The organism is Paenibacillus sp. FSL K6-1566, assembly GCF_038050475.1.
GTDB classification, from domain to species: domain Bacteria; phylum Bacillota; class Bacilli; order Paenibacillales; family Paenibacillaceae; genus Paenibacillus_AQ; species Paenibacillus_AQ lactis.
This window is the reverse complement of record NZ_JBBOSR010000001.1, coordinates 6,159,217-6,389,902: the sequence shown is the minus strand read 5'-3', so window position 1 is coordinate 6,389,902 and position 230,686 is coordinate 6,159,217. Positions and strand designations below refer to the sequence as shown.

General features: G+C 54.2%; 195 protein-coding genes, 3 pseudogenes and 3 riboswitches (2 of these 201 running past the window's edge). Of the genes and pseudogenes, 116 read left to right on the top strand and 82 right to left on the bottom strand.

The genetic code is table 11. The annotated features are described in order from the left end of the window. The 4 genes from NST08_RS28615 to NST08_RS28600 all read right to left on the bottom strand — a co-directional run. Positions 1-2,278, bottom strand: partial view of a hybrid sensor histidine kinase/response regulator gene (locus NST08_RS28615; RefSeq protein ID WP_341342580.1) — the 5' portion only. The gene continues 893 nt to the left of window position 1, outside the view; the window shows 2,278 of its 3,171 coding nt (coding positions 1-2,278); it begins with the start codon at positions 2,276-2,278; the stop codon falls past the left edge of the window. 116 nt (positions 2,279-2,394) lie between these two features. Then, positions 2,395-3,537, bottom strand: coding sequence for a glycoside hydrolase family 18 protein (locus NST08_RS28610; RefSeq protein WP_251535839.1), 1,143 nt, complete (start codon positions 3,535-3,537; stop codon positions 2,395-2,397). 6 nt (positions 3,538-3,543) lie between these two features. Further along, positions 3,544-4,635 (bottom strand): acyltransferase, encoded by a 1,092-nt coding sequence (locus NST08_RS28605; RefSeq protein WP_251535838.1) that lies wholly within the window; start codon positions 4,633-4,635, stop codon positions 3,544-3,546. 24 nt (positions 4,636-4,659) lie between these two features. Beyond that, positions 4,660-6,012, bottom strand: coding sequence for a glycosyltransferase family 2 protein (locus NST08_RS28600; RefSeq protein ID WP_007129048.1), 1,353 nt, complete (start codon positions 6,010-6,012; stop codon positions 4,660-4,662). Positions 6,013-6,527: 515 nt separating this feature from the next. Between NST08_RS28600 and NST08_RS28595 the strand changes: the two genes are divergently transcribed. Beyond that, the gene (locus NST08_RS28595) at positions 6,528-7,028 is read left to right on the top strand and encodes a cupin domain-containing protein (RefSeq protein WP_007129047.1); all 501 of its coding nucleotides are present in this window, start codon (positions 6,528-6,530) and stop codon (positions 7,026-7,028) included. A gap of 92 nt (positions 7,029-7,120) precedes the next feature. On the opposite strand, the gene NST08_RS28590 is transcribed toward NST08_RS28595, so the two are convergent. Beyond that, a complete protein-coding gene (locus tag NST08_RS28590; RefSeq protein WP_007129046.1) occupies positions 7,121-7,465 on the bottom strand; it encodes a DoxX family protein in 345 nt (114 codons plus the stop codon). 115 nt (positions 7,466-7,580) lie between these two features. Between NST08_RS28590 and NST08_RS28585 the strand changes: the two genes are divergently transcribed. Further along, the gene (locus NST08_RS28585; protein WP_007129045.1) at positions 7,581-8,279 is read left to right on the top strand and encodes a Crp/Fnr family transcriptional regulator; all 699 of its coding nucleotides are present in this window, start codon (positions 7,581-7,583) and stop codon (positions 8,277-8,279) included. 234 nt (positions 8,280-8,513) lie between these two features. Continuing rightward, entirely contained in the window at positions 8,514-9,251 is a 738-nt protein-coding gene (locus NST08_RS28580; RefSeq protein ID WP_285852503.1) for a sulfite exporter TauE/SafE family protein, read from the top strand. A 154-nt stretch (positions 9,252-9,405) separates the two neighbouring features. Here NST08_RS28580 and NST08_RS28575 read toward each other — a convergent pair whose 3' ends face one another. The 3 genes from NST08_RS28575 to NST08_RS28565 all read right to left on the bottom strand — a co-directional run bounded on the left by NST08_RS28575 (position 9,406) and on the right by NST08_RS28565 (position 12,725). Beyond that, positions 9,406-10,755 carry a polysaccharide deacetylase family protein gene (locus tag NST08_RS28575; RefSeq protein ID WP_251535834.1) on the bottom strand — a complete coding sequence of 450 codons (1,350 nt, stop codon included), beginning with the start codon at positions 10,753-10,755 and terminating at the stop codon, positions 9,406-9,408. A 36-nt stretch (positions 10,756-10,791) separates the two neighbouring features. Further along, on the bottom strand, positions 10,792-11,529 hold the full coding sequence (locus NST08_RS28570; RefSeq protein WP_007129042.1) for a hypothetical protein: 738 nt from the start codon (positions 11,527-11,529) through the stop codon (positions 10,792-10,794). Positions 11,530-11,744: 215 nt separating this feature from the next. Next, positions 11,745-12,725: a glycerophosphodiester phosphodiesterase family protein gene (locus NST08_RS28565; protein ID WP_007129041.1), complete on the bottom strand. Its 981-nt coding sequence runs from the start codon at positions 12,723-12,725 to the stop codon at positions 11,745-11,747. A 191-nt stretch (positions 12,726-12,916) separates the two neighbouring features. Between NST08_RS28565 and NST08_RS28560 the strand changes: the two genes are divergently transcribed. Then, positions 12,917-13,618: an FHA domain-containing protein gene (locus tag NST08_RS28560; RefSeq protein WP_244152672.1), complete on the top strand. Its 702-nt coding sequence runs from the start codon at positions 12,917-12,919 to the stop codon at positions 13,616-13,618. 95 nt (positions 13,619-13,713) lie between these two features. Here NST08_RS28560 and NST08_RS28555 read toward each other — a convergent pair whose 3' ends face one another. Then, the gene (locus NST08_RS28555; protein WP_007129039.1) at positions 13,714-14,394 is read right to left on the bottom strand and encodes a class I SAM-dependent methyltransferase; all 681 of its coding nucleotides are present in this window, start codon (positions 14,392-14,394) and stop codon (positions 13,714-13,716) included. Positions 14,395-14,759: 365 nt separating this feature from the next. Here NST08_RS28555 and NST08_RS28550 point away from each other — a divergent pair, with 365 nt between their 5' ends. From NST08_RS28550 to NST08_RS28535, 4 genes are all read left to right on the top strand, one after another. Next, positions 14,760-16,196, top strand: coding sequence for a PTS mannitol transporter subunit IICB (locus NST08_RS28550; protein ID WP_007129038.1), 1,437 nt, complete (start codon positions 14,760-14,762; stop codon positions 16,194-16,196). Between the two features lie 71 nt (positions 16,197-16,267). Next, positions 16,268-18,340 (top strand): BglG family transcription antiterminator, encoded by a 2,073-nt coding sequence (locus NST08_RS28545; protein WP_007129037.1) that lies wholly within the window; start codon positions 16,268-16,270, stop codon positions 18,338-18,340. 47 nt (positions 18,341-18,387) lie between these two features. Then, positions 18,388-18,828: a PTS sugar transporter subunit IIA gene (locus NST08_RS28540; protein ID WP_007129036.1), complete on the top strand. Its 441-nt coding sequence runs from the start codon at positions 18,388-18,390 to the stop codon at positions 18,826-18,828. Beyond that, a complete protein-coding gene (locus NST08_RS28535; RefSeq protein WP_213616833.1) occupies positions 18,825-19,991 on the top strand; it encodes a mannitol-1-phosphate 5-dehydrogenase in 1,167 nt (388 codons plus the stop codon). Before NST08_RS28540 ends, NST08_RS28535 begins: the two co-directional genes overlap by 4 nt. 168 nt (positions 19,992-20,159) lie before the next feature. Here the strand turns inward: NST08_RS28535 and NST08_RS28530 are convergent, their stop codons facing one another. Together NST08_RS28530 and NST08_RS28525 are read right to left on the bottom strand one after the other, a co-directional pair. Then, complete coding sequence (locus NST08_RS28530) at positions 20,160-20,720, bottom strand: hypothetical protein (RefSeq protein ID WP_007129034.1); 561 nt, start codon at positions 20,718-20,720, stop codon at positions 20,160-20,162. 86 nt (positions 20,721-20,806) lie between these two features. Next, positions 20,807-22,021 carry an MFS transporter gene (locus NST08_RS28525; RefSeq protein WP_007129033.1) on the bottom strand — a complete coding sequence of 405 codons (1,215 nt, stop codon included), beginning with the start codon at positions 22,019-22,021 and terminating at the stop codon, positions 20,807-20,809. Between the two features lie 1,153 nt (positions 22,022-23,174). Between NST08_RS28525 and NST08_RS28520 the strand changes: the two genes are divergently transcribed. The 9 genes from NST08_RS28520 (at position 23,175) to NST08_RS28485 (ending at position 30,369) form a co-directional block, all read left to right on the top strand. After that, positions 23,175-23,504, top strand: a complete 330-nt coding sequence (locus tag NST08_RS28520) for an ArsR/SmtB family transcription factor (RefSeq protein ID WP_040738328.1) — start codon at positions 23,175-23,177, stop codon at positions 23,502-23,504. Positions 23,505-23,530: 26 nt separating this feature from the next. Continuing rightward, positions 23,531-24,043 (top strand): SRPBCC domain-containing protein, encoded by a 513-nt coding sequence (locus NST08_RS28515; RefSeq protein ID WP_007129030.1) that lies wholly within the window; start codon positions 23,531-23,533, stop codon positions 24,041-24,043. Positions 24,044-24,247: 204 nt separating this feature from the next. Beyond that, a complete protein-coding gene (locus NST08_RS28510; protein WP_040738327.1) occupies positions 24,248-25,309 on the top strand; it encodes an LLM class flavin-dependent oxidoreductase in 1,062 nt (353 codons plus the stop codon). Between the two features lie 109 nt (positions 25,310-25,418). Next, complete coding sequence (locus NST08_RS28505; protein WP_007129028.1) at positions 25,419-26,009, top strand: TetR/AcrR family transcriptional regulator; 591 nt, start codon at positions 25,419-25,421, stop codon at positions 26,007-26,009. Between the two features lie 90 nt (positions 26,010-26,099). Continuing rightward, positions 26,100-27,461: an MFS transporter gene (locus tag NST08_RS28500; RefSeq protein ID WP_251535833.1), complete on the top strand. Its 1,362-nt coding sequence runs from the start codon at positions 26,100-26,102 to the stop codon at positions 27,459-27,461. Between the two features lie 54 nt (positions 27,462-27,515). Continuing rightward, positions 27,516-28,130: an FMN-dependent NADH-azoreductase gene (locus NST08_RS28495; protein WP_251535832.1), complete on the top strand. Its 615-nt coding sequence runs from the start codon at positions 27,516-27,518 to the stop codon at positions 28,128-28,130. Positions 28,131-28,328: 198 nt separating this feature from the next. Beyond that, positions 28,329-28,423: riboswitch (cyclic di-GMP riboswitch) on the top strand. 268 nt (positions 28,424-28,691) lie between these two features. Then, positions 28,692-28,786, top strand: a riboswitch (cyclic di-GMP riboswitch). A gap of 156 nt (positions 28,787-28,942) precedes the next feature. Next, complete coding sequence (locus tag NST08_RS28490; protein WP_251535831.1) at positions 28,943-29,491, top strand: hypothetical protein; 549 nt, start codon at positions 28,943-28,945, stop codon at positions 29,489-29,491. Further along, positions 29,457-29,672 (top strand): helix-turn-helix transcriptional regulator, encoded by a 216-nt coding sequence (locus NST08_RS29990; protein WP_432806740.1) that lies wholly within the window; start codon positions 29,457-29,459, stop codon positions 29,670-29,672. Before NST08_RS28490 ends, NST08_RS29990 begins: the two co-directional genes overlap by 35 nt. Positions 29,673-30,147: 475 nt before the next feature. Then, on the top strand, positions 30,148-30,369 hold the full coding sequence (locus NST08_RS28485) for an aspartyl-phosphate phosphatase Spo0E family protein (protein WP_007129024.1): 222 nt from the start codon (positions 30,148-30,150) through the stop codon (positions 30,367-30,369). Between the two features lie 118 nt (positions 30,370-30,487). On the opposite strand, the gene NST08_RS28480 is transcribed toward NST08_RS28485, so the two are convergent. Continuing rightward, positions 30,488-30,733: a hypothetical protein gene (locus NST08_RS28480; protein WP_251535830.1), complete on the bottom strand. Its 246-nt coding sequence runs from the start codon at positions 30,731-30,733 to the stop codon at positions 30,488-30,490. Between the two features lie 249 nt (positions 30,734-30,982). Here NST08_RS28480 and NST08_RS28475 point away from each other — a divergent pair, with 249 nt between their 5' ends. The 3 genes from NST08_RS28475 to NST08_RS28465 all read left to right on the top strand — a co-directional run bounded on the left by NST08_RS28475 (position 30,983) and on the right by NST08_RS28465 (position 33,468). Next, positions 30,983-31,411, top strand: a complete 429-nt coding sequence (locus NST08_RS28475; protein ID WP_007129022.1) for a MarR family winged helix-turn-helix transcriptional regulator — start codon at positions 30,983-30,985, stop codon at positions 31,409-31,411. Continuing rightward, positions 31,404-32,621, top strand: a complete 1,218-nt coding sequence (locus tag NST08_RS28470; RefSeq protein WP_100085199.1) for an MFS transporter — start codon at positions 31,404-31,406, stop codon at positions 32,619-32,621. Before NST08_RS28475 ends, NST08_RS28470 begins: the two co-directional genes overlap by 8 nt. A gap of 355 nt (positions 32,622-32,976) precedes the next feature. Then, a complete protein-coding gene (locus NST08_RS28465; RefSeq protein WP_144867993.1) occupies positions 32,977-33,468 on the top strand; it encodes a DinB family protein in 492 nt (163 codons plus the stop codon). A gap of 296 nt (positions 33,469-33,764) precedes the next feature. Here NST08_RS28465 and NST08_RS28460 read toward each other — a convergent pair whose 3' ends face one another. The 4 genes from NST08_RS28460 to NST08_RS28445 form a co-directional block, all read right to left on the bottom strand. Then, positions 33,765-35,708: an FtsX-like permease family protein gene (locus NST08_RS28460; RefSeq protein WP_007129019.1), complete on the bottom strand. Its 1,944-nt coding sequence runs from the start codon at positions 35,706-35,708 to the stop codon at positions 33,765-33,767. Then, positions 35,698-36,459, bottom strand: a complete 762-nt coding sequence (locus tag NST08_RS28455) for an ABC transporter ATP-binding protein (RefSeq protein WP_007129018.1) — start codon at positions 36,457-36,459, stop codon at positions 35,698-35,700. The genes NST08_RS28460 and NST08_RS28455 overlap by 11 nt, the downstream gene beginning before the upstream one ends. 225 nt (positions 36,460-36,684) lie before the next feature. Further along, the gene (locus NST08_RS28450; protein ID WP_251535829.1) at positions 36,685-37,689 is read right to left on the bottom strand and encodes a sensor histidine kinase; all 1,005 of its coding nucleotides are present in this window, start codon (positions 37,687-37,689) and stop codon (positions 36,685-36,687) included. Then, a complete protein-coding gene (locus NST08_RS28445) occupies positions 37,686-38,375 on the bottom strand; it encodes a response regulator transcription factor (protein ID WP_213616843.1) in 690 nt (229 codons plus the stop codon). The genes NST08_RS28450 and NST08_RS28445 overlap by 4 nt, the downstream gene beginning before the upstream one ends. Before the next feature lie 239 nt (positions 38,376-38,614). Here NST08_RS28445 and NST08_RS28440 point away from each other — a divergent pair, with 239 nt between their 5' ends. The 3 genes and pseudogenes from NST08_RS28440 to NST08_RS28430 all read left to right on the top strand — a co-directional run bounded on the left by NST08_RS28440 (position 38,615) and on the right by NST08_RS28430 (position 40,594). Further along, positions 38,615-38,860, top strand: coding sequence for a helix-turn-helix domain-containing protein (locus NST08_RS28440; protein WP_213616845.1), 246 nt, complete (start codon positions 38,615-38,617; stop codon positions 38,858-38,860). Positions 38,861-38,864: 4 nt separating this feature from the next. Beyond that, positions 38,865-39,386 carry a peptide deformylase gene (gene def, locus NST08_RS28435; protein WP_007129014.1) on the top strand — a complete coding sequence of 174 codons (522 nt, stop codon included), beginning with the start codon at positions 38,865-38,867 and terminating at the stop codon, positions 39,384-39,386. 229 nt (positions 39,387-39,615) lie between these two features. After that, a pseudogene (locus NST08_RS28430) lies at positions 39,616-40,594 on the top strand (ring-cleaving dioxygenase). An 81-nt stretch (positions 40,595-40,675) separates the two neighbouring features. Here the strand turns inward: NST08_RS28430 and NST08_RS28425 are convergent. Continuing rightward, positions 40,676-41,095 carry a YybH family protein gene (locus tag NST08_RS28425; protein WP_251535828.1) on the bottom strand — a complete coding sequence of 140 codons (420 nt, stop codon included), beginning with the start codon at positions 41,093-41,095 and terminating at the stop codon, positions 40,676-40,678. 122 nt (positions 41,096-41,217) lie between these two features. On the opposite strand from NST08_RS28425, the gene NST08_RS28420 reads away from it, so the two are divergent. Both NST08_RS28420 and NST08_RS28415 read left to right on the top strand, forming a co-directional pair. Beyond that, positions 41,218-41,559 (top strand): winged helix-turn-helix transcriptional regulator, encoded by a 342-nt coding sequence (locus NST08_RS28420; protein WP_251535827.1) that lies wholly within the window; start codon positions 41,218-41,220, stop codon positions 41,557-41,559. 97 nt (positions 41,560-41,656) lie between these two features. Further along, complete coding sequence (locus NST08_RS28415; protein ID WP_285852490.1) at positions 41,657-43,234, top strand: BCCT family transporter; 1,578 nt, start codon at positions 41,657-41,659, stop codon at positions 43,232-43,234. Between the two features lie 117 nt (positions 43,235-43,351). On the opposite strand, the gene NST08_RS28410 is transcribed toward NST08_RS28415, so the two are convergent. From NST08_RS28410 to NST08_RS28395, 4 genes are read right to left on the bottom strand one after another with little or no spacing between them, the layout of a single operon-like run. Beyond that, entirely contained in the window at positions 43,352-44,362 is a 1,011-nt protein-coding gene (locus NST08_RS28410; protein ID WP_007129009.1) for a FecCD family ABC transporter permease, read from the bottom strand. Next, on the bottom strand, positions 44,359-45,369 hold the full coding sequence (locus NST08_RS28405) for a FecCD family ABC transporter permease (RefSeq protein ID WP_210094074.1): 1,011 nt from the start codon (positions 45,367-45,369) through the stop codon (positions 44,359-44,361). The genes NST08_RS28410 and NST08_RS28405 overlap by 4 nt, the downstream gene beginning before the upstream one ends. A 36-nt stretch (positions 45,370-45,405) precedes the next feature. After that, on the bottom strand, positions 45,406-46,362 hold the full coding sequence (locus tag NST08_RS28400; protein ID WP_251535909.1) for an iron-hydroxamate ABC transporter substrate-binding protein: 957 nt from the start codon (positions 46,360-46,362) through the stop codon (positions 45,406-45,408). Continuing rightward, positions 46,316-47,188 (bottom strand): ABC transporter ATP-binding protein, encoded by an 873-nt coding sequence (locus tag NST08_RS28395; protein ID WP_007129006.1) that lies wholly within the window; start codon positions 47,186-47,188, stop codon positions 46,316-46,318. Before NST08_RS28395 ends, NST08_RS28400 begins: the two co-directional genes overlap by 47 nt. Before the next feature lie 331 nt (positions 47,189-47,519). Between NST08_RS28395 and NST08_RS28390 the strand changes: the two genes are divergently transcribed. Continuing rightward, positions 47,520-48,569: an NAD(P)/FAD-dependent oxidoreductase gene (locus NST08_RS28390; protein ID WP_007129005.1), complete on the top strand. Its 1,050-nt coding sequence runs from the start codon at positions 47,520-47,522 to the stop codon at positions 48,567-48,569. Between the two features lie 169 nt (positions 48,570-48,738). Further along, a pseudogene (locus NST08_RS28385) lies at positions 48,739-50,094 on the top strand (ISNCY family transposase); the annotation flags it as partial. Positions 50,095-50,413: 319 nt separating this feature from the next. Here NST08_RS28385 and NST08_RS28380 read toward each other — a convergent pair. Next, entirely contained in the window at positions 50,414-51,022 is a 609-nt protein-coding gene (locus NST08_RS28380) for a TetR/AcrR family transcriptional regulator (protein WP_341342579.1), read from the bottom strand. 174 nt (positions 51,023-51,196) lie between these two features. Here NST08_RS28380 and NST08_RS28375 point away from each other — a divergent pair, with 174 nt between their 5' ends. Then, complete coding sequence (locus NST08_RS28375) at positions 51,197-52,375, top strand: YhgE/Pip domain-containing protein (RefSeq protein WP_341342578.1); 1,179 nt, start codon at positions 51,197-51,199, stop codon at positions 52,373-52,375. Between the two features lie 196 nt (positions 52,376-52,571). Here the strand turns inward: NST08_RS28375 and trpS are convergent, their stop codons facing one another. Beyond that, positions 52,572-53,555, bottom strand: a complete 984-nt coding sequence (gene trpS, locus NST08_RS28370) for a tryptophan--tRNA ligase (protein WP_007129002.1) — start codon at positions 53,553-53,555, stop codon at positions 52,572-52,574. Positions 53,556-54,154: 599 nt separating this feature from the next. On the opposite strand from trpS, the gene NST08_RS28365 reads away from it, so the two are divergent. After that, positions 54,155-55,741, top strand: a complete 1,587-nt coding sequence (locus NST08_RS28365; protein ID WP_341342662.1) for a sigma-70 family RNA polymerase sigma factor — start codon at positions 54,155-54,157, stop codon at positions 55,739-55,741. 116 nt (positions 55,742-55,857) lie between these two features. Here NST08_RS28365 and NST08_RS28360 read toward each other — a convergent pair whose 3' ends face one another. Together NST08_RS28360 and NST08_RS28355 are read right to left on the bottom strand one after the other, a co-directional pair. Continuing rightward, a complete protein-coding gene (locus NST08_RS28360; protein WP_144868015.1) occupies positions 55,858-56,622 on the bottom strand; it encodes an SDR family oxidoreductase in 765 nt (254 codons plus the stop codon). Between the two features lie 189 nt (positions 56,623-56,811). After that, positions 56,812-57,642, bottom strand: a complete 831-nt coding sequence (locus tag NST08_RS28355; RefSeq protein WP_341342577.1) for a MerR family transcriptional regulator — start codon at positions 57,640-57,642, stop codon at positions 56,812-56,814. Positions 57,643-57,851: 209 nt separating this feature from the next. Here NST08_RS28355 and NST08_RS28350 point away from each other — a divergent pair, with 209 nt between their 5' ends. Next, a complete protein-coding gene (locus NST08_RS28350; RefSeq protein WP_341342576.1) occupies positions 57,852-58,541 on the top strand; it encodes a hypothetical protein in 690 nt (229 codons plus the stop codon). A 92-nt stretch (positions 58,542-58,633) separates the two neighbouring features. Here the strand turns inward: NST08_RS28350 and NST08_RS28345 are convergent, their stop codons facing one another. From NST08_RS28345 to NST08_RS28330, 4 genes are all read right to left on the bottom strand, one after another. Next, positions 58,634-60,565, bottom strand: a complete 1,932-nt coding sequence (locus NST08_RS28345; RefSeq protein WP_341342575.1) for an ABC transporter permease — start codon at positions 60,563-60,565, stop codon at positions 58,634-58,636. Then, positions 60,540-61,310: an ABC transporter ATP-binding protein gene (locus NST08_RS28340; RefSeq protein WP_251535818.1), complete on the bottom strand. Its 771-nt coding sequence runs from the start codon at positions 61,308-61,310 to the stop codon at positions 60,540-60,542. Before NST08_RS28340 ends, NST08_RS28345 begins: the two co-directional genes overlap by 26 nt. Positions 61,311-61,681: 371 nt before the next feature. Next, a complete protein-coding gene (locus tag NST08_RS28335) occupies positions 61,682-62,689 on the bottom strand; it encodes a sensor histidine kinase (protein WP_341034727.1) in 1,008 nt (335 codons plus the stop codon). Continuing rightward, entirely contained in the window at positions 62,686-63,387 is a 702-nt protein-coding gene (locus NST08_RS28330; protein ID WP_251535816.1) for a response regulator transcription factor, read from the bottom strand. Before NST08_RS28330 ends, NST08_RS28335 begins: the two co-directional genes overlap by 4 nt. A gap of 166 nt (positions 63,388-63,553) precedes the next feature. On the opposite strand from NST08_RS28330, the gene NST08_RS28325 reads away from it, so the two are divergent. After that, complete coding sequence (locus NST08_RS28325; RefSeq protein WP_341342574.1) at positions 63,554-64,969, top strand: hypothetical protein; 1,416 nt, start codon at positions 63,554-63,556, stop codon at positions 64,967-64,969. A 62-nt stretch (positions 64,970-65,031) separates the two neighbouring features. Here the strand turns inward: NST08_RS28325 and NST08_RS28320 are convergent, their stop codons facing one another. From NST08_RS28320 to NST08_RS28310, 3 genes and pseudogenes are all read right to left on the bottom strand, one after another. Further along, positions 65,032-66,243 (bottom strand): Ger(x)C family spore germination protein, encoded by a 1,212-nt coding sequence (locus NST08_RS28320; protein ID WP_341342573.1) that lies wholly within the window; start codon positions 66,241-66,243, stop codon positions 65,032-65,034. After that, entirely contained in the window at positions 66,240-67,349 is a 1,110-nt protein-coding gene (locus NST08_RS28315; RefSeq protein WP_341342572.1) for a spore germination protein, read from the bottom strand. The genes NST08_RS28320 and NST08_RS28315 overlap by 4 nt, the downstream gene beginning before the upstream one ends. A 32-nt stretch (positions 67,350-67,381) precedes the next feature. Further along, positions 67,382-68,077: pseudogene (locus NST08_RS28310) on the bottom strand (spore germination protein); the annotation flags it as partial. A gap of 78 nt (positions 68,078-68,155) precedes the next feature. Here NST08_RS28310 and NST08_RS28305 point away from each other — a divergent pair. Next, positions 68,156-69,306 (top strand): IS3 family transposase gene (locus NST08_RS28305; protein ID WP_248931314.1). Its coding sequence is split into 2 segments (ribosomal slippage): positions 68,156-68,411 and positions 68,411-69,306, totalling 1,152 coding nucleotides; the frame shifts between segments, so codons are not numbered across the junction. Positions 69,307-69,325: 19 nt separating this feature from the next. Here NST08_RS28305 and NST08_RS28300 read toward each other — a convergent pair. The 3 genes from NST08_RS28300 to NST08_RS28290 form a co-directional block, all read right to left on the bottom strand. Then, entirely contained in the window at positions 69,326-70,327 is a 1,002-nt protein-coding gene (locus NST08_RS28300) for a spore germination protein (protein ID WP_341342571.1), read from the bottom strand. Between the two features lie 182 nt (positions 70,328-70,509). Continuing rightward, positions 70,510-72,708 carry a GH92 family glycosyl hydrolase gene (locus NST08_RS28295; RefSeq protein WP_341342570.1) on the bottom strand — a complete coding sequence of 733 codons (2,199 nt, stop codon included), beginning with the start codon at positions 72,706-72,708 and terminating at the stop codon, positions 70,510-70,512. A 42-nt stretch (positions 72,709-72,750) separates the two neighbouring features. Then, positions 72,751-73,848 (bottom strand): GntR family transcriptional regulator, encoded by a 1,098-nt coding sequence (locus NST08_RS28290; RefSeq protein ID WP_341342569.1) that lies wholly within the window; start codon positions 73,846-73,848, stop codon positions 72,751-72,753. Positions 73,849-74,243: 395 nt separating this feature from the next. Here NST08_RS28290 and NST08_RS28285 point away from each other — a divergent pair, with 395 nt between their 5' ends. Further along, on the top strand, positions 74,244-74,774 hold the full coding sequence (locus tag NST08_RS28285; protein WP_007128985.1) for a cysteine hydrolase family protein: 531 nt from the start codon (positions 74,244-74,246) through the stop codon (positions 74,772-74,774). 46 nt (positions 74,775-74,820) lie between these two features. Here NST08_RS28285 and NST08_RS28280 read toward each other — a convergent pair whose 3' ends face one another. From NST08_RS28280 to NST08_RS28270, 3 genes are all read right to left on the bottom strand, one after another. Further along, a complete protein-coding gene (locus NST08_RS28280) occupies positions 74,821-75,636 on the bottom strand; it encodes an alkaline phosphatase family protein (RefSeq protein ID WP_341342568.1) in 816 nt (271 codons plus the stop codon). A gap of 109 nt (positions 75,637-75,745) precedes the next feature. Then, complete coding sequence (locus tag NST08_RS28275; RefSeq protein WP_007128983.1) at positions 75,746-76,597, bottom strand: DMT family transporter; 852 nt, start codon at positions 76,595-76,597, stop codon at positions 75,746-75,748. Continuing rightward, a complete protein-coding gene (locus NST08_RS28270; protein ID WP_007128982.1) occupies positions 76,597-77,370 on the bottom strand; it encodes a DeoR/GlpR family DNA-binding transcription regulator in 774 nt (257 codons plus the stop codon). Before NST08_RS28270 ends, NST08_RS28275 begins: the two co-directional genes overlap by 1 nt. Positions 77,371-77,558: 188 nt before the next feature. On the opposite strand from NST08_RS28270, the gene NST08_RS28265 reads away from it, so the two are divergent. Beyond that, positions 77,559-78,518 (top strand): metallophosphoesterase family protein, encoded by a 960-nt coding sequence (locus NST08_RS28265; protein WP_007128981.1) that lies wholly within the window; start codon positions 77,559-77,561, stop codon positions 78,516-78,518. Between the two features lie 94 nt (positions 78,519-78,612). Here NST08_RS28265 and NST08_RS28260 read toward each other — a convergent pair whose 3' ends face one another. Both NST08_RS28260 and NST08_RS28255 read right to left on the bottom strand, forming a co-directional pair. Beyond that, positions 78,613-79,209, bottom strand: coding sequence for a TetR/AcrR family transcriptional regulator (locus NST08_RS28260; protein WP_007128980.1), 597 nt, complete (start codon positions 79,207-79,209; stop codon positions 78,613-78,615). Positions 79,210-79,266: 57 nt separating this feature from the next. Next, a complete protein-coding gene (locus tag NST08_RS28255) occupies positions 79,267-80,748 on the bottom strand; it encodes an NAD(P)/FAD-dependent oxidoreductase (RefSeq protein ID WP_210094070.1) in 1,482 nt (493 codons plus the stop codon). 483 nt (positions 80,749-81,231) lie between these two features. Between NST08_RS28255 and rlmN the strand changes: the two genes are divergently transcribed. Beyond that, a complete protein-coding gene (gene rlmN, locus NST08_RS28250) occupies positions 81,232-82,293 on the top strand; it encodes a 23S rRNA (adenine(2503)-C(2))-methyltransferase RlmN (protein WP_210094069.1) in 1,062 nt (353 codons plus the stop codon). Between the two features lie 126 nt (positions 82,294-82,419). Then, complete coding sequence (locus NST08_RS28245) at positions 82,420-82,890, top strand: DUF3052 domain-containing protein (protein ID WP_144868047.1); 471 nt, start codon at positions 82,420-82,422, stop codon at positions 82,888-82,890. A 92-nt stretch (positions 82,891-82,982) separates the two neighbouring features. On the opposite strand, the gene NST08_RS28240 is transcribed toward NST08_RS28245, so the two are convergent. Then, positions 82,983-83,549 carry a hypothetical protein gene (locus NST08_RS28240; protein WP_341342567.1) on the bottom strand — a complete coding sequence of 189 codons (567 nt, stop codon included), beginning with the start codon at positions 83,547-83,549 and terminating at the stop codon, positions 82,983-82,985. Between the two features lie 197 nt (positions 83,550-83,746). On the opposite strand from NST08_RS28240, the gene NST08_RS28235 reads away from it, so the two are divergent. The 6 genes from NST08_RS28235 (at position 83,747) to NST08_RS28210 (ending at position 88,792) form a co-directional block, all read left to right on the top strand. After that, positions 83,747-84,040, top strand: coding sequence for a DUF6509 family protein (locus NST08_RS28235; protein WP_007128975.1), 294 nt, complete (start codon positions 83,747-83,749; stop codon positions 84,038-84,040). A 288-nt stretch (positions 84,041-84,328) separates the two neighbouring features. After that, positions 84,329-84,772 carry a cyanase gene (gene cynS / locus NST08_RS28230; RefSeq protein ID WP_251535806.1) on the top strand — a complete coding sequence of 148 codons (444 nt, stop codon included), beginning with the start codon at positions 84,329-84,331 and terminating at the stop codon, positions 84,770-84,772. Between the two features lie 47 nt (positions 84,773-84,819). Beyond that, positions 84,820-85,650, top strand: coding sequence for a formate/nitrite transporter family protein (locus NST08_RS28225; RefSeq protein WP_341342566.1), 831 nt, complete (start codon positions 84,820-84,822; stop codon positions 85,648-85,650). Positions 85,651-86,189: 539 nt separating this feature from the next. Further along, positions 86,190-87,107 (top strand): macrolide 2'-phosphotransferase, encoded by a 918-nt coding sequence (locus NST08_RS28220; RefSeq protein ID WP_213616142.1) that lies wholly within the window; start codon positions 86,190-86,192, stop codon positions 87,105-87,107. A gap of 472 nt (positions 87,108-87,579) precedes the next feature. Beyond that, positions 87,580-88,116 (top strand): GNAT family N-acetyltransferase, encoded by a 537-nt coding sequence (locus NST08_RS28215; protein WP_007128971.1) that lies wholly within the window; start codon positions 87,580-87,582, stop codon positions 88,114-88,116. Positions 88,117-88,564: 448 nt separating this feature from the next. After that, positions 88,565-88,792, top strand: coding sequence for a GNAT family N-acetyltransferase (locus NST08_RS28210; RefSeq protein WP_007128970.1), 228 nt, complete (start codon positions 88,565-88,567; stop codon positions 88,790-88,792). Positions 88,793-88,958: 166 nt separating this feature from the next. Here NST08_RS28210 and NST08_RS28205 read toward each other — a convergent pair whose 3' ends face one another. Further along, positions 88,959-89,849: a LysR family transcriptional regulator gene (locus tag NST08_RS28205; RefSeq protein WP_341342565.1), complete on the bottom strand. Its 891-nt coding sequence runs from the start codon at positions 89,847-89,849 to the stop codon at positions 88,959-88,961. 126 nt (positions 89,850-89,975) lie between these two features. On the opposite strand from NST08_RS28205, the gene NST08_RS28200 reads away from it, so the two are divergent. Further along, positions 89,976-91,070: a branched-chain amino acid aminotransferase gene (locus NST08_RS28200; protein ID WP_341342564.1), complete on the top strand. Its 1,095-nt coding sequence runs from the start codon at positions 89,976-89,978 to the stop codon at positions 91,068-91,070. Between the two features lie 167 nt (positions 91,071-91,237). Here the strand turns inward: NST08_RS28200 and NST08_RS28195 are convergent, their stop codons facing one another. Both NST08_RS28195 and NST08_RS28190 read right to left on the bottom strand, forming a co-directional pair. Then, positions 91,238-92,296, bottom strand: a complete 1,059-nt coding sequence (locus NST08_RS28195; RefSeq protein ID WP_007128967.1) for an anthranilate phosphoribosyltransferase — start codon at positions 92,294-92,296, stop codon at positions 91,238-91,240. 25 nt (positions 92,297-92,321) lie between these two features. Next, a complete protein-coding gene (locus NST08_RS28190; RefSeq protein WP_007128966.1) occupies positions 92,322-92,924 on the bottom strand; it encodes an ANTAR domain-containing response regulator in 603 nt (200 codons plus the stop codon). Positions 92,925-93,465: 541 nt separating this feature from the next. Here NST08_RS28190 and nirB point away from each other — a divergent pair. From nirB to NST08_RS28155, 7 genes are all read left to right on the top strand, one after another. Then, the gene (nirB, locus tag NST08_RS28185; RefSeq protein WP_007128965.1) at positions 93,466-95,916 is read left to right on the top strand and encodes a nitrite reductase large subunit NirB; all 2,451 of its coding nucleotides are present in this window, start codon (positions 93,466-93,468) and stop codon (positions 95,914-95,916) included. Beyond that, entirely contained in the window at positions 95,913-96,224 is a 312-nt protein-coding gene (nirD, locus tag NST08_RS28180) for a nitrite reductase small subunit NirD (protein WP_007128964.1), read from the top strand. Before nirB ends, nirD begins: the two co-directional genes overlap by 4 nt. A gap of 64 nt (positions 96,225-96,288) precedes the next feature. Then, the gene (gene cobA, locus NST08_RS28175) at positions 96,289-97,044 is read left to right on the top strand and encodes a uroporphyrinogen-III C-methyltransferase (protein WP_341342661.1); all 756 of its coding nucleotides are present in this window, start codon (positions 96,289-96,291) and stop codon (positions 97,042-97,044) included. A gap of 373 nt (positions 97,045-97,417) precedes the next feature. Further along, entirely contained in the window at positions 97,418-98,317 is a 900-nt protein-coding gene (locus NST08_RS28170) for an AraC family transcriptional regulator (protein WP_007128962.1), read from the top strand. 113 nt (positions 98,318-98,430) lie between these two features. Then, positions 98,431-99,414, top strand: coding sequence for an N-acetylglucosamine kinase (locus NST08_RS28165; protein ID WP_341342563.1), 984 nt, complete (start codon positions 98,431-98,433; stop codon positions 99,412-99,414). 76 nt (positions 99,415-99,490) lie between these two features. Beyond that, on the top strand, positions 99,491-100,807 hold the full coding sequence (locus NST08_RS28160) for a 6-phospho-beta-glucosidase (protein WP_144878576.1): 1,317 nt from the start codon (positions 99,491-99,493) through the stop codon (positions 100,805-100,807). A 431-nt stretch (positions 100,808-101,238) separates the two neighbouring features. Continuing rightward, positions 101,239-102,599 (top strand): IS1182 family transposase gene (locus tag NST08_RS28155; RefSeq protein WP_213617301.1). Its coding sequence is split into 2 segments (ribosomal slippage): positions 101,239-101,806 and positions 101,806-102,599, totalling 1,362 coding nucleotides; the frame shifts between segments, so codons are not numbered across the junction. A 116-nt stretch (positions 102,600-102,715) separates the two neighbouring features. Here NST08_RS28155 and NST08_RS28150 read toward each other — a convergent pair. Both NST08_RS28150 and uxuA read right to left on the bottom strand, forming a co-directional pair. Beyond that, positions 102,716-103,624: an SDR family oxidoreductase gene (locus NST08_RS28150; protein WP_244869258.1), complete on the bottom strand. Its 909-nt coding sequence runs from the start codon at positions 103,622-103,624 to the stop codon at positions 102,716-102,718. A gap of 17 nt (positions 103,625-103,641) precedes the next feature. Next, positions 103,642-104,739, bottom strand: a complete 1,098-nt coding sequence (gene uxuA / locus NST08_RS28145; RefSeq protein ID WP_028404028.1) for a mannonate dehydratase — start codon at positions 104,737-104,739, stop codon at positions 103,642-103,644. 239 nt (positions 104,740-104,978) lie between these two features. On the opposite strand from uxuA, the gene uxaC reads away from it, so the two are divergent. The 9 genes from uxaC (at position 104,979) to NST08_RS28100 (ending at position 115,787) form a co-directional block, all read left to right on the top strand. Continuing rightward, positions 104,979-106,385: a glucuronate isomerase gene (gene uxaC / locus NST08_RS28140; protein ID WP_007128957.1), complete on the top strand. Its 1,407-nt coding sequence runs from the start codon at positions 104,979-104,981 to the stop codon at positions 106,383-106,385. 123 nt (positions 106,386-106,508) lie between these two features. Next, entirely contained in the window at positions 106,509-108,608 is a 2,100-nt protein-coding gene (locus tag NST08_RS28135; protein ID WP_341342562.1) for an alpha-glucuronidase family glycosyl hydrolase, read from the top strand. A 558-nt stretch (positions 108,609-109,166) separates the two neighbouring features. Continuing rightward, positions 109,167-109,490, top strand: coding sequence for a metal-sensitive transcriptional regulator (locus tag NST08_RS28130; RefSeq protein WP_007128955.1), 324 nt, complete (start codon positions 109,167-109,169; stop codon positions 109,488-109,490). A 485-nt stretch (positions 109,491-109,975) separates the two neighbouring features. Beyond that, entirely contained in the window at positions 109,976-110,176 is a 201-nt protein-coding gene (locus NST08_RS28125) for a cation transporter (RefSeq protein WP_007128954.1), read from the top strand. A gap of 33 nt (positions 110,177-110,209) precedes the next feature. Further along, positions 110,210-112,642 (top strand): heavy metal translocating P-type ATPase, encoded by a 2,433-nt coding sequence (locus NST08_RS28120; protein ID WP_210094063.1) that lies wholly within the window; start codon positions 110,210-110,212, stop codon positions 112,640-112,642. 77 nt (positions 112,643-112,719) lie between these two features. Continuing rightward, a complete protein-coding gene (locus NST08_RS28115) occupies positions 112,720-113,361 on the top strand; it encodes a nitrite reductase (RefSeq protein WP_210094062.1) in 642 nt (213 codons plus the stop codon). Between the two features lie 306 nt (positions 113,362-113,667). After that, on the top strand, positions 113,668-114,093 hold the full coding sequence (locus tag NST08_RS28110; protein WP_007128951.1) for a MarR family winged helix-turn-helix transcriptional regulator: 426 nt from the start codon (positions 113,668-113,670) through the stop codon (positions 114,091-114,093). Between the two features lie 20 nt (positions 114,094-114,113). After that, a complete protein-coding gene (locus NST08_RS28105; RefSeq protein ID WP_007128950.1) occupies positions 114,114-114,866 on the top strand; it encodes an SDR family NAD(P)-dependent oxidoreductase in 753 nt (250 codons plus the stop codon). Between the two features lie 162 nt (positions 114,867-115,028). Continuing rightward, complete coding sequence (locus NST08_RS28100; RefSeq protein WP_007128949.1) at positions 115,029-115,787, top strand: SDR family NAD(P)-dependent oxidoreductase; 759 nt, start codon at positions 115,029-115,031, stop codon at positions 115,785-115,787. Between the two features lie 262 nt (positions 115,788-116,049). On the opposite strand, the gene NST08_RS28095 is transcribed toward NST08_RS28100, so the two are convergent. Further along, a complete protein-coding gene (locus NST08_RS28095; protein WP_210094060.1) occupies positions 116,050-117,093 on the bottom strand; it encodes an LLM class flavin-dependent oxidoreductase in 1,044 nt (347 codons plus the stop codon). A gap of 399 nt (positions 117,094-117,492) precedes the next feature. Here NST08_RS28095 and NST08_RS28090 point away from each other — a divergent pair, with 399 nt between their 5' ends. Next, complete coding sequence (locus NST08_RS28090; protein ID WP_144873084.1) at positions 117,493-118,233, top strand: HAD family hydrolase; 741 nt, start codon at positions 117,493-117,495, stop codon at positions 118,231-118,233. A 248-nt stretch (positions 118,234-118,481) separates the two neighbouring features. On the opposite strand, the gene serS is transcribed toward NST08_RS28090, so the two are convergent. The 4 genes from serS to NST08_RS28070 all read right to left on the bottom strand — a co-directional run bounded on the left by serS (position 118,482) and on the right by NST08_RS28070 (position 122,333). Further along, a complete protein-coding gene (gene serS, locus NST08_RS28085; RefSeq protein WP_144873087.1) occupies positions 118,482-119,792 on the bottom strand; it encodes a serine--tRNA ligase in 1,311 nt (436 codons plus the stop codon). Between the two features lie 334 nt (positions 119,793-120,126). Continuing rightward, positions 120,127-120,900 carry an ABC transporter permease gene (locus NST08_RS28080; protein ID WP_251535799.1) on the bottom strand — a complete coding sequence of 258 codons (774 nt, stop codon included), beginning with the start codon at positions 120,898-120,900 and terminating at the stop codon, positions 120,127-120,129. Positions 120,901-120,989: 89 nt separating this feature from the next. Further along, entirely contained in the window at positions 120,990-121,712 is a 723-nt protein-coding gene (locus NST08_RS28075) for an ABC transporter ATP-binding protein (protein WP_251535798.1), read from the bottom strand. Between the two features lie 96 nt (positions 121,713-121,808). After that, complete coding sequence (locus NST08_RS28070; RefSeq protein WP_007128943.1) at positions 121,809-122,333, bottom strand: PadR family transcriptional regulator; 525 nt, start codon at positions 122,331-122,333, stop codon at positions 121,809-121,811. Positions 122,334-122,691: 358 nt separating this feature from the next. Here NST08_RS28070 and NST08_RS28065 point away from each other — a divergent pair, with 358 nt between their 5' ends. Together NST08_RS28065 and NST08_RS28060 are read left to right on the top strand one after the other, a co-directional pair. Then, positions 122,692-123,447, top strand: coding sequence for a threonine/serine exporter family protein (locus NST08_RS28065; RefSeq protein ID WP_144878589.1), 756 nt, complete (start codon positions 122,692-122,694; stop codon positions 123,445-123,447). 61 nt (positions 123,448-123,508) lie between these two features. Next, positions 123,509-123,958: a threonine/serine exporter family protein gene (locus NST08_RS28060; protein ID WP_034272385.1), complete on the top strand. Its 450-nt coding sequence runs from the start codon at positions 123,509-123,511 to the stop codon at positions 123,956-123,958. Between the two features lie 49 nt (positions 123,959-124,007). Here the strand turns inward: NST08_RS28060 and NST08_RS28055 are convergent, their stop codons facing one another. The 4 genes from NST08_RS28055 to NST08_RS28040 all read right to left on the bottom strand — a co-directional run bounded on the left by NST08_RS28055 (position 124,008) and on the right by NST08_RS28040 (position 128,731). Beyond that, a complete protein-coding gene (locus tag NST08_RS28055) occupies positions 124,008-124,640 on the bottom strand; it encodes a response regulator transcription factor (RefSeq protein ID WP_341342561.1) in 633 nt (210 codons plus the stop codon). Beyond that, positions 124,606-126,876: a sensor histidine kinase gene (locus tag NST08_RS28050; protein ID WP_341342560.1), complete on the bottom strand. Its 2,271-nt coding sequence runs from the start codon at positions 126,874-126,876 to the stop codon at positions 124,606-124,608. The genes NST08_RS28055 and NST08_RS28050 overlap by 35 nt, the downstream gene beginning before the upstream one ends. 70 nt (positions 126,877-126,946) lie before the next feature. Continuing rightward, positions 126,947-127,759 (bottom strand): CPBP family intramembrane glutamic endopeptidase, encoded by an 813-nt coding sequence (locus NST08_RS28045; RefSeq protein ID WP_341342559.1) that lies wholly within the window; start codon positions 127,757-127,759, stop codon positions 126,947-126,949. Positions 127,760-128,098: 339 nt separating this feature from the next. Beyond that, positions 128,099-128,731 (bottom strand): hypothetical protein, encoded by a 633-nt coding sequence (locus NST08_RS28040; protein ID WP_144878593.1) that lies wholly within the window; start codon positions 128,729-128,731, stop codon positions 128,099-128,101. 273 nt (positions 128,732-129,004) lie between these two features. Here NST08_RS28040 and NST08_RS28035 point away from each other — a divergent pair, with 273 nt between their 5' ends. The 6 genes from NST08_RS28035 to NST08_RS28010 all read left to right on the top strand — a co-directional run bounded on the left by NST08_RS28035 (position 129,005) and on the right by NST08_RS28010 (position 136,782). Next, the gene (locus NST08_RS28035; protein ID WP_210094057.1) at positions 129,005-130,774 is read left to right on the top strand and encodes a LytS/YhcK type 5TM receptor domain-containing protein; all 1,770 of its coding nucleotides are present in this window, start codon (positions 129,005-129,007) and stop codon (positions 130,772-130,774) included. Further along, positions 130,761-131,561, top strand: coding sequence for a LytTR family transcriptional regulator DNA-binding domain-containing protein (locus tag NST08_RS28030; protein WP_210094056.1), 801 nt, complete (start codon positions 130,761-130,763; stop codon positions 131,559-131,561). The genes NST08_RS28035 and NST08_RS28030 overlap by 14 nt, the downstream gene beginning before the upstream one ends. A gap of 469 nt (positions 131,562-132,030) precedes the next feature. Beyond that, positions 132,031-132,336: a DUF485 domain-containing protein gene (locus NST08_RS28025; RefSeq protein ID WP_007128934.1), complete on the top strand. Its 306-nt coding sequence runs from the start codon at positions 132,031-132,033 to the stop codon at positions 132,334-132,336. Positions 132,337-132,340: 4 nt separating this feature from the next. Further along, positions 132,341-133,852 (top strand): solute symporter family protein, encoded by a 1,512-nt coding sequence (locus NST08_RS28020; protein WP_007128933.1) that lies wholly within the window; start codon positions 132,341-132,343, stop codon positions 133,850-133,852. 128 nt (positions 133,853-133,980) lie between these two features. Next, entirely contained in the window at positions 133,981-135,540 is a 1,560-nt protein-coding gene (locus tag NST08_RS28015) for a solute symporter family protein (protein WP_341342558.1), read from the top strand. A gap of 90 nt (positions 135,541-135,630) precedes the next feature. Next, positions 135,631-136,782, top strand: coding sequence for a glycerate kinase family protein (locus NST08_RS28010; RefSeq protein ID WP_341342557.1), 1,152 nt, complete (start codon positions 135,631-135,633; stop codon positions 136,780-136,782). Between the two features lie 208 nt (positions 136,783-136,990). On the opposite strand, the gene NST08_RS28005 is transcribed toward NST08_RS28010, so the two are convergent. Then, positions 136,991-137,872: a methyltransferase domain-containing protein gene (locus NST08_RS28005; protein ID WP_144872571.1), complete on the bottom strand. Its 882-nt coding sequence runs from the start codon at positions 137,870-137,872 to the stop codon at positions 136,991-136,993. Positions 137,873-138,213: 341 nt separating this feature from the next. Between NST08_RS28005 and NST08_RS28000 the strand changes: the two genes are divergently transcribed. The 4 genes from NST08_RS28000 to NST08_RS27985 all read left to right on the top strand — a co-directional run bounded on the left by NST08_RS28000 (position 138,214) and on the right by NST08_RS27985 (position 140,638). Further along, the gene (locus tag NST08_RS28000) at positions 138,214-138,951 is read left to right on the top strand and encodes an HAD family hydrolase (protein WP_007128928.1); all 738 of its coding nucleotides are present in this window, start codon (positions 138,214-138,216) and stop codon (positions 138,949-138,951) included. A gap of 261 nt (positions 138,952-139,212) precedes the next feature. Further along, positions 139,213-139,530 carry an ArsR/SmtB family transcription factor gene (locus tag NST08_RS27995; RefSeq protein ID WP_244152668.1) on the top strand — a complete coding sequence of 106 codons (318 nt, stop codon included), beginning with the start codon at positions 139,213-139,215 and terminating at the stop codon, positions 139,528-139,530. 83 nt (positions 139,531-139,613) lie between these two features. Next, the gene (locus NST08_RS27990; RefSeq protein WP_341342556.1) at positions 139,614-140,111 is read left to right on the top strand and encodes an SRPBCC family protein; all 498 of its coding nucleotides are present in this window, start codon (positions 139,614-139,616) and stop codon (positions 140,109-140,111) included. 125 nt (positions 140,112-140,236) lie between these two features. Beyond that, entirely contained in the window at positions 140,237-140,638 is a 402-nt protein-coding gene (locus NST08_RS27985; protein WP_028404052.1) for a VOC family protein, read from the top strand. Between the two features lie 298 nt (positions 140,639-140,936). Here the strand turns inward: NST08_RS27985 and NST08_RS27980 are convergent, their stop codons facing one another. Next, complete coding sequence (locus NST08_RS27980; protein ID WP_232239221.1) at positions 140,937-141,809, bottom strand: helix-turn-helix transcriptional regulator; 873 nt, start codon at positions 141,807-141,809, stop codon at positions 140,937-140,939. Positions 141,810-141,892: 83 nt separating this feature from the next. On the opposite strand from NST08_RS27980, the gene NST08_RS27975 reads away from it, so the two are divergent. Further along, positions 141,893-143,866, top strand: coding sequence for a glycoside hydrolase family 127 protein (locus tag NST08_RS27975; RefSeq protein WP_251535793.1), 1,974 nt, complete (start codon positions 141,893-141,895; stop codon positions 143,864-143,866). A gap of 273 nt (positions 143,867-144,139) precedes the next feature. On the opposite strand, the gene NST08_RS27970 is transcribed toward NST08_RS27975, so the two are convergent. Beyond that, entirely contained in the window at positions 144,140-144,622 is a 483-nt protein-coding gene (locus NST08_RS27970) for a glutathione peroxidase (RefSeq protein WP_341342555.1), read from the bottom strand. A gap of 295 nt (positions 144,623-144,917) precedes the next feature. On the opposite strand from NST08_RS27970, the gene NST08_RS27965 reads away from it, so the two are divergent. Further along, entirely contained in the window at positions 144,918-145,826 is a 909-nt protein-coding gene (locus NST08_RS27965; protein ID WP_007128921.1) for an ABC transporter permease subunit, read from the top strand. A 24-nt stretch (positions 145,827-145,850) separates the two neighbouring features. Next, the gene (locus NST08_RS27960) at positions 145,851-146,750 is read left to right on the top strand and encodes an ABC transporter permease subunit (RefSeq protein WP_007128920.1); all 900 of its coding nucleotides are present in this window, start codon (positions 145,851-145,853) and stop codon (positions 146,748-146,750) included. 170 nt (positions 146,751-146,920) lie between these two features. Here the strand turns inward: NST08_RS27960 and NST08_RS27955 are convergent, their stop codons facing one another. After that, the gene (locus NST08_RS27955) at positions 146,921-148,387 is read right to left on the bottom strand and encodes an alpha-amylase (RefSeq protein WP_341342554.1); all 1,467 of its coding nucleotides are present in this window, start codon (positions 148,385-148,387) and stop codon (positions 146,921-146,923) included. 354 nt (positions 148,388-148,741) lie between these two features. After that, complete coding sequence (locus NST08_RS27950; protein WP_341342553.1) at positions 148,742-149,788, bottom strand: YeiH family protein; 1,047 nt, start codon at positions 149,786-149,788, stop codon at positions 148,742-148,744. Positions 149,789-149,949: 161 nt separating this feature from the next. Between NST08_RS27950 and NST08_RS27945 the strand changes: the two genes are divergently transcribed. Further along, positions 149,950-150,837 (top strand): LysR family transcriptional regulator, encoded by an 888-nt coding sequence (locus NST08_RS27945; protein ID WP_028404058.1) that lies wholly within the window; start codon positions 149,950-149,952, stop codon positions 150,835-150,837. Positions 150,838-151,199: 362 nt separating this feature from the next. Beyond that, the gene (locus tag NST08_RS27940) at positions 151,200-151,418 is read left to right on the top strand and encodes a DUF378 domain-containing protein (RefSeq protein WP_341342552.1); all 219 of its coding nucleotides are present in this window, start codon (positions 151,200-151,202) and stop codon (positions 151,416-151,418) included. A 427-nt stretch (positions 151,419-151,845) separates the two neighbouring features. On the opposite strand, the gene NST08_RS27935 is transcribed toward NST08_RS27940, so the two are convergent. After that, on the bottom strand, positions 151,846-152,886 hold the full coding sequence (locus tag NST08_RS27935; protein ID WP_341342551.1) for a glycoside hydrolase family 18 protein: 1,041 nt from the start codon (positions 152,884-152,886) through the stop codon (positions 151,846-151,848). Positions 152,887-153,386: 500 nt separating this feature from the next. Between NST08_RS27935 and NST08_RS27930 the strand changes: the two genes are divergently transcribed. The 8 genes from NST08_RS27930 (at position 153,387) to NST08_RS27895 (ending at position 164,641) form a co-directional block, all read left to right on the top strand. Then, positions 153,387-154,358, top strand: a complete 972-nt coding sequence (locus NST08_RS27930; RefSeq protein WP_007128914.1) for an ABC transporter permease — start codon at positions 153,387-153,389, stop codon at positions 154,356-154,358. Positions 154,359-154,373: 15 nt separating this feature from the next. After that, complete coding sequence (locus tag NST08_RS27925; protein WP_007128913.1) at positions 154,374-155,282, top strand: carbohydrate ABC transporter permease; 909 nt, start codon at positions 154,374-154,376, stop codon at positions 155,280-155,282. A gap of 41 nt (positions 155,283-155,323) precedes the next feature. Continuing rightward, positions 155,324-156,934: an extracellular solute-binding protein gene (locus NST08_RS27920; RefSeq protein ID WP_007128912.1), complete on the top strand. Its 1,611-nt coding sequence runs from the start codon at positions 155,324-155,326 to the stop codon at positions 156,932-156,934. Between the two features lie 178 nt (positions 156,935-157,112). After that, a complete protein-coding gene (locus tag NST08_RS27915; protein ID WP_341342550.1) occupies positions 157,113-158,498 on the top strand; it encodes an alpha-L-fucosidase in 1,386 nt (461 codons plus the stop codon). A 66-nt stretch (positions 158,499-158,564) separates the two neighbouring features. Then, on the top strand, positions 158,565-159,851 hold the full coding sequence (locus NST08_RS27910; protein WP_144879840.1) for an alpha-L-fucosidase: 1,287 nt from the start codon (positions 158,565-158,567) through the stop codon (positions 159,849-159,851). A gap of 64 nt (positions 159,852-159,915) precedes the next feature. After that, entirely contained in the window at positions 159,916-160,938 is a 1,023-nt protein-coding gene (locus tag NST08_RS27905) for a carbohydrate-binding family 9-like protein (protein WP_341342549.1), read from the top strand. A gap of 8 nt (positions 160,939-160,946) precedes the next feature. Next, positions 160,947-163,580, top strand: coding sequence for a transglutaminase domain-containing protein (locus NST08_RS27900; protein WP_341342548.1), 2,634 nt, complete (start codon positions 160,947-160,949; stop codon positions 163,578-163,580). Positions 163,581-163,606: 26 nt separating this feature from the next. After that, a complete protein-coding gene (locus NST08_RS27895; RefSeq protein ID WP_341342547.1) occupies positions 163,607-164,641 on the top strand; it encodes a glycoside hydrolase family 18 protein in 1,035 nt (344 codons plus the stop codon). Between the two features lie 198 nt (positions 164,642-164,839). On the opposite strand, the gene NST08_RS27890 is transcribed toward NST08_RS27895, so the two are convergent. From NST08_RS27890 to NST08_RS27870, 5 genes are all read right to left on the bottom strand, one after another. Next, entirely contained in the window at positions 164,840-167,146 is a 2,307-nt protein-coding gene (locus NST08_RS27890; protein WP_144879836.1) for a helix-turn-helix domain-containing protein, read from the bottom strand. A gap of 301 nt (positions 167,147-167,447) precedes the next feature. Further along, complete coding sequence (gene tatC, locus NST08_RS27885; protein WP_276824950.1) at positions 167,448-168,242, bottom strand: twin-arginine translocase subunit TatC; 795 nt, start codon at positions 168,240-168,242, stop codon at positions 167,448-167,450. Continuing rightward, complete coding sequence (tatA, locus tag NST08_RS27880; protein ID WP_007128904.1) at positions 168,178-168,405, bottom strand: twin-arginine translocase TatA/TatE family subunit; 228 nt, start codon at positions 168,403-168,405, stop codon at positions 168,178-168,180. The genes tatC and tatA overlap by 65 nt, the downstream gene beginning before the upstream one ends. A gap of 27 nt (positions 168,406-168,432) precedes the next feature. Next, a complete protein-coding gene (locus NST08_RS27875) occupies positions 168,433-170,058 on the bottom strand; it encodes a PhoX family protein (RefSeq protein WP_007128903.1) in 1,626 nt (541 codons plus the stop codon). A 286-nt stretch (positions 170,059-170,344) separates the two neighbouring features. After that, the gene (locus NST08_RS27870) at positions 170,345-171,196 is read right to left on the bottom strand and encodes a lipoate--protein ligase family protein (protein WP_007128902.1); all 852 of its coding nucleotides are present in this window, start codon (positions 171,194-171,196) and stop codon (positions 170,345-170,347) included. Between the two features lie 343 nt (positions 171,197-171,539). Between NST08_RS27870 and cysK the strand changes: the two genes are divergently transcribed. The 5 genes from cysK to NST08_RS27845 all read left to right on the top strand — a co-directional run bounded on the left by cysK (position 171,540) and on the right by NST08_RS27845 (position 175,631). After that, positions 171,540-172,457, top strand: a complete 918-nt coding sequence (cysK, locus tag NST08_RS27865) for a cysteine synthase A (RefSeq protein ID WP_007128901.1) — start codon at positions 171,540-171,542, stop codon at positions 172,455-172,457. Between the two features lie 236 nt (positions 172,458-172,693). Continuing rightward, positions 172,694-173,125, top strand: a complete 432-nt coding sequence (locus NST08_RS27860) for a YciI family protein (protein WP_007128900.1) — start codon at positions 172,694-172,696, stop codon at positions 173,123-173,125. A gap of 8 nt (positions 173,126-173,133) precedes the next feature. After that, positions 173,134-174,387, top strand: a complete 1,254-nt coding sequence (locus NST08_RS27855) for an RNA polymerase sigma factor (RefSeq protein WP_007128899.1) — start codon at positions 173,134-173,136, stop codon at positions 174,385-174,387. A 323-nt stretch (positions 174,388-174,710) separates the two neighbouring features. Further along, positions 174,711-175,112 (top strand): VOC family protein, encoded by a 402-nt coding sequence (locus NST08_RS27850; protein WP_007128898.1) that lies wholly within the window; start codon positions 174,711-174,713, stop codon positions 175,110-175,112. Positions 175,113-175,283: 171 nt separating this feature from the next. Then, positions 175,284-175,631 (top strand): DUF1801 domain-containing protein, encoded by a 348-nt coding sequence (locus tag NST08_RS27845; protein ID WP_007128897.1) that lies wholly within the window; start codon positions 175,284-175,286, stop codon positions 175,629-175,631. An 82-nt stretch (positions 175,632-175,713) separates the two neighbouring features. On the opposite strand, the gene NST08_RS27840 is transcribed toward NST08_RS27845, so the two are convergent. From NST08_RS27840 to NST08_RS27830, 3 genes are all read right to left on the bottom strand, one after another. Further along, on the bottom strand, positions 175,714-175,842 hold the full coding sequence (locus tag NST08_RS27840) for a DUF4023 family protein (RefSeq protein ID WP_007128896.1): 129 nt from the start codon (positions 175,840-175,842) through the stop codon (positions 175,714-175,716). A gap of 295 nt (positions 175,843-176,137) precedes the next feature. Next, positions 176,138-176,443, bottom strand: coding sequence for an antibiotic biosynthesis monooxygenase (locus NST08_RS27835; RefSeq protein ID WP_077568554.1), 306 nt, complete (start codon positions 176,441-176,443; stop codon positions 176,138-176,140). A gap of 135 nt (positions 176,444-176,578) precedes the next feature. Further along, positions 176,579-177,796, bottom strand: a complete 1,218-nt coding sequence (locus NST08_RS27830) for a DUF418 domain-containing protein (protein ID WP_007128894.1) — start codon at positions 177,794-177,796, stop codon at positions 176,579-176,581. A gap of 141 nt (positions 177,797-177,937) precedes the next feature. Between NST08_RS27830 and NST08_RS27825 the strand changes: the two genes are divergently transcribed. From NST08_RS27825 to NST08_RS27775, 11 genes are all read left to right on the top strand, one after another. Next, positions 177,938-178,657: a response regulator transcription factor gene (locus tag NST08_RS27825; protein WP_341342546.1), complete on the top strand. Its 720-nt coding sequence runs from the start codon at positions 177,938-177,940 to the stop codon at positions 178,655-178,657. Further along, on the top strand, positions 178,654-180,438 hold the full coding sequence (locus NST08_RS27820) for a sensor histidine kinase (RefSeq protein ID WP_341342545.1): 1,785 nt from the start codon (positions 178,654-178,656) through the stop codon (positions 180,436-180,438). The genes NST08_RS27825 and NST08_RS27820 overlap by 4 nt, the downstream gene beginning before the upstream one ends. Positions 180,439-180,609: 171 nt before the next feature. Continuing rightward, complete coding sequence (locus tag NST08_RS27815; RefSeq protein WP_341342544.1) at positions 180,610-181,854, top strand: MFS transporter; 1,245 nt, start codon at positions 180,610-180,612, stop codon at positions 181,852-181,854. A 161-nt stretch (positions 181,855-182,015) separates the two neighbouring features. Next, a riboswitch (purine riboswitch) is annotated at positions 182,016-182,117 on the top strand. 349 nt (positions 182,118-182,466) lie between these two features. After that, complete coding sequence (gene ade, locus NST08_RS27810) at positions 182,467-184,272, top strand: adenine deaminase (RefSeq protein WP_341342543.1); 1,806 nt, start codon at positions 182,467-182,469, stop codon at positions 184,270-184,272. Positions 184,273-184,589: 317 nt separating this feature from the next. Continuing rightward, entirely contained in the window at positions 184,590-185,993 is a 1,404-nt protein-coding gene (locus NST08_RS27805) for a cytochrome ubiquinol oxidase subunit I (RefSeq protein ID WP_341342542.1), read from the top strand. Continuing rightward, positions 185,980-186,996 carry a cytochrome d ubiquinol oxidase subunit II gene (cydB, locus tag NST08_RS27800; RefSeq protein ID WP_341342541.1) on the top strand — a complete coding sequence of 339 codons (1,017 nt, stop codon included), beginning with the start codon at positions 185,980-185,982 and terminating at the stop codon, positions 186,994-186,996. The genes NST08_RS27805 and cydB overlap by 14 nt, the downstream gene beginning before the upstream one ends. Then, positions 186,996-189,050, top strand: a complete 2,055-nt coding sequence (locus NST08_RS27795) for an ABC transporter ATP-binding protein/permease (protein ID WP_341342540.1) — start codon at positions 186,996-186,998, stop codon at positions 189,048-189,050. Before cydB ends, NST08_RS27795 begins: the two co-directional genes overlap by 1 nt. Next, positions 189,047-190,987 carry an amino acid ABC transporter ATP-binding/permease protein gene (locus NST08_RS27790; protein WP_341342539.1) on the top strand — a complete coding sequence of 647 codons (1,941 nt, stop codon included), beginning with the start codon at positions 189,047-189,049 and terminating at the stop codon, positions 190,985-190,987. The genes NST08_RS27795 and NST08_RS27790 overlap by 4 nt, the downstream gene beginning before the upstream one ends. A gap of 131 nt (positions 190,988-191,118) precedes the next feature. After that, a complete protein-coding gene (locus tag NST08_RS27785) occupies positions 191,119-192,144 on the top strand; it encodes a DUF2332 domain-containing protein (RefSeq protein ID WP_341342538.1) in 1,026 nt (341 codons plus the stop codon). A 210-nt stretch (positions 192,145-192,354) separates the two neighbouring features. After that, complete coding sequence (fumC, locus tag NST08_RS27780) at positions 192,355-193,743, top strand: class II fumarate hydratase (protein WP_210094040.1); 1,389 nt, start codon at positions 192,355-192,357, stop codon at positions 193,741-193,743. Positions 193,744-193,883: 140 nt separating this feature from the next. Further along, entirely contained in the window at positions 193,884-194,921 is a 1,038-nt protein-coding gene (locus NST08_RS27775) for a hypothetical protein (protein ID WP_341342537.1), read from the top strand. A 117-nt stretch (positions 194,922-195,038) separates the two neighbouring features. Here NST08_RS27775 and NST08_RS27770 read toward each other — a convergent pair whose 3' ends face one another. The 5 genes from NST08_RS27770 to NST08_RS27750 all read right to left on the bottom strand — a co-directional run bounded on the left by NST08_RS27770 (position 195,039) and on the right by NST08_RS27750 (position 202,300). Next, the gene (locus tag NST08_RS27770; RefSeq protein WP_341342536.1) at positions 195,039-195,743 is read right to left on the bottom strand and encodes a DUF1266 domain-containing protein; all 705 of its coding nucleotides are present in this window, start codon (positions 195,741-195,743) and stop codon (positions 195,039-195,041) included. Between the two features lie 18 nt (positions 195,744-195,761). After that, entirely contained in the window at positions 195,762-197,147 is a 1,386-nt protein-coding gene (locus NST08_RS27765) for a tetratricopeptide repeat protein (protein WP_341342535.1), read from the bottom strand. Next, entirely contained in the window at positions 197,144-198,847 is a 1,704-nt protein-coding gene (locus tag NST08_RS27760) for a molecular chaperone HscC (RefSeq protein ID WP_341342534.1), read from the bottom strand. Before NST08_RS27760 ends, NST08_RS27765 begins: the two co-directional genes overlap by 4 nt. 293 nt (positions 198,848-199,140) lie before the next feature. Beyond that, complete coding sequence (locus tag NST08_RS27755; protein WP_341342533.1) at positions 199,141-200,733, bottom strand: PTS sugar transporter; 1,593 nt, start codon at positions 200,731-200,733, stop codon at positions 199,141-199,143. 217 nt (positions 200,734-200,950) lie between these two features. Continuing rightward, positions 200,951-202,300, bottom strand: coding sequence for a hemolysin family protein (locus NST08_RS27750; protein WP_028404092.1), 1,350 nt, complete (start codon positions 202,298-202,300; stop codon positions 200,951-200,953). Between the two features lie 180 nt (positions 202,301-202,480). Between NST08_RS27750 and NST08_RS27745 the strand changes: the two genes are divergently transcribed. Further along, entirely contained in the window at positions 202,481-202,732 is a 252-nt protein-coding gene (locus tag NST08_RS27745) for a hypothetical protein (protein WP_251535782.1), read from the top strand. 244 nt (positions 202,733-202,976) lie between these two features. On the opposite strand, the gene NST08_RS27740 is transcribed toward NST08_RS27745, so the two are convergent. The 3 genes from NST08_RS27740 to NST08_RS27730 all read right to left on the bottom strand — a co-directional run bounded on the left by NST08_RS27740 (position 202,977) and on the right by NST08_RS27730 (position 206,213). Next, entirely contained in the window at positions 202,977-204,833 is a 1,857-nt protein-coding gene (locus NST08_RS27740) for an LTA synthase family protein (RefSeq protein WP_007128876.1), read from the bottom strand. 322 nt (positions 204,834-205,155) lie between these two features. Continuing rightward, complete coding sequence (locus tag NST08_RS27735) at positions 205,156-205,845, bottom strand: CidB/LrgB family autolysis modulator (protein ID WP_007128875.1); 690 nt, start codon at positions 205,843-205,845, stop codon at positions 205,156-205,158. Next, positions 205,842-206,213, bottom strand: a complete 372-nt coding sequence (locus NST08_RS27730) for a CidA/LrgA family protein (RefSeq protein ID WP_007128874.1) — start codon at positions 206,211-206,213, stop codon at positions 205,842-205,844. The genes NST08_RS27735 and NST08_RS27730 overlap by 4 nt, the downstream gene beginning before the upstream one ends. Before the next feature lie 334 nt (positions 206,214-206,547). Here NST08_RS27730 and cidR point away from each other — a divergent pair, with 334 nt between their 5' ends. The 10 genes from cidR to NST08_RS27680 all read left to right on the top strand — a co-directional run bounded on the left by cidR (position 206,548) and on the right by NST08_RS27680 (position 220,636). Beyond that, on the top strand, positions 206,548-207,438 hold the full coding sequence (gene cidR / locus NST08_RS27725) for a cidABC operon transcriptional activator CidR (protein WP_007128873.1): 891 nt from the start codon (positions 206,548-206,550) through the stop codon (positions 207,436-207,438). Positions 207,439-207,687: 249 nt separating this feature from the next. After that, a complete protein-coding gene (locus NST08_RS27720; RefSeq protein ID WP_445933639.1) occupies positions 207,688-209,322 on the top strand; it encodes a catalase in 1,635 nt (544 codons plus the stop codon). 207 nt (positions 209,323-209,529) lie between these two features. Continuing rightward, on the top strand, positions 209,530-210,573 hold the full coding sequence (locus tag NST08_RS27715; protein WP_007128871.1) for an oxidoreductase: 1,044 nt from the start codon (positions 209,530-209,532) through the stop codon (positions 210,571-210,573). A gap of 168 nt (positions 210,574-210,741) precedes the next feature. Then, on the top strand, positions 210,742-211,545 hold the full coding sequence (pdaA, locus tag NST08_RS27710) for a delta-lactam-biosynthetic de-N-acetylase (RefSeq protein WP_251535781.1): 804 nt from the start codon (positions 210,742-210,744) through the stop codon (positions 211,543-211,545). A gap of 318 nt (positions 211,546-211,863) precedes the next feature. Next, a complete protein-coding gene (locus NST08_RS27705) occupies positions 211,864-214,152 on the top strand; it encodes an ATP-dependent DNA helicase (RefSeq protein WP_007128869.1) in 2,289 nt (762 codons plus the stop codon). Between the two features lie 437 nt (positions 214,153-214,589). Continuing rightward, positions 214,590-215,717 carry a ribosome small subunit-dependent GTPase A gene (gene rsgA, locus NST08_RS27700; protein ID WP_100085198.1) on the top strand — a complete coding sequence of 376 codons (1,128 nt, stop codon included), beginning with the start codon at positions 214,590-214,592 and terminating at the stop codon, positions 215,715-215,717. A gap of 174 nt (positions 215,718-215,891) precedes the next feature. Then, positions 215,892-216,434 (top strand): MarR family winged helix-turn-helix transcriptional regulator, encoded by a 543-nt coding sequence (locus tag NST08_RS27695; RefSeq protein WP_007128866.1) that lies wholly within the window; start codon positions 215,892-215,894, stop codon positions 216,432-216,434. A gap of 24 nt (positions 216,435-216,458) precedes the next feature. Continuing rightward, positions 216,459-218,186: an ABC transporter ATP-binding protein gene (locus NST08_RS27690; protein WP_007128865.1), complete on the top strand. Its 1,728-nt coding sequence runs from the start codon at positions 216,459-216,461 to the stop codon at positions 218,184-218,186. Then, a complete protein-coding gene (locus NST08_RS27685; RefSeq protein ID WP_340898544.1) occupies positions 218,183-220,057 on the top strand; it encodes an ABC transporter ATP-binding protein in 1,875 nt (624 codons plus the stop codon). Before NST08_RS27690 ends, NST08_RS27685 begins: the two co-directional genes overlap by 4 nt. Before the next feature lie 126 nt (positions 220,058-220,183). After that, complete coding sequence (locus tag NST08_RS27680) at positions 220,184-220,636, top strand: hypothetical protein (RefSeq protein ID WP_007128863.1); 453 nt, start codon at positions 220,184-220,186, stop codon at positions 220,634-220,636. 395 nt (positions 220,637-221,031) lie between these two features. Here the strand turns inward: NST08_RS27680 and NST08_RS27675 are convergent, their stop codons facing one another. Next, the gene (locus tag NST08_RS27675; protein WP_340898547.1) at positions 221,032-222,585 is read right to left on the bottom strand and encodes an FAD-dependent oxidoreductase; all 1,554 of its coding nucleotides are present in this window, start codon (positions 222,583-222,585) and stop codon (positions 221,032-221,034) included. A 241-nt stretch (positions 222,586-222,826) separates the two neighbouring features. On the opposite strand from NST08_RS27675, the gene NST08_RS27670 reads away from it, so the two are divergent. From NST08_RS27670 to NST08_RS27655, 4 genes are all read left to right on the top strand, one after another. Continuing rightward, positions 222,827-224,188: a spore germination protein gene (locus tag NST08_RS27670; protein WP_340898549.1), complete on the top strand. Its 1,362-nt coding sequence runs from the start codon at positions 222,827-222,829 to the stop codon at positions 224,186-224,188. Beyond that, positions 224,181-225,293, top strand: coding sequence for a GerAB/ArcD/ProY family transporter (locus tag NST08_RS27665; protein ID WP_341342531.1), 1,113 nt, complete (start codon positions 224,181-224,183; stop codon positions 225,291-225,293). Before NST08_RS27670 ends, NST08_RS27665 begins: the two co-directional genes overlap by 8 nt. Further along, on the top strand, positions 225,290-226,399 hold the full coding sequence (locus tag NST08_RS27660; protein WP_341342530.1) for a Ger(x)C family spore germination protein: 1,110 nt from the start codon (positions 225,290-225,292) through the stop codon (positions 226,397-226,399). The genes NST08_RS27665 and NST08_RS27660 overlap by 4 nt, the downstream gene beginning before the upstream one ends. An 84-nt stretch (positions 226,400-226,483) precedes the next feature. Further along, on the top strand, positions 226,484-227,428 hold the full coding sequence (locus NST08_RS27655; RefSeq protein WP_007128858.1) for an aldo/keto reductase family protein: 945 nt from the start codon (positions 226,484-226,486) through the stop codon (positions 227,426-227,428). Here NST08_RS27655 and NST08_RS27650 read toward each other — a convergent pair. The 4 genes from NST08_RS27650 to NST08_RS27635 all read right to left on the bottom strand — a co-directional run. Continuing rightward, a complete protein-coding gene (locus NST08_RS27650) occupies positions 227,425-228,537 on the bottom strand; it encodes a GGDEF domain-containing protein (protein ID WP_341342529.1) in 1,113 nt (370 codons plus the stop codon). The two genes, NST08_RS27655 and NST08_RS27650, sit on opposite strands and share 4 nt — an antisense overlap. A gap of 121 nt (positions 228,538-228,658) precedes the next feature. Beyond that, the gene (locus tag NST08_RS27645; RefSeq protein WP_007128856.1) at positions 228,659-229,756 is read right to left on the bottom strand and encodes a sensor histidine kinase; all 1,098 of its coding nucleotides are present in this window, start codon (positions 229,754-229,756) and stop codon (positions 228,659-228,661) included. After that, positions 229,749-230,444: a response regulator transcription factor gene (locus NST08_RS27640; RefSeq protein ID WP_007128855.1), complete on the bottom strand. Its 696-nt coding sequence runs from the start codon at positions 230,442-230,444 to the stop codon at positions 229,749-229,751. Before NST08_RS27640 ends, NST08_RS27645 begins: the two co-directional genes overlap by 8 nt. 129 nt (positions 230,445-230,573) lie before the next feature. After that, on the bottom strand, positions 230,574-230,686 hold the end of the coding sequence (locus NST08_RS27635) for a D-alanyl-D-alanine carboxypeptidase family protein (protein WP_341342528.1). It continues 898 nt past the right edge of the window; only the last 113 of its 1,011 coding nucleotides appear in the window; its start codon lies beyond the right edge, outside the window; it ends in the stop codon at positions 230,574-230,576.

Sequence of the window (230,686 nt, the reverse complement as noted above, 5' to 3'; positions counted from 1 at the left end):
GGAGCTCTAACACTTCCAGCCCTGAACCGGCTGTAGTAATGTGGTACGGCTCTGAAGAAAGGATGCCCAGCAGCACCTTCAGGTTAACCGGGTCATCATCGACGACTAGAATGCTGGCCTTGCCGTCGTTACCCAGCGACGGATCGACGGGAGGCGGCAGCGGCTCGTGGATGCCTCTGTCGGCTGACGGGAGGGAGGCGGGTTCAGCTCCGCTTGTCTCCGTTGCCTCGGATGCCTCGTGTCCCATAGACGCCGCCATTTCCCCGGACGGCTTGGAAAGCCTCGCCTCGCTTGCCCCTGCCTCCGCCAGCGGCAGGTTGAACGAGAAGACGGAGCCGGCACCCGGCTCGGAGCTGACGGATATCGCGCCGCCATGCAGCTCGACGAGCTGCTTGCATATGCTGAGGCCGAGTCCAAACCCCCGGCCGTCATGGACGCCGTGGGAGCCCTGCTCATAAGGAAGAAAGATGCGCTCCAGCGCTTCCGTGCTCATGCCGATTCCGGTATCGGATACCTGGATCTCGGCTTGGCCGTTCCGAACCGAGGCGGAGACCGTTACGCTTCCCTGCTCTGTATATTTGAGCGCATTATGAACCAAGTTGTACAGAATTTGCACAAGCCGCTTCTCATCGGCCATAACCGGAGGCATCGACTCCGCAATCTCCATTCGGAGCCGGACCGGCTTGCCCTCCACCATGAATTGAAGCATGGCGAATACCCCGGGAACGACCGATTGAATGCGCAAGGGCTCGGGAGCAAGCGTAATGCGGTGGTCCTTCAGCCTGGTGATATCGAGCAGGTCTTCAAGCAAATGGGACATGCGGCGGCTGATTGTAATGAGCAGCTTCATGTCTTCGACGCTGCCCTTGTTCATGTTCTCCTGTTCTTTGGAGACAACGGATTGGGCGATATTCATTATGCCGTGCAGCGGGGTTCGAAGCTCATGCGACGTGTTGGCCAGAAATTCGTCCTTAAGCTTATCGGCCTTCTGCAGCTGGATGTTCAGCTTGGCGTTCTCCTTGGCGTTGCGGATATATTTTTTGAACCAGTAGGTCGAGAATCCGATAATCGCCGCAATGATATCAACCGGGTAATAGACGGTGGTAATCTCCTTGCCAGACTCCGCCAGGGTCCACAGCTGATTGGTGATAATACCGGCTGCCGTAAGCAGCAGGAATACGATGTCCTGATCGGTTTGCCGCCGGAAGATCATCGTTCCCACCAAATGGACAAGCCACGCAAGCGGAATCAGATAGAAGAACGCGAACAGCTTAAACTCCATGACACTGTGGACCCAAGATGCCGGAGAAACGACCAGGAAGCCGGTGAACAGGATGAGCCCCGCCGTAAATGCCCGCAGCCAGGTTCGTCCGGAGACAGGCGAGAGGAATCGCCGGAACAAGAGCAGCATCAGCAGGTTCTGCCACAGCAGGGCGATCAGACGGACCTTAACCCCTCCCGCGTAATCGATCGGCAGCCACAGCAGCAGGATATAATCGTTTCCGGCCAGGATCGCGATGCCCGCCGTCAGGGTCAGCAGCCCCGTCATCAGCAGCGCCGGTTCCTGCCGGTTGAACGCAAACAGAATGCCGGCATAAAGCCCGTGCAGCAGCAGGACCATGAAGGTCACCAGCTGGAACCCGATCGAATACCAGCGCACATAATCGATCGACGCCGCCGACCCGAAGCGGATCGAGCGGACGATACCGCCGTTATGCGGCTCGTCGAAATTGGCGACCTGGATGAGCAGATCGATTTTGGTCGCGCCTTCTTCGGAATAGGTGGCCGTATACGAAGCGCTCTTTGCAATATAGTTGTTCTTGTCCGCAGCCAGCTTGCCGAATTCCGGTTCCGCCAGACCATTCATTTCTACGCGGGAGACCGTCTCGATTCCTTTAATCCAGATGGCGACGGGCTCCTCCAGCGGGTCGGTCAGGATGCGAAGCCGGTATGTCCCGTATCCGTAGGACGGTCCGTTCCCGTCTTCATGAAGCGCGCTGCTCCAGTCCCCGGGAACCTGAACGCTGCGAAACGGCGTCTCCTCCACATCCGCCCGGGATCGAAACTGAAACGGATAGAATTGCCATTCACCGTCCAAATAGAATGGGGAGGACGAATTTAAATCCACCCCGCGGAGATCGAGCACGCCGTTAACGGCGCGAGGATCGTGCGAGGTGGAGAACATTTCGGACCAAGCCCATCGCAGGCCGAATAAGAAGGCAAGAAATATGATGATGATCGCAGAATATTTGAGAGCTGTTTCATTCCATTTTCGCATAATACGATAGATTTCGACATATCAGGCAAGGAATCCTCTTCCCTGCTGCAAGGATCTTTGCTGAGCTGGCACCACGATCGTCTGACATTCAATCTTTACGCGGCCCGGCAATTGAACTATTCGTTCAAATGCTCGGATAAGAGCTGTACGAGCCCGTCCTCCGCATCCTGCGCATACTGCCATAACATTGCGCCTCCGAGATTCTTGCTCTTAATGTAGCGGATCTTCTCTTTCACGGCTTCCGGATCCTCGTAGCTGATGAACGTATCCCCATTGTAGAGGTAAGCGGCTTTGGCTTTGCTGTCGAAATAGCGTTTGTAGCCGTTTTTGTTCAGATAGGACCGCTTGATCTGCTTATAGCTCAAATCCGTCTTATCGATGTCGATCGGCTTGCCGGATGCAAAGAGGCCGCCCGGGCTCCCCTTCTTATCCTTCACATCCCTCCAGCCGTAGGAATACGCGGGGATGCCGAGCAGCAGCTTCCGGCTGTCGATGCCGTGATCGAGATACATGGAGACGATGCCGTCGACGCTGTGCTCGGACTTGCCTTGGCTGTCTACGTACAGATTGGCATTAAAGCCGGTCGTATCCGACCATTTGCCGGTGAGATCGTAGGTCATGACGTTGATGTAGTCGGCGTATCTCTCGACCTTCTTCACCTCGACGTTGCGAAAATACCAATCCTGCGTCCCTGAGGCGAAGGTCAGCAGGTACTTCTTGTTCTTATGCGGAAGCCGGTACAGCTTCTCCCGCAGCTCCTTCATCAGGCTGGTAAAATTCTTCGTATCCTCGGGCCGGGCCTTCTGCGTATTCCAGGCATCGAAAGCCGGATACTCCCAGTCGATATCGACCCCGTCCAGCTCCAGCTCCTTGACCATGTTGACAATGCTCTCCGTGAACAAGTAACGGTTGCCGTCCAGCGAAGCATCGGAGAAGCCGTCCGCGCCGTAGCCTCCTATCGCCAGCACCATCTTCGTATGCGGATGATGCCGTTTTAGCTGCTTGATGTTTTCTTTGATCTGGCTGTCGGTTTGGCTGTCCTCGTGAAAATACAGATCGGTGCCTTTGATTTTGGCGAATGCGATAAAGGCGATGTCGACCCCCCGCTCCGACAGATTCAATGTTCGGTAATCCTGCCATGCCTCCACGTATACGGCCGTAATTCTGCGATCCTCCTTCGCGGATATCCGGTAGAAATAAAAACTCATGCCGGCAAGCAGCACAACAATAAATATTTTCGTATAGATACTGACTCTCATCTCACGTCACCCCCGACCGCCAAACAGGATATAGGTTGCCGTCTTGCTCAGGTTCAGCACCTTGACGGTGACGTAGCTGATGGCGAAGATGATGCCGATATTGATCAGAAGACGGAGGGCCGCCTCCGCCAGCGTGGCATCGACCTCGGTTCTGCCGGAGAGCATCATTTCCACCAGCAGATGAATGAGGTAGATACTGAAGCTGGCTTTGGAGATCGAGCCGATCAATTTCTGAACCTTGTGGTTCACGCTTTCGCTGAGACGGGGCTCTTTCTCCTTGAAGAAAATAAACAGGCCGACGGACATGAAGAACACGGTGATGGAGTAGTTGCCATAGAACATCTCGTCCAGCACGCCGCTGTGCATAGACGCAAAGTAGGTGGCTACCGGCGTAAGGAAGAAGGAGACGATGCCGAGGTTGTACAACAGATTCTTTGCCCTCCCCGGCAGATCGTAATGGAATAGATAATGTCCCAGGATAAAATAGCCCAGAAATCCCATGAAGAACGGAATGTTCATGATCGGGATATTGATGTATTGCTCGGTTGCACGGAATACGGCATCCGATATGAAGCGGTACGCGATGCTGACGATGAACCATAAGAGCAGATAATACCGTAAATCCCGCTCGCTGCATGATCGGATAAATTTGCTGATGAGCGGCACGGTCATGTAAATGGCGATAATGGCATACAGGAACCACAGATGCACATAGTTCCGGTCGGTGAGCAGCCGGAAGCCGAAGTCGATCACAAATTCGTAGGCGTTCATGCTGCTTCGAATAATATAGTACTGATTATACAAGCCGTAGATGAGCGACCAGGTGAGGAGGGGAATGAGCAGCGGGATAACCCGTTTGGCGTAAAATTCCCGGTAGGACCTGATGTTCGTCCGCAGCATCATCGCCCCGCTGATCATGAAGAAGACAGGCACGGCGAAGCGGGAGATGGAATTGAACCCGTTGCTGATCCACCATGCGGAGCTGTTGAAATCATTCGTGCTCGTCAGCACCTCCGCCGTATAATGCAGCACGATGACGGCAACGATGGATAGGATTCTGAGCATATCCACGTATATAATTCGGTTATTTCGTATCATGCTTTATGGCAGCCTCCCTTGATATTAGTTCGAGCCTGCGGCAATGTTCTGGCTAATGGCGACAGCGCCCTTGCGCTCGACGAAGCCCCAGCCTTCATCATTGTCGAAGTACTTAAACGTCCCGGCAATATTGATGTAGAGCAGCAAATTCCGGTATGTGACGAGCTCCCACTGGCTGAACAGGAACATGGCCACATAGTCGGCCACGCGGTAGGTGCTGCCGTATTTGCGGCATAGGTGCAGCGAAATGATGATCTGCGCCGCATTGAACAGCAGACTGATGAGCAGGAAGATGAACGCATGCAGCACATTGCCGCCCAGCATCAGTGCCTGTCCCAGGTAAAAAAGCGTGGTGAATGCGGAGAACGTGCCCAGCATAAACCCGTCGATGGCAAAGAAGAGGCTGACGCCAACGCTAAACTTGCTGGACAGCCTGGACCAATAGATCAGGATGCAGTCGACGAAGGCCTTTTGCCAGCGGATGCGCTGCTTGTAGAAGTTGCGCAGGTTCTCGGGGCATTCGGTGTAGCAGACAGCCTCCGGCGCATACACGAGCTTTTTCTTAAGGCCGTTAGCCTTAATGTACTCATGGATTTTCAGGGTAATGTCGATATCCTCGCCTACGGTGCTGCGGAAGCCGTCCACCTGCACGAGCACTGCTTTATGGAATGCGCCGAATGCGCCGGAGATGACCACGATGGAATTAAAGAACGATTGCGTAAGCTTGCGCACATAGAAGCCATGCGTATAATTGATGATCTGGCTTTTGATCAAGCTCTTTCCGCGAAACCTCTCGATAATGGCGCCGTTTTGATCCCGCTTGGCTCCCTGAACGATCTTGACCGTGCCGCCGAGCGCAATGACCTTGTCGTCATGGAAATATTGATTTACATACCGAAGCGAGTCTGCCTCCAGCATGCTATCCGCATCCAGCGTAATGACGATATCCGAAGCGGCATAATCGATGCCGGCATTCAGCGAATCCGCCTTGCCGCCGTTGAGCTTATCGATCACAAACATGTTCGGGTACCTTTTCGAGCGGTAAAAGCCCTTCACCGTCTTGTAGGATAGCTTCTGATCGGGTCTCCTTAAATCGGTTTGTAACTCCAGCAGCTCATGAAGCACGGAGAGGGTGCCGTCCTTGGAGCCGTCGTTGATAATCAGGATCTCATAGCGGCTGTAGTTCAAACCGGCCATAGCATCCATGCAGTTTCGGATCGTCAGCTCTTCGTTGTAAGCCGGAACGAGCACCGAGATCGAATGCTCAGGCAGATCCGGATCGAGTCGCTTCACCTTGCTGCACCATAACGGAATGATCGTGTACAAGGTCTGGAACACCAGAAATATCCCGGCAATGCCGTAGAAAAAGTACTGCAAACGTCTCTCTCCTTTCTCTATATCTCGATTGAATGGAACGGGTAAGCCTGCTGCTGATCGGGTCCTGCGCAATCTGCAGGTGGCTTTTCGGAATGGACCTTGGGTGAATTCTTGGATGGCGAGCTGGACGTCAAGGGATAAAAATGGATAGCAGAGGGATAAAATAATCCATTTACATCCTTTAATTACATATAAAGCCAAATGACATCTTATGTAATAAACTATCCTAGTTCACGAGCCGATGTAAAATCCTGTTAAGGACCAAGAAAACGAATACATGGTATTTTTTCATGGACTGTCTTCGTCTTGGTTCTCATTTCGAGTTTTTAGGCAACTAAAGCGATTCAGCAAGATCGCACCAGGGGGCAGGAGCTTGGAGCTTTATATCTCTGAAGAGGCATTCGCCAGATTATCGGCATCCGCCGATGGTCTTTGGCTGTTTACTGTTTGAGTCCCGGGCTGTCCGGGTACTGGTACTACGAGTGCATCAATCGTGCAGAAAGGAGCGGATGACAGTGGAGGCTCAGGTCAGATCATTCTTCGTGAGGGACGATGGAGAAGTTCCGAATCATCCGGATTTGCCGGTGATCGTGTACGAGGGCGTATTTGCGGATCACCCGGCCGGCATAGAGGCAGCCTTTAACCGCCATCAATGGACAGGCAGCTGGACCGGAGGTGTGTACGATTACCACCATTACCACAGCAATACGCATGAAGTGCTGGGCGTGCAATCCGGCAGCGCGACGGTTCTGATCGGCGGTGATGCCGGGGAGCGGCTGACCCTCGCCACAGGCGACGTGATCGTGCTGCCGGCCGGAACGGCGCATATGCTGCTGGACGCCAGTCCGGATTTTGCGGTGGTGGGCGCCTATCCCGGCGGAATCACGCCTAATCTGCGGGAGCGGAATCCGACCGATCGGGCGCAGGCCATATCGGAGATCCGGAGCGTGCCGGTTCCGTCTATGGACCCGGTCTACGGCGAGGAAGGGCCGCTGCTGCATAAATGGGTGAAGTAGCGGGTTTCGCTGATGAAATGGACGAAAGAGGCTCGGTCATCTGTTGCAGACAGACGGCCAGCCTCTTTTTCATGAGGGGATATAGGCGGTGATTATTGAAAAAGCAGGGTAACGGACAGCACGAGCATCAGCATTGCATTGACGGCCATGATTGGTTTATGCTTGGCTCGATAAAGATGGGCGTGAACGGCTCCGATCATCAGCACGGCAAACAGGGCGGCGGCATAAATGCTGTTTCCCGGGATCCAAAAGGACGTAATCATCAGCGCAGCGCCCACAGCTTCCAAGCCGGCGATCGCATACATTCCCCAGAAAGGATAGCGGTATTCGGTCCAGTGCTTCACCATCGACCGGGTACGCAGAAACTTCAGGGAAGCGGAAATGACGAAGATGACGATTAATATGCCTTGGAACAGAACGGTCCATATCGGCTCCATGGGAAAATCACTCCTTGTTATGAGGTGCGGCTTTTACAGCCTTCAAGGCATAGTTTATCCGGGACAGGACGCTGAGGGATGTAGTCTGGAATACATAGGAAAAGGATGATGTCAGATGGAGATGATTACGTATCTATCGAGAGTGGACTTGTTTAAGGGGCTTAGCGAGGATGAGCTGCAGCAGTTGAACCATATAACGCCTCTTGAAGCCCGGCCCAAGGGAACCGTGATCGCTTCGCCTTACATGGAGCACAAGGTGCTATATATCATCAAATCAGGCACCGTTCGTTTGTATAAAATTACGGAGGAAGGGAAGGAGCTGACGCTTGATATTTTAGGGACAGGCCATCTATTCGGAGAGATCACCTCATTTCGTACAGGGGTCCCGCTGTTTGCGGTCACGATGGAGGACTCCGTCATATGCGAGATGGATAGCGAGCAGTTTCGCAAGGTCATCACCGAGAAGCCCGAGCTGGCCTTAAAGTACATCGAGATCGTCACCGCCAGACTGCAGGAAACCGAGGACATGCTTGAGTACATGGCTTACGGAAGTGTGCGTAAAAGACTGCTCTTCCTATTCAATAAGCTTGTGACGAAATTTAATTCAGGTCCAAGAAGCGATGGGGAATGGATTCCGTTACCGGTTGAAATGACCCACCAGGAGCTGGCCAGCATGACGGGCAGCATTCGGGAGACCGTAACGCCCATCCTGAATCAGCTTGTGGACGAGGGAATCCTTCGAAAAGAAGGAAACCGTAAACCGTATTGGATCCATAGGAGCCGGCTGCAGGCTGCACTATCAGAGCCTAAGTGACAGGCAACGAGCGATAAGCTCCACGGCCGTTTCAGCTTCATTGTTGGGCGGGCTTCTCTGAACGCATACATGACTGGCACCCGGCTCCTGATGCGGGTAAGTTGAGGCAGGAACTCTATATAGCCGAGCATAATAGGCAGGACAAAAACAGCCTCATAAGGGAGAATCACTGGGATTATATGTTACAATGGCAGGATGGAGCGTTTGATATGGGCCGACTTCCCCATAACGCATATGGAAGAAAGCAGGTGTAACCCCGTGGACATTCTTCTATTTATGGTCATCATATTCGTGGCATCCATCCTCCAGACAAGCACCGGCTTCGGGTTCTCCATTCTCGCAACGCCGTTTCTCTTGCTGTTGTTCGAGCCGGCGGAGGCGATCCAGATCAATTTGATCCTGTCGCTGATCATATCCGCCGCCTTAATCTTTAGAATTCGGAAGGACATTGACTTTGGCATCCTCAAAAGGCTGGTGATCGGAAGCGTGATCGGTCTGCCGATCGGCATAGCCGTTTTCTCGTGGATCGATATCGGCCGGCTGAAGCTCGGCGTGAGCCTGATCATCCTTCTGCTTACCGTCATGCTGATGCTGCGGTTCCGGATCCGGCAGCGCCCGGGCAGAGATTTGGCCGTAGGCGGATTGTCGGGGGCCCTGACCACCAGCATCGGGATGCCGGGGCCGCCGCTGCTGCTGTATTTCTCCGGCACGGATACGCAGAAGGAGCAGCTTAGAGCGACGACGCTTGCTTTCTACCTGTTCATCTATACGCTGAGCCTTCTGATTCAAGCGATCGTAGCGGGGTCGACCAAGACGGTCTGGACTTCCAGTGCCATGGCGCTTCCGCTGGTATCCCTGGGGCTGTTCCTCGGACAGCGGTTATTCCGGGTCATTAATCAGCGAGTGTTTCAAATCTTTACGTATGTGATCCTTATCTTTACTGGCGTGTACATGCTGATCGAGAGCTTGTAGAGGAAGCCTGCCATAATAATGTCCCTTGCGAGGGAGATCTGCTGTAATGAGCCATGCCGTATCATCATGAAAAAAAAGGGCTGCGCCTGCATGAACATCAATTGCAGGCACAGCCTTTATTTGTCGGGGGTCCGCATGCAGGAGTCGATAATGGCTATTGCAGGCTGACGATTTTTAAATTCTGATCCTTCAGGTACGCAATAATGGACGGCAGCGCATCGATGACCGCCTGCGACTCGTGAAGAAGAATGATGGAGCCGGAGGGCTCCGTGTGGCGGACATAATGGAGAATCTTGTCCTTATCGCGCGTCAGCCAGTCCTCGGGGTCCTTGTTCCACAGCACGATGCTGCTGCCGTGTGCGCGGCTCGCCTCTTCCGTCATCTCGTTGAATGCCCCGTATGGCGGACGGAAGAGCGTAACCGGCTGCTTCGTAATGGCTTCGATGGATTCAGCGGCGCTCTTGATCTGCGCTTCCTGTTCCTCGTAGGCCAGCAGCGGCATGTTCGCATGGTTCATGGAATGACTGCCGATGGAATAGCCGCTCTCCTGGATGGCCCGAACCGCGGCCGGATGCTTGCCCACATTCTCTCCGACGAAGAAGAAGGTGCCGCCGACTTGATGCTCCTTCAGCACCTTCATGATCTTCGCCGAGTATTTGGACGGTCCGTCATCAAAGGTCAAAGCGACATAGCCCTTCGGCAGGCTGTAGGTGACGGCGTCCTTAAGCTCGAAGGACGGCAGTTCCGTCTGTGGCCTCGTCCCAGTCTGCTGCTTCAGTTCCGTCTGCGGCTTCAGCTCCGCCTGCGGCCTCAGCTTCGGCTCGGAGCTGACCTTTGGCCGAGGCTCTGATTCCAGCTTCTTCGGGGCTGGGTTCGAAGAGGCCTCAGCCATTGCAGCGGTGTGCCGTACGGACTGGAATGCCGGAAGAGCCGTCCCTGCCGTAAAGGCTGAAGCGCCCGGCGACTCCGCTACCGGAAGGGACAGGGCATCGAACGAGCCCAATAACAGGATCGACAGCATGCTGAGGGCCGTGATGGCGACCCGCCTCATCGGCAATCGTTGCCTTTTGTGCTTCTTCTGCTGGTTTCGTCCCGGCTCTTCTTCCTCCTGCAAGGTCTCAGCTTCCCGCTCCGCGTACGTCAGGGACAGAAAAGGCAGCGCATGGATTTCGTCCAGATGCTGAACGCGCTGAACTGCATTAAGATTATGTATAAATGCTTCGGAGCAGACGAAGGGATAACGGATGCTCTGATCGCGGCGGGTTTTGGTGATGTAGCCTATGTACTGCCGACGATTAGCATCCCATACGGTATGCCGGGACAGCCGGTATTTATGAATGCCGTCAAAGTCTACAATCGCCAGCAGGCTCTCTGCAGTCGCATTATCGATGGCCCAGACATATTCGAACGACTCGGCGGCCGATAGCCGGATTCGCATGCCATACTGCCCTTCATGCTGTTCAATGTCTTGCAATTCAATCACTTTTCCGTAAAAGACGGACATGATGGATCTCCTTTCTCTTGCTGCGGATCCGCGGAATTACTCCGGCATCTGCGTCGTTGATGTCTTCGGTGCGAAGGAGAAGCCCATTCTCTCGGTGAAGTCCTGAATCGTCTGCAAGAGCTCCGCTTTTTCGTCGGCGATCTTCCGATATTGCTCGGCATATTTCTGATTCTCGATCTGCAGCTCCCGGATCTTGTCCTCCAGCTCATTAATCTTGAGCATGCTCTGGTACTGGGCATTCGTGGATTCCTCATAAAGCTTCCCGTATTTCGCCGTTTCTGTCTCCAGCTGTCCGGACAGCTTCTCATAAGCCAGGTTGGAGCTAAGCTGGAATTCTTTATAGTCCTCAAGAAGCTGATCGTAGCCCATCTGCTTGTGGGTCAGCGTGTTTTCGAGCTCGCGGATTTCCTTGCTCTTCTCCTGAATCAGCTGATCCTTCTTGATATGCTCTTGCTTCAGCCGCTGGATCGTCTCGTTTGCCGCCGCCAGCTGATCCTCCAGACCGTTGTTTTTATAAGACAGCAATTGTCGCTCCTTGAGCATGTTTTCAATCGATACGATCACGTCCAGCGCGATTTTGTCCTGGTTATCCTTCGATAACAGGGATTTCTGATGATCTGCCGGGGGCTGCGCAGGATGCGCGGGCCCGGATGTTTCCATCACCGATTCGGCCGGGGCCGGGACCGGCGCCGTTTCCGCAGGCTCCTTCTCTGATGGGGCTTGCGGGGCAAGCACGCTTTTAAACCATCCTTTTTTCTCAGTGTCTCTGGCCAAAAAATATCCTCTCCTAATCAACGGTAGTTCGGTGGCACCTCGTCACGGTCTGATCCTTCTGGTCTATATAAATCATCGGCTGGATGGGCCCAAAAACTTTGCCTTGATTTCAATTGGCAGGCAGGCGTTGAGCTTATGGCGCGGGGATGCGGACATGAAAAAAATACCCCCATTGCTGGGGGTATGGCCAAGAAGCAAGCGCGCCTTGCTCCATGTCATTTCTTGATCGTCAGTTCCGGTGCGATGACATCCACCCGGTTGGTCCAAATGCCGCCGCTGTAGTTCTTCGGCAGCCTCTTCAGATCTTCGACCGTATCGAAGCCTTCCGACCATCCGCCGTCTCCGGCGACCAGAATGACCCTCGTATTGATGCGGTCCATGCGGTTCAGGAATTTATCGGGCCAGCCCCACAAATAAGGGGCGTACTTCTCGGGAATATGCAGCTGGGTATTGCGGCAGACCGACGGCATATAGCCGCTCCAGCCGGCACCGATATAAGAGATGAGGCAGCTCTTCAGAGAATCCATCGACATGACCCGAAGCGCAGGGAGCCTCGATTTTAGTTCGCTGATCGGCGCATCGTCGCCATATACCGTGAGCCGGCTTAAGCGGTCTTCCGGCAGCTGGGCGAGATAGGCGGCCAGAAGCTCCCCTTCGCCGGCATCCTGACTTTTGATATGAATCAGAAATTCGCCGTCAGGAAATGCGGCCAGCACCTCCGATAGGGACGGCATGAGCCCGACGCCCTTCCCCCGGAACGGATAGGTGGCTCCCTGATCCGCCGTGTAGCCGTAGCCGATATCGATGCTTTTCAGCTGCTCCATGGTATAATCCTTGACCGAGCCGTGTGCATTCGTCCGGCATTCCAGCGTCCAGTCGTGGAATACGGCGAACTGGCCGTCCTTCGTCGGCTTAATATCCAGCTCCACGATATCCGCGCCGGCATCGAAGGCTGCCTTCATGGATGGTATGGTGTTCTCCAGAAAGGCATGCTCCGGTATGTAAATACGTGAAGCGGTACATGTATCGGATTCAATTCCCTCCATCGGAAAGGTTTGGCCGATCCCCCGATGCGCGAGCAGCAAGGGCTCACCTTCGCGTTCCTTGGTGAATAGCGACGAGTTGTTAACATACAGAAATCCGAGTATGATGAGAATAACCAGAATGACGTTCCTCCAGCTTTTTCGAATACGCATGATTCAATCCCCCAAAATCGTTACTGTTAAGAGCCGAGCGTTTCGGCTTCCTCTATATCTCTAGCTTTGTTCTCTTTATCCATGTTAGTGATTTTGGGCGCATACTCAATGGCTGGAGCATAACAATTGCATAATAGCGATCTGATAAATGAAACAAAGCATGGGCGATATTACGATAATCAGGAGGTAGCATGATGGATAGATCCTCCTACTTGATGGTGGAACGGGGGAACCCGTACGAGCGCGGAGATGTGATCCCTTTGAGGAGATCGATGACGGTGCTTGGGCGCAAGGGCAAGCAGTGGGACCCGGATATCACGTTCGATAATGTGTACGTGTCCCGCAAGCACGCAGCGCTGATCTACAGGGACGGACAATTCAGCATTAAAGATCTGAACAGCAAGCACGGAACCTTCGTCAATCAGCAGCGGCTGGAACCGAATGGAGAGGCTCCGCTGCAGCACGGGGATTCCGTGGCGCTGGCCGGTGATCTGGTCGTGTTAACCTTCTCGGTGCTTCGAATGGATGAGACGATGGATATTACGCCGCTCATGAAACATCTGGCAGCTGCCGAGGATACGGGAGGCATAACGCTCAACCCCTATAAGCAGGAGCTCGTTCATGGGAGAACGGTGATTGCCTTCTCGGAAAAAGAATATAAATGCGTTGAACTGCTGCTCCATCACAAGGAGCAATTCGTATCCAAAGAGCAGCTGAAGCTCCTGGTCTGGCCCGAGCGGGAGGCGGGTCCGGACGACGTGCCGGATGTGAGCGCAGAAGAGATGAATGCCCTCATCTACCGGGTTCGGAAGAAGACGCGCGGACTGCTTGGGATCGAGAGCATCCGGGGCAAAGGCTATATTCTTCACATCCACGCGGATGATGATGCTTGACGGCATGCCGGACAGGCAGTAGATCATCAGTAGAGATAAGCGAACAACAAACAAGCTCTTCCTCTTATTGAGGAACGAGCTTGTTTTTGTTTGTTTTAACTCGGCTTCCTTCCGAAGAACACGGCAAAATCCAAATGCTTATACATGCAGTCCGTCTCCTGAAAGCCCGCCTCCTCCATCCAACGGAGCTGGTCCTCCAATGACGCGTTAATGTCAACCGCCCGCCGCTTGATCGAAGCTTCGATCGCTGCCTCGGATAAGCCGCTGCGGCGAATCGATTCCAGCCAGCGCTGCCGGTAGTATTCATCGGAGCTCGTGTGCCTTCCCCGAACCTGATCGGCGTTCACAAAGATCCCGCCCGGCTCGAGGGCCCCGTACACAGCATGGAACAATCGCTGCTTGGCAGGGTGGGTCAGATGGTGGATCGACAGGGAGGAGATGACGATGTCGTAAGACTCGCGGAATGGATAGTCCGCGTAGTCGCCGGTAATATAGCGGACCTGATCCGCTCCTGCGAATCTTCGGCGGGCGCCTTCGAGCATTTTGTCGCTCAGGTCCATCAGGGTTAAGCGGGCATGCGGGTGCTTATGCAGCACCATGCCGGAGAACAGTCCGGTGCCGGCTCCCAGGTCCAGGATACGCGGCGATGGATGGTCGCTCTCAACGAGAGACAGCGCCATTCCGTAAAAATCGTCAAAACAGGGGATCAGCTGCCGGCGCTCCCGGTCATAGTCACCGGCGACAGCGTCAAACAGGTCTTTTACCGACGGGTCCATAGTTCAAAACTCCTCTCGAAATGATTGGCTGGCTCCATCGTAACCCACCCTTGCCTCATTAAGGAAATATATAAATTAAATATAATTTATAGGTATAACCTATATGAAACGAAAATCAACGGGAAAAACGAGAATTTATGAGGATCAAACTGGCCGTGAACTATGAAAGAACTGCCTATCGGGAGATATTTTCAAATAACAAACATGATCCATTTAAAAATTGTCAACAATATTCTTGCCGAAACCGAATTTTCCTTTCGTTGAGTGCGCTTACCAAAATGCCTTAACATAAAGATGTCAGACATGGTTCATGACACAACCGATTTTTTTATATATTTCAAAATAAGGACTGGAGGTATCGCATCATGTCCACTGAGACGAAGGCCAACGCATCCGGCGGAGGCATACGCGTCAAAATTCAACAGCTCGGCCGTCTCCTGAGCGGTATGGTCATGCCGAACATCGGCGCATTTATCGCTTGGGGCTTGATTACGGCCTTATTCATCCCGACCGGCTGGTTCCCGAACGAAACGCTCGGCAAGCTGGTCGGTCCAATGATCAGCTACTTGCTGCCACTCTTGATCGGTTACACCGGCGGGCAGATGGTCCACGACAAACGGGGGGCCGTCATCGGTGCAGTCGCTACAGTCGGGGTTATTGTCGGATCGGACATTCCGATGTTCCTAGGAGCCATGATCGTCGGACCGCTCGCAGCGTGGGTGCTGAAGCAATTCGACAAACTGATCGACGGCAAGATCAAATCCGGCTTCGAAATGCTGGTCAACAACTTCTCGCTCGGTATTATTGGCGGAGTGCTTGCTCTTATCGCCTATACCGGCATCGGACCGTTGATTCAGGGGGTTACCAAGGCACTGTCCGCGGGCGTCGACGTGCTGGTCAATGCCAATTTGCTGCCGCTGGTCAACATTATTATTGAACCGGCGAAAATCCTGTTCCTTAACAATGCGATCAACCACGGGATATTGAGCCCGATTGCAACCGAGGAATCGGCCCGGATCGGTCAGTCCGTGCTGTATATGCTTGAATCCAATCCCGGCCCGGGCCTCGGCATCCTGCTGGCTTATTGGCTTGTAGGACGCGGATCCGCGAAGGCTTCCGCACCGGGCGCAGTCGTTATTCACTTCCTGGGCGGGATTCATGAGATTTATTTCCCGTACATTCTGATGAAGCCGGTACTGATTCTCGCTGCCATCGCGGGCGGCGTAGTCGGAACGTTCACCTTCCAGCTGTTTGGTGCTGGACTTGTAGGCCCAGCATCGCCGGGAAGCATCTTCGCTTACTTTGCCATGGCGCCTAAAGGCGGGCTGCTGGCCGTCCTGTCCGGTGTCATCACGGCGACGATCGCATCCTTCCTCGTTGCGGCAGTGCTGCTCAAAACGGGTAAGAAGGGTGAAGAGGAGCCGAACCTGGAAGAAGCCTCTGCGAAAATGAAGGCGATGAAGACAGGCGGCATGAATGATCAAGTCGCTCCTGCCGCAGCTGCTGTCGCTAACGCGGATAAGACGAATATCAACAAAATCGTATTCGCTTGCGACGCAGGCATGGGCTCGAGCGCGATGGGCGCTTCCGTCCTCCGGAAGAAGCTGCAGCAGGCCGGCGTGAACATTACCGTCGTGAACTCGGCGGTCAGCGAAATTCCGGACGATGCGGATATCGTCATCACGCAGAAGACGCTGACGGAACGGGCCATCGCCAAAAATCCGAATGCGGAGCATATCTCGATCGACAACTTCCTGAAGAGCCCGAGATATGATGAGCTTGTGGAACGTCTGAAAGATTAATATTGCAGTAACGATATGACACGCTGGCGCCTATACGCCGGCGTTGTCTCCATTTCGTGCAGAAGGGAGGCATGGATCTGGAACCTATAACTGCCCGGCAGCGCCAGCTGCTTCTGCTCTTGCTCGACAGACCGGAGGGCATGACGGCTGCAGAGATCGCGTCTGAGATCGGGGTCAGCGTCAGAACGGTCCATCGGGAGCTGGAAGCCGTTGAGGAGCATCTACAGGGTGCGGGGGTACTGCTTTACAAAAAGTCGGGAACGGGCATCCGGCTGGAGAGCAAGGCGCCCGGGGCCGAAGCAAGCCTTCGGGCACGGCTGATCGCAGGCAAGCCCGCAGATTACTCCGGGGAAGAGCGGAAAATCCTTCTGCTCTGCGCGCTGCTGGAAGCCGAGGAGCCGGTTAAGCTGTTTGCCTTGGCCCACAGCTTGAAGGTCACGGTTCCGACCATCAGCAATGATCTGGATGAGGTCGAGCCGTGGATGAAGCGGTTCGGACTGTCGCTGATCCGGCGCAGGGGATATGGCGTCGAGATCGAAGGGGCGGAGAGCGGCAAGCGGTGGGCAATCTGCAGGCTGGCCGATGAGCATGTGGATTACTCCGATCTGGTCGGAGACGGCTACGAAGACTACAGTCATCCCGCCATCGCCCGCCTGCTGTCCATGATCGACAAGCCTGTCCTTCTGGACGTTGAAAGAGCCCTGTGGGATATGGGCTGGAGCTGGACGGAGAGCTTAACCGAAGAAGCCTACACACGGATGCTGATCGCTCTATCGGTCACCGTAAGCCGAATTCGGCAGGGGCGTCCGATTGAATCCATCCGGCCCGAGGAGGCAGGAAGCGCAAAAGCGATGCTGGCTGACGCAAGAAGCTTTGCCGTCCGGCTGGAAAATACGCTGGACCTAAGGCTCTCCGACGCAGAGGTTGTTTATATCGCAAAATTGTTTGACGCAGCGGGCGAAATGTCGGAGATTATCGAGCTCGCCCATTCCGATGTCGAAATGGTGGAGATTGCGCACCGGTTGACCGAAGCGGTGGCGAAGCGGACAGGGCTGGATTTTCAAGAGGACCGGACGCTTCGGGCCGGATTGGTGGAGCATCTGGGTGCCGCAATGAAGCGGCTCCGGGAGGGCACCCGCATCCGTAATCCGCTGCTGAGTCCGATCCGCAAGGATTACGAGGAGCTGTTCGGCATCGTCCGTCAGGCGGTGGATGAAATCCGAAACGGGCTGGATGTGCCTGATGAAGAGATCGGCTTTCTCGTCATGCATTTCGGCGCATCCATTGAACGGCTGAATCAGCCGGAGCAGCCTGTGAGGGCGATTCTCGTCTGCTCAAGCGGGCTAAGCTCATCCAGGCTTCTTGGAACCCGGCTGCGCAAGGAGATGCCTCAGATCGAGGTTCTCGGCAACGCGTCATGGTATGAAGCGGCGCGGATGCCGGAGGAGCAGTATGATCTGATTATTTCCACGATTGACCTGCCCCTTTCAAAAGATAAATACATCCGGCTGAGCCCGCTGCTTACGGCAGATGATAAGGAGCGTCTGCTCCATTTCCTCCAGCGCGCGGCGACAAAGCCGGCAGGGGGCAGCGGAGGCGCTGCTGCCGCAGGGCAAGATGAGCGCAAGGCCGCATCCTTCGAGCGATTGCGGATGCAGGCCGCGCTCATGAACGAAATCGTGGCGCTGTTAGACGGCTTCCATGTATACCGCCTGGATAATGCTCCGGCGGATCTGGAAGGAACGCTGACAGACGCGTTATCGCGCATGCATGCGTTGGAGGCGGTACATGATCCGGGGAGCGTGGTGAACCGCCTGCTTGAGCGGGAACGGATGGGCACGCAGCTCATCCCCGAGACGAGGCTCGCGCTGTTCCATACCCGGAGCCGGCACATTGCGAAGCCTTCAATCACGCTCTTCCGTTTGGCGGAGCCCGTTCCGCTCGAAGAGGGGCTGGAGGCCGACGTCATCCTGCTGATGCTCGCCCCGAAGCAGCTCCCGAAGGAGAGTCTGGAGGTGCTGAGCGAGATTAGCGCGATGCTGCTCGGCTCCGAGCTGATCGAGCTGATGGAGCAGGGCAGCGAAGAAGAGATACGCTCCTTCTTGGCGGAGGAGCTGCAGCATTTTTTGAATCATAGACCATAAGTACACGGACAAATCGAACATAGACTATAGAAAGAGGGAGATTAACGATGACCAACATACTGTCGAAAGAAAAAGTGATTTTGAACGCTCAGGCGAGCAGCAAGAGCGAAGCGATTCGCATGGCAGGCAACCTGCTGGTGAAGGCGGGCCATGTGTCGGAGGACTATGTGGACAAAATGCTGGAGCGCGAAGAGATCGCCTCCACGTACATGGGCGGCGGCCTCGCCATACCTCATGGCACGAAAGAAGCCAAGGGCATGGTCGCTTCCACGGGCCTGTCCATCGTTCGCTTCCCGGAGGGCGTTGATTTTGGCGGCGACGAGCCGGCCTTCATCGTTATCGGCATTGCGGCTGCCGGCGGCGACCATATGGAGATTTTGACGAATGTAGCGATGATCTTCACCGATGACGAGAGCATTGAGAAGGTTATGAACGCTTCGACGGAGGAGGAGATCCTCGCCATCTTCGAAGGGGGAATGGGCGCATGAAGGCGGTCCATTTCGGAGCAGGCAACATCGGGCGCGGGTTTATCGGACTTCTTCTGTCTCAAGCAGGCTACGAGGTTTGCTTCGTCGATGTGAACGAAGAGCTGGTATCCGAGCTGAAAGCACGCGGGGAGTATCCGGTGACGCTTGCCAGCGAAGGTCAGGAGACGACGGTGGTCAAGGGCATCACTGCGCTGAACAGCGCCTCGGAGCCCGAAGCGGCTGCGCGGGCAGTTGCGGAAGCCGATATTGTGACAACGGCGGTAGGCGTCAATATTTTGAAGTTTATCGCGCCTACGATTGCGGAAGGACTAAAGCTCCGGCTGCAGGGGGAGGCTGCTCCGCTTCACATTATCGCTTGCGAGAATGCCATCGGCGGCAGCACCCAGCTGAAAGAGCATGTCTATGGCCTGCTGGATGAGGAGACGAGACGGAAGGCGGATTCCAGCATTGCGTTCCCGGATGCGGCCGTTGACCGGATTGTACCGCTCCAGCAGCATGAGGACCGGCTCAAGGTGGTTGTCGAGCCTTTCTATGAGTGGGCAGTGGACCGTTCGCAGATGCTGGATGGCTTCAAGCCGGTCGAGGGCGTGCATTATGTGGACCGGCTGGAGCCGTACATTGAACGCAAGCTGTTCACGGTGAATACCGGGCACTGCTCCGCTGCCTACATCGGTTTCCTGAAAGGATACGAGACGATTCAGGATGCGATGAAGGACGATGAGGTGGCGAAGCATGTCCGTGCCGTCCTGGATGAGACCGGCGCGGCGCTGATCCACAAGCACGGCTTCAATCCGGCGGAGCATCAGGCATACATTGCAACCATTCTGGACCGTTTCCGCAACCCGGCTCTTACCGATGAGGTGGTGCGCGTAGGACGCTCCCCGATCCGGAAGCTGTCGCCCGGGGACCGTCTCGTGTCCCCGGCCATGCTGGCCTTCGAAAGCGGACTGGCATACAAAAGCCTGGCCAAATCGATGGCGGCCGCGCTGCTGTTCGACGTGCCTGAGGACCCGGAAAGCGCTGAGCTGCAGCGCTCCGTTCGCGAGATCGGACCAAGCGATACGGCGTCCAAGTATACGGGCATTGCGGGCGAGCATCCGATTATGGGCGAGCTGATGGAGCACTATGAGGCGCTGAAGATTGAGCTGGAAAACCGATCCTAAGCTTAAGCAGGGAAGCGCCGAGTTGAAATTGAAAAGCCCCGGATTCCTTAATTATAGGGAATCCGGGGCTTTTTGCCATGGACATTCAATGGTTGGAGCGATTTATGAGTAAAAGGCCGGGTGATCTTCAGCAGGCTTGACGATAAGTATGCCGCCTATGAACAGAGCCTAGGGAAGTATGTGTTTCCGCAGCTGCTCGGCCTCCTCGATGGTCGCTGCCGGAGCGACGATGAACCATGGATTCGCGTCTACGTCCGGATCGCGGGTGACTTGAATCAATACTTGCTGAAAGCGGTCCTTCATGTATAGCTGACCGAGCGTCTCGATCGTTACGCTATCAATCGCGCCATTCGATTTGAACGTGTACGATGGATAATTCAAGAAGGAGATATAGGTGTCATTGCTGCTTCCCTGCGGGTCTTCGTATATGCGGTCATAACGATACAGCGGATACTCAGTATCAGGATCAGAGCTCATCGTGAAGTCATACAGAGGGACCCGAATCGATCCGTCGAACAGCGGCTCTTGGAACAACCGGCGATAATAAGTTCCCTCAATTTCGATGGTCGTAGGAACGGCAGAGGAGGGATCTTCCGCAGTGTACTGTACGGCAGGATAGCTCATTCGGATCTCATACGGAAATTTGGGGAATCCGAAATCATAGATCATGACATAGAGTACAGCTGCAATGGCTGCGAATATGAGGCTGAACTTCATAAGTCGCGGCATGGAGGACCTCCTCGGAATTTTAGATATGGTCTATCTTCAAGAAAAAGCCAGGAAGCACATCATTAACTATTCTGGCATACCTCGTCTCATGCCTTCACGGCTGCATCCCCGGTCTTGCGCTCGGAGATATAGCAGGCGAGGCCCAATAAGAAGGCGATTCCCGCCAGAATGGCCCCTACCCAAGGCAGGGCGTTCAGGCTTAGATGCGTGATGACAAGCCCTCCGATGAAAGCCCCGGCCGCATTCCCCAAGTTGCCGGCGGAATGGGAGGAGGTTGAGGCGAGCGCTGGCGCTCCCTGCGCCAAGTTCATCACCCGAATTTGCAGGCCGGGCATGACGGCGAATGAGGCCGCTCCCCACAGCACAATGGTTACCACAGCCAATATCGGCTGGTGAATGGTGAACGTCAGGATCGCCAGGATGACGGCGGTCGCGAAATAGATGCTTAGGATCGAAGGCATGAGCTTCCAATCGGCCAGCTTCCCGCCAACGATGTTGCCCAGCGTAACGCCGCAGCCGAATAAAATGAGGATCCACGTGACGCTTGCCTCCGCGTATCCCGTAATCTCGATCAGCAGGGAAGCGATGTAGGTAAACACCGCGAACAGGCCGGCATTGCCGAGCGCGCCAATGAGCAGAAACAGCGTCAGCTTGGGCTTCAACAGCTCCTTCACCTGCTGGACAATGCCTGAAGACTGCTCCTGGCGAATCTGCGGAATGAAGATCAGGATGCCGACCAGCGCAAGGACGCCCATGATGGCAATTGCGCCGAAGGAGGCGCGCCAGCCCATCTGTTGACCGATGAAGGTACCGAGCGGGACGCCGATTATATTGGCGATCGTCAAGCCGGCCATCATAATGGAGACGGCGCCAGCCCGTTTGTCCGGGCGAACGAGGCCGGAGGCGATCACCGCGCCGACCCCGAAGAAGGTGCCGTGCGTTAACGCCGTCAGCATCCGGGCGCCCATGAGAACGGCATAATTCGGTGCAAACACGGAGATTCCGTTGCCGAATATGAATAGTCCCATTAGCAGAAGAAGGAGCTTCTTCTGCGGAATTTTATGCGTAAGAATCGTCAGGATGGGAGCGCCGACGGCAACCCCCAAAGCGTACATCGTGATCAGCTGGCCCGCCATCGCGATGCTGACGTTTAGATCTGCGGCGACATTCGGTAGAATTCCCATGATGACGAACTCCGTCATGCCAATCGCAAACGCGCCGACCGTAAGCGATAGAATGGACACGGGAAACGGTTGTTTAATGGATGGATTGCTGTTACTAAGCTGCTGGGATAATGCCATTGTGTTCTGTCAACCTTTCTGCTGCTTCTAATATATTGATAATCCCAATCTTTATAATCGGTTTAAGCAGGCCTGCTACATATTATTTAACGATGATGAAATATAATCAAGTTATTATTTGGAGAGAAGAGCTTGTCCAATCGTTGTACGGGGAGGGTACGGTCGTTTCGACACCGCTAAACGGTTGTGTAAGCCGGTGTACGTTGCTCTTTGGAATTGGCTTGGGGAAGGGAGTGCTGCCGAAGAACAGCAATCCCTTTTTTTGATTCAGGCAATTATTCCATGTTTCGGCATGATCATCGCCAGTCGCGGATACTATGTCGGATCCGGACTATTAAAAGCAAGTAAAGGACTCGATTCTTCTTAAATCAAAGCCCGAGAATACCCAGGTGCTTCCGGTCCACCGGAAACCTGCTACAGAAGTACGTCCTACGAACGTTGGGAAGAACCAAAAGCCCCTCCCGCGTCTAGGCCATATAAACGTGAACCGGAACAGACAGCCCCGAATGGCGCCGGGATCAACCGCAAAGGTTGAAGGGCCAGCTCCGGTGACGGAAGTTGCGGCGGGGTTCTGGGGAATGAACTGGGGAGGAGGGGATGTCGGTCCTTGCTGCATTCCTTGCAGTCCCGGTGGTCCCAACAGTCCTGGCGGCCCAGGCGGTCCTTGGGGTCCTTGCAGTTCTGGTGGTCCTTGCGGCGGCAAAAATGCCATATAACTTCACTCCTTCATGGGATTCATGCTGCCATGCACGGCTTGCAAGAGTCTGCAAACGGCAGTGGCCACCGCTTGGCTACCGGCCCTCTGCAAGCTTGCATCCGTATAGGCAGCAGATACATTCGTTGGTTTGTACAATCCTATACGAATGGTGATTTATGATTTTCATCATATGCTATGCAGAAGCCCATGCAGGTGTGACCGATGTTAATGGAATGGAGAAGCGGGGGGGAAGGAAGGCGAATATAGCGGCTGAATGCATAAGTGATGTGAACAAAATAAATATTCCTTTACAGGAATATTCCTAGTGTGGTATATTCAATTCAAGAACACGGCATAATCAAATAAACGCATCGAGGTGATGTTGGTGGCTGGAATAGACAGTAGACAAAAGCCGTATTCCCCGAAGCTTCGGTTCTATAACCGTCACCACCAGGAATGAAGCAAGCGATATTTAGTGCATTAGCCGAGCCGAGCCGTCTTGCGATTGTAGAGCTGCTCCTCGGAGGTCCGATGACGGTGGGTGATATCGCCGAACGTCTGCAGATTCGCCAGCCTCAGGCTTCGAAGCATCTGAAGGTGCTGCTGGAGGCCGGATTGGTAGAGGTTCAGGCGGAAGCGAACAGGCGAAACTACATGCTTCGCTCGGAGCCCTTTCAAGAGCTGGATGCATGGCTGAATGATTACCGCAGAATATGGAATGAACGTTTTGACAGCTTGGACGCATACTTGAAGAAATTGCAATCGGGCGAGAAGAAGGACCCATAGCCTAACTTAAACTTGAGGAGGAAATGATGATGACAAGCAAAATGATTACCCGAGTGGAAGGACCTGTAATTGTGTTGGAGCGTGTATTCGACGCGCCGCGAGAGCTCGTATTCGAGGTGTTCTCGGACGGGGAGCATCTGAAGCACTGGTGGGGTCCGCGTGGCTGGGAGACAACCGTGTCGAACATGGATTTTCGTCCCGGCGGTTCATGGCATTATTGCATGACGTGCATGGATAAGAATCAAGGAGAATTTTATGGCATGGAGTCATGGGGGAAATCGGTCTACCATGAGATTGAGAAGCCTACCAAAATCGTTTACACCGATTATTTCTCCGATGCCGAAGGCAATACTTCCGAGGAACTTCCAGCGTCCACAACAACGATGACATTCGAGGAGCTGGACGGAAGAACGAAGATCGTCTCCCGGACCGTATATCAATCCGCGGATGAGCTTAAGAAGGTGCTCGAAATGGGCATGGAGGAAGGCATTACGCAAACTTGGGACCGCCTCGAGGAATACTTGCTTGCCAAGAAATAAACCGCATAGGGAGAGACCGGCCTTCGGGAGAAGTGCCGGTCTTTTTTTTGAATCTGTTGATGCCGATAACCTTAGGCTGCAGCCCTGACGTTTTTCCACTTGAAAAAAGATGCGTAAACGTTCAATATAAAGATATATTAACTAAAGAAAATATAGCGTCTGTGAAACATACACATAACGATACGTTACTAGGAGGAACCGATGATGGAAATCGGAATTAGCTCGTTTGTTGAAACCGTGCCGGACGTTCACACCGGCGAATTGATCAGCCACGCCCAAAGGCTGCGCGAGGTCGTGGAGGAAATTGTGCTGGCCGACCAGGTCGGCTTGGATGTATATGGAGTAGGCGAGCATCATCGCCAAGATTATGCGGCCTCGTCCCCTGCGGTCGTGCTTGCGGCTGCTGCCTCCCGGACCAAGTGGATCCGGCTGACAAGCGCGGTGACGGTGCTGTCATCAGCGGATCCGGTACGGGTATTCCAGGACTTCGCCACGCTGGACGCGATTTCGAACGGACGCGCGGAAATCATGGCCGGGCGGGGCTCATTCATCGAATCCTTTCCTTTGTTCGGCTATGATCTTCATGATTACGATGAGCTGTTTGAAGAGAAGCTGGAGCTGTTGTTAAAAATCCGGGAGTCGGAGCGGGTGACCTGGGAGGGCCGGCATCGCCCGGCCATCCATAATCTGGGCGTATATCCGCGTCCTGTGCAGAACCCCCTGCCCGTATGGATCGGCAGCGGCGGCAACTCCGAATCCGTCGTCCGGGCCGGCCTGCTCGGCCTGCCGCTCGTGCTGGCGATCATTGGCGGGAGCCCGCTGCAGTTCGCCCCGCTCGTGAAGCTGTATAAAGAAGCGGCCGCCCATGCAGGGCATGATGTATCGAAGCTTCCGGTCGCCTCGCATTCCCATGGATTTATCGCGGAGGATACGGAGCTTGCCGCGGACAAGTTCTTTCCCTCCACCCAGGCGGCCATGAACGTGCTCGGCCGGGAGCGCGGCTGGGGTTACTATGATCGCGCCCGTTTCGATGCTGCACGCAGCTTCGAGGGAGCCCTCTATGTAGGCGATCCGGAGACGGTCGCTCAGAAGATCATCCATCTTCGCAAGCATGTGGGTATTACCCGGTTTATGCTGCACGTGCCGGTCGGCTCGATGCCGCATGAAGAGGTCATGAGGGCGATCGAGCTGCTCGGTACGGAGGTTGCGCCTCGGGTTCGTTCCGAGATCGACCGGTGGGAAGCGGCCGGCGAGCCGGCGGAGTAAGCAAGCAAATCCAATTAAAATTCCGTTTGACAAATCAGACAATGTAAAATATGATAAGTCCATCGAATGACAGTCAGTACTGACATTCATGTAGGAAGGGGGGACTTTCATGAGTAGAGATCAACATATAAGCAGTGACGACAAGCTGCTGCAGGCCGCAATCGATCTGATATCCCGGAAGGGCTACAACGGCGTCACGACGCAGGAGATTGCCTCGGCAGCCGGGCTCAGCGAGAAGACTCTATTCCGAAAGTTCGGCAGCAAGCGAAATCTCCTGGAGATGGCGTTCGAACGCTATCATTACGGTCAAGAAATGACGAAGCTTTTCGCGGAGAAGCTCACGGGAGAGCTTACCGCGGATCTGATTCTGATCAGCCGGACGTACCATGACTTGATGATCCGGAACCGCAAGCTGATCACGATCAGCATCAAGGAGAGTGATCATCTCCCGGGACTTCGAGAGATGACCAGCAAGCATCCGAAGCAGTTTCTGGACGTGTTGACGAAATATTTTACGATCATGACGGAGAAGGGGAAGCTGGTTGCCGGAGATCCCGAGCTGCGGGCGATCTCGTTTATGATGATGAACTTTGGCGCATTCATGAACGAGCTGGATTCCAAGGAGATATTTCCTTCCGTAACGCTGGATGACTTTATTGAGGAGAGTGTGCGGATTTTTGCTAGGGCGTTAACCCCCTAGTTTTTTTTCAAAGCATACGTCAGTAAGTACTGACAGACATGCTAATCTCGCTGTTTAAAATTTTCTACTCACAAGGAGGGTGAAGCTCTAATGGAGACTCGGAAGCTGATGCGTGTCCTCATGTTCACGCTGTGTCTGTCCGCTATGAGCGGATTGATGTTTAACTTTGTCCTGCCGGACATGCGAGAGGAATTCAGCTTGAGCACCGCTCAGGTTAGCTGGGTAACTTCCTCGTATTCCCTGCTGTACGGGATCGGCACGGTTCTGTACGGGAAGCTGACCGAACGCTACCAGCTCAAAAATTTGCTGTCATTCGGTCTGCTGCTGTTCGCGGCCGGCTCTCTGGTCGGCCTCGTCTCCCAGGCATTCTGGATGGTCCTGGCTGCAAGATGCCTTCAGGCGATCGGCGCGGCGGCGATACCGGCGGCGGCAACGCTTATACCGATTCGCTACTTCCCGCCGGAGCGAAGAGGAGCAGCCATGGCGACAGCCTTTATTGGATTGTCCATCGGCAGCGCGCTTGGGCCGGTGGTGTCCTCGCTAGTGGCCGGCTTTGCTCATTGGCGCTGGCTGTTCAGCATCCCTTTGCTGATTCTCATCACGCTTCCTTTTTACCGGAAATATCTGAAGGACGAAGACCCTCAGGTGCCAGGATCATTCGACCTGCTGGGAGGCGGCCTGCTGGCTGTCGCGATCACTTGTCTGCTGCTGGGAATAACGAACGGAATCTGGTGGCTTCCGCTAGCCGGACTGCTGGTAGCCGCGTTGTTCATTGTCCGGATTCATCGTGCATCCGTCCCGTTCGTGAGCCCGGTTTTGTTCCGGAATCGAGAGTATTCGGTTAGGCTTGTCATCATGTTTCTGTTCAGCGGCGCGGCCTTTGCGCTGCATTTTCTAAGCCCGTTGCTGCTGGCAGAGATTCATGCGCTGCCTCCAGGTTGGATCGGATTTGTCATGGTGCCGGCCGCCGCGGCCTCCGCTCTGCTCGGGAAGACAGGGGGGAAGCTGGCCGATGCCAAAGGGAACACGTATCTGTTTCTAACCGGCATGATTATGTTGGTCGCGTGCTTTGTACTCTTATCCACGTTCTCCGCCATTTCAGCCGTCGCGGTTGCGTTCTTCCTGATTCTAGGCAATGTCGGGCAGACGTTCGGGATGATTGCACTATCCAATTCCGTCTCCCTCAGCTTAGCGAAAGAGCAGGCCGGCATCGGAATGGGGCTGATGCAGATGCTGAATTTTATTTCGGCCGGGATCGCTTCCGGTGTGTACGGAACAATGCTGGATATCCGCTCCGGGGTATCGTGGAACCCCTTGTATGCCTATGCCAAGGGACAAATTTACAGCAATATTTATCTGGTGCTAGCCGGGCTGCTGCTCGCCATGCTGATTTTCTATTCCCTAAGGTTCGGGAAAACGGAGCACGGTCATATAAGAGCGGCGGGAAGCTGATATCGCAGCTTTGAGTCCATTCACTTTGATTACAAAATATAGGAGGAGATTCTAATGACAACCACTTTATTCATTAAAGCCAACAACCGCCAAGGGGCCGTCACAAGCAGATTATACGACGCATTTTTCAATAGCTACCGCGAGGCACATCCGAATGATGCGGTGGTTGAGGTCGACCTGTACCGGGAACGCATTCCCCTTCTGGACGACATTATGATTAGCGGGAATTTCAAGTCAGCCATGAGCATGGAGCTTTCGGAGGAAGAGCAGGCCGTTCGGGACATCGTCAACCGGCACTTGGAGCAATTTCTTGCCGCCGACAAATTGGTGTTTGCCTTCCCGCTCTGGAATCTGACGGTTCCTGCAGTGCTGCATGCCTACCTGGACTACATGCATCATCCGCGTAAAACGTTCAAATATACGGAGCAGGGCTTGGTCGGTCTGTTGGGTGACAAAAAAGCAGCACTGCTGAATGCTAGAGGCGGGATCTATGCGGAGGGCGATCCATCCGAGATGGCGGTCAGCTTCGTAAAAAATCATCTCAACGTGTTCGGGATTACCGACATTACTACGATTATCATTGAGGGGCATAATCAATTCCGGGATCGAAGCGAGGAAATCATTGAGGAAGGCCTTCGGCGGGCAGCCGAAGCGGCAAAGCTTTTTTAAATCATGGAGAAGCTGGTTATTTTGACATATTACACGCTCTGCTAGTTACTTTGTGACAAAAAATTACAAAATTCAGCAGGTAATTGTCGGGAATTTGAGTCATGAAGCCTATATTCAATGAAAAACAATGTAAGTTATAGTTTGATTAGGTCATTCATTCAGAACTATATGTTGTATCTTTCGACAATTGAATCGTTCGTACGATAATCGCAAACCCACTGAAAAGTGGCGACGCAAAGCTATAGGGGCTAATGGGGTTCTGCATAGAACCGCGATGCCAGCCAGTTGCCGAATACGACGGAAGCCTCCGTCACTTCTTGCTAGTTACTACCTATGTCTACAAGCTGACGGAGGCTATTTGTTGTTCACAAATTTTTATAGGGAGGCTCCTGCAGTAACTGCCTGTTCCTTAAAAGTTACGGTCAATTGCCTGAAAGGAGGTGAATGATGCGGAACATGATTTCCCGCAGCGCGGTATAACTACAGCAGTTCAACTCTCAGCGGATAACAAGGAATATTCATGCGGCAGCGTCTTTGACAGCAAACCAATCGAATCGTTTCGTACGATAATAGCAAACCCACTGAAAAGTGGCGACGCAAAGCTATAGGGGCTAATGCGAATCTGCTAAGATACGTGATGCCAGCCAGTTGCCGAATACGACGGAAGCCTCCGTCCTATTTTGCTATGGTAATCTTCATGGATGGAGGTTTTTTATTTTTCGCTAAGAGCTACCGAATCTTCACAGCGGCGATAAATAGGAGATCGATTTCATTATTAATCACTTATTCTTAACAAGGAAGAAGGGAAAATAATGGGCCAAAGAACATTGCTGAAAGTAAACGATCATTTTCCTAATATCCTCAGCATCTCTGAAATTAAAGAAAGGCTGATCGAGCGAAAAGAAATCCTGTATCTGTTGCAAGAGGAAACCAGGAATATGAACGATTTGCTGTCTATACCTTATTTATTTGTGATTGCGGACCCAGAGGGAACCGTTATCGATTATTGCGGGACGGAGCTGTTAAAAGGTTATTTTGAAAGAAATCATTTGAAAATCGGAACATCTTCTGCTATGAACAAGGCGGGAATCAATGCCATTGCGTTATCCATGGAAAATCAATCGGTCTCAGTCGTAATCGGCGCCGAGCACAGCAATAAATTGTTTGCAGAGCTGTCCTGCGTTTGCACGCCAATACGAATAAATCATGTTATTATAGGCTACCTCAGCCTCTGTTTTCATTACTTTCACGAGGTTACATTTGTACTGCCCCTCATTGAACATCTGGCCAAAAATATTGAAGAAAAAGTTACCCCAAAAGGATCCCATGCTACAAAAAGAGCTGACCTACTCACTCTTTGACCAATATGAATTAACAAACCGCGAGAAAGAAATCGCCTACGAATGGCTGGAAAATAAAAACGTGCCTGAAATTGCGGATATTTATGGAATCAGTCAAAGCACGGTCCGTACTTTCATCAAAAAGATATACGCCAAAACGAGAGTCAATCATAAAGGGGCATTCCTAAGAAAATTTACATGAAGATATAGGCAATACATAAGCACTAATTACCCAATTATGGGTATTTTATTTATTAAAGTAAAATTTTATAATTATAGGCAAGCCACTGATGACAGATAGTTAAAATTTAAACCTAATTCATAATTCGTACAATCTATCGCAAACCCGTCGAAAGGGTGGTGACGCGAAGCTGCAGAGGCTGTTGTGGACGCTCATATGCAACCACGATCCCTGCAATTGGCCGAATACGACGGAAACCTCTGATCCGCCATGCGACAACGATTGAATAGGGAACTGTTTATTTTAGATAACCCTGCTGACCTGACGCCGCTGCAGAAACTGAATCGGGTAGCCTTCAACATTTCATGAAGAGGAGCATGCTTTAACGGTTTGTTCGTTTAGGAATGAGCGATCAACTCTCTGTTTGAGAAGGTTTGCCGCAAAAACGTTGGCAGCTGTCATAAATCACTTGCTACGATGGGGGTGGGTGGATGTGATGGTTTCTATAGAGAACGAACTGAAGCATGTATCCGACGAGCTCGAATATCTCAGGAGGGAACTTGAGCGAATGGCCGGCAGTCTTGAATTCGTACATCAAGATGTTGTCGCACTTTCGCAGTCGTTCGATAAGCTGATTGTCCGTTACATGGAATTAAAAAGCCATGAGGAAGAGATCAATAGAAAGTGCGCAAAGTTAAATAAACCAAGCCATGAGTAATAAGTCCTCCATAAAAAATAGAACCCCGGATGTCGATTCTCGACCTTCTGGGGTTATTTGCTTAAAGATATGGTGCTTCCAGCTTTAAGGGAAGCCATTTCAAGTCAGGTGCTTGGATTCAATCATTTTTCTGTACGAGCGAACAGCTGCTCCAATTATCCATTGTAATGTACCCGCGCCTAACAAGCGCGAAAATCGTATTGGTTCGGCAATACCATTCCAAGTTGGGTACAGATGGCGAATCACCGCTTGCCTTCGTCAAGACACCATCATACGTCCAGTATCCGCCTTTCTTCCAGCGGACAAGTCTCCCATGCTTCTTGGCCTGTTCCAGCGCTTCTTGTTGTATTTCCGATAACGTCAATTCATCCTCACCACACAAATCCTGTAATATCTGTCTAGAAGACGGATGGAATATACCAATTAAATCATATAAATCTGAATATATTCTGAATAACCTGTGTTGAAAAACGGTCGATGGGCATTGTTAGGTGAACTGATGCATCGTCGAGTAAAAGGATCAGAATACCAGACATTATGTCTGGACATTTTCGGAACACTACTCTATAATCAAATAGTTACCTTGAGTAACCAATTGGATGGAGGTTTCCCCATGAGCACCCACCGACATTTTTTTCAGCAGTACTTCAGACTGTACCGCCCGTTCGTCAATGAACTGAACCGGCGGCTCGAGGTTTTTGGGCTGTATTATGCCCAGTGGTCGATCATGTATTATCTGGACGCGAACCAATCGATGACCTTGGTGGAATTGTCCAAAGTTTTGTATGTAGAGAAGCCCACGGTGACTAGAACGGTGAACGCATTGATCAAGCTGGGTTATGTGGAGCAGATCCCGGCATCGGACAAGCGGGAGAAGCGAATCCGTTTATCAAGTAAGGGCATCGATGTCGCGTTGCAGATTCGTCAATTATTCGATGACTACGAGATGGAGATTATGGAAGGTGTCTCCGCTGAGGAACAAGCCAGCGTCATCCGTGTCATGGAGACAGTCAGGGATAACATTATAAGAAAAGGTGATTAACTTGCAGCAAGAAAACTCCCAAGATCGTTTATGGAGCAAGGACTTTTTGATTGTGTTCGGCGTCAATTTCCTGCTCTTTCTTTGTTTTTATCTATTGGTTGTTATTATGCCCACTTATGCAGCTGAGGAATTCCATGCATCGACTGGAATGGCCGGCTTTGCTTCCAGTATCTTCGTGGTGGGGGCGCTGATCGGGCGGCTGATCGGAGGCAGCATTATCGAGAGGGTCGGACGAAGACCGCTGCTGTTGACCGGATTGGTCTCATTCAGCGTCTTAATCGGTTTGTATTTCATCATTAACAGCTTAGCGGTGCTGCTCATCGTCCGTTTCCTCCACGGCCTGGCCTTCGCGCTGGCCTCTACCGCGACCGGCACGATTGCCGCGAGCTTGATTCCAAACTCGAGAAGGGGTGAAGGGACAGGTTATTATGGTGTCAGCATCATCATTGCATCGGCAATCGGCCCTTTCATCGGACTTATGATTCTGGAGCATGCCTCCATGACAGGCAATTTTGTCCTTTGTGCAATCCTGGGCGTGCTCTCATTGGTATCCTCGTTATTCATGCGCATTCCGAAGCTGGTGCTCACCGCCGAACAGGCACGGGAGATGAAGGGCTTCCGGCTATCCAACTTCATTGAGCTCAAGGCGCTTCCGATTTCGATCATAAGCTTTGTGATGGGCTTTGGATATTCGAGCATTTTGTCGTACCTGAAGATCTTTGCGGGGGAAATCGGGCTGGTGGAAGCGGCAACCTACTTCTTCATCGTGTATGCGATCGTGGTGATTCTGTCCCGGCCGTTTACCGGACGCTGGTTTGACCACCGGGGAGCGAATGTTGTGATGTATCCGGCTATCGTATCCTTTGCGATCGGGATCCTGCTGCTCGGTCTGGCACATCATGGAATAACCCTTCTGCTGTCCGCGGTGTTCGTAGGCCTCGGATACGGCACGACACAGTCCAGCTCCCAGGCGCTCGCCATTAAACGCTCTCCGGCGCACCGGATCGGTCTTGCAACATCGACCTTTTACATTTTTGTGGACGTCGGCATCGGGTTCGGTCCGCTCCTTCTTGGCTTCCTTACGCCGCTGGCAGGGTTCCGGGGCATGTACATGACCATAGCGGTCCTGCTGGCGCTGTCGGTGATTCTGTATTATTTCCTCGTCGGGAAACGAGAAAGCCGAGAGAAGGCTGCCCGAACGGCTGCCTAACCAAGATTCGTATTCAGAGAAGCTTAGGTGACGGCTCCTTGGCCTTGGATTTGGCACGACAAGGTTCCAGTTCCAGACGCTCGCCATTAAACACTCTCTGGCCCACTTAGAGCCGTCTTAAGCCTGTAGATTAACCTCCGTAAGGAGCAGATCTGCAGGCTTTTTCTGTTGTACCCCATGTCCTATCCGGGATGCATAAGGAAAGTAAACAAGGGGGTTGTGGCTTAAGTGGTAGCTCTTCAGGAAAAAACGTTTATAGTCGTTTCATCCGATCACCGCACACATGACCTGTTATACAATGAATAATGATTGTCTGTGCGTCCATTTATTTTTTTCATGGAGGAGTGAGGCATTTATGGCGCATGCAAGTGACGTGTTAAGAAATCAGCTGCTCGCGGGTGCGAATGATCCGAGCTGGTATATTCCCTTCCAGCAGTCCACCCGGGATCTGACGGAGGACGAGGCGTTCTGGACGCCGGCGAACGACAGCCACAGCATTGCAGAGATCGTTCAGCATCTGCTCTATTGGAATGAAACGTGGCAGACCCGGTACAGGGAAGGACGTATGGATGCGGTGCCTGCAATTGAAGACAATGATCTCAGCTTTCTCCTTCCGGATCATGTGACGTTTGCCGAGCTAAGGGAACGACTGCTGGAGGTTTTACTGGGATGGCAGCCGCTGCTGTCCGAGTCTGCAGATACCCTGGAGAAGGATGTTAGCGGTTTTCCGGAGCCGGCCAAGTGGTGGGAGATCATCAGCAACGCTGCAACACATAATGCTTATCATATCGGCCAGATTGTTTACATCCGCAAGCTGCAGAAGAGCTGCAGGGCGCTGGATTGGTAATGTTAGAGGAGGGGTGTTCTCAGCACTGCACATGCGGATTGTACTTCCGATCCCTCTTATCCCCGGGTTTCCTCTAATCCCATTTCGTTTGCTGAAGTCAGGGGATAAAGGGGAACGCTCCGCTTCTAATGATTCTTAACTTGAAAAAATGAACCTTCAAGCGAAAATAAAGCCAGCTTCGGGCTCAACCGAAACTGGCTTTCTATATGATTTAGCTAACCTTCTTCATTCTATTAACTTGAACAAACCCAGACGCTCGAAGAACCCTCAAACTTGCTTGTATATTGTTCCCCTACTTAAAGCGCCTCTTTAATGACTCGCTTGTAGAACATCACGGACAGCAGGCCGAAGATGGAATACAGCGCCGTGTACAGCAGCATGACGATAACCATTGGAGTCCAAAGTTCGGTTCCAAAGAAGAACCAGCCCGATTTAACCGCAAAGTAGCTGTGCGACAATCCCACAATCAGCGGAATGCCGAAGTTAAAGAGCTGCTTGAACTGAATGCCCCGGAGCAGATTTCCCTGAGTGTACCCGAGCTTACGCAGAATCGTGTAGGTCGGCTTCTCTTCCTCGCCTTCATCCATCTGCTTAAAGTACAGGATACAACCGGAAGTAATAAGGAAGGTTAGGCCAAGGAAGCCAACGATAAACATGATTAGCCCCATGTTGATCTTCTGGTCCGTGATCATCCCGATTTGGGAGAAATTACCGGGATGTTCCCCAATCCCCAGATCCATGTATACTTGGTTCGCCTGATTGATGGCCGCTGGATCTACGATATCGATGCCATGGTAGACAGTCGTTCCCTTCTGGATCTTGGGATCGAGATCCTGCATTAACCGTTCAAATACGGTTTGGTCGACAATGGCGGTCGGCAGGCCGCCGTTGGAAAAATTAACCGAGATGTAGGAGTCCTTGTTCGTTCCGATCAGCTGTTGCGGAATGCTCTCCTTGCTTCCGCTAAGCTCAATCTGTCCTGTGGCCTGAATGGACATGAACTGCTGGATCGCATCGCTTGAACCCGTAAACAGCGTTTCTTCCGGGGATAGGTCCACGTCTTTAATTCCTTCATCACTGATGACCCCGATGATCATGGAGCCGGTCTGTCCCGTTTCTTCAAAGCTGGAACCGATAATCCTGGAGACGTCGACGTCCACCTGAATCACGTCCCGATCGGTCTGCTTGAATTCAATATCCGCCTCCGCAAGCGCATGCGTGAAGGCTGCAAGATCGTCCTGTACCGCGATGGCAAAATGATTCGGAACGCTTTGCTGCGCCGACTTCTCCGCCGAATAATACGAGATGTAGCTTAGCGACAGCAGCCCGATGGCGAGCGCTGAGACGGTTGTGATAATGGTGAGCAGCAGGGCGTTCGACTTCATCCGGAACATGATCGAGGAGAGCGAGAGCACCTCGTTCACCGACAGATACCCGCCCTTGCTCTTGCGGATCAGATTGAAAATAAAGCTGACCGATCCCTTGTAGAACAGGTAGGTTCCGATAATGACCGACCCAAGAATGAAGACCATCGCCATAAACAATTCATTCATGTTTGTGAAATCACCGCTGAACAGCTTGGTGGATACATAGTAACCGACCAGGATGAGCCCGACGCCGAGCAGCCCGAGAATCATCTCGCCAACCGACATTTTCCGGACGCGGTTCTCGGTGGTCGATACGACCCGGAAGAGCGACAGGATGCTCTGTCCCTTAATGAATGTGAAATTCATGACCATGATCAGAATGTAGATGGCGGCGAATACGATGGCCGTCTGGATCAAGGCTTGGCTGGAAAATCTAAGGGTGGCCTCGCTTTCGACGCCGGTCACCTTGAACAGAATCATCAGGATCAGCCGGGAAGCGGCGAAGCCGGCAAGAACGCCAATCACCATCGAGCCGAAATACAGGATCAGATTTTCCGCGCTCAGGATCCTGAAGATTTTTCCCTTGGTGAGCCCGATCAGCTGGAACAGCCCGATCTCCTTGCTTCGGCGTTTGATGAATATCGTATTGGCGTAGAGCAGGAAGATGGCGACAATTGCTACCAGCAGCACCGAGGCGGCCCCGAGTCCGGCGGCTCCTTTCACCGAGCCCTTCACTTCATCCATGGATGGATCGTACTGCAGCGTAACGAAGGAGAAGTACAAGCCGACACTGAAAATCAGCGCGAAAACGTACAGATAATAATTTTTAATATTTTTCTTCAAATTACGGTAGATCAGATAATTAATGTTCATGCTGCACACCGCCCAGCACGCCTTGGGTTTTGATAATATCGTTGAAGAACGCTTGTCTCGACTGCTCGCCCTTGTTCAGCTGCGTATAGATTTGACCGTCTTTGATAAAGACGACCCGGCTGCAGTAGCTGGCTGCGCCTGGATCATGGGTCACCATGATGATCGTCGAGTGGATCTTCTGGTTCAAATCGCTCAGCTTGTTGAGCAGGTCCGAGGCCGATTTGGAATCCAGCGCCCCGGTCGGTTCATCGGCGAATATAATGCTCGGATCATGGATGAACGCCCGCGCCGCCGAGGTCCGCTGCTTCTGACCGCCGGAAATTTGGTTCGGATATTTATCCTTGAGGTCATAGATTCCAAGCTCTGTCGCAATGCGCTGGAATTTCTGATCGGCCTCCTTCTTGGATACTTTCTTGATGGACAGCGGGAGCAGGACATTTTCCTTGACGGTCAGGGTGTCGAGCAGATTGTAATCCTGGAAAATAAAGCCCAAGTGGTGTTTCCGGAACTCTGCAAGCTCCTTCTCCTTCATGCCGGTGAATTCCTTGCCCTCGATTTTGATGCTGCCGAGGCTGACTTTATCGATAGAGGACAGTACGTTGAGCAGCGTGGTTTTCCCGGAACCGGAGGCGCCCATGATGCTGACGAATTCTCCTTTGTCCACGTTGATGTCGATGCCCTTCAGAACTTCCTGTTTATTGAATTTGTTGCCGTAGCTTTTATGGATTTGATGTGCTTCAAGAATGGCCACGTTTTTCTTCACTCCTTTGTCGTATGGATACCGGGGGGCTTTAGAGCTCAGCGCTAGAGAAAGCCCAGCCGGGTCTCCCCTGGAAAATAACCTGGCCGATGCGCCCTGAGCATTCATCACACCGATCGGCCGCCGGTTATTTCCTTGTTGTCCTTATCATAAAGGAGGAGGCAGGGCTTTTCCTTCGATTCGGCGAACAAAGCGCAAAAGCATGTGACATTGTTGTCACATGCCGGTAATATGGACGATCTCATTCTTCTTCGGGAAGGTGAGCGTGAAGATAGTCCCTTCTCCGGGCGTGGATACGACGTGGATGCGGATGAAGAGAGCATCCGCTACCTTTTGCGTCAAATACAAGCCCATGCCCGTTGCCGCGCTGTCATGGTGCTGGGTCGTAGAGGTGAAGCCCTTGTCGAAAATGCGGGGCAAATCCTTCGGATCGATGCCGCGGCCGAAATCCTGAATGGTCAGCTGTGCATGGCCATCGACCAGGACGCTTTCAATGATAATGTCCGAAGCTTCGCTGTATTTGACGGCATTGGTCAGCAGCTGCCGGATCATGAAGCCAAGCCACTTGGCATCGGTCAGCACTTCCGTAACCTTCAGGGAGACATCAAAGCCGATGCCCTTTTGGAGGCACCAGGATTTGAGCGCCCGGATTTCATTGTGGATGATCGGCTCCAAAAGCGCGGTTTCGATAAACAGATCGTTCTCGATGAACGGGATGCGCTTCTGATGCAGCTGTTGATCCAGCAGCAGGTGGATGCGGAGCCATTCGTACATGAGCCGGGACTTAAGCGTTTCATCCTCCATGCGTTCAATGATTAATTGCATCGTGGTCAGCGGAGTCTTCACCTCGTGAATCCAGGACATGATTTCGTCCTTCTCCTGCTCCATCTCCATGCGGCGCATGGAGGATTCACGCTTGAAGCGTTCAGTCTGCAGCGTGAGCATCTCCATAGCGAGCGTTTCGAACGGAAGCTCCGGATGATCGATTGCGGCCAAGTCATAAGTGTCGTCCCACGCCTTCAGGCTCTTGTAGACCCTCGTCTCCCGGTTGTAGCGAACGGCCAGAAACACGATGAACACCAGCGTGGACAGAAAGGCGATGTATAGGATCGGCTGGAAGGGAATGGCGTTGTCGATCGCGGCTACGAACAGGAGCAGCACCTGCAGGCACACAAACAGCAGAATCCAGCTCAGCCGTTCTCTCAAATAGGCACGGATCATGAATGAACCTCTTCCGTTGCCATATAGCCTTGCCCGACCTTGGTTTCAATATAGGTGTCAAGCCCAAGCGGCTCCAGCTTTTTGCGCAGCCGGTTCACGTTCACCGTCAAGGTGTTGTCGCTGACGAAATGCTCGTTGTCCCATAGGCTCTTGATCAGATCTTCCCGGCTGATGATCTGATTTTTGCGCTCAATCAGCATTTTCAAGATGAACATCTCGTTCTTCGTTAATTCCACGGCCCCTGAAGGGCTCGTAACCATATTCTTCACATATTCGACCGTAGCTCCGCGCCAGGTTCTCAGCTCCGTGCGTTCGGTGTTGTAGTTGTACACACGGCGGAGCGTAGCTTGAATTTTGGCGATAAGCACTTCGAAGTGGAACGGCTTCTGGATGAAGTCATCGGCTCCAAGCTGCATGGACATGACCATATCGGTCGGATGGTCGCGCGAGGACAGAAAAATAATCGGCACGTTCGAATGGGAACGAATCATGCGGCACCAGTGAAAGCCGTCATATTTCGGAAGCTGAATATCGATGATCACCAGATCCGGCTGCACGGCCGTAAATTCCTGAAGCACGCTCCCGAAATCATGGATTCCGTATACGTCGTACGACCACTGGGTCAGACGTTCCTTGACTTCATGGAACAGGGTCGCATCGTCTTCGATCAGCATAATTTTGAACAAAGGAGTCACCACACTTTATGTATTCGGCTTGTTTCTTTCAGTGTATATCAAAAAGGCGTGTTGTGCTATTGACGAAGGTGCTCAGGAACAGTAGATCGGCCTTGGCTGACTGCTTCCTAAATGGCTAAGCCCGTTTGTGTGAGGAGTAAGATGACTTTGGGGTTGCCGAATTAGGCGCTGCCTAATAAAATTAGGTAATACCTAATATTTTGTGAATGTTGGATGGGGAGGTGGAGCATTTGCTTGAATGGATGCTGCGAAGCGTTATGGCCCAGCGCGGAATCTGGTCGGGCGCAGCTTTGGCGAGACTGCTGCAAGAGAAGGCGGACTACCGTCTTTCAGCGGCTTCCATCAGTGCCTTGCTGTCGGTCCGGCCCAAGCAGATGAAGGTGGAGACATTGGATGCCCTGTGCACGGCACTGGAATGTACGCCGAGCGACTTATGGGTCCATACACCAACACCTTCAAAGATAAAGGAGGCGTAACACCATGGCGGTAAAACCGATTGTGCCATTTGGCGATCCCATTCTGCGCAAGACGGCGAGGCCCGTTGAAGCGGTGAATGAAAGAACACTGAAAATTTTGGATGATCTCGTGGAGACGCTGTATGATGAGGAAGGCCGCGCTGGTCTTGCCGCGCCCCAGATCGGGATTTTGCGCCGATTGCTGGTCATGGATTGCGGCGAAGGGCTGATCGAGCTCATCAACCCTGAAATCGTGGAGATGGACGGGGAGCAGACAGGGCCCGAGGCGTGCCTGTCCTATCCGGGCTACTACGGATATGTGAAGCGGGCGGACCACGTGAAGGTGAAGACGCTCAATCGGCAGGGCGAGACGGTCATTTTGGAAGGAGAGGGCTATCTGGCCCGGTGCATGCAGCATGAGATTGACCATTTGAACGGAATCCTGTTTGTCGATCACGTTCAAGACGGCTGGCTGTATCATGAGGAGACGAACCGCAGAATCGAGCTGCTGCCCGTGATCAGGCTGACCAATTCGGGGGTTGTATAAATAGAATAAGAATGTGTCAAGGCAATGGATTCAAGATGACTCCTGTACCGGTAATGGGCAGGAGTCATCTATTTTTTGTTTAACGATATAATTGGTTTCGGTGTTCATGTTGACGGCAGATCGCATCCGTGCTACAATTATCTTAAATTAAAGATATATGAATTAGAAATAATAAATCGTTGTCGTGTTGTACACACTGCCTAACATATGAGATGGAGGAATAGAAACCATGAATGGATTAAAAGGAATACATCATGTCACAGCCATAACCAGCAGCGCCGAGAAGAACTATGAGTTCTTCACATATGTCCTGGGGATGCGCCTTGTGAAGAAGACGGTCAATCAGGATGATTATCCAGACATACCACCTGTTCTTTGCCGATGATACGGGAAGCCCGGGAACGGATATGACGTTCTTCGATTTTCCCGGCATCCGGAAGGGCACGCACGGAACCGATGAGATCTACAGAACCTCGTTCCGCGTGCCGAGCGATGCGGCGCTGGAATACTGGGTGAAGCGGTTTGACCGGATGAAGGTGAAGCACCAAGGCATTCAAGAGCTTTTCGGCAAAAAAAGACTCTCCTTCGTCGACTTCGACGATCAGCAGTATCAGCTTGTGTCCGATGAATTGAACGAAGGCATCGCCTCCGGCACGCCTTGGCAGAAGGGCCCGATTCCGCTGGAATATGCCATAACCGGACTTGGACCGATCTTCGTCAGGGTCTCGAATTTCGAATACTTCAAGGAAATGATGGAGAAGGTTCTGGAATTCAAGGAGATTGCGAAGGAAGGCTCGCTTCATCTGTTCGAAGTTGGCGAAGGCGGCAATGGCGCCCAAGTGATTGTCGAGTATAACGCCGTACTTCCACGTGCACAACAGGGGTTCGGTACGGTCCACCATGCGGCCTTCCGGGTCGAGGACCGGTCGGTCCTGGAGCATTGGATTCAACGGCTGGATCAATTCCAGTTCCATACCTCCGGCTTCGTCGACCGCTACTTCTTCCAATCGCTCTATGCCCGCGTCGCTCCGCAAATTCTGTTCGAATTTGCCACGGACGGCCCAGGCTTCATGGACGACGAGCCGTATGAGACACTGGGCGAGAAGCTGTCGCTGCCGCCGTTCCTTGAACCGCAGCGGGAGCAGATCGAGCAGCTGGTGCGGCCGATTGATACGGTTCGCAGCACGAAGGAACTCGTGAAGGAATAACAGAGTGAATGTTGCAGCAGCGAAAAGCCGCCTTCGGCTCGTCTAACGAGTCAGGGCGGCTTCTTTTTCGTTCAAGTGATGTCATTTGCTTGGGAGAAGCTCCAGCGGTCCGGCCCCAAAGGGATGGTCGACAAGGTAAAGCCAGTGACCTTCCGGCTGCTGCCTGACGATTTCCGAGGTATGGCCTTGCAGCAGCAAGGGCTCTCGGTCCGGTCCTGTCGAATGCAATGTGAAGTGCGCACGCAAAAGCGCCATATTTTCAAAGGGGATACAGTACACATTGGTTGAGGTCATGGTGCCTCTAAGCTGAAGCAGCTCCTTGAGGCTCGCACGGAAGGACTCGAGACCGATCTCCAAGGCTCCGCTTGGGTGCACGTGAATGCTCCCGGGCTCATACAGCGCAAGCAGCCGTTTAAGCTCTCCTGAATTATAGGCGTCGGCAAAAGCCGCATTCATCTCTTCCGGCCGAAGGACAGGCTTGTCTGGAAACGGTGATTTCATTGGATCTCCTCTTTCGTTATGATGGTTATAGTCACAGCTTATCGAAATAAGAGCTGCGCAGGAAGTACGCAGTAATTCATAACATAGTCATCTAAAAATGACAGAGAAGGTTGTCGAGCACCATGCCTTATGAAGACGAGGTTTACGGCTGTCCCGCCGATGTCGGCCTGCAGATGATCAGCGGAAAGTGGAAGCCCCGCATTTTATATGAGCTGTTTCAAGGAACACGGAGATTCGGCGAGCTGCAAAGGGCGATCCCGGATGTATCGCGGCATGTACTCACGGTCCATCTGAGGGAGCTGGAGCATGGCGGCATCGTCAGCAGAAAAGTTTATGCCGGAGTTCCGCCGAAGGTGGAATACACGATCACGGAATACGGCCGAAGCTTTGAACCGGTCCTTGAAGCACTGGTTCACCTGGGTGAAGCATATATCGCATCGCGCAAGGACGAGCATGAATCTTAAACAAGGCTTCTTTTTTCCCATAGACCCTAGCCTGCACACCCGCCCCGCGGTTAAGTACATGAATTTCGGTTTAAATACAAATACTGTATAGGGATTGATGACTAAGCAGGTTGGGGTGAGCATTGTGAAACAGAATATATTGAAAAATGTCGTGTTCTCGGTTTCGGCTGTCATCATTGCGGTGCTCGCTGTTTTGGGGGCGGTCATGCCAGGCGCCTTTGGTGAAGTAGCGGGACATCTGTATAGGTTCACGACCACGAATTTCGGGTGGTTCTATCTGCTCTCGATTTTTGCTATCATCATCTTTCTGATATGGGTTGCCGCCAGCAAGTACGGGACGATTCGCCTGGGCGGCGAGAAGGAAAAGCCGGAATATCCGTTCTTCACCTGGATCGGCATGCTGTTCTCGGCCGGCTTCGGCGTCGGGCTTGTATTCTGGGGCGTGGCGGAGCCGATGAGCCATTTCTTCAAAACCCCCTTTGCAGGCGTAGAGGCCCAAGGCGTGGATGCGGCCCGTGTCGCAATGGGGTATTCCTTTTTCCACTGGGGGATCAGTCAATGGTCGGTATTTGCCCTCGTCGGGCTGGTGATTGCATTCCTGCAGTTCCGCAAGAGCAAGAATGGGCTTGTATCCACGGCCCTCGAACCGGTAACCGGCTCCAGGCCGGCGGTAAAGAATAGCATTGATATCTTGGCGGTCATTGCTACCGTGATGGGAATCGCGACCTCGATCGGGCTCGGGGTGCTGCAGATGAGCGGCGGATTGAATACCATTACGGGGATTCATAACGGTGTTGGCCTTCAGCTGGGGATTTTGGCGATTATTTTTGTCGCTTATATGATCTCTTCCACGACTGGCCTGGATAAGGGGATCAAGTACTTAAGTAATTTGAATCTGGCGATGGCGCTCATATTTTTGCTGTTTGTGTTTGTCACCGGGCCCTCGGTATTCATTCTGGAGACCTTCACCATGGCGCTGGGCGATTATATCTCGAATTTCGTGTCGTACAGCTTGCGGCTGCAGCCATACGCCGAAGGCTCGTGGGTACGGGAATGGACGATTTTTTATTGGGCTTGGGCGATTGCCTGGTCACCATATGTCGGTGCTTTCGTAGCCAGGGTGTCCAGAGGACGGACCGTGCGGGAGTTTATTGTCGGGGTTATGGTCGTTCCGCCGCTCATCGCCTGTCTGTGGATTGCCGTATTCGGCGGGACCGCGCTCTGGTATGACTTGCATGAGAATACCGGGATAGCCGCAGCCGTCAATGCGGATGTCACCTCGGCGCTGTTCCAGCTGTTTAATCAGCTGCCTTTCTCTTCCGTGATGAACGTGCTGGCGATCATTCTGATTCTGACGTTTCTGGTGACATCAGCAGATTCAGCGACGTATATTCTATCCAGTATGACGACCTTCGGCAGCCTGAACCCTTTCCTGATGGTCAAAATCGTGTGGGGTACGCTGATGGCCGGCATCGCGGGCGTGCTGCTGTATGCCGGGGGACTAGAGGCGCTTCAGACCGCCTCCCTGATCGCGGCGCTGCCGTTTACGGTGCTTCTGCTGCTGCTGATCGTCGCGGTGGTCAGGCTGATGGCCCATGAGCCGCTGCCTGTACGAAAGGCTGATCTCAAACGGTTCCGCCGTTTGGAGGAAGCGGCGAATAAGGGGAGAAAGTGACTCATGAATAAGCCGTTATGAATAAAGCCCTGAGGACACGTGAAATGTCTTCAGGGCTCTTTACAATTCAGGGGATGGGCTTAAATTAAAGCCTTTCCTATTAAGGTTTAGGCACGATTAACTTCGCTTTAACAGCAAGTAGACGAAATACGGTGCCCCGATAATGGCGACCATGATGCCGGCCGCAATGCCGTCGGGGTCCACGATGTTGCGCCCGATCGTGTCGGCCAGCAGCAGGAGCCAGCCTCCGATCAGGACCGCAATCGGAATGTACAGCTGATTGCGGGGGCCTACCAGCGCCTTGGCAATATGCGGGCCCATCAGACCGATGAACGTGATGCCGCCGGTCACGGATACGGCGGATCCCGCCAGGGCTACGGCGGCCAGGAGCAGGACGATCCGCTCCCGTTCAATGGACACGCCGACGCCGATGCCGACCGGATCGCTGAGTCCGAGCAGATTCATGCGCTGCGCTTTATACAGCGTGAACGGAACGAGGACGATCAGCCATGGCAGCAGCGCAAGAATGAACGGCCAGTCCGTGCCCCAAATGCCGCCGGCCAGCCATTTGGCGATAAAGTCGACCTTCTCTCGTTCAGCCGACGACGTCAGCACGATCATGACGCCGGAGAGTGCCATAGAGAAGCCGACACCGGTGAGCACCAGCTTGACGGGCTGAAGGCCTTCGCCTTTCCGGTAAGCGAACATGTAGATGAATGCCGCAGTCAGCACGGCTCCTATAAAGGCGGCGATGGGCAGCATGTAAATAAAGGAGCCGGCCTCGATCGGGAAGAACAGAAAGAACACGGCCACGCCGACGCCGGCTCCCGAGTTGATCCCGATGATGCCGGGATCCGCCAGGTCGTTGCGCGTGATGTTCTGCAGGATGGCGCCGGACAGCGCCAAGGCCATTCCGGCCAGCAGGGTAATCAACATGCGCGGCAGACGCACCGAGAAAATAATGAACTCTTCCTTGAAGCTTCCTTGTCCAAGCAGGGTCGGAATAATCCGGTCATAGCTGACCGAAGAATACCCTAGCCCTAAACCTACCAGGACGGTGCACACGGTTAGGATGAACAGGATAAGAAACGTAATTCGCTGCTTTTTCACTAATGATGGATGGATCATGCCATTCCTCGCCCTCCTTTACGCACGATAAACAGGAAGAAGGGCAGGCCCATGACTGCAATCAGCGCGGCTACCGGTGTCTCGTACGGGGCATTCAGCGTCCGGCCAACGGTATCGGCAAACAGCATGAACACCGCACCGGCCGTAGCCGACATCGGAATGACATGGCGATAATCGGTGCCGACGATCCCCCGGACGATATGGGGCACCATTAAGCCGAGGAAGGCCAGATTGCCCACCAGAGCTACGGATGTGCCGGCCAGCAGAATAATAACCACGAATAAAACGAATTTGATGACCGCGATATTTTGTCCGAGCCCGGTCGCCACCTCTTCGCTCAGGCTGAGGATGGTCAGCTGTCTCGACAAGAGGATCGCAATCAGGATTCCGATCAGAATGAACGGGAAGATCGTCTGAAGCTGGCCCCAAGACGTTCCGATGACGCCCCCTGCCGTCCACATGGAGATATCCTTGGATATTTTAAAATAGATGCCGATCCCTTCGGCGATGGCGTACAGAAAGGCCGAGACCGCGGAGCCTGCAAGCACCATCTGGAGCGGCGAGAAGCCGCCTTTGCGCATCGCGCCGATGCCGAACACCATGATGGTCCCCACGGCGGCCCCGATAAAGCAGGCCACCATAATGCCGAAATAATTGGCCGCGGGGATAAAGGCCATCGTGAATGCGAGCGCCGCATTGGCGCCGCTGGTGAGGCCCAAGAGGCCCGGATCCGCCAGCGGGTTGCGCGTAAGGCCCTGCATGATCGCGCCGGAGACCGCCAGCGCGGCTCCGACCAGGATGGCTGCAATCTCGCGGGGGAGACGGATATCTCTCAGGACGGACAATTTCTCGCCTTCGGCCTTGGTGGCCAAGGCGAGCCACACGTCCTTTATACTGGTCTCCGCCGCTCCGAATACCATCGCAATGACGAACATGGCCGCAAAGGCGATGAGACCGGCAACAAGCTTGACGGAGAAAGGGATGGATCGCTGAGTAGGCTTAGTCATGGAATCATCTTTCCTTAAGTTTGGATGATGGGCAGTTTACTTCTGGCCCAAGAAATGCTCGGTAATAAACTCAAGCTGGTATTCGAGCGTGGTCGCATCGTTGAAATAGATCCGGTTCCCGTCCGCTTCGAATACGCGGCCGTTCTTGACGGCAGGGATTTGCTTATACGTATCGGTTTGCTGGAAGGAGGTGTCCGCATCGTTGAACTTACTGAGAATGATATAGTCGCCGGCAAATTCCGGCAGCACCTCGGTTGAAATGGCGTAGTAGCCTTCCTTCAGCGCGGTTTCCTTTACTTTCTCAGGCATCTTCAGCTTCATGGCCTGATACAAAATCTCAGTCCCGCGGCCCCAGTTGTTTCCGTATACATAGAGCTGCTTCTCGAAGCTTTCGATTACGGATACGGTCGCGTCCTCACCGATCTTGGCGCGAATTTCTTCACCGGCCTTCTCCGCACGCTGTTTAAAATCGTCGATCCAGGCTTGAGCTTCCTTCTCTTTATTCACAAGCTTGCCGATTTCAAGATGCTGGGTAAGGTAATCGACTTTGCCGTACGTGAACGTAACGGTAGGAGCGATTTCTTTCAATTTTTCGACGTTCTTGATTGTCGATAGTCCGATAATGAGATCCGGGTTCAGTTCAATGATCTTCTCCAGATTCTCATCGGATACCTCTTCGGCATCCTTAAGCTTGTCGGCAAACGCGGGATTTAACTTGGACCAGGAATCGACGCCGACCATATTGACGCCAAGATGGATCAGGTCCCCGGCAAAGGTGGAAAGTACGATAACACGCTGCGGATTAGCGGGTACCTCGACCGGCCCGTTCTCGGACTGGTATGTAATCGTGCCGGAGGCGCTGTCTTTGTCGTTGGTTGCTGGAGTTTCCGGCGCAGCGGTCCCACTTCCGTTGCTTCCGGTATCCTTCGGCTGGCTGCTGCAAGCGCTAAGAATGAACAGCAGCGCGATAAACGGGATGATCAGCTTCCTCAAGTTCAGGTTTTGCTTCCAATTGGGGTTCATGTTCTTGCTCTCCTCTTAATAGATTGTATGTGATGCATAACGGTTTGCCGGTGCGGGGGTCGCGTCCGATCTCCGCATCAATGTTAAATACCTTCTTCAGCACCTCGCGCGAGATGACGTTCTCGGGATCACCGGCCTGAATAACGCTTCCGTCTTTCATAGCGATGATGTAATCGGCGAATCTGGCCGCTTGGTTCAGATCATGGAGCACCATCACGATGGTGCGCTCTTGCATGACGTTCAGCTGCTCAAGCAGCTCCAGAATCTCAAGCTGGTGAGCCATATCCAGGTAGGTGGTCGGTTCGTCGAGGAAGATCATCTCGGTCTCTTGAGCGAGTGCCATCGCGATCCATACCCGCTGCCGCTGGCCGCCGGACAAGGCATCCACGGAACGATATTTATAATCCTGGGTTCCGGTGACGGAAAGCGCCCAGTCAATAACCTCCATATCCTGCTTCGTTAAACGTCCGAACCCTCGCTGATGGGGATAGCGTCCATAGGACACCAGCTCACCTACCGTCAATCCGCCCGGACCCTCCGGTGTTTGGGGGAGAATGGCCAGCTTCTTGGCCAGCTCCTTCGTATTGATGCGCGCGATTTCCTGACCATCGATAATGGCGGCCCCGGATTGATACGGGATAATGCGCGTCATTGCCTTCAGCAGCGTGGATTTGCCGCAGCCGTTCGGACCGATGATCGTTGTGATTTTTTTATCGGGAATATCGACGTTCAGCCGGTCTAATATGACGTTCTCACCGTAACCGACAGTTAATCGATCTGTGCAAAGACGAATCATATAGGTTCACCTCCTGGGGAAAGTTCGCTTTTTAAACGATAATGATTCTCAATATCAGCCATAATATAATATGGGGACCTCTCTTTGTCAATAAGTATCTTCATGGAATATTTAAATAATTTTCATGCACACAACACTATTGTTCAATATATAGCTAAAATCCGAATAGGATTACTATATATAGATAAAATCATAAAAAAACGAAAAAAATAAAATCCGCGATTGTAAAATAAATGAAGGCAACGTATACTAAATGATAATGATAATCATTTACGTCCAAGTATAGGTTATGGACATAACCTTTTACCGATATATCCCGGAGGTGTAATTCGTGGCAGGGAACGAAATTTTTGATGTGACGGTTATTGGCGGCGGGCCGGCTGGCTTATATTCGGCTTTCTACAGCGGGCTTCGCGGAATGAAGACCAAGATTATTGAATACCAGCCGGTGCTGGGCGGGAAGGTTCACGTCTATCCGGAAAAAATGATATGGGATGTCGGAGGCCAGACTCCGATTACCGGCGCCAAGCTCATCGAGCAGATGGTTCAGCAGGGCCTGACCTTCAGTCCGGAAGTGCTGCTGAATGAGAAGGTGGAATCCATTTCCCGTAACGAGGAAGGGATCTTCGAATTACATACCGCGAACTCCGGCACCCACCTCTCGAGAACGGTCATCGTTGCCGTTGGCGGGGGCATTCTCAATCCGCAGAAGCTGCAGATTGAAGGAGCCGAACGGTTCGAGGTGTCGAACCTCAACTATACCGTCAAATCGCTGCAGCATTTCAAGGATAAGACCGTGATTATATCCGGCGGCGGCAACTCCGCCATCGACTGGGCGAATGAACTCGAGCCGGTCGCGAAGAAGGTATACTTGGCTTACCGGAAAGAAGAGCTGAGCGGCCACGAGGCCCAGGTCGAGCAGCTGCTGAACAGCTCGGCCAGCTGCTTTTTCCATACGCAGATTACGAAGCTGATCGCTTCGGAGAACCACGAAACAATCGAGCGGGTGGAACTCACGAACAGCAAGACCGGCGAGGTAAATGTCATTGAGGTCGACGAAGTCATTATCAACCACGGCTATGAACGCGACATTTCCCTGCTTGAGAACAGCGGGCTTGGGATCGAACGCGTGGACGATTATTACATTGCCGGGAACGGACACTGCCAATCCTCCGTGCCCGGACTGTATGCCGCAGGGGATATTCTGCATTACGACGGAAAGCTGCATCTGATTGCCGGCGCGTTCCAGGATGCGGCCAATGCGGTCAACAGCGCCAAGCGCTTTATCGAGCCGGAGGCGCACCGCAGCGCGATGGTATCGTCGCACAACGAGGTGTTCAAGGAGCGCAACCGCGAGCTCGTGAAGCAGATGATTAAATAGTTTCCCCTGAAAAAGTCAGGGTGTTTTGAGCATAATTAAAAGGAATTCAGCACCTCAAAATGGAAATTGTTATTGACGAGATAACAAAGTTCCACACCCCGAGGGAAGAATTCCTTTGCTATAGGAGTTCAACAGAAGCCCTCGGGAATCCTTCCAAGAGGTGAAGAAAATGTTGAAACTTCGAGACGAGCAATTGACCATCTGGGATGCCATTCTCCCGGAATCTGTTAGAAAGTTGCCGGTCGAGCTTGCAATCATAGATCAATTACTGGACGACGACCGTTTTCTTCAACCGTTTACTGAGTTGCACCCGAAAGGCAAGAAAAGCGGCCGTCCTACGCTTGCAATTGAAAAGTACATCCGTCTTATGGTCCTGAAGCATAAATACAATTTGGGCTACGAGTCACTCGTGAAGGAAGTCGGTGACAGCATCACATGGCGAATGTTCTGCCGGTTTGCCATCGACGAACCGATGCCCGACCCGTCTACGCTCATCTATGCCCGCAAACGCTACGGCGACAAGATCGTCGAAGACATCAATGCCGCACTCGTAAAGCAGTGTGAGGAAAAAGCCGTTCTGAAAACCCGCAAATTGCGCACGGATACGACGGTTGTGGAATCCGACATCCATCACCCGACAGACGCTACGCTGTTGCAAGATGGCGTAAAAGTCATCACTCGAACGATTCAGAAAATCCGGAAAGTCGCCTCCCACACTGTTCAAGGCTTTGAAGATCGTACGGCAGAAATCAAGGAAAAGATTCTGTCCATCGCGAAAGTTCTACGTCGCCGCACCCGTGAATCTTGGGAAGAAGTTGACCGGATCACTGGGAGCGTAATCGAAGTAGCCGAGAACGTTGTGAACAAGGCGCAAGCCGTTATCGAGAAACTGCAAGACAAGGGCAAAGCTGCTCTTCGACAAAGTAAAACCAAACTGACCGAGGCGGTCACGCTAACCGGCAAGTTGTTGGAACAAGCCAAACAGGTCGTTTCCGGCAATCGAATCATCGCAGATCGGATCGTCAGTTTCTTTGACCCGGAAGCAAGACCGATTAAGAAAGGTAAGCTGGCCAAAGGAACTGAGTTCGGCTACAAGGTGCGAATCGACGAGACGGAAAGCGGCTTTGTGACCGGCTACGCTGTCTACGAGGGGAACCCCTCGGATGATGAACTGCTCGTTCCCGCTGTACAGGCGCATATCAAGCAATTCGGCAAAGCGCCGCAAGCTGTAGCGACCGACCGCGGTTTCTCAAGCAAGAAGAACGAAACGGCCATTACCGAACTTGGTGTGAAGCGAGCTAGCTTGCCGCGAAAGGGCAAAAAAGGCATTGCCCGATCCGAGTACGAAAACGAATTATGGTTCAAAGACTTGCAGCGTTACCGTGCAGCTGGAGAAGCGAAGATTAGTCTTCTCAAGCGGAAGTACGGTTTGAACCGCAGCAGGTATCGGGGCTTTGTCGGCTCAAAATGCTGGGTCGGCTTCGGGATTCTGACCCACAACCTGCAAAGAGCGGCAAAAATGCTCCAAAACGAACATGGAAACCGATCATTAGGGAAAGTTCCCCCTCACAACCCAGCCAGCAACCCGAAACTATTTTTGAAAATCGACTTTTTCAGGAGCAACTAAATAGCCGGCGGCTGTTTCGATATAGTGATAGATGCATGTTGTAGACGATTGGACGACGCACCATGCAGTTCTTCGCAGCTGCCTGTCCCAGTCGCATATTATGGCGATCGCTGAGCATGGATTTCGTAACCCGCGTGAAGCGCTTATAATATCGCGGGCCGAGAGCGGCACATGTATCATAGAAGAGAGAGGGATCCAGTGGATGGATCCCTCTTCGTTATGCCTTGCTCACGATGCCGGATGTGATAAGCGGTCCGTAATTGATCAGCTGCGTCATCAGTGCGCCCATCTCTTCTGCGGACAGATTCATCCCCGACTCGATCCAGTGGATGACGAGCCCGATGTTGGCCGAGGCCATGTAGGCAATCAGATAATCGTTTGGGATCCGACTATCCTTGGCTGCCATCCGAAAGGCCTGCTTGTCATACATATTCTCGGTCATGAATTGTCGGAAGTCACGGACGAAGGATATGTCTCCATTAGGCCCGACAATGGCCCTAAGAAAGTCTCGATGCTTGATGAGGACCTCGAAAATTTGGACGGATTCCGGATAGGGCTCTCCCTTCTCGGCATAATTTCTTGTGTCTCTGGGGTCGATGCAGAGGACGATTTGACGAATTTCCGCCATCACTTCTTCCTTCAACTTCTCCAGCATATCCGGCACGTCTCTGTAATGAAGATAGAACGTCCCCCGGTTAATATCCGCGCGGTTCGTTATATCCGTTACGGTGATGGCGTTGACGGACTTTTCCTGCATAAGCTCAAACAGCGTTTTACGCAGCAGCTGATTCGTTCGAAGCTGCCTGCGGTCCGTTTTTCTAGGCAAAGCGTGTTCCCCCCTAACCGATGTTTTTATCCATTTAATGAACACCTATCTTGTTCATGTTGAGTAATGCACACTCGGAATAAAGCTGATGATTGAACTGCATTCTTTCCTCATTATAATTAACGTTGTGATCATTAATCAACAGTTTGTTCATTATAATGAGGAGTGGTGGATATGGTGTTCTTAAGGCAAAAAATGCTGTGGGTTGGCGCCTTGGTTGTCCTTCTGGTGTTGACGGTCTTCGGCGTCGCCATGATGGGCTCGATCGTAGGCGCAAAGCCGAAAGCTCTGCCCGTGGCGCTGGTCGTATTGGATCAGCCTGCAGCGCTTCCGAACGGGGAGACGCTTGCTGTTGGGGAGAAGATGAAGGAAATGCTGGAGCAGAACACGCAGCTGCCCATTCGATGGGAGGTCGTAGCTTCGGAGGCGGAAGCTAGAGAAGGGATGGATGCGCAGAAATATTACGGGGCGTTGGTGCTTCCGGAGAATCTCAGCACAGGCATGCTGACCCTTCAATCTCCGGCTCCCAAACCGGCTGTCATTCACATCCTGGTGAATGAGGGCATGAATGCCCAAGCGTCCGCCGTGGTCAAGCAAATACTTGGACAGGTGCTGAAGATGGCGGGCGCGGAGCTTTCCAAACAAACGCTGGACATGATCGGCTCACGGACGGAGGTGCTGCCGGTGGCAACGGCTAAGGCGCTGCTAACCCCATTTGAGGTTCAAGAGGAGATTGTCCACCCGGTCGGAGCTAATCACGCAAGCGGCAATGCGCCTGGGCTGCTGACGCAAATTCTATGGATCGGATGCCTGATCATTAGCTTGTCCTTATTCCAGGCGCTGCAGAAAACGACGGCTAATGGGAGCAGCAGGGGGATTGCCATCATGCTGCAGGGGGCTTCCGGCCTGCTGCTGGTTGGTCTGGCCTCCGGTTTCCTCGTGTGGATGGCCTCCTCCTGGTATGGCATGGAGCTTGCGAACGGGAGCGGCGTGTGGCTGATGCTGTGGCTGGCTGGATCTGCCTTTTTCCTCCTGCAGTCCACTCTGCTTAACTGGCTGGGACTTCCGGCTATGGGGATCTTGGTGCTCCTGATGTTCTTCTCGATGCCGCTTCTCAATATGGCGCCGGAGTTTCTGCCGCAGGCCACGCAGGATTGGTTGTATTCGTGGACACCGCTTCGCTTTGCAGCTTCGGCGCTCCGGGAAGTCATGTATTTTGACGGGTCCGCATCCGAAACGGCGAATCGTACGGTACTATGGGCCATCGCCGGCGGTTTCTTGGTATTGCTCTTAACTTCGATGGTGAAGAAGGGAAAACGCTCGGATAAAGGAAAGTCGGTTGCGGCATCGTAACATAAGTGGATGAGCGCCCGAAATAGCACATGGAAAAGGAAACTGTACGATGGATTACTGGATTACGGAGTGGGCCTTCATAAGAGGTTATTGACGGTGGATAAGGCACGATGTAATGGATGAATGGTGCAGGGCGCCCCTTGATCTCAATCCTAATAGCAGGATGCAGATACCAAGGGGACGCCCTGCGGTGCTTTCAGAACGTGACGAATCCCATCGCTTTCTTGGCGGCAAGCAGTGTTGTGCCTGCGGTTTCGGAAGCACGCTTCGCTCCGTCCATCAAAATGCGATCAAGCTCGGAGGAATTCACGATTTGATGGAACTTCTCCTGGATCGGTTGAAGTTTCTCGATGACCACTTCGGCCAATTCTTTCTTGAACGTACCGTATCCTTGGCCCTCATACCGTTTCTCGATGAAGGGGATTTCCTCCTCGGAGAATACGGAATAAATCTCGATCAGATTGCTGACCGCCGGCTTATTCTCCCAGTCGTACCGGACCTGTCCGTCCGAGTCGGTAACGGCCTTGGAGAATTTCTTGCGGATATCTTCTGGCGTATCCATCATGTGGATGCAGCTATTTCTATTCGGATTGCTCTTGCTCATTTTCTTGGACGGATCGTCAAGGCCCATGACGCGGGAGCCAATATCCTGAATGATCGGCTCGGGCATCGTAAACGTGCGGCCATACCGGTTATTGAACCGCTCGGCCACATCGCGGGTCAACTCCAGATGCTGCTTCTGATCGTCACCGACCGGCACATGCGTTGCCTGATAGAGCAGCACATCGGCAGCCATCAGGACCGGATACGTGAACAGGGCAGAGCTAACCGTATCCTGCCCGGCGGATTTCTCCTTGAACTGGGTCATCCGCTTTAATTCGCCGAAATGCGCCTGCGTCTCCAGCAACCATCCCAGCTGGGCATGTTCAGGGACCTGCGATTGCAGAAAAATCGTCGCTTTATCGGGATCGATCCCCGATGCGATATACAGCGCGGCAATGTCCCGCGAGCGCTGATGCAGCTCCTTGGGATCCTGATAGACGGTCACTGCATGCAGATCCGGCACAAAGAAATAGGAGTCATACTCATGCTGCAGCTTCACATATTGACGGAGCGCGCCTCCATACCCGCCAATATTCAAATCCCCGCTTGGCTTGATGCCAGACAATAATCGTTTCATAACACACCTCCTGATCGTTTGCGAACAACACAAAAACACCTCATCCCTCTATGGGACGAAGTGTAACTCCGCGGTACCACCCGAATTCGACCGTACAGCCGCTCTTATCCATGACACGGGAGGAATGGGGAAGGGGGACAACGCCATGCTTCCTGTCATATCTCCCATGATAACGGAGGAGAGTCGTCAAGGCCTACTGCCCCGGCATTAGCCGAAGGTTGGGGTTGAAGCGAGAAGATCCATTCACTTATTCCGGGGTACCGGGCCTCGCACCATTCGCCGGTTCGCTTGGACCTCGAAAGATAAGCTACTATTTCTTCTCCTAGCCGTGTGGTATGTTGTTCTTGAAATCATCTGCGCAGCTCTTTTTCGAATGGAAGAGAGAACAAGATGATTTGATGAGTATCATCACACAGGTGTTAGGTTAATGTCAAGCGTACGGGGGTATTCATGTTTCGGAAGCGCCGTCGAAGGCGATGGAGAATTTCCGATCGATTATCCATCCGGTTCAGACGATAATTTCTTGAAGAGAGGTAACCTTTTGCACACAGATCGGCACTTAAGGGATAGAGACACCGGGAAAGGAGGTTTAGGTGAACGTGTTTCAGTGGATTGAGGAAGCCCGGCAGGGCAGTCCGGAGGCCCAGGAAAACCTGGTCCGGCATTTTACCGGCATGGCGCTGGCCGTGGCCTACGATAAATTGCAGGATCCCCATTCGGCGGAGGATGCCGTGCAGGAGGCGTTTACGGAGGCCTTTGCAAATCTGCATAAACTGCAGGATCCCCGGCGTTTTCCCGGATGGTTCAAAGTGATCGTTGAGCGGCAGTGCTACAGGGACATGCGCCGCAAGCAGTTGCAGACGTTACCGCTGCATGAGATGGAATTGCCGGCTGGCGACCAGCGGAGCCTGGAGACGGTTGTGGAAAAGAAAGAACTGATCGGCCGGCTGCATGCCACGATCGCGGATTTGCCGCCGGGCATGCGGATTGCGGTCCAGCTCTATTATTTTCAAGGCTACAGCCTGCAGGAGATTTCGCAATATTTGAATATATCCCTGGCGGCTTTGAAAAAGCGGCTCTTTGATGCCCGGCGGAAGCTGAAGAACACGCTTCATGTAGCCGACTTTGTATCGGTGTTCACCGATCTTTATGAGGGAGGCAGGCATATGCTGCATATTGTCAACGGAGATTCAGTGGGAGATAAGCTGAAGCAAGGGAACATTCAAGGAGATATCCTGGTGTGGAGAGAGCTTTATTCGTTTGGTCCGGTCTTTCCGAAGATGGACGAGCCGGATCATCGGAGAACGAGAGCTCACTATTTGGAGCAAACGCTCGGGATTCCGCAGAAGGAATATATCGAGACCTGCGAGTTGCAGGAGAGGAAGCTTCGGGATTTTCATAAATATGATGAAGTGGTGCTCTGGTTTGAGCATGACCTGTTTGATCAGACCATGCTAGCTTATTTGCTGCATTGGTTTAAGGGGCAGTCATTGGGAAAAACGAAGCTGAGCCTGCTGTGCATTGGGGCATATCCTGGCATCGAGCTTTTTCGCGGGCTGGGGCAGCTCAGCACGGAGCAGCTCGAGACTTTATCGGGCACATGGCACGCGATTGGAGAAGACGAGCTTACGCTCGGCAGCATGTTGTGGGAAGCCTATACCTCGGACCTGCCGGAGAAACATCAACACATGCTGGAGGTGGATTCCTCGGCGCTGCCATTTGCTAGGACTGCGTTTGAAGCGCATCTTGCACGGCTGCCCTCTGTGAGTAATGGACTTGGAATCATCGAACAGACGACGTTAGATGCTGTAGCGAATGGAGTCCATCAGCCTTATGAGTTATTCCGGAGGGTAGGTGACCAGCTCCATATGCTCGGCATGGGGGATCTGGAATTCTGGTATTACCTCGCGAGGATGACGGAAGGGCCGGACCCGCTGCTGGTTATTGATGGCACAGCACCGTTTCCGGACTTCAAGCAGGTCGCCCCGCGATTCCAAGACCGGATGCTGCAGGTGACAAATCTGGGCCGGGAGGTATTAGCCGGGAAGACCGTTGGTGCCTGCACCGGTACCATCGACAATTGGGTGGGAGGCCTGCATGTGCAAGATGCGGATCTGTCACTGCGCTGGGACCCGGAGCGAAAGTCGGTTGTGCGGATGGGCGGATCCGATGGAACAACGAATTGAGGGAAAGAGCTGCCTTGATTGAGCAGCATACTAACAGATCCAATTAACAGCAGAATATAGCATAAGGGCTATCCTTCTTGGCGTTACTGCCGAGCAAGGATAGCCCTTCTACACAGTTACAGATGAGAACCGCCGGTTGCGTCAACCATTTGTCCCGTTACCCAGCGCCCGTCGCTTGATGCAAGAAACGCCACGACATCCGCAATATCGGACGGCTGACCGATTCGGCCAAGCGCGGACATCTCCGCGGCATGCTGCTGTCCTTCCGGCGTGTGCAGCCAGGATGCATTCACGTCGGTGTCCACAATCCCTGGAAGCACCGCGTTCACCGTAATTCCGCGCGGGCCCAGCAGCTTGGCAAGATGCAAGGTAAACGTATTGATCGCGCCCTTTGTGATGTTGTAGGCCATAATATGCGGATAGGCGATCCGCGTCACGCCGGAGGAGATGTTGACGATGCGACCGCCGTCACGCAGGAGAGGCAGGGCCTGTTGAACCAGGAAGAACGGGGCCTTCACATTAACGGCAAGGAGCTCGTCAAGGCCCTCCTCGGTCGTCTCTTCGAAGGTGCTTGAGGTTCCGATGCCTGCGTTATTCACCAGAATATCGAAACGGGTGTCTCCCGTGATGCGAAGCAGCTCCTCTTCCAGTGAATGAATAAGCCCTTTGGCTCCGTCTACCGATTTCAGGTTGGCGCCTAAGGCGACAGCCCGCCCGCCCTGATCCCGTAAGGCCTGGACAACCTCCTCCGCTGCATCCCTGCGCGTTCCGTAATGAATAGCGACCAGTGCCCCTTCTTCCGCGAGCCGAAGCGCAATTCCTTTGCCGATTCCTCGGCTTCCGCCTGTAACCAATGCGATTTTATCTTCCAATCGTTTCATGAAAATCCCACTCCTCTTGTTTGATTTAAAGCTACTGTACACTCTCCTGTTAAGGGGAGAGTCAAGAGGGGGGGAGCATTTTTTGAGCTTTCATGAAAAACAAGCCGGATTACTACCTCTCCAAGTACGTGTTGAGGCGATGAAGGCTGATCCAAGCCCGCTCCGGAATTCTATCACGATATGGATGGGTTACTCGGCATTACCTAGCAAGGGGATAAGCAGTTCCGCAGGGCGCTTCCTGCCGTAAATATCTTTATCCGAAGTGAGATAGATTTCGCGGATCGGCTCCCGGTCCGTTTGAACGAGTCCTTGGGACAAAATCCATGCCGTGAGCTCGGGTATGACGGGACAGCTATAGCCGTACGGATCACAATGATGGAGAAGAGAGGCGGCTGTTTGCAGCTCCCGCAGGACATTCACTCGCACCCGGCCATTGGAAGGTATGTCCCTGGTTATAGGGAGGGCGACCTCAATGTCTGCCACATCAGCATTCCCGCCTGCGTCGTCATGCCAAAGGATGATAAGCTGTCCGGCTTCCTCCTCGCCTTGAAGAGCGGCATATTTCGTAATTTCATCAAGCAGGATACAAAGCTGGCTGCGGGGGACTTGGTCACGAATCGAAGCGACGCGCTGAGACGGGACCTTTCGGATTCGGATAGATTCCGCGGGATCCCCCGTCTCGATGTGCTCCAGGCGGGACATTCTGCTGTTTACCTCATCCAGCTGCAGCTGGAGACTTCGCACCGTCTCCTGAAGCTCCTTCATTTTCTCGGAAAGCTTGTCTCTTACGGCATCGGCTCTTATATTCTCTTCCAAAAACGGCTTAAGCTGTTCCAGCGTAAACCCCTGCTCTTTATAGGCGGCAATCCGCTTGACGGTCAGAAGCTGCTCCTCGGCGTAATAACGGTATCCGCTTTGTTCATCCACATGGGCCGGCTTGAGCAGGCCCAGCTCGTCATAATAGCGCAGTGCTTTGATGGACAGTCCGCTGACCTTGGCAAAAGCGCTGATCTTCATCATCCGATATGCCGCCTCCTTGTGTTTTTAGGTTTTTCAACCGTGTGGATAACGATATCATATCCTGCTCTTCAGCTGACGTAAATGGCCCGTTTTTGGTGGAATGACGTAAATCTGAATGAATGTCCGCAAGGAAATCTTAAGCTTCTAGTTTCAACGCGGAGCGGGAAGTATAAGGATAGGTAGACGACGAAGCAAGGAGGGAACCGCTCATGAGCAAATGGAAGGATGCATCGCGGGTTAGCCGTTATGCAGGAATCAGCATTTTATTGGGCGGGGCGTTGTTTGTTACAGCTACGCTGATGCACCCGCCGGCTACGGATCCGTGGACGGGGCACCATGTCATATCGATGATTCCGGACATGCTGACCTATTGGCAATGGGATCACAGCCTGATGCTGGCGGCCATATTATTGTGGCTGGGAGGACTGTCGCTCGGGGAGGCCGTCGCCGGCAGGCGCCCTGCTGCGATGTTGGCATCCCGCTTGTTCATTGCGGCGATCACGATATGGGTGCTCGTACTTGCGATGGAGTTAACCGTTCTTCCGGTCCTGGCCAAGGAGTGGGGTTCGGTGCAGGACCCTGGGACAGCCGCCTTGGGTGTGGGATTATTTGCTTTCGGCATTATGGCCGGCGACTTTGCCATGATGCTGGCCTGGATCGGAGTAAGCCTGCTTGGCCTTGCGCTGCTTGCTGGAGGCAATATGAAGCCCGTCTTGGCATGGATAGGCGTAGCAGCAGGATGGTGGGGAGCGATTGGGATACCTGTTGCACTGCTGCTTCCGAAATTAAGTGTGATCATCTACCCGGTCACCGCAGGCCCTGTGTTTATATGGACGATAATACTTGGGATTTACATGATCACTGGGCGGCATCTACAAGAAAAAACAGGAGACCTATAGGCCTCAGGCCTACGGGTTTCCTGCTTTTTTGCGAATCGGCACGAGGGTCCAATAGGTCCCACTCTTAGTTTCGTTCATTTCAGTAGGCATGCTCACACCATCATCCCGTTCACAGCTTTAATATAGCGGGCTCTGGCGATTAGAAAATAGATCGTTTGGGCAGCCAAGAATGCCGATGAGGCCGCCAATACAGGACCGCTAACATACGGAGCATCCAGATATCCAAGAACGGGACCGAGCACGACCAAGGACTGCACGGAGGCAACCAAGATCGGGATAAAGAACAGTACGGCAATCTGAATTGTTGCGGAGATATTCATCTCCCGGGCGCTGAGTCCGATTTTGGACAGGGAACGGTACATCGCCTGGTCCGCTGAAAGCTCCGTGTGCAGCTTGAAATACAGGAAGCTGGCGGTTGAAATCGAGAAGATCAAGGCGACAAACACCCCGATAAAGCTGAATAATGAGATGGCCTGTTTATTGGTGTAATAGTTCTCCGCCCTGGATTTTATATAACCTTCACTGATTGCGCTACCGTTCCATTCCGACAGCTCTTGGCCGAGCTTGGTTTCAGGATCGTCCTTCTGGGGGAGCCCTTGGGAACCGGGAAAAATAAACGGATAGGTATGATTCACACTGATTCTATTTGCTTTATCCCCGCTCCGCAGCTCTTCAAACATGGTGTCCGTAACGACCATCAATCTGCCGCTATACACCAAAGCCGCGATCCGGTCTGTGCGGTTCTCCAAGCTGAATGAGTAGGGCTGACCGGATAAATCGATATCCGCTTCCATTAGCTTCCCTTTACTCTTCTTCGCTGCATTCGGGGTTTCCGTCAATAAGGCTTCATTCTCGCCGAGTGCCCCAGCCGGCTTGGTATTCATCATGGCAGCCAAACGATCGTATTGGGACTGCGGCATGATGTGTAAGGAGTCCTCCCCATTCGCTGACAAGCGATAGTAGATGGTCTCGACCTCCGCACGTTTATACTTAAGCCCTTCTGACTGGAGTCGCTGTTCAATCAGGGCCAACTCATCCTGCACCTTAGTCTCGTCGGCATTGCTGTAGTAGGTGTAGCTAAGCGCGTAGGGGTTATCCAAATATACCGATCGAATCGATTGCTGCATGGCCAGCACGAAGCCGGTGCTCATGGAGGCCAGAGCCACGACAACCGTGACCAGGAACAGCATGCGGGCATTGTCCTTGATCTTGTAACTCATTTCGGAGATCCATAGCAGGTTCGTCCCTCTCCAAGTGGTCGTGCGATTTCGCTGCAGCATGCGAACCACCCATACGGATAGTTGGGAGTAGAAGAAATACGTGCCCAGAATGCCGGTAACCGCAGCAATCATCAGTCCTGTAGGGTCTAACTCCTTGACGCGAAGGACGGAAAAGCCGATGGTGAGCAGGATCACGCCCAAGAGGGCCAGGAACAGATTGGCTTTCGGTTCGGTCTTTGGTTTGCTGGTGCCTTTGAGAAGCTCCAAAACTTGATTCTTCCGGATAAACAGCAAGGTGAAGAGCGAAATGACGAGAAACAGCGCGGCGAACGCACCGGCGGTCAGCAGGATCGCTTTGACCGGCCAATAGAACGGCAGCTCGTCCATATCAATCACTTTGGTGCTGATGAGCAAGAACACCTTCGATAACAGCATTCCGCTGGCAATGCCCGTGATGATGGCAATGGCGCCAATGAGCGTGTTCTCCAGGAAAATCAGCCAATTGATCTGTTTGGCTTCGGCCCCGAGGATCGTAAGAATACCGAACTCCCGGTTCCGCGACTTCAGAAAGACGCTGATCGAATACAGCACGAACAAGAAGGCAAACACATACACGATTACGGTGGCAATGGTCATGCCCGTACGCGTCATGGCGCCCATTGGCGAATTCTCGATAGCCGGATGATAGATAAATACGGCATAGGTAAAGAAGATCATGACCATGAACGAGCTGCTTAAGAGATAGGCAAAATACTGACGTGCATTCCGCCGGACGTTGTTAAACGCGAATTGAGGAAAGTTCACTTGTATTCCCTCCCCAGAACGATAGCGTATCGATGATTTTTTGGAAAAAGGCCTGCCGGTTCTCGCCGCGGTGAATTTCGGCGGCAAGCTTGCCGTCCTTAATAAAAACGATGCGGTTGCAATAGCTTGCGGCCAAAGGATCGTGCGTAACCAGCATCAAGGTGGTACGGTCCCGCTCATTGATCTCGGCGAGCGACTCCATCACAATCCGCGAGGAATTCGAGTCGAGCGCTCCTGTCGGCTCATCCGCAAGGAGCAGCAGAGGCGCGCCGATGATCGCTCTGGCAATCGCGGTACGCTGCCTTTGGCCTCCTGAAATCTCGTATACGCGTCTATTGAGAATTTCGCGGATGCCAAGCCGCGAGGCGGTCTGCTGCAGTTGCTTCTCCATGTCCTTGAGCGGACGACGGTCCAGCGTCAGCGGAAGCACAATATTCTCGGCAACGGTTAACGTATCGAGCAGATTGAAATCCTGGAATACGAAGCCGAGCTGTCTCCGGCGGAAGTGGGCAAGCTCGCCCTTTTTCATGGTGTACGGATTCTTTCCCCCGATTTTGACCTCGCCGGAGCTTGGCCGATCGATGGTGGATACCATGTTCAGCAGCGTGGTTTTGCCGCTGCCCGAAGGGCCCATGATGCCGACGAATTCCCCTTCATCGATGGTGAGGTGAATATCGGTAAGAGCTTGTGTCGCCACTTTGCCCGTATATACTTTGTTTAATGCTGTGACTTCAAGAATAGCCATAACCCGTAAGCTCCTTTCTATATGCCTAATTAGTGTGCGAGTTCAAAAAGTCGGATTTTCAGCACCGAGAAGGTTGGATGAAGCTAGGGAGTGAGGAGCGGAGCGTACGTTTTGGGTACGTGAGCACCGGAAGGCCCGGCTGAATTCAAGATTCGATGCCGAGTTACTTCTTGACTCCCTACGTGATCAAAAGACGGCTTTTTGAACATCCTCTTAGTGTAACCTAACTCTATCGCATATTGCCCTGGCCCTGCTATGGATTTAGGTGAAACGGAGCTTACATCTGCCATAAGGTTATGTTCGTATTTTTTGTTCGTATTCTTTAGACGATGGATCTCACGATATCCTATGCCTATACAAAGAAGACACACCTAGTCTCGAGGTGTGCCTTGGTTATCAGCTCGGCGCAGCGTCAAGGTAACGGTGGTTCCTTCACCGAGCGTGGACTCCAGCTGTACGGAATGATCAAGCTTATGGGCGATTTCACGGACAAGATAAAGGCCCATGCCGGTGGATTCATGGTATTGCCTCCCGCGCTCTCCGGTGAAGTAGGGGTGGAACACCCGGTTGATATCCTCCGGCGCGATGCCGATCCCCTCATCGCATATGTGCAGCTTAACGAATGCTCCTGACGCTTCGGCTGTCAAATGAATCTTCTTACCGGGGCTGCCCGAATAGTTCACGGCATTCGTCAGAATCTGCCCCAGCATGAACCTGAACCATTTGGCATCCGTATAGACGGAGATCTGATCATCGATTTGGAACACCGGCGTAATGCCTTTACGAATGAACAGCCTGCGGTTCTCGACGACCGATTCGCTTACCACGGCACGGAGTCCGATGGATTCTACGGCGAAGTCCTGCTCGAACCGGTCTAAGCGGGCGGTGTACAGCACCATTTCCAGGCCTTTGCGTATCCGTTCGAGCTCTTCCCGAATATGCTCGGCGGGTGCTTCTCCGACTTCATCGAGAGTGAGCTGAATCACGGACAGCGGGGTCTTCATTTGATGCACCCAGCGGTTCATGAAGGCGAGATGCTGGTCGGTCTGGCTTTGATGCCGGTACAGCTGCTCGCGATATAAACGTTCATAATGGCTGATCCGCTCATGCATCGCCTCCGGCAGGGGCGCTTCACCCAAGGGAGGGTTGGAGAACTCCTCCGAAAGATCCTCGGAAGAAAGCTCCTGATACATCGTGCGGTGGGAAAGATAACGGTACGCAAGATAGGCGAGCAGCACGACGCTGCCCAGCAGAATCCCGTACAGCACGATGGCAAAGGGCCTGCCCTCCCCGGTAAGCCAATACAGGAGGGGGACAAGCAGCATTTGCACGGTAAAAAACAAGATGAGCGGGAGATGCTCCCGCAGGAACAGTCTCATAAGGGCTCCCTGCCCGTCACGAACCGGTAGCCTGCTCCCCGAACGGTCTCAATGAGGTCTCCGGCGCCCAATTCGCGAAGCTTGCGGCGAACCCTTGTGATATAGACATTTAACGTATTGTCATCGATGAAATGCTGATCCTCCCACATCAGATCCAGCAGCCGCTCGCGGCTGACCACGCGGCCGTCCTTTTCCATCAGCATCATCAGCAGGGCCGTCTCCTTTTGGGTAAGCTCGGCTGACCGGTCCCCATAGGCCACGACGAATCGCTCCGGATACAGGATGAGACCGGCGCCTTCAACGGTATGTTCCTCCTCTTGGCCGGTCGCATAAGCGCCAACCGCACGGCGCAGATGGCTGCGGATTTTGGCCAGAACGAGTTCCATGTCAAACGGCTTCGTAATATAATCATCGGCCCCGTTTTCCAGCGCCATGATCTGATCCATGCCGCTGTCGCGTGCCGAGATGAAAATAATCGGACAGTGGGACTGGGTTCGGATTTGCCGGCACCAATAGAAACCGTCGTATTTCGGCAGATTAACATCCAGCAGCACCAGATCCGGCTTCGTATCCGTAAAGATGTCCATGACGCGGCTGAAATCATCAATGATGCGTGCATTAAAATCATATTTGGAGATGGCCGAGCTTAATTTATCCGCGATGCGTTCATCGTCTTCCACGATCAGAATGGTGTACATCGATTCAACTCCTTTCCTCGCAAAACACCGCTCGCATTCAATATACCATACGCATCGTGCAGATTTCGTAAACGTCCGGTCGTACGGGTCATTGAACCCTTGCCCAGGCCCATGCATAAGATGTAGTCACAAATAAACCAACTGCCTGGAAAGGGCGTGACGGCATATGGGAATTCAACTGACCGCGATTCACTGGGTGTACCTGGCGTTTATCGTGCTGATCTTGACGCTGCTGATCCGGCGCCGCGACACGACGCTGATTTGCGTGACCGGCATCTTTGCGCTCGGCCTGCTGGCGACGGAGACACTCAGCGGCTCGGTCTCGGGCGTGTTCCAATCGTTCATTTATGCAACGAAAGAGCTGATGGGCACGATCATGATTATATCCATTATTGTGGCAATGAGCAGGGTGCTGATCAAGACCGGGATTAACGAGACGATGGTGGCGCCGTTAACGCGCTTTCTCCGCACGCCGGCGATGGCCTATTGGGGGATCGGCATCATTATGATGATCACTTCCTTCTTCTTCTGGCCTTCGCCTGCCGTGGCGTTAATCGGCGCCGTTCTGCTGCCGGTGGCGATTCGGGTCGGACTCCCTGCCCTCGGGGCCGCGGTAGCCATGAATCTGTTCGGTCATGGTATCGCGCTATCGGGCGACTATATTATCCAGGGAGCACCGAAGCTGACGGCCGATGCGGCAGGGCTGCCCGTAGCCAGTGTCATGGCCGCCAGCGTGCCGCTTGTTATCGTGATGGGAGCCGTTACAACCGTGACCGCGTTCTGGATGATGCGAAGGGATTTAAGAAACGGCACTTGGCGGGATGGACTCGTCACGATTAAAAGCACGGGAGATGCGCTCACGACCCATTCGGATGAGGAGCATGCGACGGCGGTTATATCGCCGGGGATGAAGAAATGGCTGGCGATTGCGATCCTGCTGCTGTTCGCTGCAGATGTTGCGGCGATGTTCCTCCTGAAGCTGCAGGGAGGGGATGCAACCGCTCTCGTTGGCGGCACGGCCGTCCTCATTCTTGGTGCCATTACCTTGATCGCTCACCGTAACCGGGGACTTGAGAAAGTCACCTCATATTTAATCGAGGGTCTTATGTTCGGCTTCAAAGTCTTCGGGCCCGTGATCCCGATCGCGGCCTTCTTCTACCTGGGCGATGCAGCTTTCGCGGAGTTGTTCGGAACCGTTCTGCCATCCGCCTCGCACGGCATCGTGAACGATCTGGGGGTTGCCCTTGCCCATGTGGTGCCGCTCAATGGTGCGGCGGGTGCGGTTACCTTGACCATTACCGGCATCATTACCGGTCTGGACGGCTCCGGCTTCTCCGGGATCTCGCTGGCCGGTTCGGTTGCGCAGCTGTTCGCTGCTGCGATCGGCTCCGGCGCCGAGACGCTGACTGCACTCGGCCAGGTGGCTGCCATCTGGGTTGGAGGCGGCACGCTGATTCCTTGGGCCCTTATTCCGGCGGCAGCTATATGCGGCGTCAGTCCGTTCGAGCTGGCCAGACGCAATCTGAAGCCTGTGCTGATCGGTCTTGCGGCCACAACGGCTGTAGCGATGTTTCTGATATAAGGGGATCTGAGCATCTGCAGAACGTCAACGAGCGCGGGCTTGTCAGCTCCGCGCTCGCACTCTCAATCCGTGGATGATCCGGCATCCGTTATCTTCATCTCGAGCTCATAGGTGATCGGGATGCGGCTGAAGGTATCATCCCACTGATCTTTTATCTGCTTCCACAGCTTTGGATGCTTGATCCGAAGCTGTTCACCGAATCCTCCAACGTCGACATGGTATACATGCTGCATCTTGTGCAGCACCTGATCGATTTGCTTGGAGGCTTGTTTTTCGAACACCTTCTCCATTTCTTTCAGATAGGATTCGGTGGAGGGGATCTCCGGAAAACTCCAGTCCTCAATTAACCGGCCTTCCGACCTGATTTTGATATGAAAGGAAATGTCGCCATCCTTAACTCTGGGGGTGATATTGCTGCTGGAATTCCTCGGCTCATAGGTAACCGTATACCCGGCAGGTGCGTACGCCTTAAGCGCTCCGCCCATGACTTCCCCCCTGATCCAAGACAAGCCTTCCACATCGAACTGAGTTAATTCTCCGATCCACTTCTTGGAGCTGCCTTTAATAATGGCGGCTCCCGAAAATTTGTGCTCGCCATTAGACGTAACCATGTTTTGCAGCAGAAAGCTGGTGCCCGACTGCAGGGTGCTGTCCAGCTTCATCAGCGTCACCGGAGGAAGGATTTTGTTGGACCGGCTTCGATTATCGACAAGTCCCGTCAAGTAGAAGGCGGGGACTTCTCCAGGCTCTGTCGAGCTTAATGCCTCGATCGCCTCCCGGTGGCTGACAACGACAAGGCAGCTTGGACGTATGGCGTTATCGCGAAGGATGAAATCGAAGATTTGCTCCAAGCTGTATTGTTTGGCCAATTCAGATGCAACGACAATTACCTTGAGATGGTCTCCGATTAGCGGACGGTCTCTCCGAACCGAGAACTGGCGGAAAATTTGGATCATGGAGTCTCCCGTCAGCTTTTCGTTCAAATAGGCCATGCTGGAACCTTGTGACCCGGCTGAACCGCCTTGGCCCTGCCTCTGGCCACGACCTGAGATAGGGGGAACAATCTGCACCGTCGCAGTCACCACATTCCTCTTCGGATAGGTTCCCCCTTGCCTGGTGATATCGCGCTCGAATCGGGATTCGTTGGCGACATCCAGCCCGAGTCCTACAACAATGCTCATGTCTTCAATTTCCTGGCTGCTCCAGCATCCGGTATTAAGGACAAGCAGCATGGCTGCGGTAACCCGCAGCGCTTGGCGGACCCTTCTGTTCATTTGGGCATCGCTCCTTTCTTGCGGGCCAAGCTGACCAGCAGCAATATCAGCGGCATGACTCCGAACAGAAAGACGGAGGCATAGCCGACCGTATCGCCGAGCTTGAAGGCTTCCGTCACGTCTTTAGGAATCATCGCGATGAGGAAGATGACAGGAAGCAATGCAAACACAAAGGGACGGAACTTTTTGTTAAATACTTGCGACCATCCTAGGGATGCCGCATACAGCGTAACGGTATAGGTAGAGAAAATCTGCATAATCCAGATGACGAGCAGGAGGGATTCGAACCGTTCAAAAATCAAGCCTTGCACTTCAAAGCTGCGCATCAGGTCCAAAGTGGGCCATGTTCTCGTCACCACGCCGTCAATCGACATCCCTCCGACAACCATAATGACGGTAAAGGTATACATCAAAACAGGTACCGATATGCCGATTATCACAGCACTAGTTGCCTTCTTGGGGAATTTCATAAAAGCTGTGGCAACAAGCATAATCTCATAGCCCGTAAAGGACAGAAGCGTCGGCTTGATCCCCCGCAATACAGGCATAATACCGGATCCAAGCACCGGTCTCAGGTTATCCACCTCAAAAATATTGCTGCTCAGCAGGAGGGCGAGAACCAAAAATACAAGCGTGATCGGCAGTATGATTTCATAGAGGCGGGCGATGCAGTTAATGCCCCCCAGCGCCAAATACAGGCCGATCCACATGAAGGGCAGGACGATTGCCCATATGGGCGTACCCTCCAGTAGAAATAATGCCGTCACCTCGGCCAAAATCCGAATCTCAAAAGCCGATATGACAATGAAATATCCGATAACCAGCAGGCTTAGGATGAATGCGATCCATTTGCCCGTAATTTCCGGAACAAATTGGAACCATGTCTTTCCTTGGAATCTTTTGCACAGCGATACTAAGATCCAGCCTGCTGCCAAAACGATAAGTCCGGACACGATGATGGAGATCCATGCGTCCGGCGTTCGAACGGCTTCTACGGTAGTTCTGGGGAGGGTAAGGATACCGGCCCCAAGCATATAGTTGATAACCATTACGGCAGCTTGCGAAGTGGAGATGTTCTCTTTAGGACTCGTGTTGGGACTGCTCATCGTTCTAACCTCTTTTCACTGCATGGATATCCTCAGTTTCTTCGGTCGCTATCATTTGGTTTTAACATACCGGGCCGCTTCTTCATCATTTTGAGCGGAGCTCTAATAATAAAATCCTTCCACTCGCTGATGTTATAAGGTGTCATAGGACTCACATAAGGAACGCCGAAGCTCTTCAGGCGTACCAGATGGCTGCAAATTAACAGGAAGAACAGGACGACGCCGAACAGTCCCAGCACCGCCGCGCTGAACATCCCGGTGAAACGAAGAATGCGAAGGGTAATTCCGGCGCTGTATACCGGAATGGTAAAGGACGAGATGGCGGTAACGGCAACGACGATCACCAGGAACGGGCTGACGATGCCAGCGTTGACGGCCGCATCGCCGATGATCAGACCGCCGACGATGCCCATCGCAGGTCCGATCGGCTTCGGGAGCCGGATTCCTGCTTCACGTAAGATTTCAATCGAGACCTCCATGATGAGCGCCTCGATGATCGAGGGGAACGGTACGCCTTGCCTTGTCTCGGTAATGGAAAGCGCCAGCTTGGTCGGAATCAAGCCGGGGTGATACGAGATGAATGAAATATAGAGCGCCGGGGCCAACAGGGCGAGCATAGCAGCCAGAAACCGCAATACACGAATAAAAGTCCCTGGCAGCCATCGATCATAGTAATCCTCCGGCGACTGGAGCAGCATGCTGAAGGTAACCGGGAGGATGAGAGCAAACGTGCTGCTAGACTAAAAAGTAGACATGGAGAACCGAGAATCGGGTAAAATGAATCTATCCAAATTCGAGGTGCTACCATGACGAAAAAATACGATAAAGAATTTAAACTGCAAACGATTCAGATGATCCAGGAAGAAGGGAAAGCGGTGGCGCAGGTCGCCCGCGAACTGGGGATCAGCGACAACACCCTGTATCGTTGGATGGCGGAATACAAGAAAGACGGCGCACAGGCCTTTCCAGGCAGTGGGCAACTGAAAGCCGACGATAAAGCAATGAGAGATCTTCAGAAACGCCTTCGTGATCTGGAAGAGGAGAACGACATCTTAAAAAAGGCGATGCACTACTTCGCCAAAGACCGGCGCTGATCTATGCCTTCATCCACGATCATCGCTTCAAGTGCCGAGTCTCGAAGATGTGCGAAGCCTTTGAAGTATCCCGAAGCGGCTATTACAAATGGACCCAGCGAAAAGCCAGCAAACGTGAAAAGCGACGTCGCAAGCTGGAGCGGCGGATCCGTCGTATCTTTCTAGAATCCCGTCGATTATATGGAAGCCCCAAAGTAGCAAAAGAACTGCACAAGCAGGGCATACGAGTGTCCGAGAAAACAGTCGCTCGGATCATGAAGGAGCTGGGTTTACGTTCTCGCACGGTGAAGAAATACAAGGCCACAACCAACTCGAAGCACAACCTGCCTGTCCAAGAGAACGTGTTGAACCGCGAGTTTAATCCGTCCGCTCCAAACAAGGCCTGGGTGGCTGATATTACGTATATCCCGACCGATGAGGGGTGGCTATACCTGGCAAGCATCATGGACCTGTACAGTCGTAAAATCGTTGGATTTCACATGGATGAGCGAATGACGAAAGAACTCGTGTTAACGGCGCTGGACCGCGCCCACAGCCAGCAGCGACCGTGCGAAGAGGTTCTGCATCATTCGGATCGCGGCAGCCAGTACGCTTCTCATGACTACCAGGCGCGGCTGCGCACCTACAAGATGAAAGGCAGTATGAGCCGCAAAGGGAACTGCTACGATAATGCGTGTATTGAATCGTTCCACAGTGTGCTTAAGAAAGAACTTGTCTACTTGGAGAAGTTCAAAACACGCAAGCAAGCCAAGAAACGCATTTTTGAATATATTACCTGCTTCTACAATGGAAAACGAATCCATTCCGCGATTGGGTATTCTACGCCCAATGAGTGCGAACGTATGTACCGATCTGCCGCATAATTTTCTCGATTCTTTGTGTCTACTCTATTGACAGAGGTACAAACGGGGTACCGTCCAGCAGAATGGCAACTCTTCCTTCCAGCAATCCGGCAATCACTCTGTCGGGTCTTTCGGTGTTCTGCACCTGCTGAAACGGACTCAGAACGTTGTCCTCGATCAGCTGCTCAATGTATCCGGATTCCATAGGATCATCGATTTCAATCCTTTGAATCCGGGAGGCTACCTCTTCCACCAGCTTGGAATCGGCGATGTCCCTCATGTAGGCCAAAACCAAGTCCTTCTTTACCCGGTTCCCTACTTCGAACTTTGTCATGACGAGACTCTCGTTTTGTCCGTGGAGCCGGAGCAGGCCCGTGTTGTCTCCGAGACGCTCGGTAAAGCCGACACGGGGACCGCGCAGAAGCGCCTCCGAGATCGGGTCCTCAATGCTCCGGCTCTTCCCTTTAGCGGCTCCGATAAGGAATGCGCCCTGCATCCCTTCCACCACCAGCCCGGTTTTACCGAACAGAACCGATTCCACGAACCTCTCCATCTCAGTCACGGCTTGAACTTCGCTGACCGTCATCACCTGTTCGGTTAAATAGTCTTTCATCGCACTGCTTGAATGAAGAAAGGCTGTCCGATGTTCTTCCGGTATGCCATGGAGCATTAGCGGTTTGAGCAGCTGCGTGACGACCAGGTCGATGTCCGTCAACCCTTCGACGAACAGGAGCACGGCCCTGACCCTCGTTCCACGGATCGTAATCTCACGGAATCGAACATCCGCCTGACCTCCGATAACTTTACGGATCGCCGTTAGGTCTGTATCGTACTTCCCGGTCAAACGGATATTCTTTAGCGGACTTTCCGTTCTAGGAGGGGAATACTTGTCCGGCTTCAAAGAAAAGCTGGAGTTTATGGATTTTCGGATCATCTTGAACATGGGTAAGAGCAGGAGAGGGATGATCAAGAGCAGAAAGGCTTGAGCAAAAACAGTCCACTTTGGAACGTAGTATAATACCGTCGACCACAACAATATCACCCCCGTAATTCCTCTGATTATCCGTCATAAATGAAGATCAAGTGTATTGTTACCCGATGCGGCGCCGAACATTCCGTTTTTTTCATTTTCAGAGAAGTGAACCCAAACGAAGAAAAGGGACATCCCGCAGGCCATGAATCCGGCCTTGAGGGATGTCCCTTGTAACAGTTACAAGTGAACCTTTAGCGTTCTTGCTTGGATAAGGAGAATGGAAGCTCCTCCGGAGTATAGGAACGGTAGCGGGGTGCCAAGCCAAGCCGGAAATCAAGGGTCTTTCCTGCCAAGATATCCTCATGCGTTATGAACAGCTTGGTGTATTCCTCGCCCCCGAGCTCCACTTTCGAAACGAAATTGGATTGCCGATTGTTGTTATCGGTATGAATGCGCATTTGCTTGCCGTTCGGCAGCTCAATGGTGACGCTGTCGAAGAGTGGAATACCGAGCACATATTCATTGCTTCCAGGACAAACCGGGTAGAAGCCCATCGCGCTGAATACGTACCACCCCGACATGCTGCCGTTGTCTTCATCCCCCGGGAAGCCGTCATAGCCGCTGTTGAACAGGTTGCTCATCAGCTGCTTCAGAACGACCTGGGACGAGGCTGGCTGCCCTACATAATTGAACAGATACGGAATATGAAAGCTCGGCTGATTGGAGATCGCCAGCTGCCCGTAATCGATCGCGGCCATCTCACTCATCTCATGGATTTCAAAGCCGTACCCGAGCACGTCGAAATCCGGCGCTTTGTTGCATAATTCGGTGATTTTGTCGAAAAAGCGTTCTTTGGAACCGTACGCTTGAATCAGGCCTTCGAAATCCTGGAATACGGCGAAGCTGTTCTGCCAGGCGCTGCCTTCGGCATAATCCCGGCCCCAAGCTGTATCGTCGAACTCTTGGCGGAACTGTCCGTTCTTATCCTTCGCCCGCATAAAGCCGGTGACGGGGTCGAAAATGTTCCGGTAATTCAATGCGCTTTGCCGGTATTGCTCAGCAATGCTCTCCTCGCCGAGCACGTCGGCAACACGGCTGATGCAGTAATCGCTGTAGGCATAGTCCAAGGTATGGTTCACGCTCTCGTGGTAGCTGCTTGGTACATACCCATATTGGAGGTAATCGAGCGTCCCTTGGCGCCCGTAGCAATTCTGTCCGCTCTGCGTCGTGGCTGCCTTCAGCATGGCCTGCAGCAGCTCAGGCATCAGGTGCATACCGATTCCTTTGGCGGCAGCATCTGCGATCACGGCATCAATCAGCGTCCCCGGCATCAGGCCGCGCTCGTCCGGAGAGAGCCACTTCGGCAGAAATCCGGCCTCGCGATAGGAATTCAGGAAGCCCTCGAGCATTTCCTCATACTCTTTCGGAGCAATGATGGAGTAAAGCGGATATACCGTTTTGTACGTATCCCAAAATCCGTTATTCGTGTACAAAATCCCCTTCTTGACCGTTTTAGCCGTCGTATCGTAATGGACCGGCTGCAGATCGGCGTCCAGTTCATAGAACTTCTGCGGAAACAGGAACATGCGGTACAGACAGGTATAGAATGTACGCAGGTATTCTTCGTTCGAATGCGTGACCTGGATTTTGCCTAGGTAATGATTCCACGACTCGGCAGCGCGGTCCTTCAGCTCATCCAGGGTGCCGGTGACTTCACGCTGAAGGTTAAGCTCGGCCTGCTCGATGCTGATAAACGAGGTTGCCAGCTTCACCTCCAACAACTCCCGCTCGCAGTCCTTGAATCGAATGACGGCATGTTGATCGGTGCCGCCCAGCGAGACTTCGGGAATGAAGGCACCTTCCGCGTCATAATATCCGGATGTCGAGAGGTCCACATCTTTGCTGAAGCTCATGGTCACATACATCCGGAAATCCTTGTCGTGGCAGTCGGCAAAATTGCTGACGTATCCGGTGAGCCTGCGCCCCGCGGCATCCAGGCGGAACTCGCTCTTATTGCTAACGTTCAGCACCAATCCGGCCTGCTGCTTGGAATTGTACCTTATGCGCATCGCCGCTCCGTAACAGGTTGGAACCAGCTCGGTCGTAATGTTGTAGCGCTGCTGCTTAACCCGCACATAGTGCGGCTTGAATACGGCCTCTTCCGGACGGTATGAGCTCTGACAAGTGAAGACGGAGCCTTTGATCTTGTCATCGGCGATCGGTGTCATCAGAAAGTGGGTGAAATCGCCCATCCAAGGACTTGGCTGATGCGTCAGCCGAATGCCCTGGAAGATGCGGTCATGCGGGTTAAAGAACCAGCTGCCTTCATTGTGGGTCTGCACAACGAAATGGTTCATGCCGAAAGGCACGCCTGTATAAGGAAGCGTGTTTCCGTTGGAATATGGATATCTGCTGTTGGAGCCTTGTCTTGTATCGATGTAATGCAGCATATGTACCTTCTCCTTTTTTATCAATTGAAAATAGATGCCGGGTTACAGCTTCTTGACGGTCTGGCGCTTGATGAGCCGCACCGGGACCACAACGTTCTCCTTGGCTTGAACTCGGGGCTGCTGCTCGATGAGCCCGATCAGGCTTTCGGCCGCAAGATATCCCATCCGCTCGAAGTCCTGCGAGATGGTGGTCAGCTTCGGCTCGATCAGACCGGCAAGCTGAATATCGTCAAAGCCCACGATGGAGAAATGGTCCGGGACGGACAACCCCCGTTCTTTGGCAGCTTGAATGATTTTGATGGCCATGAGGTCATTCTCGGCTACGATGCCTGTGATGCCTTGCTCTATCACGGATTCGATGAGCCGGACGAAATATTCCTGCGATGCAGGATTGTCATGGGCCAGACCCTGTTCGGTCAGATCAAGCATGCCGAGCTCGGTCAGGCCTGCCTCGAACAGCGCCTTCAAATAGCCGAAATAACGCTCCCGGAGCGAAGATGAGTCTTCGATCTTCTGGGACGAGAGAAAGGCGATTCTTGTGTGATTGTTCTCGATCAGATGCCGGGCAGCCTGGTAGCCGCCGTCGAAGTTATCGGCGACCACGGAGAGGAACGGAATCCCTTGGATGCATTTATCCATCGTGACGAGCGGATAGCCGGAAAGATGATACTGATACAAAATTCCCAGATCCGATACGCTGTTAACCGGGTAGAAGATCAGGCCCGAGTGGGAGGATTGAAGGGCGCTTTGCAGCAGTTTCCGCTGCCCGACAATCGTATTCGACTGGATGTTCAGCGTATAATCGGTCGCAGCCAGGTATTCGTTAATCCCTTTCTCGTAATCGCCGAGCCCGGGATTATGGGCAAACGGCAGGATCAGCAGAACGTCCTTGCCGCTTCTGTCGGAAGCTTGGTGGGGAGGCTGCGATGTACTGACGAAGCTGCCCTTCCCTTGGATCCGGTAGATCAGATTCTCATGCTCAAGCTCGGTCAGTGCCCGTTTGGATGTAATGCGGCTTACGTTATAAGTCTTCGAGATTTCAGCTTCGGTGGGCAGTTGATCCCCGCTCTGAAGCTCCCCGGATTCAATCTTTGCCCGTAACGCATTCGCGATTTGCTGGTATAGCGGAAATTGTTCCATGAATATCCCCTTATAATTTGATATATCATATATGCGGGATTCGTCAGAAAAATCGATAGGTTAATATTACATCATTTAAGTTGGTATGTCGAACCTGAAAAGTCGGTGGAAGAGGGAAATCTAATGTTTTAGTACTTCATTTTTCCTCGATGGACGGTGAGCGGGCGTGGTATTGCTTTATTTGTGGTATTTTAGTTTGTATCAGTTGTTATATCAAATTGAGGGGGCGCGGATTATTCAATCCGTTTTTCAATGATCCCTTATCATTTCCGGTTAGCCAGCTCTGCTGCTCAAATGTCCGGGAGTTTTCCGAAATATACTTTTATGTATTGTAAAACGGGAATATACGTTCTATATTGGAGAAAGATTGGAATATGAACAGGGAGGCTGGCGGGATGGGGAAAACGGCGTTGTTGGTCATTGACGTTCAGAATGCGATGTTTGAGGAAGGGGATCCGGTATTTGAGGGAGAACGGCTGCTGACAAACATCAAGCAGCTTATAGCTAAGGCCAGGAAGGACAATGTTCCCGTGGTCTACATACAACACAGCGATGAGGGCTTGGAGAAGGGGTCGGAGGCATGGAAGATTCATGCCGATATTGCACCTGCAAAGATGGATGCGATCGTTCACAAGACGAAGCCGGATTCATTCTATCAAACGACGCTTGAGGATGAATTGAAGCGTCACGGCGTCGAGCATCTCGTGCTTGCCGGAATGCAGACCGATCTGTGCGTGGATACGACATGCAGAAGGGCGGTAAGCCTGGGCTACCGGGTCACGCTGGTAAGAGACGCCCACAGCACCTGGAATAATTCGGCCCTGACCGCCCAGCAGATTATAGATCATCATAATGACGTCCTGCGATGGTTTGCGGCAATTCGACGGACGGAAGAGATCGATTTCCACGAAGAAGCCGGCGTGTAATCGCCGGCTTTTGGTCTGTTGGCTATTTAAAAAAGGTTTGGCCGATTCATAAATTTGATGAAAACAGTCCTCCGGGAATGGTTCCTTCCCAGCATTCTTGTACGGGCAATCCCAGCACATGCGCCGTAACGGCAGCCGTATCCATAATGCCGACCGGCGTTTGGATAGGGCCGGCGTTTACGGCAGGGCTCGTAATTCCCCAGGTGATGGTCATATCCATCGGATGGTCGCTGCCGTGATCATGCGAATGAGCACCGCCTCCGCCGTGGTCGCTCACGGTGATGACCCAGGTATCCTCCAGCAGTCCTTCCTTGCGCAAGCCGTCCATAATCCTTTGTACGTATTGATCCGTGACGGCAATCTGCGCGAGCTGACCGGAAGTGCCGAAGCCGTGTTGATGGCCGGCGGCGTCCGGATGGTCAAGCTGGATGAACATCAGCTTGAAATCGGGATGCTGATGTATATAAGCGGTGATGGCTTCCGCGAGCTCAGGGTCCGGCATGGATTCCATGTGGACGCCCAGATCGTTTTCAATGATCCCTCTGTTGATCGGCTCCCAGCAGCTGAACGCGGCTAACGGTGCATCCGGCCACTTCCGGCGGGCCAGCTTGAAGAGCGAGGCGTAAGGGAAGTCGGAAGGGGTCTTGCGATGAATCGCTTTGTCGTTGTTAAGCCCGTGACGCTCCGGGCTCACGCCGTATAAGAGCGAACCCCAGCACTCTGCACTGATGCTGGGATAAACGGTCCGTGCCTCATAGGTATACGCTCCGCTTTGCAGAAGCTCAAGCAGATGAGGGGCGTCTGCTTGACGGATGAATCCGCCCGCCCCGTCGATTCCAAGAATGACGACTCGTTGTGCCATAGATGGCAGCCTCCTTGTTATGTACATGATCGGTACATTTTGATGATACATAGAATGGCAGTGTTGGACTCAGGACTCATACATGGTTGACTTACCGACGAGACGAGAGCTAACCCCAGATTGCGATGGTGATGATGCCTAATGTGATCAGCGCGGACATCACGATTCGGCGCGAGCCCTGCTGCTCCCGGAGTATAAGAATGCCGAATATCGTGCCGAATACGGTGCTGATCTCACGGATCGGTGCAATATGGGCAAGCGGCGTCAGCCTCATGGCAAACAGAAACAACAGGTACGAGCCTGGCGCCAGAACAGAGCCGAGCAGTATGGTGCGCCAGTTAACGGACCATTCCCGCTTCAGTTGTCCGGATCGCAGGACAGGGATGATAAGCGCGATGAAATAGCTGATATTCGATAACTGGATTAACAGCACGGGGGAAACTCCGGCATCCAGAATCGCCTTGTCCGTGAGCGTATAGCCTGAAATGCAGAGCCCCACCAGACAGGCATAAATAAGCGCTTTTCCATTCACATTGTGACGTGAGCCGGCCCGGATCCCCGATAAGGCGAATAAAGAGAAAATAATGGCGGATAGCCCAAGGACGCCGGCGGTGCTCATTTGCTCGTGAAATAGAACCAGGCTGCAAAGGGAAGTCAGCATGGCGCCGAGCCCCCGCATGAACGGATAGACCTGGGACATATCCCCATGCGTATAAGCTTTAGAGAGCAGGAGGATGTAGCCTCCTTGTATGGTCATGGACAGCAGAATGAAGCCGTATACTTTCGGGCTCAGCGTGAGCTGCGACATTTCGATCCAGAAATAGGGCATCAGAATGATTAAGGTTACCGAATGAATGCACCACAGAAATACCGATTTATGAATGCTTCGCTTCGTAAACAGATTCCAGAGCGCATGCGTCAGACCGGATGACAGGACCAGAAGCAGGGCCAGAAGCTCCATCAGATCGGCCCGGTAAGAACTTCGATCCCGCGAGCAGACAGATTATCCACCCATTCCTGCGGGCAGCCTGGATCCGTGATGAGCATGGAGATGTCCTCCAGCTTCGCGAGCTTCGAGAATGTGGTTACCCCGAGCTTCGAATGATCGGCGAGAACGATGCCTTCCTCCGCACGCTCCAGCATTTTTCGGGATATGTAGGCTTCATCCACATCATAATCGGTAATGCCGTCGGTTAACGAGATGCCCCCGACAGAGATAAACGCTTTATTCACCTTGAACTGTTCCAGCAGCATTTCGGTAAGCGGGCCGGTTGCAGCCTGTTTGGTCCGGTCCATATCCCCGCCGATAAAAATAATCTTCCCCTGAAAAATCTCCATCGCCAGATTGAGAATAGGCACCGAGTGCGTGATGACCGTGACATGCGGGCGGTCCTGAAGATAACGCACCACCTCGATCGTGGTCGTTCCGTTGTCCAGCAGAATGGTCTCCCCGTCTTTAACAAGGGAAGCTGCCAGCTTGCCGATCGCGGCCTTTTCTTCCGAATGCGTCTGCGAACGGCTTAGGAAGGACGGTTCGATCTGTCCGGAGCGCGATTTGACGGCACCGCCGTAAACTTTGCGCAGCTTGCCTTCTTTCTCCAAGCGGTCCAGATCCCTGCGGATCGTTTCGGCGGATACATCCAGCTGCTTCGCGAGGGCGTGAACCTGGACCTTGCCTTCAAGCTCCAATTGATGCAGGATTTTTTGCCGCCGGTCTTCATAGGTTACGGACATTGCGGATTCACCTCACATATGTATGACTGATATTGACCAGTATTGTTGATTTCAACTAATTATTATGGCAGTTACCTCATCATGTCAACAAAAATCATTGACGAAATCATGGAATACCCTCTAATATACACATAAAACAACAACAATTCACACAAAAACCGCAAACCGAAATTAAGGGAGGCTGCAATATGAAGCCCGTACTCCGCTTTAAAGAAGATCAGACGTTTACGATCGTACAGTTTACCGACATTCACTGGAGGAATGGCGATGCGCAAGACTTAGCGAGCCGGCAGTGCATGGAGGCGGTGCTGGACCTGGAACAACCCGATCTCGTTGTGTTTACTGGAGATATTATCTATACGGGGGAGACAGGGGATAGCTCCGCAAGCTGCCTGGACCCGGTTCAGGCTTTCAAGGATGCCGTATTCGCGGCGGAATCTCGGGGGATTCGCTGGGCATTCGTATTCGGCAATCATGATACGGAAGGCGATATTACGCGGGAGGAATTAATGAAGGCTGCCATGGATCTTCCCGGCTGCTGTTCGGAGCCTGGGCCGCCGGAAATTAGCGGTGTCGGCAACTACACGCTTCCTATTTACGGAAAAGGGGAAGATACGGCTGAGGCCGTGCTGTATTTCTTCGATTCGGGCGAAATGTCACAGCATCCGGCCGTTGAAGGCTATGATTGGATTCGGCGCGATCAGATCCGCTGGTATGAAATGGCGTCTGCCGCATACAGCGTAAAGCGTGGCGGCGACTCCATGCCGGCATTGGCCTTCTTCCACATCCCGATTCCGGAATACAGGGATGTATGGGAACGCCGGACGTGTTATGGCAACAAGTTTGAGGCAGTGTGCTGCCCGCAGCTGAACACCGGTTTGTTCGCGGCCATGCTGGAGCGGGGCGATGTGATGGGCACGTTCGCCGGACATGATCACATTAACGATTACTGGGGTGAACTCAACGGCATCCGGCTTTGCTACGGCAGAGCTACCGGTTATGGCACCTACGGCCGGGAAGGCATGCTCCGCGGTGCGAGGGTTATTCGCCTGCATGAAGGACAGCGGGAGTTCGATACTTGGATTACACTGAGCGACGGATCGCGAGTCCTGGAGCAGGAGAAGCATGAACCCGGAGCACCCCTCTGATATACGACAATCGTAAAAAACACACCTCTTATGAAATGTGCGGAGACAATCCGGGCGGTTTCATGGGAGGTGTGTTTGGTTTGCGTTATGATCCTTATCCGTTCGTAAGCAGCCGCAGCAGCAGCTCCGCCTTCGGGGGCGTATAGCTTGGATCCTCTTGGGACTTCAGCGTCATTAATCCCGACAACACGGATAAATAACAGGCCACCAGCTCTCTCAGATCGCCAGCCGCAATCTCCCCGGCGTTCTGCCCAGCTTCGAACAGCGGCATCAACTGGTCAACAAAAGCATGGATGGAATAGTTCTCGATAATCCGCTTGGCCTCTTCGGGCACGCCATCCGAGGTGCGTGCTTGCTGAATCAGCATAAAGTGCGAATTATCATCCTCTTGGAGAATCATTGAGGTTAGCAGAGCGATTTTCTCAAGAGGGGTACCGGGTACGTTATAGATTTCGGAGAACGCTTGCCGAGCTTCCTCCATCGACCATTGAACGAGCGTGATGAACAACTCGTCTTTGGATTTGAAGTAGTGATAGAGAAGGCCGTGGCTGACTCCGGCTTCGCTGGCAATCATGCTCATTTTGGTTCCGAAGATTCCTCTTTTAGAAAATACTTTGATGGCAGCTCGCATGATTTGTTCTTTTCGTTCGTCGCGTATTTGATGCAATTGTTCTTCGTTTAAAGGGGTCATTGCGTCCATCCCTCATCCTGGTATTCTCGTGCTGATAACAACAATAACGCATTTGATTTATTCGGGCAATCCCATGGATAAGGGCAGAAATTCGTTATTAAAAACCGGGATGATCCGCGCGAGTAGTTCCTCCAGCGGCAAATTCACCTCCTGTAATACCTGATGGAGCCAAGCTTTGCCTTTTCCCGATAGATCCGCATTCACAAGCGAGTTGATATACTCTGCATTAAACAAAGCCTGCGGCGAAGCGAAAAGACCCGTTACCATCATATACTGTTCGAATACGGCCATATCGTTATGAGCATAAGCCAGCTCCTGGCATATATCGAACAGCCTCTGGGCAAAAGAAAACCCTTGGGCGGACAGGTGGCCTTCGTATGTCACCCCCGGCCATCTGAGATCCGCGGCAGTGCTAAGCCACCATGCAGGCTCCATGGCGGATTGCATCTTTAGAAGGGCGAAGCGTTCGAATCCCTCCTCAAGCAGGACTTCATTTTGCCTCGATTGCAAGTACTGGTCCAGCGCATCTGCCTGGATGGCCGCCACCGTCATGCCTTGGCCGAATATCGGATCGAAGCTGCAGAAGGCATCGCCGAGCACCAGCAGACCGGAAGGCCAATCCTCCATCTGCTCGAAATGCTGTCTCACGCATTCCTCAATCCGGTAGCCCCGCGGGCTTGAGATTGGTTCAAGCTGCTGAAGCAAATCTCCGATGGTGGAACCGAACAGATTTTGCGCCTCCTGGTCGTACAACTGATGGTCGGTTGTCGGATAGGAAGCTCCTCCCGCGCGGTACAGAACAACCTCTGCGATGTGGTTCTCGATCGGATTGAACACAGCCGTGCCGATACCAAGGGAGGGATCTCCATCATTCAGGATGGTGCTCCATACAGCCTGGATTTCTTCTGGAACCCTATAGTGCCGCGTACTATATCCTAGGGATACGTGCAGTTTCTCTGCTTCCGGTACCGCGTAACCAAGGTTCTGCAACCAATCAGCGAGCTTGGAACCGCGTCCGCTTGCATCCACGACCAGATTCGCATTTATTTGAACAAGCGTTGATTCCCTGACGTTTTTGTCCCGGAAAACAACGCCGGTAACGGCATTCCTGTCCGCGTCATGCAGTAACTCCTGCGCTGCAAGCTTTGGTAAGAGAGTCACATTAGGCATTTGGATCACTCTGTTGCGGAGGGTCCACTCAAACAGGGATCTGCTGCACCCTGCATTGGGCTCATCGGGCATTTCCAGCGTGCCGTAGCGATTGGTCATCTTAACGGATTTCATTTCTCGAGGATGCGCCCCTTGCTGAAGCAATTCCTCGGTTATGCCAGGGAACCAGCTTTCAACGATCATTTTGCCGCGCGCAAGGAAACGGTGCGGATGATAGGCCTGCGGCGTACCCGACCGATTTTCCGGTCCTGCCGGAAACTCATCCCGATCCGTGATGATCACCTCTTCATAATGCTTGGATAACACGGTTGCAGTGAATAGTCCGGCTATGCCTCCGCCTAGAATGAGCGCTTTGCCTTTTGTTTTCATACGAAACCTCCAAATATAGATTGATTTAATCAGTCAATGATAAACGAAAAATATCTTCTGAAATTCAAATTTAGATTACAGGTGCAGGACAAATAGCGGTGATCGTCCATAACGAAATGAGTGTTGAGTGTCTCCCTTCTCTTATAGATATTTATGATTGATTTAATCAGTCAATGATAAACATAAAGGTATTTATTGGATATGTCAATCCTGATTTGCGTATAAGAAGCGTGAATTGCCTATAACTCCCCTTGTGTTCGTGTTGAAATTTTGGGACAATACAGAGTGGGCTATCAGGTGTCCGTTTCTCGCCGTAAGGTTTGATATATCAGGAATTTGCAAAATTCGATTCCGGCCGCTTCCAGGTACAATACACAGACGAACTAAACCATTCGGTCTATATATTGCTGATTGAAAGTCGCCCTTTGGATTTTTGCAATATGCCTCATAATAAATGTTGTTTATAGAAAGAGGATATCCATCATGAATAAACCATCCATTTATGGATTGACATTAGATCAGCTGGTCGATTGGCTCGGCCAGCGGGGCCATAAGAAGTCCCGGGCGACCCGGGTGTGGGAATGGCTGTACCGCTCACGGGTTACGGCATTTTCGGAGATGACCGACGTGCATCCTTCATGCCTTGAGCTGCTGGAGGAGCACTTTGCGATTGTGACGCTGGAGGAGCATACGAAGCAGGAGTCGATTGACGGGACGGTCAAGTTTCTGTTCAGGCTTGCTGACGGCAACCTGATCGAGACGGTGCTCATGCGCCATAAATTCGGGTTGTCCGTTTGCGTAACAACCCAAGTTGGCTGCAACATTGGCTGCAGCTTCTGTGCCAGCGGCCTTCTGAAGAAGAGCCGGGATCTGACGGCTGCGGAAATCGTCGAGCAGGTGATGCAGGTTCAGCTTCATCTGGACCGCAGAGGCCAGGATGAGCGGGTGAGTCACCTGGTCGTGATGGGGATCGGCGAGCCGTTCGATAACTATGACAACATGGCGAACTTTATCCGGGTGATCAAGGACCATAAGGGACTTGCTATCGGACCACGCCATATCACGGTGTCCACAAGCGGGCTGGCCAACAAAATTATTGAGTTCGCGGACAGCGATCTGAATACGAATCTGGCGATCTCCCTGCATGCGCCGAACAATGAGCTGCGCACGAGAATCATGAAGATTAACAAGGCCATCCCGATCGAGAAGCTGATGGAGGCCATCGATTATTATTTGGAAAAAACGAAGCGCCGCATTACGCTCGAATACATTCTGCTGAAGGATGTCAATGATCAGCGAGAGCATGCGCTTGAGCTTGCGGAGCTGGTCGGCGATCGTCGCAGCCTGGCGAACGTCAATCTCATCCCTTACAATCCGGTGGATGAGCATAGTCAATATCAGCGGAGCTCCAAGGAGACGATCACTGCATTCTACGATACATTGAAGAAGCAGGGCATCAGCGTTAGCGTACGGCTAGAGCACGGCACCGATATCGATGCCGCCTGCGGCCAATTGCGGAGCAAGCAGATCAAGAAGGCGCAGTAACTGGAGAGCTGCTCGCCTTAGGGTAGTAGGAAAAGCATATCCTCACGAAGCGGTATGCTTTTTTCTGCTAGAGAGCCCTCGATTGCTATTGACCCTGACACATCAGGCGGAAAGGAATGAACCAATATGCTGGAAACCCATCCGGTTGTGAAAAAGCTGCAGTATAAAGACTTGGGCCAGCCCGTGCTGATCTTGAACGCGCCGGAGGCCTATCAGGAGGTTATTCGCTCGCTTCAAGGGGAGGTTCATACGGAGCCGGTGCAAGCTCCCTATGATTTCGTTCAGGCGTTCGGAACAAGCAACGGGCAGCTGCGAGAGCTGGCCAAGGTTGCAGCGAGCGCCGTGGCGGATAACGGCTTGCTCTGGCTCTGCTATCCGAAGAAGACCTCCAAAACCTACAAGAACTCGGACTGCAGCCGGGACAGCATCGCCGGCATTTTGGCGGATGAAGGCTATGAGCCGGTGCGGCAGATCGCCATCGACGAGGATTGGTCGGCCCTCCGCTACCGGAAGGTGGAGCAGATCAAGACGATGACAAGATCCTTCGCGGCCACCGCGAAGGGCAAAGAACGGACAGGCCAAGGAGAATCCATGTAACACGTGACAACAGGCGCGGCTATTCTTGATATCAATACGAGAGGGACCCTGATCAGGGTCCCTTCTTTGTTGGAATGCAGCCACTAAACGCTTCACTTTCCGTGATGCGGACGGCGGTGCTTGGACTGAACCTTCTTGCGGCGAACATCCCGATTGATCGCTTTGCTGCCGCTCCCTCCACCGACGGCGTGCTGCTGCCGGGTGCCCCGGCTTTCAATCGCCGAGTTGGTGCCGCCTGTACTGAAGCCTCCGGCGCCGCTCGCAATCTGGGTGGCCGAGGCGTTCCGACTTGATCTCGGCAATCTGACCACCTGCTTATTAATGACGAAGACCACTTCTTTCTGATGTTTCTTGGACTTGGGATGCTTACCATCCGGTCTGACACCATGATGCAGCGGGTTCTTAAGGCCGAGGTTTTTGGCGATTCCGCCTGCGCCGACACTTTCCTGCTGGTACGCATGCGGAGAGCGGATCGCGGCATTACTCCCGGCAGCGCTGCTCTTGCCCGCCCCGCTTGCGATTTGCGTCGTGTTCGGCGCATTGGTGAATTGATCATTCACGACGACGGTAAACCGATCGATCCCGCCAAGCGGGGAGGTTAAGGAATACCGATGGCTGCCTTTCTCCACGGTGATCGTCAGCTGGTCCTTGATCGGCAATTTGCGTCAACTCCTTTTTTATCAGAACGACTTCTTCTTGATCGTAGAATATTTGAAGGATCAGGTGTAAGAGATAAAAGCATAGAGAAACGAAAAAATGATCCATTTGTCCTCTGGGATAAGAACCTATCTTTAAGGTGTGGCAGGGCGTTTTCGTGGTTTATAATGTAGAAGTGTGACAGAAAGGGTGAGATTTAATGCTGACGATTAAGGAATACAGCGTAGAGTTGATTCAAGATCCGTTCGGGATCCTGGCAGGGCAGCGATATGAGTTCGTATGCGATCTGGACGTGCCGGAGGAGGACGAGCTTTATTCTGAACAGGGAGTTTACCTGCGGGTGATCTTTCTCAAAGACGGGGCTGATTCCCGAATTGTAAAATACGATTTCTACGAGCGAACGACCGATCGGTATCTTGATTTTGATATGGAGCCGGAAGAAGAGGAGGAGCTCACTGCGTTCTGTAAAGAGCATGCGCAGGTGGAGGCTTGATTCGAAAACAGTATTCTGTTGCAGCGATTATGAAATGAAGATGATGGCGTCCTGAAGAGGATGCCATTTTTTTATTCTGATTATGTTATTTAATATGACGCAAATTAATCTATTTACTGAAATTGTCTTATGATAATTATAATTAATGTTAATTTTATTGACTTACAACAAACAAAATTCGTATAATTAGACCAGATTTTCATATTATGTGTACGAAAACATGACATTAATTCATTTTCTATCGATCAGTAGAGAGTAAGACTACTTTTTACAAAGGAGAGAGGATGCATGGAGAGAGCCGAGGTCACAAGACGAATCGTGGAGGCCAAACGCAAATTGGGGTTAAAGTGGATCGATATCGCAAGCGTAATCGACCGTTCGGAGGCCTGCACGGCAACGGCGCTGCTGGGACAGGGGACGCTGACGAATGAAGAGAGTGCCAAGGTCGGGGATTTGCTTGGGCTGGATCCGGAGGCGGTTGCGGCTTTAACCGTTATTCCATACCGTGGAACGACGGTGCCTATGCCTCCGACGGACCCGCTGATTTATCGCTTCTATGAAATCTTGCTGGTGTACGGACCGGCGATCAAGGACTTGATCCACGAGAAATTCGGCGACGGCATCATGTCTGCGATCGACTATGAGATGGATATACAGCGTGTGGAGGATCCGAAGGGAGACCGGGTGGTTGTCACGTTAAACGGAAAGTTTCTGACTTATAAAAAGTGGTAATGGGGGGCGGCAGTTCAGTTCCATACACCCAGAAGGAGGGGGATACCATGTCCTATGTAAAGCCGGATCAAGTAGTAGAAGCCATGATTCAAGCGGGGACGAGTAAATCGCAGCTGACCGTTGAGCAAATGCTGCTGCGGGGATTTTTGGGCGGAGCCTTGCTTGGATTTGCCACGACGCTGGCCTTTACGGCAACGGTCCAGACGGGGATCGGCATGGCGGGTGCCTTGTTGTTTCCCGCCGGGTTCGTCATCATCGTGCTGCTTGGACTGGAGCTGGTTACGGGCAACTTCGCCCTCATTCCACTCGCGGTTATGGAAAGGAAAACGACGGCCTTGCGGATGCTTGCCAGCTGGACGTGGGTATTTATCGGGCACCTTATCGGCTCGGTATTCTATGGGCTGCTCTATTACGCGGCGGTGACACAGTTCGGGCATGTACAAGAGGGCGGCGTTATTGACCTTATACGGGGCGCTGCTGAAGCGAAGACGATTGGTTATGCTTCGCTAGGCTGGGCAGGGATGGGAACGGTGTTTGTGAAGGCGATGCTGTGCAACTGGATGGTGTGCCTGGGGGCTGTCATGGCTAACGCCTCCCGGAGCACAGGCGGCAAGATTGCCGCCATGTGGCTGCCGATTGTGATTTTCTTCGGTCAAGGGTTTGAGCACGCAGTAGTCAATCTGTTCGTCATTCCGACCGGCATGCTGATGGGAGCGGGCGTTAGTCTGGGGGATTGGTGGCTATGGAATCAAATTCCCGTGACGCTTGGCAACATCGCCGGCGGTTTCCTGTTTACGGGACTGGCGTTGTATCTGACGCAAAAGAAACCCGCGGCCCCGCCGGTTGCCGAGCTGAATTCCTCGCATAAGGCGAGCTGACCGCGGGGGCGGCTGTTGATGAACGAAGGAAATCCGTTCGTCCCAACCGGACTGAAGCGGGCTTGGAGAGAATTGGCTTATCCTCTAACTACATAGCAGGGAAAGAATGATTAAATCTAAATCATCCCTTGTATTGCCTGCTCCAATCTGTTATTCTAAATGCAACTTAGGATGAACGGAGGGTTACGTGTGTTGGATTATTCCCGATTGAGATCTTTTCGCGGCTAATGGAATACGCGATGAAGAGGCCTGCTGCTCAAGCAGGGTAATCGGGATGGGTCTGCCAATTTTACGTAACCCATAGTCATGAGTGACGAATAAATTAAGACTATCCGAAGCAGGTGGGGGATGATTTGCTGTGTCCTTTACTGTCTTCCGGGATGGGGTTATTTTCGTGCACTCGGACATAGGGGATCGTGGCGGAAGCAAGCGCCCCATTGTCGATTCCGCTGAGCACAGGTGATGATTGCCTGTGCTTTTTTGTTGTTTGACTCAAGAAGCTTGCGAGGGTGATAACGATATCAAGGAGGCGTTTTTATATGACAACAGCTCATTCTCAGGATTATACCGAAATTATTCGGGACATGGTGGCGATCGCAGGGGAGCACGGGGTGGAACTGAGCCCTGACGGCATCGAAATGAATGAATCCGGCATGGATTTTCTGGTCGGCATTGCCGAGGATGCCGAAGGTGTGTCTTGGGTACTGCGTAAGCCGCGGCGTGGCGATGTGCTCGAACGGGCGGACAATGAGGCTCGGGTGCTTAAGCTGATTCAGCCCCGTCTGCCGGTTGCTGTACCGGATTGGCGGATCTACACGCCAGAGCTTATCGCTTATCCGCTGCTTAGCGGTCAGCCTGCCGCATCTGTCGGTGCAGAAGGGTATGCGTGGAACATGGATCCTGTGCAGCCGGGCGAGCGATTCGTCGATTCGCTGGCACAGGCGCTGGCAGCTCTCCACGGCATCGATCACGAGGATGCTCGGGCAGCCGGCCTCCGGGTGAAGAGTCCGCAGGAAGCCCGGGAAGAGATGGCGCGGAATATGGAGGAGGTGCGAAGCCGCCTGGGAGTATCCGCGGCGCTGTGGGACCGCTGGCAGAAATGGATCGGTGATGACTCCTATTGGCCGGGCCATTCGTCGCTTGTCCATGGCGACCTCCATCCTCCGCATATTTTAATCGACAGCCAGGTTCAAGTTACCGGGCTTTTGGATTGGACAGAGGCTGAAGTGACGAACCCGGGCAAGGATTTCATTCTGTACTATGCCGTTCACGGCGAGGATAACCTGAAGCTGCTGCTGGAGCGATACGAGCAAGCCGGCGGGAAGGTGTGGCCGCGGATGTACGACCATATCGTAGAGCAATACGCGGCGTATCCGGTGGCTGTCGGACAATTTGCTTTGCTGACGGAACAGGAAGAAGTGCTTGCGATGGCACGTAACATGCTGGGACTGACCTAATACGCAAGAAGTGATTGAGGGAATCCTCTCCCATCCATGCTGCCGCGAGGGCAGATCATGGAGCAAGGAGCCGGCCGATGAAATTCGGTTGGCTCTTTTTTTTGGGCTTTGCCGGAGGGGATGTGGAGTGCTCATAATCCTGTGAATTTATGACAACCTTATAGAGAGAGGTTCTCTGCTTATATATGTAACGGATGCCCGAGAGGGATTGTGATCCTAAGAATCCATTGAAATCGCTGCCGGATGCGTGCAGGATATTTATAGGCTGATCAAGAAATATTTGGAAAGGCTGTCTGTCATATAATGATCGTGAGGCGGCTTTGACTTGCGGAGAGCAATTCGCAGCCCTGTATGGCATGCGTAACGAAATTTACATACTTGTCGATATCTTGGTCTGGGAAATATGTTATTCTAAACATACTCACCGGGATTTTAACCTGCTTGAAATGATTGATTAGGGAGGGGATTGATCTTGAATATTGAAGTGCGTTTATGCCCGAAAGAACAGTCATTTATTCTGCACAACCTCTATCCGCTGTACTTGCATGACATCGCTGAAATATGGGGGATCCATCCTAACCGATATGGAGTGTTTGAGAAGGGGGATGTGCCGACCTTGAGCGAGCAGAGCAAACTGCTGGACGTGTGGTGGGAGCAGCCGTCGGTTCTCTTTCCTTATCTGATCACAGTGGATGACATTGCCGCCGGTTTCGCGCTGGTTTCTACACCGCCGCAGGTTCCGTCGCCCAATATTCAATATTACTTAAGCGATTTTTTCGTGCTTCGGACTTATCGAAGACAAGGTGTAGCGCGGCGAGCAGCTGAGCTTGTGTTCGATCAGTTCCAAGGCGCGTGGGAGCTTCAGACCAACCCGACGGAACGGAATATGAGCACGCAGATTTTTTGGCGCAAGACGCTGAATACGTATACAGGTGGAAAATACTCCGAACTGGATGGCGTCCATCCGGAAAAAGGAGAAATGCTGGTCTTTCGGTTCACCAACAAATAGACTGGATTTGCATAAAACGGCGGGTTGATGGACGAATTTCAGCCTTGACAGCTTAACGCAAACGGATTAAACTGAATAAAATTTTCGAACAAATGCGCTGAAGAGGACGCCGGCATCGTATGGATGCTTCGAATCAGAGAGCTGCTGGTGGGTGCGAAGCAGCGGAAGCGGCGATGAACAGGCCATCACCTCGGAGCAGATCAGCCGACTGTCCATGACGTGAAGCTGATCCGGGAGTTCCCTGCCGTTATCCATGGGGCATCATTGATGGATGATGGCGAAGAGTGCGTGCCGGAAAGAGCCGGCGCGAATCAGGGTGGTAACGCGGAGCAAGGCTCCGTCCCTATGGGGACGGGGTCTTTTTGTCGTTTATCGGCCCGGAATGAGAGGAGAGGGTGGCGAATGATGCTGGAGAGGCTGGTGCCCATGGATGAGATGAAGCGCTTGGATGGGAGGCGTTCAAGGCATTAACGCCGTCTATACGCCGAAGGAAGAGTGGAAGAAGGGGTATGCCAGCGTCCTTGTAGCTGAGCTTGGTCTGCTTCTGAACCGGGAGGGTCTTACACCGATGCTGTATGCGGATCAAGCCAATTCTGATTCGAATCGAGTATACCGCAATATCGGCTTTACAAGCTGCGGAACAATTGCGGAAATCGCGTTCTCCGGCGGTGAATAAACGGGGAGGATGTTATATTGAGCGTAACAGCTCTCCCTGTTTGGCTTGATCAGTCATTAAATTTTCGTGCATGAAGGGTGTACAGGCAGAGCGGGGGCCGTCCGGGCTGCGGATCATTGGCGCGGCACCGGATAAACATGGAGAAGACGATACGCCTCCAATAATGTTATTCTATAAAAGTGTTCAGAAAATGTCGGGCGCGATTGGATAGCACATGATCTTTGAGCCAGACAATTCCGACATCGGATTGGAAATCGGCGCTGAGTATGGTCATTGTCCGGATGTTGGGGATGGCGAAGGAGGACATGACCGATTCCGGCAAAATCGTGGCGCCGATCCCTTCGGCGACCAATGCCACGATGATCGCGACGCTGGAGCATTCGCATATGACGCGCGGCGGATGGCCGCTGCGGTTGAATTCCTGGATGACCCGCTCATGCATGCCTTTGGTCTGGTCGGTCTTTAGCGACAGGAACGGATGCTCTGCCAGCTCACGCATTGAGATTTGCCCTCGCGTCGGCCCGCATTCCCAGCTGCCGGGGAGAACGGCAACGAACGGATCGGAGGGCAAGGGCAGCACGGCATAACGTTCCGGATCAAAGCGCGATTCGAACGGGAGGCGGGTCACCGCAAGCTCGATATGGCGCTGATCCAGCTGGTCGGCCAGCAGGGAATGGTCGCCTTCCCGGATTTTGAAGGTGACCTCGGGATATGTTTGCCGGAAGGAATGGATGCGCTGGGGCAGCAGCGAGATGCAGGAAACGACCGCGCCGATGGACAGCATGCCGCGGATGCCGGCATGAAGTTCCTTCACCTCCGTCAGCGTCTCGTTGAATTGATTAAGCAGCGAGTCGGCCCGTTGTTGCAGGAGCTCGCCGGCATGGGTCAGCCGAAGCTGCTTGCCGCTGCGCTCGAACAGCGTGACGCCAAGCTCCTCTTCCATCAGCTTCAGCTGCCGGCTGAGGGGAGGCTGCCCCATATTCAGCTGTTTAGCTGCGCGGGTGATCTGGCCTTCCTGGGCAATTGTCAGGAAATAACGGAGCTGGCGAATATCCATGGATTCAATTGGCCCCTCTCTATACTTAAAAGGTATGGTATCCCTATAAATCAGATACTTTTAATATAGGGTATCGATTGATATGATTCAACTAATAACGCTTGCAGATAAGGAGATGTATGCATAATGACTTACACGATACCCGTTGAATTGACGTCGTCCCCAAAACCGAAGCCGGCCCATCACAACCAGGCTTTCGGCACGGTCTTTACCGACCATATGTTTATATTGGATTATGATGCGAAGAAAGGGTGGCATGATCCGCGGATCGTTCCGTATCAGCCTATTCAGCTGGATCCTGCGGCCAAGGTGTTCCATTACGGGCAGACGGTGTTCGAAGGATTGAAGGCATATCTGACCGAGGATCGCCGGATTCTGATGTTCCGTCCTAACAAAAATATCGAGCGCCTCAACTTGTCCAACCGCCGACTCAGCATTCCGTATCTGGACGAAGAGCTGGTGCTTGAGGCTCTGAAGCAGATCGTTCTCGTTGATCGGGACTGGATTCCTTCCGAGCCCGGTACTTCGCTCTATATCCGGCCGTTCGTTATCGCAACCGAGCCGGTGCTGGGCGTGGCCCCATCCCTTCAATACAAATTCATGATCATTCTGTCGGTGGTCGGCTCATACTATGCGGAAGGCATCAATCCGGTCGGCATTTATGTGGAGCCGAAATACGTTCGTGCCGTAGTAGGAGGCGTAGGCAATGCCAAGACCGCAGGCAACTATGCAGCAGGCTTGAAAGCACAGGACGAAGCTACGGCGAAGGGCTATTCCCAAGTGCTCTGGCTGGACGGCGTGCATCGGAAGTACATCGAGGAAGTCGGCAGCATGAACGTATTCTTCAAGCTGGGCGATACGGTCATTACGCCGGCGCTGAACGGAAGTATCCTGGACGGAGTGACCCGCAGCTCGGTCATTCAGCTGCTCCAGCATTGGGGGATTCCGGTAGAGGAACGGGCTATTTCCATCGATGAAATCATTGACGCACACCGCAGCGGAACGCTGGTTGAGGCGTTTGGCACCGGAACGGCCGCGGTGATCTCGCCGATCGGGTCTTTGGAATGGCAGGATGAGAAGCTGGTGATCGGGCAAGGCGTTACCGGGGATCTGTCGAGCCGGGTTTATGACGCAATTACCGGCATCCAGCGCGGCATCCTTGAAGATCCGTTCGGTTGGGTAATCGAGCTGCCGCTGGCGGATGCGGCGGAGCATTCCTAATTAGAGACGACAGTTTTTTATTCAGCAGTTTAAGGACTGCAGCTTTATGGCCTTCATCATGATATAGGCCTGGCTGCAGTCCTTTTTTAGTTGTCTTCCAAAAGGGGAGATAAGGATTGCGGGTGGCCCTTTTGCAGAACAAATGGGATCGGGCCTGATCGTTTTCGTTATCTGATCGATGAAGCGGACCCGTGCGCCGGATGCTCCAGCAGTGTACGCAGCCACCGGTCGTAGACGTACCATGCCAGCCTGTTGTCGAGCAGGGATTTGAGGGTGTACAGCCCTTCTTCTACGGAAGCGGCGCGCTCGCAGAGATGAAGCCTTACAGCAGCGTTAAGGAGGACCTGGTTCGTAAACGCGATGTGCCCCTTACCCTGCAAAACTTCCTCGGTCACCCGCAGCTGTTTCTCCGCGGTCCACTCGATCTCCGGAAGCTGAGCCTCGAGGCCGAACAGCTCGGGGTCGATCAGATGAAGCTCGGAATGCCCTTGGTGCACCAGCTGTACGCGGGTCGCCCGATGGATATGCAGATCCTCCGAGCCCTCGGCCCCTTGTACGATCAGTGCCTTACGGTAACGAAGGTTTTGGAGCAGCTGTGACATCCGGTCGAAGACGGTGTTGTGATAGACGCCGTACACGAGGTAGGGCGAGTGGGAGAAGTCGATCAGCTTCTCGGCGGTGTTCAGGATCGTGCGCATGCCGATCTCCTCGCGGATCGGGCGGATGGAGCGCAAGGGAGGACACCACTGCTCGGCATCCGCGAACAGCACGCCAGTGAGCTGGGCGGCCAGAATGGACTGCTCGGGCGTAATGCTGGCGGGATCAATCCCTTTGCACAGCAATAGGTCGTTTACCGTAATTCCCCATTTCGGGGGCAGCGAAGCGCTGCCGTGCAGCGTAACCGGCAGCCCGGCGGCTGCGAGCAGAAAGGCAGTCGGAAACGAGGCGTAGAAGGACGTCTTTCTGCCGTCATAAGGTCCTGCGCAATCGAGTCCGGCATGGACCGCTTTACGGAAAGATCGGTCACGCAGGGCCTTGATGAAGGCCTCCAATTCCTCCACGCTTTCCATCTTCATTCGTTCGGCCATAAAGAAGGCGCCGATTTGGGCAGGGGTAGCCTTGTCTTCCAGAATCCATTCGGCAGCAGAGACGGCCTCATTATAATTCAAATCCCGAGAGCCCCGTTTTCCCCGTCCGACTTCCTTCAGCAACTTGATCATCGTCATTCTTCTTCAACCTCCATTCATGTAATCATGCTTTCAGCTGCTGGTGCGCCTTGACGATGGAGGTGGCGACATCCACGATCCGCTTTCGTTCGTTCATGGCTTTGCGCCGGAGCATATCATAGGCCTCTGCCTCGGAGATCCGGTTGATGTCGCTCAGGATACCCTTGGCCATATCGATCCATTTCCGTTCCTCCAGCTTGGAACGCAGCTGCTGCCGCTCGGTGTGCCACTGCTGCCGGTCGAGAAATTGCTTGGCCCCGACATGGAGGGCCCAATGAAGCTCGGATGGGCTCATGGAAGGAGTCAGAATCCCGTCAATCGGAGCGTCATCTTGGCAATAATCAGCGGAGGACGTGCCTGAGTAAGAACTGCACCACCAAAGCATAGGGACGGGCCTCAGCTTTTCCAGATTCCTTTGCCATCCTGCGATCTTGGCGATCGGCAGATGGACGACAGCCGCATCGACCTCGTGGATGCAGCGCGGGAGATCCGCAGCTGAACAGGCCGTATATACATGATAGCCGCCCTCGCTCAGGTTCTCCTCGGCAACGGCGCTGGCCTCGGCTGAAGCTTGGTTCGGTTTGGAAGCATGGGCGACGTGTTCGTGAATAAGGAGTAAGCGGCGCATCTAAGGAATCCCTCCTATACGAAAGCTTATAAACGTATGTCTATCATTTATGTTATAAAATATTACACAAGCAGTGAGTTTGTGCTTGAAACAAACCGGGGATTTCGTAATTGAAAATGGGGTCTTTTTATGATGATAACGCATTTTCAATTTTTCATAAAGAGGAGATCTTCCCTTAATGTTCGGAAAATTTACATTGTTTGGTCGATGGAACCCTGATTTAGTTCAAAGAAATACCGATATAACGGATATTCTCTGCTTCGATCATAAACGTAATAAAAGTTTACATGTTCCATGATAAAATTATTTTGTGGCTAAATTGTGTCATGAATATTGACATAGTGAAATGCGTCTTATATAGTTAAGGACAATAAAACGAAAATCGAGTCACGGATACAACGGTGTATCCGTTCGAAGCGGCAACGAAGCCTGACTTCGCCTCAAACGACAAGAGAGATGGATCTCTTGCGATTGCGGCGGTCAGGCTTTTTATGTTGTTAGGCGAAAACCTGAACATACCCGAAGAGGAGAGGAAATCGTGATGAACAAACCTGAGAAATTGGTGCTGGTCGGCAACGGGATGGCGGGCGTACGAACGATTGAGCATGTGTTGAAGTTGGCACCGGGGGCTTATGACATGACCGTGTTTGGCGCAGAGCCTCATCCGAACTATAACCGGATTATGCTGTCGAAGGTGCTGGCCGGCGGTACGGATATGAAGGACATCATTATCAATGACCGTGACTGGTATGCGGAAAACGGCATCCGGCTTTTTACGGGGGATGCCGTCGCATCGATCGATACCGTACACCGCAAGGTCGTATCGGAATCCGGCGTTGTTGCCGACTACGACAAGCTGATTATCGCAACCGGCTCGAATCCGTTCATGCTTCCGCTGCCTGGCGTGCGCAAGGAAGGCGTGATCGGCTTCCGTGATATCCATGACTGCGAAATGATGATCGAGGCTTCGAAGAAATACAAGAGGGCAGCCGTCATCGGCGGCGGGCTGCTCGGACTCGAGGCGGCGCGGGGATTGCTGAATCTGGGCATGGACGTTACGGTCGTTCATCTGAACAAGTATTTGATGGAACGTCAGCTGGATCCGCCGGCTTCGGAAATGCTGCAGCGCGAGCTTGAAGCGCAGGGGATGGGCTTCCTTCTTGAGAAGCAGACGGCGGCCATTACCGGCAAACGCCGCGCAGACGGATTGGAATTTTCCGATGGCAGCCGGCTTCAGGCCGATCTGATCGTTATGGCGGTCGGGATTCTGCCCAACGTCGAGCTGGCCAAGTCGGCCGGGCTGCAGGTGAACCGCGGCATCGTCGTAAATGATTTTCTGGAGACGAGCGTTCCCGGCATCTATGCAGTTGGAGAGTGTGCCGAGCACCGGGGGATCGCTTATGGACTGGTGGCCCCTCTGTATGAGCAAGGGGCCGTGCTTGCCAAGCACTTGGCCGGCGTCGAAACCTCCGGTTACGCAGGCTCCGTAACGTCCACGAAGCTGAAGGTTTCGGGTGTCGATGTATTTTCCGCCGGCATGTTCAATGATGCCCCGGATACGCGATCCCTCCGGTATCAGGATGATATCGAGGGCGTGTACAAGAAGATTGTCATGAAGGGAGAGCGCATGATCGGCGCCGTTCTGTTCGGGGACACATCGGATGGGACCTCGCTGTTTTCCTTGATCAAGAGCGGGGAATCCGTCACCGGGCGCGAGAAGGAATTGCTGCTTGGCTACCCGGCCGGGCAAGCCTCCGCATCGCCGCTGGCCAGGCTCGAGGCGTATTCCGTCGACGAGATCATATGCGGCTGCAACGGCGTGACGAAGGGGCGAATCATGGAGGCCATCGCGGACGGGTGCAGCACGGTGGGCAAGATCAAGGCTTGTACCAAGGCATCCGGCTCCTGCGGCGGCTGCAGGCCGGAAGTTGAAGGATTGCTGTCGATCTACGGCGGCGAAGGGGCCGGCGAGCCGGTGAAGGAAGGCATTTGCGGCTGCACGACGATGGACCGCGACGAAATTGTTGAAAAGATCAAGGAAATGCACCTGGTCAGCGTGAAAGAAGTGATGAACGTCCTGGGCTGGAATGAGCCGGAAGGGTGCTCGAAGTGCCGCCCGGCGCTCAACTACTATTTGGGGATGCTATGGCCATCCGAATACAAGGACGAGAAGGAATCCCGGTTTACGAATGAGCGGTTCCACGCCAATATCCAGAAAGACGGCACGTATTCCGTCGTTCCGCGGGTATATGGCGGGGTAACGTCGCCGGCGGATCTGAAGCGGATTGCAGCCGTCGCCGAGAAATACGATGTGCCCATGGTCAAATTTACGGGCGGGCAGCGGCTCGATCTGCTGGGCGTAAAAAAGGAAGACCTGCCGAAGATTTGGGAGGAGCTCGACATGCCTTCCGGACACGCTTACGGCAAGGCGCTCCGCACCGTAAAGACCTGCGTGGGCTCGACCTTCTGCCGATTCGGCACCCAGGATTCGATCGGCATGGGGATCCAGATGGAGAAGGCTTTCGAGCGGCTCAATACGCCGGCTAAAGTAAAGCTTGCCGTATCCGGCTGTCCTCGTAACTGCGCCGAAGCCACCATTAAGGATCTGGGCGTCGTGGCGATCGACGGCGGCTGGGAGATCTATGTCGGCGGCAATGGCGGCGTTAAGGTTCGGGAATCGGAGCTGCTGTGCACGGTAAAGACCGAGGAGGACGTGATGGAATGGACCGGCGCTTATCTCCAGTATTACCGCGAGACAGCGAACTGGAACGAGCGCACCTCCGTTTGGATCGAGCGGATTGGCCTGGATGAGGTGAAGGCGGCGCTGGAAAGCCGTGAGGAGCGTCTTGCGCTCGTATCCCGGATCGAGGAAACGCTCAGCTACACCACTGATCCTTGGAAAGAAATCATAGATAATCCGGAGCTTCGCAAGAACTTCATGCCACTGGCGGAAGCGGGAACCGGTGAAGGTTTGGGGGCGAGAAGATCATGAGCAAAATTCGGGTGGCAAGTTTGGCGGAAATCGATGCGAAGGGGGCGCGTACCTTCCGGATCGAAGATACGGAAATCGCGGTATTCAGGCTGAGCGACGGCAGCGTCAAGGCCGTCGAGAACCGCTGTCCTCATAAGGGCGGGAAGCTGTCGGAAGGCATGGTATGCGGAACGGCGGTGCACTGCCCGCTGCATGACTGGAAGATCGATCTGGCGAGCGGCCGGGTCTATGAGCCTGACGATGGCTGCGTAACGACGTACCGGACGGAAATTGACGGCACGAGCGGCTCGATTTATATCGTGATGTAAGCACGCTGAACGAACGCTAAATCAGAAAAAGAGACAGGAGGTGCAGGCCGTGCGGGCATTGGGGATGGTCAGTATCGTCGGAGCGGGACCGGGAGACCCGGAGTTGATTACGGTAAAGGCAATGAAGCGGATCCGGCAGGCTGAGGTCATTCTGTATGACCGCCTCGTCAATGAAGAGCTGCTGGAGGACGCGCCGCGTGAAGCTGAGCGCATCTATTGCGGCAAGGCGCCGGGCCGGCATGCGGCCTCTCAGGAAGACATCAACCGGCGTCTTGTCGCCTATGCGATGCAAGGGAAGCGGGTGGTGAGGCTGAAGGGCGGAGATCCCTTCGTTTTCGGACGCGGCGGGGAGGAGGCGATGGCACTGGCGGCAGCCGGCATTCCTTATGAGGTCGTTCCGGGAATTACGTCCGCCGTCGGAGCGGCGGCTTCAGCCTCGATCCCGCTGACGCACCGCGGCCTGGCCGCTTCCTTCGCTTGCGTAACGGGAAGCCGCTGCCATGAGGACGGCTCGCCCGTCCGGTGGGATTTGCTGGCGCACGGGGTCGATACGCTGGCGATCTATATGGGCGTCAGCCAGCTGCCGTATATCCGAGAGCAGCTGCTGCAGCACGGCAAAGCGGGATCGACGCCTATCGCGCTCATTGAGCAGGGGACAACGAGCCGCCAGCGCACCTTCATTTGCACGCTCGAGAATATGCATGACCTGGCAAAGGCGGTGAAACTGGGTAATCCTGCGCTCATCCTGGTGGGCGAGGTGGTTCGGCTGCCCGAGCAGCTTTCGTTATTGGAACGGAGTGTCTCGACGAGGATCGGATAAGTACGTTAAGAGAGATTCTTAACGAGAGTCTCGATGAGAAAATTTCAATGTATTTTCGAGATGAGGATTCGGATAGGTGCGTAGCGATATGGTAAAGGTTCCAGTGACGGACGGGGAACGAAAGAGTAGTGGGTGCGAAGCACAGCGATCGGAAAGGAACGCGAAGAAAGCGGCTGCCCCTCGAATAGAGGCATAGAAGCGAAGGTTTTGGAGGAGAAGCGGGAATTATCATCCGAATTCGGTCAAAGGGTAGCGCTGCTTGGGCGCTGCCTGTTTTCGTTTGCCCGGCGAGCATGATACGATATGGAGAACGATAGGGATTGGCCGTGAATTTTTTACAAAATGACGATAATGATTTGCTGGAGGTGCATGAATGGTGGAACGTCCGCAGGGCGTTGTTCCGGACGCCATTGATTTTTCGAATGCCGCTTTTCCTTTTACCGCATCGACGACACGCGGCATATTTGTCGGCGCACAGCGGCTGCATTGGCACCATGCGCTGGAGCTTAATCATATCCGAAGCGGCACGGGCTTTATTTTGATCAACGGGATGAAGCTGTCGTTTCAAGAAGGAGACATCGTATTCATCAATAGTAACGCGCTCCACCGCGCCTATGAGACGGATAATCTGATCATGGACGTCATTATGTTCGATCCTTCGCTGCTTTCGCTGGATTTGAAGTTCGATCCCGAACTGATGAACCCGTTCCGCTCCTTGGGGATGGTAGACCGGGAATCCCCGATTCGCCCTGAAATGGCCCGGCTGCTTATGAGCATGATGGAGGAGCACAAAGCTCAAGGCACCTCCTATATGAGTCTGATCCGCTCGGACCTTATTCGCTTTCTGAGCCTGGCGAACCGGCATCTGTCGGCACCGCTTGCGGAGGACCGGCCGATTAAGGGAAGGGGCATGCATGCCCTGAAGGAAGTGCTTCGGACGATGGAGCTTCACCTGGATTACGGATGGACCTTGAAGGAGCTGTCGGATATGACGCATCTGAGCCCTTCCCGATTCAGCGCGTTGTTCCATCAGGCTGTCGGCACATCCCCGCATCATTACCTGATTCAGCTTCGCTTGACTCACGCGGTGCATCTATTGGAAACAACGGATGCGAAGATTATCGAGATCGCGCAGACCTGCGGATTCCGCAATCTCTCCAACTTCAACCGGCTGTTCAAGCAGCATATTGGCGCATCGCCCAGCGACATCCGGGAGCGTGCCTCTGTCGGCAGCCCGCTCCCTCGTTTATCGCACAGTGCAGAGAAACAGTAAGATCGTATCACTCCTCGGGTGTATAACAGTAGAAGGGGCGCTTATGGAAGCGGTATCTTAAACATATACCATCACATAACGCCAAATGGTTCGGCGTCTAGGAGTGAATGTCCATGAGTTTGTATCTGGGAGTGGATGCAGGTGGGAGCAAGACCCATGCCGTCATCTGCGACGATCAAGGCAACATTGTTGGCAAGGGGGCATCCGGAAACGGGAATCACCAGATTAACCGGGAGCAGGCGGCGCGCAATATCAAGGAGGCCTGCAACAGCGCTCTTCGGGAGGCCGGCGTATCCAAGGACGACATCGAATACGCGTATTTCGGCCTGGCCGGCGCGGATCGGGAAGCCGACTACGAAATCCTGCGCCCCATGATCGGGGCTTTGGGTTACCGGCGGCATGATATCGCCTGCGATACGATCATCGGTATGCGGGCCGGAACGAGCCGGCCTTATGGTGCGGCACTGATCTGCGGCACCGGCTTTAACAGCGCAGCCCGGAACCGCGAGGGGGCGGAGCTGCAGTACGGCGGCTTCGGATTCCTCTACGGCGACGGATACGCCGGCGGATCCGGTTTTGCTACGCTGGCCTTCCGGGCGGTGGTTCGCGCTTGGGATGAGCGGGGACCTGCCACCATGCTGACTTCGCTCGTGCTGGAGCAGATGGGGTACGCCTCGGTTGAGCCAATGTACGAGGATGTCCTCTACGGACGGATCTCCATTCCGCCGACCCTGGTCAAGACCTTGTTCAAGGCGGCAGAAGCCGGCGATGAAGTCGCGACCCGAATTCTTCAGACCGAAGGCGAGGAACTGGGCAATGCCGTTTGCACGCTGATCCGGCGGCTGGGCATGTCCGATGAAGCATTCGATATTGTGTATATCGGCAGCGTACTCAACCGTCCGAACAGCTCGATCCTTACGGATGCGATAGAACGGGTTGTGGCCGTCCGGGCGCCTTACGCCCGGTGCGTAAGGCTGACATCCGATCCGGTAGCCGGAGCGCTGCTCTGTGCGATGGATGCGGACGGGCGGACCATAGATTCGCAGACCGAAGCCAAGCTCAAGGCATTCACGTTTGAAGAAACGGCTGTTTCGTGAGCCTGAGTATGACAATTTGACCGGATGCCGGGAAAACGTTGCGTTTTGATCTGATATTTACCTTGGAGGGATTCATATGGCAGCAGGTTTGAAAATAGCGGTAATCGGGGGAGGCTCCTCCTACACGCCGGAGATTGTGGAAGGCTTTATCCGCAACTTCGAGCAAATGCCGATTCGCGAACTGTGGTTCGTGGATATTGAAGAAGGCAAGCATAAGCTGGAGATCGTAGGGAATTTGGCCAAACGCATGGTGCAGCAGGCGGGTCTTCCCATCGAGGTTCATTTGACGCTGGACCGCCGGCAGGCGATTGAAGGCGCGGATTTCGTTACGACCCAGATGCGTGTCGGCTTGCTGGCCGCCCGCAAGCTGGATGAGCATATCCCGATTATGAACGGCGTTATCGGCCAGGAGACGACCGGTCCGGGAGGGATGATGAAAGCGCTGCGTACGGTTCCGGTCATTCTGGACATCTGCCGGGACATCGAGGAGCTGGCGCCGAATGCGTGGATGCTGAACTTCACCAACCCGGCCGGAATCGTGACCGAGGCTGTGCTCAAGCACAGCAAGGTGAAAACCGTCGGCCTGTGCAATTCGCCGATCAACTTCCAAAAATTCCTCGCGAAAGAGTATGGCGTATCGGAAAAAGAGGTGCTGGCCGAATTCGTCGGCATTAACCATTTGCACTGGGTAACCTCGGCGATCGTGAACGGGGAGGAGAAGATGCCGGAGCTTCTGGACGGAGGCAAATCCTACACGGCCAAGAACGTGCCGACCTTCGGCTGGGATGCGGATTTTATTCGTTCGCTCCAGGCCATTCCGACCTATTATCTGAAGTATTTCTATATGACGGACACGATGTTCGCAGACATGCTGGCATCCCTAGAGAAGGATGGCACCCGCGCGGATGTCGTCAGCCGGGTGGAAGAGGAGCTGTTCGAGCTCTATAAGGATGAGAACCTGGCAGAGAAGCCGAAGCAGCTGGAGCAGCGGGGCGGAGCTTACTATTCCGAAGCGGCGGTCAATCTGATGACATCGATTTATAATGACCGCCATGATATTCAGACGCTGAACGTAGCCAACGGGAACATCTACGATTTCTTGCCGGCGGACGCAAGCATCGAGGTCAACTGTGTCGTAACCGGCCAGGGCCCGATTCCGCTCGCCCCGCAAAAGGTTCCTTCCCACGTGAAGGGCCTGATGCATGCCGTGAAAGTGTATGAGCAATTGACGATTGAAGCCGCCATCACCGGCGATCGCGGCATCGCATTGCAGGCGCTGGTGCATCATCCGCTCGTGCCTTCCGTCACTGTAGCGAAGAAGCTGCTGGATGAGATGCTGGAAGCGAACAAGAAGTATTTGCCGGCATTCTTCAAGCCGGAGACAGTTCTATAATTCTGCATGAAGTGGAGTTGCGGAGCCTGAAAAAGCCTGTGTAACCGAGCTTGAGTTTGTCCGAAGCATCGAGAAAAAGATGCAGATGGGGGATCTGACCATCACGGGATCGAAAACGCAGAAAGTGTAGATTGCCAGAATGCTAAATGCAACGCAGGTAGGCACAATGCATAAACCACAATGCATAAAACCACAATGCATAAAACCACAATGCATTAAGCCATAACGCAATACGCACTGCGAATAAAGCCGCAACGCATTAGGCGACAACCATAAAGCCACGCATAGCGCAAAAAACGCAGCCCAAGGGGCTGCGTTTTCAGGCTGTCGAGAAAGTCTCGACAGCTATTTTCTTGTGAATTTAATTCAACACGACACCGCGTTAATGTTGTATAATGGTATTAAATAAACCGTTCGGAAGGGTGTTACATATGTTGCGTTCGAATCGAGAAAAACAGCAGGCTTACGAATTTGTTTCGATTGAAGAATTGGTTCCTCAAGATCATCTGCTCCGTAAAGTGGACAAGTATATCGATTTCTCTTTCATCGACGAAAAGGTTCGTCCGCTTTACTGTGCTGATAATGGGCGGCCAGCTATCGACCCTGTCGTGTTATTTAAAATGATTTTCCTCGGTTATTTTTATGGCATCCGTTCCGAACGCCAACTCGAACGTGAGATTCAAACCAATCTTGCTTACCGCTGGTTTTTGGGGTTAGGTCTAACCGACAAAGTGCCTGACCATTCTACGATTAGCTGGAATCGTCGCACTCGCTTTAAAGACACCGAGATTTTTCAGGAGATCTTCGATGAGATTGTGCTTCAAGCTATCCAGCACCGTATGGTGGGCGGACGTGTCTTAGTTACCGATTCAACCCACGTCAAAGCGAGTGCGAACAAGCATAAATACACAAAGGAGCAGGTTTTACAAAACACCCGTGACTATGTGAGTGAACTTAATGCTGCCGTGGAGGCTGACCGGAATGCACATGGAAAAAAGCGCTAAAGCCTAGAGAGGACGTGATCGAGGAAAAGGAAGTCAAAGTGAGCACGACAGATCCCGACAGCGGTTATATGATCCGTGATGGGAAACCGGAAGGATTTTTCTACTTAGATCACCGTACTGTGGACCTGAAATACAATATGATTACGGATGTACATGTCACCGCTGGAAATGTCCATGATTCTGTACCGTATTTATCCCGTTTGGATCGTCAACAACAACGATTTGGTTTTAAAGTCGAAGCCGTTGCTCTGGACTCCGGGTATTTGACTTCACCCATTTGCAAAGGGCTGCAAAGCCGAAATATTTTTGCCGTTATTGCTCACCGAAGATTTCACTCAACCCAAGGTTTATTCCCAAAATGGAAGTTCACTTATGACGCACAGCGTAATGTTTATGTCTGTCCAGCGAAGCACGAATTACCGTACACGACGACCAACCGCGAGGGATACCGGCAGTACGCTTCGGATCCACAGCATTGCAAGAACTGCCCGTTATTAAACGAATGCACACGGTCTCGCAACCACCGAAAGGTGGTAACCCGTCATGTCTGGGAGGACAGCAAAGAGTGGGTGCGAGGCAACCGGTTGAGTCGATCCGGGAAATATCTCTACCGAAAACGAAAAGAAACGATTGAGCGAAGCTTCGCGGATGCCAAAGAGCTCCATGGGTTTCGCTATTGCCGTTTGCGCGGTTTGCAGAACGTCAGGGAACAGGCCTTGATGACGGCAGCCGTGCAGAACATGAAGAAGATGGCGATCCACCTGGATCGCCTGGAAAAACGGGGGTAGCCCCCTCATATTTTTCTTAACTTAGTTACTTTGGAAATACAGAGAAACCCTGATCCTTTAAAAGGACAGGGTTTCTCGACAATCTGAAAACGCAGCCCAAGGGGCTGCGTTTTGTTTCATACGCCAGAATAAGCCATAAAGCCGCCGTCCACCGGGATAACCGTTCCTGTGACAAAACCCGAAGCCTGATCATCCACAAGCCATAGCAGCGTCCCGAGGAGATCCTCCGGCACGCCGAACCGTCTCATGGGCGTGTGGGAAATGATCTTATGAGAACGCTCCGTCAGCGAACCGTCGCTGTTCGTCAGCAAATTACGGTTCTGCTCGGTCAGGAAGAAGCCCGGCGCAATTGCATTCACGCGGATACCGGCATCTGCAAGATGGACCGCCAGCCATTGGGTGAAATTGTTGACCGCGGCTTTAGCGGCGCTATAGGCGGGTACCTTCGTCATCGGGCTTGGTGCGCTCATCGACGAAATATTCAGCACCACCGCTCCCGGCCGTCCGACCATGCCCTCCGCGAAGATCTGCGTCGGAATCAGCGTACCGATGAAGTTCAAGTCAAAGACGCTGCGGAAGCCGGGCACGCTGAGCCCGAAGAATGTGGTGACATCGGGCTGACCCTCATCTTCGGGACGGAAGGTTTCATTCGTTGTATTGGCATCCTTCCTGTTGCCGCCGGCTCCGTTAATCAGGATATCGCACGGGCCGAATGCTGTGCGAACAGCCTTCTCCGCCTGACGTACGCTTTCGGGATCCGTTACGTCGCAGGAGACCGCTATCGCGGTTCCGCCAGCCGCGGTGATCTCGTCTGCAACCTGCTGACCCTTCTCCACCGTGCGGTTCAGGACGGCGACCTTCGCTCCCTGACGCCCAAGCTCTAGCGCCATGGCTCGGCATAATACTCCGGATCCGCCGGTAATAACCGCGGTTTTGCCATGGATGGACGGGTGGATGGGAAGGGCGATGTGCTCTTGGCGTGCAGATCCGACCGCGCCTTGACCGGATCCGGCTGATTCCGGCATACCGTTACTGAATCCGCTCATTGAACAGCCTCCTTCACTTTGGAGGCTTGATCCTGGCTCTTCCTGGTGTACGCATCCCACAGCCCCCACAAATACATAATGCCCAGTGCCCGGTCATACAGCCCGTAACCCGGCCGGCATTGCTCGCCCCAAATATGCCGTCCGTGATCGGGTCTGGCATAACCGGTAAATCCGGTTTCATGATAGGCCTGGACGATGCCGGTGATATCAACCGTCCCGTCCTGCGTCCGATGGGAGGTCTCAATGAAGTCGCCGTTATCAAAGACGCGAACATTGCGGATATGCGCGAACGGTATCCGGTCATGGAATTCATGAATCATCGAGACGATATCGTTATCCGGATTCGCGCCGAGCGAGCCGCTGCACAAGGTGAGGCTGTTCGCCGGACTGTCGTACAGGCTCAGGAGTCTGCGAAGGTTCTCCTGGCTGGTGATAATCCGGGGCAGGCCAAAGATGGACCAAGGCGGATCGTCGGGATGAATAGCCATTCGAATGCCGTTGGCTTCGGCCACCGGAACGACCGCTTTCAGGAAATACTCCAGATTGCTCCACAGATCCTCCTCCGTTACCCCGCGATAAGCCTCGAACAAAGAGGCCAGGTGAGCCAGCCGCTCCGGTTCCCATCCCGGCATGGTAAGAGAGCTGTTCTGCGTGATCGTTCTTACAAGCTCCATTGGATCGATGCCGTGGATCTTGGCTTTTTCGAAGAAGAGTGCCGTCGATCCGTCAGGCGCTGCTTTAAACATATCGGTTCGCGCCCAATCAAAGATCGGCATGAAATTGTAGCAGATGACTTTGACGCCGACCTGGCCCAATTTTTCAATCGTACGGATGTAATTGGCGATGTACCGATCGCGTGACGGGAGGCCGAGCTTGATATCCTCGTGCACATTCACGCTTTCCACAACGTCAATATGAAGTCCGAACGCGCTTGCCTGGTCCCGGACTTCCTCAATCCGCTCCATCGGCCATTCCTCGCCGGCCGGGATATCATGGAGCGACCAGACGATTCCTTCTACGCCGGGAATTTGCCTGATATGATCCAGCGAGACCGTGTCGTTGCCTTCGCCGAACCACCGAAATACCATACGCATTGCTGCACCGCCTTTACGAATGTGGTTGTTGAATAAAATAATCAATGATAAGCGCTTGAGCCTGGCTTGCCATTGTACTTTACCTGAGGAACGCAATGTCAGGACGGCTGAATCACGCGGCTCATCATTAGCCGCCGGAATCCTCCTCCAGATCCGCCAGGCTTATATATTCCATACTACCATACAAGTATGGTAGTATGGAACGGAAAACGAAAATTTTGAACGGAGGGATCGGAAAGATGAGCCGTTTGGATATCGATAATCTGCTGCTTAACAGCAATAGCGCCAGGAAGCTGTACTATGATTATGCGGAGAGCATGCCGCTGTACGACTATCACAATCATTTAAGCCCGAAGGATATCGCGGACAACCGCCAATTCGGAAATCTGGCCGAGATTTGGCTTGAAGGAGATCACTACAAATGGAGGGCGATGCGCTGGCTCGGTGTTGAAGAAGAGCTGATTACGGGCAGCGCGCCGCCCGAGGAGAAATTCACGGCTTGGGCGCGCTGCGTTCCAAAGCTCGTCGGAAATCCGCTCTATCATTGGACCCATCTGGAGCTGGCGAGGTATTTCGGCATTCAGGAGCGGCTGTCTGAGGATAATGCGATGAAGATCTGGCATGCGTGCAACGAGAAGCTGAAGGACCCTTCCCTAACGGCTGGAGGCATCCTTGCCCGCTTCAAGGTGAAGGTAGCGTGCACGACGGACGATCCGGCCGACTCCTTGGAATTTCATCGCCGTATTCAGCGCAATCCGGAGATTACCGCGGTCGTGGCGCCGGCTTTTCGTCCGGATCGGGTCCTTGACCTGACGCATGCCGATTTTGCAGGATATATTCGGCAACTCGGGGAGGCGGCGAATCATGCGGTAGATACCTATGAAGAATTGCTTGAAGCACTTAAGCTGCGGATTCAGTACTTCCATGATCACGGCTGCCGGCTGTCCGATCACGGCTTCGGCGCATTTCCGTATGAGCCTGCCAGCGAACAAGAGGCAGCGGCCATTTATGCCAAGGCCATGGCAGGGGACCCGATCTCAGAACAGGAGGAGGCGAAGTACCGAACCTATACGCTGCTTCGGCTTGCTGTGATGTACCATGACTTGGGCTGGGCCATGCAGCTTCATATCGGAGCATCCCGGAACAACAACGCCCGCATGCTGGCTAAGCTCGGGAAGGACAGCGGGTATGATTCCATCCTGGACTTTCATCTGGCGGCGAGTCTTAACGGATTTTTGAGCGAGCTTGACAAGGACGACCGGCTCCCGAAGACTATCGTTTACAGCCTGTACTCCTCCCATTACGAGATGATTGCCACCACAATCGGCAATTTTCAATCGGCCGGCGTCGAAGGGAAGCTTCAGCTCGGCTCTGCCTGGTGGTTCCATGATCAGAAGGAGGGCATGCTGAAGCAGCTGACCGCTCTGTCCTCCATGGGCCTGATCAGCACCTTTGTCGGCATGCTGACGGACTCGCGCAGCTTCATGTCGTTCCCAAGGCATGAATATTTCCGGCGCGTCCTTTGCCGCCTGTTCGGGGACTGGATCAAGGAGGGGGAGCTGCCGGCGGACTATGACTATATCGGGGGCATCATCCAGGATATATGCTATCGCAACGCGGAGCGCTATTTTCAAATCCACGAATAATCTCGGGTTTAGTATTGGTTTCAGTCTGCCTTGATGTCGTCCATGGTGGCCGGTATTTGGTTTGTTGATTAGTAAAAAGCAGTCGTTTGGCATAAAGAGCAGGACGAAGGAGGAACAAAGAATATGAACAGTACATTATATCGAGCCTGGCTTCAGTATTCGCCGATCCAGGATGCGGAGCTTCGGGAGGCTTACCGCCGGGTTCTCGGCACGATCTCCTTGGAGGGAAGGCGATCCGAGCTTCTGGATTCGGCCATTGAGGAGCTTCGCAGCGGATGCCGATCCCTGCTGGACATCGAGCCGGATCTATTGTTGCTGGGCAACGAGATGCCTCAACTGGCATCGAACGAAGGGATATCCCGCGGCCTTCAGCTGCGGGTGCAGCCTGCCGCCGATAACGTGCAGGACCTGGAAGAAGGGGACAACAGCGCTCCCGGAAAGCTGGGACCTGAAGGCTTCCGCCTTCAGTATCTGGGGGATAGTCTGCAGGAGCGAGTGATCCTGATCGGCGGCTCGGAGAAAGGTTTGCTGTACGGCGTATTTCATTTGCTGCGGCTTGTCGCCGCACACGAGCCGTTAACGGCATGGAACGTGACCGAGGAGCCGGTTAACCGGCTCCGGATGATCAATCAATGGGATAATGCGGACGGCTCGATCGAGCGGGGCTACGCGGGGCGTTCGATCTTTTACCGGGATGGGCGCTTCACGGAGGATCTTACGCGCGTCAAGGACTATGCAAGGCTGCTGTCTTCCGTCGGCATCAATGCAATTTCGATCAATAATGTGAACGTGCATGAGATTGAAACGCGGTTCATCACCCGGGAATATTTGCCTCAGGTGGCCCAAATCGCAAGTGTATTTCGCAAGTACGGCATCACGCTGTATTTGAGCATTAACTTTGCGGCTCCGCTTCATATCGGCGGCGTAGGCACTTCCGATCCGCTGAATGAAGACGTACGGCGGTGGTGGAGGGCTGCCGCGGATGAGATTTACAGCCATATTCCGGACTTCGGCGGATTCCTGGTAAAGGCCGATTCGGAACACCGGCCGGGGCCGTTCGCTTACGGGCGCGACCATGCCGACGGCGCCAATATGCTTGCCGAAGCGCTGAAGCCCCATGGCGGAATCGTGATTTGGCGCTGCTTCGTCTATAACTGCATGCAGGATTGGCGGGATCGGAGTACGGACCGTGCCAAGGCGGCTTACGATCATTTCACGCCGCTTGACGGCCGGTTCATGGACAATGTGCTGCTGCAGATTAAGAACGGGCCGATGGATTTTCAGGTCCGAGAGCCGGTATCCCCGCTGTTCGGCAGCATGAAGCATACGAACCAGGTGCTGGAATTCCAGGTGACGCAGGAATATACCGGGCAGCAGCGCCATGTCTGCTATCTCGTTCCGCAGTGGAAGGACGTGCTGGACTTTGATACGCACGCGGACGGGCAGGGCTCGTATGTGAAACGGATCGTGTCCGGTTCGCTTCACAGCATGAAGCTAAGCGGGATTGCGGCCGTATCCAACATCGGAGATGACGAGAACTGGACGGGACATACGCTGGCACAGGCAAATCTGTACGGCTACGGACGGCTGATCTGGAATCCTGATCTGACCTCGGAGGAGATTGCGGAGGAATGGACCCGGCAGACCTTCGGCAACGACGAGGCCGTTATAAAGACTGTCTGCGGCATGCTGATGAAATCTTGGCCGATCTATGAAAGCTATACGTCCCCGCTCGGGGTCGGCTGGATGGTGACGCCGCATACCCATTACGGGCCGGACGTGGACGGATACGAGTATTCCAGGTGGGGGACATACCATTTTGCGGACCGGGACGGCATCGGGGTCGACCGTACGGCTGCGACGGGGACGGGTTATACGGCCCAGTATTTCGAGCCGAATGCGCGCAGGTACGAGACGCTGGAGGACTGTCCCGACGAGCTGCTGCTGTTCTTCCATCATGTGCCGTACTCGCACCGCCTGAAGTCGGGGAAAACGGTGATTCAGCATATTTATGACACCCATTTTGAAGGTGCGGATGCAGCGGCAGAGCTCCTAGTGGAATGGGCATCTCTCGAGGGGCGAATCGATCCGGCGCAGCATGCCCAGGTGGCCGCGAGGCTGGCCGAACAGGCAGAGCATGCCAAGCACTGGCGGGATGTCATCAACACGTATTTCTTCCGCAAGTCCGGCGTGCCGGATGGGCGGGGGCGTACCATCTTTTAAGCAATGCGTGGGGTAGGGGTAGGCACCTTATCTATTCAAAGGTATGGATGGGTAAGGAAAGGCACAGCATCCATTTAAAAGTATAGAGGATGGAAGGTTGTAACTCGGACTGCCGTAGGACATCTTGATCCGTTATAATAAAGAAGGAGCCGCTCTTACGCGAGCGGCTCCGCTTGGAAGAGGGAGTAGATCACCCGGTGCGAAGGAGGGATCTACTCTTTTTTCGTGCGGTCCAGGTTCATCTGTGCAGTGGTGTCTGCATTCGGGGTACACAGCGGGCATGTAAAAGAAGATGCTGTCATAAGCCTGTATGAACGGATGCCGGCCTTCATAAACTAAGATTATAGAGACGGTTTATAACAATAACGTAATGAACCAAGCACAGGTTTTGTTATATGATAAGGGTAGATTACATAAAGACGTCTCCAAATAGGCGTGTCTCCATCGAAAAAAGACCTGCGGATTCTCGGGCTTTATAGGGTGGGGGGCTATATGATATACTATGGATATGAATAGATTGAAAAAAGATCCATGGTCATGATGAAGGAGGGGAATGGGATGACAACCGAAAGCCATACACATGAAGCCTGCGCGGTAACGAGTGAGCGGAAAAGCCATCATTCCGAGAAAACGAAAAACAACCTCATTAGCCGATTGAATCGGATCGAGGGGCAAATTCGCGGGGTGAAGGGCTTGATTGAGAAGGATACGTATTGTGATGACGTATTGAACCAGATCTCCTCCATTCAATCGGCATTGAACGGCGTGGGCAGGCTGCTGCTGGAGCACCATATGAAGAGCTGCGTGGTCGAGCGCCTGCAGGAAGGCGACGATGACGTCATTACCGAATTGCTGACAACGATGAACAAACTGATGAAATAAGCGAGGGCCTGTTTAAGAATTCAAGGTGTGTCCCGTGCTTGCTAAGCTGCTTAATGATATTGAAAAAAGCTGGCCTTCGCAAATCGAACGCACAGCTTCAGCATACGAACGAACAAAGAGCCTGCTGCCCGATTTCGGGCGGCAGGCTTTATAGTTTAGAAGCCCCGAAGGGACCCTTACGCCCGGTGCTCCGTCCTAATGTAAGAATGCTCTAGCCTTACAGCACGTTCGGAATAAAAAAAGGTTCATTCGAGGATGTTAGATATAAAAGGGACAAGCCCTGCTCGTAAAGGGGCGCAAGCCTGATCATTACGGTGCGGACAATTTTTTTCAAAAAAGATGAAATTCACTGTTGACTAAATATAGGGTAGGGGGGTATACTAACGTCAGAAACACAAACAACACGTCATAACGGCCTGCAGCGAAATGATGAAATGATCGAAAGGCCGAAGCATTTTAAATAAACCATTAAGGAGCGATGAAGAATGGAACAGGTAACATTGAAAGTTGAAGGCATGTCCTGCATGCACTGCGTAAATTCGATCGAGGGCGCATTGAAGGAGCAGGGGATTTCCGGGAGCGTGGATTTGAAGGCGGGCACCGTATCGGTGAACTATGATGCCGGCAAGTTCAGCCTCGAAGATATCAAAGGAATCATCGAAGAACAGGGGTACACGGTAGCCTAAGGGCTGAAGACGACGGAAGAGGGGTGTAAGACGATGGGAACAGGAGCAGTTCAAGAGCAGAAGAAGGCATCGCTGCAGTTGACCGGCATGACATGTGCGGCCTGCGCGAACCGGATTGAGAAGGGGCTAAGCAAAATGGAAGGCGTCCAAGACGCCAACGTGAACTTTGCGCTGGAGAAGGCCTCCGTAACCTATGATCCGGCGGTCGTTTCGGTCAAGGAGATGGAGGAGAAGATCCAGAAGCTCGGCTATGGCACGGCAAAGGAAACCGTTGATTTTCAGCTGGTTGGCATGTACTGCGCAGCTTGCGCATCGAAGATCGAGAAGGTGGTCGGCAAGATGCCGGGCGTAACCCAGGCTAATGTCAACTTTGCACTGGAGACGGCCCGGGTGGAATTTAACCCTGCGGAAGTATCGATCAGCGACATTCAGCAGCGTGTAGAAAAGCTGGGGTACCAGGCTGTATCCAAGCAGGAGGCGCCTGATCAGGAGAGCCACCGCAAGGAAGCCATTGCCAAGCAGAAGCGCAAGCTGATCATATCGGCCATCCTGTCACTGCCGCTGCTGTGGGCCATGGTGACCCATTTCTCCTTTACCTCATGGATCTGGATGCCGGAGCTCTTCATGAACCCATGGTTCCAGCTCGCGCTTGCTACCCCGGTTCAGTTCTATATCGGTAAGCAGTTCTATGTAGGGGCATATAAAGCCCTTCGCAACAAGAGCGCCAACATGGACGTTCTCGTAGCTCTCGGTACATCGGCTGCTTATTTCTACAGCTTGTACCTGACGATTGACTGGGCTGCAGCGGGCGGAAGCGTGCATCACGGCCCGGCGATGTATTATGAAACGAGTGCCGTTTTGATCACGCTCGTCATTCTCGGGAAGCTGTTTGAATCCCTGGCCAAGGGCAGAACCTCGGAAGCGATCAAGACGCTGATGGGTCTGCAGGCCAAAACGGCGGTCGTTATCCGTGACGGTCAGGAAACGACCGTACCGGTTGAGCAGGTCATGGTTGGAGATATCGTCGTCGTTAAGCCGGGAGAGAAGATCCCGGTCGACGGCCGGGTGATCGAAGGCATGTCGGCGGTCGATGAGTCCATGCTGACCGGGGAGAGCATTCCGGTCGAGAAGAAGGCCGGAGATACGGTCATCGGAGCTACGATTAACAAAAACGGACGTCTGAAGTTCGAGGCCTCCAAGGTGGGCAAAGAGACCGCTCTCGCCCAAATTATCAAGGTGGTTGAGGAAGCTCAAGGGTCGAAGGCGCCGATTCAGCGGGTGGCCGATGTCATCTCCGGCATTTTCGTACCGATCGTGGTCGGTATTGCAATCGCAGCTTTTCTCATATGGTACTTCTGGGTAACACCAGGCAACTTTGCGAATGCGCTTGAAATCGCGATTGCGATCCTCGTCATCGCTTGCCCATGTGCCCTCGGTTTAGCCACACCGACCTCCATTATGGCCGGATCGGGCCGTGCGGCAGAGCTTGGCGTACTGTTCAAGGGCGGGGAGCATCTGGAAGCGACGCATAAGATGGACACGATTGTTCTGGATAAAACCGGAACGGTAACCAAGGGCAAACCGGAGCTGACCGATGTTCAAGCGCATGATTTTGAAGAGGAAGCATTCCTGCGCCTGGTCGGCGCTGCCGAGAAGAGCTCGGAGCATCCGCTGGCAGAAGCGATCGTAGCCGGAATTGAAGCAAAAGGGATTGCGCTCCCGGCAGCACAGGAGTTCGAAGCGATTCCGGGTTACGGTATCTATGCAAGCGTGGACGGCCATGAGGTGCTGGTCGGAACGCGCAAGCTGATGGCGAAGCATCAGATTCCGGTGGAATCGGTTCTCGCCCGGATGTCGGAGCTGGAGACCGAGGGCAAGACCGCGATGCTGGCAGCGATCGACGGCAAGTATGCCGGACTCGTCGCCGTCGCGGATACGATTAAGGAAACCTCACGCGCAGCGGTTGCAAGATTGAAGGATATGGGCATTGAAGTGATCATGATGACAGGCGACAACGAGCGGACGGCACAGGCGATTGCGAAGCAGGTCGGCATCGACCATGTTCTGGCTGAAGTGCTGCCGGAAGGCAAGGCCGATGAAGTGAAGAAGCTTCAGCAGCAGGGCAAGAAAGTGGCCATGGTCGGCGACGGCATCAATGATGCTCCTGCTCTGGCCGTAGCCGATATCGGCATGGCGATCGGTACGGGAACCGACGTGGCGATGGAAGCGGCGGACGTTACCCTCATGAAGGGCGATCTGAACAGCATTCCGGACGCTATTTATATGAGCCGCAAAACGATGAGCAATATCCGCCAAAACCTGTTCTGGGCGCTCGGCTACAATTCGCTGGGAATTCCGATTGCCGCGATCGGCCTGCTGGCCCCTTGGGTCGCCGGGGCGGCAATGGCGCTTAGCTCGGTATCGGTTGTACTCAATGCCCTCCGTTTGCAGCGTATGAAAGTATAACCCCGACATCGAAGGCTTGAAGATAGATAGCGTTTGCGGGGGCCATACGATCAATTGAACAAAATGGGAGTGTTCACATGAGTATGCGGAAGTTTGCCGTAACGCCAGGGTTTGAGGTGGGCGGAACGATGTTCCGTCCCGAACAGCTGGCCGTCCTGGGCAGCGTCGTCGGCGAGGATGCCCGTATCGAAATGACCAGCTTCAAGCAGCTGTACGTCGAGATGGAGGAGGAACAGATGGAAGAGGCTCAGCGCCTGTTAAGGGCAGCCGGACTCCAGGTTCACCCTGCCGGATTCGTCACCAAAAGTCTGATCGCCTGCCATTTCTGCAGGGGGGCAGAGGAAGCGGGCCTGGACGTAGCCCGGGCGCTCGATGAAGCGATTGCCGGGCATCCGGTACCCTCGCCGCTCAGGATCGGATATGCAGGCTGCGCGCTCGGCACGAGCGAACCGCTGCTGAAGGATATCGCCGTCATCAAAATGCGGGATAAATACGATATGTATGTCGGTGGAGAACCGCGGGGCCTAAAGGCTTTGCTGGCCAAGCAGCTGCATGCCGGCCTGGAAGCAGAGGAGCTTGTTCCGATGATACGGAGCTTGATTGCGATTTTTCAGGAGCAGGGTAAGAAGAAAGAGAAATTTTCAAGATTCGTGGACCGGATCACACTGGAACAGCTGCGGAAGCTAACCGCCAATGCCCGGATGGAGCCGGCAGGGTAAAGCGAGACATCACCATATGGTGGTGTCTTTTTTTGTACGCCCTGAAATTATATTTGACGAGCAGCTGGATATACTTAGAAGGCCTTTTTATAGAGGTTTTTTTTGTGCCGGGAGCGAGGTCGTATGAAATAGGGAGGAATAGGGAAAGCCCCCATATGATACAGCTGCGGGACAGTTGACGAACGGAGTGAAAGGGTATACAATTTAATTGTTAAAAGCTTTTAACTATTTAATATTGTGATATATGTATTCGACTATTCCTGATCGGGGTGATCAAAGCTGGATAAGAAGGAGCAGCTGTCCCACATGGTGTCCCGCCAGATGATGACGCTTGTGGCCAGCTATGCCCAAATACTGGACAGCGATCTGACAGGACCTCAATATTACGTGCTGCAGACGCTGGCTAATGAAGGCGATCAGACAAGCTCCTATTTCGCGAGCGTGCTGAACGTGACTTTGCCTTCGATCACCAATCTTAGCAACAAGCTGGTGAGTAAGGGACTCATTGAACGTGTCACATCCGAAGCCGACCGGCGGCAGGTCTATCTGAGAATCACGGAACGTGGCCGTGAGATGGAAGCCCGCATGGTGGAGAAATACCGGGAGCTGAACGAAGGATTGTGGTCCGATTATACCGAAGAGGAGCTGGATTTGCTGATCTCCGCTTATGCGAAGATGATTGATCATTTCCAGCTCAAGATGAACCCGTCCGGAAATCGGGACGGCAAATAACAATCAGGAGGTCATCCAATATGGGAAGACTGGACAATAAAGTAGCGATCATCACCGGTGCGGCCGGCGGTATGGGCAAGGCAGATGCCCTGTTGTTTGCGAAAGAGGGCGCGAAGGTAGCGATCACCGACTTGCAGGAGGATAAAATCCAGGAGGTCGTGGCCGAGATCCAAGCCAGCGGCGGCGAAGCCATCGGCTTCAAGCAAAATGTCGCTTCGGAGGAAGATTGGATCCGCGTCGTGGACGAAACCGTGAGGAAGTACGGCAAGATTGATATTTTGGTCAACAATGCCGGCATCTCGAACGCAACCCCGTTCATGGACTTGACGGTTGAAGGCTGGGAGAAGACGATGTCGATTAACGTGACGAGCATTTTCCTCGGCCAAAAGTACGTCATCCCGCATATGATCGAAGCCGGAGGCGGCTCCATCATCAACATTTCCTCCATAGCCGGCCTGACGGGCGGCAGCGGCGCGGGACCTTACACCGCAAGCAAAGGCGCCGTGCGCATGCTGACCAAGGCGACCGCCGTCGATTTTGCACAGCATAACATCCGCTGCAACTCGATCCATCCGGGTTACATCGAAACGCCGATGACGATCGATCTGTTCAAGAACGAGCAGATGATGCAGTGGTTCCAATCGCAGACTCCGCTTCCACGCCTCGGCAAACCGGAGGATATCGCGAATGGCGCCTTGTTCCTGGCTTCGGACGAATCCTCTTACATTACGGGCATCGAGCTCCCGATCGACGGCGGATACTACGCGAAGTAACCGGAGATCCCTCATGTTCGGTCAGCACATGATCGGATATGACGAATGGATCACTGTCAGATACACGGGTACCCAGGAATTTTAAGAAGACTTTTGTAGATCATTGAATATTGGTCCTTGATATATAGCGTTCATTTATATCCATTAAGGGAGTGTTGTTCCATGTCCGATCATCAACAGATTGCAGTCATCACCGGCGCGGCCAGCGGAATCGGGAGAGCGAGCAGCCTGAAGCTGGCAGAGAACGGCGCAGCCGTCGTCCTGGTTGATTTCAACAAGGAGGCTGGGGAAGAAACGCTCCGTATGATTAAGGAACAAGGCGGAGAAGGCATTTTCGTACAGGCCGATGTGTCCAAGAGCGAGGATGTGCAGAACTACGTAAATAAAGCTGTCGAAACCTACGGCCGAATTGACTTTTTCTTCAACAATGCGGGGATTATACAGAAGTTCTCCATGCTCGATGATATCGAGGAGAGCGAATTCGATCGTCAAATGTCCGTTAATGTGAAGGGCTGCTTCCTCGGCATGAAATACGTGCTGAAGGTCATGAAAGAGCAGGGCAGCGGCCATATTCTGAATACGGCTTCGACGGCGGGCATCCGCAGCGAGCACAGTGCTGGAGCTTATTCGGCAAGCAAGCATGCGGTCGTCGGCTTGACGAAATCCGCGGCACTCGAATATGTGAAGAAGGGCATTCGCGTGAACGCGATCTGTCCGGGCGGCGTGCAGACACCGTTGACGGCAGCCGTGGCGAAGTCCTTCGAAGAGAGCGGCTATGTGCCTGAGGAGATCCCTGACATGCGGATGGGGCGTGCGGCCGAGGCCGACGAAATCGCGAACGTGGTTGCGTTTATGGCTTCACCGGGGTCCAGTTATATGACGGGCTCGCTCGTGACGATCGACGGCGGGTTGACGCTGTAACACAGGGTTTCAATATGCAAGGCCAGTCAGCCGGATTCAGCGGCGGGCTGGCTTTTTTGGGCTTTATACACCAAGGGAACCTCACCTTGTGCGCCGGGGCGTGGTCCTGGCATGGTAAGATGGCTGGCTGGTTTATATTAAATTAATTATGCCCCTTCTATGACTTTTTCGTGCATATTTGTGTGTGATTTCGTGTGCATTAAAAAAAGACCTACCCGCGTATAACAACGCTGGGTAGGTTTTATCCAGTGGAATGATTCGCTTAGCGCTTACTCAGGCCGACGGCGTCTGCCAACAGCTCGTAGGACCGGAGACGCGCCTTGTGATCATAGATCGCGGCGGCTACAATTATTTCATCCGCTTGAGTCATGCGCTGGAACTCCTCCAGCTGCGCGCGGACGGTAGCCGGGCTGCCGATGGCGGAGAAGCTGAGCTGCCGCTTCACGATCGCCTGCTCCTGCAGGTTCCACAGATCATCCATGCTGTCGACCGGCGGGCTGAGCTGGCCGGTACGGCCCCGGATGATGTTCAGGAACTGCTGATACGGCGATGTCGCCAGCCGCTGGGCTTCCTCGTCGGTATCGGCGCAGATGACGTTCACGCCGATCATCGCGTAAGGCTTGCTAAGCTCCTCCGACGGGCGGAAGGTGGAGCGGTACAGATCGAGCGCCGGCATAAGGTAATCCGGCGCGAAGTGGCTCGCGAAGGAGAACGGAAGCCCGAGCTGTCCCGCCAGCTGTGCGCTGAAGCCGCTGGAGCCCAGCAGCCAGATCGGGATGTCGAGCCCTTCGCCCGGTATTGCCCGGACCCGCATGGACGAGCCGGAGATGGGCTTGAAATAGGTCCGCAGCTCGCCGAGGCGGTCCGGGAAATCCTGCCCATCGCTGCCGGGGCCGCGCCGCAGCGCCCGGGAGGTAAGCTGATCCGAGCCCGGCGCCCGGCCGAGCCCGAGATCGATCCGGCCCGGGTAGAGCGATTCGAGCGTGCCGAACTGCTCGGCGATGACCAGCGGCGCATGGTTCGGCAGCATAATGCCGCCCGACCCGACGCGAATTGTGTTCGTTCCGCCGGCCACGTGGCCGATGACGACCGAGGTCGCGGAGCTGGCGATGCCCGGCATATTATGGTGCTCGGCCAGCCAGTAGCGGTTGTAGCCCCATCGCTCGGCGTGCTGGGCGAGGTCGAGCGTATTTTTGAGCGACTGTGCTGCAGTGCTGCCAGCGGTAATCGGGGCGAGATCCAGGATCGAGATCGGAATATCGCTCACCGTTCTTGGTTCTGTATGATGAAGATCGGATTCAGACATGTTGGTTGCCTCCTTCTTCGTGCAGAGCACGGCAAGATTATATAGAGACGGGCATCCTGGCTTCCTGACGATAGGGCACCGAGGATGACCGCGGATAAGTATGGTATACCCAGTCACCGGATTCCCTATATAACCATCATTATATACCTAGTTAATTGATAAGAAAAATATGAAAGGGAATGATTGCCGGGTTAGCGGATTCCAAAACAGGACCCGACGAGGCTCCGAAGCTATTGATAATCCGATTCGGACATTCCGATTGATCGATTGAGGCTGATTTTTCTCAGATTTGAAACTAAAAATATAAAGGAATGCCAGGGACGTTAACGAACTTCTTATCATTACATCGATTCAAAAAGAAGATCTTTAAATTATCCAGGAGAGCAAGGGGAATGGCCTATGGCAAATTACAAAATGCTGGCACTTGATCTGGACGGCACGACGTTAAATGAAGAAGGAATCGTGACCGATACGACCCGGTATTGGATTCAAAAGGCGGTTGATTCCGGCGTCATGGTGATTTTCTCAACCGGAAGGGGGATGCAGACCGTCATCGACCTTTGGAACAGTCTGGGATTGAACGGCCCGATGGTACTGCTGAACGGAGCCGAGCTGTGGACGGGAAGGGAGCAGCTGTGCGAGCGGCATTTTTTGAAGCCGGAAGAAATTCGACAGCTGCACCGGCTGGCGCTGGAGGCGGACGCCCATTTCTGGGGATACAGCGTGGAGAGCCTTACGAATCGCAAAAACTGGACGGAGGAGATGTTTGAGCGGCGATGGATGAAATTCGGCATGCATCATCCTGATCTGTCGGTCATTTCGAAGCTGCGGGAGCTTGCCTCCGAGATCGATACGATTGAAATTTCCCGTTCGGCAGCCGTCAATGTGGAGATTTCCCCTCGCGGTATATCGAAGGAATCAGGCGTGCGCACGATTTGCAGCAGGCTTGGCATCGATATGCGCGAAGTGATGGCTATCGGCGATAACATGAACGATTACCGCCTGATCCGGGCTGCCGGACTTGGCGTTGCCATGGGGAACGCGGATGAGGAGCTGAAGGCGATTGCCGATGCGCAGACGGACACGAATGCGCGGGACGGCGTTGCCAAGGCGATTCAGCGCTATATTTTCGCTGGTTGACGTTGACAGCCTTGAATGGTAACCATTATGGAGTGGCAGTATAACGAGACGAGTCCCAATGGCGACTCGTCCAAGCATCGACGATAAACGTCATGCAGCAGCGACTGCGGAATGAATCGCGGGAGCTCTCTCCATAATACAAAGAGGTGCCCCCAAGATCTGCTAATCTTATGGGGCACCTCTTATGCGTGATTACGATTCCCTTAGAGGGAAGCAGAATTTGCTTTTTTCTGCGCTGGATCTATAGTTTACTCCTCCAAGCCGAAGCCAGCCGGAGCTTCAATTCGCTCGAGCCCGTTCATATAAGGCTGCAGCGCCTTCGGAATACGGATCGAGCCGTCCGCCAGCTGGTGGTTCTCCAGCAGCGGGATCAGAATGCGGGGCGAAGCGACGGCGGTGTTATTCAAGGTGTGGCAGTGGCGAAGCTTGCCTTCCGCATCCCGGTAGCGGATGTTCGAGCGCCGGGCCTGGAAGTCGAGCAGGTTCGACGACGAATGGGTCTCGCCATAGGCCCCGCGGCTCGGCATCCATGTCTCGATGTCGTACTGCTTATACGTCTTCTGCGACATATCGCCGGTGCAGACGGCAACGACCCGGTACGGGAGCTCCAGCTTGCCCAGCAGCTCCTCGGCATTGGCCGTGATCTCCTGAAGAAGGCGTTCCGACGTCTCTGCGTTCGCCTCGCACAATACGACCTGCTCGACCTTCGCGAACTGGTGCACGCGATAAAGACCATAGACGTCCCGGCCGCCCGAGCCGACCTCGCTGCGGAAGCACATCGATGCGGCCGCCAGGCGGATCGGCTGCGATACGTCGACGATTTCGCCGCTGTAGTACGATACCAGCGGGACCTCCGAGGTGCCGACCAGCCATTTGTCTTCCTCGGCAATCCGGAATGCCTGATCCTGGCCGAGCGGGAAGAAGGCGGTGTTTCGCATCGCCTCCGTCCGTACGGTCAACGGCACATCCATCAGGGTAAAGCCCTTTTCAACAAGCATATCGATTGCAAGCTGCTGCACCGCTCGATGAAGCAGGGCGCCCATGCCCGTCAGGTAGTAGCTCCGGGTGCCGGCGGTTTTCACACCGCGAGGGATGTCGATCATGCCGTGGAGCTCTCCAAGCGTGACATGGTCTTTATAGTCAAAATCAAATACAGGAGGCGCGCCTACGCGTCTGACCTCCACGTTGTCCTGGTCCGAAGCCCCGACCGGCGTATCCGGCGAGACGATATTGGGGATGAGCAGGAGGAGTTCCTGATACATAGCCTCAACCTCGCGGAATTGTGCCTCCTGAACGCTCAGTCGCTCGTTGATCGTTTTGACCTGCTGCTTCGTTTGCTCGGCCGCTTCTCTGCTGCCCTGACGCATCAAGAGGCTGATCTCCTCCGATAACGCGTTCCGCTGCTGGCGCAGCTCCTCCACCGACAGCAGCAGCGCCCGCCGCTTGTCATCCAGCTCGAGCAGCTCTTCTACCGACAGGGCGATCCCCTTCTGGTCCGCTACCCGCTGCAATTCCTCCTGTGCTTCTTTGCTTTGCCGAATCCATTTCATGTCCATCATGGTAAACCGCGCTCCTTTTCCTATTGAAAAATAAAAAAAGCGTCCTAGTCCATATGGGACGAGGGACGCTTATGCGCTCGCGGTGCCACCCAAATTGATTGAACCGTACCTGCGCGTATAACATGCCGCGGGCCCTCGTTCAATCCTCTTGATTCCGCGGTAACGGGCGGACCCGGTTAACTTAGGGGACGGTGCGCCTTACAATCAATCGGCTGCCCGGTTCCCTTGGCGAAAACGCCTCCGAGTTGGATGCTCTTCATCGGCCTGATGCTGATATTGTTGTACAGTATACCGCAAGAGGAGCCTTTTATACAAGAGGCGGCACGCCGAAAAATTACATCGAAGCCGCCTGCTGCCCGGCCTGCCGCTTCTTCCAGAAGGGAGGCTGATCGGCGTCCCAGCGAAAGGTCAAGACGGCCGCCACGAGGCACAGCATCGTAAATCCGATCAGGATGGCGAGCGGCAGCCAGAGGCCGGAAGCATTTCCTTGAGGCTGGACGGCGATGCCCATGGCCTCCACCAGATAGTGAAACGGCTGCAGATGACCGATGGTTACGACCCATTGCGGAGCATGGTTCAGGGAGTAGAAAGCCTCGCTGGTAAACAGCATCGGAAAGCTCATCAGGTTGGAGATCATGTTGACGTTGCCTTCGTCTTTTGAGAGATTAGCGGCAAGAAAGCCGAGCGCGGTAAAACACACGGTACCGACCAGCAGGACGGTCAGAATCAGGGCTAAGCTGAGCAGATTCAGCTTCACTCCAAGGAGCACAACGCTCATCAAGGTTACGCATGCACTGACGAGGAGCGCCAGCACGGTGCGGGAGCCTGTCATCGCAGCTACGAACGAGGCGGTACGGAACGGGGTGGCGCGCAGCAGCTTGTAGACGCCCCGGTTGCGCTGAGCCATCACGTTAAAGGCCGTAACCATCGTTGCTCCGAACAGGATGTTGGTCGTGAGCACACCGCTCAGCAGGCGGTACGAATAAGCTCCGTCGTTAAAATAAAGCCCTAGCCCCGCCAGCATTGCAATGGGAAAGACAATGTTCCAGACAAGGGTATGGGTATCGCGGAAGAGTGCCCGCAGCATGGTGTTCATGATGGTAAGCATAGAAATTCCTCCTTTATGGTTTTCGTTTCGGCGCGAGGAGCCATAGAAGAGAGGGGCGTTAGCGGGTCCCGCTCTCTTGCCAGGTTCGTTTACGTTGCTTGTGGATCCGCATCCGTCAGCCGGATGTACAGCTCCTCCAGACTATCGACCTGGTAACGGTCCAGCAGTTCCTCCGGGGTGCCGGAGGCCCGGACCCTTCCACCGCTGATGAGCACCAGCCGGCCCGCCAGCTTATGCACCTCCTCCATGTCATGGGACGTGAAGACGATGGATGCGCCGGACTCGGCCAATGAGCGAATAAGCTCCCGAATGTCCCGGCGTGCCCGAGGGTCAAGTGCGGCCGTCGGCTCATCCAGCACGATCAGCTTCGGATCATGCACCAGGGCCATCGCGATCGCGAGCCGTTTCTGCTGGCCCCCGGAGAGCCGCAGCGCATCGGTTCTCGCGGCCTCCTCCAGACCGCAGCGGCTCAGCTGGCGCATCAGCTCCGAGTCCGGGAGACGCAGGCCGTAGAAGGCTGCGAACATCCGCAGGTTCTCGAGCGCGGTGAAGCCGGGAAAGAACGGGGTCGACTGCAGCTGCAGCCCGATATGGCGCGCGGGCTCCTGCGTCCAGTACAGCACGCGTCCGGCATCCGGACGGCGGAGCTGAAGGACCAGATCCAGCGTCGTAGACTTTCCTGCGCCGTTCGGCCCGATGATTGCCAGCACCTCCCCTTCCCGGATAGCCAGATCCACGCCGTCTACGACGGTGCGGGAGCCGTAGCTTTTCGTCAATCCCGAGGCTTGAATCAAGGTTTCCGTATGCATCATCTACATCCTCCTTATATTAACCAATGTTATTTATCCAATGTTGGATATGTGCCGTAAATGAAAGCCGCAGTCTGAACTGCAGCTATCCTGAGGCACTTATTCCTGCAATAAGTCCATGATGTTTCGGAGAAAGGCGGCATCCTGCTCGAGCAGCGAGATGGCGTTATCGAAGGTGGCCATGGCGATCTTGGAGAGCCCGTATTGTCCCTTGATCTCCTTGCCTGAACGCCACTGGGCGAGCGATTCCTCGACCTGCCGCAAATTTTGCTCCAGCAGCTCCAGCGCCTCCGGCTTCGGAATGCTCTCGATCCAGATGAGACCGAGGGAGAAGTCCGATTTGACCGAGTGCGGGGGCAGGGTCAGCGTTTCGCGGATCATCTGCTGGAACAGCTCTTCCCCCGCGTCCGTAATGCTGTATATTTTACGAAGCCGGGCGCCGGTGCGCTCCTCCGCGGTGGCCACAATGAGGCCGTCCTGCTCCATTTTATTCAGCGCGTAATAGATCGAGCCGGATAAAATATTCGTCCACAAGTCCATGCGGCTGCTCTGAATGAGCTGCTGGATCTCATATCCGTGCATGGGACGCTGGCGGAGGAATGAGAGCAGAATCAAATTGGTCATGTCGGTCACTTCTTTCGAATGAATTGAGACTCCTTGTAATATAAGGGCGGAAAATAAGGGATCATCCAGAATCCAATATCCAACGTTGGATATTCAACTAAGGTGATTATATGGAGAATGAAATCATTTGTCAAGATGTGATCGGGGGAAGACTTCTTTTTAGAGGCCACCGGGGTAGTCTCCAGTTACCAGACCATGGTGCGAGATTGAAACGAACACTACCCCGAGCACTTGCGGTGGAAGCCCGTCTGTTGTCCGCGGCGATGCTTTAAAGCATATCCTATGCTTTATCGAGGCAATGATACTATAATAGGGGCATACCGTGTTGAATCGGAAGCTGTCATCAGGAGGATTGGGATTGAACGAATCATTGAAGCGGGAGCATGACATCATCAAGGTCTGCCTGTTGGCAGGAAAAATCATGCTGCAGAGCGGAGCGGAGACATACCGGGTGGAGGACACCATGATGCGGATCGCCGCCTCGTTCGGTGTTACGAACAGCCACAGCTATATGACGCCGACGGGCATCATCTTTTCCGTGGAGGAACCGCAGCATATTACGCGCTTGATCCGGATTTCCGACCGGACCACGAATTTGGACAAGATTGAAAAGGTCAACAGTGTGTCGCGAAAAATAAGCCTGGGTGAATTGACGATTGAAGAAGCGTATCAGGCTCTTCAGCAGATCGAGCAAGAACCGTCCATCTATCCCAACTGGCTGCTGATCCTGCTCTCGGCCGTCGCCAGCGGCTGCTTCTTGATCATGTTCCGCGGCATTTGGGCCGACTTCCTACCGGCTGCGGTAGCCGGAGGGCTTGGTTTTACATGCTTTGTGGTGATGCACCGGGTCATTCCGGTCCGGTTCTTTGCGGAATTTTCGGGTGCGCTTGTCATTGGCATCGTCTCGGTATGGCTGGTCAATCTCGGGATCGGGCAGGAGCTGGATACGATCATTATCAGCTCGGTTATGCCGCTTGTGCCCGGGCTGCTCATCACGAATGCGATTCGGGATTTGATGGCCGGTCACCTGATTTCGGGCTTGTCCAAGGGGGCGGAGGCCTTCGTTACGTCGTTTGCCATCGGAGCGGGCGTGGCGTTCACGCTTTCATTCTAGCCGAGGGATGTGGGACATCCCGGATCGGTGGTTTTAATCAAAATCCATAGAGTAGAGGAGGATGGCCGTGATCGGCTTTTATATCCAGCAGCTCGTGACGAGCTTTATCGCTTCCGCCGCCTTCGGCATGATCTTCAACGCGCCGCGGAAAGCGCTGCTGCAATGCGGCTTTGCCGGGATGGTGGGCTGGCTGCTCTATATTTTGCTCCAGGATATGGCGGTCAAGCCGGTGACGGCCACGGTGGTGGCGGCCTTCTGCGTCACGATGATCAGCCACTTTTTTGCGAAGAAGTACAAGACCCCCATCATTGTCTTCAGCGTATCGGGCATCATCCCGCTCGTTCCGGGCGGGGTTGCTTACAATGCCCTCCGGCATGTGGCGGAGAACCAGTTCGATCAGGCCGTGCAGCTGGGGGCGCAGGCCTTTATGATCTCGGGCGCGATCGCGCTCGGGTTGCTGCTCTCGGAGGTCATCAACCAGGTGATCCGAAAATGGTCCGTTATGCGGTGAGCTGGGCTCTTTAAAATAAAGCGCGGTGCATAAGAATCCACCGGAATGTTCACTTATCCCCATCATGCAGCCGCTCCAGCAAACCCAGCTCATAGCCTTTAGAAACCGCACCAATCCTCGTCTTGACACCGAGTTTCCGGTTAATGGCCGTCATGTGGTATTCAACCGTCCGTTGACTCATCAACAACGCCGTTGCAATTTCCTTGTTTGTTTTCTCTAACGCGATGTGTTTTAACACCTCCCGTTCCGTCGGTGTCAACTGGTCGGTTCTGGGGAGAGCAGTCATCCGCTCCGATACCAACCGGTGACCGAGCAGGCTCTGCCGAATGGCATTCATGATTTGCGGGTAGGTCGCTTGCTTGGACAAATAGGCATGCACGCCGATCTCAAAAGCTTTATGTACATATTCGTCATACTCGTATCCCGATAATACGATCAGCTTGACTGAAATGCCATAAGTCCGTTTTAGCTCCTCCAGCACCTCGAATCCGTTCATGCCTGGCATCGAGATATCAATAACGACGACATCCGGATGCAGCAATGCGATTTGAGACAATAGTTCGCGAGGGTCATTGAATGTTCCGGCTACACGAATATCTGATTCCCGCTCAAGTCGATTTTTCAACCCCTCCATGACTAGTGGATGGTCATCCAGCAGTACCACCTTGATGGGCTGCTCCATGCTTTGAACTCCCTTCCTGCTTCGGCAGCCAAACGTGGACGTTTGTCCCGCGCCCGGTTGCCGAGTCAATATCGATATCACCCTTGAATTGTGCAACCTGGCTTCCGATCGTGGCGAGCCCGAATCCGCGCCCGCCTGCAGCAACCGGATCTATTCCGATGCCGTCATCTTTGATTTGACAGTGGACCGCGTCATGGGTTTCCCATAAACGTATAGTCAGATTGTCCGCCTTGGCGTGTTTTAACGCATTGTTTGCAAGCTCCCGCACAATACGAAACAATGTGATCTTGTATAACGGAGATAGCGTTTCCGGCAGCCCATTCACGAGATTAGTCGTCGGCCCGCCATTCTCTTTAATCGTACGCATCAGCCAGCGCAGAGCGTCGCCCAGTCCCGCTTGATCGACGATATGTGGATACAAATCATCACAGAGCAGGCGGATGTCGCGCTGTGTATCGTAGAGACATTTCAACCAGATTGCGGTGTGCTGCTTGCTGCATTGTTGCGTATCATGCAATTCTTCCAGATCGCGGGAGAGAAAAATAAGGTTTTGCAAAACATGGTCATGCAAATAGTATGACGTTCGAACCTGCTTCGCTTCTTGCGCTTCCACTAGACGGTATTCGGATTGATCCCCGGTCAATGTGCCGCGTGCTTGACGCAGCTCATCAAGCAGGGCAGTGTTCGTCAGCAAACGAACGGTTTCCCGTCTCACCTTATCGATTAACCCGAGCTCCTCCGAGGTGAAAACGGTTCGGTTTTTTTTCGCGCCTAATCCCAAATAGCCTATGATCGGTTCGCCGGGTTGGACAACAAGGTCCAGCACCTGTTCGAAACCGTGTCCTGACAGCGCCTCCCGCGGAATTGGCTTGCCTGCATCGGCGAATTCCGTGATTTCCGCAAACCTCCCCGTTCCGTAGATGACGGCTTCAGTATCACGATTCCAGACAAAGCACAACCCCTCTATTTCCGTTACGCTATGGACAAGCTCTGCAGGCATACGCAGCAGGTCGCGGCTATTGCGGTGTTCTGCAAGCCGGATTGACATCTCCAGCCGTTGTCGGTCAAGCCGGTCTTCACGCCGCTCCCGTTGTCGCTTGATGCTGTTGATGCTCATCTGGTGCATCAGCACAAGGATAAGGAATGCGCCGCATAGCACAAGCGTTGTTTTGGAAGCGCTGCTGCGAATGAGAGCAGCGATCAAAATGAGCATCAGCCCGATATACAAGCTGTGTATGGCCAGTCGTGGAAGATAGGAGCGCATGTCGACCAGCTTCTGTCGTGCCAATAGCCACAATACGGAAGCTGGGAGGATCACAAGGCCGGTCAATGCCGTATCCGGGGGCATCATAAATTCACCCCACAGCAAATCGGGCAGCGCGCACAGGAACAAATAGGGCAAAAGGCTGAAGGCCAGCGCGGCCGCAAACGTGAGCAGGCTGTTTTTCTCGGCACGGTCCATCGCTTTCCAATAGGCAGCCGCAATAGCGAATATAGCTAGAAGTGTTGCGAACAGCCCCATATGGATGACGCTCCGGGTCCAACCTGGAATAACGCCCAGTGAGAAGATGATCAGGGCATACGCGGCGAACAATGCGGCCATCACACGGTATAAGGCCAGCACCAGGCCGATCCACCGGTGAACAGATCGGAATACGAAAGAGATGAAAAAAGCCAACAACAGGTAAGGCAACGAGCTCGCCACCAACGGCATAATCCATCCGGTCAGCGTGTTCTCCGTCGAGTATACGGACAGCAGCGTCGCTGCCATGGATACATTCAGCGCATAAAACCGACGGACCATATGTGACTCGGGCTTTTTCCGGTAAGCCACCAGTCCGATGGCAAGCAGCGCCAGCTCCGCGCAACCGGTGAACAAACCCTTGTACACGTCTGATGATTTTGCGCTATTACGCATTTCAATCGTGCCCAATCCATCACGCATGAACAGAAGCGTCCCCGATTGCTTCAAATATGACTGGCTGCCGAGCTCGATCATATCAATTGGTGCTTTGCCATCCACCGCGACGAGCTGATCCCCGATACGAACGCCCCATTGCGCTGCATGGCCTGCATGATCGACGGATGATACGATCCATGCGCCACGATCCTCGCGGAACAATAAACCGGTATATGGATTTTGAAGCGTAGCGACATGGATGTAGGCCGCTGCAACAAGGTATAAAAGGGCCGTTCCGTATATGACCCAGTTGTATTTCCGCAGAATAGTCGACAAGCTGCAACCCCCTTGCTGCCATTGTACTATCTTTTTTGCTGTGGATGAACGACAAACAGGTTTGTTTGCGTCACACCCCTACCAGATAGAGTGTAATGGCTCCCCACAAAAAGTTGGTGAACAGATGGAACAGGATGGCTACATAAATATTTTTCCGCAGCTTGACTAAAATTTCGAATGGAGTAACGATTGCCAGAGGCAAGAGGGCCCAGTTGATGGGAGCCTGCCACATGTGGTAGAAATAGAAAATGAAGGAGATCCACAGCCAGTCAAACTTTAAGCGCCCCACTTTACGCAGCAGATAGCCACGGAAATAAATTTCTTCCCCGATGAAATTGCCGACAAGGCCGACCAGAAGCAGCGGTAACGGGAAATCGTAATATCCCTGGTTGAAAATATGCCATTCTCCCATATGAAGCGCAGAAAACCCGTTCAACCACTCAAACAGCGGTGTATACACATATCTCATGTAAGGCAGCGAAAGTATTGTGAACAGCACAGTCAAGAGGGGCAGAACGGTCAGTATGCCCTTCAGATCGAATTTTCCAAAACCAAGGTAAACAAGGGACTGTTTGAACGACAGCCCGTCTTTGAAGCGGAGCATCAAAAAAGGAAAGAGCATATGCCATCCGATCGACATCACGACGAGAGCAATAAACTGTACATAAACAGAGGATAGACCCGTCCACTTCATGATCGGCTCACGCAACGGAAAGGTGAACAAGTACGCGATCAGACCGGGGAGAAGGCCAAGGAACAGATAGAACGCAATGTGCTTCTTCGTCTTGGCTTCGTATGAGCGTACGAAACGGACATAATCAGGATCAGACAAATTGAAGAAATGAATAATTTTCTGATAGAACGTTGACGGCATTTTAGGCATAAGAATAACCCTCCACATAAGGATACCAATTCAATGGCTGTTTATGTTCCTTATTATAGAGGGCTTAGATGAGGAGGAAATCCGTATTCCCCAACGATTCCGGGGGGGAAGCACGCCGAATTTTTTGCGTGATCACGCAGCGGATTTTTGCCGGCCAACGTGGAATGAATTGAACTCGTGCCCAAATCAACCATTTATTTCACCATGATGCTCATATTGCCTGATCCAATTTAAAAAGATAGAATGTTCGATCCCCAGGGATCTCACAATGGATTTCAAGCTTTATCGCACATGTTAACGAGGACGAAGGCCTTAGCTGCTTTTTTTTTGGGGAGGATCCTAATTATCAATTAAATCAATAACCTTAAAGATATCTTTGGTTAAAGTTGAAATAGCAGTCGTGTATTCGGATTTCGTAACAAATTCCTTAGGATAGCTCGTAATATTATACAGACTCACATCTTTTGTAGATTCTGAAGTTAATTGAGTGCTTATTTTCGCGAGTAATTCTTTTATCTCTTCCCAGTTCTCAGGGAGTTTTGCGTTATTCCGTTGAGTAAAGAAATATCTGTTTAATTTATAGATCATCGTTTGCAAATTTTTATTCGTTTCAACAATGTTATGAAGCTCATGATTATAATCATTGCTGTCCAAACCTTGGATTAACACTTCTAAATTTGAATAGTAATCAGTACTGTTTCCTATTAAAAATCCCTGTGACAATAAGAAGGCATCATTTGGTTTACTATACTTATCATTTTCTAGCTCCAATAACAATCTATACGTGCTTTGAATACGACTCGAATAATCCGTAAATATATTGTAGCTATTGTTATTGTCGTGGATCGGTTGAGAAGTTACAGGCAGTTTGTCCCCACCAACTCGGTTGGATACAACAAATTGGAGCAGGTTTGAAATCAGTACAAGTACGGTAGTTATTATAATCCACTTTAGTAAGTATCTTTTCTTCATTTCACTTCCCCCTTATCTTGCATTTGTTTTGCCTTTCACCAGACAAGAGCAGCCCTTTATCATTTTGCCATTCGCTTCATATATTCCTTTTTATTGTCTTCTCTGCAACCTGTGCCTTATAATCATCATGCATCAATTGAAAACGCATTCGCGTGGGAATGGAATCGAATTCATTCATAACCGTAACCAATCATGTAACCATAACCAGACATCAAAATGAGGCTAAGTAGCTGAAGCATAAGCCGTATTTTACGCGGGGAGAGGGAGGTTCCTATGCAGGAGCTTGCGCTCCATCTGTTCGAACGGATGGGCATGCTGCTCATCCTTGCCTTTATATTGACCCGAATTCCGCTGTTCCGCCAATTACTCGATCGGAAGGGGATATCGGGCGTTCAAAGCGTGTTTTACTCCTGCCTCTTCGGGCTCTTCGGCATTCTAGGCACGTATGCCGGGGTAGTTGTGGAGGAGGGGGGCATCAGCACCTCCTTTTGGCTGATGCCTCTGACGAAGGATCAGGCGCTGGCCCATGCCGCCCTGGTCGGCGTTGTGATCGGAGGATTGATGGGCGGTCCCCGAGTCGGCTTCGGCGGAGGTCTTCTGGCGGGAGCGCATCTTCTCTATATGGGCGGCTATACAGGACTGGCAGGTGCCATTACGGCACCGCTGATCGGCGTGCTTGCCGGCGGCGTCGCCCGCTTCTTCGCGCAGGAGCGGGTGGTCTCCCCGGCGAAGGCGCTGTTTGTCGGCATGTTTGCCGAGGTGCTGTTCATGGGTGTCATCCTGATCTGTGCTGAAGATTCCCTAAAGGCGATCGAGCTCGTAAATCTGATCGGTCTGCCGATGGTACTGACGAACAGCATCTCGATCGCCGTGTTCACGACGATGCTGCGGGTGGCGCTTGCCGAAGAGGAACGGGCCGCGGCGTACGAGACGGAGAAGGCGCTTCACATCGCCGAAGCAGCCCTTCCTCATCTGAAGCAAGGATTGACGTACCGGACGGCACAGGCGGTGGCCGATCTGCTGCTAAGGGAGCTCAAGACAACGACCGCCGTCGCGGTCACCGACACCGAGCGGCTCCTTGCCCATGCGGGGGCAGCCAGCCGGACCATTGAGCCAGGAGAAGAGATCAGCTCCTCTATGGCGAAAAAAGTGATCGCAACCGGCGAGCTCCACGTAGTGGATCATGCCGAGGATATCCAGCCGCAGCATCCGTCGCTCGGCGCCGCGATCCTCGTCCCGATGCTGGAAGGAAGCCAGATCGTCGGCGTCATCCAGCTGTACTTCAAGCGGCCTCAGGATATCGGGCGGGTCGAGCTGGCGATGGCCCGGGGGCTGGGCCAGCTGATCTCTTATCAGCTTGGCGCCACCTCCCACGAGAATATGGCCAAGCTCATGAAAGAGGCGGAGCTGAAGCTGCTCCAAGCCCAGATCCACCCGCATTTTCTGTATAATACGCTGAATGCGATTCACTCCCTGATTCGCTCGGACCCGCAGCTGGCGAGGCATGCAACGATGCAGCTGGGCGCGTTCATGCGTCTGAATGCCAAGCTAATGGCCTCGCGTGCCACGACGGTCCGCGAGGAAATGGAGCTCTTGCGTGCCTACCTGGACATTATTCAGATCCGGTTCGAGGACCAGTTCAATTTTCATTGCGAGCTTGAGCCGGGACTCGAGGAGCTGCAAATACCGCCCGCCACGCTGCAAATGCTGGTCGAGAACAGCATCAAGCACGGCCTGCGCAATACGGCCAGCGGCGGTCTCATTAAGCTCACGCTCAGGCGGGACGGGGATATGGCTGTCGTCCTGCTGGAGGACAACGGCTCAGGCATATCGCCGGTCTTGCTCGAGCGTCTCGGAGAACGGCCGCTTCACGAGAGCGGCGGGACGGGAATCGGCATTTACAATATCAATCAGCGGCTTATGGGAATGTACGGCCGGGAAGCCAGGCTTATCATCGAAAATGTTGCGGAGGGCGGATTGCGCATATCGTTCCGCATCCCCTGCAGCGTATTGGAAGGGAGTCGTTGCCGTGAAGCGAATTAAAGTGATGATCGCTGAAGATGAACGGCTGGCAAGGGAAGAGCTGGCCTATTTGCTCGAGCAGGAGCCGGATATCGAGATGCTGCCTTATGCGTCTAGCGGAAGGGAACTGCTGGAGCTCGCTGCGCAGTGGCAGCCCGATGTCGTATTCCTCGATGTCCATATGCCGGAGCTGGAAGGCCTGCAGGCTGCGCGGATGCTCAAAGCCTCGCCGCACTCGCCGCTTATCGTGTTCACGACCGCTTATGACGAATATGCCGTTGAGGCATTCGGCCTGAATGCGATCGATTATTTGCTGAAGCCATACAGTCATATCCGCTTTAAGGAATCGCTCGAGCGGATCCGCGCCAGGTATGCCGGAAGTCAGGGACTGTCAGGCGCGACTGTGCCTGCAGCCGTCCATGCACGACCGGGGGGTCTGCAGCCGCCGGAAGCCAAGGCCGGCAAAATGAGCGGATTGCTGCTTCTGGACGACGGCGACAAGCATGTGCTGGTCGATCCCGAGGCGATTCTTTACGCCGTTAGGGAAGAGCGGATCGTCGCCATTCACACGGCGGAAGGACAGCGGATCATGAGCAAGCAGACCTTGCAGGAGCTGGAAGAGCGACTGACCGGCTATTCGTTCTTTCGGCCGCACCGGAGCTATCTGGTGAACGTGAACCGCATTGCCGAGCTGTCGCCCTGGACGAACGGGGCTTATAACATTGTCATGAAAGACGAGTTGCGGACGGTGATCCCGCTATCCAGAGAGGCGGCTAAGGATTTATTCCGGCTGCTGCGAAAAGCGTAGACCTTTAACGCCACCCGGACTCATGGAGCGTTCCGTCCCCAGTGTTAGGGCAGAATGCATTTCGATGCAGAGTTGCTTCTCTGGGCGACGGCAGCACGCGCTCCATGCAGTCACTTCCCCCTGCGTCGGCAGCACACACTCAATGCAGTCGTTTTCACCTGCGTCGGTAGAATGCATCTGATACGGGAATGCTTCCCCTTGGCGTCAGCTGAATACGTGTTCGATCACGCTGAGCCATTTCCCCCCCCCTGTATCGGCTAACGCTTCACGAATGTGAATTTGCCGTCTGGAAAGCGGTGGTAAACGACACTTTCCAGACGGCAAATTCGGCGTTTCGCGCAGCTCATCCGACGCTTTGCGCAGGAGCGGTAGTAGGAGCCGCGGCTGCCGTATATAATCGATTTAAAGCGCTTACAATCGAAAAGGCGCAGGTTAATCCGAATTTCCGCCATGGATGGAGGGGAAAGTAATGGAAGCGAAGGAAAAAGGCTATACGGAAGTATGGCACTCGGACAAATTCAAAACGCTGCTCTCCCGCAAGAAACGATTCATTGTCCCGATGACGGTATTTTTCCTGCTGTTTTATTTCGCATTGCCGATTCTTACGTCATACACCGACGTGCTGAATCGTCCGGCCGTAGGACCGATCACGTGGGCCTGGGTGTTTGCGTTCGCGCAGTTCATCATGACTTGGGTCTTGTGCATCCTATACTCCCGCAAGGCTTCGCAGTTCGACCGAATTGCCGATGAGATCAAAAAGGATATGGGGGCATAGGCATATGGCGATTGCTTTGTTTTGCGGTATTGTGCTGCTGACGCTTGTCATTACGTATTTCGCTGCCAAAAAGACGACCAATACGAGCGATTTCTACACGGCGGGAGGAGGACTCAAGGGCTGGCAGAACGGCACGGCCATCGCCGGGGACTACATGTCGGCGGCATCCTTCCTCGGCATCGCCGGCTCGATCGCGCTGGTCGGCTTCGACGGCTTCTTCTATAGTATCGGCTTCCTGGTCGCTTATCTGGTCGTGTTGTACCTTGTGGCCGAACCGCTTCGGAATCTGGGCAAGTATACCGTAGCGGATATGATCGCCGCCCGCTTTGCAGACAAGAAGGTACGCGGCGTCGCTGCGCTCAACACGATCTCGATCTCCATCTTCTATATGATTGCGCAGCTGGTCGGCGCGGGGGCGCTGATTAAGCTGCTGCTCGGTCTGGACTACGTGACGTCCGTACTGATCGTCGGCGTGCTGATGACCATCTATGTCGTGTTCGGAGGCATGCATGCCACCAGCTGGGTGCAGATCTCCAAAGCGGTGCTGCTGATGGCCGGAACCTTCATCATCTCGATCATCGTATTTGCGAAATTCGACTTCAGCCTGACGAATATGTTCGAGCATATGAAGACGGCCACACCGCTGAAGGAGGCCTTCCTGAATCCCGGCAACAAGTACAAAATCCCGCTTGAGACGCTCTCGCTGAACCTGGCGCTCGTGCTCGGCACGGCCGGATTGCCGCATATTTTGATCCGTTTCTTCACCGTCAGAGACGCGAAGACGGCTCGCAGCTCCGTCGTCTACGCCACATGGATCATCGGCATCTTCTACGTGATGACGATTTTCCTCGGCTTCGGTGCTGCTGCCTTCGTCGGGGCGTCCGATATTACCGCAGTCGACAATGCGGGCAACATGGCCGCCCCGCTGCTGGCCAAGGTCATCGGCGGCGACTTCTTGTTCGCCCTCATCTCGGCCGTTGCCTTCGCTACGATCCTCGCGGTCGTAACCGGCCTCGTGCTGTCGGCGGCATCGGCGTTCGCCCACGACTTCTACGGGCAAATCCTGCGCCGCGGAAGCGCATCGGAGAAGGAGCAGCTCAAGATGGCGCGTTATGCGTCGATCGGCGTATCCGTCGTCTCGATCCTGCTGGCCCTGTTTGCGCAGAAGATGAACGTCGCGTTCCTCGTCTCGCTTGCTTTTGCGGTCGCGGCCAGCGCGAACCTGCCGGTTATCCTGTTCACGGTATTCTGGAAAAGGTTCAATACGGCCGGCGCGATCACCGGCATGCTGACCGGACTGATCAGCACGGTTATCCTCGTCGCGCTCAGCCCGAACATATGGGATCCGGCGGGCAAGGCCATTCTGATCGGGGAGCCGCTGTTCCCGATGAGTAACCCGGGCATCGTCTCCATTCCGCTCGGATTCCTGGCCGCCTACGTCGGCACATTCCTATCCTCCTCCAAGGACGATGCGAAGTATGCCGAAGTGCTGGTGAAGGCGAATACGGGCGCATAAGCAGCGCCGATTGTACTTCATATGGGCTCAGATTTCAAAAAAGGGTGGTCTTCTATCTGCATTTTAGCAGGAGGATCACCCTTTTTTTGTCATCTTATCGTAAAATGATAGAAGGAGCTTATGCGTATATGAATAAGGAGGCCTGGTACGTGAACATATCCGGCATCGTTTTTTTTCTGGCGATCGTCATCGGGACGCTTATGATGACGTATTACGCTGCGGGAAGGACAACCAGCACGAACGATTTCTACGCGGCAGGCAACCGGCTGAACGGCCTCCAGAACGGGCTGGCCATCTCGGGCGACTATATAAGCGCCGCGTCCTTTCTAGGCATTGCGGGCTCGATTGCGGTGTACGGCTTTGACGGATTTTTCTATTCGATCGGATTTCTGGCCTCCTATGTGATTGTGCAATACCTCATCGCCGAGCCGCTTCATAATTTGGGCCGGTATACGATGGCGGATGCGGTTGCGGTCCGGTTCAGAGAGAGACGGCTGCGCGGATTAATCGCGCTCAATAACCTGATGATCACGGTCTTTTATATGATTGCCCAGCTGGTCGGAGCAGGCTGGCTTGTCCATTTGCTGTTCGGCCTGGAGACCTCATGGGCCATCGTGCTTGTCGGCGGTCTGATGACCGTATATGTTACCTTCGGCGGCATGCTTGCAACCTCCTGGGTGCAGATCGTAAAGTCTATTCTGCTGGTGAGCAGCACGCTAATGATCAGCCTTATCGTGCTGTCACGGTTTGATTGGGATCTGTTGGGGCTGTTTGCCTCCATGGAGCATGGAACACCGCACAAGGAACAGTTCCTGAAGCCGGGGAATATGTTCGATCACCCGCTGGATATGATCTCATTCAACATGGCGCTGGTACTGGGCACGGCCGGACTACCGCACATCATTGCCCGCTTTTATACGGTTAGGGATCCGCGCGCGGTTCGGCTGTCGGTGAAGACGGCGACCGTGACGATCAGCATCTTCTACGTGATGACGATCTTCCTCGGCTTCGGGGCGGCCGCCTTCGTGGATTGGTCCGCGCTGTCGGAGCGGGTGGAGCTGGCGATTCCGCTGCTGGCCAGCGCACTCGGGGGCGAGTTTCTCATGGCATTCGTATCGGCGGTCGCGTTCGCCACGATTTTGGCCGTGATCTCCGGTCTCGTGCTCACCGCCTCATCGGCCTTTGCCCATGATGTGTACAGCAGCATTTTCCGCAGCGGGCAGGCGAGCGAGGCGCAGCAAATGAAGGTGGCCAAGCTGTCTGCAATCGTGGTCGGCACGGCTTCCATTGTGCTCGCGCTCGGAGCGCAGAAGCTGAATGTCGCCTTCCTTGTTTCGTTTGCCTTCGCGGTTGCGGCCTCGGCGAACTTGCCCGTGCTGCTGTTCACCCTATTCTGGCGCGGCTTTAACGCCTTCGGCGCGATGGCGAGCATTACCTGCGGGCTGGTATCGTCCCTTGCGCTCATCGCGATCGGCCCGAACGTCATGGACCCGGTTACGGGCTGGATCCGGGCCGAGGCGATATTTCCGCTGAAGCATCCGGGGATCGTCTCGATTCCGATCGGGTTCGCCGGCGGCATCCTCGGCACGCTGCTGGCACGCAGAACCAGCTCGAGGGGACAGTTCGAGATCATGCAGACGATCGCTCATGTCGCCCCGGACGAGATCCGAACGCGGGAAGCAGGTTGAAAAGGACTAAGGGGATTCATGACCGGAACAATCAAAAGACGCCTGAAGCGACAAAGAGACTTGAAATTATGAGGATTGGCAGGGGATAACGTGAAACGGGACTACGTCATTGTGATGGCGCCTGACTCTTTCAAAGAGAGTTTGACAGCCAAGGAAGTATGTGAAGCGATGGAACGCGGCATCAAGAAGGGAAGTCCGGATGTCACCTGCATTCATGTGCCTATGGCGGACGGCGGAGAAGGAACGATGCAATCCCTCGTGGATGCGACAGGTGGTACGGTTTATACCCGAAGGGTGACGGGTCCGATGGGGCATCCGGTAATGGCCTCGTACGGCATTTCCGGCGACGGCAGCACCGGCATCCTCGAAATGGCCAGTGCCAGCGGGATTCATCTCGTGCCGCCGGCGGAGCGGAATCCGCTGGCGGCGACGACCTACGGGACGGGGGAGCTGATCAGAGCCTGCCTGGGCCACGGAATCCGCAAGCTGCTGGTCGGCATCGGCGGCAGTGCTACGAATGATGGCGGAGCCGGAGTAGTGCAGGCGCTGGGCGGCAGACTGCTGGATGCGGAAGGCAAGGAGCTTGACTATGGCGGAGGGGAGCTGGGGCGCCTTGCTAGGGTTGACTTGTCGGGCTTCGATTCCCGTCTTCAGGATGTGCAGGTGGAGGTTGCTTGTGACGTCACGAACCCGCTTTGCGGGGAGACGGGGGCCTCCAGCGTGTTTGGGCCTCAGAAAGGGGCGACTCCGGATATGATCCGAATTTTAGATCGCAATCTCCGCCATTATGCCGAGGTGATTAAGCAGGAGCTCGGCAAGGATATTGCAGACGTACCGGGTGCCGGGGCCGCGGGCGGACTGGGCGGAGGTTTGATGGCCTTCCTGAACGGGAACCTAAGGAAGGGGATCGAAATGGTCGTCGATTTCACCGGACTGGAGGACAGAATCCGGCAGGCCGATATGGTATGGACCGGAGAAGGCGCGATGGATTTCCAGACGCAGTACGGCAAAACGCCGCTTGGCGTTGCCCAGGTTGCGAAGCGGCACGGCAAGCCGGTCGTGGCGCTGGCTGGGCGGGTCGGCGACGGAGCCGAGGTCCTGTACGGCCTGGGAATTGATGCGATATTCGGGATTATGCCAGGCGCTTCCACATTGGAGGAGGCGCTGGCGGGCGGGAGGCGGAATGTGGAGAGAACCTCGGAGAATATCATCCGCCTGATGCAGGCGATGAACCGGAGATGATCCTGGCCGGTTGGCCGGCTGGATTGGCATTCCGTTTGAATTTAGCCTAGCAACCGTGTGCAACTCCCGGTGCGCACTTTAGTGATGACTTCCTGCACGATGTTCGTCCTCGCCCGGACGACCTGATATGTTAACAACAGCAGGGGCAGCTTCTTCTTTACGGGAGAGGCTGCCCCTGCTGCTTCCTGCTGCTGTTATGCTGCCCGGGTTATTTAATGCCGATTCGCATGCGGTAGCTGAGCATGAGCGGAAGGGTTCGTTCCTGGAAATACTCCTTCACCATCGCTTGGAATGATGCGATCTTCTCGTGAAGCTCGGGTTGATTTAACTTGAAGACGGTTTGGATGGCGCCTTGGCTGACGGCAAGCCCGGTGTAACGGTCTGCGGTAAACGGCTCGACGTGATGGAAAACGATTTCCTTGGAGAACCGGAACAGTCCGCTCTCCCGGATATGCTTCAAATGCTCGTTTTTATCCCCTTTGTATGCCTGGTCCTCCGGATTGACGCGGCGGTCGATGATGTCATCGGCCAGCCGGATCAGCTCATGATAAGCATGCTCGATTCTCCAGGTGAGGCTGGGCGGCCAGTCACAGTCGTAGGCGGCGAATACGCCCTCCTCGCGCAGCACGCGTGCGGCCTCCTTCAGCGTACTGGCAGGCTCCATCCAGTGAAAGGACTGGGAGCAGGTAATGATGTCCGCAGCCCCATCCGGCAGCGCCAGCTGATTCGAATAGCCGGAGACGAAGGTAATGGCGCCCGATTGAGCATGGCCGTCAGCCCCCTGCTCCGTGAGGGACTGCAATTTGGCGAGAGCCTTTCCCCGCATATCATCGTTAGGCTCAACGCCGATAATCCGGTCCGCAGCGTCCTTCCATACAAAAGACGACAATCCGGTCCCGCAGCCCAGATCGACGACAAGCGAAGGTCTGCGGCTCAGATATCCGGTGAGCAGGGTAACGACCTCCTCCGGCGCCTCCGGGCGGTGCCGGTCATAGGTGTCTTCGAAGCCGCTAAAGCGCTGCACGTTGCTGACACGGTTGCCTTCGGGAACGGAGTCCCCTTGCCATATTTCGGTCAAGTCCTTGGTCATAAGCGATTCATCTCCTTTTTCGTTTCTCGATGGAACTGGCTGCTCATTCGTTTGTAACTATCTTATCATAGCGGAGGAACATATTTACAGATGGAGCGGGGAGTGGGGCGCGCCGTTGGTAAACAGGGGTTCATCCCTAAAGGAGGGGGACATGGCCTTAAGCAGCTGGCGGCCCGGGTGGGGTGGTGTGACAGGAGGTCCAGCATGTACAATAGAGGAATTAGAAGATCAGGGTGGCAGGGAACCGGTCACAGATGATTTTACCGGCAAGCATACCATATTGATGTGGATGCATGATCCCGATAGAGACAAGCGACCCGATGATAGGAAGAGGGATGAGCATGACTGGGCAATCAGAACGGAAAGGGATTTTCTTTGATGTAGATGATACGTTATACGACCATTTGGCACCGTTTCGGGATGCACTGCAGGCGATTGTGCAGCCCCGGGAATCCTTCCCATATGAAAAGGCCTACCACCGGATGCGGTATTACAGCGACCGGTTATCCGAAGAGCTTGGAGGGGCCGGTACGGCGGCTTACGGGGACGCGGTTGAGGATATGAGAACCCGCCGCTTTCAGCTGGCCTTGGCGGAGTTCGGGATACAGCTGACCCGTGAGGAAGCCGAAGCGGTTCAGCGGGCGTATCTAGGACGGCAATATGAGATTACCATGTTCGATGGCGCTCGCGAGCTGCTTCAGACATTGAAGGATGCCGGGCATCTTGTAGGGTTAATAACGAACGGGCCGGCAGACCATCAGATGAACAAAATTACGGCCATGAAGCTGGGGGATCTGATTCCGCAGGAGCGCATATTCGTATCCGGGGCGGTCGGATGGGACAAGCCGGATGCCCGGATCTTCCGTCACGTGAACGAACGGACGGGGACCATGCCGGAACGCTGTTATTATATCGGAGATTCCTGGCGCAATGACGTGGTCGGCGCCCTGGCGGCCGGCTGGCATGTCATTTGGTTTAATCACCGTGGGGTTGAGCCTGAATCGGAGCATAAGCCCCATCATGTGGCGACCAGCTATGAGGAGCTCGGACGTATGCTTAACGGGCTTTTAGGTTCTTAAGATACTCTCCTCTTTATATCTCGAAACATTCCTCAAGCGGCGGTCCAGAGGGCTGCCAGATAAACCGCACCGTGCGTGGGTGTCAGCGCGCGGTGCTTGGCTCATATGAAAGTAAAAGGCTTCGTTCTTCCGGCATCGCTGGACGAATCGGGTTGAAGAGACAGCTCATATTTTTACGATATATATTCAACCAAATGGTTGACTTTTAATTTGCGATCCCCTATAGTTAACCATATGGTTGAACATAATGATGAGAAACAATTGGATCATATCTTTCACGCGCTGGCCGATCCGACCCGGAGACAGATGGTTCGGATGATCGCTTCGCGGGAACGGACGGTGTCCGAGCTGGCCGAGCCCTTCGACATGTCGCTGGCCGCCGCTTCCAAGCATATTAAGGTGCTGGAGCGCTCCGGCCTGCTGGAACGAACGGTTCAGGGCCGGATCCATACCTGCCGGCTCAATGGGGATGTCATGGCCAGGGCGCTTGAATGGCTTCGATTCTATGAGCGCTTCTGGACGCAACAGTTCGACGCGCTGGAGCGCGAGCTCTATAAAGCGAAGAAGGAGGAGCATTAAAGGGTTGCACCTCGCTCGAGGAGGTAACGATGGTAACAGGAAGGCCTGATGATTTTGAATGCAGAAAGGGATGAGTTCCAGCTATGGAGAATGCTTCGACAACGACTCTGGTCATGAAGCGCATATTTCAAGTGAGCCCCGAGCGGGTGTTTGACGCCTGGCTGAATCCGGAAATGATGCGGAAGTGGCTATTTACGATGGAGGCGACCAATAAGATCGCCAGAAACGAGCCTCATGTCGGCGGCACTTGGGAGATAGTCGACCATCGCGGAGGGAAGGATTACCGGGCGATCGGAGAATATCGGGAGATCGATCCGCCCCGCAGGCTGGTCTTCACCTTCAGAATGCCGCAATTCAGCGATACCGAGGATATCGTCACCATCGAGCTGAAGCCGGTTGAGGAAGGCTGCGAGATGACGTTTACGCAGATGATCGTCGTGCCGCATGAGGAAGGCTGGACCGCGGAGGACGTGGAGCGGGCGCTGCATGAGTACAACAGCTCTTCGGAACACGGCTGGAGCCTGATGTTTGGAGGGCTGAAGCAGCTCTTGGAGACGGGTACGATCGAATTTCCTTCATAAAGACCTGATGGTTGGAGTTTTCCCACCACGCGCAAATTGAGAAATAGGGCAAGGATGGGTGTTTGAAAAGACCGCAAGCTGCTTTAGCCGATGTTATCCATTCGATAAGAAGAGGGGTTTGAAAGATGAACAAAGCGACGCCGTTTTTGATGTTTCAAGGGAATGCGGAGGAAGCGATGACGTTCTATACGTCCTTGATTGAGGATTCGGAGATCACGAGCATCACGCGGTACGGTCCCGGACAGCCGGGAGAAGAAGGAAGCGTCATGCACGCCGTCTTTACCTTGAAGGGACAGCCCTTCATGTGCATCGACAGCAACGTGAAGCATGACTTTACGTTCACGCCTTCGTTCTCCATCTATCTGACCTGCGATTCGGACGAGGAGATCGATCGGCTGTATAGCCTATTGCTGGACGGCGGAGGACCGTTGATGCCGCTGGGCAATTACGGCTTTAGCCGCAAATTCGGCTGGATCGTGGACAAGTTCGGCGTATCGTGGCAGCTGGATCTTCCGGCTGAAGCTTAATATTGCCTCTAAGCTTGTGCGAGAAGGAGCTTCTTTCCGCAATTCTTTGCAGCCTCAAAGCCGCCAGATGTGTTGACATGCGACGTAGGCATTTTAGCCCCAGGCTTGGCCTTTCCATAGGAACCTTCATGTGATTTGAATGCCACAGAACCGCCCGGGCGCTTAGCCCGGGCGGTTTTTTAGTGTGATTTATAGAGGATGATGGCGACCGAAGGACCATTTTACGTACGTGCCCCACTTGCAATTCAATGGCTCATCCAATATGTAAATCCAATCTCACATCGAGCAGCTATCCCCCCTATTCGGTATACTGCTTCCTGTATTGCAACGGGGATATGCCAAAGCGTGCCGAGAATCGGCGCGTGAAATAGGGAGGGTACTGGAAGCCGACATGCTCGGCGATGCGGGACACGGGCCAACGGGTGGTCAGCAGCAGCCTTTTCGCTTGATCCAGGCGATACTGCAGCAGGTATTCGGACGGCGTCACCCCGTGGGATTCCTTCATGCAGCGCGTCAGGTAATTGTAGTGAAAATGAAGACTCTCGGATAGACGGCCATTGCTGATCGGTTCCCGGTAATGCATTTTGATGAACGATTCGATTTGTTCGGCCACCTTGCGTGCACGGGATTGCTCCTGCCCGGCCCTTGACTGGTCCAGCAGCTGCATGAGCTCGATAAACAGCGACTGCTCCCTCCATAAGGCAATGGAGCGCGGCTCCGTCGCGAGGAGGTGGAGCGATTCGAACAGCTGATAGGCTTGATCCGGGTATGGGACATGAGCCAGCTTCGGCAGGAATATGCTGTGTGAAATGCTGCCTGAATGTGTGGGACTATCCGCTGCCGCTTGAAAATGCAGCCAGTAAAAATAAGTCTCCTCCCTGCATGCCTGCACCGCATAGTGATAGGCATCCGGCAGCAGGATGACCAGATCTCCCGCGTGCAGCTCCCACTGCTCCTCCTCCTCGCCGAGGTACAGACAGCCGCTTCGCACGAGGATGAGATCATATACGCCAAGATTTCTCCGATTCGGGTGCTGATCCCCTGCGGCATACAAGGTTGAACCGGATTCAAGGTAGTAGGGCGGGGGCAGGGATGGAATGGATAGAATATTCGAATCGGCCAGCTCAATCACCTCAATGCATGTGTGAAATCGTATAAAAAACTGGGTCATATCCTTTATCGCTTTCATCCTATCATAAAACGTAGAATGGGAGGTGTCGAGGCAACAATACGATCCCAAGGAGTGATTATCCGATGAAAGTTGTAACGGAACGATCCGCTGCGGTGCCGCTTCAACAGGTCAAGCTGAACGATCCCTTCTGGTCCCGCTATATCCGGCTGGTAAGGGAAGTGGTCATCCCTTATCAATACGAGGCGCTTCATGACCGGATTCCGGGGGTGGAGCCGAGTCACGCGGTCGCCAACTTCCGCATCGCCGCCGGCAGGGAGCAGGGTGAATATAAAGGCATGGTATTTCAGGACAGCGATGTGGCCAAATGGCTGGAGGCTGCGGCCTATTCCCTGGCCATTCACCCTGATCCGAAGCTGGAGCAGCAGGTGGACGAGCTGATTGACCTGATTGCCGATGCCCAGCAGCCGGACGGCTATTTGAATACGTATTTTACGGTAAAAGAGCCAACTAAACGCTGGACCAACCTGACGGACTGCCATGAGCTGTACTGCGCCGGGCATTTGATCGAAGCTGCGGTTGCCCACTACCGTGCAACCGGCAAACGGAAGCTGCTGGATGTGGCCTGCCGGTTCGCCGATTATATCGATACGGTATTCGGACCGGAAGAGGGCAAAATCCATGGCTTTGACGGTCACCAGGAGATTGAGCTTGCCCTTGTGAAATTGTATGAGGCTACCCATGAGGAGAAGTATGTGCGGCTAGCCGAATACTTTATCGACGAGCGGGGGCGGGAGCCGCATTTTTTCCATCAAGAGTGGGAACAGCGCGGAAAAAGCTCCTTCTATGCTTCGGTATCCGGAGCTCCCCATCTTTCTTATCATCAGAGCCATCTGCCGGTCAGGGAGCAGAAGGTGGCGGTGGGCCACTCGGTGCGTGCCGTCTATATGTATACTGCCATGGCCGATTTGGCCGCCCGCACCGGAGATGCATCGCTAATGGAGGCATGCGAGAATCTGTGGGACAACATCGTCCATAAACAAATGTACATTACCGGGGGGATCGGCTCGACCCACCACGGCGAGGCGTTTACGATCGATTACGATCTTCCGAACGATACCGTCTATGCGGAGACCTGCGCTTCGATTGGACTGATCTTCTTCGCCCGGCGGATGCTGGAGCTGTCGCCGAAATCCGAGTATGCGGACGTGATGGAACGGGCGCTGTACAATACGGTAATCGGCAGCATGGCGCAGGACGGCACCCATTTCTTCTACGTGAATCCGCTCGAGGTGTGGCCGGATGCCTGCCGACATAATCCGGGCAAGCATCATGTGAAGCCGGTCCGGCCGGGCTGGTTCGCATGCGCCTGCTGTCCGCCGAATGTGGCGAGACTGCTGACTTCACTCGGCGAATACGTATATACCTCGAATGAGGATACGTTGTTTGCCCATCTTTACATCGGCGGTGAGGCAGCGGTGTCCCTTCGCGGAAACGCCGTAAAGGTCAAGCAGACCAGCGAGCTTCCGTGGAGCGGGAACGTCACGTTTATCATTGAATCGCCGCAGACGGCGGAATGGACGCTGGCACTGCGCATCCCGGGGTGGTGCCGAGGCCAAGCCGTCATCCGTGTGAATGGAGAGGAGCTGAAGGCGACAGGCTTGATCCGGGAAGGCTATGCGTACATTACCCGAGCCTGGGCTTCGGGCGATACGCTGGAGCTTGCGCTCTCGCTCGACATTCTTCAGGTAAGAGCCCATCCGCTGGTTCGTGCGAATGCCGGCAAAGCGGCCATTCAGCGGGGACCGCTTGTATACTGCTGGGAGAGCGTCGATAATGGCGCGCCAATCTCGGCCGTTACCCTGGCGGCTGATCCGAAATTAACGTCGCGATTCGAGGCGGATTTGCCGGGAGGCGCCGTTGTCATCGAGGGAGCCGGCTGGCGGGAAGAGGCGGAGTCCTGGAACGGAGAATTGTACCGGGCAGCGCCGCGACAGGCGAAATCGGCCACATTAAAGGCAATTCCGTATTATCTGTGGGGGAATCGCGGGGAGAACGAGATGGCCGTGTGGATCCGGGAAGAAGCGAGCCTGGTGTAAATGCCGGATTCGACTGGCAGGCCCCGAGCCCGGCGCGCGGTGTAATGATGACTGCTGCACGATGATCAGTGTCAACGCTTGGACGACAACCATGGAGCGTGCGGAAACGGTTAATGGAACAGTAAATCCCATAGCAATAGGGCGTCACCCGAAGAGGCATTTATTCTGCCCTTCGGGAGGCGTCTTTTTTTCAGTCATAGAAAAGTATAACTTTTATCGGTTCAGGGAGAGATTCAGGAGGTCTGCTGCATTTTTCTGCGATATTCCCCTAGTCTACGCCTGTAAAAGCTTCTTGATATGCTCTTCGATTTTCTCGGGCGTATCGGCGGGGGCGAACCGCTTGACGACCTTCCCCTCCCGGTCCACAAGGAATTTGGTGAAGTTCCATTTGATGGATTTACTGCCGAGCACGCCTGGTGCTTGTTGGGTCAGATGCTTATACAGCGGATGGGCATCGGTGCCGTTTACGTCGATTTTGGCGAAAAGGGGGAAGGTCACCCCGTGATTCAATTTGCACGCTTCCTCGATCGATGCATTGTCCTCGAGCTCCTGGTTCATAAACTGGCTGCTGGGGAAGCCGAGCACGGCCAGTCCCTGGTCGCGGTACGTTTGATGCAGCTTCTCCAGCCCGCTGAATTGAGGAGCGAATCCGCATTTGGTCGCCGTATTTACGATTAACAGCACATGACCCCGATATTTCTCGAGCTTCTCGCGTTCGCCGGTGATTGTCGTTACCTCGTAATCATAAATGGTCATCCGGTAAACCTCCTTCATCGCACTTGGGTTATGCAACCAGATTATATGCTATCGGGAAGCATTGCAACTTCTTCGCAGTACCGGTCGCGTTATGGCTTGTCGTCGAGAATCGACGCTGATTACCGTTCAGCATTGCTGCAGGCAATACACCTCCATCGCAAGTCTAGCAACATATAAGAGAGTAAAAATATGTAATTTTTTACTGGACTAAACTAGGAGAATTATGGTAGTAGTAGAATAACCAATTAAGCATATGAATGAATTTCCGTATTACGAGGACACTTAGGAGGCCGATATGAATTTGAAAACGCAAATGCTCAAATCGACGATCATCAGCCTGCTGGCCTTTAGCTTCATTGTCCTGATCGTCCTGATTCCCCGAGACATCAATATTTCATTGGATGGTCATAAGGTTGTAGCGGATCCCTCATTCGACATGAACCGGTACCTTACATATATAGGCGATTTCTTCCGCCAGATCATCGAGCACGGAAGCCTCGGACCGTCGCGATATAAGGGGCAGACGGCAGAGGCAGCGGCATTGGTCGCCGTCGGCATGAGCCTGCTGGTCATCGTCTCGGCGCTTTTAATCGGGTTTGTCGTCGGGATTTTGAAAGGGGTTGCAGACTACAAGCTGTCCAAGACGAAATTCAATGTGCTCGGCCATTGGACAACATGGCTGTTCCAGTCCATACCTGATTTTTTCCTCATGCTGTTTGTGCAGTGGTTTCTGGTCAAGCATGTGCCGGCCGTCCGCTATTTTGCCGTGGAAGGCTGGGAGGCGTTCGCGTTGCCCGCGCTTCTGGTCTCGATCTATCCCATCTTTTTTATCGCCAGAGTGACCTCCGCTTCGCTTCTTGCCCAGGAAGGAAAGATGTACATCCTGTTGGCAAAGGCCAAGGGGCTCAGCGACAGGGCCGTGGTGTACAAGCACATGCTCCGCAACGGCATCGCGGCGATCTTGACGCATCTTCCGGGTCTGCTCGTATTCATTCTATCGAATTTGCTGGTGGTCGAGTATTACCGCAACTATCCGGGCGCAGCCTGGAGGCTGTTCCAGGCGCTGGATTTCAACCCCTACACGGGTACGGGTCCCGAATATGAACCGGGCGTCATTATCGGCATCGCTTTTTTCTTCATGCTGCTCTTCCTGGTCGTGCAGTGGATTAGTCATTCAGCCCGCAAATATTTCGATCCTAGATAAAGAAATGAATGGAGGTAGCCGGACTTGAAAAATATCCCTCTATGGCTTGGAGGCACATTGCTTGCTTTCTTGGTGTTTGTAGCGTTCGTCGGCCCCCATCTTCCGTTTATCGATGCGGACTTGAGCAAAGAGCGATCCCGGTGGGTCATGAAGAACGGTGAAGAGAAGCTCGTGCTGCCTGCCTTTAAACCATCGTCCAAAAACCTGCTCGGCACGGACAAGGAAGGGGTCGATAATCTAAGCCGATTGGTTGTCGGCGCGAAGGAAACGATCCTGTTTGTCCTGGCCATAGCGGCCGTCAGGTACATCATCGCGATTCCGCTGGGGATCATGGCCCGAAGGAAAACAGGGTTTTGCCACCGGCTGATCACGTTTTGGAATCAGCTGTTCTCCTATATGCCGCCGGTATTCGCATCGGCGCTGCTGCTGGCGCTTCCGTTCCTCCTGTTTGCCCAGCACCGGCTGGCCTGGGCTATTCTGATCCTGGCTAGCGTGGAGGTCGGACGTGTGGCCGTCACCGTTCAGGAGCAGGCTTATAAAATGTCCAGGGAGCCGTACATGGAAGCGAGCACCGCACTGGGGCTCCGTACCAGAACGCTGACAAAGAACTATTACGTTCCCATCATGTTTCCGGAAATGATCGTCAATTTCTGTCTCGACATGGGCAAGGTTTTGCTCCTTCTCGGCCAGCTTGCGATTGTAAACATTTTTCTGGGGCATGAGTGGAAGGAAGTCGATTATTATACGATGGAATTCGTTGAGACAGGGCTGAACTGGGCGACCATTCTGGCCAGACACCGCACGGATATATTCCTCGGCAAGTTTGAATATGTATTCTATCCTGCGTGTGCGATGATGATTGCCATTGTGACATTTAATCTGCTCGCAGAAGGCCTGCGCCGCCGTTTCCAGGTGAGAGGCTAGAGGCTTTAAGAGCGTGCTGGCCGAGCTTCAATTACGAGAAAAAAACCGGAAGTCGACATGATTCGCCTAAATGCCTGCAATCGATGCATGGCGATATGCGAATTCGATGCTTCCGGTTTTTTTGTTGTGCATCATCCGAACCAATCAAGGAGAGTCGCGTTAGGAGCCCTTCAATTTTGATGGTCCGTATTCCGTGCCCATACCGATACGCTGCCGCCGTGTACAGGAAAGACGCCAAAGCCGTCGCTCCCGATCGTAACGCGCTCATCCCGGTTGCCAGTCAGATCCATCCACTCTTCACCAGCGCGGTGGGTGCCGACATACATGCGTTTTTCGCCGGGATCCCCGTTTGCCATAACGACCGCACATCCGGAGTGCTTGGCTTCCGGCAGCCCCCTTCGAACCCAGCCGATCGTGTTGGGATGGTCGAAATAATCATCCTGCTCGCCATACGCGAGGTGAGCCCGGGCATACAGGAGCGGGTCGATGGATTCCTTCTTGCCCGGAAGTGAATGCTCCCCGCCGATGCCGTAATAATCACCGTAGAAGACGACGGGGTAGCCGTCCTTCCGAAGCAGGATCAAGGCATAAGCGCTCTGCTTGAACCAGTCCTCCACCCAGGATTCCAGTGATTCGTGGGGCTGGGAGTCATGATTGTCGACGAACGTAACGGCATTCATTGGATGGGATTGCACCAGCGTATCGTCGAAGATCGTCCGCAGGTCGAAGGAACGCCCGTTTTTGGCCGCAGCATGAAGCTTATAGTGGAGCGATACGTCAAACAGATCGATCTTGTAATCTACCCGATCAAGGAAGCTTCGGCACGCCTGAAGCTCCGGATTCCAAAACTCCCCGACGATGTAGAAGTCGTCTCCTCGTTTCTTCTTCATGGCTGTTGCAAATTCCTTGATGAAATCATGGTTGATATGCTTGATCGCGTCCAGCCGGAAGCCGCTGCATTGCAGGGTATCGACGAGCCACTGACCCCATCCGATCATCTCTTTGCGGACCTCGGGATGGCTGTAATCGATATTGGCGAACATCAGATAGTCATAGTTGCCGAATTCATGATCCACCTTCTCGTTCCACGATTTGTTCTCGCCGAGAATGCGGTATATGCCGGCGCGCTTTCTACCCGCATCGTAGTCGGTCCCGTTGAAATGATGAAACTTCCACTGGAAAGAGGAGTACTTGCCGCCCCGGCCAGGGAACGTGAATTTCGTCCAGCCCTCAATCTCGAAGGGCTTCGATATTTCCTTGGTCCGGTCCATTTCATCGACCTGCACCACATGGAATCGCTCGGTTTCGTCCGCTCCGGCCTTATGATTCATCACGAGATCCACATAGACGGCGATCCCGTACTTGTGGCAGGCCGCGATGGCATCGATCAATTCCTGCTTTATGCCGTATTTCGTACGTACGGTGCCCTTTTGATCAAACTCCCCCAGATCGTACAGATCATATGCACCGTAGCCGTTATCTTCCGCCGATAGCGCTTTGGTTACCGGTGGGATCCATACCGTATCGACGCCAACCTTGCTGAGCTCGGGCGCCGCTTCCTTCAGACGTTTCCAATGCTTTCCGTCAGGGGCGACATGCCATTCGAAAAATTGCATCATGGTATGATTTCGCTGCATTCTTGCGTTCATCTCCTCTGTAAAGATGGCTTGCGTTTATGTCATACAGGGTATAGCTATCCATATCCATAACCATACCCAGGGAGCATACCGTGTTAAACCACAGTTCAATTGTTCCCGAATATGGCATGGAACAGACGAGCGGAACGGCGAGACACAACGAATTTGCGTATAAAAAAACGTGCGGCCCCGGATGATAACGGGGCCGCACGGGTCATGGGGCGCGAGGATTTCCAGACTCTCCAACACGCTCGAAATTGCCGGTGTTCCTGACGATTCCGGCGGCGCAGCCTACGGATTCCACCTGCTTCCGCCGGCAGACATTGCCTTCCCAGACAGCGGGAGCAGGTGTATTCAAACCAACATGTAAGTCAGCAGGACCAACAGGATCGTCGCTATGGCCATGGCCAGCAGCGGTCTCCAGGCTCTGCGCAAATCTTTGACATGAACATTCAATCCAAGGCCTACCATCGCCATCGCCAGCAGAAAGGAGGCGATTTGCGACAAAGCATCCTTGAGCGGAAGGGGAATAATCGGCTGTCCGGTATATTCCCAACTGCCCAGCATGCTTGCTGCCATAAAGCCGATGAGAAACCAGGGAAACTCCGGTCTGGCCTTGCTTTCATTCGGATGCGTTCGCTTCATCCAGAGCACCAGGACGACGCTCAGGGGCAGGAGCAGGAAAACACGGCCAAGCTTGGCGAGCAGGGCGAGCGTCAAGGCTTCCTCGCCGGCGGATGCTCCCGCAAGCGCTACATGAGCGATTTCGTGAAGGCTTACGCCCGACCAGATTCCGAACTGGGCATCGGATAAGGGCAGTAACGGCTGTATCAAGGTATAGAGAATGGCAGCAACCGTACCGACAAAGGCAATCATCCCTGCCCCAAGCGCGGTATCCTTTTCCTTGGCTTGCACGATGGGCGATACGGCTGCAATGGCAGCCGCCCCGCATACGCCTGTTCCAATCCCAAGCAGCAGGGACAGGGACATATCCGCCTTAAGCCGCTTGGCGATGAGCAGTGTCACGGCGATGGCAAACACAACGCTGATGACATCCCTCAGCATGAGCCCAAGGCCTTGTTGCCATACGATGCCGATATTCAACTTTAACCCATGCAATATAATGGCCAGACGAAGAAGCCGCTTGGCCGTAAATTGGATTCCGGGCCGCAGCGCCTCCGGATAGCCGCGAATCTGGCGGTACACGGCGGCAATCAGGATCGCCCAAGCCAACTGGCCGAGATAGCGAAGACCTGGAAGGTTTGCGAGCGCTAAGCCGATGAGGGCGATGGCCAGCGTAAATGCGATACCGCCGATGACAGCCGTCATCGACGGGGTCTTCGGGGCTGCTGCAGGGCCGGTCTTGGCGGCTTGCGATTGGGAATGCGCAGGTTCAGCCATAAGTCATAACCTCCGGTTTGTTCGGTTGGTCTGAACCTATCGTATCCCACTTTATTAAATAAGAAAAATAAATCATGATAATAGTAATGATAAGTATTTGATTATGATAATATGGAGCTGTCCAACATAAACGAATGTATAGGGAGGAAGAGGGCGAGGAAATGGATCAGGCGTTAGAGGTATTTGTGACCGTCGTTGAGAAAGGGAACTTCACCCGGGCAGCGGAGGAGCTGTTAATGACGCAGCCGGCGGTCAGTCAATATATCCGGGCATTGGAGCGTTCCCTAGGGACGCGGCTGCTGGATCGGAGCAATAAATATGTTCGACTGAATAAAGCGGGAGAGATCGTATATCATCACGCGAAGGAGATTCTGGGACTATATACGCGCATGAACGCCCTTGTGGATGATGTGATGCATCGGGCAAGCGGCGATTTGTCGATCGGATCCAGCTATACCTTCGGCGAGTATCTGCTCCCCCGGATGATCGCTTCCTTGAGACAGCAGTATCCGTTAATCCGTCCTACCATCACCATCGGAAACACGGCCGAAGTGGCGGAAATGATCCTGCGGCACGAGGCGGATGTCGGTATCGTCGAGGGAGATTATCAGGACGAGCGGCTGCATATTGAGGCGTTCGCCGAGGACGAAATGGTCGTTGTCGTTCCGCGCGGGCAGCGCTATGACCCGTGGTCTGAAATCCCGCTGGCGGAGCTTCAAACGGAGACGTGGATCTTGCGCGAGCAGGGCTCAGGCACCCGCGAAGCGACGGAGCGAATGTTCGCTGCTAGCGGCTTTCATCCCCGGCATGTGGTTGAATTCGGCAGCACACAGCTGATCAAGGAATCAGTCGAAGCAGGCTTAGGCGTCACGCTGCTGTCACGATTTGTGGTTCGCAAGGAGCTTCAGCTCGGCACCCTCCATATGCTGAAGCCGAACGGGAGGCCCGTGATTCGCCGCTTCTCCCTCATTTCACAGAAGACTCCCTATCATACGAAAGCCGTGGAAGTATTTCTCGAGCTGCTTAGGAGCAGACAGGGAATGTTCTAAAATATACGTAAGCGGTTCTTCCATCGATCGCGAAAATCAATAAGTCATTTACATGAGGATTTTGCAAAAATCCAAAGAGTGACCTTCATTGCAACATCCTGATATCGCAGGATATCGCAGCATCCTTCTTTACGGAGGATGTTTTTTTGCGCTTGGATGATTACAATGCCAAGAAAAGGTTAAAACTAGATACTAAAACTACTAGAACTATATAGAATGAACCAAAAGAATGAGATCGGAGCAGCAGCGATTTGCAGGAGAATTTTAGCGCACTTGCCCTGCATCCCGTTCAATCGTTCATCTTATATAGCACGCGATTCAAGATGTTCATCAACATTCGGTTCATATAAGGGGGGAAGACGATGAGAACGTGGAATACCATTGCGCTCTTGCTGCTGATCATTGGCGGCATCAACTGGCTGCTGGTCGGCTTGTTTCAATACGATCTGGTCGCCGCATTGTTCGGCGGACAGAGCTCTGCAGGCTCGCGGATCGTTTACACGATTGTGGGACTGTGTGCGCTGTACTCGATCCGATTCTTCGGTGACGTCACCAATGATGATCGAAGAACAACAAAATGAGTTAATATATATAACATAAAACGTAATATTCGTGATAGAAAGTGGATTGTTTAAAGGCCGCCCCAACAAAAGGGAGCGGCTTTTTTATGTGTGAACGGTGATGTAAACCTTGTGCATGGATTTGGACGTACAGGACAAAATCAACATATCATGCGGAATAAACCTAGTTGTATCAAGGGGCTTTCAGTATTTCATCTCGATTAAAACGACATATTTACGCGAAGAGGGGGGTCCCCTAGAATGAAAACAAGCAACAAGCACAGATTTGAACAGATGGCAATTTGATGTTATAAAACATTACAAAACTAAACATTCTGCATCTGTGTAATCACACGAACGAAGAACAGCCTGCTTCTCCAAATAAGAGAAGGCAGGCCGTAACTGAAGACAATCCATTTAGAGAAAGGGGGGCTTTGAGAGAGGGCGATCATTCAAGAGCGAGCGCCTTATGCATCGCATCCAGCAGGCTGTGTGTCGCATCGCAGCTGTATTCCCAGAACATGATCCCTGCAAGCCGCTGCTCCTTTACGTAATGGCATTTATGCGTTAACGACTCGGGATCATCGTAGCTGATGAAGCTGCTGCCGTCGAACAGGTAAGGGGCCTTCGCCTCGTCGTCCCAATGCCGTGTGAAGGCGGGATTGTTCAAATATTGAGCCGCAAGCTCCGTATAAGTCGGACCGTAACCGCCTGCGGCCGGAGCGACCTGGAGATATCCGTTGTTTACGTTTGGCACGTTGTTCCATCGTCTCGAATAGAAGGCAGCTCCGATGACGATTTTCTCGCGCGGCACCCCCGCCGCGGTGAATAATCGGACCGAGGCGTCCGCACTGATCCGGAACAGATCGCCGGTGGACGTATACAGATTCGCGTGGTGCCCGGTGTACGTCTGGAAGCCGCCCCGCATGTCGTAGGTCATCAGCTGTATGAAATCCAGAAAGGGGTGGATGAGGTCGATCTCAGTTCCATCTATATAATACTGATCGGCTCCTGCGGCAATGGTCAGCATATAGCGGCGGTGCTTGTCCTGCCCGAACCGGTCCAGAGACTCTCTGAGCGCCTGAAGCAGCAGCGTGAAATTCCGCTTGTCGTCAGGCGAAGCGGAGGTGCCCGCAACGGAATAGCAGGGATACTCCCAGTCCAGGTCGATTCCGTCAAAAGGGTAATTCTCCAAAATTTCATTAGCGGATTCGCTAAGGCGTACCCTTGCTTCCGGCGAGGCGGCTGCCTCGGAGAAGCCGCTGGAGCCCCAGCCGCCGACCGACAGCAGAACCTGAAGCTTAGGGTTAACCGATTTCAGCCGGCGGATTTCATCGGCAGTCTCCGGATGGGGGTACGAAATGGTGCCTTCCCGGATGTGGGCAAAAGCTACATTTAGATGGGTGAGTCGCAGCGCGTCCTCTGCCGTAACCTCGGAGAGAACCCTGCGTCCCGCATATCCGGCTAAAATCCAAGGGGATTCCGTCATGAGTTTCAACCTCGTTTCAATAAAATATGTAAGATTTGCGTTACGGCTGTTTTTTTGAAGCTTAGCGTTCCTATCCAGCATCTGTCAAGACAGCGCGAATCGTTTGCACAGTATGCCAAAGCGTTGGCTGCGGTCAAAATCAACATGTTTTCCTTGGCCGAAATGACAATGACAAGCTGCGCAAAAACGACCAAAACCGCGTAGGATCAATGATTGTAGCCGCTTACAACGACCATTGAAAATGACATATTTACGGATCGGTACGCAGTCCATACACTTGGGATGTAAGCGTTAACATTTTCCGGTGCGGCAAACCCGCAGATGAGGAAGTGTGCTCAAGGAACCTCTTTCCTTACATTTGAACAGGGGTGCTTATCCTTAAAGCGAGCGTTCAAAAAGTCGGTCTATCAGCACCTTGATTGGCTACGAGATCAGAAGGCGGCTTTTTGAACAGCCTCTTAAATTGACCGGATTTCCATTAGAAGAGGAGGGAGAAACCGATGCAGCAAGATGGCCACACCGCCCTGTCGCAGAGCATATCGGTTAACACAACGGCAAGCCGCAAGAAAAATACCTTATGGAGGAGGATGGTCCGAAACTGGGAGCTGTACCTGTTTATCGCCCCCGCATTTCTATACTTTCTGATATTCCATTACGGGCCGATGTACGGGATACAAATCGCCTTTAAAAACTTCATCCCGACATTAGGGATAACGGGAAGCCCGTGGGTCGGATTCGACCACTTCGTTCGCTTCTTTAATTCTTATTATTTCTGGGACCTGCTCTGGAACACGCTGAGCATCAGCTTGTACGAGCTTGCGATAGGATTCCCGCTGCCGATCATTCTGGCGCTTGCCTTTAATGAGGTGAGGGACTCGTTCTTCAAACGGACGGTACAGACGGTAACTTATGCACCGCATTTTATTTCGGTGGTCGTCATGTCCGGTATGATTATTACCTTCTTGACGCCTTCGACGGGCATGATTGTCAATCTGGTGGAGTTTCTTGGATTCACACCGCCCCAATTTTTGACCGACCCTGCCTGGTTTAAGACGGTGTACGTGCTGTCCGGGGTTTGGCAGAGCACGGGCTGGGGAACGATCATCTACCTGGCAGCCTTGTCGGGCGTGGACCCGCAGCTGCATGAGGCTGCCGTCGTGGACGGTGCCAGCCGGTTCAAGCGGATTCTGCACATCAATCTTCCGGCGATCGTTCCGACCATTACGATATTGCTGATTTTGAATATGGGAAGCATCCTGGGCGTCGGCTTCGAGAAAATCCTGCTTCTCCAGAACCCGCTTAATATGGAGTCGTCCGATGTCATCTCGACCTTCGTTTATCGCTCCGGTTTGGTGGATGCGCAGTACAGCTTCTCAACAGCCGTCGGCTTGTTCAACTCCGTGGTCAATGCGATTCTGCTGCTCACGGTCAACCAAATTGCGCGGCGCACCAGCGAAAACAGTCTGTGGTAGAAGGAGGAATTACGCATGGCATCCGGAGTTAAAGAAAGCAACGGAGATAAACTGTTTCTATTTTGCAACTATCTGTACTTAACGATCGCGTTGGTCATTGTTCTGTACCCGCTGCTGTATATCGTCAGCGCATCGATCAGCGATCCGAAGGCCGTCGCCTCGGGCGAAATGTGGCTGTTCCCTAAAGGAATTACCTTCGAGGGCTATGCTCGGGTGTTCGAGAACCAGAATATCTGGATCGGCTACAAGAACACCATTATTTATACCGTGATCGGAACGGCGGTCAACCTGCTTGTCACGCTGCCGGCCGCTTACGCGCTCAGCCGGAGCGACTTTGTAGGCCGTGGATTCTTCATGGCGATGTTCTTGGTCACGATGTTTTTCGGCGGGGGCCTCGTTCCGAGCTACCTGCTCGTCAAGGATCTCGGCATGATCAACAGCATGTGGGCGCTCATTTTGCCGGGAGCCGCTTCGATCTGGAACATTATCGTTGCACGGACGTTCTTCCAGTCGACCATTCCGAAGGAGCTGCAGGAAGCCGCTCATATCGACGGATGTACGAATTTCCGGTTGTTCATCAAAATCGTGCTGCCGCTGTCGATGCCAATCATCGCCGTCATGGCGCTCTTCTATGGCGTCGGGCACTGGAACAGCTATTTCAGCGCCATGATCTATCTGAACGATGCGGCGAAGTATCCGCTGCAGCTCTTCCTGCGCCAAATTCTGGTTCTGCAGGAGATGGCGGCCCAAGGCGGAGGAGCCATCGACATTTCATCGGCTGCCGCCATGAACTCGAAGGCCGAAATCGCCGCACTGGTCAAATATGCCGTCATCATCGTCGCGACGGTGCCAGTTATTGTCATCTACCCATTCCTTCAGCGTTACTTTGTGCAGGGTGTTATGATTGGTTCTGTAAAGGGCTGATCTTAAACCATAATCTACACCAAAAAAGGGGAGTTGTTGTTATGAAGAAGCTTCGTAAGGCATCATCCGTTTTACTCTGTCTTACCTTGTCGGCAGCCATGCTTGCAGCCTGTGGTTCGCCTAAGGGAGACGGCGGTTCTGCCGCACCTTCCGGAACGTCCAGCAGCACGGAGGTCAAGAAGGAAGGCTTCCCGATCGTCGATGAGCCGATTACGCTGACGGTCATGTCCCAGGATGCCGGGGTGGCGGACTGGAAGACGATGCCTGTCCTGCAAGAGATGGAGAAATTGACGAACATCAAGCTGGAGTATCAGCTCTCGCCGATCGACAGCTTCGAGACGAAGAAGAACCTGGTGTTTGCAAGCGGTGATCTCCCGGATATGTTTTACGCTGCGGATTTGAAGCCGGCTGAGCAGGTAACTTACGGCAGTCAAGGCATCCTGATTCCGCTTGAGAAATACATTGATGAAGGCTATGCCCCGAACATCAAGAAGGTTCTGGATGCGCATCCGGATGTGCGCAAATCATTTACGACACCGGACGGCCATATGTATGCACTGCCGTTTATCGATACCGCAGCGGTATGGTACCGCGGACCGATGTGGTATAACGGCAAGTTCCTAAAAGCGCTCAACGTCAGCGAGCCGAAAACAACCGAAGAGCTGTATACGTTCCTGAAGCGCGTGAAGGAAGAGGATCCGAACGGCAACGGCAAGAAGGACGAGATTCCGCTGACTTCCGTCAAGCTGGATGACCTGCGGATGTACTTCTTCGGCTTCTGGGGCATGTACAACGAAGGCATCTATGCCGACAAGGAAGGAAAGGTGCATTATCCTTTCCAAGAAGAAGGCTATAAGGGTTACCTGACATTTATGAACCGTCTGTGGAAGGAAGAGCTGCTGGATCACGAAACCTTCTCCCAGACGGCAGACCAGAAGAAGGCCAAAGGCGAAAACAATCAGCTCGCATTATTCAACGACTATCATCCGTACTTCACCCTGGGTGGCGAGCCTAGCACCGAGCATCCGCTCATGACGCCGGTGAAGAGCGAAATCGAAGGATCTCCGGTATACGGCAAGCATCCGGGCATGTCGGCACGCGGCACGTTCGCCATTTCCAGCAAGAACCCTGCGCCTGAAGCGACCATGCGCTGGATCGACTACCTCTACAGCTATGAAGGTTCGACGCTGTTCAATCAAGGACCTGAAGGCGTGCTCTGGAAGTTCAAGGATAAAGAGAACCGCGTGAAAGAATGGCTTCCTGTTCCGGATGGCGGCGACCGTGAGGAATACCGCGGTAAAATCACGCCAAACTACGGCATTCTGACGCCGGGCATCAACGATCCTGAAGTGGCGAAAGGCCTGCGTACGGAATTTGATGAATGGATCGATCAGCAAAACCAAGAGAAGCTGGTGCCGATCGGCAAAGCTCCATTCCCTAACGTGTATTTGACCAATGAGGAGCAAAGTGAGGCTACGGCGTTGATGTCCGACCTGGACACTTACGTCAAGCAGATGGAAGCGAAGTTCATCACGGGTCAAGAGCCGCTTGAAAATTGGGATAAGTATGTAGCGCAGGTTAAGAAGATGGGCGGCGACCGCATCGTCGAGCTGTACCAAGGCGCTTACGACCGCTGGAACACCAATAAATAAAGATCTATAACAAGAACAACAAAAGGCCAACATATCCCGGTCTAGGCTTTCAGACCGGGGGTTGGCTCTTATTTTTAAACGGATGAATGAGGAATGCAGCGAAACCGGCGAGCGGCTTGCGGACCGCCCGAAGCGAATCGCCCGGTGACGAACAATCAACCTACTCGGAGGTATTAACATGTCGGAGAACAAGCTGATCGAAGAAGAGCAGCCGGTCGTGGAGGCAGGCGTCCACAATTACAGCAGTGAAGACAAATGGGTCAAGCCGGAGGATCCGCTGCTGCTGGAGCGTCTTGAATGGTTTAAGGACCAGAAGCTGGGGCTCATGATGCACTGGGGCCCTTATTCCCAGCTGGGGCTCGTTGAATCCTGGGCGCTGAGCGATAAGGATGCGGAATGGTCGCGTGACGGAATTGACTGGGACATCGACGCGGAGGAGCTCAAGCGGCAGTATTTTGACTTGAATAAAACGTTCAATCCGCTGCGCTTCCAGCCGGACCTGTGGGCGGACCTGGCCGCCGATAACGGCTTCAAATATTTGAATTTTACGACGAAGCATCATGACGGCTTCTGCATGTGGGATACCCATACGACCGATTACCGGATCACGGGCCCGGATTGTCCGTTCCATCGGCATAAATACGCCGATATTACCAAGAATCTGTTCGATGCGTTCCGGGCAAGGGGGCTTGGCATCTCCGCCTACTTCTCCAAAGCCGATTGGCATACGCCTTACTACTGGGCACCCGGCATGGAAGCCGGCAGCTTCACGTCGCGGGGGCCTAGCTATAACCCGAAGGAATACCCTTGGTTATGGGAGCAATTCGTTCAGTTCACGCATCAGCAAATCATGGAGCTCATGACAAGATATGGACGGATTGACGTGCTGTGGCTTGACGCCGGCTGGGTGAATGATTATCGGGATCAGAACATTCGGCTGGGCGAGGTCGTGGAGAAAGCGCGCGAGATTCAGCCGTGGCTTTTGTCGGCGGACCGGACGGTAGGCGGGCCTTACGAGAATCTCATTACGCCGGAGCAGACGCTGCCTGAGCGTGCCCTGCACGTTCCTTGGGAGAGCTGCATCACGATGGGAACGTCGTTCTCCTTCCGGTATGAGGACCGTTATAAATCGGTGCGCCAGCTGATCCATCTGCTCGTGGAGATCGTGGCCAAGGGCGGCAACCTGGCGCTCAACATCGGGCCCCAGCCGGACGGAAGGCTGCCGGAGACGGCGATCTCACGGATGAAGGGCATGGGCGAATGGCTGAAGGTATACGGCGATGCCATCTATGGTACGCGGACCTGCGAGCCGTATTCCGTACAGAACGTGCATTTTACTCAAAAAGGGGACACAACGTACGCCTTCTATCTGTACAAGGACGAGCAGGAGGAGGTTGCCGGGGAAGTGCATCTTCCGCTTCAGACAGAGCCGAACCGTATCGACCTGATCGGCGGCCAGGAGATGCTGGATTACCGCCGGACGGAGAACGGAATCGCGGTACGGCTGCCGGAGAGGGAGCTGCATGGGGCGGCACCGATCGCTCATGTGTTCCGGATCCGTTAAGGGATAGGCCGACAGCTCGGGAAGCTTAAGAAAGCTACAAGTACATCGGAGAAAGGTGCGGACAATATGCAGCCATGGTTTGAGGAGGCGAAGCTGGGGATCTTTATCCACTACGGCATCTACGCGGTGGACGGGGTCTCCGAATCCTGGTCCTTCTATAACGGAAGGATCAGCTATGAGGATTATATGAAACAGCTGGACGGCTTTACGGCATCGAAATTCGATGCCGAGGCTTGGGCGGATCTGATCGAGAAATCCGGCGCGAAATATGCGGTGCTGACGACAAAGCACCATGACGGCGTTGCATTGTGGGATACGCAGTACAGCGACTTGAATGTGGTCAAGCGGACGCCTGCGAAGCGGGATATTATCAAGGAATATGCCGAAGCGGTGACGAAGCGGGGGCTTCGGCTCGGGATGTATTATTCGCTGATCGACTGGTCGCATCCGGACTATCCGACCGTGTATGAAGGAGGCCGCGTTCCGGAAGACCTCGGGAGCGTCAACCGGTTCTCTAGCCCGGTGGACGGCGTTCAGGATGAGGAGAGGTGGCAGAGGTTCCTTGAATTTAACAATCAGCAGCTGCGCGAGATTCTGACGAATTACGGGAAGGTGGACCTGCTGTGGTTCGACGGGGACTGGGAGCGCAGCGCCGAGCAGTGGAACCTGCCGGCATTCAAGGATTATTTAAAGTCCTTTAATCCGGATCTGATCATCAATTCAAGGCTTCAGGGGCATGGCGATTACAAGACGCCGGAGCAGGGCATTCCGATCACGAGGCCGGAGGGGCCGTGGGAATTCTGCACGACCATCAATACATCCTGGGGCTACGTGCCGACGGATCACAAGTACAAATCGCTGAATCAGATCATTCGGATGTTCTGCGATTGCATTTCGATGGGCGGCAATATGCTGCTCGATATCGGCCCGCGGGAAGACGGCACGATCGACAAGCGGCAGGAGGACATTCTGCTCGGTCTGGGCGACTGGATCCGGACGCATGAAGAGGCCGTATTCGGAACCGGGGAAGGCATCATGACCCGTTATTATCTAGGGGGAAGCACCATTTCGAAAGACCGCAAGACGCTGTACCTGTTCGTCTATGACGATCCGAAGGAGAATGTATGCCTGAAAGGTCTTTGCAACCCGATCAAGAGGATTACGGTGCTGCATTCGGGCAAGGAGCTGACCCACGAAATTCATGGCGGGGTGCCATGGTTCAACATTCCGGGAACGACCTGGATCCATATGACTCCGGAAGATGCTCATGAACAGGTAACGGTGCTGAAACTTGAGTTTGACGAAGAGCTGGAGATGTACGGCGGCTCCGGAGCCGTTGTCACCCATAACTAAACAATCGCCGGGAGGGCGGGTTATGCAGCCGGCGCCTCCTCCCGGGTCAAACGGAGGGAATGAAATGAACCGAAGCGGAGTGCCGGAGCCGCAGATCGAATATGCTCCGAAACATTACATATGCCGTCGTGCGAAGGAGCCCCTTGAGCTGGATGGACGGATCGATAAGCCGTTCTGGGAAGCGGCGGAATGGACCGAGGATTTCGTGGATATCGAGGGGGATCTTAGGCCGAAGCCCGAAAAGCGGACCCGGGTCAAAATGCTGTGGGATGACGAGTATTTCTACTTCGCGGCGGAGCTGATCGAGGATCAGATCTGGGCAACGCTGACCGAGCGGGACTCGGTGATCTTTTACGACAATGATTTTGAGATTTTTATCGATCCGGACGGGGATAGTCATCAATATTACGAGTTCGAAATCAATGCGCTGAATACCGTATGGGATCTGCTGCTGGTCAAGCCGTACCGGGACGGCGGGCCTCCGGTCAACGGCTGGGATATCGCAGGGCTAAAGACCGCCGTGCATATCGACGGAGAGCTGAACCGTCCCGGGGCGGATAACCGGAAGTGGAGCGTGGAAGTGGCGATGCCTTGGAGCAGTCTGCGGGAATGCGCGAAGGAGGGGCGTCCGCCGGTGCCGGGTGAATTCTGGCGCGTTAACTTCTCCCGCGTGGAATGGCGGACAGAGGTGCAGGACGGCGAATACCGCAAGGTGCTCAATCCGGAGACAGGCAAGCCATACCCGGAGGACAACTGGGTCTGGTCGCCGATGGGCATCATCAATATGCATTATCCGGAGCTGTGGGGCTACGTCGTCTTCGCGGAGGGCGAAGCGGGCTCGGGCTTTGAATTGCCAAAAGACGAGCGGATCAAATGGGAGCTCCGCAAGCTCTATTACCGCGAGCGCAATTATTACGAAGCGCATGGCGAATTCACAAAGGATTTGAAGCTGCTGATGGGCGAGGATTCATGGAGCATCGAGCCCGTCATCGAAACGACCCGCGGCCTGTTCCAGATCACCGCACCGTCCTCGGACGGCAGTGCCGTGATCTGTATACGGGAAGACGGGAAGCTGTGGAAGGAGTGAAAGCCGATATGACCATTCAAACCTCCGCATTTTCATTGGAACCCGATATGCGGGAGACCATCGAGGCGAAATTCAAAGAGAAGCTGATCCTGGGTGAGGCCAGAAAGCAGGAGCTGTTCGGCATATTTGACCAAGAGCTGACCGAAGAGGAAACGTGGGCTTTGAAGTATCTATACGCCTACATGCCGGTGAACGACATGGCCGATTACGACGGGGAGCTGTTCCTCAGCCATGTGCGCCGGACGCTGGCGATCCGAAAGCAGGTGCCTTGGGGAAATCGAGTGCCGGATCATCTATTCCTGCACTTCGTGCTGCCTTACCGCGTCAACACGGAAAATATCGAGGATTCCCGCGGCATTCTATATGATGCGCTGGCAGAGCGAACTTCGCGGTTATCGATGAAGGATGCCATTCTCGAGACCAATTACTGGTGCCATGAGAATGCAACGTACATCGGGAGCGACCTGCGGACGATATCGCCGCTGACGATGATCCGGAACGCGCGCGGACGCTGCGGCGAGGAATCCACGCTCGCGGTAGCCGCCCTGCGCAGCATCGGCATCCCGGCCCGTCAGGTATATACGCCGCGCTGGGCCCATTGCGACAGCAATCATGCCTGGGTGGAGGCATGGGCCGACGGGCAGTGGTATTACATCGGCGCATGCGAGCCGGAAGCCCGCCTGAATCAAGGCTGGTTCAGTCCGCCCGCACGGCGGGCGATGCTGATTAACACCCGGATTTTCGCCGATTATCCGGGACCGGAGGATATTACGCTGGCCGATAAGTGGTTCACCGAGATCAATCTGCTCGAGAATTATGCAAGAACACGCACGATCCATGTCAAAGTCAAGGATAACAACGGGGCACCGGTGGCCGGCGCGAAGGTGCGTTTCGAGCTGTATAACATGGCGGAGCTGTATCCGATTGCGATTCTGCCGACCAATGAGCAGGGGGAAGCTTCGTTCAAGACAGGCTATGGCGACGTGCTGATCCGTGTCGTGAAAGACGGCGCTTGGGGCGAGCATAAGCTGGGCGCCGGGGACGGAGAGCAGGTGCAAATCGTGGTCGCCGAAGCCGCGCAGCCGGTCGGTACCGTTGATTTCGATACGGTTCCTCCTCCCGAAGCTCAGGGGGATGCCGATGAACAGCCGTCCGAGGAGGAGCTGGAACGACATAACCGCCGATTGGAGGAAGGGACGAGGATCCGGACCGAATACGAGGATACCTTCCTGAAAGCCGAGGAGGCGGAGAGCATCGCCCGCGGACTCGGGCTGCCGCCGGAGCGGGTGTGGGACGTCCTGCATAAAGCCCGGGGCAACAGCAGAGAGATTGCCGCTTTCCTTGAAGAGCAGTCTGGGGAGTTTGGCGAGTGGCCGCTGCGGCTCTTGGAATCTCTGAACGAGAAGGACCTGATCGATACCTTCCGTCCTACGCTGAACGATCATCTGACCGGTGCGATGGAGCATCAAGGGAGCTGGGCGGAGGAGCTGTTCGTCCCATACATTCTCTGTCCGCGCGTATCGTTTGAAATGCTTGTTCCGTATCGCCGTTTGTTCAAGGGGGCCTTTACTCCTGAAGAGATCGCAGCCTTCCGAGAAACGCCGGCGAAGCTTGCAGACCGCCTGGCGGATGGCTTCGAGCTGTGGGAGGACCTTCCTAATCTGAAGGGGAAAGGCAACCCGGCAGGCACCTTCCGATTGCGGAAGGGCGATTCGGAGTCGCTGGACATTCTGTTCGTCGCCGTCTGCCGCAGCTTGGGCATCCCGGCGCGGCTGCACCCGAGCGAGCAGAAGCCGCAGTATTGGCATAACGGCGCTTGGGGAGAGGCTTCGCTGCAGCCGGACGCTGCCGGCAGCGCTGATCGTGAGGCGAATCAGGAAGCCGGCGGATGGGGTCTCTTGCGTCTGTTAAAGGATTCGAATGCCGGACAGGACGCGCCGTCCGCCTCCTACGGCGAGAACTTTTCGCTCGCCCGCCTTACGAACGGCGTATATAAGACGCTGATTTATCCATACGGCATGTCTAACGTATATGATGATCCGTTCGAGGTCGAGGCAGGGGCTTATCGCTTAACGACCGGTGTCCGTCTCAAGGACGGCACGGTTCGAGTGCGCTTCACCTATTTTACAGTCCGTGCAGACGGAACCGCTGCGGTATCCTTGACGTTCCGCGACACCCGGGAAGAGATTCCGGTGCTCGGCACGCTTACGCGCGAGCATGGGCTCACCCTGCTTGATGGAAAGGCTGTGCTTATGGGAGACCTGTTGGGTGCCGAAGGCGCGATAGCCGCTTGGCTTGAGCCGGAGCGCGAGCCGACGAAGCATCTGCTCCGCGAATTGAGTGAGCTGGCGGAGTCGCTGGATCAGCTTAACGTTCCGATTGTCCTGGTGATCGGAGAGAAGGAATGGACCGCTTCGTTCGATCCTGCCAGCTATCCGAAGCTGCCGCAGCGCACGGTGTTTGCGCGTGACGCCAGCTACTCGGCCCTGCCTGATTTCATCTCGAAATCGCCGGCCCGCGAAGCCGGATTTCCGCATCTGTTTGTGCTGGACAGTCAGGACCAGATCCGGTATACGGCTTCAGGCTATAAGATCGGTACGGGCAAGGAAGCGCTGCGCATACTGTCGGGAATATCCTCTTAAAATGGAGAGCTGGAGGGCGAAGGAACATGAAGCAATATATTGTGGCTGGCTATGCCGTTGATGCCGTTCTTCCCGAGATGAAGCGGGAGGATTTATTGAAGCTGACCCATCTGAACGTGGCTTTCGGCCATGTTCGGAATGATGAAATTACGACAGAGCATTTGAAGAACGCGGAGGTTCTGCATGCCATGAAGCGGGATCATCCAAGCCTTACGGTGCTCCTGTCCGTCGGCGGCTGGAGCGCAGGGGGATTCTCCGAAGCGGCCTCCACCGAAGAAGGAAGAAGCCGCATGGCGGCTTCGGCCGTCCGGGTGCTGGAATCGCATCCGTTTGACGGGATTGATCTTGATTGGGAATATCCTTGCTACGGCGAAGCCGGCATTGCTTCGAGCCCGGACGACAAGCGGAATTTCACGCTGCTGCTGAAGGCGATCCGCGAAGCGCTGGATGCCAAGGGCGAGCGCGATGGCCGCCATTATCTGCTGACGATCGCGGCGGGAGCCGACCAATATTATGTGGATGGCACTGAGATGGACCAGGTTCAACAGTACCTGGATTTCGTCCAGCTGATGACATATGACATGCGCGGCGGCTTTCAGATTCTCACCGGGCATCATACGAATCTGTATACGCCGTCCGGCGATCTGTTCCGGATCAGCGTCGATGCTTCCGTGAATCTGTTCGTGCGCGCCGGCGTGCCGAAGGAGAAAATCGTGATCGGGGCAGCGTTCTATTCCCGCATGTGGCGCGAGGTTCCGGACCGCAACCGGGGACTGCACCAGATGGCCGGTACCACGGGCGGCTACGGGCCAGGCTACGCCGAGCTTGCCGCCGATTACATCGACAAGAACGGCTATGTCCGGTACTGGGACGACGAGGCGTGCGCGCCGTTTTTATTTAACGGCTCGTGTCTGATTTCCTACGACGATGAGGAGTCGATCGGCCGCAAATGCGGCTATGTCCGGGACGAAGGCCTGGCGGGCATCATGTTCTGGGAATACGGCTGCGACAAAACCGGACGCTTGCTGGATGCGATGCATCAAGGTCTGGGGAGCAAATAATCGGCCCGTTCCCGAGCAATCGAATAGGCCGTACAGAAGGCTCCGTAATACCAAGATAGACGGCACTGCCCAATGTGCGCGTTGCGAATCCAGGGATACCTGGATGGCTCCTTGGACATATGAGCACAAACAAAACCTCCCCTAAGCTTACGAGCTTCAGGGGAGGTTTTGTTTGTAGTGCATGCAGGCAGCAACCGGCTACCCGATATATTCCTCATCCTCATCATCCGAGGCGTCGGCACTTCCATTCTGGCTGTGCATTTTACGGTATTGTCCCGGCGTATAGCCGGTTTCCTTCTTGAATTTGCGGATGAAGTTCGGCGTATCCAGGTAGCCGACCCGCGAAATAATGTCCTTCAACGGATCGGATGTATGCAGCAGCTGCCGGATGACTTCGTCCATCCGTTTCTGCCAGATATATTGGGTGAAGTTCACCCCGACCTTCTCCTTGAAGGAGCGGCTGAAATAGGACGAGGAGATCGAAAATTTCGATGAGATCGTTCCCAGGCTAAGGTCATAATCCGAATAGTTCGCATCGATATAGCTTACGATTTCGTCCATCAAGGAGCTTTCTTCCGTCTCGCTCTTCGCCTCGACATGGGTACAGATGTCGGCGGCGAGACCGGCGAGCTTCTTCTCCAGGTCCTCCAGGGAGTCGTACGATGTGATTCTCGGAAGCTCTTGAACGACATGGTGCATGCCGAGCTCCGAGGCCGTCTTCAGCAGCGTATTCAAAATGTCGAAGCAGATGCAGCGCAGCAGCGGCACCGACGGCATTTCCTCCTTCAAGCTGTCCAGCGCGGTGGAGATCATCCGGGCAGCCACGTCGTAGCTGCCCTGCTTCAAGCTCTGATCAAGCTTAAGAAGCACGTCCTTCGGCACCCAGAAGGAGGAGGAATCCTTCGCTCCGGAGAGCGCATGGAAGAAGGTGGTGCTGCCCTGACCGTGAAGCATGGAGGCCTCAAATGCGGTGGAAGCCTCAATGTAGGACTGGTTCAGCTGCTCCGGATGACTGTAGCGGTTGCCGGTCCCGATGACAGGCGGGCTGCCGGCGTGCTCCATAACCATCGACCGGAGCGCCTCCACGATCGCTTCCATGATGCCGTTCAGGCTGGCCTCATGCCCGGTATCGGCATTGAATCCGACGATGAGCGCAAGCCGGTCAGGCTGCGGCAGCTCCACTCCGTACGCATGGGCGGTCAGCTCCGGCAGCTCGACCTCGTTCATCAGCTGCATCAGCGGCCAGCCGCCTGATGGATCCGCTTCGGGCAGGGCATGCGTCTCCCAGCCCATCGTAACGACGAAATAATGGGAGCGGTTGAAGCGGATGCCGAGCTGCTCCTTCAGGTCGGACGGCAATTCCCCGGTATGTCCGTGCTTCAGCAGCATCAGCAGAATATGGTTGCGCGCGTAAGGCTCCTGAAGGTCAACGCGCTTGCTGTAGTCATGCAGCGTCTTCTTGATCCAGTCCAGCTCGTTGGTCTGGGAGGGGGGCTCGGAGAGGCTGCGGACATTTCTCAAGCGCACGAACTCCATCAGATCGGAGATCGGGTGGTACTGCCTCCGGGCCAGTAAAATCGCAAGGACGGTACCCATGATGACAACGAACGAGAACACCAATACAACAAAGGTCCGAATGTGGACGATGCGGCTGAAAAACTGGCTGCTGGGCATAGCTGTAACATACGTCCAGCCGTCATCCGATTTGACGGAAACCACCGAATGGGTCTCTCCGTTCAGGGACAGGCTGTGCGTACCGGGCTCCAATTGAAACAGCGCTTTTACGTCGTTCTTCGTAATGGTGTCACCGTGATGATTGGCGGCCAGCACCTGGCCGTTATTATCGAATATATAGGTCATGCCATGGTAATCGGTCAAGATGGAATCGATCAAGCCCGTCAAATTGGATTCATGGATCAAATACATGACGGTTCCATGGGCAGGGGTGTTGTTCGGGGCGATCGGCACAAGATAGGCCAGCATGGATTTCTGCCCCCGGGTGCCCTGGATGACCTGCTCCGCCGGGCGCATCGTCGGGAGGCGCACGGTATTCAAGTCCCGGATCAGATCCTCCTTGTTCCAGGTGTTGAATTTGTAGCGGCCGGTGAACACGTCGAGGTTCTCCAGACCTTGGGAAGAATAGATATTATTATCCCCGCGAAAGAACAGGAACAGCTCATCGATAATCGAGCTGGTGGCTTTATATTTGACCAGGGCGCCAATCGATTCCCGGCTGTAATACGGATGGTGCGTCCAATAACGCGTCAACTGTTCGTCGTAGGCGATACGGAATGCGATATCCTGCAGCTCCTTCATACGGTCGTCGATGACGGTTTTGGCCTGGGTCAGCTGATTGACGTTGGTCTGCTCAATTTCCGATCGTAAGGTCTTAACGGCGTTGTGATAAATGATGACGGTCAAAATAACAAGAGGGATCAGGAAAATGGATATATATGAGAGTGTATACTTAACCAAAAGCTTGGACTTGAAGTGATTCCATTTCATATTTGCAGGCCTCCCGTTATTTAATAGCACCGTGATAGCGCTATCATAAAGACAGCGAAGCAATTGCCGGATTGCCGAGCCGTTAAATGATCTATTAAAAATACTAGGAGAACTTGCCTCATAAATCAATGCATCATTTAAAAGTTTTGATGGATTCTTTCCAGAAGCTACAGAGAAAGGGGAAAATAAACTTGTCTGGGCGGAGCGAATACGAAAAAAACCGCGAGTCTGCCGCTTACTTAGGTAAGGGAGCAGATTCGCGGGTTCCATGGGTATCATCCTTCAAGGGGGAGCTGAAGGATCAGGATGTGCCTCCGCTTGCAGGCGATAATTGCAGCTGCTTGCGGTAAACGACTTTGGAGATCGATACGCTGATCTCATACAGCAGAAACAGCGGGACGATCACGATCAGGTCGGACATGATATCCGGCGGTGTGATCGTTACGGCTACGATGCAGAGCAGAAAGTAGGCTGCCTTGCGCATCTTGGCCAGCCGAAGCGGATTCACGATGCCAAGCTTGGTAAGAAATACGACAATGGCCGGCATTTCGAACAGGAATCCGAACGGGACGGTCATATGAATCATGAAGGTGAAATACCGCTGAGCCGTGTACATCGTCTCGAATTGGCCTTCCGCCATCCGCTGCATGAACTGCAGCACCATCGGAAACAGCACGAAGTAGCCGAAGACGAGCCCGACAATGAACAGCACGCTAATGACCGGGATGAGGAGCAGCGCGGAGCGCTGGGCGCCATCCGGCAGCGCAGGCTGCACGAACTTCCAGACCTGATAGGCCGCAACCGGAAGCGTGACGGCCAGCGCCACGACGCCGGCGATGATCATGTAGACCCACATGACCTCGGAAGGACCGAGAAGCACAAGCTTCTCGTCCATATCCCGAACCAGCCAGCGGTAAATCTCCTCGACGTAGATAAAGGCGGCCACCATCGCAACGAGGAACGCGATCAGGGTGCGGATCAGGCGCCTCCGCATTTCCTCGAGATGCTCGATCGCGCTCTGGTCGTTCGGGTTAGCTGCCTTGCTTGCCCGCTGCAGCAGCCGCTTTAGGAGCATCGTCTTTCTTCCCGTCCTCATTCTCTTCATCCCCGTTCACCAAGCCCCGGGTTGCGCCTTTGAATTCGCTCAGGGTTCTGCCGAATGCCCGTCCCAGCTCAGGTAGCTTGGAAGGCCCGAAGATGATCAAGGCGATAATTAAAATCAAGATTAAGCCACCGATTCCGATATTGCCAAACGGCATGACTATCGCTCCTATCTATAGTTGAGATTAGTCCAGCTTGAAGCCGCTGATGGCGACTACTGCGCAGCGCGCCATGTTCTCTCCCGAGCGGTGCGGCCAGGTGCTGGTCGGCTTGCTCAGATCCTCCGTGTTCTCGCCCGGATGCTGTACAGACAGGAAGAGCGTCTGCTCGTCCGGCGAGAAGAACGGGCCTGTCAGCTCGCATTCCACCGGGCCGGAGGCGAACTGCAGCGCTTTGCCTTGATCCGGTCCGCTCGTTGGAATAACGAACAGTCCGTTATTCATGAAGGATTTATGCACGCCTTTATTTTGGCTGCTGCTGGAGATGTCCGTCACGACCCACAGATCGCCGTTGGAATCGAACGCCAGGTTGTCCGGGGAGCTGAAGCCCGATTGCCGGCCGCCTGCCGCGAAGATTTCAAAATCGAACTCGAGGGCTGCCAGATCGTTCCCGGCTTCGAAGATCCGCGTAATATGGCCATGAATATTGCCGTGGTTGTCATTGTTCGTATGGCAGACGAAGACGGTGTTGTCGAACGGCGAAATTTCGATATCCTCCGGACGGTCCGTCGGCGTTCCGCCTACGAGGCGAGCGGCTTCCTGGCAATACGTGACGACATCGCCTTGGGACTTGAACTTGCCTTTAACCTCCGGCGCGTCGGCTGCCGCCTTCAGCACCTCTTCCAGCGTAACCGGCTGCCATTTTCCGGATTTCAGGTTGGCTACGTAGAGCGTGCCGTCCTCCAGCAGGGCGGAGTTGGCGCGTCCCTTGCTCTTGTCGTATTTGCCGTTGCTGATGAATTTATACACGCAGGCATCCTTCTTGTCATCGCCCATGTAGACCACGACCCGGCCGTCTTTCGCAAGACCCATTGCCGTATTCTCGTGGTTGAATCTTCCGAGCGCCGTATGCTTTTTAAGGAAGGATTTATCGAATGGATCGACCTCGACGACCCAGCCGTAATGGGTTTCCGGCAATCCCGAGATGCTTGCGGTTTCCTCGAAATTCTCTTCGCAGGACAGCACCGTATTCCAGAGGGTTACGCCTCCGGAGCAGTTGGCGAATGTGCCGGTAGCCGTCGTTGCTCCCTTCAGCGCCGGAATGCCGCGCGCCGGGCCGGTAATGTCGAACTTGGTGAAACCGTTAATGCGGCGGGCATGCTTGGAGGATGTGTCCATCTTCCATACGCCCTTCTCGTCACGGTACACCTCGATCACCGACATGCCTTGATAGTACAAGTTTTTCTCGATTTGGTCGGCCGTCATTTTGCCGTCTTTCACCGGGCCGATCGAGAAGATGGTGGAATATTCATGGTTATTGACCAGCAAACCGCGGACATTGGACCCGTTGATCGGGAAAAAGGCGTTGTAATCGCAGCCGGAGCCGAATTTTTCGCCGGCCGGATTGATCACGTCGTCGAATGCGGCAATGACGTCGTATTTGAAATTTCTCGGCAGGACGAGCTCGTCGGCCTTGGTAGGCTCGATCGGATCGAAATATCCGCTGACGCGGTTTGTCTTGAATCCGAACAGATGATTGGCTGTTCCCGACATCGCGGAAGCTTTGCCCTCCAGAACGCCTAAGCCGGCAGAAGCAGCTGCAAGCGCGGTTGCGCCGGTGCCCAGATAAGAAAGGAAGGTTTTGCGGTCCATCGTTTTACTCAAACTAATCCACCCCTCATGATTAAATGTTCGATAGGACAAGTGTAAGCTGGAAATGTTAAGTCCATATCATCGTTCATGGGGGATTTGTAAAATAGAAGTAATTTCGGGTGCGGAAATATCAAAAGGAGGTAAGCGAGCTGCGGCGGGATTAAAGAGGGGATGGGAGGAAGCTATCGTTCGCCTCGAGCGATGAGGAGCAGGCATGCCGAATACTCCCTGCCGGATTGGGAGGGAGTTGGATGATGAACGCTTTTAATTTTTTGTAAAAAGAAAGTTATTCTGTTCGCTGATACCGCTGACGCATCTGCATGGCCATCGTACGGATGCTCTCGGCCTCCGGCATGGCGAATGAGGCGGCGGCTTCGGTCAAATCCTGATCCGCCTGCCAGCTCCGGATCACGTTCCGCACATCGTCGACAAAGCGGTGTACGGCGTCTTCGCCCGTGCCGATCCCCGTCAGTTGCTCCAGACTGGCGGTGCTGGTATCCTCCACGACCGGGTACAGCTTCGGGTCGGCGCCTGCGGCTGCGATATCGTAAAAGGTACGGACGAGCCGGGCACGCTCGCTGCCGGACCCCTCCGCGATAACGAAAGCCTGGACAATGAAAGCCTTCCGCTGCCGCCGCTGGGCGATGCCGCAAAATTTAAGGCCGTCGATGCTTAAGTCGAACGTTCCCGGGCAAAAGGCGCCTGCGACTTCGCCGGTGTCTACTTGCCGTTCCGTGCCTTGAAGCGCCTGGCGGATCAGCGCAACCATCAGCTCGAAATCCTGATGAAAGTCCGGTGCCGGGCCGGCCGATTGAAAGGGAACGATCAGGGACACATTGACGACGCCGGGGTCCAGCGGCACGGCTGCGCCGCCAGAGTGGCGGACGGCAGTGTCGTAGCCAAGGGAGCGGAGCCATGTTTCCCCTTCGGGCGCTTGCGGAAGACGGCTGTCTCGAGCGCCCATGACAAACGCCCTCGGGTGGCGCCACAAATGACACACGGCAGGACCGCCGCTTCCGGCCTGCCGGCATAACAGCTCATCCAATGCAAAATGGAGCAGCACATCATCTGAATTCAAATCGTCGGTCCGATCCAGCAGGAGGATCGGTTGATGTTGCAGTGACAGCGGGGTATTCACGCTTTCTTGCGCCTCCTCTATTGTACAATGGCTATATACCATCTTCGGTTCGTTATAGTTGCCACATATGTGAACAAGGTTTCCTCTTATCCGTGATCAAACAAGGGGCCGTATGGCGATTACGGATCCCCGATCGGGATAATCTCATGAACAGCATACCATAAAGCGGGCTTGGCGGCTGTCAGGTATGGACGTTCTCAGCAGACAGCTTCATTGACAAGCGAGAGGAAACTCTCCTATAATCCGAGTAAGCTTATTACCTTTGTTAGATAAATGATGACAGAAACCGCGGGAATATTATTTTTGAATATAATTTTTGAACATATAAGGAGTATGAAGCATCATGGCCAACATTTATAAAAGCGTTGCAGATATGATCGGGGAGACGCCGATGGTAAAGCTTCAGCGTCTCGCGCCGCCAGGGGCGGCCGAGATCTATGTGAAGCTGGAGAAATTCAACCCGTCCGGCAGCGTGAAGGACCGGGCCGCTTACAATTTGATTCATACGGCGGAAACGAAGGGCCTGCTTAAGCCCGGCGGCACCATTATCGAGCCGACCAGCGGAAATACCGGCATCGGACTTGCCATGATCGCCGCTGCCAAAGGGTATCGCGCCATCCTCATTATGCCGGATAATATGTCCAAGGAACGGATCAATTTGCTAAAGGCCTACGGGGCCGAGGTTGTCCTGACGCCGAGCAGCGAGCGCATGCCGGGTTCGATTGCGAAGGCCCTTGAGTTGCGGGAGCAGATCCCCGGGAGCTTCATTCCGCAGCAGTTTGAGAATGCAGCCAATCCGGATATTCATCGCGCCACGACTGCCCCGGAAATTCTGCAGCAGACCCAAGGACGGTTGGATGCGTTTGTCGCTACGGCCGGCACCGGCGGAACGGTAACGGGCACGGGCGAGGAGCTAAGGAGGCATCTGCCGGACCTGCATATTGCGGTCGTGGAGCCCAAGGGCTCTCCTGTCCTTTCCGGCGGGCAGCCGGGTCCTCATAAGCTGGTGGGGACGAGTCCGGGGTTCGTGCCAAAGATTCTGAATACCGGCATTTATAATGAAATTATTCAGATTGCGGACGAGGATGCGCTGCAGACGGCAAGGGACTTGGCCCGCAAGGAGGGGATCCTTGTGGGGCCGTCCTCCGGCGCTTCGGTATTCGCGGCAATGCGCGTCGCCGAGCGGCTGGGCGAAGGAAAGCGGGTCGTCTGCATTGCGCCGGACACGGGCGAACGGTATTTGAGCATGGATATTTTTTGATATGACAAAGGGGACTCCCAGCGGGAGTCCCCTTTTACGTGACAATGTCGCCGAGCAATAAATCTCTCTAGCTGTCTTTTTTATAAAAGGAATCCTCCGTTTACTCACGAAATGGTTGATAGTTGATTTTTTTCTCTAAAAAATGTTTTTGCCATGTCGATTCCCTAGTCGGTTGTTCGTTGAACTAGTAAAGGCCCGATTTCGAGGTCCTATTTGATAACAGGAGGGAACTTCCCATGAGATTTATGATGATTGTAAAAGCAACCGAGGATTCCGAGGCGGGTGTGCTGCCGAGCAAGGAGCAGCTTGACGCCATGATGAGGTACAACATGGAGCTGGCCCGGGCCGGCGTGCTGCTCGCAGCGGACGGACTGCATCCAAGCTCAGGCGCGATCCGGATTTCGTATCCGGAGCCAGGAGGGAAACCGAAGGTGACGGACGGGCCCTTCACCGAGGCCAAGGAACTGATCGCCGGCTATACGTTGATCGAAGTGAAATCGCGGGAAGAGGCGATCGAGTGGGCGATGCGCATGCCGGACCCTCACGGGTATGGCGCGGGGCAGATCGAGCTTCGGCAGGTGTTCGAGCCGACTGAATTGACGGAGGATCCCGAATCCCAGGCCCAGCAATATGAGATGCGTGAGCATATCGAGCGGCAGAAGCGATAGAGGGATCCATGGACACACATCGTACGATAGACGCAATCTGGAGAATTGAGTCCTCCCGGATTATTGCCCATTTGACTCGAATGGTGCGCGATATCGGACTGGCGGAGGACCTGGCGCAGGACGCGCTCGTGACCGCACTGGAACGGTGGCCGGAGACGGGAATGCCGGAGAATCCGGGCGGCTGGCTGATGACCGTGGCCAAGCGTAAAGCGCTGGACATGCTTCGTCGAAACAAGCTGCGCGATCGGAAGTATGAGCTGATTGGCCGGGAGCAGGAGCCGTGGGCCGATTCCGAGCCGGATGTGCCGGAACCCGGCGAGGTGGGGGATGATCTGCTGCGGCTGATCTTCATGACCTGCCACCCGGTCCTCTCGCCGGAGGCGCGGGTCGCCCTGACCCTGCGCCTTCTTGGCGGGCTCACGACGGCCGAGATCGCCCATGCCTACCTGACTTCCGAGGCAACCGTCGCGCAGCGGATCGTCCGTGCCAAGCGGACGCTGTCCGCGACCCGGGTGGCGTTCGAAATTCCGCAAGGTCCGGAGCTTAAACCGCGGCTTTCGTCGGTGCTTGAGGTCATTTATCTAATGTTCAACGAAGGATATGCCGCGACATCGGGCAGCCAGTGGATAAGGCCGCTCCTGTGCCAGGAGGCGCTTCGCATCGGACGGATTCTGGCCGAGATTGCGCCCGCGGAGCCGGAGGTCCACGGCTTGGTGGCGTTAATGGAATTTCAGGCTTCCCGCTTCAAGGCCCGGGTGGATCAACGCGGCGAGCCGGTTCTGCTCATGGATCAGAACCGGGGACTATGGGACTACCTGCTGATCCGGCGCGGTTTTGCCGCGCTGGAGCGGGTGGAGCAGCTGGGCGGCATGACCGGTCCGTATGCGATCCAGGCCGCGATCTCCGCCTGCCATGCGGGTGCGCCGAAGGCCGAGGATACCGACTGGATCCGGATTTCGGCCTTGTATGAGGCGCTCGCTCAGGTCTCCCCTTCCCCGATTGTGGAATTGAACCGGGCGGTCGCGCTTTCCATGGCGTTCGGGCCGGAGATCGGGCTTGAGATCGTGGACATTTTACAAGCCGAGCCGTCTCTGAAAGGATACCATCTTCTGCCAAGCGTCAGAGGAGATTTGCTGTTCAAGCTGGGTCGGCTGGATGAGGCATGCCAAGAATTCAAGCGAGCCGCTTCGCTGACCGATAACCAGCGGGAGAAGCAATTATTGCTTAGCCGTGCCGCGGAATGCGCGTCAAGCGGCGAATAACGGTGGGCTCTCTCCCATACAAAAAATTTTTCGAAAAAATTTCGAGTGGATGTCGATTTGGGCGATGGCCGTTCGTCACTTATATAAGATGAACAAAAAAATGAGATATTAGCAAGGGAGTAAAGTGATTCCGAAGAAGTCTAAAGCTTTCTAAATGAAAGCTACATCGGAAGCATAAGCTTAGTGGTCGCCTTTGCGACCGAATTTCTACCCTAATATGAATTCATCAGATTAAGAAATTTGGGAGCAACAGCGATCGTAGGAACACTTTACGTACTTGCCTAACATCTTATTAAAAAACAAATGAAAAGAGGATGAAGAATATGCAAGCACAATTGATTCCATTTATTATTTCCGGTGACGCGAGAGCACAAGCCGCGTTCTATATCGAAGCGGTCGGAGGAGAAATCCATGCGTTGTCTACCTTCGGGGACGCTCCGGGCACGCCGGAATCGAGCAAGGATAAAGTGATGCATCTATCGATGACACTGGCGGGAGGGAATACGTTAATCATGTCGGATGCCTTTCAAGATGCGGAACTGAGCGCTAATATGGGACTGTCGCTATCGTTTGATGACGAGGAGGCTGCACGCACCGCTTACCGTAACCTGAGCGCCGGAGGCGTGGAGAAATATCCGTTTGCCCTTCAGCCATGGGGGAATTTCTATTACGGCGAGCTCGTGGACCGGTTCGGCATGACGTGGCAGCTGGTGAAGCAGGGCTAGGCATAAGAACGTGGATCTCCAAGATACCGGTCATACCTAGTGAGTGAGCATAAAGCTTGTCGGTAGCGTGTTTGGCGTTTTGACATGATCGCATGTGCTTAGGATACATGCCTTCGCAGCATTACTGCAGCGTGAGCCCATTATCCAGTGACATAGAGGGAGCTGTAAAAAATGAACCAAAACCAAGAAGTGTCCGATTACATCGAAGCATTAGGCGATGCCTGGAAGATCGAGTTGAGTACGAATCTCAGGGAGCTTGTCCACAACGCGATCCCGGAGGTTCAGGAACGGATGCAGTACAAAAAGCCGCATTTCTTGAAAAACGGAAAATACGCGGCCGTGATCAGCGTTGCCAAGAGCGCGGTGAGCTTTACGATTTTTAACGCGGAGGGATTGGCATGGCCGGAGGATACATTTGATGGACCGCCGGAGCGGAAAACGATGAAAATTGCCCAAGGACAGGATGTGGATGAGCAGGCGCTTTCTGCCCTGCTGAAGCAGGCTTCCGCGAGCTTATAGTAAGAAACCGGTGTGCAGGCGGGACGGTATCGGTGGAGACGGTTCATCCGCGATCTTGACGGGATCGCGGACGAGGCCGGCTTCATTTTTTTGTCCCGTGCTGCTTCGTCGGGAGTTTGTCGCTAGGCGTCCCTTTGCCGTTGTTTTTGTTGCGGCGGGCTTTCTCCGCATTCTCATTCATTTTTTCTACGAAATCATGGGTGCTTTCCATTAATGATTCGGCTCCTTTGCATCAAAATATGAGATAACAAGCGTGTCCTGCTTAATATAACCATTCGGACGTCATTGTATTTGGTGATTTTGATGGCGGCGGGAACTGGCTGGGGTAACAGTCCCTATAAAAATAAGAATCCAGCTGACAGGCAAAGGGAGAGCTTCCCCGATATGCCTGCAGCTGGATCTAATTGTGTTTCGCACAATCTGTCGCCCGGCGCACATTCTTGGAGACGTGCGCCGAGGCCTTTATCTTTTAAACCAATTTTACGTGCCTTCCGTTTTTCGCTGCCTTACTTGGTATGGCTAATCAGCAGCTCGTATTTATTCAGGGAAGCGCCTAATATATTCTCGTTACGGCCCTGACCGTGGGATTGGCGGAACGATTCGCTGGACGTCCAGCGTTTGAATGCTTCCTCATCCTCCCAAACGGTAGATACCTTCAGTTCCTCCGCCTCAGCGCCTTCCTTGGCTTCATGCCATACCTCCATCCGCACGAATCCTTCAATTTCCTGAACCCCTTTGGCCTCAGCGAATCGCTGTGCGATCTCCTTGCCGTGGCCGGGCTTCACTTTAATCGAGTTGGTCACAACCAGCATGCCGCATCCTCCTTTTCATTCATCCTGTTCCTCTAACGTATGTCCATTATACAGGAACGGACGGACCGATTTCATCTTGGGGGAGCCGGTGCAGGTGAGGCGGGCCGAGCGGGCTGCCTCTTGTACCCCTGATGCTTACGTTGCCGCCGGCCCCTCGCCCGGCGTATCGATGGCCGGAGCCGGAGCGGCCTTGGTCTTGGGCCGGCCGCTCCAGGACCAATAGGTGCCCATCCGGAGCAGTCTCTCCACGGGACCGCTGCGGAATCGCTTCAGCCACAGCAGACTGCCTGCTGCCAGCACCGCATAGATGCCGATCGCCAAAAGCGCCCCTTGCAGCACGCCGAGCTTGCCGAACAAGCCGAGTCCGAATCCGTAGAAGATGAGCACGCAGACGACGCTCTGCGTCAAATAGTTGGTCAGCGACATGCGGCCCACCGCCTCGAATGCCCGGATCACGACCGATTGCCTTGATGAGAAGGCGTATAACGAAGCAAACAAGTAAATATACCCTAGAGCCAGCAGCGGGCCGCCAAGCATCATGAAGATGCCGTTCCATTCATGCGTCGTGCCCAGCATTACGCCGGCGGTCTTCAGCGCAAGGCCGACGGGAATGAGCAGCGCCCACCGGATATACAGCCGGATTTCCATGGACGGATGGAGGAAGCGTCGCCGTTTGGCCGCCGCCATACCGAACAGGAACATCGGGGCGCTCATAAGCGGAGCGATCAGGACCACAAGGAGCATCAGCCAATCCGGCAGATTGAGCGGCATCTCCTCGTTTGACCGAAAATCCATGATTTCACCAAAGCTGCCGCTGCCGTAGACCTCGATTGATTTGGTCACATAGGCTTCCATTCGGGAGGCGTCTTCCGGAGTCGGTTCCATGGAGCCGTATCCAAGGGCCGTCATGAGGGCCAGCAGAATAATTCCCCAGATCAGCAGCGTCTTCGCCTTGCGTTTCACGAACAGGAGCAGAAAGAAGCCGATTCCCCCATAGAACAATAGAATGTCGCCTTCCCAAATAAAGGTCGAGTGCAGCAGGCCGAGCCCGATCAGCAGCACAGAGCGGCGGGAGAAGCTGCGTCCGTATTTCAGGCCTTTGGCTGTAAGGCTCTCCCTCATCATCACCATGCTGTAGCCGAACAGGAAGGTAAAGATCGGCATGAAGCTGCCTTCCACGAATACCTTCAGGATATTGTGGCTGATCGTATCCAGCGCGGAGGGCTGGAAGAAATGCAGCTCATCCTTTCCGAACATGCCGTATTGAAAAATGAGCATATTGGCCATCAGAATGCCCGCCAGGCTTAACCCGCGAATCGCGTCGACGACCGTTGAACGTTTATGTGTACTCACACATCATCACCTCTTAGCCATAAGTATAGCCATTGCACTTGAATATAAAGGAAACGGCAACCTAACTTTTTCTTAACGCCTCCGGCATTTGTTTAACTCCTGTTAAGGTTGCTGTGCTAGCATAATGTACGGGTGAGAATTATGGACAATACACGAATTTTAATAGTAGATGATGAGCCTTCGATCGTGAAAATGCTCCAGATGGTGCTGCGTAAAGAAGGCTTCAACCGGATATACACGGCCGCCAGCTGCAAGGAGGCCCTTCGGGAAATCGCCGCACATGGCGCGGACTTCGTGCTGCTGGACGTCATGCTGCCCGACGGCACGGGCTTTGATCTGTGTCCTCAGCTGCGTGCCTACGGAAGTCCGCACATCCTGTTTCTGACAGCCAAGGCTTCGGATCTTGACGTGCTCACCGGCTTTGCCATGGGCGGGGACGATTATGTGACCAAGCCGTTTAATCCGCTGGAGATTGCGGCCCGGATCAAAGCGCGGCTGCGGCGCGGCGGCATCGGAACGAATGCGGCGGCCGGTCCGGCCGTTATTCGAAGCTCCTGGGATTTCGGCCGGTTTAGAGTGGATGAGGCTGCCGGCGAGCTGACGGTTCTTGGGGAACCGGTGCCGTGTCCGGCGCAGGTGTTCCAGCTGCTGCTGTATTTCTGCAAGCATCCCGGCGTCGTCTTCTCCAAATCCCAGCTGTACGAAGCGGTATGGGGCATTGACGGCATGGGCGAGGACAATACCGTGATGGTGCATATCCGGCGCATCCGGGAGCGGATCGAGGAGGATCCGAGCAACCCGCAGTATCTGCTTACGGTTCGGGGACTCGGCTATAAGCTCGTCAAGGAGAGCGGCCGATGAGACTGCGAAGAAGGCTTGCCTTTCATTTTACCTATCAATTGATTGCATTCTCGGCATTCATGTTCTGTTTTATCATCGTGCTGATGTTTTTCCTTATTAGTCATATCAGCAACGAGGAGATCAAGCGGAACTTCCCGGCAGGGGTGCTGGACAGCATCGTAGGGGAAACCGTTGCGGAGAAGGGGAGCGTTCAGCTGGAGGAGCATTGGAAGGTGCTGCTGCAGGAGAGCGGCATGTGGCTTCAGGTCGTCGATATGGAAGGGAACGTCATTCATGCCACGAATACCCCTTCGGATGTTCCAAGCGAGTACTCCGTCAGCACCCTGCTCGCCATAAAGGAAGAACGGAGGCTCGGCAAATATACGATGGACTGGCAGATGGACCTGTTCTATAAAGAACCGCTGCTGTTCCTGGCAGGTCGGGTCGATGCCGGATCGGACCAGCTCCTGGACTGGGTGGCCGCTTATGAGAAGGACGGGCTTGTCGACCCTGAATTCGAAAGGGAGCTGCAAGGGAAGCTTGGCGGCGCAGGCGGCTACCTCCATATCATTGACGGGGAAGGCCGTATCGTGCAGTCGCTCGGGGAAGGCGCCGGAGATAAGTCGGAGTACCACCCGTTGGAGATCATCGCCATGCAGGAGCAGCCGGGTACCTATTCGACGCATATTGCCGTATTTCGGGACAAGAACAGCGGCAACACCTGGATCTACCATACCCCGCAGGATGAAGCGCTGGGGAAACGGCCGATGATGAACGAGCTGATACGCGTCGCCCTGTGGGCCATGATGAGCGTGCTGCTTCTCTCGCTCGCCATTGCGATCTGGCACGGCTATCGTTACAGTCGCCCGTTACTGCTCTTTACCGGCTGGTTCGAGCGGATGGGCAGCGGAGCGTATGAAGAAGTGCTGACGCCGAAAGACCGCAAACGGGTCTTCCGCAAGAATGGCAAGCTTCGCATGCGATATAAGCTGTACAAGGAAGTGATCCATTCCTTTTACCGGATGGCCGAGCAGCTGGCAGAGGCCGAACGGGAACGCGAACGTCTGGAACGGAACCGGGAGGAATGGATGTCGGGGATATCGCATGATCTGCGCACTCCGCTCTCCTCCATTCAGGGTTACGGTTACATGCTGGAAAGCGCTCCGAATGATTGGAGTGCGGAGGAGCTGCGGGAGATGGGCACCGTCATCCGGGAAAAAGGGGATTATATGCTGGAACTGATCGACGATTTCTCGCTCGTGTTCCGCCTCAAGAGCACGATCCGCCCGCAGGAGCTTATCCCGCTCGATCTGAATGAGCTGGTCCGCCGCTGTGTACTGAAATACGTGAACGATGCCACGTTGAATGAAGCGACCTTTACCTATATCGGCGGGGAAATGCCGCTGCTCGTGAACGGTAATGCGAAGTGGCTGCAGCGCCTCATGGATAACCTGATTATCAATGCGGTCAAGCATAATCCGGAAGGGGTCAAGATCGAGGTTCGGGTCGAAAGCCGGCCTGGCGGTGCCGCAATCATCGTCGCGGATCAGGGCAACGGCATGGACGAGGAGACGAAGGCTAACCTGTTCGAGAGGTATTACCGCGGAACGAACACGGAGGAGAGCGTGGACGGCTCGGGTCTCGGGATGAGCATTGCGAAGGCCATCGTGGAGGCTCATGCAGGCAAGGTAGGCATCTGGTCCGAGCTGGGTCGGGGCACGACCATTACCGTACTGCTGCCCGAGGCTGGGCAGGGAGACGGGGATGAGCCCGATACCGGCAAGGACTCGAGGGGAAAGTGAGAGCGGATGCCGGCAGGAATCGGCTCTATAACTAGGGTTGCACGCCTGAATGCGGGATTGCCGATCTCGGCCGGATAGCTGCAAAAAAATCCACCCGCTACGATCCTTGGTGCGCTATAATAGCCTGGAAATGATTTCATTTGCCTACTATCTATCGACCGGAGGACATCCATGGGCTCAACTTCTTTTCGGCAATTAACCGGTAATGCCAGGGGCTGTCTCGTCTATGAACCGCTGTTCCTGATTCCCTACAGCATGTTTGCGACGTACAGCTCCATCTTTATGTACCAGCTTGGCGTAACCGAGACGGGAATCGGCTGGATCACCTCGATCGGCCTGCTCGTCCAAGTGCTTTCCTCGTTTCTTAGCGGCTATCTTACGGACCGGATGGGCCGCAAGCGTGCGCTGCTCTATTTCGACGTGCTCAGCTGGAGCATTGCTACGCTGCTATGGGCCGTCTCGCAAAACTTCTGGTTCTTTGTCATCGCGGCTGTAATCAACGGTTTTCAAAAAGTGCCCCATACGGCGTTCTATTGCCTGCTTGTTGAAGACACGGCCCCTAAGGAGCGGACGTATGTGTTTACGCTGCTGCAGCTGATCAGCGTAGTAGGGGGCTTGTTCGCCCCACTCGGGGGATTGCTGGTGTATCACTTCTCGTTGGTGCCTGGAGTGCGGATCATGTTCGTGCTGGCCTGTATCCTCATGACGATTCAATTCATCGGCAGGCATTATGCGACCCGGGAGACGGAGATCGGCTACCGCAAGATGAAGGAGACAAAGTCCATGAGCCTGCGCGAAGGCATGGTCGACTATATATCCGTCATGAAGGGCATGCTGAAAAGCCCGCTCCTGCTGATCATCTTCGGCGTTTATATTCTGTTTAACTTTCAGATGACCGTAAAGACGACCTATGTGTCTATTTTTATGGTGGAATATTTGCATCTCGGCAGCGGGTTGATTTCCGTCTTTCCGGCATTCTCCTCCATCATCATGCTGATGTTCATGAGATGGATCATGCCGCGGATCAGTGAGTCCAAAGTGAACCGGACGATGGTCTGGGGATTCATCATTTCGGTGCTTGCGAACGTCGTTCTCGTCATCGCCCCGGAGGGCGACCTTGTCGTGCTCAGCGTAAGCACGATTATGGCGGCGGTTGGAACGATGATGACCTATCCGTATCTTGAAACGGCGGTTGCGAATGCCATTGATGACGATAACCGGGCCAAAATATTCGCGCTGCTCCAGGTGCTTATCCTGATCGTGATTACGCCTTCCGGCGTGATCGGAGGCTGGGCTTATGGCATCGATCCGCGCATTCCGTTCCTGCTTGTTGCGGGGGCGTTTGCCGTCAGCATTCCGCTGATGATGCTGTACGCCAAAAAGGTATCAAGGGCTCCAGCCGAAGTCAGTCTGTAATACAGGGGTGCTTCATTCGATACATAGGCTTCTGGCTTGCGGCCATGATTATGGCGGCATCCTGGTATTTCCTAAAGAGGCCGGTTCCTTCCTGTCACTTGACTTCTTGGACAGGAGGATTATAATTCTAACAACAAATGAGTAGAATTGAATAGGGTAAAGGTCTTAGCAGCAAATCTTGATGTATATGCCGGGGAATAGGGCCCAGGCGTCTCTACCAGGTTACCGTAAATGACTTGACTACATAAAAGATGAGAATAGGACAGCCCGAGCTTTGAAGGGGAATCGCGAGGCATGGCGGTACCCCGGTACGCGTGGCGTTTCACGTATTCGTCCGAGTGGGACCGGCGCAAGGTCTAATCCGGAATCAGCGGCAATATTACGCGAGCGCAGCAGATAAGCAAGGGACTTTCTCATCTTGATGAATTCAATCTTTAGGCATCCCGGGCAGGTACGCTGTCCGGGTTGTTTTGCGTTCCGGCAGCTCAGGGGGATCGTATTGATCTAAACCATGGGCCCCTCCCTCCATGCGTGAAAAATTTGCGATGAAGGGCATCATCAGACTCACTGCGTAGATATCCAATCAGCAAAAAAGGGGAGCGTGCAATCATCATGAGTTCAAGCAAAAGACATAAACGATACGAGGTCAGCCGGCAGCTGGGACAGGTTGCTTTGGGGCAGTCGCCAGCCGAGCTGGTGATCAAGAACGGCACGCTGGTCAACGTATTTACGGGCGAGCTTCAAGCGAATATGGACGTGGCGGTTGCAGCCGGGCGCATTGCCTATATCGGCAATGCGGATCATACCATCGGCGAGGGCACGAAAGTGATTGATGGCAAAGGGCGGTATATTACGCCGGGACTGCTTGATGGCCATATGCACGTCGAATCCACGATGCTGACGGTGACCGAATTTGCCAAGGCGGCCATCGTAAGCGGAACGACCGGTATCTATATGGATCCGCACGAGATTGCCAACGTGTTCGGCATGGAAGGCGTGCGCTGGATGCATGAGGAAGGTCAGCAGCTGCCGCTGAAGGTATTCACGACCATTCCTTCCTGCGTCCCCGCAACATTCGATCTGGAGGATGGCGGCGCCCAGCTTGGCGTATCCGATATCGAAGAGGGGCTGACCTGGCCCGGCACGGCAGGCCTCGGTGAAGTAATGAACTTCCCAGGCGTCGTGAACGGCGATCCGACGATGCTCGGAGAGATTGAAGCAACGCTGCGTGCGGGCAAGACGGTAACCGGACATTTTCCGGCTGAGGATGACCGAATGCTTCAGGCTTATTTGGCTACAGGGGTTAGCTCCGACCACGAGACGGTGACACGGGAGCAGGCGCTGGAGAAGGTTAGGCTCGGGATGCATCTGATGATCCGCGAGGGTTCGGCATGGCAGGACATCAAGGAGGTCATCAAAGTGGTGACCGAGGATAAGGTGCGCACGGACAACATGTCGCTCATTACCGACGATGTATACCCGCAGACGCTGGTGCGGCTCGGCCATATGAACCATATCGTGCGGCGGGCGATGGAAGAAGGGGTTGACCCCGTAACCGCGATTCAAATGGGCACGATCAACGTTGCTCGCTATTTCGGAATGGAGCTGGACCTCGGCAGCATCTCCCCGGGAAAATCGGCGGACATCCTGCTCATTGACGATTTGAAGCGCATGGTTCCATCGGTCGTCATTGCCGATGGCGAGGTCGTTGCGGAGAACGGCCGCCTTGTGGTGGAGTTTCCGTCCTACCAATACCCGGAGAAGGCTTATCAATCGGTGCGTCTAGCCCGGGCCCTCACCCCGGAAGATTTCCTGCTCCGCAGCAAATCGGGTTCGGCAGCGCGAACGGAAGTCAATGTCGTGCGCGTCATTGAGAACAGTGCCCGTACAGCTAAAATGACGGCGGTTCTCCCGGTGGAGGGCGGTATCATCCGGCCGGACCTGGAGCAGGACGTCGTGCAGCTTGCCTGTATCGAGCGTCACCGCGGAACCGGCCAAATCTCGCTAGGGTTCGCGAGCGGCTTCGGTCTGAAGTCGGGTGCGGTCGCTTCGACCGTGGCCCATGACAGCCACAACCTGCTGGTGATGGGCACGAATGTGGACGATATGGCATTTGCCGCCAACGAGCTGGCGGCTTGCGGCGGAGGCATGATCGTCGTCCGGGACGGGAAGGTGCTGGCGAAGGTGGCAATGCCGATTGCCGGCCTTCTGGCTGACCGCCCGGTGGAAATCGTGGCCGAGGAGGTGGCGGCGCTGGAGGATGCGTGGAAGGAGCTTGGCTGCTTCATCAACGCGCCGTTCATGACCTTCTCCCTCATCGCGCTCCCGGTCATTCCGGAAATCCGCATCACGAACCGCGGGATTGCGGATGTGATAGAGTTTAAGCTGATCGAGACTGAGGTGGGTCCGGTTCAATAAAATGTACAAGCTAATGCAATGATCTGCATGCCGCATCGTACGAGCAATAACGACGAGGGTCGTGCAGCAGTGATGAGGAACGACGCGCGCCGGGAGAGGCACGTGGTATAGGATACAAGGGGCAGGCTCACCAGGGATGGCGGGCCTGTCCCTTTTAAGTTCGGGACTTCGTGATTTTTGTCACAAATTTATAACTTTTTATCCGTTTTCGACTCCGATATTGTGATGTTAATCACAATCCTGCCTGCTCCAGTCTGCGACAATACTAAAAGAATCAAAGTTAAAATGATGACGTGAGCTAAAGGAAGGGGTATGTTATGGATCCGGTGATGCTGGCGCGAATACAGTTCGCATCGACAACTATTTTTCACTTTATTTTCGTACCGATCTCCATCGGGTTGGCGTTTCTGATCGCCGTCATGGAGACGATGTACGTTGTCAAAGGCCAGGACGTGTATAAACGGATGGCCAAATTCTGGGGCAAGCTGTTTCTCATTAACTTTGCGGTCGGCGTAGTGACGGGGATTCTGCAGGAATTCCAGTTCGGTATGAACTGGTCCGATTATTCCCGGTTCGTCGGGGACGTGTTTGGCGCGCCGCTGGCGATCGAGGCACTGCTGGCCTTTTTCCTCGAATCGACGTTCATCGGCCTGTGGATCTTCGGCTGGGACCGGCTTTCGAAGAAGGTCCATCTGCTGAGCATCTGGCTGGTGTCCTTCGGCACCTTGATGTCGGCGTTCTGGATTCTGGCCGCCAACTCGTTCATGCAGCGTCCGGTCGGATTCGAGATCAACAACGGTCGGGCGGAGATGAACGACTTTTTCGCGCTGATCACGAACGGTCAGCTGCTGGTGGAGTTCCCGCATACGATTTTCGGGGCGCTGGCTACCGGCGCTTTCCTCGTAGCCGGGGTGAGCGCGTATAAGCTGATGAAGAAGCAGGACCTGGACTTTTTCAAAAGATCGTTCAACCTCGCGATTGTGGTTGGCCTGATTACCTCCATTCTGGTTGCGGTGTTCGGCCACCAGCAGGCGCAGTACCTCGTGCAGACTCAGCCGATGAAGATGGCTGCTGCGGAGGGCCTGTGGGAAACGAGCGATGACCCGGCGCCGTGGACGGTCTTTGCGTCGATCGATCCGGATAAGCAGGAGAACTCGGCGGAATTCAAAGTCCCGTATTTGCTCAGCTTCCTGTCTTACAGCAAATTTAGCGGCGAAGTGATCGGGATGAAAGAGCTGCAGTCCCAGTACGAGCAGGAATACGGCCCGGGCGATTATATTCCTCCGGTGCGCACGACCTTCTGGAGCTTCCGGATTATGGTGGCGGCCGGAACGGCCATGATTCTGCTTGGTCTGTACGGTGCTTGGCTGATGCTGCGCAAAAAGGTCGAGCAGGCCGGGAAGTGGTTCCTGAGCATGATGCTGATTGGCATCTCCCTGCCGATCATAGCGAACAGCTCGGGCTGGATTATGACGGAGATCGGGCGCCAGCCGTGGACGGTGTTCGGGCTCATTACAACGGAGAACAGCATTTCGCCGAATGTCAGCGCCGGGTCGATCCTGTTCTCGCTGATCGTGTTTACGGCGATTTACGCGGTGCTGGCGGCTGTCATGGCCTATCTGTTCGTCAAGGTGATTAAGAAAGGGCCGTATGCGGAGGAGGCGGACCACCGCCACGCAAGCGATCCGTTTAACAAGGAGGGCTACAATGCTGTCTCTTAATGAAGTATGGTTTGTGCTGGTTGCGGTATTGTTTATCGGGTTCTTTTTTCTCGAGGGCTTTGATTTCGGCGTTGGGATGTCCACGCAGCTTCTGGCCAAAAGCGACACGGAGCGCCGCGTGCTCATCAATTCCATCGGCCCGTTCTGGGACGCGAACGAGGTATGGCTGCTAACGGCAGGGGGCGCGATGTTCGCGGCGTTCCCGAACTGGTACGCGACCTTGTTCAGCGGGTTCTACATTCCGCTTGTCTTCCTCCTGCTGGCCTTGATCGGCCGCGGCGTAGCCTTTGAGTTCCGGGGGAAGGTGGGGAATGCCCGCTGGAAAAAGGTATGGGACGGCGCCATTTTCACAGGCAGCGTGCTGCCTCCGTTCCTGCTCGGCGTCGTATTTGCCTGCCTGATCCAGGGGCTGCCGATTAACGAAGCAATGGAAATGCACGCCGGTTTCTTCGATATCGTCAATGCCTATACGGTGGTTGGCGGGCTGACGATGACGCTGCTGTGCCTGCTGCACGGCTTGATGTTCACGACGCTTCGCACGACCTCGGACTTGCAAGAGCGCGCACGCTCCATGGCACGGAAGCTGCTGCTTCCGGTTGCGGTACTGTTCGCGGCATTCGGCGTCATGACGTATTTCATGACGGACGTGTTCGAGCGCCGGGGCGGCCTGATCGCCGTTCTGCTGGGGCTGGCGCTGCTGGCCTTCCTGCTCGGCGGATATTTCATGAGCCTCAAGCGGGATGGCTGGGCGTTCGGGATGACCGGTGCCGTGATCGCTCTTACGGTAGCCTCCGTGTTCGCGGGATTGTTCCCGCGGGTCATGATCAGCTCTATCAGCCAGGCGTTCGATCTGACGATCTATAATGCGGCTTCCGGCCCGTATTCGCTGAAGGTGATGACCATCGTGGCCGTCACGCTGCTGCCTTTCGTCTTGGGTTATCAAATCTGGAGTTACTTCGTTTTCCACAAACGGGTACATGAGAAGGAGCATTTGGAATACTGATGGGAAAAGATCTGCTGGGCTACCGTGGCGCCAAGACGACGTTTCTTCTGGTCGCCGTATGTACCCTGGCACAGAGCATGGCCATCCTCCTGCAGGCCAAATGGCTTGCACAGACGGTTTCCGCGCTGTTCGCGGGAGCCTCGCTGCAGGAGCAGGGGGGAACCATTGCCCTGTTCCTGCTTGCTATTCTGATGCGGCACGGGGTCGGAGCCGTCCAGCAAGGGATTGCGCAGCGCTTTGCGGAGCAGACCGGCACAAGCCTTCGTAAGGAGCTGCTCGGCGTGCTCTTCCGGAGAGGGCCGGCGCTGATCCGGAAGGAAGGAACGGGCAATGTGGTTACGCTTGTGCTGGAGGGCATCGGCAAGTTCCGCAAATATGCGGAGCTGACCATCCCCCGGATGATGGGCGCGGGCATAACTCCTGCGCTGGTATGGCTGTACGTATTCATGACCGACCGGATTTCGGGCATTATTTTGCTCGTGACCATGCCGATTCTGATTGCCTTCCTGATTCTTGTCGGCCTCGCTGCAAGGAAGCAGACTGAGCGGCAGCTGGATTCTTACCGGATGCTGTCCAATCATTTCGTCGACTCGCTCAGGGGGCTTATGACGCTGAAATTTCTAGGCCAGAGCCGCAAGCACAGCGGCAGCATTCGGCAGGTCAGCGAAGATTACCGGAAAGCGACCATGCGCACATTGCGCGTGGCCTTTCTGTCCTCCTTCGCGCTGGACTTCTTCACCATGCTGTCCGTTGCGTCCGTTGCGGTCAACCTTGGTCTGCGGCTCATAAACGGAAGTATCGAGCTGCTGCCGGCGCTGCTGGTTCTGATTCTCGCGCCGGAGTACTTCCTTCCGGTGCGGATGGTAGGCGCCGATTTCCATGCGACGCTGGACGGCAAGCAGGCGGGGGAAGCGATGCAGTCGATCATTCGGGCATCGCGGGCCGAGGAGACCGGCAAGCCGGAAGCGGCGGAGACTGCTCGGTATACGGGCGCAGATGGCTTCGGCGAAGCCGCTGTGGCCCATTCGGGTGTTGGTGAGGCTGTCGGCGGTGCAGGTTGGATACACACAGCGGATGCAGCTGCCGATGCTGAAGGAACGGTGCCGATGACAACCGACACGGCCATCGCCCGAGCGACCAACGCGGCCACCGCCGCGACAATCAATACCGCAATGGGGATGACAGCCGATGCACCGCATGCGGCGACAACGGATACGGCACGTAAAGTCGGAACGCCTCTCTCGGCCCCGATACTTAAAATTAAGGATAGTTCGACAAACCGCGGAAGAACGCCGGCTGTATTTCGATGGGATGATTGCAGCATGCTGGAGCTGTCCGGTGTCGGCCTGCGGCATGAAGAGCACGGGCCGGCTTCTCTGGAGGACGTCAGCTTCCGGATTCCGGGCAAGGGCAGGATCGGGATCGTGGGGGAGAGCGGAGCCGGCAAATCCTCGCTGATTGATCTGCTTGGCGGCTTTGCGGCTCCTACCGCAGGTGAGATCAAGCTGAACGGCGTGAAGCTGGAGGACGGGAACCGTGAGGCTTGGCGAAGCGGGGTGACGTATATGCCGCAGCATCCGTATTTGTTCAGCAGTACGCTTGAGGATAATGTGCGGTTCTATGCGCCGGATGCTTCCGATGCGGACGTACGGGCCGCTGTTGAGGCGGCGGGACTGATTGACCTTGTGCGCGTGTTGCCGAATGGACTTCATGAAATGATTGGAGCTGGAGGGCGAGCCTTAAGCGGCGGGCAGGCCCAGCGCGTCGCCTTGGCGAGAGCGCTGCTCGTCGGGCGGCAGGTGCTGCTGCTGGATGAGCCGACGGCCCATCTTGACATCGAGACGGAATATGAGCTGAAAGAGACGATGCTGCCCCTATTCCGGGACAAGTGGGTATTCCTTGCTACGCACAGGCTTCACTGGATGCGGGATATGGATGTTATCATCGTGCTCCACCGGGGGCGCGTCGCAGAGACGGGAACGCATGAGGAGCTCATGCAATTGAAGGGCGTGTATTACGGGTTGATTACTTCGCAGATGGAGGGAGTCGGATGAAGCAGGAATCGTGGTTTCGGCCTTATGTGACGGCAAATTTCTGGCGCTTTCTGCTGATTGCCATGCTCGGCGTGCTTACCGTTCTGTTTGCGTGCATGCTGATGTTTACGTCAGGGTATTTAATCTCCAAATCCGCGCTCCGACCGGAGAACATTCTGATGGTGTACGTGCCGACGGTAGGTGTCCGTACATTCGGGATCGGACGCGCCGTCCTGCATTATGCGGAGCGCCTTGTGGGGCATGATACGATTCTCCGTATCCTGTCCCGGATGCGGCTGAGGCTGTACCGGATTCTGGAGCCTCAGGCACTCCGGTTAACTTCCCGCTACCGGACCGGCGATCTCCTCGGCGTGCTCTCCGATGACATTGAATATTTGCAGGACGTCTACATCCGCACGGTATTTCCGTCGTTCGTGGCGCTGGTCCTATATGCCGGCGTCATTGCGGCCGCTGGACGATTCGATCCGGGATTTGCTCTTCTGCTGGCCTTGTATGTGGCCGTTCTGGTATTCGTGCTGCCGCTCATTTCCCTGCTGCTGACGAAGCGGAAGAACCGGGAGATGAAGCAGGCAAGGAACCGGCTGTACCAGAAGCTGACCGATGCGGTGCTTGGCATGCATGAATGGTACGTCAGCGGCCGGCAGCAGCAGTTTCTGACGGGATACGAGGAGGATGAAGCCGAGGTGGACCGGACCGACCGGGCGCTCAAGCGGTGGGCGCGGCTGCGCGGCTTCATCGGGCAGACGGTCGTTGCGGTAACGGTCGTCACGGTCGTGTATGTAGCTGGCAAGGAGTATGCGGGCGGTTCACTGGACGTTACGCTGATCGCGGCGATGGTGCTTGCGGTGTTTCCACTGATGGACGCTTTTCTGCCGGTGTCCGAGGCGGTAGAGCGGATTCCGCTGTACGGTCAATCGGTTCAGAGACTGAAGGCCATCGGGCATGGAGAGGGCTCCGCCACCACTGGATACCCGGAGCAGCTGTCATTGAGCCGGGGCGAAGTGGATGCCGTCATTCGAAGCGGCGCGCATATAAAGCTGGAGGCCGTCTCGTTTCAATACGATGCAAATGGGACTGATGCAGCACACTCAGCACATTCACCAGCAGCACCTTCGCCAGATGCGGCTGAAGCAGCATATTCAACAACAGCACACTCACCAGATCCGGCAGATGCGGCATATCAACCAGAAGCGACAGATGCAGCACATTCGGCACGTTGGGCAGGCGCGACAGCATCAGGCTGTTTGGACAACGGTACACACGCGCTCCGGGACATTTCCCTTGACGTTCCCGCCGGAGCCAAGGTGGCGGTCATCGGACGTTCAGGAGCCGGCAAATCGACCCTGCTGCAGCTTATCCAGGGCGTCTTGGCACCCTCATCGGGCACGGTCACGATCGGCGGCACGGATGCAGCGCGTTTTGGCGACGATATCTCGTCCGTGATTTCCGTCCTGAATCAGAGCCCTCATCTGTTCGACACCACGCTGGCAAACAATATCCGGCTCGGACGACCGGATGCCACGGAAGAGGATATCCGGCAGGCCGCTGCGATGGCCCAGCTAACTACGCTGGTCGATTCCCTTCCGGACGGCCTCCATACCCGCATGCAGGAAGCAGGGCAGCGTTTTTCAGGAGGAGAACGCCAGCGAGTGGCCCTTGCCCGCATTCTGCTGCAGAAGAGTCCGGTCGTTATCCTTGACGAACCGACGGTCGGGCTGGATCCCAGAACGGAGCGCGAGCTGCTTTCTACCATTTTCTCCAGCCTTCAGGACCGGACGCTGATCTGGGTGACCCATCATCTCGTCGGCGTCGAGCAGATGGATGAGATCCTGTTCTTGGAGCAAGGGAAAGTCGTCATGCGCGGTACGCACGACGAGCTGATGGAGCGCTACCCAAGGTATCGCGGGCTGTATCGGCTGGACCGCCCCGGCGCATAATCGGAATAGGTCCTGAACCATTCCATTGTTTCTCTTATCGGACCGATAAAAGATCGCAATCCAAAGCGCGGCTGGAAAGATGTAACATGGTCTTAGACCGGTCTATAACTTTTTTGTTAGGAGAGTGACATATGGATCAGGAGCGGCTGGTGAGGGTATTTCAGCATTTTGCCGATAAGGAATTTCCGGGAGCCAGCGATTTGTACGCGCATTTGGCGCGGCAGATCGCCGGCGATGCGGAGGTTTTGTCGATAGCTGCGCAGGCATCGCCCGGACAGCCAGTGCCCAATCTGCTGTTCGGAGCGGTTCAATATTTGCTGCTAAAGGGGAAGGGGGCGGCGCTTAGCGCCTATTACCCGGGGCTCGCGGAGCAGCTGAAGGAAATGGAGGCAAGCTATCCGCATTTCCGGACATTTGTGCTGGAGCATAGGGAGGAGATTATAGGGATCCTCCGAAGCAAGCGGGTGCAGACGAACGAGGTCCGGCGCTGCGCGTATCTTTTTCCGGTGTTCTGCTCCGTGTATGCCAAGGTTCGGAAGCCGCTTGCCCTTGTGGAGCTGGGGTGCAGCGCCGGACTGCAACTGCTGTGGGATCAGTACAGCTATGCTTACGGTGGCCAGGAGGTATACGGCAACAAGGAGTCCGTCGTTCGCATCGATTCCGAGATCAAGGGCGGGAAGTCCCCGTTTCTGCTCTCTTCCAGTCCCCCGGTCGTATACCGGATGGGGATCGATCTTCACGTGAACGATGTGCACAGCGCAGAGGATGTATTATGGCTGCGGGCGCTCATTTGGCCGGGCAATCCCCGCCGGGTATCGATGCTCGAGCAGGCCGCAGCTCTTCTTAAGAGCCGGTCTGATATTCGGTTCATAGAAGGGGACGGGACGGAGCTGCTGCCCGATCTTGTGAGGGACATTCCCGGAGAGGCCGTCGTATGCGTCTTTCATAAGCATGTAGCCAACCAGATTCCCGAGGATAACAAACATCGGCTGCTCCATCATCTGAGCACGATCAGTAAACAACGCGACATCGTCCATGTGTACAACAACATGTGGGATGGCGATCTCCATGCCGACTTTATTGTCGGCGGCATATCGAGCGAACAGACCATCCTTAGAGCCGACGGTCATGGGCGCTGGTTTGAATGGCTGGCATGAATCGCTAGTCCGCCTTTTTTCCACGTCGTTTGCAATCCTCCTTCGTGCTTCATCTCTCTTCGCCCCGCCGTCTGCAATCCTCACCCGTGCTCTCATTACGCTTCTCCATGCCGCGGCATTTTTCTCCAGCGCCAGACTGTGCCATAATAGGGGAGATGGAATATAAAGCGTTTAATGCTGAAATCAAGGATGCCAAAGGAGGAAGACAAGATGGAGTACCGTATTGAGAAGGATACGTTAGGTGAGGTGAAGGTGCCTGCCGATAAGCTCTGGGCCGCCCAAACGCAGCGCAGCTCCGAGAATTTCCGGATCGGCACGGAAACGATGCCGAAGGAGATTATCCGGGCGTTCGCCGTGTTGAAGAAGAGCGCCGCGATTGTTAACGGCAAGCTCGGCAAGCTGAATGAAGATAAGGTCTGGGCCATTACCGTCGCGGCCGATGAAATCATTGAAGGCAAGCATGATGAGCATTTTCCCCTTGTCGTTTGGCAGACAGGCAGCGGCACGCAGTCCAATATGAACGTGAACGAGGTTATCGCGAACCGGGGGAACCAGCTGCTTCAGGAAAAAGGCAGCGACCAGCGCATTCACCCCAACGATGACGTGAATAAATCCCAAAGCTCCAACGACACCTTCCCGACGGCGATGCATATGGCGGCCGTTATCGCCTTGGAGGACAGCGTGCTGCCGTCGCTTCAACGGCTCAAGAAGACGCTGAAAGAGAAGAGCGAGGAGTACAAGGATCTCATTAAAATCGGCCGCACGCATCTTCAGGATGCCACGCCGCTTACGCTGGGGCAGGAAATCAGCGGCTGGCACCGTATGCTTGAGAAATGCGAGCTTATGGTCGCTTCTTCGATCGAGCCGCTGCGGGAGCTGGCGATCGGCGGAACGGCCGTCGGTACGGGCATCAACGCCCATCCGAAATTCGGCGAGATGACCGCGGCGGAAATCAGCCTGCAGATCGGCAAAAGCTACACCTCTGCCAGCAATAAATTCCACTCGCTGACAAGCCATGACGAAGTGGTCTTTGCGCACGGAGCGCTCAAGGCGCTGGCTGCCGATCTGATGAAGATCGCCAATGACGTGCGCTGGCTGGCGAGCGGGCCCCGCTCCGGCATCGGGGAGCTGACCATACCGGCCAACGAGCCGGGAAGCTCGATTATGCCGGGCAAAGTAAATCCGACCCAGAGCGAGGCGCTTACGATGGTGGTATGCCAGGTGATGGGGAACGATGCAACGATCGGGTTCGCGGCAAGCCAGGGCAATTTCGAGCTGAACGTATTCAAGCCGGTGATCATCTATAACTTCCTGCAATCGGCACGCCTGCTGTCGAATGCGATGGATTCGTTTGACCGGAACTGCGCGGTCGGCATCGAAGCGAATCTCGAAGTCATTCGCGGCAATATGGAGCGGTCGCTGATGCTGGTGACGGCGCTCAATCCGCATATCGGATACGAGAATGCGGCCGCGATCGCTAAACGCGCGCATCAAGAGGGCACGACCCTTCGGGAAGCTGCGCTGGCGAGCGGTCTGCTGACGGCAGAGGAATTTGACCGGATCGTGCGGCCGGAAGAGATGATTCATCCGAAGGAATAAGCAGGATGCTGTGAAGGCCAATCAACCCATGCACCCGCGAGGTGGATGGGTTTTTGTTTCTCTAACGGGGGAGCGGCTGTTATAATAAAGCTTCGACGGATGGATGGGGCGGAATTTTTTTAAAAAAGGAGGGATGACCAGTGAAGAAACATCAGCTGACCGCGGTGGTGCTTTCCGTGATCTTTACAGGCCTCGGCCTATTCTACATCGGGACCCCGATGCTGATCATTACCGGGGCGCTGCTTATGGCGCTGCAGGGAGCTGTGCTTTATTTTCTGCTGCTGACGCTCGGCTTTCTCGGCTTTTTGGCGCTGCCGGCTGCACTTGCGCTGCATATTGCGGGCATCGTGATCACGATTATTTATTTTACCTACCGGTCGCCGAAAAAACCGTGGCTGGAGCAGAAACGGCAGCGGCAGCTGTCTTCACCAGGTGCCATCGCCGCGCGCACGGTGATCGGCCTCCTCTTGCTTGCCGGATCCGTGTATGTCGGTTACACGGAGGGAACCGCCCCGTTTACCAAGTCGGCTGCGGAGAAGCAGGTTGTTCGGGAAGCCGCCGAACATTATTTGGAGCAAAAATACGGCGAGCCGTTCAAGGTCACCAAGATGGACCATATATGGGCTGTCGGATCATACAATCTTACGGCGATTCCCGAAGGAGCTCCTGAGCTGGAATTCACGCTGGACAGCACCGACGGCAGCCCGCCGGTCCCATCCGGTGAAACCTACCTCAATCGTGTATGGGGGGCGCAGCTTCGTGACAAGGCGGAGCCGGTCATCGACCGGCTGTATCCGGACGGCGCTTTCGTTCAGGCCTGGGTGAGCTGCAATATGAAGCAGGTGGTGCGGGAGTACGACAAGCTGGATTCCTGCAGCGGCGAGCCGGTTAGCCAGAATGTAGACATCGTGGTGTTTGCCGATGTTGCGGAGGGCAGCCTGGACCAAGAGAAGGAGCGCATTCTGGAGCTGGTCAAGCAGCTGCCCGGAGTTACGGTTCCGGGCAAGACCGATCTTCAGATCGAGTATTATCCGGCAAAACTGAACACGCCCGCCAATGCAGCGAAGCTGGAGAAGGGGAGTGGCGCCTTGCAAGATGCGACGCCGACGTATCAGTTCAGGGAGTTCGACATTTCGCGGATCACGGGCACTTCGGACATCGAGCTCCGTAAATTGTAGAATTGAAAAAGCCAGGCAGAGCCTTTATTCGGTCTGTCCTGGCTTTTGTTTATTTCGGGATAGGGGAGTTTCCCGCCTTTGTTCGCGCAAGCGCAAGCGTCAGTTACCCAGGTTCAGTCAGACTGAGGCCGACATGCTGGCCGAAGCGTGCTTGTCCGGCAGCAGGCTTAGATCCCAAGGCACCTTATTGTAGGCAAGCTTGCTGCCCCCGAGGATGTTGCTGGCTCTGCTTATAACATGGTGGGAGTACTTCATTGCGATATCCTCTTTGATAAAATGCGTGCCGGCCGCAAAGGCGGTAAGATATTCGTCCCAGCTGCGGTAATGCTGCTGCAGGAGGGCCGCTGCCTTTTGTTTGATCTCCCAGGCCTCCTCTTCGCTCAGGAAGCGATAGATCCGTCCGATCCGGCTAAGAAGGATGGCCCAGCCCCCGCCTAATGCGGCGATATCGGCCGAAGGCAGCATCCCCATCCATTTGCCGACAACGATCATTTTTTTGTAATCGGGATCGTCTTTGGCGTCCTCGAGATAACGCTCGCGTGCCTTGAGGGTTAGGGCGGACAAACGGTTATGAATGTCCAGGTATTCCTGGCAGTGGCCGTCGTTTAGCAAAAAATCGATACGCTCCTTGAGGGAGGCCGCGTCCGTGATCTTCCAGTCAGCCAGCGCTTTTTTCATCACGCCTTTTCGCAGCCAGCGCTCCGAGGAATGAAATTCATAAGGAATATAATAATAGCCCAGCATGCTATCGATACAAACGCTGGACAAGCAGCGGAGGTAGAGCTCGATTCTTTTCTTGTGCTTGCGGCTGAATCCTTCCATGATGCGAATGCCTCCTTTCTAGGTTGCAAGCACCCAATGCACTTTGATGGCCTTCCAGGTGTTCCACAGGATGACGGCAATCAATAGCCACGTATATACCGGGTGCAGGTCGAAGAATATTTGCAGAGCTAGATAAACCAGAATGTAGAGCCAGCTTAAGCGGAGCACCATGAGCGTATCGAATAACAGATTGCTTCTCCATGACCGCCACCGGTCAGCGGCTGTGATGTGTCTCCGGCCGTATTTATGCTTGTTGGACGCCATGCACAGGTAGATATACGAGTGAATATGGGGATTCTCGAGCTGATTGGACTGTTTCAAGATATCCCGTGCCTGATCTATCTCCTCAAGTCCTATATAACATCGTCCTTTCAGGCAGAGCGCATCGGTATTTTCCGGCTCTTGGCCCAGCACCTTCTCAAGGTCGCTCAATGCGGACGAGTAATCCGCCTGCTCGAACCGGCTCTGGGCACGGTGCCAATATCCATCAAGCTCCTCCGGCGCCAGCCGGATGGCTTGACCGAAGCATTCGTCCGCGGCGGTCAGGTTGCCGGTCCGCACATGGCATTTACCGAGCATAAGCTGAAGGTCGGGATCATGAGGATATATCTCGTTGGCGCGGGTTAAATTGTCGAGGGCTTCTTCCAGCTCGCCTTCCTTCAACATGTACTGTCCCTGTTCCCTCAGATCAAGATACTGCTCGATATCGATATCCTGAGCGGGATGCTCCTTAAAGCACTCGTACCGCAGCTCGGAGGTACCGTTAATTTGGCTCATGATATATTCGATGAGCGAATCGGGGTATTCCTCCAGCAGGTCTTCCTTGTTCTCCGTGAAGTGAAACATGTCGTCAAGCCGCTGCCATACCGGGCGGGGGAGATGGCGATGATCCTCCAGAAAGTCCATCAGTTCGTACTGCAGTTCCCCGCTCCGCTCCACATCCCATACGATGTCCCGGTTAAGCGCGTCCTCCCAGGCCTCGGGATCGATGCGCGCCTGGAAATTCTCATAAATTTCGTCGATCTCATCGATGAACTGCTCAATCGGGTCCTGCGGAATCGGCTCGCGGGCGTGGAGAAGCGGTTCTCTGTAATAATCAGAAGCAGCCGGAGATTGTCCGGATGCGGGGTAATCGTCTATTTCTTCACCCGTCCAAAGCTCGCCGCCAGAGAGCGCCGTCTGGCCGCCATCGTAAGCGGCTGGCTCATCGAAATCCAGGCGCTCATCCTTCTCCGGCTCAACGTAAGGCGCCATCGTAAGCGCGGAATCATAAGCCTCGCGAAGGCGCTGATAGCCCTCCGGGTCATCCTCCGGGTGGTGGAGTCTCAGCTTTTTCGCATAGGCTCTTTTGATGGCTGATGTATCTCCGGTTGCTTCGATCCCCAAAATGTCCCATACACTCATGTCAAATCCATCCACCTTTCGATCTGATCCAGCTGCTCCTTGAGCGCTTCGGCGGCCTGTTTAACCACTTGCTCATTTTGCGTCTGCAGCTGCATCTCGAACTGCTGAATCAGCCGGGCAATCATCTCTCGGCGGTCGCCCAGCGATTCCTCGTACAGCCGCTCGCCTCTTGCGATCAGCAGCCTGTTCTCCGTACGATCCCGGGGATGGATCTTGATATCCTTCAGCTCGGCAAGCCGGGCCTCGATCTGCTCCTTGGTCATGGAGCCGGCGTTGCTTTCGATGACCGCTCTTTTTTTCTCGCCGGTTGCCACGCTGATGACCTCGACCTCCAAAATGCCGTTGATATCATACGTATAGCGCACGTCAATGCTCTGCTCCCCCGCCGGGGCCGGCGGAATTTTGATCCGGAGCTCACCGAGCTTAATGTTGTTCTCCACGCGCCGGCTCTCCCCTTGATACACATCGACGGTCATTTGCCGCTGATTATCGGAAATCGTGTAGAGGCGCTCGACCCGGCTGACCGGTATCGGCGTGTTCCGTTCGATAATCGGGAGGAAATGCCCTGTTGAATATTGGCCGCCTCCCATCTCCCGCACAACGCTGGTACCGAGGGTGTACGGGCACACATCCGTTAAAATCATCTCTTCCAGCGCTTGGTTGCGCTGCTTCAGTGCCGTTTGGATCGCCGCACCGATCGCAACCGTCTCATCGGGATGAATGTTGCTGTAGGGCATCCGGCCGAACATCCTGCCAATGACGCTGCGAATCAGCGGCATGCGCGTGGCTCCGCCGATGAGAATAATGGCGTCCAATTCGGAAGGTGTAAGGGAAGCGTCCCGCAGCGCACGCTCGATCGGCTGGCGCAGACGGAGCAGAAGCGGCTGGGCAAGCTTTTCAAATTCCGTCCGGCTTATGCGCAGCTCCAAGCTGCCGGTCTCGGCAGGGACGGTCATCTTGGCTTCGTTTTCCTGGCCGAGGGCCAGCTTGCACATTTCGGCCTGCTTATAGATCAGCGATCTCGTTTTGGCACTGAGATCTTCGGCATTCAAGTCATGCGTATGTAAAAAGTGCGTAAAGAGGAGCTCCGTAAAATCCTCGCCCCCCAGAAAGTTATCGCCGGCAATGGATTTCACATCCATGATGCCTTCGAACAATTCCAGTATGGATACATCGAATGTGCCGCCGCCCAGGTCGAATACGAGAAATTTCGTTTCGGGGCTCTCCTGGTGCAATCCATAGGCAACCGCCGCAGCCGTCGGCTCGCTGATGAGCCGCTCCACCTTGAGACCGGCCAATTCCGCGGCCGTCTTCGTTGCCTTGCGCTGGGTATCGTTGAAGTAGGCGGGAACGCTGATGACGGCTTCCGTCACCGTCTCGCCCAAATAAGCTTCGGCATCGGCCTTCAGCGCTTTGATGATGAAGGATGAGAGCTCTTCCGGCGTGAAGGTGTGAGGGCCGAGCGCGTAGGTTTTTTCTGTCCCCATAAATCGTTTGAACGTTGCTGCCGTCGCTTGCGGATGCGTGATAAGCCGCTCCTGCGCAACCCGGCCGACCAAAATCTCCCCGTTGTCGTCAACGCTTACGACCGAAGGTGTGAGGTGCTCTCCGAGCACGTTCGGGATGATTGCCGCCCGGTCCTCGGCCCAATAAGCCGCAAGGCTGTTTGTCGTCCCAAGATCAATACCGATCATCGTCATTGTGTCAATTATCCCCTCTTTCTAATCCGAGCGTCTGCACGGAACCGGTTAAGGAACTGTTGCAGGCGCTTAGAGTTGCCCCATGGCTAGATAAAGCCGTTTAAATGTTGAAGGCCGTATCTCCTATTTTACCAGTGTTGGTAGAGTGATTCCAAGATGCGACACGAGTCTGCACAGAAAAAGCTCTCTCTGTCGAATAAAGAACGGCCTCGAGGATGCCCCCCAGGCCGTTTTATGGAGTGTTACCGTAATTCTAAGCCCGAAGCGCCGTAACGCCTCGCTTGCCTATTACATTACATGCCGATCGTGCCCTTGGCGCTCCGGTAGACGTACATTTTGTTAACGAAGAAGGTGATCAAGAAAGAGCAGAGCAGGCTCGCCAGCATTGAGATCAGGAAGCCGAACGTGTTGTTGGATGTGATCGGACCGACAAAGGAAGGCACGTAGGCCGTTCCCCGAACGCCGAACAGTCCGACCAGCATGCCGCCGAGACCGGCTGAAGCAATCGCGCCTGCAAAAACCAGCTTGTTCGAGAACATGAAGGGATACGCGGCTTCAACGAATGTGCCGAAGCCCATATTCATGGCGAATCCCGGCGCCGCAACCGCCGCTTCTCCCTTGTCGCGGGGGGCGATCATGTTGGCCAGCGTGATTCCTGCCGACACCATCACCAGGCCCACCATGTCGACGGCACCCAGGAAGCTGTTGCTCGTCGTCTCCATTTCCAGCAGAACAATAGGGAGGATGGCGGCATGGTATACGCCGCCGATGATGGCAGGCCAGATGAGCAGGCCGGCAATCAGCCCCGCCATGACCGGGCTCCAGGAGACGAGCGTTTCGATCAGCGTGCGGATGCCTTCACCCGCGCTGAGCGCAATCGGCGCAATAAGGAAGTAGACGATCAGCCCGGCAATAAGACCGGATATGCCTCCGGCGACGATATTGACCGTCGTCGCGGGGAAGCGCCATTCCACGCATTTACGGAACAGGTAATGGACGATGATCCCGGCGCCGATGCCCCCGATGATGACCCCGATGATGCCTCCCTCTACGGACAGGATGCCGGCCACGATACCGGCCACGATCGATACCTCGTCCAGCTCGGATACCTGCTTGGCAGCGATAGCGGCAAGGATGACCGGCAGCGCTTTGATCATCAGGTCGAATACCTCGGATAATGCCGACAAGCCGGGGATTTTACTCACAGCCAGCACCAATGCCATCCCGATAAAGCCAGGGAGCGATGCCATCATCATGCCGCGAATATTAATTCTGCGCCAGGGCGATGCGCTGCTTCCCGAACCGGAAGAGGAAGATGCCTGGGCTGTGCCGATCACCGGGCGGTACGGAATCCGCCAATGCTTGCTGAGCGAAGTGACGAACGTAACGGCACGGGTCCGGTTCGTCGTTCCCGTCGTGCCGGAAGCGGCAATCACATGCACGCCTTTCGCCTGAATCATCGCCATCGAGGTGCCGCCGGTTCCGGTCACCGGCAGCTTGTATTTGGCGCAGGCTTCCACCGCATGGCGGTTGCTGCCCTCCGGGTCAGCGCTCATGACGATGACTCCGTCTATCTCTCCGAGCTCAATCTGCTCGGCAATTTCCCGGTCCAGCCGCTCTGCGGCTTGATTGACCTGCTGCAGAGTGCCCTCAGCGATTATGACAGGTGCCCCCTGCGAAGAGCTCCAGCTGTAGAGCGCCGCAGGTGTGGTCTCCTTGGCAGCATCCATGGAAACCCCCGCAGCAATGAACTGCAGCGCCCCGCACGACAGCCCCGCGCTCTCCATCTGCACCAGGATTTCGTCCAGTAGTTTGCGGGGCTCCTTGCCGCCCAAATTATACAGATTGCCGCCGCTGCTCCCGATGATGGCAATTTGACGATTCATAATATGCCGCCTCCCGTAAGTGAGAAATGTTATTTTCTATATTACAGCGTTGGAGTAACTTATTAAAGCAGTAAAATGGACAATCGCCATCCTATGTGATGCATATCAGCGATACCCGTTAGGCTCTCTTGTTGCGTGCACAGATAAAAACCGCCGTACCGGCCCACTGGGGCCTGTACGGCGGTTGTATCTATCATCTATGCCTAAGGACTCACGATTAGGAATCACGTTCTCCGGCTAAAGCCGCCGATGCTTCCTGCATCGATTCCTCGGCAACCTCTTTGACGATTTGAAGCTTCGTATAGCGATGCGTCTTCTTCTCCAAGACGGTGAAGGTCAAGTTCTCGTATGTCCAGATGTCGCCCTTGGACAGCTCCGAGTTGTGTCCGTACAGCCAGCCGCCGATCGTGTCCAGATCGTCCGTGGACAGGTCGGTGTGCAGCAGATCATTGATCCGGTTGATCGGCACCTTGCCGTCCGCGATAATGCGGTTCGGCTCGGGCTGGATGAGCTCGCGTTCTTCATCCTCGTCGAATTCGTCGCGTATTTCACCGACGATCTCTTCCAGAATGTCCTCGATGGTGATCATGCCGGACGTGCCGCCGTATTCATCGATCAGGATAGCCATATGCGTGCCTTCCAGCTGCATCTTCCGCAGCAGCTTCTTGATCGGAATCGCTTCGGATACCGTCATCGCCGGATGAATCAGCTTGGTCAGGTCCATGTTCGAATTGTCGTCGAACTCCAGGAAGAACTGCTTGGTGTTAATCGTACCGACAATCTGGTCCTTATCCCCCCGGACGACCGGGAAACGGGTATACTGCTCACGCTTGATGATCTGCAGGTTCGCAGACAGCGGCTTATCGACATAGAGGCAGATCATATCGGTGCGGGGCACCATGATTTCCTTGGCGAGCATATCGTCGAAGGCGAAGATCCGGCTAACGTAGCCGTATTCGGCCTGGTTGATCTTGCCGCTCTCATAGCTGTCGCTTAGAATCATGCGCAGCTCTTCCTCGGAGTGAGCCTCTTCATGCTCGCTTGCAGGGTGCATGCCGAACAGGCGGACGATTTTATTCGCCGAGCCGTTCAGAAGCCAGATGAACGGATACATGATGCGGTTAAACCAGATAATCGGCGTCGCGCACAAGAACGTAACGGCTTCGGCTTTATTGATCGCGATGGTCTTCGGCGCAAGCTCGCCGATCACGACGTGAATATATGTCATGATGATGAACGCGAGCAGGAACGAGATCAACGAAGATATGGCGGCCGGAATCGCGAAATTGTCGAATACCGGATGCAGAATCTTCTCGATGGTCGGTTCCCCGAGCCAACCGAGGCCGAGCGCGGTGATCGTAATCCCGAGCTGACACGCCGACAGGTAGCCGTCGAGGTTGGACGTCACCTTTTTAACCGCGAGCGCACCTTTACGCCCTTCCATGACCAATTGGTCGACCCGGCTGGGACGAAGCCTGATGATGGCAAATTCCGTCATAACGAAGAAAGCTGTAGCGGCGATTAATAATACAACAAGAAATATATTTAGGCCAATATTGTCATCCAAACAAAACACATCCTTTTTCTTTCTGATCTGAATTAGTTTTTAAATAACCAGTGTCAACTATACATGGCTGTCAACATAATTCGACCGGAACTTCAAAGGTTCGAGCATCATGTGCTTGAGGATCAGGAACATATCGGTTTCAGTGGAGCATGTAACGTCATTCAAGGAAAGCAGAGACTCATGGCGAGGCAGCTCCAGCATCAGCCGGACGGGATCCGGGCTTTTGGGCACGGGGGCCGGGGCTGGATATGCTCCTTCGGGCGCCTCCATCCCTTGCTGGGCAATAACGGAATCAGACAGATCCTCGCCGAGCGCGGGCGTAACGTAAGAGAGCAGCATGAAGCCAAGAGCGGAACATATAATTCTGTTTATCCTTCGTATGGGGTCCAAGTCGGATCGTCACTCCTAGAATTCGTAATCGATTTGCTCTAACAAATATATGGCTGAAATGCGTTCATATGATTCAATGAATCTCGTTGTTGTACCTAATTTCACCACGATCATCATATTTAAAACAAGGTATATTGTTATACATCATAAGAAAAAGTGTGCCACTATGTCAAATGTCAGTTGGTTAAGCCGATGAAAGTCCGCTTCAGGATTGCCTTGGCGGCATCTGTCGAAGAAAAAAGGACCTCACCCAAACAGACGGGTGAGGTCCTTGCATGCTTTGTTATTATTTATGGAGCGGAAGCTGTCTGACATAACTGTCGGACAGATGGAGGAGCTGCAAGGCGCGTTCGAACTCTTCCCGCGAAGCTTGGGTGGACGCCTTATCTTGATGAGGCAGCGGATGCTTGGTGCCATCCTCGAAGCCGATCCCCGGGATGTACATGGTCGTATTGTTGATGAACGTCCCGGACGGCAGATAATACCGCTCCGGCAGCAGATTGCTGTCCGCATGGTTCAGCAGGTCCTGACCGAAGTGAAGCTGGTCATCGAGCGGAGCGCCTAGCAGGTTCGCAATGGTCGGCAGCAGATCGATCTGCCCGCCGACTTGCTCCTTCACGGCCGGCTCCAGACCATTACCGTGAATCATGAGCGGGATGTTGATCATATCGGCTGAAGTGTACTCCCGGCCGTAGATCTCCTGCATCAGCTCTTTATCCTTGTTGTCCAAGGAATAAATCGGCAGACCGAGATGGTCGCCGTAGACGACAATCAGGCTGTCGTCCCATATGCCGTCCTTCTTCAGCTGCTCGATGAATTTGCCGAGGGCGTCATCCGCATAGTTTTGCGCACGGATATAGTCGCCGACGAAGGTGCCTTCATACCGCTCCGGCAGCGTCATCCGGTATTTCTCTTCCGGAATGGTGAACGGATGGTGGGCCGACATCGATATGATCTGCGTATAGAACGGCTTGCCCGTCTCGTGCATCTTCTCCAGCTCGGCCGCCGTTTTGGTATACAGCGCGTCATCCGATGCGCCGAAGAACAGCTTATCATCCTCCCCGAAGAAGGCTTTATCGTAATAACGGTTGAACCCAAGGGCCTTGTACAGCTCGCCGCGGTTCCAGAATTCCACCACATTCGTATGGAAGGTTGCCGTATCGTAGCCTTGGCTTTGCATCAGTCTCGGCAGGCTCGGAAGAACCCGGTCCGCATAATGCTGCGTCGCCGCTCCCCGCGGAGGAATGTAGAAGGACGTGTTGACAACAAACTCGGCATCCGAGGTGTTGCCCTGTCCAACGTTCTGGAAGAAGTTCGGGAAGTACAGGCTCTCACGGGCGAGCTTATTCATGTTCGGCGTAATTTCCTTGCCGTCAATCTTCAAATCGATCAGGAAATTCTGAAAGGATTCCATTTGAATGATGATCAGGTTCTTGCCCTTGGCTGCGCCGGATAACACAGGCTTCTCGGCGGGCTGAAGGCCCTTTAGTTCGTTGATTCGAGCCTGTGTAATCGCCTTGGCATCCTCGAGCTTTTTATTCTCCTGCTGGAAAATGGTGTACGCTTCATAATTCAGGATGCCCATTTCCTGTGCCTTCACGATTTCGTTCATGCTTGCCCGGTTCGGCATAATCTGGAAGAGGCAGAGCATCAGGGAGAGCACGAACATAATCGGCGCAAACTTCCGCTTCTCCTTCTTGGTGTGCCGGTTCTTCCAGTTCTTGACGCGGTCGCTGCGCCAAAGGAGCACGAACAATACGATAATGTCGGTGAAGATCAGCAGGTAGTACGGATCCATGAGCGAAAATACGCTGTTGCTCACCGCAGTGACTTGGTTCACCTGCTCTAGTGCATGATAAGTGACGATAACGCCGTAATATTTATAATACATGATGGCCGCGAAGAAAATGGCGGTCAACAACAGGTTGACGCCCATGTAGACAGCAAGCTTGCGCTTGGAGGCAAACCACTCAATCAAGCTGAACACGAGCCAGATAAAGGGGATCTCCGTAATCAGCGGCCTCCACGGAAGCACATCGTCAAATATGACGACCCAGGCCAAGTAGCTCTTAAGCAGCATAATGACGGAGAAAAATATAAATGGCTTCGTAATGGTTAAACGAAACCGTGAGATGGAAAACACCTGTATCGCCTTCCTTTCATGTCGCACATGCAGATTTTACGATGTTGATGATGCTCTCTGATCAGTCCAGTGCAAAGCGCGTTCTTCGTACCGCTTATACGATACCTTAGCGGCTAAGAGCAGAGTTAAACGCGGCTTGCCGACAGCTGCGTTTACAACTAATTAACCCATAAATTTTACAAAAGTTATGAACAGAATTTATTATGACCTCTTCGAAGGAGGTTGTCAAAGAGTTAAAGTAAGTCCATATTCTTCGCATAACAACCGAAATTAAACAATGAAAAAACCGGCCCGAGGCCGATTTTATCGAAGTAAAGCTCTTCTAGTGTAAAAATGCCATCATCATCGGCGCGGCACCGAGGGTAAACAGCGCCGCCATAATCATGGAGATGCTGGAAATGGTTCCGGACAGCGAGCTGAATTCGAACGCCTTTGAAGTCCCGGTCCCATGTGCCGCGGTCCCGAACAAAATTCCGCGTGCGATATCTCCCCGAATCCGGAAAATCCGCATAATCGAGGGCCCGACCATGGAGCCGAGAATACCGGTCATGATGACGAATACGGCGGTCATGCTGGGCAAGCCGCCGATGACCTCGGACACATTCATGGCTATGGGTGTCGTGATCGAGCGCGGAATCAGGCTTGTGGCAAGCGGGCTGCTCAAATGCATCCATTTGGCCAGCATGCCGGAGGACACCATTGCAAGCACGGAACCGGCTGCGACGCCGCATATAATTTCAGCCGCATGGCGCTTAAGGGTTTGAAAGTTTTTGTACAGCGGGACGGCAAATGCGACGGTTGCCGGCTCCAGCAGTTTACTGATCCACTTCGCACCTTCATTATATGCATCATAGGATATGCCCGACTGGGTCAAGATCACAATAATAAGCAGCGGAGTAATAAGGAGCGGGGACAGATAGACCTTCGGCACACGGCGGTATAATCGCTTGGCTCCGGCATAGATGCCGATGGTCAGCAGCAAACCCGTCAGGACGGATAGCAAAGTTGTCATGATGATTTACGCTCCTTTCTTGAAGAAATTAAGGTTGCCGTCAATCCCGAGCCCGCCATGACGAGAACGGTGCTGAGCAGGACGACGGCCAGAATCCGGAATCCGTCGGCTTCAAGTACGGTGAAGTAATTCATGACCCCGACTGCGGCGGGAATGAAGAAGAGCAGGAGCTCGGCAAGGAGCCAATTGGCGCCGAGTTCAATCCACTCCAGCTTCAGGACGCCCGTTTCGAGGAGAATGAAGACCACGGCGATGCCGAGAATGCTTCCGGGTATCGGAATATGGGCCAGTTTGGCAAGCTGACTCATCAGAATCGACAGCAGCATGAAACCGGCCACTTGCAGGCTTCCCTTGATGATGTTTTTCATGACCGGCCTCCGCCTCCTTGTTTTCATGTTTTAAGAGGTTGTTCAAAAAGTCGTTTTTTGATCACGAAGTGAGTCACGAAGTAGCTCGGCATCGAATCTTGAATTCAGCCGGGCCTTCCGGGGCTCACGTACCCAAAACGTACGCTCCGCTCCTCAGTCCCTAACTTCATCCAACCTTCTCGGTGCTGAAAAACCGACTTTTTGCACTTTCATTTTAATGAAATTTTACAGCGATTGCTTTCATAGGTAAAATGCATATATCGAATGCCAACTATTCCATTTATCTATACACACAAAATATATCTATACATACGAGCATGGAGGTAATGCGCGAATGGATATACGGCAGCTGCAGTATTTTCTTGAGGTTGCGAGAAATCAGAGCTTTACGAAGGCGGCGGAGAAGCTTTATATCACGCAGCCGACCATCAGCAAGACGATCCGGAATATGGAGGACGAGTGGGGGGTCACGCTATTCCACCGGGCAGGCAAGCGGATTGAGCTGACGGATGCCGGGCATATCATGTACCAGCAGGCGCAGCAGATGGTAGAGGCCTTTCAGCGCGTGTCCGCGGAGCTGGAGGATCTGATGAATCTTCGGCGCGGGCATCTGCGGATCGGTCTGCCGCCGATGGTCGGGTCAAGCTTTTTTCCAGAAGTGATCGGTCAGTTCCATAAGAGCTACCCGAAAATCACGATTCAGCTGATCGAAGACGGGGCGAAGAAGGTGGAGGCCGACGTGGAGAGCGGCCAGACGGATATCGGCGTGGCGGTGCTTCCGGTAAATGAAGAGGTGTTTCACTATTATTCCTTTGTTAAGGAGAAGCTGAATTTGCTCGTGCATCCGTCCCATCGGCTCGCCGGCAGGGACAGCGTGAATTTGAAGGAGCTTGCAGAGGAACCGTTCGTTTTGTTCCGGGAGGATTTCACGCTGCATGACCGGATTATCCGCGAATGCGTGGAGGCCGGGTTCGAGCCGCGTGTCGTATATGAAAGCTCGCAGTGGGACCTGATCAGCGGGATGGTGGCGGCAAATTTGGGGATCGCGCTTCTGCCTGAAACGATCTGCAAGGAGATCGATTCCTCGCGCGTCTCCATTATTCCGCTGGACAATCCTTCGATTCCGTGGCAGCTCGGGATGATCTGGCGGAAGGACCGTTACTTGTCCTTTGCGGTGCGGGAGTGGATTGCATTTACGCGCGGGCTGCTGGGGGAGCAGGAGTAGCATTCGGTGATTTGCCGGAGCGCTCAGCATATTTCCATGGATTGGAAGAGGGCCGGTAGCGCCGGTGTGGGCCGCCCTATCAAACCTTTCGATCCTTTCATACATTTTCAGGCCTTGGACATAATATCCATATTAGTGTGAGTTCAAAAAGCCGGTTTTTCCCTCTTGATTCGCTTCGTGATCAAAAGACGGCTTTTTGAACAACCTCTAGTAAGGAAAGCCATTACCAAGCGATATATCCAAGGAGGAATGAAATCCGTGAGCGATCAGGAGTTTGAAGCAGGAAAGCAGGTTGAAGACGGACGCCGGAGCTATGACCAGAACCGCGGGGAAACCGAGCGCGAGGACACGCTTACGAACCGGCAGGGGCATCCGATCTCGGATAACCAGAACGTAAGAACCGTCGGCAACCGTGGACCGATGACGCTGGAGAACTATCATTTTTTGGAGAAAATCACGCATTTCGACCGGGAGAAAATTCCCGAGCGGGTCGTCCACGCCCGAGGGGCAGGGGCGCACGGGTATTTCGAGGCTTATGGCAAGGTGGGTGACGAGCCGGTATCCAAGTATACGCGCGCGAAGCTCTTCCAGGTGGAGGGAAAGCGCACGCCGGTGTTCGTCCGATTCTCGACCGTCATTCACGGCGCCGGTTCCCCGGAGACGCTTCGAGATCCGCGCGGCTTTGCCGTCAAGTTTTACACGGAGGAGGGCAACTGGGATCTGGTCGGCAACAATTTGAAAATATTTTTCATTCGCGACCCGCTCAAGTTTCCGGACATGGTGCACGCGTTCAGACCGGATCCGGTATCCAACGTTCCGGGACCGGTGGGGATGTTCGATTTCGTATCCCGCTCACCGGAAGCCACGCACATGATTACCTTCGTCTATTCTCCATGGGGAATCCCGGCCAACTACCGGCAAATGCAGGGCTCCGGCGTCAATACATATAAATGGGTGAACGCCGAGGGCCAAGCCGTGCTGGTGAAATATCACTGGGAGCCGCTCAAGCAGGGGATCAAAAACTTAACGCAAGAGGAAGCGAACAAAATTCAGGCCGTGAATGACAGCCATGCGACGCAGGATCTGTATGAGGCGATTGAGCGCGGGGACTATCCGGAGTGGGAGCTGTGCGTCCAGATCATGAGCGACGATGAGCATCCGGAGCTGGAGTTCGATCCGCTTGACCCGACCAAGCTGTGGCCGCAGGACCAGTTCCCGTTCCTGAAGGTCGGCAAAATGGTGCTGAACCGCAATCCGGAAAATTACTATAACGAGGTGGAGCAAGCGGCATTCGGGACGGGCGTGCTCGTGGACGGCCTCGACTTCTCCGACGACAAGCTTCTTCAAGGACGGACCTTTTCGTATTCCGACACCCAGCGGTATCGGGTAGGAACGAACTACCTCCAGCTGCCGATTAACGCGCCGAAGAAGCGGGTGGCGACGAACCAGCGCGGCGGGCAAATGTCTTACTTCGTCGATAAGGCCCCAGGGCAAAGCCCGCATGTCGACTATGAACCGTCGATGACGGACGGCCTGAAGGAGGCGTCGCAGACCGCAAAGCCGCATCAGCCGCATTACGATGCCAGCCTGGTCCGCGAGAAGCTGGACCGGACGCTCGACTTCAAGCAGGCGGGCGATACGTACAGAGCGTTCGAGGATTGGGAGCGCGACGATCTGATCAACAACTTGGTTAATGCGCTGATTCAGTGCGACGTCCGCATTCAGGATAAAATGGTGGAATACTTTACGAACGCCGACGAGGATTACGGCCGTCGGGTGAGGGAAGGATTGGACGCCAAGAAGAAGGCAGGCGCCGAAGAAAGCGCGCGGGATCAAGCGGTGGAGGATGCCGAGCGCATGGGCCACGAGGCGGATCCTTACTAAGCGGACAGCAACCTATCGTAACGATTTGGTTTTATTACGCGAAAGCGAGTAAGCACAAGAAGCCGTCTTCGCACGAGGAATCGTGGAGGGCGGCTTTTGGCGTGATGCGTTCCCTGGTTTTTCATGGAATTTAGGAGGTGCGCAAGGAATCGACCCGGCAAATCTCGAATTAGAACCTAGTACTAATGAAAAGGGGGCATATGCGTTATGGCAATACAGACGGGAATCATCGGTTATGGGTTATCCGGCTCGGTGTTTCATGCACCGATTCTTCGAAGCGTGCCGGATTTTAATGTACGGACCGTCGTGTCGTCGGATCCTGACAAGGTGCATCGGGACTTGCCGGATACCGAAGTGGTCGACAGCGTGGATGAGCTGCTGGCGGATCCGGAAGTTCAGCTCGTCATCATCACGAGTCCGAATACAACGCATTATGAATACGCCAAGCTTGCGATTGAGGCGGGGAAGCATGTTGTGGTGGAAAAGCCGTTTACCGTAACCTCGGAGGAAGCGGACCGGCTGATTGCGCTGGCTGCTGAGAGAGGCGTGCTGCTGACGGTATACCATAACCGCCGCTGGGACAATGACTTCTTAACCGTCCGCAATCTCCTTGAGACCGGCGCGCTCGGCAAGCTGACGATCTATCAATCGCAGTTCAGCCGCTACCGCCCCGATCCGCAGCTGGAACGCTGGAGAGAGCAGGCGCTGCCCGGCTCCGGGATCCTGTATGATCTAGGCTCTCATCTGATTGATCAGGCGCTCTTCCTGTTCGGCAAGCCCCGGACCCTGTGGGCGGATCTACGGCAGGAGCGCGAGGGCTCCCAGGCGCATGATTACTTCCATCTGGTGCTGGGCTATCCATCCCATCGCGTCATCCTGCACGCCGGTTCCCTGGTCCGGCAAGCCGGGCCGAAATTCGAGCTTCATGGCGACAAGGGAAGCTTCTTGAAATACGGCATGGATCCCCAGGAAGGTCAATTGAAGCAAGGCATGCGGCCGGGGGATGCCGGCTGGGGAGAGGATCAGCCGGATATGTACGGCGAGCTGTCAACGGAGCTGAGCGGCCTCGCGGTTCAAGGCGAGATCGAGACGCTGCCCGGGCGGTACCAGGCATTCTATCAGGGCTTGGCGGAAGCGATTCTCGAGGGCGGTCCTTTGCCTGTTCGGCCGGAAGAGGCGCGGGATGTGATCCGGATGATCGAATATGCCGCGGAGAGCCATCGTAAAGGCTGCACGGTGGAGGTCATCTAATTTTCGAGAGCCGTCCGGCGAGGGTGACGGGTATGTGGCAGCCTGGCTGGCATGCCACGGCACATAGTTTGCTCCGGTTTGTGGGATAGTAGGGTGTATGACCCCTTAGCATGCCTTGCCATGGGGGATTAGGATCCCAACACCACATTCAAGAAGGAGAGAACAGGAATGAAGAAGCGCAATGCTCTTCGGCCGGCATGGCTGCTTGGAATTGCCCTTGCCGTGCTTCTGTCAGCGGCCCTGGCAGTTCCGGCAGCAGCTGCGGCCGGCAGCGGTCCGTTTCATTTCGGTTTTAAGAGAAGCGTCAACGGTCAGCTACCTTCGATCGATCAAGAAGGCTTTAAGGAGCTGCTGCAAAAATACGATGCCATCTTTATGGGCGATGCCAGCCAGAAAGAATTGTACCTTACGTTCGATAACGGGTACGAGAACGGGTATACCGCTCGTATTCTGGATACGCTCAAGGAGAAGAAGGTACCGGCTACCTTTTTTGTTACAGGGCATTATGTGAAAACGCAGGAGGATTTGCTCAAGCGGATGGCGGCGGAAGGGCATATTATCGGCAACCACTCCTGGAATCATCCGGACGTAACCACGATTTCCGCGGAGAAGCTGACGGAGGAGCTGGAGCGGGTGAAGAAGGAAGTGGCCCGCGTTACCGGACAGCAGGAGATGAAGTATTTGCGCACGCCGCGCGGCATTTTTGACGAGAGATCCCTTGCGGTCAGCAAGCAGCTCGGATATACCAACGTATTCTGGTCGCTCGCGTATATGGATTGGGATGTGAAATCCCAGCGGGGCGCCCAATACGCCTTTGATAAGGTAACGGCACAGCTGCATCCGGGGGCCGTCATTCTGCTGCACTCGATCTCCAAAGATAACACGGAGGCGCTCGGCCGGATTATCGATGAGGCCCGCAGCCGCGGGTACGAGTTTAAGAGCCTGGATCAAATGCAGAAGAAAGCGCCGTAACTCAAGAAAAAATTGGCTGGCATTTCCGATCCGGCTGCATATTGCGCGCAGTCCTTTCCGCTTGGAGGGACTGCGCTTTTTGGCATGAGCGCAAGTGTCCGGCATAGGGTTGGCTGCCGAAATGTGACGCGATCACCGCACGCTGGAAGCTTAGACGAGTTGCGGAAAAAAATGATTTTACAGCATATCCGTCACTTACGTCACACATCGGTTTCCATTCGGTTGGCCAACCTTAAATCGGTGCATCTCGCTACCCGTGAGGAACGGATGTTTGGTATAATTACAGCACCAAACACTATGGGAGCGAAGGAGACCGACATGCCGCATACGATACAAATATCCGTTAGGCCGCTGGTGGAGTATGTATTTCGCAGCGGCAGCATCGTTTCGGGGTTCCGCAGCGCTGCTTCCCTCACGGAAGGGACAAGGGCGCATCAGCAGGTTCAGCGCGAATACGGAGAGAACGACCAGAAAGAGGTCCAGCTGGAGGCCGAAATTGCATATGAGGAGCTGCTGTTTGTCGTAGAGGGACGATGCGACGGATTGATCCGGAAGGATGATCGGATCATGATTGATGAGATCAAGTCGACCTCGGGAGACCTTTCCCAAATCGAGGAGGACAGCTATCCCGTACACTGGGCGCAAGCGAAGATGTACGCCTATATGTATGCGAAGCAGCATGGTATTGAAACGATGGAGGTCAGACTGACGTACTTCCAGGTGCCGAGCGGCGAGCGAAAGCAGTTTGAACGCAGCTTCAGCATCGATGAGCTGGTGACCTTCGTCGAAGAAGTCATAGCCGCTTACGCCCCTTATGCCCGTCTGCTCCGGGATCATGCGGAGCGGCGGGACCGAAGCATCAAGAGCCTGGCGTTTCCGTTTCCGGCTTACCGGGAGGGACAGCGCAAGCTGGCGGGCTCGGTCTATAAAACCATTGAAGAGGGCCGGCGGCTGTTCGCCAAAGCGCCGACCGGTATCGGCAAAACGATATCGACCTTGTTCCCGTCGGTAAAGGCGATCGGCGAGGGCCTGCTGTCGCGGATCTTTTATTTGACAGCGAAGACGATTACCCGTACGGCAGCGGAGGAGGCCATGGCTCTGATGGAACGCCAGGGACTGCATACGCATGCCGTCACGCTGACCGCTAAGGATAAGATCTGCTTCAGCGAGGCCGAAGGCTGCGGTCAGGAGGGCTGTATCTTCTCGGAAGGCTACTACGACCGGATCAATGCCGCGCTTCTGGATCTGCTGGGCAACGAAACGCTGATCACCCGGTCGGTCATTGAGACGTATGCGCGGAAGCATCAGGTCTGCCCGTTCGAATTTTCCCTGGATGCCTCGTATGCGGCCGATGTCGTGATCTGCGACTATAACTATGTTTTTGATCCGAGAGTATCCTTTAAACGGATGCCCGAGGAAGTGAAGAAGCGCAGCGTTCTCCTGATCGACGAAGCGCATAATCTGGTGGACCGGGCGCGCGGGATGTTCTCGGCCGAGCTGTACAAATCGGCTTTCCTCGACATTCAGCGGGCGTATAAAGAAAGTAATCCGGGACTGTACCATGCCGCGAAGCGGGTCAATAATCGGTTTATCGTCATTCGCAAGGTCAGCGGGGAGGAGGAGCGGTTCGTCGGCTCGCAGCAGCCGGAAATGATGGACGAGCTGCTGGAGGATTTCGTTCTGCAGGCCGAGGCCGAGCTGATGACCGGGAAGAGCGGCGAAGAGGCGGATGCGCTCTTGGAGTGCTATTTTGCCGCGCAGGGATATTTGCGGATCTCCAAGCTTTATGACGACCGCTTCGTCACGTACGCCGAGATCAGTCAAAGCGAGGTGTATTTGAAGCTGTTCTGTCTGGATCCGTCCGATTTGCTGCAGAAGGCGGGCAAGAACTACCGGTCGGCCGTCTTTTTCTCCGCGACCCTGATGCCCCTCGGTTATTACCGGGATATGCTGGGGGCGGAAGAGGAGGATTACAGCCTGTCCATTCCGTCGCCTTTTTCCCGGGAGCAGCTGGATGTGAGGATCTTGCCGCTTTCGACCCGATACAAGGACCGCGAGCAGAGCAAGGATGCGATCGTGCGCATGCTGAGCGAGCTGGTTCGGGAGAAGCCGGTCAATACGCTGATCTTTCTGCCGTCCTATCCCTATATGCAGGATATTCACAAGGCGTTTACCGAGAGTAATCCCGGATGGCGGACGCTGCTTCAGGGCCATGGCATGAGTGAGGAGGAGCGGGAGAACTTCCTCGGGGCCTTTCAGGCCGATGCTGCGGAGCCGCTGATCGGCTTCGCGGTGATGGGCGGCATTTTCTCGGAAGGCATTGATCTGAAGGGAGAGCGGCTTTCCAGCGTTGTGGTTGTAGGCGTAGGGCTGCCGCAGCTGTCCTTCGAGAATGATATTATCAAGGATTACTTCGACCGTACCGGCAAAAGGGGCTATGACTATGCTTATGTATACCCCGGCATGAACAAGGTGCTGCAGGCCGGAGGCCGCTTGATCCGCTCCGAGCATGACACCGGCACGCTGACGCTGGTTGATGACCGGTTTCTTAACCGGCAGTACAGCATGCTCTTGCCAGAGGAATGGCGGCATTATAAGCGGATTTAGCCCGAGCGCGGTACAAGCGTCAGGAAAAAGTTGACAGCCGCTGCGGCGGAATCTATAATACGGATATATTTATGAGCACAAGGAGGCTGATGACCATGATGATGTATATGAATGATGACAAATTGTCGGCGCTAGGTCTCCTCGAACGGGTTATCGATAAGTTGAATAGGCATGGGGCGCTAAAGGTTTAAGGACTGCTCCTTGCATGATTCGCTAAGATCAAGACCCGCAGGAGACCGTGATTGGTATTCTGCGGGTCTTTTTGGTATATGCATAGGTTTAACGTCACCGGCATAAACGGGGATTTTTTAGCCCGTTTGGCCGGGAGGGCGTCTTTCTTAGGCTGTATTCAAGATGGACCGCAGAATATGATTCTGCGGTTTTTTTGTTGTTCAGAAACACCTAAACCTAAACAAGATAAGGAGAAAACAACCATTTTGACAAATCAAAACATGAAGCCATTAAACGACTATGGATGGAATGAAGATTGGGACCGGGCGGCGAAGGAAGCGCTCCAATCGATCCAGCGGGACAAACGCCTGGTGCCTGCGCGCATCGTCGCCCAATTTTCGAAGCAATACCGGATCGTCACGCCAGATGGAGAGATGACGGCCGCCGTAACGGGAAAATATGAATATGAGGCAGCCAGCAAGAGCGATTTCCCGGCTGTCGGCGATTGGGTTATGGTGGAGCCCTTGCAGGGCGAACCGAGGGCGGTGATTCACCAGCTGCTGCCGCGCAAGTCGGCGTTTTCCCGCAGGGAGGCCGGGAGCGTGCCGGACGAACAGGTCATTGCCGCCAACATCGACACCGTATTTATCGTCAATGCGCTTAATAAGGATTTTAATATCCGCAAAATCGAGCGTTACTTGATCGCCGTGTGGGAGAGCGGAGCCCAGCCGGTCGTGCTGCTGACCAAGGCGGATTTATGCGATTCTCCGGAATCGCATGCCGCCCTCGTCGAAGCTGCGGCTCCGGGGGTGCCGGTTCACGCCGTCAGCTCGCTGCTGGATCAGGGAAAGGAGCAGCTGCAGGGCTATTTGACCCCTGGCACGACGGTGGCCGTAACGGGCTCGTCGGGCGCCGGAAAATCGACCTTGCTGAACTGGCTGTCCGGCCAAGACGTTCAGCGGGTTCAGAGCATCCGCGAAGAGGACGCCAGAGGACGCCATACGACGACGCACCGCGAACTGTTTGTGCTGCCGGGCGGGGCGATCATGGTTGATACGCCGGGCATGCGGGAGCTTCAGCTGTGGGAATCGGAGGATGGCTGGGAGGCGGCATTCGCAGACATCTCCTCGCTCGCGGCGCAGTGCAGATTTCACGACTGCCGGCATGAGAAGGAGGATGGATGCGCGGTCCAGGAGGCACTCCAGGCTGGGACGCTGGATGCCGATCGGTACGCGAATTATAGAAAAACCGAGAGAGAGCTGGCCCATCAGGCCCGCAAGGAACAGGCCAACACGCGGCGCCAGAAGAAGCAAAGCAAGAAGCCTGGCGGAAAGCATGCGGCCAGGAGCCGTAACGCGCATGCCGGATCGTATTTCGAGCTGATGGATGAGTAACTCGGGCCTTCATGGGAGCTGCGGGTTGAACTGAACTTGACATCGATCTTCGCCAGGGATTATATTTAGGTTGCCTAATTAATAGGCAGGCTAACTAATTCGTTGCATGCTTGGATTGTAACCGCCCGGCCATCCCGGCCGGATGGTTACGGTTTTATGCGCAGGAGGTGGACGATGTCACAGGAATTTCATCCAGATTTACATAAGCGTCATCAAGCCGGGAGAGACCCGGACTCGCCGGAAGGCTGTCATCACCCAGGGAGACTGCCTGACGACAGTATTGCCGGAAGGCTTCTGCACAGCATTCGTATGTTTCACAAGCAGGAGTGGGATCGGCACATGATTTCGGGCTACACACCGGGTGAAGTCCGTGTGCTGATGGGTCTTATGCATTTTAACAGGCTTGGCGGGCCCGGCATGAAGGTGTCGGAGATCAGCAGCATGATGAATGTCACCTCTCCAACCATCACGCAGTTCATCAACGGTCTGGAGGGGAAAGGGCTCGTCGAGCGGGTGATGGATGAGAACGATCGCCGGGCTGTCCGCGTGAAGCTAACTGCGGAGGGGGTCCAGGTCGTTCAGCAGGTGTATCAAGACGTCGCAAGCCGTTTTAACGGCCTGGTCGAATATCTTGGCGAAGAGGACAGCGTTAAACTCGCGGACCTCCTCATGAAGGTATACCATTATCAGGAGCAACAACGATCGCAGGAAACATAAGTCACGATCAGGGGGTGGTTCGCTTTGCTTAAGCTGTTTCGTTATATGAGACCGTACCGGACCGCGGTGCTGCTGGTCCTATTGTTTACATTCTTTCAATGCTTATCGGATTTGTATCTGCCGACCTTGATGGCGGACATTGTAGATAAAGGCATCACGCTTGGCAATGTGCCATATATTTGGCGGGTGGGAGGCGTTATGCTTCTGGTCGCCTCCGGAGGAATGGTCTGCGCGATCGCAGCCAGTTATTTGGCGTCCAAAGCGGCTTCAGGGTTCGGACGTATTGTGCGGGGCCGCGTGTTCTCTCATGTTGAGAATTTTACGCTCCAGGAGTTTGACAAGATCGGAACCGCATCGCTTATTACCCGTACGACGAATGACATTACGCAAGTTCAGCAGGTAACGATCATGATCCTGCGCATGATGGCGATTGCGCCGATGATGTGCATCGGGGGCATCGTCATGGCCATTTCGAGGGATCCGGGCCTGACCACCGTTCTCCTCGCCGTGCTGCCGATTCTCGCACTGGCGATCTTCCTTATTGCGAAGCAGGGAATTCCGCTCTTTAAAGCGATTCAGGTCAAGATCGATACGCTGAGCCGCGTGGTGCGGGAGAATCTGACGGGGATCCGGGTCATCCGTTCCTTCAACCGTGCCGCGCATGAAACCGTGCGCTTCAACGATGCGAATGAGGATTTGACGGCGACCTCGATCAAGGTGAACAAAATCATGGGGGCGATGATGCCGGTCATGATGCTGGTCATGAACTTTGCGACGATTGCGATCGTCTGGTTCGGGGCGCATCGCATCAACGATGCCCATATGAAGGTCGGCGATCTGATGGCGTTTCTTCAATATGCCATGATGATCATGTTCTCGCTCATTATGCTGTCGGTCATGTTCGTCATGATTCCGCGCGCGCAAGCGTCCGCCGTCCGGATCAACGAAGTGCTCCATATGCAGCCGGACATTCATGATCCGAAAGAGCCTGGAAAGCCGGGGCTTCAGAAGGCCGCTGTCGAGTTCCAGGATGTTACGTTCTTCTATCCCGGAGCGGAGGAGCCGGCGGTATCGAATCTCTCCTTCCGTACGGGACCGGGTGAAGTAACGGCCATTATCGGCGGAACCGGATCCGGCAAATCGACCTTGATCAGCCTGATCCCGCGTTTCTATGACGTAACTTCAGGGCGTATTCTCGTCAATGGAACCGATATCCGGGAGATGCGGCAGGAAGAGCTCCGGCAGCGGATCGGATTCGTTCCGCAGAAGGCGCTCCTGTTCACGGGCAGCATCGCGGATAACATCCGCTACGGTAAAGAGGACGCGACGGACGAGGAGATCCGGCACGCGGCGAAGGTTGCCCAGGCCGCCGACTTCATCGAAGCGATGGAAGGCGCTTATGATGCCGAGATTTCGCAGGGAGGCAGCAATGTGTCAGGCGGACAGAAGCAGCGTCTTTCGATTGCCCGGGCACTCGTGCGCCGGCCGGAAATCTATATTTTCGACGACAGCTTCTCGGCGCTGGACTTCAAGACGGACGCGAAGCTACGTGCAGCATTAAGGGAGGAGACCGGTGACGCCACCGTCCTGATCGTCGCTCAGCGGGTCAGCACGGTGATGGATGCCGATCGGATTATTGTGCTGGATGAGGGGCGGATCGCGGGCATGGGCACCCATGAGGAGCTCATGAATACGAGCGAAGTGTACCGCGAGATTGTCATTTCCCAGCTTTCGGAGGAGGAGATCGCATGAGCGAGAAGAAGCGCGGAGGACATCCAAGAGGTCATGGCGGCGGTCCCTTCGGCGGCCCGCACGGCCCGGGCATGCCTGCGGAGAAAGCCAAGGACTTCAAGGGAACCTTCCGGAGACTGACGACCTATCTGAAGCCGCACACCGGCAAGCTGCTGATCGTTCTGGCTGCGGCGATGCTGAGCACGATCTTTGGCATCGTAAGCCCGAAGATTCTGGGCGATGCGACCACGATCCTGTTTGAAGGCTTCCTGGCGAAAATGAAAGGCGAACCGGGAGCGGGCATTGACTTCGCTGCGATCCAGCGCATCCTGCTGTGGCTGGCCGGGCTGTACCTCCTCAGCTCTTTGTTCGCCTACGTCCAGCAGTATGTAATGGCTGGCGTAGCGCAGAGAACGGTATACGATCTGCGGAAGGCGGTATACGATAAGCTCGGCCGTTTGCCGCTGAAATATTTTGATGCCCGTACCCACGGGGAGACGCTCAGCCGGGTAACCAACGACATGGACAACATTGCCGGCACGCTGCAGCAGAGCTTGACGCAGATGATTACCTCGGCCGTCACGCTGCTCGGGGTGATCGTGATGATGCTGACCATCAGTCCGCTGCTGACGCTGGTCGTCATTCTGACGCTGCCGCTCAGCGTGATCGTGACGATGATGGTGGCCAAGCGGTCGCAGAAGCATTTTGTAGCCCAGCAGAAGCATCTGGGGCAGCTGAACGGCCATGTCGAGGAGATGTACACCGGCCACAAGGTCGTGAAGGCATTCGGCCGGGAGCGCCAGTCGGTGGAGCGGTTTGATGAGGTCAACGACAAGCTGTATGAGGCCGGATGGCGCGCGCAGTTCATATCAGGCACGATTATGCCGCTGATGGGGTTTGTTGGGAACATCGGCTACGTGATCGTGAGCGTTGTCGGCGGGGTGCTCGTTACCCGACAGGCGATCAAGATCGGGGACATTCAGGCGTTCATTCAATATTCGCGCCAGTTTACGCAGCCGATTACGCAGCTGGCGAATATCGCGAATGTCATTCAATCGACGATTGCTTCGGCGGAGCGGGTATTCGAGGTGCTGGACGAAGAGGAGGAAGTGGCCGAATCATCCACACCTGCCGTGCTCCGGCATCCTCGCGGGGACGTGTCCTTCGAGCATGTCAGCTTCGGGTACAAGGAGGATCAGCTGCTTATCGAAGATATGAACGTGAATGTCCGGCAGGGCCAGACCGTCGCGATTGTCGGCCCGACGGGAGCCGGGAAGACAACGCTCATCAATCTGCTGATGCGCTTCTATGAGGTTAACGGCGGCCGCATTATGATCGACGGCAAGGATATTGCCTCCATGAAGCGAAGCGACTTGAGAAGCTTGTTCGGAATGGTGCTTCAGGACACATGGCTCTTTAACGGCACGATCCGGGATAATATCGGATACGGCCGCGAAGGCGCAACCGAAGAAGAGATCATACGGGCGGCGGAGGCCGCGCATGCGGACCACTTTATCCGGACGCTGCCGGACGGGTATGACACGGTGCTGAACGAGGAGGCATCCAACATCTCGCAAGGGCAGAAGCAGCTTCTGACGATTGCGCGGGCGATTCTGGCCAATCCGGCCATTCTGATTCTGGATGAGGCGACAAGCAGCGTCGATACGCGGACGGAGCTGTATATCCAGAAGGCGATGAAGGAGCTGATGAAGAATCGGACCAGCTTCGTTATCGCACACCGGCTGTCGACGATTCGGGATGCGGACCTCATTCTGGTGATGAACAAGGGCAGCATTATCGAACAAGGGACGCATGATGAGCTTCTGTCGCAAGGCGGATTTTATGCGGACCTGTACAACAGCCAGTTCAGCGATCAGCCCGAAGCGGGATGATTTTCGTAGGCATGGAAGCCGGCGAAAAAGCCCGTAACAGCAAGCTGAACAGCATATTTCTTGTTGCAATTTCATAGGGTTCTACTATAATGTTGTTTATACTTTTTAAGGGAGCCATGATCATTATTGAATAAGTCTGAACTGAACCGCATTACGCAAGAGCTTCTACGTCGGTCGGGCAGCAGCGTTACCGTACAGCTGGACGGCTATTTCCCGGGGGGCCGGTTAGTCGGAGGGAAATATGCCATAGGCGATCACAGCGTGACCATGTATACGGAGGTCATTCGCCAGCAGTGCCTGCAATTGTTCGGATCGCTTGAACAGGTGTACGCTTATTATGCTGTCGTCTTCGCGCATGAACTGGGTCATTCGATGGACGGCCAATTATCCGAGCTGTGCGATCTGCTGGATTCATCGGTTGATGAATGGGAAGACATGCGGATCCTGCGGCAAATTGAGGAGAATGCCTGGAATCTTGCGATGCCTTGGATAAGCGACGTGGATCCGTCCCTGGTGAAGGTTATCGTGGATCAATCGCTCGAGGCATATCGGGAAGAACCGGCAACCGTTAGCGCCTAATTCATGCTGAACTGTCGTCGGCCGAAATTCCATGCTGGACGTCTTACAAATACATGAAGGCACCCGTAAGGGGTGCCTTCAGAGTGTCGAGAAAGTCCAACGGACTTTTCGACACTCTATTTTTTATATGGGGAATCATATCTTTTAAAATAAAAATCGATTTAAAGCGCTCTGAGAACCCTACTTCAGTGACCGACGAGGCAATTTTAAACCCCCTGCAAAAAAACAGGGGGTTTCTCGACAGCCTGAAGGCACCCGTAAGGGGTGCCTTTTTTGCATGCTTTTGAATGAGAAAAACAGAACGCAACACATGGACAGACAGCCATTTGCCCCATCAACTGCAAATGACCTAGCCAGCGTTGAGCCTGCTTATCCATCTGGTTCTGCGTTATGGATCAGCTCTCCGGGTCCAGCTGCTTGAGCGGCTCAGTCGCCGGTCCCTCCAGTACTTCGCCGTTATAGCCGTATCTGGAACCATGACAAGGACAGTCCCAGGAACGCTCGCCCTCGTTCCACTCTACTTCGCAGCCCATATGCGTGCAGGTGGTGTCCACCAGAAACAGTTTGCCCTCTTCGTCCTTATAAGCGCCTGCGCGCTGCCCGTTATGGCGGACCACGGCGCCTTCTCCGTTCTGAAGCGTGGACATATCCGCATCGGACATATCCACTTTGCCGGACACCAGATCCTTCGCAACGGCCGCATTTTGAACGATAAAGGTTTTAATGGACGGATCCGCCTTAAACCGGGATGGGCTGAATAATTCGGCGTACCGGTTGTCGGCTTCAAGGATGTGATCGCTGATGATGTGGGCCGCTAGCGTGCTTGTCGTCATGCCCCACTTCCGGTATCCCGTTGCTACCAGGATTCGGTCCTCGTCCGCTGTGATCGGCCCGATATACGGGACATTATCCAGCGTGATCAAATCCTGTGCGGACCAGCGGTAAGGGATGGAGATTGCCCCCAGCAGATTTCCTGCGAACACCTCCAGGTTCTCATAATGCTGATGGGTACAGATGCTGCGGCCTGTCGCATGATTCTCCCCGCCGACAATGACGAGCTCTTCGCCCTGGTACGATGCGGACCGAAGGGAACGGGTCGGATTGTCCACGCTCAAATACATGCCGCCCGGATACGCGGTCTCCGGCTTAACCGCAATGGCATAGGAACGTTCGACGTGCAGCCTGGAGAAATAGAGGCCCTTGCCGTCATGAAAAGGGAAATGCGAGGCGGACACCGCGTATTTGCACGTGATGCGATGATTGCCCCGTTTGGTCTGCAGCGACAGCGGACCATCGGTCTCAATCTTTCCTCCAATGGTCGTATTTTCATAAATGCGCCCGCCAAGCTTCAGAAACTCCTCGGTCAGATGCTTGACATAGTGCAGGGGATGGAACCGGTATTGTCCCGGCATTTTCACAGCTCCTGTTACCGGAATCGGCAATGGAAGCCGATCCGTCCATTCGCCTGGAATGTCCAGCTTCTCGTATGCCCGGTATTCCTGCTCCAGCTTCTCGAGCGTTTTGCCATCCTGCTCTGTATAGATGTAGGCATCCTCCAGCTTCAGTCCGAACTTGTCTTCCTCTCCGCCTACGATATCTCTTATAAACTCAATGGCTTCCCGGTTCGCTTCATAATAGAGGCGCGCCTGTTCCTCTCCAAAATGCTGGATCAGCTCATGGTAGATCTGTCCGTGCTGAGCCGTAACCTTCGCGGTCGTATAACCGGTCGTTCCGTTGAAGATTTTCCCCGCCTCAAGAAGTACGACATCCTTCCCGGCCTTTGCGAGCAAATAGGCGGTCGTAATGCCCGTTATGCCTGCGCCGACTACCGCGACGTCCGTTTCAATATCCTCCGCGAGCCGCGGAAAGGAAGGGAGCTCGGTCGTTGCTCTCCACAGCGATTCCGGATACCGGGGCAATTGATGATAAGATGTGCCCGATGGGTTCATCTGGATTCCTCCTTTAGTCTCTCTATAATTTCAGCTGCTGTTTCTCCAATACGCTTGTCCCCATTATTACCACAATAGACCAATTAGAAACGAGAAGACCGGCGTGAAAAATAGGGTGCTTTCCCGAAGCTTGCGAATCCCGGCAAACTTTTCTGGTTGATTGTTAATAATTTGGGACATTTGTACAGAAAATAGAAGGACATGAGCGGTTTGCTTGTCAATGATAAAGGAGGGATCGATCATGGCCACCGACCAAAAGCTGCAAGCCGAAGAAGCAAGGAAATGCCTGCAGGAGCAGTTGAAGAATATCGGGGATGTTGAGCAGCGTGAGCTGAAGAATGAGGAAGGGCATGCGCATCTCATCTATCTCAAAAGTATGTGCGACCCCATCCTAGTTAACGACAATTTGATCAACCGATTCTACGAGCTGAACTCCATGGAGCTGTTCGAGCGATTTATCCGGTCGTTCCCGTCAAGCCTGGAGCCTAAGGATAAGCAGGAGCTGCTGCGCAATATGCTTAGAGGCTGCGTTGCGATCTTCATCCGCGACCGGGTGCTGCTGCTCGATGCCGTGCTGGTCAATGCTGGACCCGTCCAACCGGCAAGCACGGAGAATGTAATGCAGGGACCGGACGATTCCTTTACGGAAAATATCGAGGTGAATCTCAACTTGATCCGTCACCGTTATCAGACGACGGACTTAAAGACGGAGTTCATGACGGTCGGTCGGATCTCCCAAACCCGGCTCATTATTATGTATGACGAAGCGAAAGTAGATCACTCGGTGCTGAAGGAGCTGAAGAAGCGGCTATCCGAGCTCAAGACGGATATCATTCAGTCTGCTTCTGAGATTGAGCGGCATACGATGCATCCGAAATTGCGGCTGTTTCCGACATTGATGCTCACCGAGCGTCCGGACCGGGCCGTGCTGAACATATCGCAGGGGAAGATATGCGTGCTTATGGACTCCACCGGGTACGTCTTAGTGCTCCCGGCCATCTTTAATGATTTCTTCACGGCGATGGACGACAAGACCCAGCTGCCGCCCATTGGCTGGTTCCTGAAGGCTATCCGGTATATCGCCCTGTTCATTACGGTCATGATGCCGAGTTTGTACGTAGCTTTTACATCGTACAATCCGGAAATTCTGAAGATGCAGATTACGCTGCTGATTGCGGGAAGCCGGGCAACGGTACCCTATCCGTCCTCCTTCGAGGTCATCTTCATGCTGCTGGCGATGGAATTTCTCGTCGAGGCGAGCGTCCGCCTTCCGAAAGCGGTCAGCCAGTCGGCCACAACGGTAGGCGGTCTTATCTTGGGCACGGCCGCTACGGAAGCCGGCCTGGTCAGCAACGTCATGATTATTCTCGTTGCGGCGGTGGCTATTACGAACTTCGTGATTCCAATTACGATGATGAGCATGGGGATCCGCGTTACTAAATACTTATTCATTGTCCTATCCACCTTCTTCGGCCTGGTCGGCATCGTCCTTGGGATCGTCTCGCTGATCATGTACCTGACCAGTCTGCGCTCCTTCGGTAAGCCGTATCTGAAGATGTTTGCGATCGAGTGGAGAAGGAAGGGAGATCAGCAGAGTGGTTAGGAACAAATACTTCTACTATCTCTTTCTGCTCAATGCTTCGATCAACCTGATCAACTATGTGCCTCGCATCCTGATCCAGGACCGGTTCGACGGAGTGCTGATGTCCATCCTGATCGCGGTCCCGGCCGGATCGATCCTGATGTATGTCTTCGCCAAGATACTACAACGATTTCCGGGAGAAGGGCTGCCGGAAATCTTCCATTCGGTGTTTCCGGTTTGGATTTCGGGTTTGCTGTTGGTATTGTATGGACTGGGATGGTACTTTTCCAGCGCAATTACGCTGATCAGCTTCATGGATATCACGTCCCGCTACATCAGCCCGGATGTATCGCCTTATATCGTTCTGACTGGATTTCTCGTCGTTGTCGGTCTAAGCGCAAGGCTGGATTCGGAATCGCTGCTCTACGCGCTGGAAATGGTGCTGTACATAACGATGCCGCTGATTGCCTATATGGCTTGGAGAGTCTACAGTAATCCGTATTTCAGCTGGGATTCCGTAAGGCAAATTATGACTTACGCCTGGAATATGCCGAATTACCGCACTGTAGCCGCAGCGACTTATATTTATACCGGCTACATCAACATGGTGGTCTTCAACCGGATCTTCCGCCGATTCAAAGTCAGGTACATGTTCTCGATCATCCTGGTAAGCATCGTATCTCTGTTCATATCGCTCTTTGGGCCGATCGGGATTCTGGGAGCCAATGGAGCAGGCGAGCATGTGTATCCCGCTTTTTCGACAGTGGATGCGATGCGGATCCGGTATTTTATTATTGAGCGGATGATCTATGTGTTCTTTGTCGTCTACATGATCCTGTCCCTGATGAACTCGATTATCCACTGGCATGTGGGGAAAGAGCTGGTTCTGGGAGGGTTTAAGCTGGAAGGCGAGAAGCCTTCGCTGCTGCCTAAGAAACGAAAGGCGGAGTGGTGGGTCCTGGCCCTTTTCGCCGTCGTTATTTTCGTGCTGGCCACGGTTATCAATCAGTATACGCTCAATGATATGGCGATTGTGTTCCTGGACGTCCGGTTTGCGGGTGAATTTCTGCTCGCCATCCTGTTGATCTATGCCGCCATGAGAAGAGGAAGGAGGAAGAGGGCGTGAAATCCTTGAAAACCTGGTTAACGCTACTCATCTGCGGTTCGGTTATGATGCTCGGCGGGTGTGAATTTCGGGATATCGATCTTCGGCTCTTCGTCGTGGCGATCGGGATCGACGTCTCAGAGTCGAATCCGAACATGAACCGATTTAGCTTCAAGATCGCGATCCCTACAGGCGATCCGAAATCGGGGGACGTCAAAACCGTGCTGATTACGCAGGAATCCACCAGCATCGCGGAGGCGATCCGGGAGGCGAAGTCCAAAGTGGACAAGGAGCTGGACTTCGGTCATTGCAAAGGGGTCTTGTACGGGGAGGCGTATGCCCGGCAGGATATCGGCAAAATTCAGGACTGGACCGTCCGAAGGCGGGATATGCAGCTCCTGATGTATCCGGCCGTTGCCATTCCGACGGCCGAGGCGGTCCTGAAGGTGCAGCCCGCGACGGAGCGGATCGCCGGGAACGCTATTTTTCTGGCGCTTAGCGAGGATGGGACAGAATCGCCTTTCATTGCAAAGACGTACTCCTTCGATTTAAGCAGGCGGATGACGGAAACCGGGGAGGATCCCGTCATGCCGGTCATTGAAGCGACCGGGAAGGAGATTTTGAACATTGACAAGGTTGCCTTATTGGACAAGAGCCGGGTGAAGACGATCCTGACGCGGGATGAGACAAGGCTGTATAACTTGCTGGACCAACGGCACTTAAGCACCAACTTCGGTATTAAAATCGAAGGGGAATTGTTCGAGGTGAACACGGACCGGACCCGAAGCCGCTATAAAATCAACGAATCCAAAGAGGGAGCGGAGACCATCGATTATAAGGTCAGCATCACGGCCATCCTGGAGGAGAAAGAGGATAAGGCGCCGATGACCCCTGCAGGACTCCGCAAAATTGAGAAGGAGTTCAACAAGGACCTGACCGAGTCGATTACCAAGCTGCTGGAGAAGATCCAGAAGACGGGACTGGATCCCTTGGGCTTCGGGCTGCGATACGGGGGTACCCACTGGAATAACGATACCGAAATGGAGAAGTGGGCTGAAATTTACCCGAGGGCCAAGTTCAATGTTCATGTCAAAATGACAATCAAGTCCACCGGCTACAAACGGTAAGCAGGGATTCCCTCCCTCTAGCGTACCGGAAAATGGTACAATACGGATGTAGGCATCAATCTCTGTAGAAGAGGAGGCTTGGATATGGAATTTCGAAGATTGGGCGGAAGCGGACTGAAGGTAAGCGAAATCAGTCTTGGAAGCTGGCTCACGTACGGCGGGTATGTAGAGCGTGATAATGCGGTGAAGTCGATTCAGACCGCCTACGGCCTCGGCGTGAACTTTTTTGATACGGCAAATGTGTACGCGCAGGGAGCGGCCGAAGTCGTCGTAGGCGAGACATTGCGAGCATTCCCGCGTGAATCCTACGTGCTGGCAACGAAGGTATTCGGCAAAATGGGCGACGGGCCCAACGATCAGGGGTTATCCCGCAAGCACATTATGGAGCAGTGCCATGCAAGCCTGAAGCGTCTTGGCACCGATTACGTTGATATTTACTACTGCCACCGGTTTCACGAGGAGACGCCGCTTGAAGAAACGCTGCGGGCGCTCGACGACCTCGTTCGGCAAGGGAAGGTGCTCTATGTCGGGGTCAGCATGTGGACGGCCGCCCAGATGGAAGCCGCTCTGGCGATCGCCGACCGTTACCTGCTGGACCGGATTGTGGTGAACCAGCCGCTGTATAACATGTTCGAGCGCAAGATCGAGGAAGAAATCATTCCGCTCGGCGAGAAGAAAGGCATCGGCCAGGTCGTATATTCCCCGCTCGCTCAAGGGGTGCTCACGGGCAAGTACAACGCCAAGCAGGATGTGCCTGAAGAGAGCCGGGCGTCCAAGCTGGGAGCGGATCGCCTCAAGATCAGCGAGGACCGCATTCGGAAGGTGCAATCGCTTGGGCGCATCGCGGACGAGCTCGGCATCACCGTCGGTCAGCTGGCTTTGGCGTGGATTTTGCGCCAGGACAACGTATCCAGCGCGCTCGTCGGCGCAAGCCGTCCCGAGCAGGTGGAGGAGAACGTCAAAGCATCCGGCATCAAGCTGACGCCGGATACGCTGTCCGCGATCGAGGATATCCTTAGTAACGCTTAACCCAGCATATAGTCATGGATTTCGGGGGCGGAACACACGCGGTTCCGCCCGTTGTTTTTGGCCCGGTACAGCTCTTGGTCGGCCTGCTCCATCAGCTGGCGGGCTTCCCTGGAGCGTATCGTGTCCGGATGGACCGCAACGCCGATCGATATCGTGATATGCAGCTTCGTGCCATCATCGAGCGTGAAGGCGTGACGCTCCACCGCGGCCCGGATCCGTTCGGCTAGGGCCGTCGTCTCGGCGATGGTGGCTTCCGGGACGAGGACCGAGAACTCCTCCCCGCCGTTGCGGGAAACCTCGTCGAACGAGCGGGCGTTATCCTTCAGCACCTTGCTCAGCTGCTGCAGAACGGCATCTCCGGCCGCATGGCCGTAGGTGTCGTTTATTTTTTTGAAATGGTCAATATCGATCATGAGCACCCCCAGACGTTCGCTGAAATGCTGGGCTTCCAGAAAGCGCTCGGACAGCAGCTGCTCAAATTGACGGAGATTGTTCAGGCTGGTCAAATAATCGGTTTCGGCGTATTTTTTCAATTGAAGAAACAGCTTATTGGATGTATGGATATACTCGGTCAGCATGTAGATGACCAGCGTGGCCAGCAGGGAGATAATCAGGTGTTGGGTAAATACGCTGAACACTTTATCGCGATCCGGAATGTTCGACGCAATCACAAAGAACAGCACGAGCATGCTCGCGATGGACATGGTCATCATTTTAGTCAGGCGGTCCCATCGGGCTAACGAGATAAGCCCGCAGATCATACCAATCACCAGCATTCCGGCGCCTGCTACAGCGGAGTAACCGGTCATGCCAAAGAGCAGCACACGCCCGACGGCCATTAACAATCCGGCAATCAGGGACGGGAGCCACCCGAGATAGCTGGCGATCACAATGATGGCGAGATGTCGTAAATCGGCGAAAAATCTCGGATCGATCGGAAATGAGTAATACATCAGAATGATCCCGTAGATTCCAAAGAGCACCCCGCCGCAGAGTTTAACGGAGCGGGAGGGCGAATCGAAGCCCGTTACGTATTGCCTGGACAGCAGGCCCGATACGTATAGAAAAGTTACGAGAATACAGAAGTTGGTAAACAGGATGTTGATCATGTAAGGGAGTCATTCCTTTCACGTAACCCTGAACAAATGCGCCCAGAGCGATAAGGACAGTCATCCCTATTTTATCGGAAAATAGATTATTCTGTCGAACAAAATCCAAATTTTGTGGCTTTCAGCTACCGTTTAGAGGGAGGCGCACTTCGAACATGGTCTGATCCGTATTGCTGGTCACCTCGATGCTTCCCTCATGGGCCTCCACGATCGATTTCACGATGGCAAGCCCCAGACCGGAGCCTCCGGTCTGGTCCGTACGGGATTCATCCGCCCGATAAAACCGTTCAAACAGGTGGGAGAGGGCATGCTGCGGAATAGGGGGTCCGTAATTGATCACCTGAACGACGGCACTCTTTCCGTCCCGGAACGCTTTCAGGTCGACCCTCCCGGCATCTTTGCCGTGGCGTACCGCGTTCGACAGCAGGTTCTCGAAGATTCGCATCAGCTTGTCGCCGTCGGCGGAGAGGCTGATCTTCTCCTCGGAAGGCGTAAACTGTACCTGCACGTCTCCCCTCACGGTTTGCCCGGTTAATGAAAAGTCGACTGCCAGCTGGCCCAGCAGCTCAACCAGGTTAATATCGGTACGATTCACAGGCGAATAACCGATCCGGGTATATTCGAACAGATCGTTGACCAGCCTGCCGAGCCGCAAAGACTTACTATAGGCGATATCGGTATAGTAGCGGAGCTCGACCTCGTCCTTGTAGCGGTCTTCGTTGACTAATCGCAAATAGCCGATGATTGAGGTCAGCGGCGTGCGGAGGTCGTGGGACACATTGCTGATCAGCTCGTTCTTGGACTGGACGGCCATCCGTTCTTCCTCCAGGGACAGCTTGAGCTGCTTGGCCATCTGGTTGATTTGGAGGGCCATCTGGCCGAGTTCGTCCCCGGAGCTTACCTTAATCTCCTGATCGAGCTCTCCGCGCGCCAGCCGCTCCGTGCCCTGCATCAATTGATTGATCTGCCGTATGGTGCTCTGGCTCATGAGCAGCACGACAAAAATGAAGATGATGATCCCGATGATGGTGGCAGCGACGGGAAAGCCGAACATATTTTCCAGCCTGCGGCTGATGTTGAACAGCGAGGTTACCCAAGGCTCCCGCCAGTATTCCCGGCCGATCACCTGCATGATTTTTTGGAAGCCGAACAGGATGGACAACGTCAAAGCCCCGCTCACAAAGAACAGGGTGATGATCTTCCACTGCAGCTTATGCATGGATTTTGTACCCTACGCCCCACACGGTCTGGATGAGCTTGTAGCCGAGCTCCTTCTCCAGCTTGTCCCGCAGGTTGCTGATATGGACCATGACGGTATTGTTGGAGACATAATATTTCTCCTTCCACACCTGCTGAAAGATGTCTTCGGCGCTGAAGATTCTTCCCGGCTGACGGGCGAGCAGGTACAGAATGTCGAACTCCCTGGCGGTCAAGGTGACCGGTCGGCCGTTCGCTTTGACCTCATGGGTCGTGCGGTTGATATCCAGGCCGTCGATTTGCAGGCGGTCGCTGTCCATCTGGGCGAGCCCCGTGTTGTATTGGGTGGAGCGGCGGATCAAGCTTTTCACGCGCGTGGTCAGCTCCAGCGGATTGAAAGGCTTGATCATATAGTCGTCGGCGCCGGTCATCAGGCCTAATATTTTGTCCATATCCTCGCTCTTGGCGCTCAGCATCAGAATCGGGATGGACGAGGTCTCCCTGATTTTGCGGCATGTGTCGATCCCGTTCAGTTTTGGCATCATAACATCCAAGATGACGAGATCCACCGATCCCTGATGCAGCTTCAGCTCAAGCAGCGCTTCTTCCCCGTCATGCGCTTGAATCACCCGGTATCCTTCATTCTCCAGGTAGATCGAGATCAATCCCGATATTTCCTTGTCATCGTCAACGATTAATACGCTTCTCACGTTTGAATCCTCCAGTAAATCCACATTAGATACGGCAGCTCATCCTATATATGTACCATTCCGTCGATGGAGTCGCTGCCCCTAAGGCAGGTATTCGGTCGGCGTCGTATCTCCTAGCAACAGTTTACCCTAAATATGGATGGAAAAAAGGCCTAATATTGCGTTTTGCCGTCTGAATCCGTAATCCATCAGCTTCTGAGTCTCCGTAAATCTCTGTTCGGCATGGCCGGTTCCAAGAACGA

What these genes read in the sequence shown, in the direction of transcription:
- NST08_RS28610 (WP_251535839.1), bottom strand. Translation starts at nt 3,537, where the DNA reads ATGAGAGTCAGTATCTATACGAAAATATTTATTGTTGTGCTGCTTGCC.
- NST08_RS28605 (WP_251535838.1), bottom strand. Translation starts at nt 4,635, where the DNA reads ATGATACGAAATAACCGAATTATATACGTGGATATGCTCAGAATCCTA.
- NST08_RS28590 (WP_007129046.1), bottom strand. Translation starts at nt 7,465, where the DNA reads ATGGAGCCGATATGGACCGTTCTGTTCCAAGGCATATTAATCGTCATC.
- NST08_RS28585 (WP_007129045.1), top strand. Translation starts at nt 7,581, where the DNA reads ATGGAGATGATTACGTATCTATCGAGAGTGGACTTGTTTAAGGGGCTT.
- NST08_RS28580 (WP_285852503.1), top strand. Translation starts at nt 8,514, where the DNA reads ATGGAAGAAAGCAGGTGTAACCCCGTGGACATTCTTCTATTTATGGTC.
- NST08_RS28575 (WP_251535834.1), bottom strand. Translation starts at nt 10,755, where the DNA reads ATGTCCGTCTTTTACGGAAAAGTGATTGAATTGCAAGACATTGAACAG.
- NST08_RS28565 (WP_007129041.1), bottom strand. Translation starts at nt 12,725, where the DNA reads ATGCGTATTCGAAAAAGCTGGAGGAACGTCATTCTGGTTATTCTCATC.
- NST08_RS28560 (WP_244152672.1), top strand. Translation starts at nt 12,917, where the DNA reads ATGATGGATAGATCCTCCTACTTGATGGTGGAACGGGGGAACCCGTAC.
- NST08_RS28555 (WP_007129039.1), bottom strand. Translation starts at nt 14,394, where the DNA reads ATGGACCCGTCGGTAAAAGACCTGTTTGACGCTGTCGCCGGTGACTAT.
- NST08_RS28550 (WP_007129038.1), top strand. Translation starts at nt 14,760, where the DNA reads ATGTCCACTGAGACGAAGGCCAACGCATCCGGCGGAGGCATACGCGTC.
- NST08_RS28545 (WP_007129037.1), top strand. Translation starts at nt 16,268, where the DNA reads ATGGATCTGGAACCTATAACTGCCCGGCAGCGCCAGCTGCTTCTGCTC.
- NST08_RS28540 (WP_007129036.1), top strand. Translation starts at nt 18,388, where the DNA reads ATGACCAACATACTGTCGAAAGAAAAAGTGATTTTGAACGCTCAGGCG.
- NST08_RS28535 (WP_213616833.1), top strand. Translation starts at nt 18,825, where the DNA reads ATGAAGGCGGTCCATTTCGGAGCAGGCAACATCGGGCGCGGGTTTATC.
- NST08_RS28530 (WP_007129034.1), bottom strand. Translation starts at nt 20,720, where the DNA reads ATGCCGCGACTTATGAAGTTCAGCCTCATATTCGCAGCCATTGCAGCT.
- NST08_RS28525 (WP_007129033.1), bottom strand. Translation starts at nt 22,021, where the DNA reads ATGGCATTATCCCAGCAGCTTAGTAACAGCAATCCATCCATTAAACAA.
- NST08_RS28520 (WP_040738328.1), top strand. Translation starts at nt 23,175, where the DNA reads ATGAAGCAAGCGATATTTAGTGCATTAGCCGAGCCGAGCCGTCTTGCG.
- NST08_RS28515 (WP_007129030.1), top strand. Translation starts at nt 23,531, where the DNA reads ATGATGACAAGCAAAATGATTACCCGAGTGGAAGGACCTGTAATTGTG.
- NST08_RS28510 (WP_040738327.1), top strand. Translation starts at nt 24,248, where the DNA reads ATGGAAATCGGAATTAGCTCGTTTGTTGAAACCGTGCCGGACGTTCAC.
- NST08_RS28505 (WP_007129028.1), top strand. Translation starts at nt 25,419, where the DNA reads ATGAGTAGAGATCAACATATAAGCAGTGACGACAAGCTGCTGCAGGCC.
- NST08_RS28500 (WP_251535833.1), top strand. Translation starts at nt 26,100, where the DNA reads ATGGAGACTCGGAAGCTGATGCGTGTCCTCATGTTCACGCTGTGTCTG.
- NST08_RS28495 (WP_251535832.1), top strand. Translation starts at nt 27,516, where the DNA reads ATGACAACCACTTTATTCATTAAAGCCAACAACCGCCAAGGGGCCGTC.
- NST08_RS28490 (WP_251535831.1), top strand. Translation starts at nt 28,943, where the DNA reads ATGGGCCAAAGAACATTGCTGAAAGTAAACGATCATTTTCCTAATATC.
- NST08_RS29990 (WP_432806740.1), top strand. Translation starts at nt 29,457, where the DNA reads ATGCTACAAAAAGAGCTGACCTACTCACTCTTTGACCAATATGAATTA.
- NST08_RS28485 (WP_007129024.1), top strand. Translation starts at nt 30,148, where the DNA reads ATGGTTTCTATAGAGAACGAACTGAAGCATGTATCCGACGAGCTCGAA.
- NST08_RS28475 (WP_007129022.1), top strand. Translation starts at nt 30,983, where the DNA reads ATGAGCACCCACCGACATTTTTTTCAGCAGTACTTCAGACTGTACCGC.
- NST08_RS28465 (WP_144867993.1), top strand. Translation starts at nt 32,977, where the DNA reads ATGGCGCATGCAAGTGACGTGTTAAGAAATCAGCTGCTCGCGGGTGCG.
- NST08_RS28460 (WP_007129019.1), bottom strand. Translation starts at nt 35,708, where the DNA reads ATGAACATTAATTATCTGATCTACCGTAATTTGAAGAAAAATATTAAA.
- NST08_RS28450 (WP_251535829.1), bottom strand. Translation starts at nt 37,689, where the DNA reads ATGATCCGTGCCTATTTGAGAGAACGGCTGAGCTGGATTCTGCTGTTT.
- def (WP_007129014.1), top strand. Translation starts at nt 38,865, where the DNA reads ATGGCGGTAAAACCGATTGTGCCATTTGGCGATCCCATTCTGCGCAAG.
- NST08_RS28425 (WP_251535828.1), bottom strand. Translation starts at nt 41,095, where the DNA reads ATGAAATCACCGTTTCCAGACAAGCCTGTCCTTCGGCCGGAAGAGATG.
- NST08_RS28420 (WP_251535827.1), top strand. Translation starts at nt 41,218, where the DNA reads ATGCCTTATGAAGACGAGGTTTACGGCTGTCCCGCCGATGTCGGCCTG.
- NST08_RS28415 (WP_285852490.1), top strand. Translation starts at nt 41,657, where the DNA reads ATGACTAAGCAGGTTGGGGTGAGCATTGTGAAACAGAATATATTGAAA.
- NST08_RS28410 (WP_007129009.1), bottom strand. Translation starts at nt 44,362, where the DNA reads ATGATCCATCCATCATTAGTGAAAAAGCAGCGAATTACGTTTCTTATC.
- NST08_RS28405 (WP_210094074.1), bottom strand. Translation starts at nt 45,369, where the DNA reads ATGACTAAGCCTACTCAGCGATCCATCCCTTTCTCCGTCAAGCTTGTT.
- NST08_RS28395 (WP_007129006.1), bottom strand. Translation starts at nt 47,188, where the DNA reads ATGATTCGTCTTTGCACAGATCGATTAACTGTCGGTTACGGTGAGAAC.
- NST08_RS28375 (WP_341342578.1), top strand. Translation starts at nt 51,197, where the DNA reads ATGGTGTTCTTAAGGCAAAAAATGCTGTGGGTTGGCGCCTTGGTTGTC.
- trpS (WP_007129002.1), bottom strand. Translation starts at nt 53,555, where the DNA reads ATGAAACGATTATTGTCTGGCATCAAGCCAAGCGGGGATTTGAATATT.
- NST08_RS28360 (WP_144868015.1), bottom strand. Translation starts at nt 56,622, where the DNA reads ATGAAACGATTGGAAGATAAAATCGCATTGGTTACAGGCGGAAGCCGA.
- NST08_RS28355 (WP_341342577.1), bottom strand. Translation starts at nt 57,642, where the DNA reads ATGATGAAGATCAGCGCTTTTGCCAAGGTCAGCGGACTGTCCATCAAA.
- NST08_RS28350 (WP_341342576.1), top strand. Translation starts at nt 57,852, where the DNA reads ATGAGCAAATGGAAGGATGCATCGCGGGTTAGCCGTTATGCAGGAATC.
- NST08_RS28340 (WP_251535818.1), bottom strand. Translation starts at nt 61,310, where the DNA reads ATGGCTATTCTTGAAGTCACAGCATTAAACAAAGTATATACGGGCAAA.
- NST08_RS28335 (WP_341034727.1), bottom strand. Translation starts at nt 62,689, where the DNA reads ATGAGACTGTTCCTGCGGGAGCATCTCCCGCTCATCTTGTTTTTTACC.
- NST08_RS28330 (WP_251535816.1), bottom strand. Translation starts at nt 63,387, where the DNA reads ATGTACACCATTCTGATCGTGGAAGACGATGAACGCATCGCGGATAAA.
- NST08_RS28325 (WP_341342574.1), top strand. Translation starts at nt 63,554, where the DNA reads ATGGGAATTCAACTGACCGCGATTCACTGGGTGTACCTGGCGTTTATC.
- NST08_RS28320 (WP_341342573.1), bottom strand. Translation starts at nt 66,243, where the DNA reads ATGAACAGAAGGGTCCGCCAAGCGCTGCGGGTTACCGCAGCCATGCTG.
- NST08_RS28315 (WP_341342572.1), bottom strand. Translation starts at nt 67,349, where the DNA reads ATGAGCAGTCCCAACACGAGTCCTAAAGAGAACATCTCCACTTCGCAA.
- NST08_RS28295 (WP_341342570.1), bottom strand. Translation starts at nt 72,708, where the DNA reads ATGCTGCATTACATCGATACAAGACAAGGCTCCAACAGCAGATATCCA.
- NST08_RS28290 (WP_341342569.1), bottom strand. Translation starts at nt 73,848, where the DNA reads ATGGAACAATTTCCGCTATACCAGCAAATCGCGAATGCGTTACGGGCA.
- NST08_RS28285 (WP_007128985.1), top strand. Translation starts at nt 74,244, where the DNA reads ATGGGGAAAACGGCGTTGTTGGTCATTGACGTTCAGAATGCGATGTTT.
- NST08_RS28280 (WP_341342568.1), bottom strand. Translation starts at nt 75,636, where the DNA reads ATGGCACAACGAGTCGTCATTCTTGGAATCGACGGGGCGGGCGGATTC.
- NST08_RS28275 (WP_007128983.1), bottom strand. Translation starts at nt 76,597, where the DNA reads ATGGAGCTTCTGGCCCTGCTTCTGGTCCTGTCATCCGGTCTGACGCAT.
- NST08_RS28270 (WP_007128982.1), bottom strand. Translation starts at nt 77,370, where the DNA reads ATGTCCGTAACCTATGAAGACCGGCGGCAAAAAATCCTGCATCAATTG.
- NST08_RS28265 (WP_007128981.1), top strand. Translation starts at nt 77,559, where the DNA reads ATGAAGCCCGTACTCCGCTTTAAAGAAGATCAGACGTTTACGATCGTA.
- NST08_RS28260 (WP_007128980.1), bottom strand. Translation starts at nt 79,209, where the DNA reads ATGACCCCTTTAAACGAAGAACAATTGCATCAAATACGCGACGAACGA.
- NST08_RS28255 (WP_210094070.1), bottom strand. Translation starts at nt 80,748, where the DNA reads ATGAAAACAAAAGGCAAAGCGCTCATTCTAGGCGGAGGCATAGCCGGA.
- rlmN (WP_210094069.1), top strand. Translation starts at nt 81,232, where the DNA reads ATGAATAAACCATCCATTTATGGATTGACATTAGATCAGCTGGTCGAT.
- NST08_RS28245 (WP_144868047.1), top strand. Translation starts at nt 82,420, where the DNA reads ATGCTGGAAACCCATCCGGTTGTGAAAAAGCTGCAGTATAAAGACTTG.
- NST08_RS28235 (WP_007128975.1), top strand. Translation starts at nt 83,747, where the DNA reads ATGCTGACGATTAAGGAATACAGCGTAGAGTTGATTCAAGATCCGTTC.
- cynS (WP_251535806.1), top strand. Translation starts at nt 84,329, where the DNA reads ATGGAGAGAGCCGAGGTCACAAGACGAATCGTGGAGGCCAAACGCAAA.
- NST08_RS28225 (WP_341342566.1), top strand. Translation starts at nt 84,820, where the DNA reads ATGTCCTATGTAAAGCCGGATCAAGTAGTAGAAGCCATGATTCAAGCG.
- NST08_RS28220 (WP_213616142.1), top strand. Translation starts at nt 86,190, where the DNA reads ATGACAACAGCTCATTCTCAGGATTATACCGAAATTATTCGGGACATG.
- NST08_RS28210 (WP_007128970.1), top strand. Translation starts at nt 88,565, where the DNA reads ATGGGAGGCGTTCAAGGCATTAACGCCGTCTATACGCCGAAGGAAGAG.
- NST08_RS28205 (WP_341342565.1), bottom strand. Translation starts at nt 89,849, where the DNA reads ATGGATATTCGCCAGCTCCGTTATTTCCTGACAATTGCCCAGGAAGGC.
- NST08_RS28200 (WP_341342564.1), top strand. Translation starts at nt 89,976, where the DNA reads ATGACTTACACGATACCCGTTGAATTGACGTCGTCCCCAAAACCGAAG.
- NST08_RS28195 (WP_007128967.1), bottom strand. Translation starts at nt 92,296, where the DNA reads ATGACGATGATCAAGTTGCTGAAGGAAGTCGGACGGGGAAAACGGGGC.
- NST08_RS28190 (WP_007128966.1), bottom strand. Translation starts at nt 92,924, where the DNA reads ATGCGCCGCTTACTCCTTATTCACGAACACGTCGCCCATGCTTCCAAA.
- nirB (WP_007128965.1), top strand. Translation starts at nt 93,466, where the DNA reads ATGAACAAACCTGAGAAATTGGTGCTGGTCGGCAACGGGATGGCGGGC.
- nirD (WP_007128964.1), top strand. Translation starts at nt 95,913, where the DNA reads ATGAGCAAAATTCGGGTGGCAAGTTTGGCGGAAATCGATGCGAAGGGG.
- cobA (WP_341342661.1), top strand. Translation starts at nt 96,289, where the DNA reads ATGGTCAGTATCGTCGGAGCGGGACCGGGAGACCCGGAGTTGATTACG.
- NST08_RS28170 (WP_007128962.1), top strand. Translation starts at nt 97,418, where the DNA reads ATGGTGGAACGTCCGCAGGGCGTTGTTCCGGACGCCATTGATTTTTCG.
- NST08_RS28165 (WP_341342563.1), top strand. Translation starts at nt 98,431, where the DNA reads ATGAGTTTGTATCTGGGAGTGGATGCAGGTGGGAGCAAGACCCATGCC.
- NST08_RS28160 (WP_144878576.1), top strand. Translation starts at nt 99,491, where the DNA reads ATGGCAGCAGGTTTGAAAATAGCGGTAATCGGGGGAGGCTCCTCCTAC.
- NST08_RS28150 (WP_244869258.1), bottom strand. Translation starts at nt 103,624, where the DNA reads ATGCCGGAATCAGCCGGATCCGGTCAAGGCGCGGTCGGATCTGCACGC.
- uxuA (WP_028404028.1), bottom strand. Translation starts at nt 104,739, where the DNA reads ATGCGTATGGTATTTCGGTGGTTCGGCGAAGGCAACGACACGGTCTCG.
- uxaC (WP_007128957.1), top strand. Translation starts at nt 104,979, where the DNA reads ATGAGCCGTTTGGATATCGATAATCTGCTGCTTAACAGCAATAGCGCC.
- NST08_RS28135 (WP_341342562.1), top strand. Translation starts at nt 106,509, where the DNA reads ATGAACAGTACATTATATCGAGCCTGGCTTCAGTATTCGCCGATCCAG.
- NST08_RS28130 (WP_007128955.1), top strand. Translation starts at nt 109,167, where the DNA reads ATGACAACCGAAAGCCATACACATGAAGCCTGCGCGGTAACGAGTGAG.
- NST08_RS28125 (WP_007128954.1), top strand. Translation starts at nt 109,976, where the DNA reads ATGGAACAGGTAACATTGAAAGTTGAAGGCATGTCCTGCATGCACTGC.
- NST08_RS28120 (WP_210094063.1), top strand. Translation starts at nt 110,210, where the DNA reads ATGGGAACAGGAGCAGTTCAAGAGCAGAAGAAGGCATCGCTGCAGTTG.
- NST08_RS28115 (WP_210094062.1), top strand. Translation starts at nt 112,720, where the DNA reads ATGAGTATGCGGAAGTTTGCCGTAACGCCAGGGTTTGAGGTGGGCGGA.
- NST08_RS28110 (WP_007128951.1), top strand. Translation starts at nt 113,668, where the DNA reads ATGGTGTCCCGCCAGATGATGACGCTTGTGGCCAGCTATGCCCAAATA.
- NST08_RS28105 (WP_007128950.1), top strand. Translation starts at nt 114,114, where the DNA reads ATGGGAAGACTGGACAATAAAGTAGCGATCATCACCGGTGCGGCCGGC.
- NST08_RS28100 (WP_007128949.1), top strand. Translation starts at nt 115,029, where the DNA reads ATGTCCGATCATCAACAGATTGCAGTCATCACCGGCGCGGCCAGCGGA.
- NST08_RS28095 (WP_210094060.1), bottom strand. Translation starts at nt 117,093, where the DNA reads ATGTCTGAATCCGATCTTCATCATACAGAACCAAGAACGGTGAGCGAT.
- NST08_RS28090 (WP_144873084.1), top strand. Translation starts at nt 117,493, where the DNA reads ATGGCAAATTACAAAATGCTGGCACTTGATCTGGACGGCACGACGTTA.
- serS (WP_144873087.1), bottom strand. Translation starts at nt 119,792, where the DNA reads ATGATGGACATGAAATGGATTCGGCAAAGCAAAGAAGCACAGGAGGAA.
- NST08_RS28080 (WP_251535799.1), bottom strand. Translation starts at nt 120,900, where the DNA reads ATGCTTACCATCATGAACACCATGCTGCGGGCACTCTTCCGCGATACC.
- NST08_RS28075 (WP_251535798.1), bottom strand. Translation starts at nt 121,712, where the DNA reads ATGATGCATACGGAAACCTTGATTCAAGCCTCGGGATTGACGAAAAGC.
- NST08_RS28070 (WP_007128943.1), bottom strand. Translation starts at nt 122,333, where the DNA reads ATGACCAATTTGATTCTGCTCTCATTCCTCCGCCAGCGTCCCATGCAC.
- NST08_RS28060 (WP_034272385.1), top strand. Translation starts at nt 123,509, where the DNA reads ATGGCCGTGATCGGCTTTTATATCCAGCAGCTCGTGACGAGCTTTATC.
- NST08_RS28055 (WP_341342561.1), bottom strand. Translation starts at nt 124,640, where the DNA reads ATGGAGCAGCCCATCAAGGTGGTACTGCTGGATGACCATCCACTAGTC.
- NST08_RS28045 (WP_341342559.1), bottom strand. Translation starts at nt 127,759, where the DNA reads ATGCCTAAAATGCCGTCAACGTTCTATCAGAAAATTATTCATTTCTTC.
- NST08_RS28040 (WP_144878593.1), bottom strand. Translation starts at nt 128,731, where the DNA reads ATGAAGAAAAGATACTTACTAAAGTGGATTATAATAACTACCGTACTT.
- NST08_RS28035 (WP_210094057.1), top strand. Translation starts at nt 129,005, where the DNA reads ATGCAGGAGCTTGCGCTCCATCTGTTCGAACGGATGGGCATGCTGCTC.
- NST08_RS28025 (WP_007128934.1), top strand. Translation starts at nt 132,031, where the DNA reads ATGGAAGCGAAGGAAAAAGGCTATACGGAAGTATGGCACTCGGACAAA.
- NST08_RS28020 (WP_007128933.1), top strand. Translation starts at nt 132,341, where the DNA reads ATGGCGATTGCTTTGTTTTGCGGTATTGTGCTGCTGACGCTTGTCATT.
- NST08_RS28015 (WP_341342558.1), top strand. Translation starts at nt 133,981, where the DNA reads ATGAATAAGGAGGCCTGGTACGTGAACATATCCGGCATCGTTTTTTTT.
- NST08_RS28005 (WP_144872571.1), bottom strand. Translation starts at nt 137,872, where the DNA reads ATGACCAAGGACTTGACCGAAATATGGCAAGGGGACTCCGTTCCCGAA.
- NST08_RS28000 (WP_007128928.1), top strand. Translation starts at nt 138,214, where the DNA reads ATGACTGGGCAATCAGAACGGAAAGGGATTTTCTTTGATGTAGATGAT.
- NST08_RS27990 (WP_341342556.1), top strand. Translation starts at nt 139,614, where the DNA reads ATGGAGAATGCTTCGACAACGACTCTGGTCATGAAGCGCATATTTCAA.
- NST08_RS27985 (WP_028404052.1), top strand. Translation starts at nt 140,237, where the DNA reads ATGAACAAAGCGACGCCGTTTTTGATGTTTCAAGGGAATGCGGAGGAA.
- NST08_RS27980 (WP_232239221.1), bottom strand. Translation starts at nt 141,809, where the DNA reads ATGACCCAGTTTTTTATACGATTTCACACATGCATTGAGGTGATTGAG.
- NST08_RS27975 (WP_251535793.1), top strand. Translation starts at nt 141,893, where the DNA reads ATGAAAGTTGTAACGGAACGATCCGCTGCGGTGCCGCTTCAACAGGTC.
- NST08_RS27970 (WP_341342555.1), bottom strand. Translation starts at nt 144,622, where the DNA reads ATGACCATTTATGATTACGAGGTAACGACAATCACCGGCGAACGCGAG.
- NST08_RS27965 (WP_007128921.1), top strand. Translation starts at nt 144,918, where the DNA reads ATGAATTTGAAAACGCAAATGCTCAAATCGACGATCATCAGCCTGCTG.
- NST08_RS27955 (WP_341342554.1), bottom strand. Translation starts at nt 148,387, where the DNA reads ATGCAGCGAAATCATACCATGATGCAATTTTTCGAATGGCATGTCGCC.
- NST08_RS27950 (WP_341342553.1), bottom strand. Translation starts at nt 149,788, where the DNA reads ATGGCTGAACCTGCGCATTCCCAATCGCAAGCCGCCAAGACCGGCCCT.
- NST08_RS27945 (WP_028404058.1), top strand. Translation starts at nt 149,950, where the DNA reads ATGGATCAGGCGTTAGAGGTATTTGTGACCGTCGTTGAGAAAGGGAAC.
- NST08_RS27940 (WP_341342552.1), top strand. Translation starts at nt 151,200, where the DNA reads ATGAGAACGTGGAATACCATTGCGCTCTTGCTGCTGATCATTGGCGGC.
- NST08_RS27935 (WP_341342551.1), bottom strand. Translation starts at nt 152,886, where the DNA reads ATGACGGAATCCCCTTGGATTTTAGCCGGATATGCGGGACGCAGGGTT.
- NST08_RS27930 (WP_007128914.1), top strand. Translation starts at nt 153,387, where the DNA reads ATGCAGCAAGATGGCCACACCGCCCTGTCGCAGAGCATATCGGTTAAC.
- NST08_RS27925 (WP_007128913.1), top strand. Translation starts at nt 154,374, where the DNA reads ATGGCATCCGGAGTTAAAGAAAGCAACGGAGATAAACTGTTTCTATTT.
- NST08_RS27920 (WP_007128912.1), top strand. Translation starts at nt 155,324, where the DNA reads ATGAAGAAGCTTCGTAAGGCATCATCCGTTTTACTCTGTCTTACCTTG.
- NST08_RS27915 (WP_341342550.1), top strand. Translation starts at nt 157,113, where the DNA reads ATGTCGGAGAACAAGCTGATCGAAGAAGAGCAGCCGGTCGTGGAGGCA.
- NST08_RS27910 (WP_144879840.1), top strand. Translation starts at nt 158,565, where the DNA reads ATGCAGCCATGGTTTGAGGAGGCGAAGCTGGGGATCTTTATCCACTAC.
- NST08_RS27905 (WP_341342549.1), top strand. Translation starts at nt 159,916, where the DNA reads ATGAACCGAAGCGGAGTGCCGGAGCCGCAGATCGAATATGCTCCGAAA.
- NST08_RS27900 (WP_341342548.1), top strand. Translation starts at nt 160,947, where the DNA reads ATGACCATTCAAACCTCCGCATTTTCATTGGAACCCGATATGCGGGAG.
- NST08_RS27895 (WP_341342547.1), top strand. Translation starts at nt 163,607, where the DNA reads ATGAAGCAATATATTGTGGCTGGCTATGCCGTTGATGCCGTTCTTCCC.
- NST08_RS27890 (WP_144879836.1), bottom strand. Translation starts at nt 167,146, where the DNA reads ATGAAATGGAATCACTTCAAGTCCAAGCTTTTGGTTAAGTATACACTC.
- tatC (WP_276824950.1), bottom strand. Translation starts at nt 168,242, where the DNA reads ATGAGGACGGGAAGAAAGACGATGCTCCTAAAGCGGCTGCTGCAGCGG.
- tatA (WP_007128904.1), bottom strand. Translation starts at nt 168,405, where the DNA reads ATGCCGTTTGGCAATATCGGAATCGGTGGCTTAATCTTGATTTTAATT.
- NST08_RS27875 (WP_007128903.1), bottom strand. Translation starts at nt 170,058, where the DNA reads ATGGACCGCAAAACCTTCCTTTCTTATCTGGGCACCGGCGCAACCGCG.
- cysK (WP_007128901.1), top strand. Translation starts at nt 171,540, where the DNA reads ATGGCCAACATTTATAAAAGCGTTGCAGATATGATCGGGGAGACGCCG.
- NST08_RS27860 (WP_007128900.1), top strand. Translation starts at nt 172,694, where the DNA reads ATGAGATTTATGATGATTGTAAAAGCAACCGAGGATTCCGAGGCGGGT.
- NST08_RS27855 (WP_007128899.1), top strand. Translation starts at nt 173,134, where the DNA reads ATGGACACACATCGTACGATAGACGCAATCTGGAGAATTGAGTCCTCC.
- NST08_RS27850 (WP_007128898.1), top strand. Translation starts at nt 174,711, where the DNA reads ATGCAAGCACAATTGATTCCATTTATTATTTCCGGTGACGCGAGAGCA.
- NST08_RS27845 (WP_007128897.1), top strand. Translation starts at nt 175,284, where the DNA reads ATGAACCAAAACCAAGAAGTGTCCGATTACATCGAAGCATTAGGCGAT.
- NST08_RS27840 (WP_007128896.1), bottom strand. Translation starts at nt 175,842, where the DNA reads ATGGAAAGCACCCATGATTTCGTAGAAAAAATGAATGAGAATGCGGAG.
- NST08_RS27835 (WP_077568554.1), bottom strand. Translation starts at nt 176,443, where the DNA reads ATGCTGGTTGTGACCAACTCGATTAAAGTGAAGCCCGGCCACGGCAAG.
- NST08_RS27825 (WP_341342546.1), top strand. Translation starts at nt 177,938, where the DNA reads ATGGACAATACACGAATTTTAATAGTAGATGATGAGCCTTCGATCGTG.
- NST08_RS27820 (WP_341342545.1), top strand. Translation starts at nt 178,654, where the DNA reads ATGAGACTGCGAAGAAGGCTTGCCTTTCATTTTACCTATCAATTGATT.
- NST08_RS27815 (WP_341342544.1), top strand. Translation starts at nt 180,610, where the DNA reads ATGGGCTCAACTTCTTTTCGGCAATTAACCGGTAATGCCAGGGGCTGT.
- ade (WP_341342543.1), top strand. Translation starts at nt 182,467, where the DNA reads ATGAGTTCAAGCAAAAGACATAAACGATACGAGGTCAGCCGGCAGCTG.
- NST08_RS27805 (WP_341342542.1), top strand. Translation starts at nt 184,590, where the DNA reads ATGGATCCGGTGATGCTGGCGCGAATACAGTTCGCATCGACAACTATT.
- cydB (WP_341342541.1), top strand. Translation starts at nt 185,980, where the DNA reads ATGCTGTCTCTTAATGAAGTATGGTTTGTGCTGGTTGCGGTATTGTTT.
- NST08_RS27795 (WP_341342540.1), top strand. Translation starts at nt 186,996, where the DNA reads ATGGGAAAAGATCTGCTGGGCTACCGTGGCGCCAAGACGACGTTTCTT.
- NST08_RS27790 (WP_341342539.1), top strand. Translation starts at nt 189,047, where the DNA reads ATGAAGCAGGAATCGTGGTTTCGGCCTTATGTGACGGCAAATTTCTGG.
- NST08_RS27785 (WP_341342538.1), top strand. Translation starts at nt 191,119, where the DNA reads ATGGATCAGGAGCGGCTGGTGAGGGTATTTCAGCATTTTGCCGATAAG.
- fumC (WP_210094040.1), top strand. Translation starts at nt 192,355, where the DNA reads ATGGAGTACCGTATTGAGAAGGATACGTTAGGTGAGGTGAAGGTGCCT.
- NST08_RS27770 (WP_341342536.1), bottom strand. Translation starts at nt 195,743, where the DNA reads ATGGAAGGATTCAGCCGCAAGCACAAGAAAAGAATCGAGCTCTACCTC.
- NST08_RS27765 (WP_341342535.1), bottom strand. Translation starts at nt 197,147, where the DNA reads ATGAGTGTATGGGACATTTTGGGGATCGAAGCAACCGGAGATACATCA.
- NST08_RS27760 (WP_341342534.1), bottom strand. Translation starts at nt 198,847, where the DNA reads ATGACGATGATCGGTATTGATCTTGGGACGACAAACAGCCTTGCGGCT.
- NST08_RS27755 (WP_341342533.1), bottom strand. Translation starts at nt 200,733, where the DNA reads ATGAATCGTCAAATTGCCATCATCGGGAGCAGCGGCGGCAATCTGTAT.
- NST08_RS27745 (WP_251535782.1), top strand. Translation starts at nt 202,481, where the DNA reads ATGGCGAGGCAGCTCCAGCATCAGCCGGACGGGATCCGGGCTTTTGGG.
- NST08_RS27735 (WP_007128875.1), bottom strand. Translation starts at nt 205,845, where the DNA reads ATGACAACTTTGCTATCCGTCCTGACGGGTTTGCTGCTGACCATCGGC.
- NST08_RS27730 (WP_007128874.1), bottom strand. Translation starts at nt 206,213, where the DNA reads ATGAAAAACATCATCAAGGGAAGCCTGCAAGTGGCCGGTTTCATGCTG.
- cidR (WP_007128873.1), top strand. Translation starts at nt 206,548, where the DNA reads ATGGATATACGGCAGCTGCAGTATTTTCTTGAGGTTGCGAGAAATCAG.
- NST08_RS27720 (WP_445933639.1), top strand. Translation starts at nt 207,688, where the DNA reads ATGAAATCCGTGAGCGATCAGGAGTTTGAAGCAGGAAAGCAGGTTGAA.
- NST08_RS27715 (WP_007128871.1), top strand. Translation starts at nt 209,530, where the DNA reads ATGGCAATACAGACGGGAATCATCGGTTATGGGTTATCCGGCTCGGTG.
- pdaA (WP_251535781.1), top strand. Translation starts at nt 210,742, where the DNA reads ATGAAGAAGCGCAATGCTCTTCGGCCGGCATGGCTGCTTGGAATTGCC.
- NST08_RS27705 (WP_007128869.1), top strand. Translation starts at nt 211,864, where the DNA reads ATGCCGCATACGATACAAATATCCGTTAGGCCGCTGGTGGAGTATGTA.
- NST08_RS27695 (WP_007128866.1), top strand. Translation starts at nt 215,892, where the DNA reads ATGTCACAGGAATTTCATCCAGATTTACATAAGCGTCATCAAGCCGGG.
- NST08_RS27685 (WP_340898544.1), top strand. Translation starts at nt 218,183, where the DNA reads ATGAGCGAGAAGAAGCGCGGAGGACATCCAAGAGGTCATGGCGGCGGT.
- NST08_RS27675 (WP_340898547.1), bottom strand. Translation starts at nt 222,585, where the DNA reads ATGAACCCATCGGGCACATCTTATCATCAATTGCCCCGGTATCCGGAA.
- NST08_RS27670 (WP_340898549.1), top strand. Translation starts at nt 222,827, where the DNA reads ATGGCCACCGACCAAAAGCTGCAAGCCGAAGAAGCAAGGAAATGCCTG.
- NST08_RS27655 (WP_007128858.1), top strand. Translation starts at nt 226,484, where the DNA reads ATGGAATTTCGAAGATTGGGCGGAAGCGGACTGAAGGTAAGCGAAATC.
- NST08_RS27650 (WP_341342529.1), bottom strand. Translation starts at nt 228,537, where the DNA reads ATGATCAACATCCTGTTTACCAACTTCTGTATTCTCGTAACTTTTCTA.
- NST08_RS27645 (WP_007128856.1), bottom strand. Translation starts at nt 229,756, where the DNA reads ATGCATAAGCTGCAGTGGAAGATCATCACCCTGTTCTTTGTGAGCGGG.